At 37.1% G+C, this 230,686-nt stretch carries 187 protein-coding genes, 3 tRNA genes, 1 other RNA gene and 1 pseudogene (1 of these 192 only partly in view); 86 read left to right on the top strand and 106 right to left on the bottom strand.

Translation table 11 applies throughout. The features are described 5' to 3' along the window. Nucleotides 1–82 precede the first annotated feature (82 nt). Nucleotides 83–2,284, bottom strand: coding sequence for a S9 family peptidase (locus NTX65_10720; GenBank protein ID MCX6169804.1), 2,202 nt, complete (start codon nucleotides 2,282–2,284; stop codon nucleotides 83–85). Between the two features lie 96 nt (nucleotides 2,285–2,380). Continuing rightward, nucleotides 2,381–3,361, bottom strand: a complete 981-nt coding sequence (locus NTX65_10715) for an aldo/keto reductase (GenBank protein ID MCX6169803.1) — start codon at nucleotides 3,359–3,361, stop codon at nucleotides 2,381–2,383. A gap of 833 nt (nucleotides 3,362–4,194) precedes the next feature. On the opposite strand from NTX65_10715, the gene NTX65_10710 reads away from it, so the two are divergent. The 3 genes from NTX65_10710 to NTX65_10700 all read left to right on the top strand — a co-directional run bounded on the left by NTX65_10710 (nucleotide 4,195) and on the right by NTX65_10700 (nucleotide 5,401). After that, nucleotides 4,195–4,267, top strand: a tRNA-Ala gene (locus NTX65_10710). 47 nt (nucleotides 4,268–4,314) lie between these two features. Beyond that, complete coding sequence (locus NTX65_10705) at nucleotides 4,315–4,725, top strand: DUF5362 domain-containing protein (protein MCX6169802.1); 411 nt, start codon at nucleotides 4,315–4,317, stop codon at nucleotides 4,723–4,725. Nucleotides 4,726–4,735: 10 nt separating this feature from the next. Further along, nucleotides 4,736–5,401, top strand: a complete 666-nt coding sequence (locus tag NTX65_10700; GenBank protein ID MCX6169801.1) for a cation transporter — start codon at nucleotides 4,736–4,738, stop codon at nucleotides 5,399–5,401. Nucleotides 5,402–5,437: 36 nt separating this feature from the next. Here the strand turns inward: NTX65_10700 and NTX65_10695 are convergent, their stop codons facing one another. From NTX65_10695 to NTX65_10680, 4 genes are all read right to left on the bottom strand, one after another. Further along, the gene (locus NTX65_10695) at nucleotides 5,438–6,145 is read right to left on the bottom strand and encodes a hypothetical protein (protein MCX6169800.1); all 708 of its coding nucleotides are present in this window, start codon (nucleotides 6,143–6,145) and stop codon (nucleotides 5,438–5,440) included. A gap of 153 nt (nucleotides 6,146–6,298) precedes the next feature. Continuing rightward, entirely contained in the window at nucleotides 6,299–6,550 is a 252-nt protein-coding gene (locus NTX65_10690; protein MCX6169799.1) for a hypothetical protein, read from the bottom strand. Between the two features lie 276 nt (nucleotides 6,551–6,826). Next, nucleotides 6,827–7,465 carry a response regulator transcription factor gene (locus NTX65_10685; protein ID MCX6169798.1) on the bottom strand — a complete coding sequence of 213 codons (639 nt, stop codon included), beginning with the start codon at nucleotides 7,463–7,465 and terminating at the stop codon, nucleotides 6,827–6,829. A gap of 94 nt (nucleotides 7,466–7,559) precedes the next feature. Next, the gene (locus NTX65_10680; GenBank protein MCX6169797.1) at nucleotides 7,560–10,793 is read right to left on the bottom strand and encodes a triple tyrosine motif-containing protein; all 3,234 of its coding nucleotides are present in this window, start codon (nucleotides 10,791–10,793) and stop codon (nucleotides 7,560–7,562) included. A gap of 169 nt (nucleotides 10,794–10,962) precedes the next feature. On the opposite strand from NTX65_10680, the gene NTX65_10675 reads away from it, so the two are divergent. The 6 genes from NTX65_10675 to NTX65_10650 all read left to right on the top strand — a co-directional run bounded on the left by NTX65_10675 (nucleotide 10,963) and on the right by NTX65_10650 (nucleotide 15,774). Further along, the gene (locus NTX65_10675) at nucleotides 10,963–11,478 is read left to right on the top strand and encodes a hypothetical protein (GenBank protein MCX6169796.1); all 516 of its coding nucleotides are present in this window, start codon (nucleotides 10,963–10,965) and stop codon (nucleotides 11,476–11,478) included. 55 nt (nucleotides 11,479–11,533) lie between these two features. Further along, the gene (locus NTX65_10670) at nucleotides 11,534–13,702 is read left to right on the top strand and encodes a TonB-dependent receptor (GenBank protein MCX6169795.1); all 2,169 of its coding nucleotides are present in this window, start codon (nucleotides 11,534–11,536) and stop codon (nucleotides 13,700–13,702) included. A 42-nt stretch (nucleotides 13,703–13,744) separates the two neighbouring features. Continuing rightward, a complete protein-coding gene (locus NTX65_10665) occupies nucleotides 13,745–14,107 on the top strand; it encodes a hypothetical protein (GenBank protein ID MCX6169794.1) in 363 nt (120 codons plus the stop codon). Between the two features lie 17 nt (nucleotides 14,108–14,124). Then, nucleotides 14,125–14,508 carry a DUF4440 domain-containing protein gene (locus NTX65_10660; protein ID MCX6169793.1) on the top strand — a complete coding sequence of 128 codons (384 nt, stop codon included), beginning with the start codon at nucleotides 14,125–14,127 and terminating at the stop codon, nucleotides 14,506–14,508. A gap of 202 nt (nucleotides 14,509–14,710) precedes the next feature. Continuing rightward, nucleotides 14,711–15,265: a dihydrofolate reductase family protein gene (locus NTX65_10655; protein ID MCX6169792.1), complete on the top strand. Its 555-nt coding sequence runs from the start codon at nucleotides 14,711–14,713 to the stop codon at nucleotides 15,263–15,265. Nucleotides 15,266–15,438: 173 nt separating this feature from the next. Beyond that, the gene (locus NTX65_10650; GenBank protein MCX6169791.1) at nucleotides 15,439–15,774 is read left to right on the top strand and encodes a hypothetical protein; all 336 of its coding nucleotides are present in this window, start codon (nucleotides 15,439–15,441) and stop codon (nucleotides 15,772–15,774) included. A gap of 23 nt (nucleotides 15,775–15,797) precedes the next feature. Here the strand turns inward: NTX65_10650 and NTX65_10645 are convergent, their stop codons facing one another. From NTX65_10645 to NTX65_10610, 8 genes are all read right to left on the bottom strand, one after another. Continuing rightward, a complete protein-coding gene (locus tag NTX65_10645) occupies nucleotides 15,798–16,052 on the bottom strand; it encodes a DUF4342 domain-containing protein (protein MCX6169790.1) in 255 nt (84 codons plus the stop codon). 118 nt (nucleotides 16,053–16,170) lie between these two features. Then, complete coding sequence (locus NTX65_10640) at nucleotides 16,171–17,322, bottom strand: galactokinase (protein MCX6169789.1); 1,152 nt, start codon at nucleotides 17,320–17,322, stop codon at nucleotides 16,171–16,173. A gap of 281 nt (nucleotides 17,323–17,603) precedes the next feature. Then, nucleotides 17,604–17,819 (bottom strand): hypothetical protein, encoded by a 216-nt coding sequence (locus NTX65_10635; GenBank protein MCX6169788.1) that lies wholly within the window; start codon nucleotides 17,817–17,819, stop codon nucleotides 17,604–17,606. 55 nt (nucleotides 17,820–17,874) lie between these two features. Further along, on the bottom strand, nucleotides 17,875–19,551 hold the full coding sequence (locus NTX65_10630) for a sodium:solute symporter family protein (protein MCX6169787.1): 1,677 nt from the start codon (nucleotides 19,549–19,551) through the stop codon (nucleotides 17,875–17,877). Nucleotides 19,552–19,907: 356 nt separating this feature from the next. Next, nucleotides 19,908–22,517, bottom strand: a complete 2,610-nt coding sequence (locus tag NTX65_10625) for a hypothetical protein (GenBank protein MCX6169786.1) — start codon at nucleotides 22,515–22,517, stop codon at nucleotides 19,908–19,910. Between the two features lie 122 nt (nucleotides 22,518–22,639). Beyond that, nucleotides 22,640–24,796, bottom strand: coding sequence for a trehalase family glycosidase (locus NTX65_10620; GenBank protein ID MCX6169785.1), 2,157 nt, complete (start codon nucleotides 24,794–24,796; stop codon nucleotides 22,640–22,642). Nucleotides 24,797–24,852: 56 nt separating this feature from the next. After that, nucleotides 24,853–27,489: a glycoside hydrolase family 3 C-terminal domain-containing protein gene (locus tag NTX65_10615; protein ID MCX6169784.1), complete on the bottom strand. Its 2,637-nt coding sequence runs from the start codon at nucleotides 27,487–27,489 to the stop codon at nucleotides 24,853–24,855. Nucleotides 27,490–27,564: 75 nt separating this feature from the next. Continuing rightward, complete coding sequence (locus NTX65_10610) at nucleotides 27,565–30,924, bottom strand: GH116 family glycosyl hydrolase (protein ID MCX6169783.1); 3,360 nt, start codon at nucleotides 30,922–30,924, stop codon at nucleotides 27,565–27,567. A 133-nt stretch (nucleotides 30,925–31,057) separates the two neighbouring features. Between NTX65_10610 and NTX65_10605 the strand changes: the two genes are divergently transcribed. Continuing rightward, nucleotides 31,058–31,183: a hypothetical protein gene (locus NTX65_10605; protein ID MCX6169782.1), complete on the top strand. Its 126-nt coding sequence runs from the start codon at nucleotides 31,058–31,060 to the stop codon at nucleotides 31,181–31,183. Between the two features lie 38 nt (nucleotides 31,184–31,221). Here the strand turns inward: NTX65_10605 and NTX65_10600 are convergent, their stop codons facing one another. Further along, nucleotides 31,222–33,474 (bottom strand): S9 family peptidase, encoded by a 2,253-nt coding sequence (locus NTX65_10600; protein MCX6169781.1) that lies wholly within the window; start codon nucleotides 33,472–33,474, stop codon nucleotides 31,222–31,224. A 240-nt stretch (nucleotides 33,475–33,714) separates the two neighbouring features. Here NTX65_10600 and NTX65_10595 point away from each other — a divergent pair, with 240 nt between their 5' ends. Beyond that, nucleotides 33,715–36,225, top strand: a complete 2,511-nt coding sequence (locus NTX65_10595) for a TonB-dependent receptor (GenBank protein MCX6169780.1) — start codon at nucleotides 33,715–33,717, stop codon at nucleotides 36,223–36,225. A gap of 145 nt (nucleotides 36,226–36,370) precedes the next feature. Here the strand turns inward: NTX65_10595 and NTX65_10590 are convergent. Next, nucleotides 36,371–36,442: transfer RNA gene (locus NTX65_10590), tRNA-Arg, on the bottom strand. A gap of 206 nt (nucleotides 36,443–36,648) precedes the next feature. On the opposite strand from NTX65_10590, the gene NTX65_10585 reads away from it, so the two are divergent. From NTX65_10585 to NTX65_10575, 3 genes are all read left to right on the top strand, one after another. Next, nucleotides 36,649–37,161 carry a hypothetical protein gene (locus tag NTX65_10585; GenBank protein ID MCX6169779.1) on the top strand — a complete coding sequence of 171 codons (513 nt, stop codon included), beginning with the start codon at nucleotides 36,649–36,651 and terminating at the stop codon, nucleotides 37,159–37,161. Then, a complete protein-coding gene (locus NTX65_10580) occupies nucleotides 37,136–37,570 on the top strand; it encodes a hypothetical protein (protein ID MCX6169778.1) in 435 nt (144 codons plus the stop codon). The genes NTX65_10585 and NTX65_10580 overlap by 26 nt, the downstream gene beginning before the upstream one ends. A gap of 99 nt (nucleotides 37,571–37,669) precedes the next feature. Next, entirely contained in the window at nucleotides 37,670–38,773 is a 1,104-nt protein-coding gene (locus tag NTX65_10575) for a hypothetical protein (protein ID MCX6169777.1), read from the top strand. 113 nt (nucleotides 38,774–38,886) lie between these two features. On the opposite strand, the gene NTX65_10570 is transcribed toward NTX65_10575, so the two are convergent. Continuing rightward, the gene (locus tag NTX65_10570; protein ID MCX6169776.1) at nucleotides 38,887–39,468 is read right to left on the bottom strand and encodes a DUF1579 domain-containing protein; all 582 of its coding nucleotides are present in this window, start codon (nucleotides 39,466–39,468) and stop codon (nucleotides 38,887–38,889) included. Nucleotides 39,469–39,590: 122 nt separating this feature from the next. Further along, nucleotides 39,591–40,814, bottom strand: a pseudogene (locus NTX65_10565) (MFS transporter). A 187-nt stretch (nucleotides 40,815–41,001) separates the two neighbouring features. Here NTX65_10565 and NTX65_10560 point away from each other — a divergent pair. The 3 genes from NTX65_10560 (at nucleotide 41,002) to NTX65_10550 (ending at nucleotide 43,588) form a co-directional block, all read left to right on the top strand. Next, on the top strand, nucleotides 41,002–41,748 hold the full coding sequence (locus NTX65_10560; protein MCX6169775.1) for a c-type cytochrome: 747 nt from the start codon (nucleotides 41,002–41,004) through the stop codon (nucleotides 41,746–41,748). A 135-nt stretch (nucleotides 41,749–41,883) separates the two neighbouring features. After that, on the top strand, nucleotides 41,884–42,330 hold the full coding sequence (locus NTX65_10555; GenBank protein ID MCX6169774.1) for a hypothetical protein: 447 nt from the start codon (nucleotides 41,884–41,886) through the stop codon (nucleotides 42,328–42,330). Between the two features lie 4 nt (nucleotides 42,331–42,334). Continuing rightward, on the top strand, nucleotides 42,335–43,588 hold the full coding sequence (locus tag NTX65_10550) for a hypothetical protein (GenBank protein ID MCX6169773.1): 1,254 nt from the start codon (nucleotides 42,335–42,337) through the stop codon (nucleotides 43,586–43,588). Nucleotides 43,589–43,655: 67 nt separating this feature from the next. Here NTX65_10550 and NTX65_10545 read toward each other — a convergent pair whose 3' ends face one another. Further along, complete coding sequence (locus tag NTX65_10545; GenBank protein MCX6169772.1) at nucleotides 43,656–44,291, bottom strand: class I SAM-dependent methyltransferase; 636 nt, start codon at nucleotides 44,289–44,291, stop codon at nucleotides 43,656–43,658. A 10-nt stretch (nucleotides 44,292–44,301) separates the two neighbouring features. Next, entirely contained in the window at nucleotides 44,302–45,258 is a 957-nt protein-coding gene (gene amrB, locus NTX65_10540) for an AmmeMemoRadiSam system protein B (protein ID MCX6169771.1), read from the bottom strand. A 107-nt stretch (nucleotides 45,259–45,365) separates the two neighbouring features. On the opposite strand from amrB, the gene NTX65_10535 reads away from it, so the two are divergent. Then, nucleotides 45,366–45,503, top strand: a complete 138-nt coding sequence (locus tag NTX65_10535) for a hypothetical protein (GenBank protein MCX6169770.1) — start codon at nucleotides 45,366–45,368, stop codon at nucleotides 45,501–45,503. Between the two features lie 346 nt (nucleotides 45,504–45,849). Here the strand turns inward: NTX65_10535 and NTX65_10530 are convergent, their stop codons facing one another. From NTX65_10530 to NTX65_10430, 21 genes are all read right to left on the bottom strand, one after another. Beyond that, nucleotides 45,850–46,203, bottom strand: coding sequence for a hypothetical protein (locus tag NTX65_10530; protein ID MCX6169769.1), 354 nt, complete (start codon nucleotides 46,201–46,203; stop codon nucleotides 45,850–45,852). 647 nt (nucleotides 46,204–46,850) lie between these two features. Next, nucleotides 46,851–47,879 (bottom strand): Fic family protein, encoded by a 1,029-nt coding sequence (locus NTX65_10525; protein ID MCX6169768.1) that lies wholly within the window; start codon nucleotides 47,877–47,879, stop codon nucleotides 46,851–46,853. A 587-nt stretch (nucleotides 47,880–48,466) separates the two neighbouring features. Then, nucleotides 48,467–49,684, bottom strand: coding sequence for an ornithine--oxo-acid transaminase (rocD, locus tag NTX65_10520; protein ID MCX6169767.1), 1,218 nt, complete (start codon nucleotides 49,682–49,684; stop codon nucleotides 48,467–48,469). Between the two features lie 56 nt (nucleotides 49,685–49,740). After that, nucleotides 49,741–51,231, bottom strand: a complete 1,491-nt coding sequence (locus tag NTX65_10515; GenBank protein MCX6169766.1) for a M14 family zinc carboxypeptidase — start codon at nucleotides 51,229–51,231, stop codon at nucleotides 49,741–49,743. Between the two features lie 130 nt (nucleotides 51,232–51,361). Further along, nucleotides 51,362–53,254, bottom strand: coding sequence for a T9SS type A sorting domain-containing protein (locus NTX65_10510; protein MCX6169765.1), 1,893 nt, complete (start codon nucleotides 53,252–53,254; stop codon nucleotides 51,362–51,364). A 53-nt stretch (nucleotides 53,255–53,307) separates the two neighbouring features. Next, nucleotides 53,308–55,335 carry a Type 1 glutamine amidotransferase-like domain-containing protein gene (locus tag NTX65_10505; protein ID MCX6169764.1) on the bottom strand — a complete coding sequence of 676 codons (2,028 nt, stop codon included), beginning with the start codon at nucleotides 55,333–55,335 and terminating at the stop codon, nucleotides 53,308–53,310. A 76-nt stretch (nucleotides 55,336–55,411) separates the two neighbouring features. Next, nucleotides 55,412–56,425, bottom strand: coding sequence for a PorV/PorQ family protein (locus tag NTX65_10500; protein MCX6169763.1), 1,014 nt, complete (start codon nucleotides 56,423–56,425; stop codon nucleotides 55,412–55,414). Nucleotides 56,426–56,445: 20 nt separating this feature from the next. Then, entirely contained in the window at nucleotides 56,446–58,374 is a 1,929-nt protein-coding gene (locus tag NTX65_10495) for a T9SS type A sorting domain-containing protein (protein MCX6169762.1), read from the bottom strand. 47 nt (nucleotides 58,375–58,421) lie between these two features. Continuing rightward, complete coding sequence (locus NTX65_10490; protein MCX6169761.1) at nucleotides 58,422–60,959, bottom strand: TonB-dependent receptor; 2,538 nt, start codon at nucleotides 60,957–60,959, stop codon at nucleotides 58,422–58,424. A gap of 96 nt (nucleotides 60,960–61,055) precedes the next feature. Beyond that, nucleotides 61,056–61,913 (bottom strand): MurR/RpiR family transcriptional regulator, encoded by an 858-nt coding sequence (locus tag NTX65_10485; protein MCX6169760.1) that lies wholly within the window; start codon nucleotides 61,911–61,913, stop codon nucleotides 61,056–61,058. A 33-nt stretch (nucleotides 61,914–61,946) separates the two neighbouring features. After that, on the bottom strand, nucleotides 61,947–63,335 hold the full coding sequence (locus tag NTX65_10480; GenBank protein MCX6169759.1) for a TIGR00366 family protein: 1,389 nt from the start codon (nucleotides 63,333–63,335) through the stop codon (nucleotides 61,947–61,949). Next, complete coding sequence (locus tag NTX65_10475; protein MCX6169758.1) at nucleotides 63,332–64,201, bottom strand: cyanophycinase; 870 nt, start codon at nucleotides 64,199–64,201, stop codon at nucleotides 63,332–63,334. Before NTX65_10475 ends, NTX65_10480 begins: the two co-directional genes overlap by 4 nt. Then, nucleotides 64,198–65,214 (bottom strand): M20/M25/M40 family metallo-hydrolase, encoded by a 1,017-nt coding sequence (locus NTX65_10470; GenBank protein MCX6169757.1) that lies wholly within the window; start codon nucleotides 65,212–65,214, stop codon nucleotides 64,198–64,200. The genes NTX65_10475 and NTX65_10470 overlap by 4 nt, the downstream gene beginning before the upstream one ends. 1,062 nt (nucleotides 65,215–66,276) lie before the next feature. After that, nucleotides 66,277–68,853 (bottom strand): cation-translocating P-type ATPase, encoded by a 2,577-nt coding sequence (locus NTX65_10465; GenBank protein MCX6169756.1) that lies wholly within the window; start codon nucleotides 68,851–68,853, stop codon nucleotides 66,277–66,279. A gap of 470 nt (nucleotides 68,854–69,323) precedes the next feature. After that, nucleotides 69,324–69,497 (bottom strand): hypothetical protein, encoded by a 174-nt coding sequence (locus NTX65_10460; protein MCX6169755.1) that lies wholly within the window; start codon nucleotides 69,495–69,497, stop codon nucleotides 69,324–69,326. A gap of 506 nt (nucleotides 69,498–70,003) precedes the next feature. Next, entirely contained in the window at nucleotides 70,004–73,312 is a 3,309-nt protein-coding gene (locus NTX65_10455) for a T9SS type A sorting domain-containing protein (GenBank protein ID MCX6169754.1), read from the bottom strand. 752 nt (nucleotides 73,313–74,064) lie between these two features. Further along, nucleotides 74,065–74,137, bottom strand: a tRNA-Lys gene (locus NTX65_10450). Between the two features lie 172 nt (nucleotides 74,138–74,309). Then, the gene (locus NTX65_10445; GenBank protein ID MCX6169753.1) at nucleotides 74,310–75,863 is read right to left on the bottom strand and encodes an amino acid permease; all 1,554 of its coding nucleotides are present in this window, start codon (nucleotides 75,861–75,863) and stop codon (nucleotides 74,310–74,312) included. A gap of 274 nt (nucleotides 75,864–76,137) precedes the next feature. After that, nucleotides 76,138–77,706: a sodium-dependent transporter gene (locus NTX65_10440; GenBank protein MCX6169752.1), complete on the bottom strand. Its 1,569-nt coding sequence runs from the start codon at nucleotides 77,704–77,706 to the stop codon at nucleotides 76,138–76,140. Between the two features lie 424 nt (nucleotides 77,707–78,130). After that, on the bottom strand, nucleotides 78,131–78,373 hold the full coding sequence (locus tag NTX65_10435; protein MCX6169751.1) for a hypothetical protein: 243 nt from the start codon (nucleotides 78,371–78,373) through the stop codon (nucleotides 78,131–78,133). Then, complete coding sequence (locus NTX65_10430; GenBank protein MCX6169750.1) at nucleotides 78,348–78,689, bottom strand: hypothetical protein; 342 nt, start codon at nucleotides 78,687–78,689, stop codon at nucleotides 78,348–78,350. Before NTX65_10430 ends, NTX65_10435 begins: the two co-directional genes overlap by 26 nt. A gap of 225 nt (nucleotides 78,690–78,914) precedes the next feature. Between NTX65_10430 and NTX65_10425 the strand changes: the two genes are divergently transcribed. The 16 genes from NTX65_10425 (at nucleotide 78,915) to NTX65_10350 (ending at nucleotide 98,041) form a co-directional block, all read left to right on the top strand. After that, complete coding sequence (locus NTX65_10425; protein MCX6169749.1) at nucleotides 78,915–80,039, top strand: glycosyltransferase family 2 protein; 1,125 nt, start codon at nucleotides 78,915–78,917, stop codon at nucleotides 80,037–80,039. A 110-nt stretch (nucleotides 80,040–80,149) separates the two neighbouring features. Next, a complete protein-coding gene (locus NTX65_10420; protein ID MCX6169748.1) occupies nucleotides 80,150–81,205 on the top strand; it encodes an NAD-dependent epimerase/dehydratase family protein in 1,056 nt (351 codons plus the stop codon). 86 nt (nucleotides 81,206–81,291) lie between these two features. Further along, nucleotides 81,292–82,554 carry a glycosyltransferase gene (locus NTX65_10415; GenBank protein MCX6169747.1) on the top strand — a complete coding sequence of 421 codons (1,263 nt, stop codon included), beginning with the start codon at nucleotides 81,292–81,294 and terminating at the stop codon, nucleotides 82,552–82,554. 128 nt (nucleotides 82,555–82,682) lie between these two features. Next, entirely contained in the window at nucleotides 82,683–85,229 is a 2,547-nt protein-coding gene (locus tag NTX65_10410; protein MCX6169746.1) for a YfhO family protein, read from the top strand. Next, nucleotides 85,230–86,747 (top strand): oligosaccharide flippase family protein, encoded by a 1,518-nt coding sequence (locus NTX65_10405; protein ID MCX6169745.1) that lies wholly within the window; start codon nucleotides 85,230–85,232, stop codon nucleotides 86,745–86,747. Beyond that, nucleotides 86,744–88,051 carry a glycosyltransferase gene (locus NTX65_10400; GenBank protein ID MCX6169744.1) on the top strand — a complete coding sequence of 436 codons (1,308 nt, stop codon included), beginning with the start codon at nucleotides 86,744–86,746 and terminating at the stop codon, nucleotides 88,049–88,051. The genes NTX65_10405 and NTX65_10400 overlap by 4 nt, the downstream gene beginning before the upstream one ends. Nucleotides 88,052–88,087: 36 nt before the next feature. Continuing rightward, nucleotides 88,088–89,527: a hypothetical protein gene (locus NTX65_10395; protein MCX6169743.1), complete on the top strand. Its 1,440-nt coding sequence runs from the start codon at nucleotides 88,088–88,090 to the stop codon at nucleotides 89,525–89,527. Nucleotides 89,528–89,559: 32 nt separating this feature from the next. Then, a complete protein-coding gene (locus tag NTX65_10390; GenBank protein ID MCX6169742.1) occupies nucleotides 89,560–90,507 on the top strand; it encodes a class I SAM-dependent methyltransferase in 948 nt (315 codons plus the stop codon). Between the two features lie 145 nt (nucleotides 90,508–90,652). Next, a complete protein-coding gene (gene pseB / locus NTX65_10385) occupies nucleotides 90,653–91,684 on the top strand; it encodes a UDP-N-acetylglucosamine 4,6-dehydratase (inverting) (protein MCX6169741.1) in 1,032 nt (343 codons plus the stop codon). Nucleotides 91,685–91,700: 16 nt separating this feature from the next. Then, a complete protein-coding gene (locus NTX65_10380) occupies nucleotides 91,701–92,072 on the top strand; it encodes a four helix bundle protein (GenBank protein ID MCX6169740.1) in 372 nt (123 codons plus the stop codon). 6 nt (nucleotides 92,073–92,078) lie between these two features. Further along, complete coding sequence (pseC, locus tag NTX65_10375) at nucleotides 92,079–93,296, top strand: UDP-4-amino-4,6-dideoxy-N-acetyl-beta-L-altrosamine transaminase (protein MCX6169739.1); 1,218 nt, start codon at nucleotides 92,079–92,081, stop codon at nucleotides 93,294–93,296. Continuing rightward, entirely contained in the window at nucleotides 93,293–94,765 is a 1,473-nt protein-coding gene (locus NTX65_10370) for a GNAT family N-acetyltransferase (GenBank protein ID MCX6169738.1), read from the top strand. Before pseC ends, NTX65_10370 begins: the two co-directional genes overlap by 4 nt. Continuing rightward, nucleotides 94,762–95,811 carry a pseudaminic acid synthase gene (gene pseI, locus NTX65_10365; protein ID MCX6169737.1) on the top strand — a complete coding sequence of 350 codons (1,050 nt, stop codon included), beginning with the start codon at nucleotides 94,762–94,764 and terminating at the stop codon, nucleotides 95,809–95,811. Before NTX65_10370 ends, pseI begins: the two co-directional genes overlap by 4 nt. Further along, entirely contained in the window at nucleotides 95,801–96,565 is a 765-nt protein-coding gene (locus NTX65_10360) for a glycosyltransferase family protein (protein ID MCX6169736.1), read from the top strand. The genes pseI and NTX65_10360 overlap by 11 nt, the downstream gene beginning before the upstream one ends. A gap of 1 nt (nucleotide 96,566) precedes the next feature. Beyond that, nucleotides 96,567–97,547, top strand: coding sequence for a N(4)-(beta-N-acetylglucosaminyl)-L-asparaginase (locus NTX65_10355; GenBank protein ID MCX6169735.1), 981 nt, complete (start codon nucleotides 96,567–96,569; stop codon nucleotides 97,545–97,547). A gap of 53 nt (nucleotides 97,548–97,600) precedes the next feature. After that, nucleotides 97,601–98,041, top strand: coding sequence for a nuclear transport factor 2 family protein (locus NTX65_10350; GenBank protein MCX6169734.1), 441 nt, complete (start codon nucleotides 97,601–97,603; stop codon nucleotides 98,039–98,041). 2 nt (nucleotides 98,042–98,043) lie between these two features. On the opposite strand, the gene prfA is transcribed toward NTX65_10350, so the two are convergent. From prfA to NTX65_10330, 4 genes are all read right to left on the bottom strand, one after another. After that, nucleotides 98,044–99,117 (bottom strand): peptide chain release factor 1, encoded by a 1,074-nt coding sequence (gene prfA, locus NTX65_10345; protein ID MCX6169733.1) that lies wholly within the window; start codon nucleotides 99,115–99,117, stop codon nucleotides 98,044–98,046. Nucleotides 99,118–99,229: 112 nt separating this feature from the next. Then, entirely contained in the window at nucleotides 99,230–100,558 is a 1,329-nt protein-coding gene (locus NTX65_10340; GenBank protein ID MCX6169732.1) for a hypothetical protein, read from the bottom strand. Nucleotides 100,559–100,569: 11 nt separating this feature from the next. Beyond that, entirely contained in the window at nucleotides 100,570–101,475 is a 906-nt protein-coding gene (gene miaA / locus NTX65_10335) for a tRNA (adenosine(37)-N6)-dimethylallyltransferase MiaA (GenBank protein ID MCX6169731.1), read from the bottom strand. 57 nt (nucleotides 101,476–101,532) lie between these two features. Further along, nucleotides 101,533–103,896, bottom strand: a complete 2,364-nt coding sequence (locus tag NTX65_10330) for an ATP-binding protein (GenBank protein MCX6169730.1) — start codon at nucleotides 103,894–103,896, stop codon at nucleotides 101,533–101,535. Between the two features lie 26 nt (nucleotides 103,897–103,922). Here NTX65_10330 and NTX65_10325 point away from each other — a divergent pair, with 26 nt between their 5' ends. Genes NTX65_10325 through NTX65_10315 form a run of 3 tightly spaced genes read left to right on the top strand, consistent with a single transcriptional unit; the run spans nucleotide 103,923 to nucleotide 105,374 of the window. Then, a complete protein-coding gene (locus tag NTX65_10325) occupies nucleotides 103,923–104,555 on the top strand; it encodes a hypothetical protein (GenBank protein ID MCX6169729.1) in 633 nt (210 codons plus the stop codon). 14 nt (nucleotides 104,556–104,569) lie between these two features. Further along, nucleotides 104,570–105,139, top strand: coding sequence for a sigma-70 family RNA polymerase sigma factor (locus NTX65_10320; protein ID MCX6169728.1), 570 nt, complete (start codon nucleotides 104,570–104,572; stop codon nucleotides 105,137–105,139). Then, nucleotides 105,126–105,374 (top strand): hypothetical protein, encoded by a 249-nt coding sequence (locus tag NTX65_10315; protein ID MCX6169727.1) that lies wholly within the window; start codon nucleotides 105,126–105,128, stop codon nucleotides 105,372–105,374. Before NTX65_10320 ends, NTX65_10315 begins: the two co-directional genes overlap by 14 nt. A gap of 84 nt (nucleotides 105,375–105,458) precedes the next feature. Here NTX65_10315 and NTX65_10310 read toward each other — a convergent pair whose 3' ends face one another. The 6 genes from NTX65_10310 to NTX65_10285 all read right to left on the bottom strand — a co-directional run bounded on the left by NTX65_10310 (nucleotide 105,459) and on the right by NTX65_10285 (nucleotide 111,383). Continuing rightward, entirely contained in the window at nucleotides 105,459–106,034 is a 576-nt protein-coding gene (locus tag NTX65_10310) for a TlpA disulfide reductase family protein (protein MCX6169726.1), read from the bottom strand. A 17-nt stretch (nucleotides 106,035–106,051) separates the two neighbouring features. Beyond that, on the bottom strand, nucleotides 106,052–107,263 hold the full coding sequence (locus NTX65_10305) for a hypothetical protein (GenBank protein MCX6169725.1): 1,212 nt from the start codon (nucleotides 107,261–107,263) through the stop codon (nucleotides 106,052–106,054). Nucleotides 107,264–107,278: 15 nt separating this feature from the next. Next, entirely contained in the window at nucleotides 107,279–108,430 is a 1,152-nt protein-coding gene (locus NTX65_10300; protein MCX6169724.1) for a DUF4097 family beta strand repeat-containing protein, read from the bottom strand. Between the two features lies 1 nt (nucleotide 108,431). Then, nucleotides 108,432–109,364 (bottom strand): HEAT repeat domain-containing protein, encoded by a 933-nt coding sequence (locus NTX65_10295; protein MCX6169723.1) that lies wholly within the window; start codon nucleotides 109,362–109,364, stop codon nucleotides 108,432–108,434. A gap of 82 nt (nucleotides 109,365–109,446) precedes the next feature. Then, nucleotides 109,447–110,028, bottom strand: a complete 582-nt coding sequence (locus NTX65_10290; protein MCX6169722.1) for an RNA polymerase sigma factor — start codon at nucleotides 110,026–110,028, stop codon at nucleotides 109,447–109,449. Nucleotides 110,029–110,216: 188 nt separating this feature from the next. Next, nucleotides 110,217–111,383 (bottom strand): threonine synthase, encoded by a 1,167-nt coding sequence (locus NTX65_10285; GenBank protein ID MCX6169721.1) that lies wholly within the window; start codon nucleotides 111,381–111,383, stop codon nucleotides 110,217–110,219. 166 nt (nucleotides 111,384–111,549) lie between these two features. Between NTX65_10285 and NTX65_10280 the strand changes: the two genes are divergently transcribed. Continuing rightward, nucleotides 111,550–111,939, top strand: coding sequence for a BlaI/MecI/CopY family transcriptional regulator (locus NTX65_10280; protein ID MCX6169720.1), 390 nt, complete (start codon nucleotides 111,550–111,552; stop codon nucleotides 111,937–111,939). Further along, nucleotides 111,936–114,023: a M56 family metallopeptidase gene (locus NTX65_10275; GenBank protein ID MCX6169719.1), complete on the top strand. Its 2,088-nt coding sequence runs from the start codon at nucleotides 111,936–111,938 to the stop codon at nucleotides 114,021–114,023. Before NTX65_10280 ends, NTX65_10275 begins: the two co-directional genes overlap by 4 nt. Before the next feature lie 58 nt (nucleotides 114,024–114,081). On the opposite strand, the gene ruvA is transcribed toward NTX65_10275, so the two are convergent. The 6 genes from ruvA to NTX65_10245 form a co-directional block, all read right to left on the bottom strand. Further along, nucleotides 114,082–114,669 (bottom strand): Holliday junction branch migration protein RuvA, encoded by a 588-nt coding sequence (gene ruvA / locus NTX65_10270; protein ID MCX6169718.1) that lies wholly within the window; start codon nucleotides 114,667–114,669, stop codon nucleotides 114,082–114,084. 38 nt (nucleotides 114,670–114,707) lie between these two features. After that, on the bottom strand, nucleotides 114,708–115,244 hold the full coding sequence (ruvC, locus tag NTX65_10265; GenBank protein MCX6169717.1) for a crossover junction endodeoxyribonuclease RuvC: 537 nt from the start codon (nucleotides 115,242–115,244) through the stop codon (nucleotides 114,708–114,710). A 96-nt stretch (nucleotides 115,245–115,340) separates the two neighbouring features. Beyond that, nucleotides 115,341–116,066 carry a YebC/PmpR family DNA-binding transcriptional regulator gene (locus NTX65_10260; GenBank protein ID MCX6169716.1) on the bottom strand — a complete coding sequence of 242 codons (726 nt, stop codon included), beginning with the start codon at nucleotides 116,064–116,066 and terminating at the stop codon, nucleotides 115,341–115,343. 12 nt (nucleotides 116,067–116,078) lie between these two features. Further along, on the bottom strand, nucleotides 116,079–117,827 hold the full coding sequence (recJ, locus tag NTX65_10255) for a single-stranded-DNA-specific exonuclease RecJ (GenBank protein ID MCX6169715.1): 1,749 nt from the start codon (nucleotides 117,825–117,827) through the stop codon (nucleotides 116,079–116,081). A 23-nt stretch (nucleotides 117,828–117,850) separates the two neighbouring features. Beyond that, nucleotides 117,851–118,249: RNase P RNA component class A (rnpB, locus tag NTX65_10250), an RNA gene on the bottom strand. Between the two features lie 194 nt (nucleotides 118,250–118,443). Then, complete coding sequence (locus NTX65_10245; GenBank protein MCX6169714.1) at nucleotides 118,444–119,580, bottom strand: AI-2E family transporter; 1,137 nt, start codon at nucleotides 119,578–119,580, stop codon at nucleotides 118,444–118,446. A gap of 109 nt (nucleotides 119,581–119,689) precedes the next feature. Between NTX65_10245 and NTX65_10240 the strand changes: the two genes are divergently transcribed. From NTX65_10240 to NTX65_10225, 4 genes are all read left to right on the top strand, one after another. After that, nucleotides 119,690–121,075, top strand: a complete 1,386-nt coding sequence (locus tag NTX65_10240; GenBank protein ID MCX6169713.1) for an alpha-amylase family glycosyl hydrolase — start codon at nucleotides 119,690–119,692, stop codon at nucleotides 121,073–121,075. A gap of 130 nt (nucleotides 121,076–121,205) precedes the next feature. Next, nucleotides 121,206–123,698 (top strand): PAS domain-containing sensor histidine kinase, encoded by a 2,493-nt coding sequence (locus tag NTX65_10235; protein MCX6169712.1) that lies wholly within the window; start codon nucleotides 121,206–121,208, stop codon nucleotides 123,696–123,698. Between the two features lie 5 nt (nucleotides 123,699–123,703). Continuing rightward, nucleotides 123,704–124,264, top strand: a complete 561-nt coding sequence (locus NTX65_10230; protein MCX6169711.1) for a GNAT family N-acetyltransferase — start codon at nucleotides 123,704–123,706, stop codon at nucleotides 124,262–124,264. Between the two features lie 23 nt (nucleotides 124,265–124,287). Next, on the top strand, nucleotides 124,288–124,806 hold the full coding sequence (locus NTX65_10225) for a TlpA disulfide reductase family protein (GenBank protein MCX6169710.1): 519 nt from the start codon (nucleotides 124,288–124,290) through the stop codon (nucleotides 124,804–124,806). A gap of 57 nt (nucleotides 124,807–124,863) precedes the next feature. Here NTX65_10225 and NTX65_10220 read toward each other — a convergent pair whose 3' ends face one another. The 20 genes from NTX65_10220 to NTX65_10125 form a co-directional block, all read right to left on the bottom strand. Then, nucleotides 124,864–125,730, bottom strand: coding sequence for a polyphosphate kinase 2 family protein (locus NTX65_10220; GenBank protein ID MCX6169709.1), 867 nt, complete (start codon nucleotides 125,728–125,730; stop codon nucleotides 124,864–124,866). A gap of 138 nt (nucleotides 125,731–125,868) precedes the next feature. Next, nucleotides 125,869–126,894 (bottom strand): hypothetical protein, encoded by a 1,026-nt coding sequence (locus tag NTX65_10215; GenBank protein ID MCX6169708.1) that lies wholly within the window; start codon nucleotides 126,892–126,894, stop codon nucleotides 125,869–125,871. A gap of 6 nt (nucleotides 126,895–126,900) precedes the next feature. Continuing rightward, a complete protein-coding gene (locus NTX65_10210; GenBank protein ID MCX6169707.1) occupies nucleotides 126,901–127,899 on the bottom strand; it encodes a methyltransferase in 999 nt (332 codons plus the stop codon). A gap of 56 nt (nucleotides 127,900–127,955) precedes the next feature. Continuing rightward, nucleotides 127,956–128,885 carry a YitT family protein gene (locus NTX65_10205; protein ID MCX6169706.1) on the bottom strand — a complete coding sequence of 310 codons (930 nt, stop codon included), beginning with the start codon at nucleotides 128,883–128,885 and terminating at the stop codon, nucleotides 127,956–127,958. A gap of 101 nt (nucleotides 128,886–128,986) precedes the next feature. Further along, nucleotides 128,987–129,358: a hypothetical protein gene (locus NTX65_10200; GenBank protein MCX6169705.1), complete on the bottom strand. Its 372-nt coding sequence runs from the start codon at nucleotides 129,356–129,358 to the stop codon at nucleotides 128,987–128,989. A 23-nt stretch (nucleotides 129,359–129,381) separates the two neighbouring features. Further along, entirely contained in the window at nucleotides 129,382–130,644 is a 1,263-nt protein-coding gene (locus NTX65_10195; protein ID MCX6169704.1) for an ABC transporter permease, read from the bottom strand. Next, complete coding sequence (locus NTX65_10190; GenBank protein ID MCX6169703.1) at nucleotides 130,637–131,569, bottom strand: ATP-binding cassette domain-containing protein; 933 nt, start codon at nucleotides 131,567–131,569, stop codon at nucleotides 130,637–130,639. Before NTX65_10190 ends, NTX65_10195 begins: the two co-directional genes overlap by 8 nt. A gap of 95 nt (nucleotides 131,570–131,664) precedes the next feature. After that, complete coding sequence (locus NTX65_10185) at nucleotides 131,665–132,354, bottom strand: amino acid racemase (protein ID MCX6169702.1); 690 nt, start codon at nucleotides 132,352–132,354, stop codon at nucleotides 131,665–131,667. 50 nt (nucleotides 132,355–132,404) lie between these two features. Further along, nucleotides 132,405–133,106, bottom strand: coding sequence for an ABC transporter ATP-binding protein (locus NTX65_10180; protein MCX6169701.1), 702 nt, complete (start codon nucleotides 133,104–133,106; stop codon nucleotides 132,405–132,407). Between the two features lie 24 nt (nucleotides 133,107–133,130). Further along, nucleotides 133,131–134,615, bottom strand: coding sequence for a DUF5687 family protein (locus tag NTX65_10175; protein ID MCX6169700.1), 1,485 nt, complete (start codon nucleotides 134,613–134,615; stop codon nucleotides 133,131–133,133). 140 nt (nucleotides 134,616–134,755) lie between these two features. After that, entirely contained in the window at nucleotides 134,756–136,798 is a 2,043-nt protein-coding gene (locus NTX65_10170) for a M13 family metallopeptidase (protein ID MCX6169699.1), read from the bottom strand. Between the two features lie 101 nt (nucleotides 136,799–136,899). After that, the gene (gene argH / locus NTX65_10165) at nucleotides 136,900–138,276 is read right to left on the bottom strand and encodes an argininosuccinate lyase (GenBank protein ID MCX6169698.1); all 1,377 of its coding nucleotides are present in this window, start codon (nucleotides 138,274–138,276) and stop codon (nucleotides 136,900–136,902) included. Beyond that, a complete protein-coding gene (locus NTX65_10160) occupies nucleotides 138,260–139,507 on the bottom strand; it encodes an argininosuccinate synthase (GenBank protein MCX6169697.1) in 1,248 nt (415 codons plus the stop codon). The genes argH and NTX65_10160 overlap by 17 nt, the downstream gene beginning before the upstream one ends. Continuing rightward, nucleotides 139,507–139,968: a hypothetical protein gene (locus tag NTX65_10155; protein MCX6169696.1), complete on the bottom strand. Its 462-nt coding sequence runs from the start codon at nucleotides 139,966–139,968 to the stop codon at nucleotides 139,507–139,509. The genes NTX65_10160 and NTX65_10155 overlap by 1 nt, the downstream gene beginning before the upstream one ends. Before the next feature lie 124 nt (nucleotides 139,969–140,092). After that, the gene (locus NTX65_10150) at nucleotides 140,093–141,823 is read right to left on the bottom strand and encodes a serine hydrolase (GenBank protein MCX6169695.1); all 1,731 of its coding nucleotides are present in this window, start codon (nucleotides 141,821–141,823) and stop codon (nucleotides 140,093–140,095) included. Nucleotides 141,824–141,895: 72 nt separating this feature from the next. Beyond that, the gene (locus NTX65_10145) at nucleotides 141,896–142,258 is read right to left on the bottom strand and encodes a DMT family protein (protein MCX6169694.1); all 363 of its coding nucleotides are present in this window, start codon (nucleotides 142,256–142,258) and stop codon (nucleotides 141,896–141,898) included. 134 nt (nucleotides 142,259–142,392) lie between these two features. Next, nucleotides 142,393–144,804, bottom strand: a complete 2,412-nt coding sequence (locus NTX65_10140; GenBank protein MCX6169693.1) for an outer membrane beta-barrel family protein — start codon at nucleotides 144,802–144,804, stop codon at nucleotides 142,393–142,395. 157 nt (nucleotides 144,805–144,961) lie between these two features. Further along, nucleotides 144,962–145,153: a helix-turn-helix transcriptional regulator gene (locus NTX65_10135; protein MCX6169692.1), complete on the bottom strand. Its 192-nt coding sequence runs from the start codon at nucleotides 145,151–145,153 to the stop codon at nucleotides 144,962–144,964. Nucleotides 145,154–145,184: 31 nt separating this feature from the next. Continuing rightward, on the bottom strand, nucleotides 145,185–145,775 hold the full coding sequence (locus NTX65_10130; protein ID MCX6169691.1) for a DUF2975 domain-containing protein: 591 nt from the start codon (nucleotides 145,773–145,775) through the stop codon (nucleotides 145,185–145,187). A gap of 8 nt (nucleotides 145,776–145,783) precedes the next feature. Continuing rightward, nucleotides 145,784–146,359: a DUF2975 domain-containing protein gene (locus tag NTX65_10125; protein MCX6169690.1), complete on the bottom strand. Its 576-nt coding sequence runs from the start codon at nucleotides 146,357–146,359 to the stop codon at nucleotides 145,784–145,786. 160 nt (nucleotides 146,360–146,519) lie between these two features. Between NTX65_10125 and NTX65_10120 the strand changes: the two genes are divergently transcribed. Then, entirely contained in the window at nucleotides 146,520–146,780 is a 261-nt protein-coding gene (locus NTX65_10120; GenBank protein MCX6169689.1) for a hypothetical protein, read from the top strand. Between the two features lie 130 nt (nucleotides 146,781–146,910). On the opposite strand, the gene NTX65_10115 is transcribed toward NTX65_10120, so the two are convergent. From NTX65_10115 to mnmE, 13 genes are all read right to left on the bottom strand, one after another. After that, nucleotides 146,911–149,568: a hypothetical protein gene (locus NTX65_10115; protein ID MCX6169688.1), complete on the bottom strand. Its 2,658-nt coding sequence runs from the start codon at nucleotides 149,566–149,568 to the stop codon at nucleotides 146,911–146,913. A 35-nt stretch (nucleotides 149,569–149,603) separates the two neighbouring features. Further along, complete coding sequence (locus NTX65_10110) at nucleotides 149,604–150,275, bottom strand: DNA alkylation repair protein (protein MCX6169687.1); 672 nt, start codon at nucleotides 150,273–150,275, stop codon at nucleotides 149,604–149,606. A gap of 27 nt (nucleotides 150,276–150,302) precedes the next feature. Continuing rightward, nucleotides 150,303–151,148 (bottom strand): hypothetical protein, encoded by an 846-nt coding sequence (locus tag NTX65_10105; GenBank protein MCX6169686.1) that lies wholly within the window; start codon nucleotides 151,146–151,148, stop codon nucleotides 150,303–150,305. A gap of 103 nt (nucleotides 151,149–151,251) precedes the next feature. Continuing rightward, the gene (locus NTX65_10100) at nucleotides 151,252–151,542 is read right to left on the bottom strand and encodes a hypothetical protein (GenBank protein MCX6169685.1); all 291 of its coding nucleotides are present in this window, start codon (nucleotides 151,540–151,542) and stop codon (nucleotides 151,252–151,254) included. A gap of 115 nt (nucleotides 151,543–151,657) precedes the next feature. Next, the gene (locus NTX65_10095) at nucleotides 151,658–152,938 is read right to left on the bottom strand and encodes a hypothetical protein (protein MCX6169684.1); all 1,281 of its coding nucleotides are present in this window, start codon (nucleotides 152,936–152,938) and stop codon (nucleotides 151,658–151,660) included. 135 nt (nucleotides 152,939–153,073) lie between these two features. Continuing rightward, nucleotides 153,074–153,553 (bottom strand): DinB family protein, encoded by a 480-nt coding sequence (locus tag NTX65_10090; GenBank protein MCX6169683.1) that lies wholly within the window; start codon nucleotides 153,551–153,553, stop codon nucleotides 153,074–153,076. Nucleotides 153,554–153,602: 49 nt separating this feature from the next. Continuing rightward, nucleotides 153,603–154,070, bottom strand: coding sequence for a hypothetical protein (locus tag NTX65_10085; protein ID MCX6169682.1), 468 nt, complete (start codon nucleotides 154,068–154,070; stop codon nucleotides 153,603–153,605). Between the two features lie 209 nt (nucleotides 154,071–154,279). Next, the gene (locus NTX65_10080; protein ID MCX6169681.1) at nucleotides 154,280–154,603 is read right to left on the bottom strand and encodes a hypothetical protein; all 324 of its coding nucleotides are present in this window, start codon (nucleotides 154,601–154,603) and stop codon (nucleotides 154,280–154,282) included. Nucleotides 154,604–154,798: 195 nt separating this feature from the next. Further along, a complete protein-coding gene (locus tag NTX65_10075) occupies nucleotides 154,799–155,380 on the bottom strand; it encodes a PadR family transcriptional regulator (protein MCX6169680.1) in 582 nt (193 codons plus the stop codon). A gap of 68 nt (nucleotides 155,381–155,448) precedes the next feature. Then, nucleotides 155,449–156,570 carry an SIR2 family protein gene (locus tag NTX65_10070; GenBank protein ID MCX6169679.1) on the bottom strand — a complete coding sequence of 374 codons (1,122 nt, stop codon included), beginning with the start codon at nucleotides 156,568–156,570 and terminating at the stop codon, nucleotides 155,449–155,451. 158 nt (nucleotides 156,571–156,728) lie between these two features. After that, complete coding sequence (gene rsmG / locus NTX65_10065; protein ID MCX6169678.1) at nucleotides 156,729–157,409, bottom strand: 16S rRNA (guanine(527)-N(7))-methyltransferase RsmG; 681 nt, start codon at nucleotides 157,407–157,409, stop codon at nucleotides 156,729–156,731. A gap of 15 nt (nucleotides 157,410–157,424) precedes the next feature. Beyond that, on the bottom strand, nucleotides 157,425–159,302 hold the full coding sequence (gene mnmG, locus NTX65_10060) for a tRNA uridine-5-carboxymethylaminomethyl(34) synthesis enzyme MnmG (GenBank protein ID MCX6169677.1): 1,878 nt from the start codon (nucleotides 159,300–159,302) through the stop codon (nucleotides 157,425–157,427). Nucleotides 159,303–159,385: 83 nt separating this feature from the next. Continuing rightward, a complete protein-coding gene (gene mnmE / locus NTX65_10055) occupies nucleotides 159,386–160,741 on the bottom strand; it encodes a tRNA uridine-5-carboxymethylaminomethyl(34) synthesis GTPase MnmE (protein MCX6169676.1) in 1,356 nt (451 codons plus the stop codon). A gap of 237 nt (nucleotides 160,742–160,978) precedes the next feature. Here mnmE and clpB point away from each other — a divergent pair, with 237 nt between their 5' ends. The 13 genes from clpB to NTX65_09990 all read left to right on the top strand — a co-directional run bounded on the left by clpB (nucleotide 160,979) and on the right by NTX65_09990 (nucleotide 176,915). Further along, nucleotides 160,979–163,597, top strand: coding sequence for an ATP-dependent chaperone ClpB (gene clpB, locus NTX65_10050; GenBank protein ID MCX6169675.1), 2,619 nt, complete (start codon nucleotides 160,979–160,981; stop codon nucleotides 163,595–163,597). Between the two features lie 148 nt (nucleotides 163,598–163,745). Then, nucleotides 163,746–165,929: a GWxTD domain-containing protein gene (locus NTX65_10045; protein ID MCX6169674.1), complete on the top strand. Its 2,184-nt coding sequence runs from the start codon at nucleotides 163,746–163,748 to the stop codon at nucleotides 165,927–165,929. Between the two features lie 15 nt (nucleotides 165,930–165,944). Beyond that, nucleotides 165,945–166,937, top strand: a complete 993-nt coding sequence (locus NTX65_10040; protein MCX6169673.1) for a DUF4249 family protein — start codon at nucleotides 165,945–165,947, stop codon at nucleotides 166,935–166,937. Nucleotides 166,938–166,984: 47 nt separating this feature from the next. Then, the gene (locus NTX65_10035; GenBank protein ID MCX6169672.1) at nucleotides 166,985–168,076 is read left to right on the top strand and encodes a carboxypeptidase-like regulatory domain-containing protein; all 1,092 of its coding nucleotides are present in this window, start codon (nucleotides 166,985–166,987) and stop codon (nucleotides 168,074–168,076) included. 163 nt (nucleotides 168,077–168,239) lie between these two features. Next, complete coding sequence (locus NTX65_10030) at nucleotides 168,240–169,319, top strand: carboxypeptidase-like regulatory domain-containing protein (GenBank protein MCX6169671.1); 1,080 nt, start codon at nucleotides 168,240–168,242, stop codon at nucleotides 169,317–169,319. Nucleotides 169,320–169,409: 90 nt separating this feature from the next. Then, a complete protein-coding gene (locus NTX65_10025; protein ID MCX6169670.1) occupies nucleotides 169,410–170,459 on the top strand; it encodes a carboxypeptidase-like regulatory domain-containing protein in 1,050 nt (349 codons plus the stop codon). Nucleotides 170,460–170,523: 64 nt separating this feature from the next. After that, nucleotides 170,524–171,081 (top strand): hypothetical protein, encoded by a 558-nt coding sequence (locus NTX65_10020; GenBank protein ID MCX6169669.1) that lies wholly within the window; start codon nucleotides 170,524–170,526, stop codon nucleotides 171,079–171,081. A 38-nt stretch (nucleotides 171,082–171,119) separates the two neighbouring features. Next, the gene (locus NTX65_10015; GenBank protein MCX6169668.1) at nucleotides 171,120–171,821 is read left to right on the top strand and encodes an energy transducer TonB; all 702 of its coding nucleotides are present in this window, start codon (nucleotides 171,120–171,122) and stop codon (nucleotides 171,819–171,821) included. A 216-nt stretch (nucleotides 171,822–172,037) separates the two neighbouring features. Next, nucleotides 172,038–172,904 carry a hypothetical protein gene (locus NTX65_10010; GenBank protein ID MCX6169667.1) on the top strand — a complete coding sequence of 289 codons (867 nt, stop codon included), beginning with the start codon at nucleotides 172,038–172,040 and terminating at the stop codon, nucleotides 172,902–172,904. Further along, a complete protein-coding gene (locus tag NTX65_10005; GenBank protein MCX6169666.1) occupies nucleotides 172,894–173,451 on the top strand; it encodes a DUF1697 domain-containing protein in 558 nt (185 codons plus the stop codon). Before NTX65_10010 ends, NTX65_10005 begins: the two co-directional genes overlap by 11 nt. Before the next feature lie 62 nt (nucleotides 173,452–173,513). Continuing rightward, nucleotides 173,514–174,296: a 4,5-DOPA dioxygenase extradiol gene (ygiD, locus tag NTX65_10000; GenBank protein ID MCX6169665.1), complete on the top strand. Its 783-nt coding sequence runs from the start codon at nucleotides 173,514–173,516 to the stop codon at nucleotides 174,294–174,296. Between the two features lie 18 nt (nucleotides 174,297–174,314). Continuing rightward, nucleotides 174,315–176,132, top strand: coding sequence for a U32 family peptidase (locus NTX65_09995; GenBank protein MCX6169664.1), 1,818 nt, complete (start codon nucleotides 174,315–174,317; stop codon nucleotides 176,130–176,132). 165 nt (nucleotides 176,133–176,297) lie between these two features. Then, nucleotides 176,298–176,915 (top strand): hypothetical protein, encoded by a 618-nt coding sequence (locus NTX65_09990; GenBank protein ID MCX6169663.1) that lies wholly within the window; start codon nucleotides 176,298–176,300, stop codon nucleotides 176,913–176,915. A gap of 105 nt (nucleotides 176,916–177,020) precedes the next feature. On the opposite strand, the gene NTX65_09985 is transcribed toward NTX65_09990, so the two are convergent. The 3 genes from NTX65_09985 to NTX65_09975 form a co-directional block, all read right to left on the bottom strand. Further along, nucleotides 177,021–178,331: a TolC family protein gene (locus NTX65_09985; protein MCX6169662.1), complete on the bottom strand. Its 1,311-nt coding sequence runs from the start codon at nucleotides 178,329–178,331 to the stop codon at nucleotides 177,021–177,023. Between the two features lie 31 nt (nucleotides 178,332–178,362). Beyond that, the gene (locus NTX65_09980) at nucleotides 178,363–181,431 is read right to left on the bottom strand and encodes an efflux RND transporter permease subunit (protein MCX6169661.1); all 3,069 of its coding nucleotides are present in this window, start codon (nucleotides 181,429–181,431) and stop codon (nucleotides 178,363–178,365) included. 71 nt (nucleotides 181,432–181,502) lie between these two features. Further along, nucleotides 181,503–182,585 (bottom strand): efflux RND transporter periplasmic adaptor subunit, encoded by a 1,083-nt coding sequence (locus NTX65_09975; protein ID MCX6169660.1) that lies wholly within the window; start codon nucleotides 182,583–182,585, stop codon nucleotides 181,503–181,505. Between the two features lie 181 nt (nucleotides 182,586–182,766). Here NTX65_09975 and NTX65_09970 point away from each other — a divergent pair, with 181 nt between their 5' ends. Both NTX65_09970 and NTX65_09965 read left to right on the top strand, forming a co-directional pair. Continuing rightward, nucleotides 182,767–183,690 (top strand): hypothetical protein, encoded by a 924-nt coding sequence (locus NTX65_09970; protein MCX6169659.1) that lies wholly within the window; start codon nucleotides 182,767–182,769, stop codon nucleotides 183,688–183,690. A gap of 101 nt (nucleotides 183,691–183,791) precedes the next feature. Next, complete coding sequence (locus tag NTX65_09965) at nucleotides 183,792–184,775, top strand: c-type cytochrome (GenBank protein MCX6169658.1); 984 nt, start codon at nucleotides 183,792–183,794, stop codon at nucleotides 184,773–184,775. Nucleotides 184,776–184,822: 47 nt separating this feature from the next. On the opposite strand, the gene NTX65_09960 is transcribed toward NTX65_09965, so the two are convergent. From NTX65_09960 to NTX65_09940, 5 genes are all read right to left on the bottom strand, one after another. Continuing rightward, complete coding sequence (locus tag NTX65_09960) at nucleotides 184,823–186,031, bottom strand: heparan-alpha-glucosaminide N-acetyltransferase domain-containing protein (protein MCX6169657.1); 1,209 nt, start codon at nucleotides 186,029–186,031, stop codon at nucleotides 184,823–184,825. Nucleotides 186,032–186,206: 175 nt separating this feature from the next. Next, complete coding sequence (locus NTX65_09955) at nucleotides 186,207–187,661, bottom strand: alpha/beta fold hydrolase (protein MCX6169656.1); 1,455 nt, start codon at nucleotides 187,659–187,661, stop codon at nucleotides 186,207–186,209. 69 nt (nucleotides 187,662–187,730) lie between these two features. Continuing rightward, nucleotides 187,731–189,182, bottom strand: coding sequence for a pitrilysin family protein (locus tag NTX65_09950; GenBank protein ID MCX6169655.1), 1,452 nt, complete (start codon nucleotides 189,180–189,182; stop codon nucleotides 187,731–187,733). 1 nt (nucleotide 189,183) lies between these two features. Then, complete coding sequence (locus tag NTX65_09945; GenBank protein MCX6169654.1) at nucleotides 189,184–190,539, bottom strand: pitrilysin family protein; 1,356 nt, start codon at nucleotides 190,537–190,539, stop codon at nucleotides 189,184–189,186. Between the two features lie 235 nt (nucleotides 190,540–190,774). After that, nucleotides 190,775–191,179: a hypothetical protein gene (locus tag NTX65_09940; protein MCX6169653.1), complete on the bottom strand. Its 405-nt coding sequence runs from the start codon at nucleotides 191,177–191,179 to the stop codon at nucleotides 190,775–190,777. A gap of 189 nt (nucleotides 191,180–191,368) precedes the next feature. On the opposite strand from NTX65_09940, the gene NTX65_09935 reads away from it, so the two are divergent. Further along, a complete protein-coding gene (locus NTX65_09935; GenBank protein MCX6169652.1) occupies nucleotides 191,369–192,319 on the top strand; it encodes an NmrA/HSCARG family protein in 951 nt (316 codons plus the stop codon). On the opposite strand, the gene NTX65_09930 is transcribed toward NTX65_09935, so the two are convergent. The 3 genes from NTX65_09930 to NTX65_09920 all read right to left on the bottom strand — a co-directional run bounded on the left by NTX65_09930 (nucleotide 192,320) and on the right by NTX65_09920 (nucleotide 194,028). Next, nucleotides 192,320–192,598 (bottom strand): hypothetical protein, encoded by a 279-nt coding sequence (locus NTX65_09930; protein MCX6169651.1) that lies wholly within the window; start codon nucleotides 192,596–192,598, stop codon nucleotides 192,320–192,322. 223 nt (nucleotides 192,599–192,821) lie between these two features. Continuing rightward, complete coding sequence (locus NTX65_09925) at nucleotides 192,822–193,496, bottom strand: phosphoribosylanthranilate isomerase (protein ID MCX6169650.1); 675 nt, start codon at nucleotides 193,494–193,496, stop codon at nucleotides 192,822–192,824. A gap of 331 nt (nucleotides 193,497–193,827) precedes the next feature. Continuing rightward, nucleotides 193,828–194,028 carry a hypothetical protein gene (locus tag NTX65_09920; protein ID MCX6169649.1) on the bottom strand — a complete coding sequence of 67 codons (201 nt, stop codon included), beginning with the start codon at nucleotides 194,026–194,028 and terminating at the stop codon, nucleotides 193,828–193,830. A gap of 355 nt (nucleotides 194,029–194,383) precedes the next feature. Here NTX65_09920 and NTX65_09915 point away from each other — a divergent pair, with 355 nt between their 5' ends. From NTX65_09915 to NTX65_09880, 8 genes are all read left to right on the top strand, one after another. After that, complete coding sequence (locus NTX65_09915; protein MCX6169648.1) at nucleotides 194,384–194,596, top strand: cold-shock protein; 213 nt, start codon at nucleotides 194,384–194,386, stop codon at nucleotides 194,594–194,596. Nucleotides 194,597–194,782: 186 nt separating this feature from the next. After that, nucleotides 194,783–195,655 (top strand): SPFH domain-containing protein, encoded by an 873-nt coding sequence (locus NTX65_09910; protein MCX6169647.1) that lies wholly within the window; start codon nucleotides 194,783–194,785, stop codon nucleotides 195,653–195,655. 67 nt (nucleotides 195,656–195,722) lie between these two features. Continuing rightward, entirely contained in the window at nucleotides 195,723–196,019 is a 297-nt protein-coding gene (locus tag NTX65_09905; protein ID MCX6169646.1) for a hypothetical protein, read from the top strand. Between the two features lie 33 nt (nucleotides 196,020–196,052). Next, on the top strand, nucleotides 196,053–196,568 hold the full coding sequence (locus NTX65_09900; GenBank protein ID MCX6169645.1) for a hypothetical protein: 516 nt from the start codon (nucleotides 196,053–196,055) through the stop codon (nucleotides 196,566–196,568). Nucleotides 196,569–196,583: 15 nt separating this feature from the next. Then, nucleotides 196,584–196,772, top strand: coding sequence for a hypothetical protein (locus tag NTX65_09895; GenBank protein MCX6169644.1), 189 nt, complete (start codon nucleotides 196,584–196,586; stop codon nucleotides 196,770–196,772). A 62-nt stretch (nucleotides 196,773–196,834) separates the two neighbouring features. Beyond that, on the top strand, nucleotides 196,835–198,613 hold the full coding sequence (locus tag NTX65_09890; protein ID MCX6169643.1) for a bifunctional UDP-sugar hydrolase/5'-nucleotidase: 1,779 nt from the start codon (nucleotides 196,835–196,837) through the stop codon (nucleotides 198,611–198,613). Between the two features lie 100 nt (nucleotides 198,614–198,713). Next, complete coding sequence (locus NTX65_09885) at nucleotides 198,714–199,004, top strand: type II toxin-antitoxin system Phd/YefM family antitoxin (protein ID MCX6169642.1); 291 nt, start codon at nucleotides 198,714–198,716, stop codon at nucleotides 199,002–199,004. Then, on the top strand, nucleotides 199,001–199,306 hold the full coding sequence (locus NTX65_09880; protein MCX6169641.1) for a type II toxin-antitoxin system RelE/ParE family toxin: 306 nt from the start codon (nucleotides 199,001–199,003) through the stop codon (nucleotides 199,304–199,306). The genes NTX65_09885 and NTX65_09880 overlap by 4 nt, the downstream gene beginning before the upstream one ends. A 95-nt stretch (nucleotides 199,307–199,401) precedes the next feature. Here NTX65_09880 and NTX65_09875 read toward each other — a convergent pair whose 3' ends face one another. Next, a complete protein-coding gene (locus tag NTX65_09875) occupies nucleotides 199,402–199,854 on the bottom strand; it encodes a copper chaperone PCu(A)C (GenBank protein ID MCX6169640.1) in 453 nt (150 codons plus the stop codon). A gap of 205 nt (nucleotides 199,855–200,059) precedes the next feature. Further along, nucleotides 200,060–200,644 carry an SCO family protein gene (locus tag NTX65_09870; protein MCX6169639.1) on the bottom strand — a complete coding sequence of 195 codons (585 nt, stop codon included), beginning with the start codon at nucleotides 200,642–200,644 and terminating at the stop codon, nucleotides 200,060–200,062. 362 nt (nucleotides 200,645–201,006) lie between these two features. Between NTX65_09870 and NTX65_09865 the strand changes: the two genes are divergently transcribed. From NTX65_09865 to NTX65_09810, 12 genes are all read left to right on the top strand, one after another. After that, the gene (locus tag NTX65_09865; GenBank protein MCX6169638.1) at nucleotides 201,007–203,652 is read left to right on the top strand and encodes a TonB-dependent receptor; all 2,646 of its coding nucleotides are present in this window, start codon (nucleotides 201,007–201,009) and stop codon (nucleotides 203,650–203,652) included. 169 nt (nucleotides 203,653–203,821) lie between these two features. Next, entirely contained in the window at nucleotides 203,822–204,889 is a 1,068-nt protein-coding gene (locus NTX65_09860; protein MCX6169637.1) for a T9SS type A sorting domain-containing protein, read from the top strand. Between the two features lie 255 nt (nucleotides 204,890–205,144). Continuing rightward, a complete protein-coding gene (locus NTX65_09855; protein ID MCX6169636.1) occupies nucleotides 205,145–207,538 on the top strand; it encodes an endonuclease in 2,394 nt (797 codons plus the stop codon). Nucleotides 207,539–207,703: 165 nt separating this feature from the next. Next, nucleotides 207,704–208,825 (top strand): T9SS type A sorting domain-containing protein, encoded by a 1,122-nt coding sequence (locus tag NTX65_09850; protein ID MCX6169635.1) that lies wholly within the window; start codon nucleotides 207,704–207,706, stop codon nucleotides 208,823–208,825. A 48-nt stretch (nucleotides 208,826–208,873) separates the two neighbouring features. Continuing rightward, complete coding sequence (locus NTX65_09845; protein MCX6169634.1) at nucleotides 208,874–209,587, top strand: methyltransferase domain-containing protein; 714 nt, start codon at nucleotides 208,874–208,876, stop codon at nucleotides 209,585–209,587. Beyond that, nucleotides 209,584–211,023 carry a 23S rRNA (uracil(1939)-C(5))-methyltransferase RlmD gene (rlmD, locus tag NTX65_09840; GenBank protein MCX6169633.1) on the top strand — a complete coding sequence of 480 codons (1,440 nt, stop codon included), beginning with the start codon at nucleotides 209,584–209,586 and terminating at the stop codon, nucleotides 211,021–211,023. Before NTX65_09845 ends, rlmD begins: the two co-directional genes overlap by 4 nt. Nucleotides 211,024–211,553: 530 nt before the next feature. After that, entirely contained in the window at nucleotides 211,554–216,623 is a 5,070-nt protein-coding gene (locus tag NTX65_09835) for a choice-of-anchor A family protein (GenBank protein ID MCX6169632.1), read from the top strand. Between the two features lie 495 nt (nucleotides 216,624–217,118). Continuing rightward, on the top strand, nucleotides 217,119–217,265 hold the full coding sequence (gene rpmH / locus NTX65_09830; GenBank protein ID MCX6169631.1) for a 50S ribosomal protein L34: 147 nt from the start codon (nucleotides 217,119–217,121) through the stop codon (nucleotides 217,263–217,265). Next, nucleotides 217,266–217,664 carry a ribonuclease P protein component gene (gene rnpA, locus NTX65_09825; protein ID MCX6169630.1) on the top strand — a complete coding sequence of 133 codons (399 nt, stop codon included), beginning with the start codon at nucleotides 217,266–217,268 and terminating at the stop codon, nucleotides 217,662–217,664. Then, on the top strand, nucleotides 217,665–217,874 hold the full coding sequence (yidD, locus tag NTX65_09820; protein MCX6169629.1) for a membrane protein insertion efficiency factor YidD: 210 nt from the start codon (nucleotides 217,665–217,667) through the stop codon (nucleotides 217,872–217,874). A gap of 61 nt (nucleotides 217,875–217,935) precedes the next feature. After that, nucleotides 217,936–219,786, top strand: a complete 1,851-nt coding sequence (gene yidC, locus NTX65_09815) for a membrane protein insertase YidC (GenBank protein ID MCX6169628.1) — start codon at nucleotides 217,936–217,938, stop codon at nucleotides 219,784–219,786. Nucleotides 219,787–219,856: 70 nt separating this feature from the next. Continuing rightward, on the top strand, nucleotides 219,857–222,565 hold the full coding sequence (locus NTX65_09810; protein MCX6169627.1) for a BamA/TamA family outer membrane protein: 2,709 nt from the start codon (nucleotides 219,857–219,859) through the stop codon (nucleotides 222,563–222,565). Here NTX65_09810 and NTX65_09805 read toward each other — a convergent pair whose 3' ends face one another. Genes NTX65_09805 through NTX65_09795 form a run of 3 tightly spaced genes read right to left on the bottom strand, consistent with a single transcriptional unit; the run spans nucleotide 222,566 to nucleotide 224,073 of the window. After that, nucleotides 222,566–223,108 carry a hypothetical protein gene (locus tag NTX65_09805; protein ID MCX6169626.1) on the bottom strand — a complete coding sequence of 181 codons (543 nt, stop codon included), beginning with the start codon at nucleotides 223,106–223,108 and terminating at the stop codon, nucleotides 222,566–222,568. It abuts the gene before it with no gap. 3 nt (nucleotides 223,109–223,111) lie between these two features. Beyond that, nucleotides 223,112–223,624 carry a hypothetical protein gene (locus NTX65_09800; protein ID MCX6169625.1) on the bottom strand — a complete coding sequence of 171 codons (513 nt, stop codon included), beginning with the start codon at nucleotides 223,622–223,624 and terminating at the stop codon, nucleotides 223,112–223,114. A gap of 59 nt (nucleotides 223,625–223,683) precedes the next feature. Then, nucleotides 223,684–224,073 (bottom strand): VOC family protein, encoded by a 390-nt coding sequence (locus NTX65_09795; GenBank protein MCX6169624.1) that lies wholly within the window; start codon nucleotides 224,071–224,073, stop codon nucleotides 223,684–223,686. Nucleotides 224,074–224,168: 95 nt separating this feature from the next. Here NTX65_09795 and NTX65_09790 point away from each other — a divergent pair, with 95 nt between their 5' ends. The 6 genes from NTX65_09790 to NTX65_09765 form a co-directional block, all read left to right on the top strand. After that, a complete protein-coding gene (locus NTX65_09790; GenBank protein ID MCX6169623.1) occupies nucleotides 224,169–224,702 on the top strand; it encodes an RNA polymerase sigma factor in 534 nt (177 codons plus the stop codon). Continuing rightward, entirely contained in the window at nucleotides 224,680–225,249 is a 570-nt protein-coding gene (locus tag NTX65_09785; GenBank protein MCX6169622.1) for a hypothetical protein, read from the top strand. The genes NTX65_09790 and NTX65_09785 overlap by 23 nt, the downstream gene beginning before the upstream one ends. Beyond that, on the top strand, nucleotides 225,236–225,844 hold the full coding sequence (locus tag NTX65_09780) for a DUF4252 domain-containing protein (protein MCX6169621.1): 609 nt from the start codon (nucleotides 225,236–225,238) through the stop codon (nucleotides 225,842–225,844). Before NTX65_09785 ends, NTX65_09780 begins: the two co-directional genes overlap by 14 nt. 161 nt (nucleotides 225,845–226,005) lie before the next feature. Continuing rightward, nucleotides 226,006–228,657, top strand: a complete 2,652-nt coding sequence (locus tag NTX65_09775) for a DUF5916 domain-containing protein (protein ID MCX6169620.1) — start codon at nucleotides 226,006–226,008, stop codon at nucleotides 228,655–228,657. Nucleotides 228,658–228,875: 218 nt separating this feature from the next. Then, nucleotides 228,876–229,298: a hypothetical protein gene (locus NTX65_09770; GenBank protein ID MCX6169619.1), complete on the top strand. Its 423-nt coding sequence runs from the start codon at nucleotides 228,876–228,878 to the stop codon at nucleotides 229,296–229,298. A gap of 27 nt (nucleotides 229,299–229,325) precedes the next feature. After that, nucleotides 229,326–230,686: the 5' end (the start) of a T9SS type A sorting domain-containing protein gene (locus NTX65_09765; protein MCX6169618.1), read on the top strand. Its footprint extends 2,197 nt past the window's final position; the window shows 1,361 of its 3,558 coding nt (coding positions 1–1,361); the start codon lies at nucleotides 229,326–229,328; its stop codon lies off the right edge, out of view.

Here is a 230,686-nt window from a genome sequence, read left to right as displayed (position 1 = left end):
TTGAATTCAAAATAATTGTCTTGCTCATGATCGTGTTCATACTTTTGATCAAGATTGAGATCACGAGCAAGATTTTAAATTACTAATCTTTATTCGTATCTAGTTCTTTTCCCAATAAATATCTAAACCAAAATTGAACACGTTCACGTGTTGCATGCGGCATTCCAACACCGTGACGGAAGTTGGGATAGAGCATCATTTCGAAATCTTTATTCTGTTTTTGTAATTCGGTGATAAACTGAATTGAATTTTGCATGTGAACATTATCATCAATTGTTCCATGCGTAATTAATACCATGCCTTTGTAATTTTTAACATAATTCAATACGGAACCGTCTTTGTAACCATCCGGATTTTCTGCCGGTGTATCCATATAACGTTCCGTATATACGTTATCATAAAGCTTCCAATCCATCACGCCATATTCAGCAATTCCGTAGTTAAAATAATCCGCTGCTTTAGTCATGGCAAGCGCGCTGACGTAACCGCCATAACTTCCGCCGGTAATTCCAATTTTTGTTGTATCAATAAATGATTTTGTTTTCAACCATTTCGCTGCTGCTATATAATCATGCATTTCCCATTTACCTAGATTGCGGTACATCAAAGCAACTCCTTTTTTCCCAAAATGTCCCGCGCCACGATGATCGACCGAGATCGAAATTATTCCATGTTGAGCAAGATAACTTTGAGCCAGTCCCATTGAAAAGGCATTTCTAACTGACGGAGAATTTGGTCCGCCGTATTCATTAAAAATTACTGCATATTTTTTATTCGGATCAAAATCGGCAGGTAAAGACCAGATTGCCGGCAGGTCATATCCATCGCCGGAAGGAATTGTGAACAGCTCAACTTTTGCCAGTGCGTAATCATCATATTGGTTGCTTTTAGTATCGCTAAGCGTTCTAACAAGTTTGCCGTCCATCTTAAAAAGTTCAGTTTTAAAAGGAGTAGTTATATTGGTGTAAGTATCAATATAATATTTTCCTTTTGGAGAAACTGATGCTGAATGCGTCCCGGGAGTTGTAGTTATTTGTTTCAATCCTTTCCCGTCAAGACCAACAACACAGAGATATTTATCTGTATTATTTTTCATTGGACTGTGGAAATAAACTTTTTTATTGGCTTCATCAACATAAGCGATATCTGTTACCTGCCAGTCTCCTTGCGTTAATCTCTTAATCAATTTTCCATTTAAATCGTAGTAGTAAAGATGATCCCATCCATCAACGTTTGACCGCAGTAAAAATCCGCTTCCATTTTCAAAGAAGTAGATATCTTCAAACCATTCAACCCACTCTTTTTGTTTTTCGTTATAGATCTCGGTCTTCTTTCCAGAATTAGTGTCAATCCAATAAAGAATAATATTGTCCTGTGCGCGGTTCATCCATTGAACAGTTAGTTTGTTGTCTTTGGTCCATGTCGGCCATGCAATATATTGATCTGCCTTCTCATCAAAATCTGCCCATGTGATTTTTCTATCGGCAATATTAGCAATTCCAAATTTTACATAAGGATTGGGATCGCCAGGTTTTGGATAACGCTGATGCTCTAATTCACCATGCACTCCATCTGCATGATAAATTGGAAAATCGGGCACTGGATTATCATCGGTGTGTAAGAATGCAATTTTATCACTTTTGGGAGACCACCAGAAAGCGGAATAAGCGGTGCCTCTTCCTAAAATCTCTTCCATATATACCCATGAAGCCCAGCCATTATATATTAGGTCGGTTCCATCATTTGTAAGCTGAGTTTCTTTTTCAGAATCAATATCGAATACATATAAATTATTATTCTTAACATATGCGACTTTCTTGCCGTCAGGAGATAGTTTTGCAACTTTTTCTACAGCGTCATCTTTGGTCAATTGCTTAAATGAATTTTCCGAACGGGAATAGAAATAAAGATTGTTTTTAGAAAAGAAAAGATAATTGTTATAATCTTTTGTCATTCCAAGAGGTCGGTCAATACTAAATCCTTCTGGCAGCTGAACTGAACTGTTATCAATATAAACTTCCGATTTACCGTCTGCAGCATTTGTTTTCATCAACACAGGTTTTGAATCCGTCTTAGCCGGATCCGATTTCATCTCAAGATAATGATCTTCATCTACCCAGCCCAATTCACCACGACCGAACATTCCCATTCTGCCGCGCATACCGCCGCTTTCATAAACTTGTTTATAAGTCAGTTTCTTGTTTTGTGCGGATATCTCGGAAAGACTGAATACAAATCCAATAGCAAAAAGGAAAAGTATTAAAAATAATTTTTGATGATTCATCTGTTCTCCAAATTCTGTTTTGAGAGTATCAATTAAAAATTATAAAAAAAATTTACCTCAACCTATTTAATAAATGTTAAAAAACTGGTTGCCGGCTTACCATGCGTATGCCTCAGGCGCTTGATTTCCGGGACCGGGCCAAATTACATCCAGTTTTTTCATTATGTCATCGGTTAATTTAATTTCAAGTGCTGCCGCATTTTCATTTAGCTGATCTATGGTTCGAGGACCTACGATTGGGGATGTTACAACCGGATTGTTTAGAGCCCATGCGAGGGCAACGTCCGCCGGTTTGAGATTAATCTCCTTACACAAATTTTCGTAAGCTTCAATCTGCGGACGAAGTTTTTCAACTGATTTCTGTAACGGCTCTCTTAATCGTCTTCCTTCTTTTCCTTTTTCCAATACACCGCAAAGAATTCCACCACCTAAAGGGCTCCATGGAATAAGTCCTATTCCAAAATTTTTGCACGCCGGAATGACTTCTAGCTCTATTTGACGGTTGCGTAAACTATAGATGCTTTGTTCGGAAACTATTCCTAGAAAATTTCTTTTTTCTGCTTTGTAAAATGATTCGGCAATATTCCAAGCTGCGAAGTTGCTGCTGCCGACATATATAATTTTACCTTCTTTAACTAATTGTTCCATTGCCTGAAATATTTCTTCCCATGGTGTACTCCGGTCGATATGATGCATCTGGTAAAGGTCAATATGATCTGTCTTCATTCTTTTCAGGCTCTCTTCGCAAGCTTTTCGGATATGATAGGCGGATAGCTTCGATTCATTGGGTGCGCTTCCCATATTGCCATAAACTTTTGTGGCAAGAACTATCTTATCACGACGCGTTTTATCTTCCGAAAGCCAATTACCGATTATCTTTTCTGTATTGCCAACACCGCCGGCATCCCACATTGCGCCGTATACATTTGCCGTATCAAAAAAATTGATTCCGAGTTCAAGAGCACGATTCATAATTTTAAAACTATCGGATTCGTTTGTGTACGGACCGAAGTTCATTGTTCCAAGACAAAGTTTGCTAACTTTTAATCCGGTTCTTCCTAAAAATGTGTACTCCATTTCTTCTTCCTTTCTATTAAAAATTTTTTGTAGCTAAATCTACAAAAGAAACCGCTGAATGTTCCAGAAAGTTAAATAGCGAATTATATAGAAACTTTTCGAGATCTAAAATTTCATTTTTCCCAAAATCTATTTTTGTCACCTAATGGTAGTTCAAGGAAGTCCATCAAAGACTTTCACGTCTCATAAAATTCTTAATTGTGATACAGCCCACGGTTTATAATATATTAACAACTTAAGCATTGACTTAATTATTTCAGCAATTATATTTGTCATGTAGTTTTTGATTGATCAGAGGGGGAAGTACTCGGCTGGGCTTCCCTTTTTGAAATTTTAGAGAAAGGATTTGTAAATGACTTTATCAGCAATTGTTTATACATCAGTTAGTATTTTTTTCTCGCTTTGTTTTATATTGATAATTTCAACGTACATTATCAGTAAAACAAGGAAAGAGAAAAAAAGTTATTCCGATTTCTCTTCAAAAAACTACAGTTCTTATTAAGCGCCAATACACCGAGATCTGTAAGATATAATCCTTCGTTTCAACACAAATACATTTTATTCTTTTAGAAGATTTTCATCATTTCCTATTTTGATCAAAAAATATTCTTCTCAATTCATTTTACTAAGATTAATTCCTTACCTTTCATTTATTTGTTCTAGGAAAATTAATTTTTTGTCGCAATAAAAGTTGAAATCGTACTTTAAAACAACGAAATTATAATTAAGGCATTAGCGGCTGTAGCTCAGTTGGGAGAGTCCCGCATTGAGGGATTCGCGACAAGTTACCGCTTATAATTTTTTGTCGTTTTTATATTTGAAATGTTTTATTAGGGGCTGTAGCTCAGTTGGGAGAGCACTTCGTTCGCAACGAAGGGGTCGAGGGTTCGAATCCCTTCAGCTCCACATTATTCAGATTCATACAATTAATTAAACTTGTTAAGGAGAATAGCATGGATACCATCGATAATCTAAATCTCGATTCCAATTCGACAAGTGTCAATCCGCCTTCAATGTTTCAATATAATTTTGAAAAGATGACGAACGATATGAAGTTCGTAGGAATGTTCGCCATTATATATGGTGCAATCACGTGTATATCAATAATTGGCGCATTACTAGGTGTTCCGATTATTTTCATCGGTTTACGAATGCGAGAAGCGGCAGATCAATTTTCAAATTTTAGAGTAACAAACAGTGCGGCATCTATGCGTGCCGGGTTTGAACTTCAAGGAAAGTTTTTTCATATTCTTAAAATCCTCGTCATCATTCAAATCGTAATGATTATTCTGGGCATTGTTTTCCTGATATTTTTTATTGCATATTTCATGAGTCTATTCTCACAGTATTCGATCCCTTCATAGAAAGTTTTTAATGATTCAAGAAAATACTTTATCTGACGAGAAAAAAAGTTTATATCGGTGGGCATTGTCGCTGGCAATGTTTACCGTATTCTATAATATTGGAGAGGGATTGATCTCCGTTTATTTTGGGGTTAAAGACGAGACTCTTTCCTTACTCGGATTTGGGATTGATTCGTTTGTTGAAGTTATTTCCGGAATCGGTATTTGGCATATGCTCTCAAGAATTAGAGCACTGGGGTCTGAGCGTGATGATTTTGAAAAAAGAGCGCTAAAAATTACCGGAGCCTCATTCTATACTTTGACAATCGGATTAATAGCATCATCCATTTTAAATGTTATAAATAATCATAAGCCTGAAACAACTTTTTGGGGTGTGGTTATTTCTCTTATTTCTATTGTGGCAATGAGTTTATTAATATACCACAAAATGAAAGTTGGAAAAGCTCTCGGGTCGCGGGCAATTATAGCAGATGCCAACTGTACCAAAACTTGTCTTTATCTTTCTGTAATATTACTCGTTGCAAGTGTTGGATATGAATTAACCGGTTTTGGTGCCTTTGATTCTATTGGGGCATTACTAATTGCTTATTATTCCTTTAAAGAAGGAAGAGAAGCTTTCGAAAAGGCAAGGACAGGAAAAGAATGCGGATGTGAGGGCGGGTCGTGCGAAAATTAAATTTTGGGGCTCGCATATAACGAGCCCCAAAAGAGATCAATCGAATACTTTTTCTAATTCTTCATATTTTGAATGCATCCCATCAACAGCATTTGTAATTTCTTTTTTGTCGTTTGATTTAGCAACAATCTCATTCAGTTTCAGAACAGCATCGTTTAGCTCATTTCTAGCTTTGTCAAATTTTTCTTGTTTTGGTTCCAGGCGTTTAGTCAATTTTGCCGCCATTACATCAACCATTTTATTTTTAAGTGTTGCTGCTGAAGTTTTGATTTTTTCTAATTCAAAATTGGCCGAGTAGTAATGATACATCATATAAAGTTCCTGGTGAAAAGCATCAACTTCTTTTAGAACAGGTTTTACAATTCTAACCAGACCTTCATAATCTGAATGCAATTTTTCCGCTGCGTCCAAAATGGCTTGAGCATTTTCTCTGCCTGCAGCGTCTTTATAAGCGTCAACAGACACACCAAACTTTTTTAATCCTTCATCCCACTTGCTTTTCTTGTCGCGTAGTATTCCCGGCAGTACGGCGGTTTTGACTTTGTCATATGCTTTTTCAACATCTGGTAAAAGTTGTTTTAGTAACTGAACATTTTTTTCCGGCCAGGCGGTATGCCAAATTTGGTAAATCACATCATGGAATTCGGAAAGTTCTTTTACTTCTGAGTTTACTTCGTGTTTCTCTTGCGCAATAAGAGGTATTGATAATACTAATAAAAGAAAAAGAAAAGAGCGGAGTTTCATAGCTGCCTCATTTATTTGTTTTGTGGATTATTCCAAATTGCAATGATTGCTATGACAAAAATAACAAGAAATGAATTACTCTTCCCAATAAATAAAAAAACCGGAGAAAGAACGAATTCCTTTTCCGGTTGTTTTTCTATGAGGAGGTATTATCTAATTTCGAGGTTGATAAACTATTTTTCGAATTGTATCGAATTGCAAATACGGATATTCTTCTCTAAGTACTTCAATTGCATTGCTTGCACTTATTTTTTTTGCTCTCAGATCTTTGAATTTTTTTCTGATCAGATAATCCCGCACAGATTTCTCGTCAATTAATCCTCGGCTTGTAAGGAGGGTGTAAACATCATCATTGATTAATTCCGAGATTGGATTATTACCATCATTACTATTTAGATTTTCCATTGTTCCTCCTGTTGTTATGATGTTGTCTTTATTTTATCAACTAAGGTTGATTCGTTTTTCTCTTTTTCTGATCTGTATTTAATGAAATGAAAGTGGCTTGTAAACAGCACAATTGTGCAGTTTTAACAAGAAAAGAGATAAAAAATGGGATTGACCTACATATTTATGCGGCTGGTTGGTCTATGCTGGATTCTAGATTCTTAATATTGGTTAAAAATAAAAATTTGGTACGTCGGATTACTTAAAATCTTGTAACAAAAAATGAGAATTAAATTTCTAGATAAGTCCTTTGCGGATTGCTTTAGCGACGGCTTCCGATTGTGAATGCACGTGGAGTTTACGATAAATATTTCTAATATGATGGCGGACTGTATCAACGCTTATGAAAAGCCGGTCGGCTATTTCTTGATAATTATTTCCATCTGAAAGAGATGTTAACACTTCTATTTCGCGCGAGGACAAATTTGTTTCTTCTTCATCTGGAGATTTGCCTTGAGTCTGCCGAAAAACATTTATAACCTGCCGGGCAATCAAAGAACTCATTGGAGCGCCTCCTTCGTAAGCATCTTTTATTGCTTCCAGTAATCTGCTTGGCGGAGTTTTCTTTACAAGAAATCCACATGCACCTGCACATAACGCTTTGAATACAGATTGACTGTCCTCATAAATTGTGAGCATAAGAATATTGAGTTCAGGCTTTATTTTTTTTGCTTTTGCAATTCCATCAATTCCGCTCATTCCGGGGAGACCTATATCCATCAAAGCAACATCTATGTCCATTGTGGAAAGTTTTGGGAGAAAAGATTCACAATCACTATAAGAACCAATGCAACTGTAACCGCTTGTGCCGTTAATTAGCGCGGCTAATCCTTCCCGGATTGTATTGTTATCTTCTATGATTGCGACTTTGATCATAATACATTGATTTGTCTTAAGTGTAAAATAACAATTTTTTAGAATATACGGTTAAGATGATTTCGCGGAAACAACAATTCAATAAAAACAATAATTATGAATTCATAAACGAGAGAAATACTTTTTTAATTCCTCCGAGTTTACCAATAAATTTGAGTGATGTCCCTTCTTCGCTCGAATCAATAATCAGTTCGCATCCAATTGAATCAGCACGTTTTCTCATGTTTAATAAGCCGTTGCCTAATTTTGCATTTTCCACATCAAAGCCTAATCCGTCATCTTTTAAAACCATAACTATTGTATCTTTATTAAGATCCGCTTCAAGAACAATTTTTTTACATTTACTGTGTTTTATTGCATTGTTAATTCCCTCTTTAAAAATCAGATACATGTTCTGTTTGTATTCCATCGGTAATTTAAGAGAGCTCAATTTTTCCAGATTGATGGTTCGAAATGAAATTTCGGAAGAATAGAGCAGATCGCTGTATGTATCTTTCAATCTCATAATTAGATGATGAAAAGAGTCGCGTTGCGGATTGACCATCCAGACAATGTCGCTCATGCTGTCGATTAATTGACGAGCTTTCTCGCTTATGGCACTTAAATTTTGTGATGAACCGTCTTCTGCATTATTTATCTTTTGAGATGTCAGTTCACTAAGGATAGAAATTTCAGTTAGACCCGAGCCGACATTGTCATGCAGATCGGCGGCAAGTTTCCCTTTTAGCTTTTCAATTGCAAGCAGACTTCTGAAACGGACTGTACTTAGATAGAAAATTAAAAAAGCGATAAACGAAAGAACAACCGTTATAAACCACCACCTCATCCAAATCGGCGGAAAAATTTTAATAAATATTTTTGCTCCATCATTATTCCATGCACCGTCATTGTTCGAACCACGCACACGGAAGATATATTCTCCGGGTGAAAGATTGGAATAATTAACAATTCTTCTTCGTGAATCTACATAGTGCCAGTCTGAATCTAATCCTTCCAGGGTATAAGCGTATTGATTATCAACCGGATTTGTAAAATCAAGCGCTGCAAATTCAAATGAAAAGAAATTTTGCGAGTAGGAAAGCTCCAAAGAGTCAATTTCTCCCCGAACCGGATTGCTGAAGATTTTTATGTTGCTGATTACAATTGGGGGAGTAAACAAATTATCTTTAACGCTATCCGGATAAAAATAATTAAATCCGTTAATTCCCCCGAAGAACATTTCTCCTTGCTTAGATTTAAAATAGGCTCCGCCGCTGAATTCCGAACTTTGCAAACCATCGTGAAGATCGTATTGAGTAAAGATTTCAGTTGCTATGCTGAACTTGAATAGGCCATCATCAGTACTCATCCAAAGATTATTGCTGTTGTCCTCAAGTATGCCATATACCACCGAACTAATCAGCCGATTTTTTTTGTTGAACCTTTTAAATTTTTCGGTACGTTTATCAAATTTCTGCAGTCCGCCTCCGTATGATCCTATCCATAAATTACTAAAATTGTCTTCGTAAATTGTCATTACACGGTTATCAGCTAAACTTGATTCATCACCAGGAATATTTTTGTAAGAGATGAATTTTTTTGTCTTGGGATCAAATTTATTTAGCCCGCCGCCGAATGTTCCAATCCATAATATTCCATCCCGATCTTCGGTTATGCAATAGACTCTATCGTCATTGAGACTAAATGGATCAGTAACATTGTGAACAAAATTTTCAAACCGGATATTATCAGTTTTTAAATCTTCGGCAACCACCTTGTTCAATCCGCCGCCAAAAGTACCAACCCAAAGATTCTTCTCACGATCTATTAGAATAGCTTGAACTTGATTTGAGCCTCGGTTCGAAGAGTCGTTAGAGCCGAATGTATATCTAGTTGAGCGTCCGGTTGATTTATTAAATTTATTTAATCCGCCGCTGTATGTACCAATCCACAAATATCTATTGCCGTCATCAACAATTGAACGAATGTGATTATCGCTTAATGTGGATTTATTATTCCTATCGGATTTGTAGAATGTAAATTTTCCATTTTTGCGATCATATTTGTTTAATCCCCCTTTATATGTTCCGATCCACACAACGGAATTTTGATCCTCACTGATAGCCCACACCACATCATCATTTAAACCATTGACACCATTTATATCTCTGTTAATTTGTCCAAATTTTATTATGCTCGGTTCAAGGCGGCTAAGACCTTTCCCAAGATTGGTACCGATCCAAAGTGTTCCGGATTTATCAACGAGTAAGGAAAGAATTTCATTTTTTTGAAGCGATGTTGGAATTTTAGGATCGTTTTTATAAACTGTAAATTTTTTATTGTTTAAATCAAAGTGATCCAAACCTCCGCCAATAGTACCAAGCCAAAGTGATCTGTCTGTATTTTGAATTATTGAAGTAACTATATTATTCGATAAACTATTTTTTTGCGGATCATTCATAAATCTTTCGAATCTTGCTTGAGATGCTTCAGCTGATTGAAATTGCATTGTAAGTTTGTTCAATCCCCCGCCATAGGTTCCAATCCATAAATTTCCGTCCACATCTTTAAATAGTGAGATGACTTTGTTATCGCTCAAGCTCCAGAAATTTTTATTGTGCTCATATTTTTGAAACCGTATTTGATTACTTCGCGTAATTAATTTATAAAGCCCACCGCCAAGTGTGCCAACCCATACCGTTCCATCGCTGACGGGAACTATTGCTTTTATTCTATTGGATTGAAGCCCGTCATGCTGATTTTTATCGGAATGAAAATGCTCAAACGTATTTTTAACCGGATCGAATTTTATCAATCCTTTTCCCCATGTTCCTATCCACAACATACTTTTATCGTCTTGCTCAATAACTGTTATTGATTTATTATTATTCCGCGAAAATGGCAGAGGAAAGTCGTAATATTTTTCATCCAGGTCATTTTCTGTTTTTAAATATTCTGTGAAATTATAACGGGTAAATGTTCCATTTTTTCTGTCGTATTTATTTAGAACTCCGCCCACTGTTCCTACCCATATAAAACCATCTTTATCTTCCAGGAGAGATAAAATTCCATTATCGGAAATTGTTGTTGTATCATTTGGATCGTTAGTAAAAACTGTAAAGTTATATCCATCATAACGGTTCAACCCATTGGCCGTTCCAAACCATAAAAATCCTTTACGGTCTTGAAGCATACAAAAAACAGTACTCTGAGAAAGTCCGTCTTCAACTTTAATTTGATTGAATTGATATTCTAGGTGCTGCGTGGTCGATTGACCGCGTAAAACTGTTGAAACTAGCGATAAAATTAAAAGAATTATAAAAGTATTTTTCTGCAAGCCAGGTTTCACATTAATTCTTAATTAAATATTGAGTTTTCAATTCACAATATAAATTGACTACATAAAAATCTACTCAAATAAAAAGCCAAATTCATCTTAATTACATTGATAAATGCCGCGTGATTTGTTCTTCAAGTTCTGTTATATTAGACGTGTTATAAGATTGGATGGAGAATAAATGAAAAATTTGTTTGCCGCAATAGTTACTCTTGCATTGTTTTCTTTTATAGCCGGGTGCGATAAAGGGATCGAGCCTGAGCCCCTAAAATCCGGCGTAACCGGCTTCAGCGGTAAAGTAACGTTTGTTGGCAATTGGCCGGCAGATATTAAACGCACACACGTTGTTCTTTTCAAAAATGTAATTAACACAAGCGCAGATTTTTTTCCGCCCAATCTCGCGTTCGTAATTGATTCTATACCCTATCGATCTACATCGTTCACATATAATTCAGTTGATAATAATTTTATTCCGCTTTTTACTTTGGCGCCCGGTGATTATAATTATCTGGTTGTTGCACAATCTAAGACTGCGGTTCTTTCACTTGATAGAAAAGACTGGTTAATTGTTGGAATTTATAATATCGGCAACGATCCAAATAAACCGAGGACGCTTACAATTTTGGATCGAGAAATTACTTCCGGCGTAGATATTATTGTTGATTTCAACAATCCTCCGCCTCAGCCACCAATGTAAAATATAATTGTATTACGACATGAGAATTTATTTCTCAAAAGAAAAAGGTCTTCAAATGAAAAAAATTTTTATTCTTATTACACTTCTTCCGTTTTTAGTTTCATTTGCTCAATCCGGCAGCATTAAAGGAAAGGTAATTACCAGCGAAAACGAACCGCTGATAAATGCAAATGTGGTAATTATTGGAACTCAACAAGGTGCGGCTACATCACCGGACGGCTTTTTTGAGATTAGTAATGTTCAATTTGGAGAATACTCACTTGAAGTCTCTCTAATTGGATACGGCAAGAAAACCATCTCTTTAGCATTTGATGCAAAAACAAAACCAATCACAATTATTTTAATAGAAGAAGCTATTCAAAGCGAACAAATAATAGTTAGCGCCGGTAAGTATCAGCAAAAGGTTCAGGATCTTTCCGTCAGCACTGCTATTTTAACTCCAGATAATATTTCCAAAAAAAATTACTTGACATTTGATGACGCACTCCGGTTTGTACCCGGTGTACAAATGAATCTTGAACAAGTCAGTATTCGAGGATCTAATGGTTACAGCAAAGGTGTTGGTGCACGCGTCCTAGTTGCAGCAAATGGAATTCCGCTCTATTCAGGCGATACCGGCGATATTGTGTGGGAACTAATTCCGGTCGCAGATATTGAACGTGTTGAAATAATTAAAGGTCCGGCAAGTTCTCTTTATGGCTCTACCGCAATTGGAGGTGTAATAAATATTATAACCAAATCATCTGTAAAAAATCCCGTTACTCATTTCAGTTCGTATATCGGTGCATATGATAAACCCACATATGATATTTGGAAATGGAACAACAATACTAGATATTTTTATGGTGTCGAACTGACTCATTCCAATTCAGTTAATAATTTGAGCTATACTCTTTCTTTGAAAAAATTTGACAATATGGGTTATAGGCAAAACGATTATACAAAACGAAATCTTGGTTATCTAAAATTGAATTATGATTTCACATCTCAGAATCATTTATTGTTTTTTGCGGATTTTCTGAACATGAACCGAGGAAATTTTCTTTATTGGAAAGATTCGCGTAATGCTCTCGTTCCAAAAGATGAAGATAACGGCAATACTGTTAAGTCCAACCGGCTTTTTACCGGGTTAATTTATCATCACACTTTTAACAAAGATATTACTGCAGAATTCAAATCCAGTTTTTATCACACAAAATTTGACGGCTATGGAATAGAATTGACGACTTCAAAAGCCGATCTTTTCCGTAATGAACTGCTCGCAAATATTAATCTGTCAGATTCCTTTGTTCTTACACCGGGTATTGAAACTTCTTATTCCAAAATATCTTCCAATATTTTTAAAAGCCCGGATTTTTTTGGTTTTGGTGCATATACTCAGGGAGTTATAAAAATAAATCCGGATCTTTCTTTGACTCTCGGATTAAGATTTGATTACATGAAACTGGATACACTCAAAAGTGCAAATGCGGTGGCACCAAAAGCTGGACTTAACTACAAACTCACAAAAGATTTTATATTGCGGACATCTCTTGGAACAGGATTCCGGGCACCAACTCCTTCGGAGGTATTCACAACTGCAGCCATCGGTGGAGGCATTGATGTTAAATCCAATCCGGATTTAAAAGCCGAAACAAGTATTTCATTTGAGATTGGAGCTGTTTACAACTATTCTAAAAACCTTCTTTTCGATCTTGCATTCTATCAAAATGAATACAAGGATTTTATTGAACCGGTTTTGACTCAAGAAGCGAAAATTCAATTTACTAATTTGAGCAGAGCAAGAATTCAAGGCGTTGAGTTGAACAGCGATTGGACTCTCATTCCGGGTGAATTAAAATTGAAAGCGGGATACAACTACATGTGGGCGCGCGATCTTGAAAAAAATATAGCAATGAAATATCGTCCTAGAAATTCCGTTTCCGCTCAGTTGCAATACTCTCCATATCCATTTGAATTTGGAATTGACTTTAGATACATGAGTAAAGTTGAAGAGATTGATTTTAATCTTACACAACCTCCAATTGCACTTGTTATAGACGGTGATAAGCGTGTTCCTGTATATGTCACCGACTTAAATATAGGATACAATTTTTTATTTGGAAGCATTCCAGCAAAAATATTTATAAATGCAAAAAATATATTTAACTACAATTGCGTAGAATTCATCGGTAATGTTGCACCGATTAGAAACTATTCATTTAGTTTTGAGATATTTTTTTAAGAAAGATTTAGTATAATTGCTAAATCTAATTAGGGGATTAAAGTGGTAAAAGTTAAAAAAGATATTGAGAAGAACAGGCTATATGTTTTTATAAGCGGAATGCTTTCATTCGACGAAGCTGAAAAAGCGAAAGAATTAATTACAAAAGAGGTGGAACTTCTAAAACCGGGTTTCGATTTGATTAACGATATTTCAAAATTTATACACGGCGCAGATGAAGCCGGCTCGATTTTAAAAGAAATTATGATATTGTTGATACAGAAGAAAGTTAACCGGGTTGTTAGAATAGTTGGTACATCAAAAACGGGACTGATTCAGTTTGCTAATAATTCATTAGCAACAGATGCTTACAAATTATATTACGTTCCAACAATCGAAGAAGCGGAAAAGTTTTTAAATGAATAAAGAAAGCCTATTCTAATATGAAAAAACCCGAAATTATTCTCTCGGAATGGTTACATGCAGTTAATAATGGGGAGATAAAAAATGTTTTAGCTCTATACGACGAGAAAGCATTATTAATTCCGACATTCTCAAATAGAATCTTAAATACTCCGGCAAAAATCCGTAATTATTATGAGCAGCTTCAAACTCGTGAAAAACTTAGCGTTTCACTGCATGAAAATCTCGTTAAATCTCAAAAAATAACTGAAAATGTTTATGCATTATCCGGCATTTACCGTTGGCAATTTACAGTTGAGGGTGAACTTCTCAGTTTTGAAGCCAGATTCAGTTTTGTGCTGGATCTTTCCTTAGCTAATCCAATTCTACACCATCATTCATCACAAATCCCACGAATGCTGTGATTTATTGAAAAATTGATTATTCATGAATTAGTTCGTTGTCAAATTGTCGCCCTTAAATAAAAGCTGCAAGATAGTTCGTGACATTCCACTGTAGACTGATCTCCTTTTTTGAACATTTTTTCCCTTCCATAGTGTTGTAAACTAAAATCAAAAAAACGATGTTCTTTCAGAAAGAATAATTTATTATAGAAAGGATTAAGAGATGAGAAAACTATTCTGGTTTAACTTAGTTACACTCGATGGTTACTTTGAAGGACCAAATAGAGAAATTGATTGGCATAATGTTGACGAGGAGTTCAATGAATTAGCCATCGAACAGCTGAAATCACTTGATCTCCTTTTATTCGGACGGGTAACATATGAATTAATGGCAAGTTACTGGCCGACTGAAACTGCAATGAGGGACGATCCGATAGTTGCAGATAAGATGAATAGTATTTCTAAAATCGTTTTTTCAAAAACTCTGGAAAAAGCCGAATGGGAAAACACAAAACTGATTAGATGGAATGTTGAAGAGGAAATTTCAATATTGAAACAAGAGCCAGGAAAAGATATCGCAATCTTCGGTAGCGCTGAATTAGTATCAACATTTACTCAGAAGAGTTTAATTGATGAATACCGGATTATGGTGAACCCGGTTGTATTGGGTAACGGCAATCCGTTATTTAAAGGATTCAACCAAAAATTTCATTTAAAACTTATTAACAGCAAAACTTTCAATTCCGGAAATGTTTTACTTTACTACAAGCCCTTGTAAAATAGATTTCGCGCTATGGTCAGTGAATTTAAAATGCTTATTAATATTGGGAAATAATTTCGAACAATTATGGCAAAGCCAAAAATGACCTAGTCCGGTGTCAGATAAATTTCGTCTCGCTCACTAAGACAAGTTTCAGTATCTTTTAGATGTAAATAATTTTCGGATAATAAATGAACTCAAAATGGTTTAAGGAATTTCCCGCAGCAATAACCGTATGCGATTTAGATGGAATTGTAACAGAAATGAATGAAAAATCTGCCGAAGTATTTGAGGATGACGGCGGATATGATTTAGTTGGTAAGAATATGTTCGGTTGCCACAGCGATGCATCAAATGAAAAAATCAAAGAAATAATGAATAAACAGAAACCGAATATTTATACTATTGAGAAGAACGGTAAGAAAAAACTTATATATCAATCTCCATGGTTTGAGAACGGCAAGATGAAGGGTCTGGTAGAATTATCTATTGAAATTCCTTTTGAGATGCCTCACTTCATAAGATAGTAATCGGTGCGTCTGTTGTTTGATTATCCGGCATCCTCTTTTTTTTCATCTTCCTTGCGGATTACTTCTACTGTATAATTTGCAGCCATGCCGGCAAGGGCTCCAACTGCAGCAACAATCGGCGCAAAAACTGCTCCTAAAATGCCAATCGTCACCGGGATGTCAATGTAAGTATTCCCTTTTTCATCTTTAACTATTATGCGTGTTACGTTACCTTCGTGAATAAGCTCTTCAATCTTCTGTATCAGTTCATTCCCTTTGACTTTAAACTCGTTCATACATTTTTCCGTTTCGTCTTTAGATGAAGCAGCGCTTTCGTTTGTTCCATTTTTAAAAATTTATTTCTTTGCGAAGAGCATTTTTAATAAGCAAACAAATATAAACTTCCTTGCTTCTTTAGCTTATTATATGCGTTCCCTTTCCAATCTTGCAGACATAAATCAGCGGATTCTTGCCGTATTTCTTCATATAAGCTTTTTCCATAAATAGTTGAAATTTTTTGACCATACTTTTATATACTAAGTTAATTGTGCATCCGCCGAACCCGCCGCCCATCATTCTTGCGCCTATTACCTCGTCGCTGTACAATGCCTCTTCTGCCAAAAAATCCAACTCCTCACAGCTAACTTCGTATTCATCACGCAGACCGCGGTGAGATTCATACATTCGCTGTCCGAACGATTCAAAATTATTTTGTTCCAAATCTTCACATGACTTTGTTACCCGATCATTTTCTTCAATAACATATTTACACCGGCGGAAAACTATATCGTCTATATTTGATTTATGCGAATAAAGAAGATCGAGCGATACATCACGCAAACTTTTTATTTCCGGATTGTATTTTTGTATAATGTTTACCCCGCTTTCGCATTGGGATCGGCGTATGTTATATTCTGATGAAGCAAGCGAATGCGTAACCATCGTGTTGCATAAAACAATTCTTAAATCATTATTCATAAAAGGATAGTATTTATATTCAAGCGAACGGCAATCAATTTTTAGAACTTTTTGCTTCGCTCCAAAAATATTTATGTATTGATCCATAATTCCGCAGTTCACACCAACGAATTCATTTTCTGCTTTCTGTGCTAGTTTTACCAATGATAGTTTATCAATACCGAGATTAAAAATATGGTTTAGTGAAAATGCCAAGCCCGCTTCAAGTGCTGCGGAAGATGATAAACCGGCACCGAGAGGAATATCTCCGCCGAAAACACAATTGAATCCGGTTAACTTTTTTCCGGCTTTATTTAATTGATCGACTACACCCATCAAATAATTCGGCCAAAGTTTTTCAGAAAACTTAAGAGAATCAATCGAAAAGTCGAATCCGTCATTCATATCAACCGCAAAAAGTTTGCATTCTCCATCGTTGCGCGGAGTAATTGCGAAGTAGATTGCTTTATCAATTGCAGCAGGAAGTACAAAACCCGAATTGTAATCAGTATGTTCGCCGATTAAATTAACTCTGCCGGGAGAGCGAACAAGCAAAGGTTCTTCATTAAATAATTCCTTGAATTTTTTTCGAACGATTTCGGTTGGCATTTCAATCCCAGTTTAATTTCAATATCAAATTATTCATTTTTCATAAAACATTCTTTTTCTATTTGCCAAATAGAAAGTAAAAATTCCTTTCTCGCATTGATCATTTGAATCCGTCTGGGCGGAAAAAAAGTGTATAAAAGAATGTATGCTCTCCTTAATACACGTTTATATCAAAAGAAAAAATTAGAGCAAGAATAAATTTGGAAAGTGTTTAAGACTGATGTAAAATCAATATTGGTTCGAAAAAAATTTTTTCTGAAAAGGTTCCGCTATGATTTTTATTATACAGTTTGGTTTCTTGTTTTCCAGTACATAAATCCGCCGAACAAAAACATTATTGCACCCCACCAAATTGCCGGATGTATTTCTGCCAGCACCGTTTTAACTTCCGGAGGATTCAATAATTGATAGATTCCGGATAGAAATATTACAGCACCCATTACCAGCAAGATCAATCCAACAAAAAACCAGATCGGTTTCATTTTAGGTGTAGACATTTTTCAATTTCTCCTTTAAGTCATTACAGCAAAAGTCCAGAATGACAATTTTTTATTACCAAAACAGAATATTTAGAATCACTAAGACGATCAATGAAATTATTGCAACAAATTCCGGACGTTTTATAAACGGCAGATGCTGATCATGCTTTTCATCAGTTAAGCCTTTAACTAAACCAACCAATTCCTCTTTCGGTCTTCTCTTAGTGAAGAGACTAACCAGAATAGTTATTCCAGCACAGATACACCAGGCCCACCATGCTCGCCAGAAATTTGCCGCCATATCGCTTTGAGTTTGGGACATTGTAATTATACTCTCGTGGAACCAATGAAACTTTACCGCCATCCACATAAAAAATGATGACGACATTCCTGCAACCAGTCCCCAGAATGCACCGTTAGGGGTGATCCACCAAACAAACATTCCAAGAAGCATCGTTGCAAAGAGAGGCGCGTTAACCCAAGAAAAAATTGCCTGCATATAATCCATTATACTTGGAAAACTCTTTGCCCAATATGCTGTGCCGAGAGAAATTATTACACCAACTATTGTTGAAGCACGTCCCATCCAAAGTAAATGTGAATCCGAAGCTTTTCTATTCAAAACTGATTTGTAAATATCGTAAGTCCAAACAGTATTGAAAGCGCTGATGTTACCGGCTTGCCCAGCCATGAATCCGGCAAGCAGAGCCGTTACACCTAATCCAACCAAACCGGATGGATAATATCTGGCGATCAAAAGAGGAAGCGCAGAATCATAATTTACTTGTCCGCCATCCTGCAAAAGTTTGAATCCGCTTTTCGGATCTAATGAAAGGGCTATTGCAATCAATCCCGAAACAATTACTAAGAACGGAATTGCCATTTTAAAAAATGATGCGAGAATTGGAGTCATGCGTGCCGACCGTAAATCTTTTGCAGAAAACGCACGCTGGACAACAAGAAAGTCCGTGGTCCAATATCCAAATGACAGAACAAATCCTAATCCCAGAACAATTCCTCCCCAATGAATAAACATTCCGTTCTGCGTTGGATCCGATGCCGTTGACCATAGAGTTGTAAAAGAAACTTGTGAACTATACTCATTAATTCGAGCTATGATTTCTTTCAGACTGCCGATTTCAATTATTCCTAGAAGTGAAACAAGGAACAAACCAAACCAAATCATAAAGAACTGGATAATTTCCGTAAAGATTGCAGACATCAGTCCGCTCAAACCGACATAACCCGCTACGGTAATCGCTGAGACCCACATACTTACATCCCAGTTCCATCCAAGAAAAGTATGAAGCACAAGAGCCATAGCATAAAGATTTATTCCCGAAACAAGTAAAGTCATAATTGCAAAAGCTATTCCATTTAATACGCGTGTTTTTTCATCAAAGCGAAGTTTTAAATAACCTGGAACGGATTTTATTTTGCTGCTGTAGTAAAACGGCATCATATAAATTCCGAGGAAGAGCATTGCTGGAATTGCGCCGATCCAATAAAAGTGAGCAACATACATTCCGTATTTAAATGTATTACCTGTCATCCCAAGAAGTTCGAGTGCGCCAAGATTTGCAGATAAAAATGCGAGTCCGGCAACCCACGAAGAATTTTTTCTGCCGGCAAGAAAGAAATCTTCCTGGCTTGTAGTGAATTTACGAAGATACCACCCTATGCCTAGAACGAAAACAAAATAAATTAGTATAATTATCCAATCAACAAACGTTAAGCCTATTGCTTGCATAGCGTATCCTTATTACTGGAATAATAAAATTGTTTCGTACTTGGGAAATGATTTTCTTCTAGTTCGTCTTACAACTTTTTCTTTTTGCTTGGTTAGAAAGGAGAGGCGGATTTCTGCATTAGGGCCATTAGTTATGACTTCAAGTTCATAACTACGAGCATTATAAAATTGCTTTGGAAAAAGATTAATCTGTTCTTGGGATTCTAGTGTTATTGGCAGCATCTTTCCTAAAAAGAATAATTAGGTTACTGTTAAACTCTGGCAAAATTTATAAAAATTGATTTTCTATTCCTAATAAGAAAATTATTTTCTTAAAAAAATATTTTTAGTAAATAAATTTTATTCGTTGACAATTGTTATTTCATTTCTATTGAAATTTCATGTTTTACAAACTCATTCCCGCTTCCCGAGACATGGATCGATAATTTTTCATTTTCTAATTCAGCTCCTGAAACTGATTTTACTAAATAGCCATTCATAATTCCTAATTCGTAAACTCTTCCGGCTTTTCCTTCACAGTTGACAATAAGTTTCTTTCCTTCCAGCTTTTGTGAAATGATTTTCAGACCTTCATTCGTTTCACCGATAGGAATTGTATGAGATAAGGAATAAATAGCTGTTGCCGGTTTATAATTTATTTTAATCTCATTCTTCCCTTTTGCTTTGAAATTTAATTTAAGCTGATACGCCTGTTCATGTTTTATAAATTCAAACGGAATTGATATTCCATTTAGAAAAACAGAAATAATTTCTGAACCGAGAGGTAAGTCCGGCATAAAGTCAAAATCAATTCCACTCTTTCCGGTATTATCAGCAAATAGTTTCAGGACTCCAGTTTCCATTCTCAACTCGCAACTCACAATTGTTTTTTCAATTATAATATTGCTCACTTTCAAGAATTTCCAATCCGCAGGCAGTTTTGGCGCAAATGTAATTTTATTGTTCAAAGCATCAACCTCAAGTCCTATCAATCCTTGTACCATTGGGAAAAGATAGCCGCTAACGCTAAATCCTTGATTATGATAAGCTTCACCGAGCTTTGTATTTATGTCACCGGAAAAAACTTCCGGTACAATTCCAAGTCCGTAATCAAAAGCATGTTGAGAAGTTTTTTTAACAGTCTCGTATCCTTGCAAATCAAAGTGAGTATAAAATTGTGCCGCACCGATGAAATAAGAAGTGAACGGCCAAATAGTTCCGTAATTATAATTTGTCGGTTCGTACATTGAAGATTTATTTGAAAGATTACGCACTCCCCAATCCGTTACCATATCGCTTTCATTAAATTTTTTGATAGTACTGATTCCGCGTTCTTGATTCATCAGGCCGAAAAGAATTGATGCCGATGAATAAATATTTTTATCGCGGACTTGCTTTCCGTCTTCGGCTGCGCCAAAACTGTAGAATCCTAAATCATCTATCCAAAATATTTTTTCTAACGCTTTCTGTGCTTTAGGAAATAGACTTTCCGTTTCCGTTTCAATCTCTTTATCGCCGGTATACTTTGCCATGAGATTCACTTCTTTGATTCCTTGTGTCCACAAACTTTGCGTGTAATTATCATTGAAGATTTTTACAAGAGAACCAAATTCAAGCACTCCGAGACCAGCACCTTTAAGATCCATCAAACCGTCCCCGTTGCTGTCTTTACTCTTGCACCAGTTGTATGCTTGAACAATTGATTTCCAGCTTTTTTTGATGAACTCAATATCTCCCGTCTTTTTAAAATAATCACCGATCGCAACCAGATACCACGGCGATGTATCGGCGTGATTATACCCGTAATGATAATCGTTCCACCAATCAATAAGTCCATCACTTTGAGAAAGCTCGTGAGACATTTTTCCGATATCAATATTTTTTTCGTCTTTTGATTTTTTTCTAATCGGATAATTTTCTTCCCGTTGCCATTTTTGAGTAAACTCAAGCGCTTCTCGAACTGAGGGGTAGTCGCCATAACTGTTCATCGCAAGAGAATTAATAAATGCGTCGCCACCGAAGTACCACGCGAATCCCGGACGCCCGCCGCCTCCGCTCAATCCATATCCCGCAACTAATCCTTTACCGAGAGTTGGATTATTAACCATCAAATTTCTCAGCGCAACTTTTCCATATTCGAATGCAAGATTTAACTTTTCATCGGGAGTGATAATTTCAACTGTTGAATTCCGTAAGTTTTTATAGTAATCGTAATTTTTGTTATAAAGTGTTTCAACATTTGATAAAAGGTTTTTATAAAGAGTTTTTACTGAATCGTATTTTGTTTTAACCGGACTGCCGGCAATAACAATTGGAATAGAATTATTTTTTGCATCTCCAGGTTTGATCTCAATTTTAAATTGAATCGGATTATCTGCGAACATATGAGCCGGAGGTGCTGCCATCTGCTGCGCTACTGGTGAGCCGCATAAAAATAATCCGCGCTGCTGGGATTCGGAAATCACATAAGCTTTTACATCATCATCCCAATAACTATACTGCCCGCCAATTCCCGCAGGCCATTGCGGCTGCATTACAGGCATGAATCCCGGAACAATTGTAAGCGGGGTTGTTGTATTAACATCCAAAAGTATTATAGCTGCCGGCTGATCGTTTGGTATAAATATTATTTCTTTGACCGTAAATGATTCGTATACATAAGTAAGTGTTGTCGCTTCAGGAGTAACGGAAATGTCACGCAGAATATCTTTTGCGAGAATCGGCTGCGTTGTTGTACCGACAAAAAATTGTATTTCGAAATTACGTAATACTTTCCATGGCCAGATCCACATTTCAAATGAACCGTTTTCAAATCCAAGCAACGCCGCTTTCTGCCCAATCTTATCCATATACTGATTCGGCTGAGCAAGACGTGTAAGTAAAAGATTGTTTTTTTTCAGTTCGAATTTATTAATTAATCCGTTTTGTGCAGAAATATTTAGCGTTACGATAAAAGTAAATACTAGAAAAAGTTTTATTCGTTTCATTGTACTATCGCTCAATTGTTTAAAAATTTATTAATGGGACAGATTTACCAACCGCAAATAATTTTTTTATAATAATTATGATTTTTCACTATCAATCTTAAACAATCATAATAATCAGCGTTCTATTTCTTCTTGTATTTTTCGATCAACACTTTCGCCATAATAGAATCCCAAATATAATTGGGAGGCGAGTTGAGTACTTCATTATCCGGACTGTATGATTCCCAAAAACTATGGTTCTTTTTAAGTTGAGTTGAAACAGCTAGCATCATCTTATCGGCAAGCTCAGACGCAATTTTATTGTATCCATAATTTTTTAATCCGTCAAGAACCATATAATCCCACAAAAGCCAGACGGGTCCGTTCCACTTGCAGCAATAATCTACATATGGCGAAAACCATTTATCATCGGCAGCGAGAGTGGGCACTCCATATTTTCTCCAAAATTTTTTCGGATCCAAAAGATGTTTTACAAGATAGCCCGCTCTCTCCTTCGGTGCAACTTCAGCCCACAGCGCCAAAAATCCTATTATCTCCATCCTCCGAAGATCGCGTGTTAGATATTTGAATGAGTGATCTTTTCTATTTATTGAATAATAAAACTTGCTGCTGTCATCCCACATTTTTTCATTTACTATTTTGGAAGTTGCGTCTGCCATTTTTTCCCACGCGAGTGATCCGCTTTTCATACCGAGTTCTTTCGCAATTTCAGAGAGCGACCGCATCTCTTTGATCATCATTAAAGTAAGATCAACACAATCAAGTTCATCTGAAATATCTTCCTTGTCAACATCAAGATGCCTATCAGCGCTTACCTGAAAAACAGCATTGTACCAATCGCGGACATTTTCAATTATTCCGTACGGTCCCCATTCATACAAACCGTCTTTATCAACATCGCGGCTTTGAATCAGCCAGTTCATGTATTTTGTTCCGCTCTGATATGCATCGACAAGAAAATTTTTGTCTTTGCTGACTTTATAAACTTCCCAATTGATCCAGCTGAAAAACGGTGCGGAGGTTGTTGACATTTCTTTGTTTAATTCTTTGCTGAAGTGAGGATAATCTTGCAAACCGCGCGGTCCGTGCCGATATGCGATAAGTCCGTCACTACGCTGCTGTTCCATATATATGCGTTGCGAGCCTTCTGCCGAGAGCGGGTCGAGATAGGCATACGCAAGCATACTTAATGATTCATGTAAAACCTGATGACCGTGTCCCCATCCCCATAACGGCTGTCGTGAGAAAACATAAAAATTGTAATTCGTTTTTTCTGTCGGCGGATAGAAAGATCCGCGCGCAAGATTGAAAGAACCTAGATAAACTAGTTTTTCATCTTGAGTTTTAAATTTTATTCGCGGGATTCTTGAGAACAATTTCACATTTGCATCAACGTATTTCTGAAGAGGCTCTGTTTTTAATTTTTCTATCTCAGTTATCAGCTTTTGCAAATCTTCTTTTTGATCCTGCCATCCCCGGAAATAACGCACATTTGTTTCTTCACCCGGTTTCAAAGAAAATTTACCGTGAAGTGAAATAAAATTCACGAGTCCGTTTGTTTTGTGATTCAGCGAATCATTCCTATTCTCAGCATAAAAATCAGTTTTGATCGTTATGTAAAAATCTTCAAGCGACTTATGGTACCCGCCGAATGAATACGGGATAAAGTCTGAAGTGAAGTAATCGAGCGTTTCTGTTGGATAAGGTTGGTTCTTATACAACGAACTTATCAATCTATATTTCGATTCATGATGTTCCGTGATGTATCCGTTATTTTTCTTATCGTATTCTTTAATAAGAAGAGAATCATTGCCTAGTTCGAGAACCGGGTAAAGTTCGATATTATGATTTATGTTGTCTATGTTTTTAATTTGCAAATTGACAAGCGCAATAGAAGAACTGTAAACGAAAAATGTCTCTTGTACTTTTATTCCTTTGAAAGGCGAATATTCCATTATCATCATATCCGGGAATGATGAAGTAACAACCGGCTTCTCGTAAAACTCTCCGGTATTCATTATAACAACTTGATCAACTTTCCATATACAATAAAATTTTCCAGCTTGATCTCCCGAATAACTTATTGGAGAATGTTCCGAATAGTAATCCATCTTATAACCTTTATCGCCATATAATCTGGACCGTTCCATTGCGGCTGTATATGTTGTGAAGAGCGGGTCATTCTGCTTTGACTTGAAAGTAAGATAGGAATCCGAAACTTTCAGTTCTTGCGCAAACAATTGAGATGTCAACAGAAGTAATATTAATATTCTTTTCATGTCTGTCTCTTTAATTAAAAACGATTTAATCTGTGTAAATCAGTGTTATCTGTGTTCTATTCAATTATTAGTTTTATTTCCTTACAATCCGAAGTTCTTGAAGAAGAGCCAACAGACAGATGATATTCCCCTTTGTCAACCACAAATCCTTTTTCTCTGAATTGCTCCAGAGTTTGAGAATTGATTTTAAACTCAACTGTTTTTGTTTGATTCGGTTTCAACGAGATGCGTTCAAAACCTTTAAGAGATTTAATAGCACCGAATGAATTAAAAATATTTCCGTAATTATAAAGCTGGACAACTTCCTCACCGGAGACTTTTCCAGTATTCCTCACTTCAATAAATAAATTTACAGAGTCGCCCACACAGATTTTGTCTTTGCTTAAACGCAAATTGCTGTATTCAAATGTAGTATAGCTCAATCCATATCCAAACGGATATAAAACTTCTCCGTCAAAATATCTGTATGTTCTGCCATGGGATTTACCTAAAACGCTTATTGCATTATCCCCGCTCACATAAGTATGATTTCTGCTGCTCATATTATAATCTTTGAAATCCGGCAGCTGGTCAACAGATTTATAAAACGTCACCGGCAATCTACCGGCAGGATTATAATCACCGAACAAGACATCTGCAATTGCGCTTCCCGCGGCTTGACCGCCGTACCATGCTTCAACTATTGCCGGAATATTTTTATCAGCCCAATTGATCGAAAGAGCGCTTCCATTAATAAGCACAAGCACAACCGGTTTTCCCAATTTATAAACTTTTTCTAATAATTTTTCTTGAGTCTCCGGCAGATCAAGACTTGTTCTATCGCCGCCTTTAAATCCTTTTACATCAATATTCAGTTCTTCTCCTTCAAGACGCGGTGAAAGCCCCAAAAACATTACGGCCAAATCGCTTTTCTTCACTGCTTCGATCGCGCGCGCTTCGGCATTGTCATCCGGCACAGACCAAATAAACTGCATCTGCGCATATCGAGTATGCGCAAAAAATTCAATTTTGATTTTATATAATTTGCCCGAATCAAGTTTAACATCTTTATATATTTTATTGGGGTGATGTTCACCATTATATTTTACAAGTAATGTATCGTCCAGATAAATATTGAACCCGTTAAAACCATAACCTCCGATTTGATAAGTGCCGGATTTTTTAGGTGCGATAAATCCGGTCCACCGCACGCTTTTATTTCCTCTATAAAAATTGTCTTTAGAACTTTGAAGCCATTTGAAATCAATCGTCTTATCGACTCTAATTTTAGCCGGTTTTCCTTTCCATTCCGGATTGTCAAAATATTCTCCGATTAATCCGTTTTGTTTTTTATCCGGTGACGTAAAAAGAAAATCTGTCGGGATGATTTCCAAGTACGGAATTCCATTGGCAATGTTGTATCCTCTTTCAAAAATAATTTTGGAATTTTTTCCAACTTTCTGAATAATTCCGTTCAGAGGAGTGATGGGGTTTGAAGGCATTCCGTTATAATTGCCAAGAAGAATCTCTTCATCGTTCGCATTTGGTCCAATGACAGCAATCGTCCTAATATTTTTTTTGAGAGGAAGAAGATTATTTTCATTCTTCAATAAGACTATAGACTTTTTGGCTGCATCATCTGCAAGTAGTTGATTGTTCTTCGAATCAACAACATCCATCTTTAATTTTGAATATGGAACCATTGACGGCGGATCGAACATTCCAAGTCTTAAACGAGCTTCCATCAATCTCTTCAACGAGAGATTAATTTCTTCTTCTTTTATCAATCCTTTTTGAATTGCATCATTCAATGCCGGATAAGAATTTCCACATTCAAGATCGGTTCCGGCTTTCACGGAAACAGCGGATGCTTCGGTTACGTCTTTAGTCTGTTTGTGAAATTCATAAATATCGGAGATTGCCCAGCAGTCTGATACTACGTAACCTTTGAAACCCCATTCTTCGCGGAGAATTTTTTCGAGCAATGGATCGTTGCTGCAGCACGCTTTTCCTCTTAAACTATTATATGCGCACATCAACGATTGAACATGTCCATCTTGTACACTCATCTTAAATGCCGGCAGATATGTTTCGCGCAAATCGTATTCACTGGGATTCACATCAATCGAATGACGATCCGGTTCCGGACCGCTGTGAACGGCAAAATGTTTTGCGGTTGCAACTACTTTCAAATATTTCGGATCATTTCCTTGCAAACCTTTTATAAACTGAACAGCCATTTGTCCGGTGAGGTACGGATCCTCTCCATATGTTTCCATTCCGCGTCCCCACCTTGGATCGCGGAAGATGTTGATATTAGGTGACCAGAAAGTCAGCCCTTGATAGAGACCTCTTTCCCCGTGCTGAACGGCATAATTATATTTTGCACGGGCTTCATCCGAAATAGCACCGGCAACTTTGTACATAAAAATTTTATCCCACATCGCAGCCAAACCGATGGCCTGAGGAAATACAGTTGCTAATCCGTTACGGGCAACTCCGTGAAGACATTCGTTCCACCAATTATATTTTGGAATGCCTAGACGGTCGATTGCCGGTGCATCATAACTCATTTGCGAAATTTTTTCTTTAAGCGTCATCCGGGAAACAAGATCTGCCGCACGTTTTTCTATAGATAATTTTGTGTCATGAAATGGAAAATCATTTTTCTGCTGCGCGAATAACGATGCGAACATGAATAAAAGGACAATCATTTTTTTCACTACTGCCTCCTTAATAGAACACAGATTGCACAGATTTAACTGATGTACGCGGATAATTCTTCTTTATTATCGATCAATTTTTAATTTCACAATTTTGTTCAAATATTTGGATTCGCTTTTTTCAAACTCAACTGCAATTGTGTAAACCGTTTTATCAGAAGAAATAATTTTCCCGTTTTCAACATTAGTAATTTTATTCTCCGAACAGTAAACTTTCATTACATTCGTGCTGCCGCTCTTTCCCTGAACTTCTACAGAATAAATATTTCCGTCAAGTTTGTCCGTTAGGATTCTAAATCCTTTTGAGAGATCGTTTGGTTTGGGAAGAACTATATCGGGTAAAACCGATATTTCACCGGAATGTTCAAGTACTATTTTGGAAGATTTATTAAGCGAGAATGTTAGATGAACTACCCCGTCTTTCAAAGGCATTATAGAAAATGATTTACTTACAACTAAGTGTGATAATAGTTTTGTTCCCGGAGGAAATGACGCGTTGAATTCAACTGTAAGCGGCTCGGTTGAATTGGTTGAAAAGTTATAAATTGTTTTCCCGTTTTCCCGTTTCATTTCAAAGTTTACAAGCGCTTTCCCAATTTTAATGCGCTCAACTTTAGCTGAATCCCAGTTTGCGAGAAAACGTGGTGAAAGTTTTAAAATACTTTTTTGAGCATCCACCTCTAATCCGAGCATTCCTTCAATTGCCGGCTGGAGAACCATTGTTTCACTCCAAGCTTGATGTGAACAAACTCCGGACGGTTTATACTCCGAGCCATTCAGAACTTCTTCGACAAAACCGAGCTGCCAGTTTTTGTAAACGAGCAGATTATTCATTACGTGAGTAAATCCTTGAACTGAATTCCCGTTTTTATATTCGGCAAGCGCGGACCAGCCGGTGAATAGAGGCCAGACACTTCCGGTATGATAACCGCGCGGATTGAAGATTGGACTGTCTTCACGAAGAATCCTAACTCCCCAATCCGATGAAAAATAATTTTCGGCAAACGCATTCACCACTTTTTTAGCTTTGATGTTATCGAGCATATCAAAATAAACCGGCACAGCCGTTAACACAGTTTTTTCGGAATTGAATTTTCCGTCTTTCATTTTAGAAAAACTCAGAAAATCATTTTCTTTGTTCCAGAATTGATCATTAATTATTTTTTTAACAGTGCGTGATTCTTCATCATACATTTTACTCTCTATATTCAAGCCGATTGCTTTAGCCATTCTGCCTGCTTCATTAAGAGCTTCCGACCAGCATGCTGCGAGATAAACTTCCGTGTGCGCGGTATAAAGCCCGCCGCCTTCAACCCAGCCATGACCAACATTCGTATTTTCAATTAAATGATCTTTATCGGTATCGGTTGAATAACAGAAATCAATTGCTTTTTTTATGTGCGTCCAATTCTGTTTAATAAATTCTACATTGCCGGTATGCTGCAGATATTTTCCCGCAAGAATTATATAAAGCGGAGTCGCATCCGAAGCATCATAATGAACGGCACCGGAAGTAGTAAGTTCGTGAAATATTTTCCCATTTAAGTCTTGATACTTATTGAAGAACTCGAGAACCGACTTAACTTTTTCGAAATCTCCGTAATCGAGCAGAGCAAAACTGCTCCAGACACCATCACGACCAAAGTACCATGCATATCCCGGTCGCCCGTTAATTTTTTGTCCGCCGTCCCATCCCTTGGCTGTTGTAGAATATCCGGCAACCAGAGATTTACCAATTCCAGGAGTGTTCACAAAGAATCGATCCGTTCCAACAAGTGCCCATCTATATCCTTCATTGAAATCTTTATCCGGAGTTGTAATCATTAATGAGTTATCTAAAAATTTCTGTGAGTAATCATTCGCTGATTTAAAAACTTTTCCCGGATTGGAAATTGCCGAGCGGTATTCTTTAATAGTTTTTTGAACTCCTTCATTAGAAGAAGAGATTACAATATCAAGATTGTCATCAGGCTCAAGATTAAATTGAGAGTAAGCGGCAATTTGAGAATTCTCAGTTGAGATTCCATTAAAATGAGAATCGAAATTCTCAAAATGTCCAATGTTTTTATCAACCGGTTTTTTATCGGCACCGACAATACTAACAAAATCTCCGCTCTCATCTTTTACAACAAATGCGTTGAGCTCGTCATTCCAACTATAATAGATAGAGCCGGTAGTCTTTTCAGAATACGGCCACATGAAACGTAAGTTACTTTTGAATCTCACAACCAATTTCAAAGGAACAGTTCCTCTTAATTCATAATGAACAATTGCCGTTGGTTTGTTAATTGATGTTATGATTATCTCTGTGAGAGTTGCATTAGCTAATTTATAATTGCGTGTAAAAGATTCCGGACGTACTTCAACTTTAGCTTGAAAATTTTTCAACCAGGAAACGGAATCGCCTTTAACTATTCCAATTTCATAATCCCGCAATGCCATGAACGGATGTGCCCAGATTTCATCAATACCCGCTTTCTCTTTCCCCATTAAAAGCATCCGCTGTCCCGCAACATTCCAATAATTATCTGTAGCAGTTTCATTAATAAGTTTTAATGAGTTTGGGTCCATTTTCCATTCCGCAGCTTTTAATGAAGCGACCACTATGGGTTTACCGGTTTTCATTTTCGTTAGCAGAACTTGAGACGGCTTATAATTCCAATAATGTTCTGTTTCCTTAGCATGTTTTCCGGCAAGATAGTTCATGCAGTTTTTGGTAAATAATTCCAAGTGATCTCTGCTGTTATTTTTTATTGCAAAATATGTGTAAGCGCCAACCGCAAGAATTTTTCCTTTTCCAAATTTATATTCAACAACAAGGCGGGAATCTTCTTTCATGGTAATGTATGCCCAATCAACAGCAACCACTTTTCCGTTTTGCGGGATTGATTCATCGAAGAATCCAATCTGCCTTGTTTTCATATCTAATGTTGGATTAAAAATATAAGCACCGCCGTTCAGGCTATTGAATATTGGGTGAGAACGGAACGAATGCAATCCCAGCTTCCGTCCGTAGCCGTCATCAATTGCTTCAACATATTTTACAGTCGGCACGACTTTTTCTAAACCAAGAGCGTTCAGATATTTCATCGCATCGAGAGTTAAAAATAAATTGCCGCCGTTTTTAATATAGTTTTTTAGAGAACTGATAAAACGAACATCTGTTTCTTTTTTTGTTAATTCGGTTGAATCGGGGTGGTGAATCCAAATAATTTTATAATTGTGAATTGAGAATTGAGAATTGAGAATTTGATTTGTGTTAACTAATTCTGTTTTAAAAGCTTTATCATTTTTCAGAAATTCATATGCGGCTTTTACTTCATGGCTGTATTCAATGGCGTTATTAAAATTTACAAATCCGACTTTTATTTGTGCGGATAAAATTATTGATGTAAGAAAAAGAATAAGCAGGAGTTTGATGCGCATAAGTTTACTCCGAGTATTTGAAATGACTATTTGAAAATTGGTAAACTTGGGGAGAAATTCCAAAAGAAAAGAAGTTTGCTGTTTTATTACAAAAGACCACTCGGTCATTTCGAGCGAAGTCGAGAAATGGACAATGAAGTTTCTGTCACACTACCTTTTCACTCATGTTTCGTCTTCGCTCAACATAACAGATCCTAATGAAAACGGTCTGCTTGAAGGCAGACCGTTTTATGATGTTGAAAATGTTACAATATGTTAAGATAAAATTATTTATAAGATGACTCTAACCTATGTAATTTATTTTGCACCAGCCGGTAAATTATCGTGTAAATATTTAGTCAGAAGATTATAAAGATGCAGTGTTGTCCCCGGGCCTTCATAAATGCCGTGAGTGCGGTTTGGATAAGCCATCATCGTAAACGGTTTATTGTATTTGATCAGCTCGTTGATGACAAACTCCGCATTCTGATAATGGACGTTATCGTCACCGGTTCCATGTACAATTAAAAGATTTCCCTTGAGGTTCTTTGCATAAGAGTAGAGAGAACATTTTTCGTAAACGCTGTCCACTGTCGAGGGCAATCCCATATAACGTTCTTGATAGATTGTGTCGTAAAATTTTTCATTACTAACTGCCGCAACAGCCATTCCGGTTTTATAAATATCGGGATACCTGAACATTAGTTGAAGAGTTTCCGAACCTCCGCCGCTCCATCCCCATACACCAATTCTTTCCGGATCCATGAAACTCCATTTCTGCATAAGCGCTTTCGCCGCTGCAGCTTGATCGGCTGAATTTAAAATTCCAATTTTTTTATAGATCGATTTTCTCCACTCGCGTCCTCGTGGTGCCGGTGTCCCTCTGTTATCAACGCTTACTATAATATATCCTTGTTGTGCAAACATTAAATACCAGAGATACTGCGCTCCGCCCCATCGATCAACAACTGTCTGAGCCGCCGGTTCAGTGTAAACATAAAAAAGAACGGGATATTTTTTAGACGGATCGAAATCCGGCGGCTTTATCATCCAGCCGTCTAAGCTTACTCCATCACCGATATCAACTTTGAAAAATTCCGTCGGAACTCTTTTTAATGCTTCAATTTTTTCAGCAAGTTTTTTATTCTCAACTAATTTCTTGATTATTTTATGTTCGGGAAGTTTAATCAAATTACTTATTGGCGGAGTGTCCGATGAGGAGAAAGAATGAATCGCATAATTTGCGCCGTCGGAAATTTGGTAATTGTTGCTTCCTCTGAATTCTTTTGGGGTGATCCGTTCCAATTTTCCTTTACCGTTAAGAGAAACTCTAAATAAATATCTTTGCGCAGCGTTATCAGGTGACGCCATAAAGTAAACCCATCCATCTTTTTCATTGATGCTTTGAACATCAATTACATCGTATTTACCCGGTGTTAGAAGTTTTACTTTCTGCCCGTCTCTTGAGATTAAATATAAATGACGCCAGCCGTCTCGTTCACTAACCCATGTAAATTCTTTGCCGTTGTTCATCCAATTCATATCATCATTAATATCAATCCACGCGTCATCTGTTTCCGTGAGAATTGTTTTCATCTCCCCGGTCTTTGCGTTCCCAAGCATAACATCATTTCTATTTTGAAGGCGGTTCAAATGCTGAATAACAATTTCATCAGAGTTTGCTGCCCAATCCATTCTAGCGATATAGTTATTACGCGGATCGCCGGGGACTTTCATCCATACAGTTGTTCCGCCGGCAACACTTACAACTCCAACTTTACCAGCTGAATTTGTAGTTCCGGCTTTTGGATATTGAACTGGAATAATTTTAGAATAAAGTGAGTCTGTATTATTGATCATATAAAACACACCGATACCGGACGCGTCAAGTTGCCAGTATGCAATTGATTTGCTGTCCGGGCTCCATCTAAATCCGTCGCGCAGATCAAGTTCTTCTTCGTAAACCCAATCGAAAGTTCCGTTGATGATTGTTGTAGAGCCGTCAAATGTTAATTGAGTAATATTTCCATCGGATAAATTTTCTACATAAACATTATGCTCGCGAACATATCCGACCATCTTTTCATCCGGCGAAAATTTTGCAAACATTAATGTTGACGGTTTGGCATCGCCTCCCATTTTTTGAAGCTTTCCCGATTTAAGATTCAGAACATAGTAATCGCCTTTCGTGTTTTGACGCCACACACGTGCTGTGTTCGTGAAGATCATCAGCATATCGCTTTTAGGCGACCAGATATAATTACTGATGGATAATGGTTTGGTCTCTCCTTCCGGAATTAAAAGTTTAGCAGAGACCATAATTTCCAGTGCACCGGATTCGGTTTCGTACTTAACTATGTCCCTTCCGCCGGGTACATCTTTTGAAGCTTCAAGAGTTGTATAATATTTTCCATCTTTTATGAAACGAGCTGGTCCAAAACGTTCGCCCATGAATTCAGGACTATTGAAAATTCGATCAACAGTTAATAGGGATTTGTCAACTTCCTGTGCTATTAATGATCCGATAAATAGAAACATTATCAGAAGAAAATATTTTTTACTTGTCACCATTTCTACACCGATTAGTTTATTGAATTATTGTCCGGATAAAAAATATATATTTTCATACAAATAAACCCCAGCTCATTATTTAATTCATGTATTAATAAATGATTTATTGCAAAGCGCGGCAAAGATTTAATCAATCAAAAGCTGGTGTTTTATTTAATTCTCTTTTATATTTTTGCGCCATTCCGGATAAATTGACTTTTTAACAAAAATACTCAGTCCTTTCAGAAGAAAAGATTTGCAATGAAAAAAATATACGTCTTACCGCTAATACTTTTTTCGCTTAATATTATTTCCGCGCAAACATCCACTGGAACAGTCCTAGGTTTAATTCCGGGAGAATCTTCTAAATTGGAAGATAATATTGTAATCAAACTGATCGAAGCCAGTTCAAAGACTATCCTTCAAGAAACAACTCCACGAAAAGACGGCAGTTTTATATTCCGTAATATTCCCTTTGCCGCGTACGATATTTATTTGCTGAACAGCGACGAATTATTTGCCACAAAAAGAGTAATTGTAAATTCAACCGTACCGGTAAAAGTATTTATCGATTCTATAAAGACGTTCCAGATGGAATCGGTGGTCGTTTCCGGAAAGACCGAGTTCGATAAATCATTAGCGTCTTCAAAAACAATATTAACGCAGACTTCAATTGAAGATTTTCCCGCTCTCTCGTCTTCCAAAAAAATTGAGACTATCATACTGTCGACACCGGGTGTGGTACCGGATGAAGATGGACGAATGCATGTTCGCGGCGAAGACGCACAGCTTCAATATGTAATTGATGGAATTCCCGTTACAGGAAACATGACTAGAATATATTCGAGCTTATTTAATGCAGGAATAATTAAATCGGTTGATCTGCAGACCGGTAATTTCAATGCCGAATATGGAATTGCCAATGCGGCGGTTTTATCTGTTACTACTAAATCCGGATTTGATAAAAAATTAACCGCGAACGCATATTCAAGTGTCGGTACATTCAATTCAAAAGACGGCGGTGTTGAACTGGGCGGATCATTAAACGAGAACGCTGCATTTTTCGGCGCTGCAAATTTTTCTTCATCCGATCGATATCTCGATCCAATTTCAAGTTCACAGCCGAATCACAGTTTCGGGAAAAATCTTTCTTACTTCGGTAAAGCCGATTTTATTCTAAGCTCTTCTATTGATCTTCATTTTCTAGGAAGTATAAACAACACAGAGTTTGAGATTCCAAACTTCGCCGCTTTTTCAAATCAGGATCAGCGCCAGAAGTTAGAAGACTATATGCTCGGCTCACGTTTAAATATTACTACAGATAACAAAAGCGTTATCAGCGCTTTGGCTTATAGACGTTACGCCAAAATGAATTTTAGTTCCGGTGGAATTAGCCGTTTAAATTCTCCCGCTGATTATAACAAAGCAATAAATGAGAATGAAAAAATGTTTATTGGCGGCGAGCGTATAAACGAAAACAACGGAATTCAGTTGGAATATTCTTCAAACCAAAATTGGTATTCACTGCATCATGTATTTAAGGCGGGGGTGAGCGGAGAACTTTTTCCGTTAAAAGAATTTTTCACTTTTGCTGTAACAAATCCTCAACTTTCTGATTCAACTCTTCCCGGTGGCGATATAAGATACAAACCTTACGATATAACACAAGGCGGAAAACCGTTTCTTGTTGATCAATCAAAAAACGGATACAGGTTTTCGGCATACGCTGAGGATCAATTCGCGCTAAACGGCAAGTGGACTATTAGCGCAGGAATACGGTTCGATCAATTCAATTTATTTAATTCTGAGACGGGAGTTTCTCCAAGATTGTCGGCAACATACAGCGCAAACGAAAAACTAATTCTACATGCATCCTACAATTATATTTTTATGGAAGCGCCTGTTGAAAACATTTTAGTGTCAAGTTCAAATGAGGCTAAAATTTTAACAGGTTCTGAACAAGGTCAAACATCAAACGTTGTAAAGAGTGAACGTGCGAACGTAATTGAAATTGGCGGCGCTTACCGTCTTAATGACAACATTGATTTGGAGTTAGTAGGATATTCAAAATTTATAGATAATTTTTTGGTGAAGGTTGAGCTGGGAAACAGCGGCATTATCTTTCCGGTAAATTTAAAGAATGGAATAGCGGCGGGAGGAGAATTTAGAACACGGTTACATAATTGGAATAACTTTTCCGGATGGCTTTCATTCAGCACAAGCGTTTCGCTGGGCTTAAAACCGGAAGACGGTTCATCACCGATTGAAGCCGGATTAATTTTGGGAGAAGAAGGACAAAACTATTCGCATCCGTTTGCCGGTGAAGATGTTTTTCCGACAGAGCATAATCAACTATTCACTGCTGTATTAAATTTGACTTACAAACATCCGGCTGGATTATTTGCGAATCTCAATACGCGTTTCGATTCCGGTTTGCCGTTTGACCTCACGGATAAGAACGGGGTTGGTTTGGATGAAGCTGCGTCGGTTGCAGAATTGAAGAGACGCGGTTATTCCGATGAAGTAATAAGCCTTCTCTCTCTGACTCCTGAAAAACCAGGCTCGCCGGATAAATCATTAAAACCACGTACTATCATTGATGTCGCTTTCGGGTATAATTTCAAAAACATTAGTTCGATACCTTTGGAAATTTCGATCAGTATCTTGAATCTATTCGATTCAACTTTTCTGTATAAGTTCGAATCGACTTTTGGTGGGACGCATTTCGGTTATCCTAGAATGGCAGCAATGAAAGCGCGTTTAAGTTTTTAGACGTTATTATTATTTTGATATAAAATTAGAATATTCCTATAACAGATAAATTATTATTCAAATTGATTACATCAAATATGGGTGCACTTCCGGTTCATGCATTTCTTGCTTCTCGCGTCTTACCTTTCACGTTTCATGTTCATCGTACCCCCAGCAGGAGTCGAACCTGCGCGCATGGCTCCGGAGGCCACTGCTCTATCCACTGAGCTATGGGGGCAAAGAAATTATTTTTTTGGTATATAACTTATGAATTATCCCGATCAAAAAAACGCAACTTTAATTTCAAAAAACTATATAAAAAGATTATTGTTGCGGAACAAAATTATTTTTCAAGTATAAAAGGAAGAGCGATTTCTGCTTATTTACTTTTGTTATAATTTACTAATTTATCGGTGTAATTATTTGAAAGGTGGAATTGTGCCCATGGCGATGAAAAAAATTGTGACCGAAGTTGTGGCTTCTCTTAAAAAACTACCCTCACCGGAAAAGAAGAGCAAGACATTTTGGGATTACCTTAAAGACCAGCTTTATTCCGAAACCACTTGGGATAAGAACGATCTTAAAGTGATTGAAAAGGAAATCAATTCTCACTTGAATAAAATTGAAAAAAAAGATCTTACGGAAATGTGGAAAAGTACGGACAAAGGATTTGAAAAATTTGATGAAGACAAAAAGGTTGATGTAAAAGAGATGAAAGAAGATCTGACGGATGAAATGCTCGGTCAGGTTATGGATAGAATGGACGACAATTATTCTTCTAAAGACTCATATTTTTCACAGCCGGAAACCGCTTTCGTTCCCGTGAAGAAAGTGGAACCCGAAGAACTTGACGAAGATACCGAACCCAATAAAATTGATGAAGAAGAAATTGATCTTGAAGACAAAGACATTTTTGACGATGGAGAGTTTGATGAAGACGAAGAGAGCAGTTTTTAGTTCACTATTACTTTTAATATTTACCGTTCCCGTTTTAGGCCAGACAAAAGTTGACAGCTTGAGAAGAACCGAGACACCTTTGACCTTTTCTTCATACTTTAATCCTTATAATAATTTATCCGATACATATTTCTTCAGCGAACTGAATAATCTAAGAATCAATTCATATTCCATTGACGACTCTGCTTCCATCTGGATGAGAACACGAATGCAGTTATCCGGAATGTATGATCGCAATAATTTATCCCGCGGTATGCAGTCAAACTTTCTTGATGCATTAAGCCAGCAATACACTGCTTCTCAAAGCCTTAAAACCCTTAGAAACATTCTCGGTGCCGTTCAAGTTGGGGCCGTTGGATATCTTGCCTATCAGCATTTAAAGAAATACGGATTCCTTAAGAAGAAATAAAATTCTATTCCGGAATATATAATGTAGATAGTAGTAACCTGCCGAATGATAAGAGCGTCTAAACCAAAAATGGATTATCCACAAACGGATGAATAAAATATGAAAAGAATCTTTTTACTTTTTATCATTATCACATTGAGTTCTATCGTCACAGCGCAAGACCGAAAATCCCGCGAACGCGATACTACGGAATTTGAATGCTCTCACAATAGCCTGGATTTAGGAAGTCATAACAGCGGAATTAGCATCGGCAATTCAAAAAATTGGAATGGATTAAGATTTAATTTTTCCGATTGCGACATCGAGAAAATTAACGGCATCAACATTACATTTTGGAAACCGGAACCGAGCCCGAATTCAACTGTTAATGGTTTATCGATTGGCGTGGCTCCGGGCGCATCAAGACTAAGAGGATTTTCACTTGGACTTGCCGCTGTAGTTGCAGAAACAGAGCTAAGCGGAATCAATATTGGCGGGCTTGCTGCTGTATCGAATGGAGTAATACAAGGAATTAATTTTGGCGGATTGGCAGTAGTATCAAATGGCGATCTCAAAGGAATTAATCTTGGAGGACTCGCTATTGTAGCCAACGAGGATATCTTAGGGCTAAACTTTAGCGGGTTGGCTGTTGTTGCAAATGGAAATATCTCCGGAATGAATTTTGGCGGAATAGCAACAGTAGCCAATAAGGATTTGATGGGAATAAACTTTGGCGGTTTAGCGGTGGTTGCGAATGGAGAAATCAAAGGAATTAATTTAGGTGGACTTGCGGTTGTTTCAAATAAGAATATGATGGGAGTAAACATTAGCGGTTTAGCGGTAGTATCAAATGGATCGATGAAGGGATTAAACATCGGCGGTGTTGCGGTAGTCAGCAATGGAGATATATTTGGTTTGTCAACTGCGCTCGGTGCAATAGTAAGCAAAGGATTAATAAAAGGAATTAGTGTTGCCGGTTATAAAACCGAAGCAGATGATTTTAAGGGGATGAACATTGCAGTTGGCTGGAGTGAGATAAACAACTTTACGGGATTCTCTGTTTCCGGTTACAATAGAATTACCGGTGTTCAGAAAGGACTTGTAATTGGATTATTTAACAGCGCCGAAGAATTACATGGTATTCAAATTGGACTTCTTAATATTGCTAAGAATAAGAGCGGGATTGCGAAGATATTACCATTCGTAAATTTTAACTTTGATTGATTAAAAATTGCGGCACAATTTGACAAATAAGAAATTTCGAAATAATAGAAATAAAAAACCCGAACTGTTATTTATAGTCCGGGTTTTTAAAATCAATTCTTTTAATGGAGAAATTATTTTACGCGTACGTAATCAATTTGCATGGTTTTAATTTCTTTTTCGCCATCAATCATAAACATTAACATTTGTTGATGATCGTCATCAATTCGTTTCATAACGGTTTTTTCCATCTGATCTTTACCGGATATCGGCTCAACCATTGTTCCCATATAAACAACATCGCCGGTTTTCTCATCCAGCTTTCCTTTCATGTACATAACTCCTGTACCCATATTGTCAACCCATACACTGATATATTCTTTAGTCGCATTATCATAAGCATCTAATTCCATTCCCTCAAACGGCATTCCCATCATGTTTCCTTTAAAGGAACCATGCAGATATCTTCCGCCAAGAACCATTTGGTATGTTGCGGTCGCTTCGGATTTTGTTTCTTGACCGTCCATATATGTAGATACTGCGGCTTTCCAATTGCCAACCATTTTAGCAAATTGCTGATGAACCGGACCGGGAGTCATATACTCCTGCCACTTTTTCATCATCTCAGCTTGATCTCCCTGTTGGGCAAAATTTGCGGAAGTTGAAAAGAAGATTACCGATAACATCATTACACTGAATAATGTTTTAATCTTCATGGTGGTGCTCCTTTCTGATTTTATTATGAGTTGTATGTTAAATATAATAGTTAAAGTATAATATGGAAAGGTTTGTTGAAAATATATTTGCTTAACCGGCTAGTAATGTCCGGATTGGATTGCTATTTAGTTTGATTTGCAGAGCTCCTATTCAAAAGTAAAAACAAGATTGTTGAGATCATTCCCATTACAAATGCGCAGATCCATAGTATTGTTGAACCGATATAATCTAATGCTAATGAACCAAGCCATGGGCCAACCATTAATGAGAAACTAAAAGTCACTTGGAAATAACCCATATATTCGCCTCGCCGATTTTCCGGTGAGAGCGCAGCCGTGTATGATGTACTTGAAGGGAAGAAAATCATCTCGCCGAAAGTCCAGATCATAATTGTAATTACTATAAGAACTAAACTTTGAGAAATTATCATTGCGCCGTAACCCACCGCACATAGAAATGCTCCAAGCGCAAGAGATTTACGGTCATCCCAGCGAGCCATCGCGTTGTTAAGAGGAACTTCTACAAAAATGATCAACACGGTATTAACCGCCATTAATATTCCAAAAGTTGATGTAGAATATTTTAATTCATGTACTATATAGAGCGGCAGCCCTCCGAGGAACTGAAAAAAAACTAACTCAACCGGTATAAGGGCGAGCATAAAAAGTAAAAACTTTTTGTCTTTTAAAATTGAATGCGATTGTTTGTTGGTTATCGTTGGCTTAAAAATTAAATTTTCTTTTTTCTTCTCGCTTCTTACTTCTTTCCGCGGTCTAATATGCGATATCATCAAAAAAATTCCGGCAAGAATAGTTGTAGTTCCATTTACATAAAACAAAAGAGAGAAGTTGAATGCCGAAAGAAATCCACCGACAACAGGACCGATGCTCATTCCAAGATTTATGGCAAGACGGTTTAGTGCAAACGCGGTTTTACGCTGTTCCGGCTCAACCTCATCTGATATAAGAGAAAGATTTGCAGGACGGAAAGCTTCGCTTATAACAGCCCACAACAACGTAACAAAAAGTATCGCATAGTAATTATGTACAAATGAATAAAGAATAATTACTAACCCGGTAAGAATTAAAGAGGATTTCATAACTCGTAAGGAACCAAGTTTATCGCTTAGCTTGCCAACGAACGGAGCGGTTAGTAACGCTCCGGCACCGTAAAATGCCAGAACCATTCCGGCGGCACTTTGACTAACGCCGATTTTCGTGGTCATGTAGATTACCAGAAACGGAAGAACCATTGTTCCGCTTCGGTTGATTAATGTTGCGGTTGTTATAATCCAAACATTCCGCGGAATATTATTTAGCCCGCGCCAGGGATTCATAGATTTATAATTTTCTCGAGATTGATTTTTTTGATATTAATCTTAGCCATAACTACTGATATGTTAAAATAACAAATCTGTTCTCCATTATAATGGAACATCAATATCTGATAACTTAAAAAAAATTCTCTCTCAGTTATTGAAAAAAGATTTTTTACGATTATTTTCCGCCATCAATTAATTGGAGTTACGTTTTATGAATATATATAAATCAAAATCTCTTCCGATCTTTCTCTTTCTAACGTTCGGTATTTTTCTTAGTACAAATATAAATGCTCAGAACAACCGTGATAGAAAACCGACTAACTTAAAAGTTCTCCCGCCGGATATTGATCCGCATGAATTGCGCAGCATTATGCAAAGTTTTACAACCGCGCTTGGCGTTCATTGCGATTACTGCCACGATGAAGATAAAGGCGAAGCATCCGACATAAAACCGGAAAAACAAATTGCCCGTGTTATGATGAAAATGAGAACAGACATTAACGATACGTTTTTAAAAGAAGCTCGGACAATTAAAAGTGACCTCGGAAATATCAATTGCGTTAATTGCCATCACGGTTCTCCTAATGTTACACTTCTTGAGGACGAACTCTATTTAACTTATCAGAAGAGCGGATTTGACACGTCGATTGAGAAATACAATTCTCTAAAAAAAGAATATTACGGCGGAGCCATTTATGATTTTAGAGAAAACTCACTTATTTCATTCGCAGCTAAACTTTCAAATGATAAAAAATTTGATGACGCTCTAAAAATCCTTGACAAAAATTTGGAAATTTTTCCTCAATCAACAAGAACCTTAAACTCCATCGGAAACACTTATTTAACCAAGGGAGAGAAGGAAACCGCCGCTTCATACTTTGAAAAAGCATTGGTAATCGATCCTCAAAACCGGTTCTCACGACAGATGCTAGACCGTATCAAGGAGAACAAATTATAGTAATACCGGTCGGTTTGTATTTCCATGACAGACCGACCTTTCTCTTCAGCAAACTAGAATTAATAGAATTCTTCTTACAAATAATCTTCCAAATAGCTAACTTTCAACTGTTGATATTCATCAAGGAGAATTATTATGAGGATTTTGAAATATTTTTTCATTCCTTTAATTGTCTTAATAACTGCAGCGTGTTCATCTCTTATACTTAAGCCGGCGGATTTTTCATGGCCGATTGAAAACGTACTAAAAGTTGACAGCAAAGGATTTGTTGAAGAGCAGAGATATGCTTTTACTTTAAAGGTCAAATCTCTTTTCTTTGAAGAGTTTGCGGATTCCAACAATTTTGCCGGAAAAGAAATTAGAATAATCCGCGATAAACTAGGTTATGTTTATATAACCGGAAAAAATTTCAAAAACGTTTATGTTTTTATGTCGATGGAAGGCGGAATGAAACTCGATGAAAAAATAATGGTTGCCGAAAAAGGTTTGGTCTCGCCGGCATTCAATCAAAAATCGCCGAACATCGAACTCCTCGATTCTCCGAATAAATATTTATTGAACAACAAAGGCATTGTGAGGTAATGAAATGAAAGCAAACAAATTTTTCTTTTTGATCTTCCTTTTTACCGCCTTTGTATTAAATCAAACATCACTTGCTCAATCCGACCGCGAAAAAGTAAATAATTTTGATACGCGATATAAACAATATGAAAACGCAATCAAAAACGCGGCGTCTCTTGCCGAGTGTAATGTAATTGCAGAAAATATTGCTCAATTAAAAACCGAGTTCGCGGATTCGAAAACGCTTATAGAAAAATCTTTACAAATAAATTATGACGATGCGTTTTCAAAAATCGAACGAACGCTTGAGGTTCGCAAAGGCGACTTTACTCAGATCGTTCAATTGACCACTGAAGTCGGCACTTTGAAAGACAAAGTTTCCGAACTAAGTCAGCAGAACGAGGGACTGATTGTTCAAATCAAACAATTACAGATTCAATCAAATAAAGATGCGCAGGCAATCGCATCATTATCAAAATTAGTTTCTCAGTTGAAGGCCAACATTGCGCAGCGCGATGAACTTGTACGAGGTATTGTTGATAGTCTGCTTCAAGAGTTTGTTAAAACTCCCGGAACACTTAACGATGCAGAGAAACAAGCAATCTTCAAAAAAGTTGATAACGGAAATCTATTCTTTAATATTGAACGTACAATCAGCGACAACGTTCAATTTATGAAAGTTACGCAGACCACTCCGGAAGATCTTTCCAAAATGAAAGAACAATACAAAGATTTCAACAAAGTGTGGCGCCAGGTTGGTCCAAAACTCGCCGAGGTTTATTTGAACCGGCGCGATAAAGTCTCGCAGATAGCCAACATAGATAATTTATTCTCGGATTGGAATGCGAGATTGAATGAAGAGATGTGGGGACAGGTGAATAAACTATTCCGCAGTCAAAAACTTGCAGTACTTCCATTTAGAAACGGAGATCAGTTTGTAAACAGTGTTAACGCTTTTGTTGACGATGAAATAAAAAATTACGGAGTTAAAAGTTCTTCCGAGTCACAAAATACATTTTACGCCTTTACAGACAGTGTTTATTTTAAAACTATTCAGCCCGTGTGGGTCCCTTTATTAATTGAAAATAACATGATGACCGAGGCGAACAAAGATTCTGTTGAAAAACGAATTGCTGTTTGGAAAGAAAAAGTTGCGCCGGCTTCAAAGATGAACTGGGTTTATATCGGCGGTGCGGTGGTAATTGTATTCTTAGTGATCGCATATTTTCTGAAGGGGAGAAAGAAAGTAGTTGTAGTCAATGAAGAAAATAAGGAATGAATTAAGAAGAATAAATAAAAAGAAGAATTGGTAGAAAGATTAATTAAAGCCGGCGTTAGCCGGCTTTTTATTTTCTAAAAGAAGCTTTTAAAAACGGCTTTCCGGTAGATAATTCAATTTCAATTTCGTCTTCACAAAATAATTGCTGCTCTTCTGCTTTCCTTTTAAATTCATCCGGCTCAACAAGTTTTATAAACGGTTCTAGAACTTTAACACTTTGAAATTGTGTTTCCGAAACTGCGCCGGAATTTTCACACGGCAGCTGTAATACCACAGATAATATACCGCTCGGTTTAAGCCATCTGTATATTTTCGTAAGGAGCTTCTCAACATCAACGTATTCAAAGATTAATGCCGCATGAATCAGATCAAAAACTGAATCTGCCAATTCAATCTCATTAAGATCAGCACATATTAACTGGAGATTCGAGATATCTTGTATGAACCAGGCTCTGCATTCCGACGTATATTTAAAATTAATATCTATTCCAACTACACGGTCAATAGTCCGTTGTATTAAATGCTGGAATCCGTTTCCGGCGGTAGATCCTAAAACACATAAGGACTTAGGTGAAAACTCGTTAAGAATTTCTTCAAATAACTCATCAAGCATTTGAAGCTGTTGAACATTGGATGCGGACATATGTCCCTCATAATCTTCCAGAGGAATTTGCAGCCACGGATTTTCTGCTTCACCTTTCATTTTTTAATTCCTAGTTTTTATTTTCCATATATAAACCCTCTGTAAACCAGCCGCACCAGTGTCTATATGAAAATACGGCTGTTAATCCCATACTCGTATTTTTAACCGGTAGAACTTTTTCTGTAAAGGTGTCGGAATATTTGAAAAGTTTTCCATTCAGTGCGCCTATATCAAATTCATTCAGAATTTTTGAAACCGTAAGTAGACCGAATGTAATCGGATATCTTCCGCACCAAATTGGAATCGGTTTTTTACTTGTTGAATCGGGCCATAGCTCTGTTGTTAATTTTTTTATCCCCGCCAGATTTATTTCTCCATCAAGATTTTGTTTTAGAATCCTTTGATCATTCTCGGTTGCAGTTTTGTGTGCGTTTGCGTCTAGACCATAAGGTGAGTTGCCGAAATCTTCTCCGTAATGATTCGCGTCATTCGAAATCAAGAAAAAAATATCTTTGCCAAACTCAAGTTTTTTAGTTCGAATATATTCTGCAATGATTTTCATCAGCCGTGTGCTCATTTCATCCATTCTTTCAAACGGAATTTGTGTTACCATTATTGGCGTAATTTTTATATCTCTGTTATAATATTGCAGGAATGGAATCAGTGCTTCAATTGAATGTTCGATGCTGTGAGCTTTATTGCTTACTATGAAATCTTCCATTGGCAATTTCGATTTAATTATTTCCCTCAGCGGTGATATTTCCACATCTTTGTACGGTCCGCTCCATTTATCAAACTCATCGAATATCAAAACGTTGGAAAGAACTCCCATTTCTTTTCGTACAGATCCGTGTGTTACACCGAAAATTACAACTTCTTTAGTTTTAATGTTTTTGTATAATGGATAGTAAACATTCCCCGCATAGAGATAATCATCATGGACAGAAATTGCGGCAACCAGATTTTTTGATTCCTCTTTTTGTTTGCCCGAATTTACTTTTGATAAATAATCCACGAAATGATTCATTTCGGCGGCGTTCCAGCAAAAGCCGATGTTATCCCTAATAGGGCGAACCGTTTGGCAACTGAGAGAGGCAAATTGCAAATTTAGATTTAGGAGGAAAAAATATAACAATGATTTCATTTGGAGAAAATCCTTTATTAAACCTAAATCAATCTAAAGACTATTCTACATATCAGCAAATATATTTATTTGGTTCTGACATACTCGCCGGTGAATGTATTGACCCGGTTTGTGCAAATATTAAGTAACAATTTGAGGGCATCAACTATGTTCGTTAAAATAATTACTGCGATTTTGATTAGTACAGAAAACAAAAAAATCAGATTATATAAAAATTATTCTCGAATCCATTTATTGAAGATTTCAAAAAATTATTGAAGCTATAAAAAATCTTAAAGTGCACAGTATTGCGGATTATGATACATTGATCTGAATAAATTTTGAAACGCTTTTTACATTGCAAATCAATCGAATGGCTCATCTCAATGCGTTGTATTTATTTAATATTGCTCATTGGAATATGCCTGGTCTCATTTTTCTTCGGATTGGTGTAAATGTGTAGATTACTTTTCGGTTAGGCAAGAAAGAGAATTATTAATTCTTTGGCGGACTTTTAAGATCTGACGATAATAGATATTCGGGCGTTATTGAAGAGATCAGAGACTGACTTTTTAATTCTCCAAAACATTTGATTGTATCGAAATATGGAGGGCAATTTACTAAAGAAAGATGGTCGGCTTTAGTTTGTGGATCTCTCTCTTCATTGTTCTGATGATTGTTCTTGACATAAAACAGTTCTGAAAGAAAATTATTTCTTTCAATTGTGGGAGTACTGTTATTATTTCTTGTCTCATAATAATTTGGAGTAATGAAAATAGTTACACTAGAAAAAATAGTAAGTAAGAACAACTCACTATAAATTATTATGGATTTAAGAAATGTGTTCATCTGAAACAATTCTATAAGAATGTTTTTATGATGAACATGAGAATTCCTAAAGCAATCACTACGATCAATAGCTTTAGTAATTCTTTGCCGAAACCAGAACTCTTAGGGTTCTCGGGTATGGTAGACATATGACCTCTCTTGTTGTTAATTGATATTTTAATTATTTGCCAAAAGGCATTGTAAATTTATGAAGTTTTTGAGGATTGATATGGTTTTAAAAATAGTATTAAAGGGCGTAGGTAATGGTTAGAAAATTTATATGTCCGTATCCAGCAACTTTCCTAAAAGATGACTGTCTTCATAAGTTCGATAGAAAACCGTCTTTTTGTGAGTGGTGTTTTAAAACAAAAAGCTCAATTCTGAACTGGAATCGAGCTAAGAGTGTGCACCCCGAGGGACTATTCTCGAACCGCTTATTGAGGATCTGAAAAAAATAATCGAACTTCAGAAAATATTAATATCCAACAAATAACTCATCAACAGAAAGTAAGGGTCCATTGAAGAAGAGATAAATCCAGAATCTCTTTAATGGGTAAGCTAGTAATGCCGCGGCTAAAGGAAGTTCAGTTCAATGTCTGACTAAATGTGCTACACATCTGTGATTATTAAAAATATTCTTTTGCATTTTTATTAATTAATCCACCTCTCTATTTGAGTTTTTCGAATGATGATATATATTTTTCAATATCCTTAATCTTTATATACCAGAGTTTGCCCTTCTTGTGAGCGGGAATTTTTTGTTTGTTGATAAGATTCCGCAGATAGTCCTGAGAATAATTATAAAATTTAGCCGCATCACGCAGAGGAATTATTGCTTCAAGATTATGCTGAATCGAGGGCTGTTGTTTCAACCGTGTTAAGCTATGGTTCAACCGCTCGGATATTATTTTCTCAAGTATGGATGAGTTAGTTCGGGAGGCAAACTCGTCAATATCTCTAGCGGTTAATTTTTCTCCATTCTCAATCAATCGAAGCATCTTTTCAAATTCATCATCACCCTGTTCCATAGCTTCATAATATTTATCACGATCAATTTTCTGAGTTCCTTTGATTGCAATATTTGTAAAGCCACAACCGATTAGAATGAATGAAAGAAAAATTCTTCCAGTTCTACCATTGCCGTCTCTGAATGGATGAATTGTTTCGAAAAGGATGTGGCTCAACGCAGCAATTTTTATTGGATCAGGTTTTCTGTCAACTAATTTTTTGTTAAGCCATTTTACGAATAGCTCCATCGTATCTTTGATATACATATAGTTCAGAGAAGAAAAGTGTGACTGAGTAACTTCAACCGTCTCGTTTCTGAAATCACCAAGCTTGCCGGTAAATGAACCGACTTGTTTTTCATAACGCATGAGCAATGTGTGGATCTGGCGAATATCAGAAAGCCGAACAGAAAATTCTTTTTGGTCATGTAGATTGTTAGCGTATTCATAGACTGAACTTGCTGATTCAAAATAACCGAGTATCGCAGAGGTTTTTTGATCACTGGTCCTTTTGTTTTTATCGAGGACATCGAGAAGTTCATTCCGGTTTGCAAAAATACCTTCTATTGCAATTGAGTTTCGGATTTCATCCTTAAACAAAGTATACCACTCGCTGTTTGATACCGCTATGTGAAGGAGATCTTTTTTTCGAAGTGACTGAAATTCTTTTTCCAGCTGTAAGTTGTCCATTTTTCGTACTTTCCGAATCTTTTCTAAAGCTAAGATATTAATTTATAGTCTGTTAGTAAAGAACATTATGTGCCGGGTTCGGAAATCCCCGATAGGGCGGATGATTCTGCGAATCTTGCGAACTTCTAATCATACCCAAGTGGTGGTGGTTACAAGAGTTATGTCAAATGACTATCTCTTGAGTTCGGAAAAGTATAACATATTCACAGCATCCTGTAAGTTCTGAGGTTGAAGATGACTGTAAATCTGAGTAGTTGCCAAATCATCATGACTGAGATTTCATATTGTATTTAAAAGCGTTCTGTTTTCGAACGGAGGGCACATAAAAAAAGTCGCTCCGAAACGCGACTTGTACCCTAGTGTGCACCTGCGGGACTATTCTCGAACCAATTTATTGAAGACCTCAAAAAAATATATAGGCTTCAAGAGCTTTTGATTTCTAATCCACACAATACTTTTAATTATTAGAGATCCCATCGTAGAATGTGGAATTCAAACCTGAACGACTCCTCATCTTCAACGATTATGGAGAAGTATACCAGGACAATTTAATTCCCACATGAATTTATTTCTTAACCATTTCTGAGTTAACTGCCCAACTCCATAATTGATTTTCTGATTATCTCCACAGCACTTAATATTTGTTCTTCATTAATAATCAAAGGAGGTGCAAAGCGAATAATGTTACCGTGAGTTGGTTTTGCTAGTAAGCCATTATCACGCATCTTCAAGCACACATCCCACGCTTCTTTATCAATAGTTGGCTTGATCACCATCGCGTTTAACAATCCTTTACCGCGAATTAATTCAATCATCTCTGACTTGGTGTTTCGAAGTTCATCACGAAATATTTTTCCAAGCCTCTCCGCATTCTCTGCCAATTTTTCATCTTTTAAAACTTGAAGAGCGGCAATTGCAACTTTGGATGCAAGAGGATTTCCGCCAAATGTTGAACCATGCTCACCAGGTTTTATTACCAGCATTATTTCATCATTCGCAAGTACTGCGGATATCGGCATTGTTCCTCCTGAAAGAGCCTTGCCTAAAATTAAAATATCGGGTTTGACATTTTCATGATCGCAGGCAAGCATCTTACCGGTCCGAGCTAATCCTGTCTGAACTTCATCAGCGATGAATAATACATTTTTCGATTTACACAGTTCATATGCTTTTGAAAGGTAGCCTTCGTCTGGGACAAATACACCGGCTTCGCCCTGTATTGGTTCCACTAAGAATCCCGCAACATTAGGATCTTCCAGCGCTCTCGAAAGTGTATTCAGATCATTATACGGAATTTTAATAAATCCCGGCGTATATGGACCAAATCCCTTGTATGAATCGGGGTCATTCGACATTGAGATTACGGTAATTGTTCTTCCATGAAAATTTCCCTCACAGACAATAATCTTAGCTTCATTTTCTGGAACACCTTTTTTATCATAAGCCCATCTTCTTGCGAGTTTGAGAGCTGTTTCATCAGCTTCAGCACCGGAATTCATTGGAAGGACTTTATCATAGCCAAAATACTCGGTTATATATTTTTCATACTCCCCGAGAGTATTATTATAGAACGCTCTCGAGGTTAGTGTTAATATCTTTGCTTGTTCTGTCATTGCCTTAACAATTTTGGGGTGACAGTGCCCTTGATTTACAGCCGAATATGCAGAAAGGAAATCGAAATATCTTTTCCCCTCAACATCCCATACATATGCGCCCTCTCCTCTTGTAAGTACTACCGGAAGAGGATGATAATTATGCGCTCCATATTTTTCTTCTAGCTCGATATAATCTTTTGTTAACATCAATTCCTCAAACTGTTTTAAAATTATAATTATTTACGGATAATATATTTGTAGCCACTTCAATTGTTCTTTTTCTTTTCAATCACCCGCAATATTGGATAGTAATCGTTCTCCTTAAGCAGATATGAAAATTTTTCATATTGCAATAGATTCATCATAGATTGAGGTTCAAAAAGAAGCACTAACATATTTGAATAAATCTGAGTTAGAGGAACGAAAAAATATTTATCAGATTCTATCTCAGCAGCATCCTTCAGTTCAACAACCGGTGTATTGATATACAATTCTTCAAGCTTTGTTTTTAGTTTTTTTATGATATAGTATTCCTGAATCTGATCCGAATTTTTTCGGTTGTAAGTTGCAATTTTAACATTGTTTCTTTGAAGTAAAGAGATCAGTTCGCTTTCAGTTTTAGGAATTAAATAACCTAGCGGTTTATTGACTTTTAGGATTGATTCAACCTTTGTATGATAATTTACAACATCAATTGTCGTATCCTTGCCTGTTTTAACGGAAAGCATGTTCATTTTTTGTCTGCCATCACCGATATGTTCCATTTGAATAGAAACATCTTCCTGTATCTTTTTTTTAAGAATATTCCTGCCTTCCGTAACTATTTTTTTTAGTGACGAATTATTATCATGAATGAATTTTAGAAATCCCAGAATAGCCGTGTACTGCCCTTCTGCCCTTTTTTTTATATTATCTAATGATTCTCTTCCATTTTTTCCTTCAATTATAAATGAAAAAGTATTTAGTATTCCAAAACTTTGCCTTCCATCATTAATATCCACAGTGCTATATCTCAATCGTGATTTATCGGGAGGACCACCAACAGCATACTCATTAGAACTGAATCCGGACTTATCAAGAAACTTTTTAATATAAGGCAGATATTTTTTGTTCTGATATTCTAAGAGAGGTTTATAAATGTTAGGGTTTGTAAGCTTTCCTATTTGTTCATCATAATCTTTCCTGTAACCAAAATTCATCCAGTCTTTACTGAATGGCCCATACTCATGAAGATCCAAAGTTGCTTCAGGCAAATATTGATTGAAAACTTTATGCAAGCCAATCACCTCGGGCTCTGTTAGAATCAGATGATTTCTATTTAGGTCTGCCTCGTGGCCGTTTTTTCTTTGATCCTTATCATTACCATCAGGATTCATCTGAGGGACTAGCAGTAGATCTATTTTGTCAAATATGAAATCTAGCTTTCCCAATGTAATCTGTTTTAAAAGAATCAATGCGGCTTCTTTACCCGAATGCTCGTTTCCGTGCTGCTGAGCAAATATCAGGACTTTTATCTTTCCTTTTGATTTACCAAAACTATTTTTAGATATTTTAAGTAAGGGAATTAATTTCCCTTCCGGTGATATTGCAAGTGTATCAAATGTGATAAATTTTGAAAGACCCGGTAATTGCTTTACAAAGTTTATCAACTCGGAATTTGATGTAAGTTTGGAATAGTTTGACTTTTCCAAGGGAGTCTTGATCTGAGCATTGATAGCTATAGAACCGAGCAAAAAAAATAAAATTAATTTTTTCATTTGGATAGAACCATTATCAGGTAAGTAAAAAAATATTATGAGATGGGCGAGTTTCATCGCCCATCTCTTGTGAAATCATAAACCAGCGAGAATATAATTGGATTATTATTCCTCGCTGGTTATCATAAAACTATTTAGCAAGAATCATTTTCTTTACATCAACAAATGATCCGGCCTGTAATCGGTAAAGATAAATTCCGCTTGCCAACGAAGAATTTAATGTAGAGAATGATGCTTTATAAGCACCTGCCTGTTGGAATTCATTTACCAAAGTTGCGACTTCTTTACCAAGAATGTCATATACTTTTAATGTTACATGTGCATTACTAGAAAGTTTATAATTAATAACAGTACTCGGGTTGAACGGATTTGGATAATTCTGTTCAAGAGCGAATTCAGTTGGGATTATATTGCCGTCAAGTTTTACACTTGTTAATGCTGCGCCTTCATCAGCGCCCATATATGGTTTTGTTGTGCTTCTTGTTGTTCCGTCAATATCGGTTGTAAATCCTGTTATTGGAGTTCCGCCAAAAGAAGCAGCCGGCTTAGAAACCCAATGAAGATCTGTTAGACTTGTCAATTGTCCGGCAGCGCCAAAAGGATTTGCGGGATTGATGCTTATACTGTTAGCATCTTTACCTGAAGCAGTTTTCCAATCCGTCATAGCCTTGTATTTAGCACTATTGTAGTAGCCTACATTTGCGCTAGCACCAGTAACAATAAGATCGTTATAGTCGGATGTTTTAAGTGCATTATTTACAATCGGGTCAACATAAATAGCATAAGCATTATCCTGATTGACTGTATTAACAATGATGTTATTTTTAACATTTGCAGAAAGACCAGCATCATCATAAACGCGAATTCCATAAACAGGATTTGTGGTAACGTTGCTCATGTAAACTGTATTAAAATAAACATTAACATTATTATCAAGAGCATCAACTGCAATTCCAATTACTTCAGACGCGGTTGTTGTCGCATCACCTGCATAAGAGAAATTGCTTATAAAATTATTGTAAACATTCGCAGTTTGTCCGGTAATTGAATACCCCGAGGCAAAATATACAAGTATGCCGTATAAAGCTTTGGTTGCAGTTTGAGTAACAGCTTTGCAATTCAAAGCGATTAACTTGTTATTGAATACGTTTAATGTGCCCTTCCATGTTTCAACGTAAATACCATTAACGGAGTTTTGAACATAGGCTCCTGTTGGATGACCCATCATCGAGATTGTATTATCATTTATGTTGCTTGTACCATCTGTTCCCCAAATGCTTAATCCTTTATGCTGCGCAAAAACTTCATTTTTCGAAACTGTTAATGTTGAACCGAAAGGAAAAGTTCCTCCATCAGGTTTATAGAGGCCATAGTAGAATGGTGCTGTATTACTGCCGATCTGACAATTTGTGACTGTTAGATTATCTGCTGCAGCAGTAGACGAAGCCACCGCATAAACACCGTAAGTTCTTGAGCCGCTGGCGGTAGTCGGCAGAATTGCAGCCGCAATTATTTTCAAATTCTTGATTGTAATATTATCAGTTTCTCCATTTAGTCTGAATCCATAACGTCCCGCTGCAGCATCATTAAGGGCGAAAGTCATGTCTCTTGTTGTACCATTAGTCGTATTGGAACCATCCACAGTAATATTACCGACATTTGTGGTAGCACCGGAAACAGCAAGTCCGGCATTTCCGCCAGTACCGGATGTTGTTAAGGCTGTAAATGTAACTGTTGGAGTTTTGCCTGTATTTGGTTTAATAATAAGATTGTTGGTACCTGTTAATGTTGTAGATGTAATTTCATGAACGCCTGTTTCGGTTAAATCTCCGTTGATTAATAATGTTAATGTTCCCGCAACACCTTTTGTGTTGATATCTGTAATTGCAGCGGCAAGAGATGTATAATCTCCCCCTGTTCCAACAATTTTGTTCCCAGTTAACGTCTGAGCGTTAACAGATATAGGCGCTATAAAAAGTACGCTGAGTAAAAGAAGAATCCCAATTAGTAAACGAGATTTCATTGTGTCCTCCGTTGTTTATAAATGATAGTTAATGGTACCAATACGCTAATGATCTATTTATTTAAAACGAGTTTATTTGTTTTACTACTAATTGTACCCTTCGATGAATAATTAAGTTGGGCAAAATATATCCCGCTTGCATTTCTGGAAGCATCCCAATGTGTTTCATAAATTCCGGCATCAATGTGATCGTTAAGTAACGATGCAACTTCGCGTCCAAGGATGTCATATATTTTCAGCGTAACTATTCCGGGTTCAGAAATAGAATAGCGCAATGTAGTTGTGGGATTAAACGGATTTGGATAATTCTGCTCGAGACAAAATGAATTTGGTGCAAGATTTCTTTCTTGTCTTAGACTAGTAAGAGGGTTTGAATCTCCCGGTCGTATTATGTTTAGCGAAGCACCAATCAATGCCGCATTATTTACTGCATTCGGTCTTCCCGGTCTATGAAAAACCGGGTAATCAATCCATTGGACTTTGCGTGCATCAATCATAATTACTGAAGTTGAAGTCGGAGAAACTCCTTCGACATAAAATTTTCCATCTGAAAAGATCATATAAGTACCAGCATCAATAATCATCCCGTATGGAAGCTTAGATTTTGCCATTGACCAGAATAAACCATCAATTCTATTCTCCGAATAATCATATCCTATAGAGTTATTCAGGTTTTGATAAAAGCGCGGGACAAATTGAATCCCTTTGATAAGATCAAGACCGATCAACTGTGTAATTGTTCCATAGTATGCACTGTATTGACTGCCATAGATTCCGCCGATTACTTTTTCACCAGCAAGCATTACATCTTCCGAAAGAAATAGAAGCGGTTTTTCATCTTGTATCTTTGCATTCAACATTTGTCCTATTGATGTTGAAGAATTGAAGAAACCAGCTAAACTATCAAGCGAGTTCCCGGCAAAAATAAAGGCCCCGCAAAGATTTGCATCGGAAGTAAACTGTGAATCATTTTTCCGCGATTCATTTACCAAAAGAATTTTTGTATTTGAACCAAAAGAATTCAATGCCGAGCTAATTGCACCTGCGGTTGCTACTGACAATGGCGATGAAAATATTCCCACTATATCAGTAGAATTTTTCAAGACAGACTTAAATTTTTTCAGACTTCCTGTTGCAGCTGACCAATCCGATATGCTGCCGCTTCCATCTAATATTATTGTTCCTTTAGGAGAAGAAATTTGTTTAGGGTTAAAAGCCGCTGCCGTAGATAATTTTTCGATCTCACCAGTCTTAAAGTTGAATTTCCAGCCGGGTAATAGTTGATCAAAGTTCATATTCTGAATTGAAAAAGATCGTCCGGGTTCGATCGTGAATTTTGTATCTGGATTCCATCTTAATAATGCTACAGCACTGCCGCCCATCACCTGGCCAATTCCGTTCTGATCAATAGCTACAGCAGTATTCGCATCAACAGCAATTCCTGTGATCTCTTTTCCTTTTGAATCTTTGTAGCGGGCAAGAAAGACGGGCAGCCTTCCAAGCCTTCCTCTTTCATTCGTATGACTCTCCGCAATAGCGTTTTGTACAAAAGGTAAAAAATCTTCTTCCAGATTTATCGTTGCATTTGGGTTTCTAAGAATGGCACCATTATCTGTACTGCCTGATGTGTAAGAGACATTACTAAGAACCATCTCTCCGGCGCTTGTTCCTCCAATTACTCCCCCGCGCTGAAATACTTCCTTAATGGCTTTTTGTGTTAAAGTGTTCTTCCATTTAGAGACATACTGCGCCTGATCCCCTCCGCGGAGAAATATTCCATCATGCTGAAGAATCAATCTATAAATTGAGGAGTCGTTTGCCTGTGCTGTTGAACTGATAAATTTATTTGAGACTTTACATTGACTGAGAGAAGGGAAATATCCTGAAAACCATGTTGTAGTATCGGCGTAAGATAGAACTAATATTTTTTGGTTTGGAGCGTGCTCTACAAACCATTTATAAGGCTGATCTGACCAGTCTCCATAATTTTCCGTTCCTCCTCCTACAAGAAGAACCGATCCTTGCGGATAGACCGATATTGTGACCAATAGAAAATATATATAAAATAAATTTTTCTTCATTTCTCCATTCTCAATATCAAAACTATATGATCAATCAATACTTTAGTTCATTAAGCCGTAATACGATTTGCATTTTTTATAATCCCAATCGCATGCTTAGAAATAAAACACTTCCCAATTTTCCAAATGCTGAATAAGCAAAATCAATTTGAGGAGTAATGTTTCCGACCATTACTTTAACGCCTAAACCAGCACTTATATTTTGTTCATCATAACCGGATTTATATCCCATTCTTAGAAAGAGCATATCATGCCATGCATATTCACTTCCGAAAACCAATTGAGTGTTATTATCATTGGGATCATTGACGGCAGCGGTAATACTTAACCGATGATCTTCCATGTGAATTGGATCGATCGATATTCCAACATTAAATAGTTGCGGTAATTGATATTCGGGAGAAATTCTGTCCAGGCGAGGATCGTAAGGATATGAAATACCGGATTCAGCAATAACTTGAGATTTATTATCAATAGGGTCTCCGGCAAATTTTACATTGCCGCCAAAATTCGCTAATCTCATTCCGATGCGCATGTTATAAAAATCTGTCTGATATACGGAACCAAGATCAAATAAGAGTGTCGAGCCGTGAGTTTCCCAAATGTACTCATAGATATATTTTACAGTTCCGCCGAAACTAAAACGGTCAATTATTTTCATTCCGTAAGAAAGACCAAAAGCATAACTGCCTGAATTGAAAAACGTACCGGTTCCATTTGGGGCCGTTTCAGTGGTAATCTCCATCTCTCCAACAGTCAAAGCAGTAATACTCAATCCAATCACACCAAAACCTAAACTGTGCGTTGCACCAAGAAATGAAACATGTGTATCAGCTATCCAATTCACCTGAGAAAGAAGAATTTCAGTTCCCTCTGTATATGCAATCGCACCGGGATTCCAATAAAGACCAAGGATTCCCTGGTTAGTAGCAACGTTGGAATTGCCTAATGCTGCACCAACCGGTTCAACAGGAATTTTAAGAAAGTTTGCACTTGCAGATCCCACATTGCTAAATCCTTGACCATAGGAAACTGCCGTTACACTAATCCATAAAATGACGAAAACGATTCTATTAATTTTAGTTTTCATAGTAGATTCCTTTTTCATTACTAACGCACTACGGCGAATTTGCTGACCTTTTCTCCAGCATCTGATTTAACATGATAGACATAAATTCCGGAGGCAATAAGTTGATTAGAGAATGATCTTAAGTCCCAAAATTCTGTTCCGGTTCCGTTTGAATGCTCGATGGTTTTAACGAGGTTTCCATCAATCGTGTAGACATTAATAGTACATTGTGCAGGCAGATTAGTAAAAGCAATATCACGAATCGGTTCACCCAGTTTAGGGTCCCCTAATCTTTTTCTTTCCCATGTTGCAGAAATTATATATGGATTTGGTACAACTTTAATGTCACCAAGAGAAGATCTAGGAGAACTGACCGGTCTTGCTTCTACAACATTTTCTTCAGCTGTCTTATCTGCCGGAAGTAATGCTTTACCTGATTCAAGTCCGTCAACATCATAAACTGTAACTGCGTACGAATAGTAGAAATAATTTTTTATGTCAATGTTATCCTGCCACTGATAAAGATCACTAATAATAGTATTTTTTGTTGAGTCTCTTTTAATGACAGCAACCGGATTACCCCATATTTCCCGGTTTGGATCTTTTGTTTTATAAATCCGGTATTCCTTAACAGCAGATTTACCGGTTCTCAAATCTTTATATGAAAATTCTTTATCATTGCCCCATTTTAGAGTAACAGAATTATCATAGGCTGTAAATGTCAAAGTTGGTTTCGACGGCGGAACTAATTGTAATCCGTTGTTATAAATCTGATTGGCACGATCAGCTACTTGGTATAATTGACTCTCGGTCTGCTGCGCAACTTGAGCAAAAATGAAAGTCATCTTCTGAAATGGTTCCATATGATATGGACCACTTGATGCAACACCATCTACTCCATCACCACCGGGTTGAGTGCCATTAACTAAATCCTGCAGACGCCAATCATCAATTCTTCTATTCGTTCCATGGAACAGATTTGGTCTTGAAGCATTGTTCCTAAGCCGTTGATTACTGCTGACCCAATCAAAGAATATAATATCGTCAGTAGGGTTATCACCCCAGGCGGAACTATAGACACCGCTGTAATGCCAGTCAGTAATTCCCATTCTGGTTCCATTCTGATTTACAACCCACCCTCTCGAATCAACCATCGGTGTTTCTAAAAACTTAAGTCCTAATAAGAAAGGTTTTGATCCGGGTTCCCAGCCGGTTGTCCCGGTAGGACCAACGACATATGTCAATTGTTTTTCTTGATCAAAAACATAATAATCGTTGTCATACTCGTTTGTAATTCCGCCGGCATCATAATCGTAATACAAGCCAAAGTAGAGACTATCTTTCGGTGTACTGGTATTATTGTATATTTCTAATTTCCAGATAATATAATCCTGATCTTTGGATGTACTCCACGCATAACTTGTCTGCGTTACCTGAATATTAAGTTTCTCGGGACGTGCATTTGTATTGTCATTGTATTGACAATATGTATCTTGTTGAGAAACAATGCTGTCACGTCCATCAGTTGTTCTAACCGGCCAATAAGCCTGATCAGAATTATTTAATGGCCAGGTAGTTTTATCAGTACTGATTGCAATTTTTCCTGTAATAGGATTATGATTTCCCGAAAGCGGATCCCATTCTTTTGTACCGTTTCCTCTTGCATTAGCAACATTATAAGGAATGCCGATAAAAAATGACATCTTATAAATCTGATCGTGGTTGGTAGTAATTGGCCATCGGCCTCGCGGAAAGACTCCTGTATATGGATGCCATTGACCCATATTAGTAACAACCTGCCCCAGCTGATTTATGCTAATCACATTTTGTGCTCTATCGATTGGTGCAGCTGTTTTTGAGAGCTGTCTATACTCATCTTTACTTTCACGAGCGTCTGGGCGATATTGGGCATCCAATGAACCAACAAGAATAGCTATTGCAAGAAATATTGTTTTTAAATTCGTTCTCATATTTTATTCTCCTAAAAAGAATGATGAAACGAGTTCATCCTAGTTATCTATAACTTAATATCTATACCGACATAAATTGTCCGGGGTGAAGCATAATTCGTCGGATCCTGCATATAATCAGGAGTAGCTTTATTTGTTTGATCGCCCGTCACATCAGGTGAACCAGTAGCCGAGTAAACAGAAACAATATTTTTACGATTAAGCAGATTTCGAATATCCAGGAATAAACCAAGTTCCGTCGGACCAACTTTAAAACTCTTCCGTGCATAAAGGTCAAAAGAGATTCTTTCCGGAAGCCGGGCGTTATTTGGTTCAGCTACATAAATTGCCCTGGCTGGATTAAAAGTGTAAGGCAACCCGCTTCCATATTGTCCAATCAGATCTATTGATGTATTCTCGAAGATAGATGGCAAAAATCCAAACGGTCCCTCTCCGTTTCCAAAATCAAGGGCAACTTGGATATTAGCTGTATGTCTCTGATCAAAATTTAAAGAAAGGAATTTAAGAGATTGAACACCCACTATATTATATACACTTGTATAGCGTTGCTGCTGTGTTGATGAACTTCCTTTTGCTATCGAGTAGGTATAATTAGCTGTAAAATAAAAATTATGAAATCTAGTCTTTATTCCGGTTTCTAAACCCTTCACCGACGCAAAATCTTCATTCATATAATATGCGTAGGCCAGTGGAGTATAGTTCCAAACTACACCAATCAGGTTTTCTATCTTTTTGCTGAAAAATGTAATCTGTAATGAAGAGCCAGTTCCAAATGAAGTGGTCATTCCAAGCTCATAACTTGATGTTTTTTCCGGTTCAAGTGCTGGAGAACCAAATAATGTTGTTCCCCGGTTGGCAAATGCTCTTTCCAAATTATTATACAGCGTTTGAAATTCTGGTCTCTGGAAAAATTGTCCGTATGCAAAGTGGAAAACCATATTTTCACGAACCGGGTACGCAATTCCTACGCGTGGACTTAAGGAAGATTTCATTTTTGTTTCAGTCAGTACAGAGAGTTTGAGTGGATCGGCCGCAAAAGAAGTACTTGGGTCAAAGAAATCATACCTTAATCCCACATTAAGAATGATAGTTTCAAATTCAATTTTATCCTGAGCATACAAGGATCCTTCGAATGGTTTCTTTCTGTAAATGTTGACTGTCTGATCTGTTAAATTTTTAGGGTTTGCGATATAATAATAATCTAAATCATTTGATTTAAATTCAAAACCAGCCTTTACAAGATTAAATCTATCTATTTGCCAGGTCATGTCTGCTTTAGCAGAATATGATTTTGTTTTTTGATTCTCATAAACAGTCTGAGACATATTGCGGTAGAAAAGACTGTTTGAAAATGTTGAATAGGAAGGAAATGTATATTGATCCGGACTCCATCCGTTTATTCTGCGTAGATAAGAGTATTGATAATAAGAAAGACGTATATCATAAAAGAGGTCGTTTGAAACTGCGTGGCGGAAATTTAATCCAATAAGGTTGCTCTCTGATTCATTGATATAAGTACTGTCTGGGATAAAACGCATAATATGATTATAAGATCTGTTCTTTCTAAAAGAGTAGTTATCAAGTAATGTTACTTTGGCCCCACTAAAAGGAGTCCATAAAAACTTGCCTATTAAAGAAGATTGGTCGTTAAATCCATACGGATTATCTTTAGAAAATTCCACCGACTGTAAACCGTTGGCGGTAAGCTGCGATATTCCGGAAAAATAATAGCTGTCTGCATTAACTTTTTTACCTGATATCATAACTCCGAAAGGACTTCCTTCCCCGAGTGGTGCGCTGAATGTTCCTTCTATGTAACGTTCATTCAAATTATCGCTCGATGCATCAATTCCAACTTTTGTTCGTTTGTAGGATAGATTCGTTTTAATTTTGTCGGTATTGTCTTTGGTAACAATATTCACAATTCCGGATAGAGCATTTCCATACTCGGCATTGAATGTACCTGATAGCAGTTCCATCTCCTGAATTGCCTGATTATTTATTTCGATTACATTGCCATTGAATAATGGATCTTCAACACGATATCCGTCTATATAGTATCCAACCTCCCCAGAGCGACCGCCGCGTATATGAATATCACCACCCTGATTGACAACACCGGTCTGGAGCTGCAATACTCCCGTAAGCGTATTAACCGGCATAGATGCAAGTTCTTCGGCATCCGTACGTTGAATAGTGGAACTTTTATCTCTTTGCACAATAGTACGCTCACCTACTATGACAACTTCTTTGGCTAATAATGTTGAAGTACTGAGGGGAACATTAAGTTCGGTTGTTTGATCCACCTTAATCGAAATCCGGTAATCAGTGCTGGCATATCCGATATAGCTGATTGTAACATCATAGTTTCCTGGCGGGAGATTTAGAATGTGGTAATAACCATCGATATCAGTACTTGTGCCCGCATTTGGTTGAATAGATTTTATGACCACATTTGCCCCAATTAGAGGCTCACCTGTCAACCTATCTGTTACCCTGCCGGCAAGTTTTCCTGTAGTTCCGCCAAATGCTATGGAAACAGATATGATCATCAATAGGCATACATGAATTATTGTAACTTTCATACAGACTATCTCCTTACTATGCATTATCGTATGGAATTATTATTAACCGTTTATTTTCTAGCTCTCTTTCTGCTTGGTAAACTTTTCAATTAATAGTTAGTCGACTGTATTGCCCTGAATTTTTGTAATATTTTTAAGTTCGCTTAACCATTTAGTGGCTTTCGGTTTATTTCTCAGGGCGCATTCGGTTACAATTGCGTTTATCAATACTGAAATTGCCGCAAATGAATTTGTGAATAACATATTTTCGCTTTTTATAATAAGACTGACGTCTGAGAAAAAAGTAATTGGAGATGATTTTTTATTTGTCAGGGAGACAACTTTTATCTTTTTACCACTTGCGTATTTTGCTGCTTCGATTGTTGTTTTTGAATATGGGGGAAATGAAAGATTAATTATTAAATCTTTTTTATTCATGAAAAGGATCTGCTCAAGAAAGGTAGATTGATTATTTGTTAGTACATTGGAAAAAATACCAATCTGATTAAGTTGATAAGAAATAATTTGAGCGAGTAAATGTGAGATTCCCAGACCGATTGTAAAAACTCTTTCGGAATTAATGATCAGATCAATTACTTTATTGTAATTTTCCCTTTCGTTCAGGTTCAAAGTGTCGTTTATATTAGTTATATCCTGATTAGCAACCGTTGTTAATGTATCGTGAACCAATTCAGAAGGTTTAATCAGTGGAAAAACATTGTTGCTTTGCAACCGGTTCTGAAGTGTCGCTACAATTTCATCTCGCATTTCACTGAAACCGGAAAACCCTATGCTCTGCGCGAACCGTACAACTGCGGCAACATTTGTTGAAGTGGCCTCAGCAACTTGCTGCACGGTAAGAAATGAGATATGATCGAAATTCTCGAGAAAAAATTCAGCAATCTTTTTTTGATTTTTAGGAAGTTCGTTGTAGTGTAATTGAATTCTCTCTTTCAGTTTTTTATAGCTTGTCATTTTTAAGCCTGTCTATTTTTTAAATACTTCCGTTTAATAATTGAAAAAGAATGGGGGAATCAGCAGCAGAAGTGCCAGAATGAAAAAGAATAATTGTACGGGAAGCATCCATTTGAACCATTTATCCCATGGTATGCCCGCCAGTCCAAGAACTCCCATCGTAACACCGGAAGTAGGTAGAATAGGATTTATCCATCCCTCGCCAAATTGAAAAGCCAGAACAGCTATTTGCCGTGAAACTCCAAGCACATCGGCCAGAGGAGACATAACGGGCATTGTAAGCATAGCCTGCCCGGAAGCGGAATGAACAAAAAAGTTGATAACGCCCTGCATAACAAACATGGCCTGTGAGGCTACTACCGGATGCAGATTTACTATTAATCCGCTCAGACTGAAGAGCATCGTATCGATAACTTTACCGTCCGTTGCTATTACCAGAATCGCCCTGGCACAACCGATAATTAAGGCAACCCCCACCATATCTCTCGCGCCGTCTTTGAAAGCATCTGTCATTTGATTGAGATTTAATCTGCCTGCAAATCCCGCTACAATACCCAGTGCCAGGAATAAAGCTCCAAGTTCTGTTATGTACCATTTAAATCCAAGAATCCCGACAATCAGAATTACCATTGCAACTAAGAATGATAACAAAACCATTTTGTGTTGAATTGTGAAAGTAGCATCAACCTTATTATCTAGGTTCATGCTTTTCTTACGCTCATTGTCAAAGCTGAACATCGGGCTAATTTCAGGTTTGGCTTTAACTTTTTTAGCATAAACCATAACGAATGTTATCATAGACGCAGTACTTATAAGCCATATGATTACTCTATAACCGAGACCGCTGTAGAGTGGCAACTCGGCAATACTTTGAGCTATGCCAACGGTAAACGGATTCAAAGTAGCTCCTGCAAATCCGGCCGCTAATCCTAAAAATGGAATCGCTGTTCCTACAATTGAATCGTAACCCATAGTCCATGCAAGAGGAATAAATATTAAAATGAATGGAAGGGCTTCTTCGGAACTTGCGAAGATACTTCCCGCAGTTGAAAATATAATCATAGTTATAGGAATGAAATATTTTTCCAGATGAGGTTTTCTAGCAAATGTGTATGCCAGTCTTTGAACGGAAACTTTAATGGCTCCAGTTTTCTGGATTATACTGAACGCACCTCCAATTATGAATAGAAAACCAATTATGGCAGCTGCCTTCACAAATCCGGTTAACGGTGACATGAACAAAGCGCCGATCCCCTGCGGATTACCCTCAACATATTTAAAGGAGTTTGGAACTACCAGAGTTTTTCCATCTTTTATCTCTCTCGAATATTCGCCCCCCGGTACAATCCAGGTTATCAGGGCAACTAGCGCTACTACAGCAAATATCATTACGAGTGTATTAAAGTTGAGATTTTTCTTCATTGCTTGTCCCTTTTATGGGTAACCGCATGACTTTTAATATTATATGCATCGCCGCTTTTTAACAGATGCATCCTTATATCGCTCGCAGAGAGGTTATTATTTTTATCAGTGCTAATATCTTTAACCTTTGATGCGTCGAATACTGTGACCAGGCTTTCTCCAATTACTTCAAAAGTATCATCGGAATTAACTACAATAGCCGTAGATTCATCAATTCCTATCCCAACCAGTTTCGGATTTTCTAGCACCAGAGTTAATAGTCTATTAATTCTTTTTCTTTTAATGAAATGCTGATCTACTATGGCATTATTAATAAAACCGAACCCGTCAACCGTCTGCACATTCCCCTTTACAATAATATTGAACGCGTTAACTGTATCTTTGTTTACAAGTTCATTTCCGGTAAGCATCATACCGCTCATCACCGCCGCACCTGCACTACTTCCTCCGATAACTCCACCATTCTTATAAATATTTTTTATCCCTTCAAGTAATTTTGTCCCGGTTAATGCGGCAATTAGTTTTGATTGGTCTCCCCCGGTAAAGTAAATGCCTGTAACGTTTTTTAATTTTATTAGATTAGAATCGGCATCGGCACTTTCTTTATTGCTGATCAGATATTTTACTTTTGTACATCCTGCTGTTTGGAGTTTTTTGATGAATGAAGAAGCAGATTGCTGAGGCACTCCGCTTGCCATAGGAACTACTAAAAATTTTGAATTCTTCCCTCCGGCAAGTTCAACATATTTGTCGATCATATAGCCGGGTACCGTTCCGCCTCCGATAATAAATAGTTTCCCTCTTGTTTGAGAATAGAGAAACGAACTAAAGAGGAGAATGGATAAGAAAAGTTTAAATATTTTCATTTTTTCATCAGCTCCATTGCTATTTCAGCAGTTTTTTGGAGATCTTCGAAAAGGATGTATTCATCATTTGCATGCGGATTCTCAGCACCAATACCAAGATTGACCGTAGGGATCCCTTTCGTGTTTAGAGAGTTTGCATCACTGCCTCCCTTTGAAATTTCAGGAATAGGTATTATTCCTACATTTCTTATTGCACGCTCAATCGTTTTGTAAGTTTCGTTATCAGGAGTAATTTTATATGGTTTGAAATTCCAAAAAGACTCGAATTCACATTCCCCGCCGTATAACTTAGCGGTAGATATAAATTCATGTTTTATCTCAGAAAGTTTTACGTCAATCTTCGAAGGGACTGTTGATCTAATCTCACCGTGGATAGAAGTTAATTCTGGAACAACGTTAGTGGCGGTTCCTCCATTGATTATTCCGATATTTGCGGTAGTGTCAGAATCGATTTTGCCTAAATTAATTTTGCTGATCGCAACACTGGCAATTTTGATAGAGTCAATTCCGTTTTCAGGAGCTAAACCGGAGTGAGAAGCCTTCCCTTTAACTTTGATACAAAAACCTACTGATCCTGCAGACTCACAAATAAAATTTCCGGGTTTAAGATGGGAATCAAAGACAAAACCCATTTTAATATTTCCGTTTAGATCTAAATTTTGTGATCCATGAAGAGTAGTCTCTTCCTGCGTTGTAAATGCCAGAGTAAAATCTTTTAAAAGGATATTTCCCTTGACTAATTTTTCAAGCGAATAAATCAGAGAGGCAATCCCAGCTCTATTATCAGCTCCAAGAATTGTTGTCCCGTCGGAAGTAATCCGATCAGCAAGTATCTTCGGTTTCAGATTTAATGTAGATCGAGCGGTATCCATGTGTGAGAGCAGAACATAATTTCCACCTGTTCCGATTTTGCAAATTATATTTCCAGTATTTCCGTCGGAAATATTTGCCGACTCGTCTTCCGCGGGCTTAAGTCCGAGCTTTTCTAAAAATGTGATTAAAAATTTTGCCATGTTTTTTTCTGAGGCAGAGGGGGCTTCGATCTTAACTAATTCCAAAAAAATTTCGAGTAATCTTTTTTCCATAGCCGTAATATTTATTACAAAATATTATTTTTTGAAATATCTGTTACAGAATAAAAAATAATGTTTTCTTTGTCAAGTTGTTTCTGTGCTAAGCGGAGCCGACATCCTAATAGTGTGATGCAAACAATTGAGTTTTATGCGGAAATTTATCGACTAAGTAATGAGCTCATAATACAAAACTTACTAGAGGTAAAGAGATTTCTTAAAAGTTTGCTTGAATAATCTTAGGAGTGTGGCGTGATTGACAGGTCTCTTCGCTCTCATCTAGGCAACGATGAAGAGTTCATCTTTTTGTTTTTAATTCTCCGGGAAAGGTTCTTTCCTCAACTTTGAAGATCAGCCTTAAAATACTTGTTTTCCAACTACCAAATTCAGTAGAAGCTTGAAAAAACTTTTTCTTACTTTTCTAAATTTCTGCGGATATATATGAGTTGTACCTAAAAGTTATACGATGCATTTGGGTTGCTCGATTTATCTAGACCTTGATTCAATCTGAGTATTTCATCACAGTACCGGTGGAGATACTCATGAGCTCCGCAACTCGACGAATCGAATTATTCTTCCGCAATTCTAAAATGTTCACTCTCAATTTTTCTTTGACGGGTCTACCTATTGGTTTCCCTTCAGTCTTGCTCACTCTAGACATGTTTTGGTGCGATCACATATTTTTTCTCTTTCTAGCTTTGCAAAGTAACTCATTACTGAGAATAGAATGTTCGACACAAGCTCGTTGTCGGTTGTAAGATATTCTTCCGTATAGCTGTGAAATTTTATTCCATATTCATCCAACTGCTTCATGTACATCATTGTTTTAAAACAAAAAAGCCCGTTTCTGATTTAGAAACGGGCTTAACTAGTGCACCCTGGGGGACTATTCTCGAACCCCTTTATTGATGATCTAAAAAAATTAATAAGACTCCAAATAATTTTAAGATCAAGTGAATAACAAATGAATACAATTTGCTTTTCTTCTTCATGAGTGAGTTTATATTATTCATTATATTTTTCCTTCATGCCATACAACCTGTTAATAAGTTTCATTATCTCCGATATTGCCATACTTACAAATGCGGCCGCAAAACAGATCAGTAAATCATTTATGTGAAGAAAACTGAAACGAAATAAATCTGAAACTTGTGGTACAAACAAAGCTATTGTTAAAAATATAAGCGCACCAAACACAATCCAAATAAAAGCAATGTTTTTTTCTTTCAGTAATGAAAATAAATTTGTACTCCAAGAACGGTTGGTCAAAATCAATCCTAAGTTGGCAAGTATTAACGTTGTAAAAGTCATCGCGCGGGCTTCTGCATCTCCTTTGCCGCCGTCAATCGCTATAAAATATGCTGCAGACGAAACAAACAATACGCTTAAACCCTGTAAGAGACTAAATAAAACATTTTTCTTACCGAATAGTGGTTCGCCTACTTTTCTTGGCGGTCGGCTCAATAAATCAAATTCTTCTTTTTCAGTTTCAAATACCACAGAACATGCCGGATCGATAATTAATTCTAGGAAGACTATATGAATTGGGAAAAATATTAAATCCTTGTTAATGAAAAGCGGTATCAAGGATAATCCGGCAATGGGAACATGAATAGAAACTATATACGACATTGCCTTTTTAAGATTGTCATAAATTCTTCTTCCCATTTTAACTGCGCCTACTATCGAAGAAAAATCGTCGTCCAACAAAACAAGAGACGCTGATTCTCGTGCAACATCCGTTCCTCTTCCGCCCATTGCTATCCCTATGTGTGCCGATTTTAATGCCGGTGCGTCGTTTACTCCGTCTCCTGTCATTGCGACAATTTCACCGCATAATTTCAAAGCATTTACAATTTTCAATTTCTGTTCAGGTACAACCCGACAAAAAATGTTTGTATCCTTAATTCGATTTGTCAATTCAGTCTCATTCATTGCGGCTAATTCACTTCCTATAATAAATTTCTCGCAATTCTTTAGTCCGATTTGCTTTGCAATATTTTTTGCCGTTCCCGGATGGTCGCCTGTAATCATTATAATCCGAATGCCGGCTTTATAGCATTCTTGTATGGCTTGAGGTACTGCCGGTCTGACCGGATCGGCAAAACCAATAAAGCCGATAAACTTGAAATCGAAATCATGCTGGCTATCTGGGAGATTTGTTGCATCGAACATCGCATTGGCAACTCCAAGGACACGCAATCCTTCACCACTCATTTTATCAACAACTGTAGTAAGATTTTTTTTCTCCGTTTCTGTTAAATGACAAAGATCGATTATTGCTTCAGGTGCACCCTTTGATGAAATAGTAAATTGCCGCCTGCTTTCGGATTTCCAAACATTGGACATCGCAAGCAGTTCCCGCGATAACGGATACTCTTCAATCAATTCCCAATCATTATGTAAATGTTCCGTTCCCTGTAGTTTTAATTCACCGAGTTTCTTTAATGCCTTTTCCATCGGGTCAAATGGATCTTTGCGGCTTGCCAATATTCCATATTCTACAAGAAAATGAAAGTTTTCCGGGATTGTTTTTGATTCTATTGCCGTTGAATTTAAATATTGTTCTCCGGCATAGAACATTCCGATTCCCATTTGATTTAATGTGAGGGTTCCTGTCTTATCTACACATAATACCGTTGTAGCGCCAAGAGTCTCTACTACTGGAATACGTCTTGTCAATACATTCCGTTTTGAAATTCTCCAAGCTCCTAAAGCAAGAAATATTGTTAGAACAACTGGAAATTCTTCAGGTAACATTGCCATTGCCAAAGTTAATCCGGCAAGAAATCCTTGAATCCATTCGCCTCTTACAAATCCTATTATTAAAATTACTATCAAACATAATGACGCACCGATAAAAGCAATATTTCTTACTAATCTCCCCGTTTCTTTTTTTAGTAGTGTATCTTCAATTTCTACACTGCTTAAAGCTTTTCCAATTTTTCCGATTTCCGTTTTCTGACCAATCGCAAGAACTTTTGCAACTCCCTGTCCTTGTACAATCATTGATCCTGAATAAATATATGGTAGGTCATCCCCGCCCGGAGTTTTCGAAACAAAAAGTTTTTCATCATCTCCCTCAGAATTGATTTTTCTTACCGGGACAGATTCGCCGGTTAAAAGAGACTCGTCCGCGCTCAAATTTATTGACTGAATTACCATTGCATCTGCCGGTACTCGATCACCTTCATTCATCACTATAATATCACCCTTAACGACCTCTCTTCCGGCAATTCTAATTTCTTTTCCGTCTCTAATCACCAAAGCTCGCGGACTTGATAAGTCCCTTAGTGCTTCCAACGCTCTTTCTGTTTTTCTTTCCTGAATAAATGTAATTGTCATGATTACAAAAACAAATCCCAATAAAAGCATTGCTTCTTTAACATCGCCCAAAAGAAGATAGAGAACGCCGCAAGCAACCAACAAAAGAAACATAGGTTCTTTAATCACCTCAAAAGCTATTATGCCTATTCCACGTTTCTTTGTCGTCGGTAATTCATTGTATCCGTTTTCTTGCAATTGCTTTGCCACTTGTTCAGCGGTAAGTCCAGTGTAAGAATTTAAATCAAAATTTTTCATTGCTATTCCTTTGCTTTTGGTTAATCAAACAGTCCTCCAAGGATATCGCCGAATCCCCCTCGTCTCCGAATAGCTTTACCGTTCTTATCATAAAAAACTTTTCCACTATACTTTTCGTGATGCTTATCGTTGTGACCGTCGTAATTTTCGTAATCATCTTCATAGTTGTGGCTGTCACTCGGGTGATCATTATTAAATTGGGTTTCATATGCATCCGACTGTGCAATTATTTATTCGAGTTCTCCTTTATCCAGCCAAACACCCATACACTTTGGGCATACATCTATCAACACTCCCGATTTTGTTACTTCATTCATTATTACTTCGCAACTTGGACACTCTTACATATTTTCTCCTTGGTTGAGTTTTATGAATAATGGAGTTAGAAAATAATCTAACCAAATTGAATTGTTTAAAAAGTATTTTAAGATATTTGGAGATATCCAGTTTAGGATTCTCCAAAAGAGTATCTAGGAATTTACCGGGGGTTTCCAGATTTTATTATGATTCTCTTGGGAAAAGACATGGGATGATTCAGCGATGATTTGAGATGTGGTGTGTTCAGGCTTTTTATCTGCTACTACCAATTCGAACATATCATCAATGTGGTTATGGTGCGAGATATTCATTGAATTAGTATTCATACCTGAATCCAGCACAATTTTCAGATCGCCACCATTAAAAATAGATACGACCAGAATAAATACTATAAAAAAATATTTCTTCATGGATATAAATTAAGAATATAAATTCAGCTTTACTAATTTGATTAATGAATCAGCCACTTAATTGTCCAATTGCACCTTTCAGTAAAAACTGCCGATAAATTTTTCTCCAGTTTGCTAAGTTTTTAAAGGTATTGTATGTTTGAGTTGCACCCAGGAATCATCGAACCCCCAAACGCAATTTTATCATAGAGTTTTTGATCAATGATACCAATGGTATTCTTACTTCGGGCAAAAAAAAGTCGCTCCGAAAAGCGACTTGTACCCTAGAGTGCACCCTAGGGGACTATTCTCGAACCCCTTTATTGAAGACCTCAAAAAATTATTGAGGTTGCAAGAAATCTTAACGTCTAAATGTGAATCTGGATAAAACGTAAGAGCCCCGAAAAACTCGAGGCTCTTTTATCTTTATATTTCCATATTCTTTATTTCATCAAGATCATCTTCTTTACAGAAGTAAATTCTCCTGCTTGAATTCTATAGATATAAATTCCACTCGGCAGATTTGATCCATTGAACTCAACCTCATGATAACCAGCACCTAAATCAGCATTTACAATTGTTGCAATCTCTCGACCAAGCATATCATAAATTGTCAATTTAGTATGAGCATTCGCAGGTAAACCAAATTGTATTCTCGTAGTTGGATTAAATGGATTTGGATAATTTTGCGACAATTCAAATTCGGTTGGGATTTCAATAATATGATTGGCCATATTCAAATCACCTTCGACAATCTTACCTAAAGTCTCTGGTCTAAGCAGAACATCGATCAATTCATTAATCATCCGCAAAACGGTAGTGCGCGAGGATTCATCAGTTACCCATAAATCTTGCTTGGACTTTCCCTGAGTGGTTAGATGATTTAATACATTTGTCGATAGGTATTGTGATGCCGATTGCAAATTACCTGAATCATATTTTGATTTAGATTGATCTAACATTTTTACCAGCTGCTTTCTTCTAGTATCGGCTGGTTTTTTAAATGCGTCGTCGGGTAGTGACTGAATGAATTGTGCAGCAAAATTGTACCGTTCGGTAATTGATTTTTTCTTAGCTCCGACTATTATTGGAGTCAGATGAAAGGCTTCGGCTTCAACATAGCCCTCATAATTAACTGAGTTGATATTTATATTGGTAGTATCAACAAAAGTTGTAGATGTCCCTCTACTTTGATCGTCGGAACCGGAATTGGAATATAAATTCCACGAATTAGTCAATCCGCTCCAATAGTATAGCCCCTGAAGATCACTTTCAACAATTCCAGCCTGAAGAAGATCGTTTTTGGTATAGTAAATCCGAATCTTCACAGGCCAGCTAACAGTGCCTTGTACTTGGACATCCAAATATTTTCCAACACCGCCTACCGATGGAGTTGTAATAGAAGTCGCCCCTGGAGGAGCTTCAACATATGAAGCAGATTCAACAACAGCACCCCCTGTTCCTCCCGTGAAAGTTATCTGTGAACCAGAATTTGTAATATCATTGACCGTGTTTGAACTTCCGCTCGATGCAGAGGCTTGTACAACATCCACAAGCGCTCCTCCATAAATCTGAGCATTGTCATAAAGTGATTGAATATCATCTGAAGCAGAGCGGAGGGCAGTAATACTTTCGATATTGCTATTGCCTTGTCCAACAATGATTGCAACAACAAAGTCTTTCGATTGACCTGGGTCAAGATTGAATGGACCGGTTGAAAGAAGGAAACGGCGATCGTTAGGTGAACTGTCAATCCATCCAGTTGTTGGTGGTACAGGATCTCCGTTTAACGCAAAAGTAGTTGGTAAATATGAATTTGTTGGATCAAGATACGGTGTTCCGTCTGCCCATAGACCCTGCATATAGTTATATGCTTTTTGTGAAGTATTGGGATCTCCTTGCGGTGTACTTGGACCTATATTCAAAAAGGAAGAAAAAGCCTGAATCGGTTTTGTGAAGAAAGCCCCCTTCAGAACTTTGTATCCAATTGCAGGCGGTTCATTTCCATATACATCGTCAACAGGGTTTCCATTGTAAAAATACCCCATGTTTCTAGGCACATCAACTCCATTTAGATCATCTTCACCGTTTCCGAGATCCGGATCGCACCAGAGAGAGACGTATGCATCTTGCCAGGTAGAGTTACTTTTATTTACAATTTTAAAATTCAAAAATACAGTATTGGATCGAGCATCAGAATTATTAAAAGCGAATGTTGTTTGTTGGACTTCTGCGCCAAGAGGTGCTGAGCCAAAAGAATGTTTGGATTGATTCAGATCATTATAAACAGCAAATAATGTTTGATCTCCTATAATCTTTGGTGTCCCATCAGAATTAACCTGCGCACCAAGTGAAGCGGGCCACTCAGCATAATCTTCATTTGTAGACGAATTATCACCCGCCGATATTTTGAAAACTCTATAAGCATTGTCATTCGGATTAGCAGCAACACCGCCAACACCAAGTATGGGCCCTGGTTGGAACTCTGAGTTATACCAGGCAAGAGCGGATCTCACTTGTGAGTTAACTTTTGCTGCAACCCAAATGCCCGATGAGTAGGCCAGAGTTTTTCCGGAACCTTTCGGCCACTCCAAACCAGCAATATTATAGACTGGGTTTATGGAAAAGCGGCCATCACGCAATGTCCACATACTGATATTATTCGCATCAATCTGTCTAAGGGCAATGGATAGAATTGAGAATGAAATATCTGCAGGCGATGCGTTTGATTTAGCTTGAAGCAATCCGGAAATGTTACCTGGAATTAATGGCTTAAGACCAAGGGAAATATTTGATGATTGGCCTGTTGCAAGAAAAAATACTGAACCCGAAGTAACTTCAACATTAGAACTTTGTTGGAACATCCCAAGTAAAGGTCCGGTGCCATTATTTGTAAGTGTTACTTGACGGATTGAAGTTGATCCTTGTTCTATACTCCCAAAGTCAATCGAATTCGGACTAGCAATAAGTATAGCAGTACCCGATGCTGAGAGAGGATTGAAAGGAATGATTGGGGTACTTCCCTGAACCGGAAGATTATTATGATTTGCAGTCCTATCAAGCATCGATCCTCCCGAAAGAGAAGATGAATTCATGTCCCAATAACCGGCGAGTCCCGCCTCATTACCTATCAATTGCGAATTTATAAACGCTTGAATCTGGGACTGACTTCGAGTAATATTCCAGAGCCGGACTTCATCGATAGCTCCCTGGAAAGCATCTGTTAAATACCGACCAACATAGAATCCAACTCCATTGGCAGAGTTAATTGAAATCGAAGTGTTAACTTGTGCTTTCTGCAGACCGTTTACATAAATTGTGAGAAACGTACCATCGTATGTAGCGGCAAGATGTATCCATTGAAATGATGGAATATCCTCGGGTGATTGAACTGTAACTGTACTGCCAATTGTACCTGCCGAAATTGAAAAGGCAGGCAACGAAACTCCGTTTGCGTGATTAATCCAAAGTCTGTAACTTATCCATGGTTCCGAATAAACGGTGTTCAGAGTTCGTGCAACAATAGTATTCCCCAATTGAGAATTCGGATATGATAAAGGATATATCCATGCTTCAACGGTGATTGCAGATCCGTTAATTCTAAAAGCGTTTGGCGAGGCTGCATTTCCATCTGCTACACGCATTCTACTTCCAGCGCCGTCGAACAGAGCGGAACCGTTTTGAGCAATTGATTGTGAGTTGAATATGAGTACTCCAATCATCAAGAAAAAACTGAAAATGAATTTTTTCATTTTTCCTCCATTTGATTCAAGGCGTGTATTTTTCTCCCGCCCAATATAGTTTTACCAATGAAATTGATTTTACTCCCTGGGCATTGGCAACCCTTAGAGAGTTTATTACAATTCATATCAAAAGCCAAAAGTTTAGCCTTCCAAATAACTTCTTTTTGAAATACTATTTACTCTTCCAATTTTTAAAAGAGTCATCTATGTTTATGATATTCTTTGGGGGTATGAAATTTTGGATAAAGGAATATATCGGGTCAACCTTTTTAGATAAATTTGGGTAAGCACTTAGTAAAACTAATGAAGGCAAAGGGACAACAAATAATCTTTTCACGACTACCTCAATAAGTATTCATATGTTTCTTAAGAGGAGAAGCTGGCCATAAAAGGATAATTGGAGAGAATAACCAATTCAAAATTCAAAAAAATTCTCATATTGTCAACAAATAATTTTGCATGTCGTGTCTTTTATAATGATAAGTTTAATCTCTGGGTTACATAAAAAGAATAATTTATCCCAGTTTAAATAAATTGGTAAACGTCGAACTCAACTTTGAAAATATTTTTAAAAACCAAACATCTTACTAAGTACAAAGTGTTTGTACATGATTTTCCTCATCTGCCCCTAATTTTTCGATCTATTAGTTATAGAACCCCCAAGCTCAATTTTGTGCTAGAGCTTTTGACCAATGATACCAATGGTTTTCTAACGGAGGGCAAAAAAAAAGTCGCTCCGAAAAGCGACTTGTACCCTAGAGTGCACCCTGCGGGACTCGAACCCGCGACCTGATGATTAAGAGTCATATGCTCTACCAACTGAGCTAAGGGTGCGGCGTAAAAATAAATAAAAATCGCCAGCGGACAAAACTATAACTGAAAAGATTTCAAATTGACCGTGATTGCGTTATGAGTTACAAAAATAAAAAAGGGACTTCCGGTTAAATCGAAAGTCCCAATAAAATTTTTCTTTGCTAAAGAGAATTCAACATCTAAAATCTATCTTTTACTTTGATCCATTTTCTTGTGCAAGTTTATGCGCCATTACGCTATGTTTCTTTCCGTAGAAGAAATAAATTAACAATCCAATTGCTAACCAGCCAAATAACCGTGCCCAATTCTGCCATTCCAATGTTAACATCATTCCTAGATTAAATAAAACTCCCATCGGCGCTACAAACCATATTACGGGAGTTCTAAATGGACGCGGTCTTTCCGGTTCTTTTTTTCTCATTATCCATACTGCAATACAGACAATCACAAACGCGAATAGTGTTCCAATATTTACCATCTTTGAGATGGAGTCGATCGGTGTGAATGCGGAAACCAGAGATACTACGGTTCCAATTAGAAGGTTTGATTTCCATGGCGTCCTGAATTTAGGATGAAGTTCGCCAAAAGTTTTTTTAGGAAGTAATCCGTCTTTTGAGATCGCATAAAAAACTCTGGATTGACCGAGAAGCATAACTATTGTAACCGACGTAAGTCCTGCAATCGCCGCCGCAGAAATGATAAACACTGCATAATTTAATCCAAGGGAACCAAATGCAGCGGCAATCGGAGCAGTAATATCGATGTCCTTATAATTGACCATTCCGGTTAACACAAGAGCGACAAGAATATAAAGGATCGTGCATACTATCAGAGAAGTAATAATTCCAAATGGAACATCCTTCTGTGGATTTTTCGCTTCTCCGGCATGCGTAGAAACAGTATCGAACCCGATATAGGCGAAAAATATATATGCGGCTCCTGCAACAATTCCAAGCAATCCGTATGCGCTGTGCGATCCGCCAAGGGAATCGGTGTATGAACCTCTATCAGGAATAAACGGGCTCCAATTGGCGGTATTTATATATTGAGCTCCAAGAATAATTATGAAAAGAACAACCACAACTTTAATAGCTACCATAAGGTTGTTTGTACTTGCTGCTTGTTTAATTCCACGGATTAAAATTGCCGTAAGAATCCATACAATTAATAGAGCCGGCAAGTTAATACCAACATGTAATCCGAAAAGAGTTGGAAGCGTTAAAGAAGAAAACTGAGTTGCAAGATTGTCCAAAGTTCCTTTCTGAGTTGCCGAAGCAATCATTTCTCTTGCAGTGAAAGAATCATTCATAAGCCAGATTGGAAATTTGACATTAAATAGATGGAGAAATTTTGAAAGATAACCGGACCATCCTACAGCTACCGCGGAGGCAGCCATTCCATATTCAAGAATTAGATCCCATCCGATTATCCAGGCTAGTAATTCACCCATTGTTGCATATGCGTATGCATAAGCCGATCCTTCGACAGGAAGAAACGACGCGAATTCGGCATAGCATAAAGCCGCAAACGTGCATCCGATTCCCGCAACAATAAAAGACAACGCTAATGCTGGTCCGGCATATTCTTTAGCGCCTACACCGGTCATAACAAAAATACCGGCGCCGATAATAGCTCCAACACCAAGTGAAGTTAAACCCCACTTCCCGAGAACACGCTTTAGTTTACTCTCTTTCATTTCCGCTTCAAAATGCTCTACGGGTTTTCTTTGCCACAGTTGACTACTCATGATTTGGGGCTCCTATTAATTTGGTTTTTCAGCGCTGATTTTATTTCCTTAGTTTTTTCAACCATGTTCATAAAAATTTCTTTACTTCTGTCTACAATTTATTTTAAGAAAATCAGATATAAAAAACCTCAGTAGAGGATGGTCTACATGAGGTTGGTAAGAATTTAAAATCTTTTAAAATTATTTTTTTGATTTACTGAACAGAAGCTTATAAATACAATAAGCCATTAGACCGCTAATGCCCAAGAAAGCAAGCGTCATAAAAATTATACCGCTAGTTTGAAATTCCATTTTTAACCTTTTTCCTTTTCCAAGCAATGTGAATTAAATAGAGGAATGTTGAGAATGCCGCGATCATAAAGATTCTGGAACCCCAGATATAAGCTACGTTTTCTTGCTTAACTCCCTTTAGCAATAGAATGGGAATTGCATCATTTATTAACCACCAGACCATGACAACAAATAACATCAATGGCGTAACATATTTCATTATATAGAAAAAGAATCTTGGAATTTTTATGTCTCCTCCTTCATTCATCTCATCCCATGCTTTTTCGGCGCCAAATACCCACATAAAAATTATTGTCTCCGCTAATGCAAAAACAACCAATCCGAATGTTCCCGCCCAATAATCCATCTCATCAAGGAATCCGAATTTCAGATAGAACACAACAAGCTGAACTGACAGCATAACAAAAAATCCAAGAGTAAGAACGGCTTTCTTTCTACTCATTCCAAATTCATCTTCCAAAAACGCTATGACTTGCTGACCCATTGCAACAGAGGAAGTAATGCCGGCAAAAAACAAAAGCAAGAACCAGAGGAACCCGAAAATCTCTCCGAACGGAATTTTCTCAAATACCAGAGGCATTGATGCAAAACCTAAATCGAACGATCCACCTTTTGCCATTGCCGTAGTAGTTGCAACTCCGAAAAACGCAACCGCTATAGGAATTGCTATTGAGCCGCCCAATATAACTTCGGCAAATTCATTAGTTGTTGCAGTTGTTAAAGCGGAAAGTGCAATATCCTCTTTTGGTTTTAAATAACTTGCATACGCGTGTATTGTGCCCATACCGACAGAGAGCGTAAAAAAGATCTGTCCGGCAGCGGCTAACCAGATTTTGGGATCTCCCAGTTTCGAAAAATCGGGATTCCATATAAATCCGAATCCGCTGCTGACGGAATTTCCAGGAATACTTGGATCTGGAGTGCCGAGTGTTATAACTCTTATAGCAATTATTATCGCGAACAAAAAAAGCATCGGCATGGCAATCTTAGCAAGTTTTTCTATCCCTTTCGAGATGCCTTTGTATAAAACCCAGAAATTAATTGCGAAAGTGATGATCATAAAAATATAGGCGATTGTTATTCCGTTAAAGTAAGGTGTTGCCTCTCTTCCTTGATAACCATAAAGAAAAGATTTCATCTCTCCAAAATTCTCTAATCCGAAATAACTTTTTGTTATCGACAAGAAACTATATCCGAGCGTCCACGACTCAATATATGTGTAGTAGATCAGAATAATTGTTGAGACAAACAATCCGATGGCGCCTATATATTTAGCGATTCTATTTTTCCACAACACATCAAACATACCCGGCGCACTGCCGTGCCCATATTTACCGCCATGCCTGCCTATACCCCATTCCATCCACATTAGTGGAATACCAACAATCAAGAAAAAAATAAAATAGGGAATCATAAAAGCACCGCCCCCATTGGAAGCAGCTTGAACTGGGAATCGAAGAAAATTTCCAAGACCAATAGCATTACCGGCGACAGCCAGAATTAAGCCGAACCGGCTGCCCCATTGCTCTCGCTCTTTGATTTGTTCTGTCATTTAAACTCCGGTTTGTTCTTGTAGACAATTGATTTCATAAAAACTGAACCTTCGATAATAAACGCAATTAAAAAATAATACTGCCGGGTGTAGATTCAATGTGATTTAATATTGTCCTCGATTATAATAGGTTAACTTATGAACGAATAATTTTTGCTGATGAACTTATTTATTAGATCGCTAATTATCAACTATTATTCTCCGGATTCAGTAATCCAGATGAAAATTATTCTGCGAGGGAAAGCCTAACTATATCATCAAATCTTCACTCCACAAATTTGATGTGAAAAGAAATTGAGATAAATATTAAAAAAGCGATTATGAATGAGGTGAAAGAAAGCAATAAAAAATTATGAGTGATTTTTGCTGATGAGATTTGAATTTCAGGCTGGTATGCGTTTTGCCAAAGCAGTAAATGATTTATTTACTCGGTATCATCCTTTAACGAAATTGGTTCCGAGAGATTAGAAATAAACATCTTCGAACAGATATCGCCTTTAAACTTTCCTTTTTCTTGACAGACTTTGTAATGGGCTTGAACTTTTGCAATATCAACTTCTTCGCCGGGTAATCCAAAATTATTTAGATCTTCGCCGCACTCGGTACAGAACCGAACGTTGTTCCTAATGGCTTTGTCTTTATTATGAATGAACTTCTCTCTCTTCATTTTTAATTCCTCTCGGTTCCCAATCTAGTCCTTCACACGGAAGATTGTTTAGAGTTGGGTGTTGATCGTACTTTTGACAAATGACCGCAGTTTTATCAAAATGTATACAAGAAGAACAGAGCGTGTTGTTGATTAGTTCATCATTTTCTTGCAAAAACATTCTGTACTGGATCATTGCCGGATGGATAATCACCCCATAAACAGATAATATTCCAAACCACCACCAGTATTTATACTCCATAAAACCACTTAGCAGCCAGAGCGCGGGAATCAGGATCGCAGTCCGTATAATTCCCCAGAAAATGATTCCGCCCATAAAATTGCTTTCTTGTTGTAATAAATCTAAATATAGTTTCAGGCAGATTCAAATGATTAAATTGTATTCTCCCTTTTTTAATAACTTTATTCATCTGAAAGTGAATAAATATTATAAGACATAAAGTTTCCGTTGGCATAAGTCCAAATTGATTTTAGCGGCTTCTTGTTTTAACTTTGACTAGGAAAATCAAAAATAATTTATTTAGAAAGACGGATAAGAATATTGGATAGTCAGAATAAACCGGAAGTACCGGTTCAACAGAGCCCTCAAGTTCAACCACTTCAGCCGGGTCAGCCTCAGCAACAAGGTCAACCCCAGCAAAGAAAGCCTTATAGAAAATATTATAACAATAGAAAAAAAACCCGTCCGCCCGGAGAGCAATCGCAGACAATACGCGATAATCAGGGTGTTTCCTTCAAAAAAGTTTCAATTGTAGTTCCGCTACTTAACGAAGAAGAATCTCTTCGTCCTCTTTACAATGAAATAAAAAAATCGTTAAAAACTATTTCCATAGATTATGAAATTCTCTTTATTGATGACGGCAGCACAGATAAATCTCTTAATGTGATAAAAGAATTAGCGCGTTTTGATAATAAAATTCATTATTACAGTTTCCGTTCGAATTATGGAAAATCTGCGGCTCTTCAAATTGCATTTAAACATGTAACAGGAGACGCCGTTATAACAATGGATGCCGATCTTCAAGATGATCCGAATGAAATCCCTAACCTTCTGAAAAAACTTGACCAGGGCTTTGATATGGTTTCGGGATGGAAGAAAAAAAGATTTGATCCGATAATCAAAAAAATATCATCAAAGTTTTTTAATTATATAACTCGTTTATTTACTCATGTAAAGATTCATGATTTTAATTGCGGCTTGAAAGCCTACCGTAAAGAAGTTGTACAAAGCATAAATGTATACGGCGAGCTGCACCGGTACATTCCGGTGCTTGCAAATTGGAAAGGATTTTCTGTAACGGAGATTATTGTAAAGCATCATCCGCGCCGGTACGGAAAAACAAAGTTCGGAATATCAAGATTCTTTAAGGGTTTTGTTGATTTAATCACAGTTATCTTCACCACACGTTACATAAAACGCCCCATGCATTTATTTGGTTTTGTAGGATTTTTTATCGCGCTTATTGGATTCGTAATTAATCTTGTTTTAGCATACGAATGGTCTTTTGTAAAGCCACATGCACCTATTGCTAATAGACCAATCTTCTTTTTAGGTATTCTGTTGGTCATAGTAGGTGTACAATTCTTTGCAATCGGTCTTTTGGGAGAAATTTTCGCCCATAATTTCCAAGATGAAAAAGAGTACGTAATTAAAGAGAAGAAATGATCTTATTAGTCGTTTCTAACTGAAAATATTACCAATTTTCTTCCTTACGATCTGCATTCGACATTCAAATAAAATTCTTATTTTTAGACCAACATTAGGAAATTATTCACATGAAATATCATTTAGTTTCCGGCGCATGCGGATTTGTAGGAAGAAATACAGTTAAACAATTACTTAAGAGAACAAATGACTCTGTAATAATGGTTGATGATCTTTCTGTTGGGACACATCCATCATCTTGGCTTGAAGATACAACGACAAAAAAAATTAAAGACATAGAAATTTTCGGTAAAGACGGACGGCTTTTTTACTGGAAGATGGATTTTAGAAAATTCCTAAATAATCTTTTAGAAGATCCTAAATGGCTTGAAAGAGAATACGGTTTAAAGATAGATCGTTTTGGCGATGCGTTTCATTTTGCGGCAATAGTTGGAGGCAGAGCTAAGATTGAAGGTGATCCGATGGCGGTTGCACTTGATCTTTCTATTGATGCTGAATTTTTTAATTGGATTGCAAAAGCAAAACCAGAGCGAGTAATGTATCCAAGTTCTTCCGCCGCCTATCCAATCAATATGCAAACAGAAAGCGAAGCGGTTGCATTAAAAGAGGCCGATATTAATATAGATGGATTTACCCTTGGCATGCCGGATCTAACTTACGGCTGGACTAAAATGACCGGAGAATTTTTAGCAAAGATCGCCTCACGTAACTACGGAATCTCTATTGTTTGTATTCGTCCATTCAGTGGTTATGGTGAAGATCAAGATTTAACTTATCCGGTTCCGGCTATTGCAGCGCGCGCGGCTAAAAAGGAAAATCCTTTCGTCGTTTGGGGAACGGGACAGCAAGGAAGAGATTTTGTTCATATTGACGATGTAATGGACTGTATGTTTTTGGCAATGGATAAAATTCATGATGGAACAGCTATCAACATTGGATCCGGCAAATTGACAACATTTATAGATCTGATAAAAGTTTTCTGCAAGTTTGCAGATTATGATCCAACTATTAAACCTCTTATAGATAAGCCGATGGGAGTTCATTCACGCTATTGCGATATGAGTTTTGTTAAAGAGAAATTGGGATGGGAGCCAAAAATTTCTTTGGAAGAGGGAATGAAACGTGTGTTTAACGTAGCGGTGAAAAACTTGATTAATGAAAGGTGAAATGTGAAAGGTGAAGCAAACGCTATTAAATTCGCAATTTGCAACCTTGCCCGCTGGCAGGTAGGCTCTCAATCCTCAATTACCTTATGAAAAAAATTGTCATCTTCGGTCCAGGCCCTCAATTCAAAGGAGGAATTGCAAATTATACTACTTCGCTTGCAAAAGCATTCGATAATCAAGGCGCCGAAGTTTCTATTGTTTCTTGGACACAACAATATCCTTCAATAATACCACGCGACTTCATTGACCGTTCAAGCAAAAAAAATCTTCTCGAAGGCAGTAACATTAAAGTTGAATATATAACCAATTACAATAATCCTTTCTCATGGAAGGAAACTGTTGATATTATTTGCAAGATTAATCCGGACATAACGATTTTTCAATGGGCACTCGCAATTCAAGGTTTGCCGATGGGCTATATTGCCAACAAATTAAAGCAAGTTTGCAAATGTGAAATTATTTTTGATTTACATGTTGTTGCTCAAAAAGAAGGGAGTATAATTGATAAAGCATTGATTCGTTATGCGCTTTCAAAACCGCACACCTTTATTGTTCATTCTCTAATAACATTTAAAGAGCTAAAAAAAATATTTCCAAATCAAAAATTTGAAATAACCGATCGCAGGTCACTAACCGCCGATAATAAGTTCATACTAAAACTCTATCATCCCGTTTACGATATGTTCACTCCCGATCCTTCTTTTGACAAAGAAAAAGTAAAACAAGAACTCGGCCTTCGTAAACATGTCTTTTTGTTCTTCGGATTTATCCGCAAATACAAGGGTTTGCATAATGTAATTCGTTCTTTCGCCAAATTAGCAACAGAGTATGAGGATGTTTCTCTTCTTATTGTAGGCGAATCTTTTTGGAATACACTCGATTCAAAAAAATTAACTACGAAAATTAAAAAGAGCCTCTTTGGATTGATAAAAAAAATATTGATCCGTAAAAATGATGATGAAAGTAATTATCGCCCACTTGAATTAATTGATGAACTTGGGATACAAGATAAAGTTGTAGTTATAAATCGATATGTGGGGAATGAAGAAGTACACAAATATTTTCAAGTGGCTGATTGTAATGTTTTATTTTATCTTGCCGCTACCCCATCGGGAGTAGAATCTATCGCCTATAATTTTAATCTGCCTTCTATTGCAACAAAAGTCGGACATTTTCCCGAAACGATTAATCACGGTGTTAATGGTTATCTTGCAGAACCAAATGATATTGATTCGATGTATCTTGCAATGAAGAAATTTGTTGAACATCCGATACCAAAAGAAAATATTATTGAGACTGCAAAAAATCTGAGCTGGAATAATTACGTTAATGTCATTTTGAATAGATAATATTTGATTAATTAAAAACATTTTTGTCATTCTGACGAATTACATACCGGTTTAGGTGTGCCCCGCCGGAGAAGAATCAAAATTAATTGATTCTTCTCTGCTCTCAAGAATGACAAACGGGAGAACAAATGTCAAAACAAACGAAGAAAGTTTTATCTACACAGAAGAAATCTTCTGAATCGAATTTTTCGTTCAGTAAATTCATTCCGGAAAAATATCAGACACCTGCACTTTTGCTCATAATCTTTATTCTGATTCTAATTTATTTTTCGCCAATTATGTTCGGCGATAAGACTACGGACTCGGGGGATTTGATGCAAGTCAAGAGTCTGCGCGAATATGCCAATAAAGACCGCGATGGTGTCTCTCTCTGGAATCCTTATATATTTTGTGGAGTGCCTGCAGTTGCCACTTCGATGTCAGTACGCTGGTATGATTTGACTTCTGTTGCATTTTCATATGTGTCAAGAATTTATTCTGTCGCTTTCAAAGATTACAACGCCATCTATACATTCAGCTTTGTCCTTCTTGCGTTTACTTCGTTTTTCTTTATGAGGCGCTTCGGCGCAAGTAGAGGTGTTAGTTTTATTGTAGCCGTAGCAACAATTTTTAGCACCGGAATACTTCTTCTGTTCTACATTGGACATATAACCAAGCTTATGACTCTTGCGCTCATTCCTTTTATACTGATGATGCTTTTTAAATTCCAAAAAGAGATTAAACTGCTTGATCTATTATTGTTTGCATTGGGTTTACATTTATTAGTTTTAAGCGCTCATGTTCAGATAGTATTTTATTTAGCTCTTGTTGTGCTCATATACTTCGTTTATTATTCCATCCATGCTTTTATTCAAAAAAATAAATTTTTGCAGAAGCAGTTATTGAAGTCCCTTGGAATTATGGCGGCAGTTGGATTGATAGCGGTATTAATGTCTTTCGATACATATGCCCAGCTTTATGAGTACAAACCTTACTCAACAAGAGGAACAAAAAGTATAAGCGAGATGCAAAATCCATCAGCACCGGCTCAAGGCGATTCATACGAATACGCAACTAGTTATTCGTTCTCACCGGGAGAAATTATGACATTTTTAGTCCCGTCATTTTATGGTTTTGGAAACTCAACTTATAATGGTCCTCTGTCTCAAAATCAAGACGTACTTGTGAAAACATATTTTGGACAAATGACTAGTGTTGATGTACCGATGTATATGGGAATTATCATTTTAGCTTTAGCGCTCTTTGCATTATTTACGCGCTGGAAAGAACCGGTAATACAGTTCTTTGGAATACTTGTTTTGTTTTTTATTCTAATTTCATTCGGAAAAAATTTCCCGCTCGTTTATAATCTGATGTATTATTATTTCCCAATGTTTAATAATTTCCGTGTTCCTTCAATGATTCTTCATTCGCTCCAAATTATCTTTCCAATACTTGCCGGATTCGGAGTAATGAAAATTATTTCTCTGCGTGAAGAAAAAAATGTCTCTATTGAAAAAATATTCCGATATACGGCAATCGGTTTTGCTGCTTTCTTTTTACTCACGCTACTTTTAAATAACAGTTTGGCAGGCTGGTTCAAAGAACGAGTCGGTGAGTTTGTTTCATCGCTTGGGAAAGACCAGCAATCACAGCAGCAAGGTCAAATGTTCACCGCACTCTCTGATTATTTGTCAAGTATGTTCACCGGCGATCTTGCTATCATGTTCGCGCTTCTCACCTTACTCTTCGGTATTAGTTACGCTTATATTACATCGAAACTAAATAAAGAATTTTTGATCATCGGGTTGACCGTACTGGTTTTATTTGATCTTTTCAGAATTGGAAATCGGGGCGCCACATATACAAATGCGGAGGGAGTCAACCAACAGTTCGCGGAACCGGAATATATTTCAGTTATCAAGCAGCAGAAGGATAAAGATCCGTTTAGATTATTGAATATGCGAAGAACCGGGATGGGCAGCATATACTACAATGCAAATTTTAACGTTTATTTTTTAGAAGAGGATTTTTCAGGTTACTCCGCTGTTAAACCAAGGAGCTATCAAGATTTTATAGATGCGGTTGGACCGGCGAATTTTACTTTATGGCGCATGCTTGGTGTCAAATATGTTATTACGGATAAACCGTTCCCCTTTGAATATTTTTCACAAATTTCTATGTCGTCGGATTCTACTACATTTGTAAATCGAAACAACGAGGCGCTTCCCCGTATTTATTTTGTAGATAATGTTGAAGAAAGATCTTCTCTGGATATTATGAATGCTGTAAAGAGCAATTCATTCGATCCGAAAAAACTTGCATTCGTGGATAAACTCGATTTCAAGTTTGATAAAGGCGATTCAACAAACACTGCTGCCATTACTTTATACAAAGATGAACATGTTGTTGCTGAAGTAAATGCGGCCGGCAATAATTTTCTTTTTTATGGCACTACCTATTTGCCGGGATGGAAGGCACTTGTTGACGGAACACCTACAATCATTCATAAAACCAACCATGGGTTTCAAGGGATTGTTGTTCCGAAAGGGAAACATAAAGTTGAATTTATTTACCAACCGGCATCTTTTGTTACCGGAAAATATTTATCGTTTATTCTAAACTTATTGTTATTCGGCGGATTGGGATTTGCGTTTTACAATTCAAGAAAAAAGAATGCGGCGGAAAAATTATAAATGCTCGCACGACTTAAAAGCACGGTACGCGATACTTTAATTTACAGCTTAAGCAACATTGCCCCTAAAATTGTTGGTGTAGTACTTCTTCCTCTTTATACGGCCAAATTGGCGCTTGGTGAATTTGGCAATTGGGATCTCATCGATGTAACTATTACGATCCTCGCTGAGATATTTATACTTGGCCAGGCAACTTCAATTATTCTCTTTAATAATTCGGATGAGTATAAAAGTAAAAAGAAATCTGCTCTGTTTACTCTAACAACTTTTGTCTTCGTGATCTGCGCAATCTTTGTATTGTTTTCGGAAGCTTTCACTTCTTTTTTCCCGGCACTTTTTGTCAACGCACAAATTCATGCAAGTTACATTCGATTGATAGCTTACATCGTACTTTTAAGAGTGCTGAATAATTTATTTCTTGCGAAAGTCCGGGCAGATGAACAATCTATTTTTTTCACACTCGTTAGTGTATCTAAAATTTTGTTGATGACAGGAATTATTATTTACCTTGTCGGATTTCTCGACAAAGGAATTGAAGGATATCTGTACGCTGTTGTCATTGCTGAGTTTTTCGGTTTAGTAGTTTTGCTGCCCAAAATAATTCCCCAGATGAAAATTAAATTCGAGACGCAAATCTTATCTGCTTCTATGAAATTCGGTTTACCGCTTGTGTTTGCAGCAGTGGGATTTCTATTATTAAACTTGAGTGACCGTTACATCATAAAATTTTTACTTGGTTCGTCTGCTTTAGCTCCTTATAGTCTAGCTTACCGCGTGGCTGGTGTTCTAAATATGTTTTTCATTCTTCCATTCACCTTGGGATTAATGCCGGTAGCGTATAAATATTTTGGAAGTCATGATGATAAACGCTTCTTCTCAAAATTAATGACATACTCGACTTTCTTTTTTGTGTGGGGATTTGTTTTTCTGTCGCTTTTCTGTAAAGAAATCCTTGGTGTATTTGCTGCAAAGCAAGAATACAACAACGCTTATATCCTTATACCGGTAATACTTCTCTCTTATGTTTTTAGCGGAATGAGATTAACTGCTTCACTTGGAATGCTCTTAACGAAAAACACAAAGCATATTGCATGGATTACTATTGGCTCGGCTTCGTTGAATATCATTCTTAATTTTATTTTTATTCCAATGTTCGGAACCATCGCCGCAGCAATGAATACACTTGTTGCATTTATTATTTTTTATCTCGTCACGTTGACGATTTCCGGCAAATATTACAAAATTCCTTTCGAAAATTACAAACTGACCTTGATGGTCACTATGGGCAGCATTCTCTCCGGCATAATTTATTTTCTTCCCGCAATGAGCATCCCATTAGGGATTATTATAAAACTTGTTTTAGTTGGTTTATTTCCTTTTCTACTTTTCTTTTTTCGTTTTTATGAAAAAGCCGAGCTTGAAATTTTATTAAGTCCCACAAAGATTATAGATTTTATCAAGGGAACAATCAAAGGGGCGGACAAATCACAGGCAGATTCAGAGACAATAATTACATGAGAAAGGTTTTAATCATAACATATTATTGGCCCCCGTCAGGTGGTATTGCTGTTCACCGCTGTTTGAAGTTCGCAAAATATTTGAGAGAGTTCGGCTGGGAACCGGTTATTTGCACTTCGGAGAATGCCGAGTATCCTGTTCTTGATGAAGGAAACCTCAAAGATATTCCCGACGGCATAAAAATTCTGAAAACAAAAATTTGGGAGCCGTACAATCTTTTTAAGCTCATCACCGGAAAGAAAAAAGAAGATCGAATCCATAATGTTTTTTTAGAAGAAGATAAACCAAGTTTTATGCACAAATTAGGTATTTGGGTCAGAGGAAATATTTTTATCCCGGATGCCCGCAAATTTTGGATCCGTCCTTCTGTTAAATATTTATCGAAATATTTGAAAGAAAATCCGGTTGATCTTTTGTTTACAAATGGTCCTCCGCAATCAACTCATATGATTGCGTACGGTGTTAAAAATAATTTAGGAATTCCATGGCATGCGGATTTTCAAGATCCGTGGACTCAAGTGGATTACTTTCCGCAGTTGATGCTCAATCCAATCTCAAAACGAATTCATGAAGCGATGGAACAGCGCGTCTTCCGTAATGCCGATAAGATTACTATCTGCAGCGATACATGGAAGCGCGATCTAGAATCAATCGGTGCTCAGGATGTCGGAGTAATCGTGTGGGGTTATGATGAAGATGACTTTAAAAATATTTCCGTCCCGCTATCAAAAAAATTTACGTTGAGCCATTTCGGAAGTTTGGGTCCAGACCGTAATGCAAAAACTTTGTGGAAAGCACTTTCAATTCTTTCTAAAGAGAACAAACAATTTGAAGACGATCTGGAAATTGAACTGGTTGGATTTATCGGTCATGCAATTGTTGATGAAATCAATTCGCTCGGGTTGTCAAAGAACTTAAAACTGTCGGCACATATTTCGAGGCTAGAAACTCTAGAACGGATGAATCAAGCGCAGGTATTGCTGCTGATTCTCAATGCCATGCCGAATGTGAAAGGAAGATTGCCCGGAAAACTTTTTGAGTACCTCGCTTCTCGAAGACCAACTCTTGTAATTGGTCCCGAAGAAAGCGATGCATCTAAAATTGTTCACAGTGTTAATGCCGGCTTCACTTGCGATTTCAAAGATCTTGACAAGACTTTAACAACTGTACGGGAGTTGTATAAAAAATATAAAGAAGGCAGTTTGCATTCAAATCAAACCGATATTTCACAATATTCAAATAGAAATTTGACGAAAAAATTGGCAGGCTATTTTAATAAAATAGTTTCTTCGCACTCCGTATAGTAAATTGAAAAAACTAACAGTGCAAAGACAGGATGAATGAATAAAAAAATTAAAGTACTCTGTTTTACCGACGACGTTTCCGGACGTGATGTGGAGATGATGCTTGCTATCCGTTATTTTGCGGAACGATTTCTCAATTGCGAATTCTATCACGCGCTCAATATTGATATTCATGAGATTTATCGCCAACGACCGGAGATCATTCTTCAAGCAAATACAATTGGCTCCAACCTCTATTTCGAAATTTCTAAAATCGCACATGAACAAAACATTCCAATATTTGCTCTGATCTCAGAGGGAAATTTTAGAACCGATGGAAGCTTTGATTATTGGGGATTTAATCGGGACAAAAAATTTTATCAAGAATATGTCTGTTGTTGGAGCGAACGTACAGCGGAATATTTAAGGAAAGAGGTTCCGGAAGCAAAAGAAAAAATTGTAGTAACCGGCGGAGTCGGGTTTGACCGCTATATTATTTATGAATATCTGAGCAAAGAGAATTTCCTTCGCAAATACAGTCGAACTCAATACTCAAAGATTATTGGTTATGCCGGATGGGCATTCGGCAAGCTTGATCACAAACGGGGCAAAACCGAATTGCTTGTCTGGGCGAAGGGTGACGAGAACAGACTGACCTGGATAGAAGAACAGCGCAAAAAGGTTAGAGATATTCTTAAACAAGTAATTAAGAATAATCCATCAACCCTATTTATTCTAAAACAGCATCCGCAGGAAAACGCACCCGAAAGAACAAAGCCTGTAAAAAATGAAATGAGCGAGCTCGCACATTATGAAAATGTTCTCTATTTATGCAGTGAAGAATCGATTCATGATTTAATAAGCGTCTCCGATTTGTGGACTTGCTTCGAATCTACTTCAGCGCTTGAAAGCTGGTTAATGGGCAAGCAAACAATTTTTATTAATCCCGAAAAAGATTTCAACCGGGATTCTCTTTATAAAGGATCTGCTCTCATTCAGAATTATGGTCAATTTCAAAAACTGATTGATGAATTTTATACTCATGGGAGAATCGAACAATTCTTCGATGATTCAAGAGCAACGATCCGGAAAAAGTTGATTAAAGATATTATTGGATTCGGTGACGGGATGAATCATGTCCGGGCGGCACACTATCTTCAAAATACGATTAATAAATATTTTATAACCGAAAGCCGAAAACAGATAACTGATTACAAATCACCAATAACCAATAACCAATCAAAGTATAATTTCCACTTCTGGCATTTTTTAGTTTACTACCTTATAAGAATCGCGGGACCGTTTTACAACCGGGCTTTTTATTCTAAACTTTATAAGGTGAAAAAACATCTCTGGGTTTTTGAAAATTACAAAATGAATAAACTGCAGGAACTGTATAAAAGATATACTCCTTTCTTTGATGAATTCTATAAGAAAAATGGTTTGCCAAATAAATTTTCAAGTGAAGATGGCTTTCAGCAATATACTAAATTATGAATGTGACCTAATAAATTTAAGGATAATTGGGAATGCCTCTTAGCGAATTAGAATTTGAAATAGCATGTAAAGAAATTAATCTAAAAAAAAAGATTAATGTCATCGACCGAAGAAATACCGACCATCCGGAATTCAATGACTGGAATAATTTTCGAATAATTTTAGATAGAGCTGCAAGTGTGCTTGGGTATTGTTATTATCCAAAATCGTTTGGTGATTATTTAATGTCTCTTCCAGAAAAATTTTCTTACATAACCTCAGTTGAAAAAATATTTAAAATTCTTGGTGATTGGAAAGGAATTATAAAATTTGTTCACCGACATGGAAAATCAACATTCTCCCGCTATAGTGACGACTACGAAAGTTTGAGAATTCTCACTACCTCTCAACCGTTAAAGTATCACGGTAAAATTATGATGGGCAAGAATGCTTGGCCCAGGATCGAATTTATAGAACACATTTCAACCATGTGCAATGGGATTCAAAATCCAACGGTGCTTGATGCTGGCTGCGGTACAGGTCTTAATATGTATCTACTTGCTAAATCTAATCCCGAAATGAAAATCTCTGGATTTGAATACACTCATTCTCGTATGGCGTCATGCATTGTCAATCTTATTTATGAATCATTCTATGAAGAACTCTTCCTAGGTGACGTTACAAAAATTGATTTGCCAGATAACTCTTATGATATTGTTTTTACTAATCACGTTCTTGAACAGCTAGGCCAGGCAAGCGCCGAGCTCGCATTAAAGGAAGTTTTTCGTGTATGTAAGAAAGGTGCCGTGTTATGTGAACCGTCTATTCATAACGCTAATGCTTATGAAAAGTGGCGCATGACTAAGCTTGGTTATTGTCGCGATTTATTGGCTATCGCAAAAGGAATTCCTAATTGTACTGTTAAAGAGTATAAAGAAGATACTATTCGCAATTTTCCCAATACAAGTTATACACTTGTGTTGGAGAAGGAACAGAAATAAAATAAATTTTGCTTCTGATCAAGCCAAAGATAGATCGCTTTTCACCTAGTTTGACATATAAATTTCTCCTTTAGGACTTTGGATAATTTCACGCCAAACAGTAAAATAATTTTCATAAATTTGCCCTTAGTTAATATGAGGAAGTATGGACGGAAAGACTATTTTGATTACCGGGGGGACAGGTTCTTTCGGTAAGAAATTTATTGAAACGGTTCTCAAACGTTTCAACCCCAAAAAAATTATTGTTTATAGCCGTGATGAATTAAAGCAGTATGAAATGCAGCAAGACACTCGGTTTCGGAAAGAAGGTGTGTTGATGCGCTATTTTATTGGAGACGTGCGTGATGAGAAAAGGTTATCACGCGCAATGGAAGGAATTGATGTTGTTGTTCATGCCGCGGCTCTTAAGCAAGTACCGGCGGCGGAATACAATCCCTTTGAAGCAGTTAAGACAAATATCATCGGCGGTCAGAATGTAATTAACGCTTCTATTGACAGCGGAGTAAAAAAGGTAATTGCGCTAAGTACGGACAAAGCTGCCGCGCCGATTAATCTTTACGGCGCAACAAAGTTAACATCTGATAAACTTTTCATCGCTGCAAATAATTTTAGAGGAACCCACGATATAAAATTTTCAGTCGTTCGGTACGGAAATGTGATGGGAAGCCGGGGTTCTGTAATACCGTTTTTTATTGAGAAGAAAAAGTCGGGCGTTCTTCCAATTACAGATAAACGAATGACCCGTTTTAATATTACTCTTCAAGAAGGAGTAGATTTTGTTCTTGAGAGTTTTGAGCGAATGTGGGGCGGAGAGTTATTTGTCCCTAAAATTCCTTCGTTTAAGATTTTAGATTTAGCCGAAGCAATAGCGCCGGGAATAAAAATTGAAGAAGTCGGAATTCGTCCCGGCGAAAAAATACACGAAGAAATGATAACCGAAGCTGATGCCGTAAGCACAATTCAGTTTGAAAAATATTTTGTCATTCTACCTTCGGTTCAGCTTGGTGGCGCGGAACAATTAAAATTATGGGATACCGAAAAATTCAGAACTACAAGCAATTCCAAACCCGGAAAATTTTGCAACGATACTTTTAAGTATAACAGCGGAACAAACGAATGGTTTCTTTCAGTTGAGGAATTGAGAGAGCTTATAAGCAAGAATGTGATTGGTGATTAGTTATTGGTGATTAATCATGACTAGCATTAAATCTTTTCATGATCTGGAGATATGGAAATTATCCCATCAGCTTGTTTTAGAAGTTTATAAAATCTCGAAAATGTTTCCTAAGGAAGAAAATTTCCGAATTACTTCTCAGTTAATAAGAGCATCATATTCGATTCCTTCAAACATTGCCGAGGGGATGGGCAGATACACAAGAAAAGAGTTTATAAATTTTCTCACAATTGCCCGTGGTTCAGTAGAGGAATGCAAATATTTAATTTTACTAGCCAAAGATTTAGGATATATATCCGAAGTCATATTTACTGAATTAACATTAAAATATGATTCTCTTGGTAAAATGATTAATTCATTAATTAATTCTTTAAAAAGAAAATCGGCTTAAACAAATATGAATAAAAAGCAACCAACAACTAATAACCAAAAACCAACAACCAAAATATATTCTTACGGCAAACAGACAATTGACGATGCCGATATTCAATCTGTTGTTGAAACACTTAAAAGCGACTGGCTTACACAGGGTCCTACTATCCAGAAATTTGAGCAAGCGCTGAATGAAAAGTTTGGAAGTAAATATGCCTCTGCAGTTGTAAATGGAACCGCCGGACTGCATCTTATCGCAATGGGTTTGGGATGGAAAAAAGATGATGTCGTTATCACATCGCCCATAACATTTCTTGCAAGTGCAAACTGTGCAATATATGTCGGTGCAACACCCGATTTTGCCGATATCAATGAATCAACTTATACAATTGACCCGAATGAGCTTGAATGGAAGTTGAAGCAATATTCAATTCGAAACAGAAAAGTCAAAGCTGTTGTTGCAGTTGATTATGCCGGTCATCCTTGTGATTGGGATGCTTTAAAATCATTGCAGAACAAATATGAATTCCAACTTGTAAATGATTACTGCCATTCACCCGGCGCCGAATATAAAAATGATATCCAATACGCCGCAAAATTTGCAGATGTTGTGAATATGAGCTTTCACCCGGTAAAACATATAACAACGGGTGAGGGCGGCGCTATTTTGTCGAATGATGATTCATTGGATAATAGAATCAAAACCTTAAGGACTCATGGAATCACAAAAGATGAATCAGTATTAGAAAAGAATGACGGACCGTGGTATTATGAAATGCATGAAGTTGGATTTAATTACCGCCTAACAGATTTCCAGTGCGCACTAGGAATTAGCCAGCTAAAAAAAATTGATCGTTTTTTAGAAAAACGAAGAGCAATAGCACAATACTACGATGATTTTTTCGGAAAAGATGATAGATTTATCATACCCAATGTTTCGGAAGATTATAAACACGCTTATCATCTCTATCCTCTTCAGATAAAATTTGACGAATTAAAGATTTCAAAAAAAATATTCTTTTCGAAAATGAAAGAAAAGAATATTTTGCTACAGGTTCATTATGTGCCTGTTCATCTTCAACCGTTTTATAAAAACAATTTCGGATTTAAGCACGGCGATTTTCCAATTGCGGAAATATTTTATGAAAGGGAATTATCAATTCCAATGTACCCTACTCTTTTAAATGAAGATTTAGTTTACATCACTAAATCAATTGTTGAAACTCTGGATAAAATAAAATGAAAATATCAATTGTTACAGAAGGGTTATACAATAGAGGTTATGGCCACGTTACCCGTTGTCTCTCCCTTTATCAAGCGTTTGAAGAAAGAAACCTTTTTCCTACATTATTTATTAACGGTGATAATGAGTGCATGCCATTCATCCCGGAAACAAGGCATGATTTATTCGATTGGATGACTAATCAAGATGAATTAATTGAAAAAATCTCCAATAGTGATATTGTTATTGTTGATTCATATCTAGCCCCGCTGGATTTATATCAACGAATTGCCGCTACTGCGACATTAACAATCTATATTGATGATTACGTGCGCTTGAATTATCCGGAAGGAATTGTTGTTAACGGTTCAATTAATGCCGAACAATTAGGATATCCAACAAAAGTGGGCACTACTTACTTGCTTGGACCAAAATTTACACCTTTACGAAAAGATTTTTGGGCAGGAAGAGAAAAAACAATTAAGGGCAATATTCAATCCGTCCTATTAACTTTTGGCGGACAAGATTTAGAAAATTTAACACCTCGCATGCTTCGTATGTTAGTTAGAAATCAACCCGAAATGAAAAAAAATGTTGTTGTCGGAAGCGGTTTTAGAAATATCGATTTGATAAACGAAGCCAAAGACGATCAAACCGAAATTTTTTATTCTCCTTCAGGTTTAGAAATGATGAAAATAATGTATGAGAGTGATATTGCCATGTCTGCCGCTGGTCAAACAATTTACGAACTTGCCAGAGTCGGTGTGCCTACTATTGCAATTACAGTCGCGGAAAACCAAGAGAATAACTTAACCGGTTGGATCAAAGAAGGGTTTTTAACAACGTATTTCAACTATGAAACCGTTAATCTAGAAAATCGTCTTCTTACTGTTTTTAATAGTTACGAAGAAAGGGAGGTCCGTTTAAAACTGAGCATGACTGGGAGAAAAAAAGTTGACGGTCTTGGTGCACGAAGAACTATCAGCGCAATTTTAGAGCATGTAATTAAAAAAAACGGCGGCTGTTATTTACGCACTGCCCGAGACATTGATACAATGATGGTTTTCAATTTATCCAATGAGAGATCTGTTCGTTTGAATTCGGTTGATCAATCTCAAATTAAATGGCAAGATCATATAAAGTGGTATAGTGAAAAAATTAATGATAATAATTGTCTCTTCTTTTTGGCTTTTAATAGTAACGATGAGTTTGTAGGGCAGGTAAGATTTGATATTAGACTCAACTACGCCGTTATAAGTATAAGCATCGATAAAAAATTTAGGGGGAAAGGACTCTCCTCTCCACTTTTGATAAAGAGCAGTTTTCAATGTTTGAAAGAAAAACCAAAAGTTAAATCTATTCTTGCATACATTAGACACGCAAATACTACTTCAATAAAAGCCTTTGCAAGTGCGGCTTATGTTTTTTCTCATGAAGAAGTTATGAATGACGAAAAATTCTTAGTCTATAAATTGACGCGAAAAGTATGACCATTACAATCGGCAATAGAACCATCGGCGGAACAAATAATATTTTTATTATCGCAGAAATCTCTGCTAATCATAATCAAAAATATGATGTAGCCCTTGAATCTATTAAAGCAATTAAAGATTGCGGCGCGGATGCGGTTAAACTCCAAACCTATACAGCCGATACATTAACGATTGACAGCGATAAAGAAAATTTCAAAATTCAGCAAGGAACCATTTGGGACGGTACAACTTTATACAAGCTGTATCAACAAGCTTACATGCCGTGGGAGTGGCAGCCGAAATTAAAACAATATGCAAAAGAACTTGGATTAATCTGCTTCTCGTCTCCGTTCGATAAAAGCGCTGTTGATTTTCTAGAGAAGATAAATGTCCTGGCTTATAAAATTGCTTCGTTCGAAATCGTCGATATTCCTTTGATTGAATACACTGCTTCTAAGGGAAAACCGGTTATACTTTCAACAGGAATAGCAACAGAAGTTGAGATTAATGAGGCAATAGAAGCATGCAGACGGATGGGGAATAATCAAATTGCTCTTTTAAAATGCACTTCCGAATACCCCGCATCAATTGAAGATGCTAATCTAAAAATGATTCCGGCTCTCGCAGAAAAGTTTAATACAGTTGTAGGTCTGTCAGATCACACACTGGGCACAATAGTGCCGGTTGCCGCCGCCGCTTTAGGCGCAAAAATTATTGAAAAACATTTTATACTTGATAAAAGTTTAGGCGGACCCGATTCTTCTTTTTCACTTGAACCTGCCGAATTTAAAAAAATGGTTACTGAAATTAGGCAAGTTGAGAAAGCTCTCGGTGAAGTTAATTTCGATTTATCCGATAAAACAAAAAAGAGTAGAATGTTTGCCCGCTCATTATTTGTTGTTCAGGATATTCGCGCCGGTGAAAAATTTACAGAAGATAATGTTCGCTCCATAAGACCATCATATGGATTGCCGCCAAAATTTCTAAAAGAAATTTTGGGCAAAAAAGCATCAACGGATATTGAACGGGGAACACCATTAGACTGGACTCTAATTGAAGATTGAGAAGCAAGATCTTGGAATTACCGCAATAGTACAAGCGCGCTCCGGCTCAACCCGCCTGCCGGGAAAAATTCTGAAAAAAATTTACAATGAACCGATTCTATGGCATGTAGTTAACCGTCTATCATATTCTAAATTGATCAATAAAATTATTATTGCAACGACAGATCTAGCCGAGGATGATCAAATTCAAGAATTTTGTGAAGCGAATAAATTTTTGTTCTACCGCGGAAGTTCAGAAGATGTTCTTTCGCGATATTTTAATGCCGCAAAATCATTTGAAGCCAAAATCATAGTTAGAATTACTTCCGACTGTCCCGTGATTGATTATTCAATTGTTGATAGGATGCTGGAAATTTTTATTTTTGAAAATCGGTTAAATAAATTAGATTACTTAAGCAATGTTTTACCGCGTACTTTTCCCCGAGGGCTGGATACGGAGATATTCACTTTTGCCGTTTTGGAAAGAACATACAACGAAGCCAATCAAGTTTACGAACACGAACATGTAACTCCATATATTTATAATCATCCCGCGCAATTTGCAATTAAAAATTTTTCCAATGAAAAGGATTATTCAATCCATCGCTGGACAGTTGACACACAGGAAGATTTTAATCTAATCGAGGAAATCTATAAATCTCTTTATGAGAAAAATAAAATCTTTCTTTTTGAAGATATATTAAAACTTTTTGAAGAGCAGCCCGATCTTATCCGGATTAATCAGAACATTCAACAAAAAAGAATTGGAGAGTAAAATGAAAATCACCCGTCGTGATTTTGTTAAAGCCGGCGCACTTGTAAGCGGCGGATTAATGGTAAATCAACTTTCTCCTTCAAATATATTTGGGCAACAACCGGTTGACGGAAATTTGATTGCCGTTTCAACCTGGGGCGGTACAATTAAATCAACTGAAAAAGCTTTTGAATATTTGAAAGCCGGGAAAAATTCACTCGATGCTTTAGAAGCCGGTATCCGTGTTGCAGAGGATGATCCGACAAATAGTTCCGTTGGTTACGGAGGATTTCCGGATGAGGATGGTATTGTTACACTCGATGCATCGGTTATGGACTGGAATGGTAATGCAGGTTCGGTCGGATGTATTGAAGGAATAAAAAACCCGATCTCTGTAGCAAAACTTGTTATGCAGAGAACAAAACATGTAATGCTAGTCGGCGACGGCGCAAAAAAGTTTGCGCTACAAAACGGATTCAAAGAAGAAAACCTTTTAACAGAAAATTCCCGGCAAGCATGGGAGAAATGGAAGAAGGAGAATCCGCATGGTGTAAATCGTGTTGATGAGAAGAATCATGATACAATTGGATTGCTGGCAATTGATAATTCCAACAATCTTAGCGGAGGTGTTTCAACAAGCGGAATGGCATGGAAGATTCACGGAAGAGTTGGCGATTCTCCAATTATCGGTGCTGGTATGTTTGTAGATAATGAATTTGGCGGTGCTGTTGCGACTGGAAACGGAGAATTTGTGATGAGAACAGTCGGAAGTTTTTTAGTTGTTGAAAAAATGCGGGACGGTCTTTCTCCGCAAGAGGCATGTGAGTTTGCAATCAAGAGAATCTATAAGACAGCAAAGAACAACAAGGATATTCAAATTGGTTACCTCGCAATTAACAAGAAAGGTGACGTTGGCGCATTTTCATTATATGACGGTTTTACTTATGCGCTGACAAACGGAAAAGAAAGCAAAGTAGTGAAGAGTGAGTTTTTGACGAAGTAAAACATAATAGATCATTCAGCTTTTAACTAACTGCAAACAAAAATGGTGTTGTTATGAAAACAATAATCTCTTTCTTGTTTCTCTTTACAATAATTTTTCTTTCCCGATCTTATTCGCAGACAAAAGAAGATTCTCTGGCTATCAAAAGTTGTGCTTCAAATTATATCGAAGGATTTTATGAGGGCAATGCAGAACGGATGGAAAAAGCATTACATCCTGAACTTGCTAAAAGAATTGTAAGAACCGATCCTCAATCCGGCAGACAACGTTTTGACCAAATGAGTGCGCTGACGCTAATAAATATTACAAAAGCCGGCGGCGGCAAATCTATTCCCGCGGATCAAAGAATTTTTGAATTTAAAATCCTAGACATCACCGGGAATAATGCAAGTGTTCGGACTGTTGCTAAAGGATTTTTCGATTACATTCATCTTGCCAAATGGAATGGTGAGTGGAAAATTGTAAACGTCTTGTGGGATTTTATTAAGAACTAAAATCAATTAGTGGCATTAAGTTTCTCTGCGCGGTCTGCTAATTTTAATTTTTCTACCAGCTCATGCAAATCGCCTTCAATAATTTCCGAAAGGTTATAGAGAGTTAAACCGATTCGGTGATCAGTAACTCTATTTTGCGGAAAGTTGTATGTTCTAATTTTATCGCTCCGGTCACCGCTTTTAACCATAGTTTTCCTTGTGGCGGCAATTTCGCTATTCTGCTCGTTCAACTTCAAATCATATAAGCGTGCCTTCAAAACTTTCATCGCTTTGTTCCGGTTCTTCAATTGCGAACGTTCGTCCTGGCACTGAACAACAAGTCCGGTCGGCAGGTGAGTTATGCGAATTGCGGTTTCAACTTTATTTACGTTCTGACCGCCGGCGCCTCCGCTTCTGTAAACATCAATCCTTAAATCACCGGGATCAATATTCACTTCAACATCTTCAACCTCAGCAAGAACAACAACCGATGCAGCCGAAGTGTGCACGCGTCCGTTTGCTTCCGTTGCCGGAACACGTTGAACTCGATGAACACCGCTCTCAAATTTTAAATCGGCGAAAACACTTGTACCGATCAGACTAAAAACAACTTCTTTAATTCCGCCGATGCCGGTATCGTTCAAATCAATTACCTCTTGTTTCCAGCCCCGGATTTCAGCATAGCGGGAATACATTCTATAAAGATTTGCGGCAAAGAGTCCGGCTTCATCGCCTCCGGTTCCTGCACGTATTTCCATAATTACGTTTTTATCATCATCGGGATCTTTCGGAACGAGAAGAAATTTTATTCTTTCTTCCATCAAATCGCGTTTGGCTTTTAATTCATTTAATTCGCTCTCGGCAATTTCAGAAAGTTCTTTATCCTCGCCGCTATCGATAATTTCTTGATTGCCCTTGATGTTATTAAGAAGGCTGTCGTACTCATTAAAAGCTTCAACAATATCAATAAGTCCGCTTCTCTCTTTGCTTAATGAAATAAGTTTCGATTGAACGGAAAGATTTCCCGGATCCGACAATTGCTCGTTTATCTTATCGTACTTTTCTTTTATTGATTTTAACTTGTCGTAGATTTCCATTGGTCCTCTAATTAAAGCCGGCAGATCCGGTAAAATTTGCGGGCAAATATACTCAAGTTAGCGATGAATTTCTAAGAAGCGTGGTCTATGGCAAGTTATCAAGGAAAAGAGATCAAGTCATTTCTCGCAATGCCGCCAGATACATTTGCTGAATTTCGAGAGAAGGAAATTCTTCATTGCCCGATCGATTCGATTTTAGATTGAAGTGTTGGAACATCTGATCCAGAGCATCAAACATATTTAGTGATTGCAAACCGGTGTCTCTTAAATAATGAATCAGCTTCAATGTGCGGAAACCGTCAAACCAAATCATTTTCTGTTTTTGTATTTGCTCTTCAGCTTTAGAGTTGGCGACAATTTTCCCCCAGCTTTCTTGAAATGAATTTTCAATTAGAAAGGAATGCAGAGCATGATGAATTTCTTCCGCATTTTTTAAGTATTGATCTGCTTCAAGGATCTCTGGAGAATTAAAACATTGAAGCCATTCTTTCAGCACTTTAAAAGATTTTGGATTATACAAAAGATATTCGTCATGAGTCCCGGCAAAATATCTGTTAACTCTTTGTCCAGTACCGAATGGTACACGCCACGAGCCGCGGCTTGCCGGATAAACTTTTGCCGAATTAATTTTTTTTATTGATGTTATCTTCGCAAGCTTTTCCATAAAATAAAAATCTTCTGCGGCTTTCTTCTTATTCATCCCGGCGATTTTGAGATAGCTTTCGTAATCGCAGATCATTGTAGAACCGATTGTTGGAAACGCAAACGGAGAATTTGCAAAGTTTAATCCAAGTACATAATACCGGAGAAATATTTCGTAACAAATGATTGCGAATTTTTCTTTTTCATTTTCCGGAAGAAGATGTTCATACTGTACATAAGCCGCTTTAGTCTTTTCGCTTTTAAATTCTTGAACGATATTGGTTAAATAGTTTTTGTCAACGGTACAATCGGCATCTAGACAGATTAATATTTTCTTTTCTTTATTAGTGTAATCAAAATGAGTTAGCGCTATATCCATCCCGATTTTTCTTGCTAATCCAACTCCCCCGTCCTTTTCCGGCAGTTCCAAATTTGTACTTGATGCATCAATCAACCCAACATTCAATTCGGTTTGACGGATTTTCTCGAAAAGATCAGTATCGTTTTTTCCGGCAATGATCTCACGGATGGATACCAGACTTTTCATATTATCGTTTTTAATCTCTTCATCCGAACCATTCATGTTATTAACGACAAAAATTACCAATGTCTCTTTAAAATATTTATTGTCATTCTGAACAAATGATTTTAAAAGGCGATGAATGTTTTCACATTCTTGAATAGCAGGAACAACTATGATATTGTTATAACTCTTCTCGCCGGAAAGTTCGAGCTTCCAGGTGCCGGCGCTATACTTATTTATATATTTTTTTACTTCCGGCGGTAATTCTTTATTCATCGTGGATATTTTCATGAAAAGTAATTTTGAGAAATGATTTGTTTAGCAGCTTCATAGTCGGGTCCGTCAATCCAATTAATTTTAACTCCCTCTCTTTCCATCTTTCTAAACCACGTCATCTGCCTTTTGGCAAAACTATGAATTGCACTGTTAAGCTTTTGAAACATATCGTTATAGTTCAATTCTCCCTTTAAATATCTTCCCAGAAATTTATACTCAAGTCCGAACAAATCGAGCCGATCAAAAGAGAGTCCCGCATCAATCAGCCGTTTAACTTCTTCAATCATCCCGTTTTCTAACCGGCGCTTTAAGCGGGCGGTTATTCTCTTTTTTATTTCTTCCCTTTCAAGCCTAACCCCAATTATTAAGGAATTGATCTCCGGGCTTTTTATTTTGTTGTTGGTTTCGGATTCAGCAATCATGATTGCGCGTATCACTCGATCTTTAATAAGCAAGTCTGTTGTATTATGCAAAGACGGACTCAGATTTTTTAAAATTGTAGTCAATTGTTCGATTGAAAGATCGCTCATTTCCGAATAACGCTCATCGTCAAACTCAACCTTATTTAGGCTATAGTTCTTCAGAATAGAATGAAGATACAAACCGGTTCCGCCGACAAGAAAAGGAATTTTCATTCGCGAAGTAATTTCATTAAATATTTGATAGAACTGTTTATTGAAGAGAAATAAATTAAACTCGTCTTCCGGCTCGATTACATCAACCAAATGATATGGGACTGTTTTTCCATTAATAATATAATCGCTTAAATCCTTTCCGGTACCGATATCCATTCCTTTATAGACCTGGCGCGAATCGGCAGAAATTATCTCTCCTCCAAAATAATCAGCAAGCGAGGCACCGAGAAATGTTTTGCCAACGGCGGTAGGACCAAGAATGGTAATTAAATTATTCTGCATAAATTATAATCGAAGCCGGATTGTTGACCGCTCTCATTTATTCACCGGCAAAAATGATTAAAATGCCGAAGCGATCGGAAGTGTAATCATAAATGTAGCGCCTTCACCGAGTGCGCTTTGGACGTTTATTGTACCGTCGTGGGCTTCAATAATTTTTTTAGTTATCGCAAGACCTAATCCGGTGCCCTCTTTTTTACCTAGAGTCATAAACGGTTCAAAAATTTTCTCTTTGAAGCCATCGGAAATGCCAAGTCCGTTGTCTTTAAAAGAAATTTCAACTTTTTTGTCTGCCCGTTTTGTTGAGATAATAATTTTACCTCCATCCGGCATTGCGTCGCAAGCATTTTTAACTATATGCTGATATGTCTGGAAAAATTCTTTTACATCAAGCTTAACCGTAACATCCTTATCAAATTCATTTTGTATTTGGCAATTACGGCTTCCAACTAATTGCTCAACTCGTGAAGCATAATCGCTAAGTGTGCTATTAAGACTCACATTCAACATTCGTAATATTGGTTTCCCTTCGGAATAGCTTGAAGTAGTTTGAACCAAATCCGCAACTTGATTCAGTTGGTCGAGCAGCATATCAAGAACCTGAACAGCATCCGGCGGTAACGATTTAGTTCGCAAATGCTCGGCATATCTTTTACTCACTAAGACCGGTTTCTTAATATCCTGAATTAAAAAGTTTGCCATTTTTCCAAGTGAATGAACTCTTTCTCCTTGCAAAAGTTTTTCAACTAATTCCGCATTGTTAAGTGCAATGGCGGAATGAATTGAAAGTGCCGCTAAAAATTCTTCATCACGTTTTGTGAATTCGCCGTTAGCGCTGTTAAGAAGCTGAAGAACGCCAACTATATTACCCTTGTTATTTTTGATCGGGAAGCAGATCATATTTTTAGTTGTATAACCGCTTTCACGGTCAAAATCCGCTTTGAACCGGGAATCTTTACGAACATCCTTTATGTTAATTGTTTCACCGCTTTTTGCAACAAACCCGGCTAGCCCCTCGCCAATTTTCAAACGGATTTCTCGCATCTCATCACCGAGTGTTATCAGCGACCAGAGTTCACCTTTTTCATTATCAACTAGGTAGAGCGTGCCGCGGTCTGAGTGAGTCAGATCTTTTGCTACATCGATAATATTTTTTAATACTTCATCAACATGAATGGTTGAATTAACAAGTTCTGCGGCTTTTATAATCATTTGAAGTTCGTCGGCATTCATCTCTTCCTCCATTTGTGAATCAAACATGGACGAATTTACTTGGAAGGGCGGTTGGTTAAACACTTCTTCAGAAACTTCCGGCTTCTTAATCTCTTCAATAATTTTTTCTTCTTCACCAAAAACAGTTTCAGGTCCGAAATCTTCAATTGTGATTGGAGCTTCCGGTTCGGCGATTTCTTCTTCATGTAATTCCGGAATAGATTGTTCCACTTCAAGAATTGGGATTTCATTCTGCGGAGGTATTTCACCGGTTAATGGTTTCCTGGAAACGATTGGTTCGTCTTTTAATCCAAAACTTTGAAAAAATGCATCATCGCTTTCTTTTACTTCCGGTTTCGAATCGTTTATCTTTTTGCTTGGCTCAAATGAGGATGTATTTCCGCTTAAGATATTAAATAGCGCATCATTTAATTCAGTTGTTGGACGGGTAATTCTCGCATTTGTCGGTTCTTCCGGTAATTCAACATCCGCTTTAGGAATTCCGTCTTCATTCAAGAATGCGTTCTCATCAAAGGTAAATTCTTTTATCGGCGCCGGGGTTAATTCTGTGCTTGATGTAAAATTATCAATCGGATGAATAATATTTTCTTCCTTAGTTCTTGAAATATCTGCGATTGATTTAAAAAATTCTTGAGGATTTGGTTCTTCGTCTTTTGAAGATTCGATTATATTGTTTGATTTAGTTTCGGCTGTCGAAGTCCAGTGTAAATCTGACGATGGAGAAGGTTCCGCATTTTTTATTTGATCTGATGAGTTGCGGGCAACATTATTTGCAGAGAGCATTTCTTCATCTATTTCGGCAACGGGCTCGCGCAGATTGATCAGAATTTCATCGTCCTGTTGAATCAATGCTTCAATTTCTTCACGGGATAATGCTATCAAATAAGAATCTCTTAACGCTACAGCAGTTGATGTGCGCGCAGTCTCCTCAAAAAATTCTTCGTGACCAAAGAAATCATTTTCGCTAAAGATAAATGATTTCGTTTTTCCAAGCAGACGTTTCTTTAGAATATTTATCTCTCCGCTCGTAATAAGATAAATTATATCGGCAATATCACCTTCGCGGTAGAGAATTTCTCCTTCTCCGATAGTTATTAGCCGTCCACGCACACCGGTCATGCTAATTTTCGATATATCGGCGTTTTTAAGTAATTTGTTACGGCTTAATGTTATTAATAATTGATTTTCCATTTATCGGATATTTATTGAGGTAATTTATGCCCAAAAGCGAAATAGCTCTTGCCGTCAAACACCTTTCCAAACACGATAAGGTGCTCTCAACAATAATAAAAAACTTTGGCATTATCAATTTAACAAGTCATAAGAAATATTTTGAATTGCTGCTCTGTTCTATTATCGGGCAGCAATTATCCGTCTATGCAGCGGCTTCAATTGAGAAAAGGTTTTTAAATCTTTTCAACAATAATCCTTTACCGGATCTAGTTCTACAAACAGATGACCTGGTATTGCGTTCGGTTGGATTATCAAATTCGAAGGTGAAATATGTAAAAGATCTTTCGCAAAAAATTATTTCCGGCGAACTAAAATTAAAAGGTTTTTCAAAAATGTCGGATGACGAAATCATCGCAGAACTTACAAAAGTAAAAGGAATCGGAATTTGGACATCCCACATGTTTTTAATTTTTACTCTGGGAAGGTTGAATGTTCTTCCTGTTGGCGATCTTGGTATTCGTAAGTCTATAATGGTAAATTACCGCTTGAAAAAATTACCGGAAGATAAAACAATCCATTCAATCGCTAAAAACAACGGTTGGCATCCATACTGCTCGGTTGCAAGTCTTTATTTATGGCGCAGTTTAGATACAAAAGGTGAATCTCAACTAAAATAAAAGCATCAAATGATATGGACGAACTAAAACTTATTGAACAAGCTCAACACGGTGACAAAAAAGCTTTGACCGAGCTTGTAAAACTTTACGAACAAACTGTTTTCAATTTCTCTTTTAAGATTTGCAGGAATAAAGAAAAAGCAGAAAATACCATGCAGGAAACATTTTTGAGCATGGTGAAAAATATAAAACAGTTCAGCGGAGAATCGAAACTTTCTACATGGCTCTACCGTGTTGTTTCGAATCATTGTCTAATGCTTGCGCGTTCAGCCGGTAAATATGAATTTGCTTCATTTGAGGATGAAGATGCTAAAATCGACGAAAAAAGCATTGCCGATTGGAAAGTGACTCCCGATAAAGTTGCAGAAAGCAATGAATTGAAAGCCATTTTAGATAAGGCAATTGAAAAACTTCCAGCCGATTACAGAATTGTATTTATGCTTCGGGATGTTGAAGGATTATCAACTGAAGAAACGGCAAAAATGGTAGAGTTGTCAATTCCGGCTGTAAAATCGCGCCTGCACAGGGCGAGAGCATTTTTAAGAGATGAATTAAATGAGAGATTTAAATATGAGCGAGAATAAACCTATCTGTAAAGATGTGATGGCGCACATCTGCGATAATCTTGGCGAGGAATTAAATTCGTCAAAGTGCGTTTCAATTAAAGCTCATCTAGAAAATTGTGAGAGCTGCAAACATTATTTCAAATCTGTGGAAACAACAATCGAGTTTTATAAAAAATACAACGTTACAGTCTCTGAAGATGCACACAATAGATTAATGGATTGCTTGGGATTAAGCGACCGGCAGGGTGATTGACCAATAATTAATTGTTTCCGTATAATAAAAAACCCGCTTCGGTTTATTCCGGACCGGGTTTTTAATTTTAGCATTAATAAGAAATTACTTTTTCTCTTCCAACGTCGATCTGAAATATTTTTCCGCTTCATCCGGTTTAAACAAATTTTCCGGTGTTTGCTCAACATCGGGAATTCTTCCGTTCAGAAGATCATCAATTACTTTTTCATTCAATTGATTAGGATGAATTCTTCCAGAAATTTTTCCATCTCTGCCAATTAAAATGATATTTGGAATTGCCCATGCGTTGTATTTCCTGAATGTGCGGAAATCATTGTCCATTGCTATAATCGTGTTCAATCTATTTTTCTTCAAGAGCGGAATAATTTTACTTTCCGGTTCATACGTAATTGAAATTACTTTTAACTTTTTGTCCTTATACTTTTCAACAAGATCATTCATATGCGGAAAAGCTTGTATGCATGGACTGCACCATGTAGCCCAAAAATCCAAAAGTACTACTTCATCTTTCATATTTAACAAATCCATGTAGGCAGAATCTTTTTCATCCAATGGTGCAATTTCCAATTTGGATGGTGCGGAACCAATAATTTCCGATTTTTGACCGTAAATCAATCCGGAAAAAAATAAAATAATTATCAGAAATAATCTCTTGTTCATCAATCGTCTCCTAAGCATCAGCTTTTTTTCAAGTAAACATTTCCATTGATAGTTTTAATCTTGATTTTATTTTTTCCGCCGTTGATCGTTCCAGTTCCATAAACATATTTTCTAGGAGAGCCTTTAGAGTTATCCCACTCTTTCGTTCTCTCTTCTTTAACCGGAAAATCACTAACTATTTTTAACTTGTTAAATTCATCATCGGATTTCACTTTTTTGTCTTTTGCATAAGCGATTTCAATTTCAATATCCATTGATAATCCTTCCGGAACAGTAAGCGTAATATCTCCGCCCATCGATTGAAGAGAGACATCTCTCTTTCCTTCATTTGGATTGCCAACCATTTTTACATTAACATCACCGCCCATTGTTTTTGCTTTGATCCAGCCGTTGATCTCTTTTACTTCAATGTTGCCGCCCATCGTTTCGGCGTCAATAAATTTAGCAGCTTTATTAATAGTAATTGGCCCGCCCATAGTTTTTACTTTGGCACCATTCATCGCTTGATCAACTTCAATAGATCCGCCCATGGTGGAAATTGTTATTTCTTTACCGGATGAATTATTTCTTCCTCTAACATTGTTTTGTTTTATGCTTCCGCCCATAGTTGATAAATCTAAAGTTCCGATGAGATCATCAACATCAATTGATCCACCCATCGTTTCAACCTTGCCGTCAAGATCACATCTCTCTACATTAATTGAGCCGCCCATTGTTTTCATTTTCGCTGTTCCTTTAAGATCGGACATACTAATAGCTCCGCCCATAGTGGTTCCTTCAAATTCACCTTCAGCTTTTTTTAAATTGATAGAGCCACCTGTTGTTGTAAATTCAATATTATACTTTCGCGGCATCATAACCAGCACTTTTATATTTGTGCTATTGTGTTTACTCTTTTCTTTATAGTCAGATTCAACTTTTACATCATTTCCGCTTTGACTGAATTCGAATTCCACATTATCGGCATCTCGTCCGCTTAGCTGAACTTCGACACTAACGAGTTCTTTATCCCATCCTTCGGCAGTAATAGAAGCACCCGACTTTAGATCAAAATTTAATTTGCCTCCGGCTTTAACTTGAAATTCTTTTTTGATTTCTTTGTTGTCAGAAGAAAGATTCTTCTCTGAATTACCTTTTTTATTTTTAAAGACATTCGTGCTCGCCGGAACAGCGGCAATAAAAATCAATCCTAAAATTCCTAGTAAAATAATTACTGCAAACTTTTTCATTTCTTTCTCCTTTAGTTATAAACCTTTTTTAATTTTGATCTCATCATTAACAGACTTCAAATAAATTTTACTGCTGCCGCCGTTGATCTTGTAAATGCCAACTATATCACGAGCTTTATCATCTAAATTGTAAGATTGGGAATCAAAATCTGAGTGAATTTTATAATCATCTTTTGAGTACTTCCATCCACCTTGAACATGTATGCGGGCATCCACCGTAACATTTGCTGATGAAGAAAGAGTTAAATCAATTGAGCCCATATTTGTAGTGATTTTGCTTTCACTATTTGCAGCCGGATTAAGTCCGATAGCTATTGATCCAGACATGGTTTTTAGATCAACGCTTCCGTCCACTTTTTTAAAATCAATATCTCCGCCGCTTGTCTTTGCTTTGATTATTCCTTTGGCGCTATTCAGCATTAAATTGCCACCTGATGATTCCATATTAAGATTTCCCGATGAAAAGTTGACCGTTACATCTCCGCCATAAGTTACCAAATCCGAATCACCACCTAATTCACCAACATTTATGTCGCCGCCATAAGTTTTAGCGTTTACACCTGCTTTGGAATTTTTAATTTTAATATCCCCGCCGTTAGTAGAAACCTTTGCGTTTTTACCGTTAATAGAACCGATCGAAATATCGCCGCCGTAGGTATTGACGTCGCAATCACCGGCTATTTCATTGAGGTTAATATCTCCTCCCTTTGTTTCAACTTTAGCAGAACCAACTATATTCTTTGAACTAATCTCGCCGCCATAAGTATCAATTGTCACAGATCCATCAACATTGTTCTGCAGTGAAACATCTCCGCCCATAGTCTTGAGATCAAGATTAAACTTTGCCGGTACGGTGAATGTAAAGGTTATTTCATCTTCGGTATCGTCTTCATCATTATCAAATTTTACGAAGAGTTCGTTTCCTTTCATCTCCGTTTCAAGTTTTTTAAATGTGTCGTCGCTAAGACCTTCAACTGAAATAAGTATTTCATCCTTATCCCATGTTTGTATAATAATTCCGCCAGCCATGAGATCAACATTTAATTTTCCGCCTTTGGAGACTTTGAATGACTTGGTTTTTCCATCTTCCCGGCTGGCTGCATACAGCATATTTGTCGTCAGTAATAAGACTGCTGCAAATGCGAGTAAATATTTTTTACTTTTCATATTATTCTATCTCCTTCAAAATAGAAGCCGCTCGTATTTTAACAAACGAATTTTTTTGAACTTGTGATTGTTTTGTTAATTCTTGTTTTAAAACTTCATCTATAATATTCTGCCTATGATTCCAATCAGCCAGCGCATTTATTGCCGCAACACGAATTCCGGAATTTTTATCCTTTGAAAGTACATTTAGCATTACATCCCGGATCTGGTCATCAAAGGGATAATTTTGTAAAGCGAGCAAAGCTTCTCTTCTTACAGCCGGGTTTTTATCTTTTTTGAGCGCCGCAATTAACGCGTTCTTAATTTTTAGATCCGGCTTAAAAGTTTCACTTGTTACTTGATTTGAGATTGCGCTAATGCTTTTTATTCTGATGCCGTCGTTTGAGCCTTCAAGAAGAGCCTTAATCAGCGATTCATATAAGCCGCTTTTATTAATGTTTCTTTTTTCAAAACTTGGAGAGTCAAAGTTGTTTGACATCTGTTTATCATTATTCGTCTCGGAAATTGTGTTCTCTTGTGGGGTGTTGACGGTTGCCTGTTTATTTAGAATTGATGGATATTGTGCTGTTTTTAAGAACATCATATAAGCAATTCCAATACTCGCGATCAAAGTAACGGCTCCGCCCAAAACCAAACTATGATTGCGGTAGAAGTAGAATCTAACTCTTTCAATTAAATCCGGCATAAAAGAAGTTTCGTTTGATGATTGTCTGATTTTTCTCAGTAATGACTGACGTGAGTTGATCAGTAAGCGTTCATCGGCTTCGGACGGTTTACTCTTCGCAATTAAAGTGAATTCATTTTTGATCTTCTCGAATTCTTCTCTTAACTGATTTTCTTCCATCATCGCATTTTCAAGTTCAATTCTTTCTTTATCTTGAAGTTCATCCAATAGATAGAGGTAAACTTGTTCTATGAATTTTTCTCTGTTCATTCTTTCTCCTTTAACTGTCATGCCGAACTTGTTTCAGCATCTGATAATAGATTCCGGATCAAGTCCGGAATGACAACGACCGTCATCTTACATCTCTCATAACATTTTTCAATCGGTCTCTCATTTTGTGAGTTGCTGTAAAGAGATATTTCTTAACGGCTCCTTCGCTGCATTGCATCATTTCCGCTATTTCTCGAATCTTATATTCTTCAAAATATTTTAATGTAAAAACCATCTTCTGCTGCGGCGGAAGTTCGTTCAATGCCTTGTTAATATGTTTTGAAATATCTTTTCCTACCGTAAGCTCATCAGATAATTTATTGTCGGTAAGTGTTTCCGCAAGTGTTGTTGAGTTCTCATCGCCGGAATAAATTTCTTTGTGTATCGATTCATGATCTTTCTTTCTAGATTGATGAGTAATACAGACGTTTGTTGTAATTCTAAAAATCCATGTTGAGAACTCGCTTTTGAACCGGAAGTTTTTAAGTCCGCGGTAAACACGCATAAATACTTCCTGGTAGATATCCTTAGCATCATCATCGTTGTTACGAAAAGATTTGGCGATGTTTATAACATGCCGGTCGTAACGGTATACCAACTCTTCAAAAGCTGCCATGTCGCCTTGTTGTGCGTTAATTATTAATTGATTGTCGCTCAAACTCATTCTGTATTACTTCTGGTTGTTTAGACTTTGTGTTATAATAAAAGGTTGTCCTGCAAAGAGAGAAAAAGTTGCTTTTTAATAGAATGAAGAAATCGAATATTTAATTAGGAATGCGGGAACGAAAATTGAATCTGAGATTATGTCATGATAATTCATTTGATAAATAGTAACTGTTTCTCAAGTCATTCTCATTTCCAGAGATTCATATACTTATGCCCGCTTCCCGTATTGAACAGAACAACCGATTCATCATTATTTACCCAGTTCATTTTCAGCAGATTTTTTAATGCGGCAAGTGCTGCGCCGCCTTCCGGTGCGGCAAAAATCCCTTCAGTTCTTCCAATTATATTTGTTGATTCAAAAATTTCTTCATCACTTACGGCAATAGCGGTTCCGTTACTTTCTCTTATTGCGCGAAGAATCAAAAAATCTCCTACTGCCGCCGGTACACGTAAACCATCGGCGATTGTTTTTGCCCCGCTCCACATCTCGGCAAATTGTTTACCATCGTCAAATGCTTTTACTATCGGCGCGCATCCGGTTGATTGAACCGTAACCATCCGAGGTCTTTTTGAACCAATCCATCCTAATTTTTCCATTTCATCAAATGCTTTCCACATTCCAATTAGTCCTGTACCTCCTCCGGTTGGATAAATAATAACATCGGGCAGATTCCAGTTCATTTGTTCGGCAACTTCATACCCCATTGTTTTTTTCCCTTCAATCCGGTATGGTTCTTTCAAGGTAGATACATCAAACCTTCCGAATTTTTTAACTCCTTCTGCTGCTAATTTACCGCAGTCGGTTATAAGTCCATCAACTAAAGTGACTTCGGCACCCAAAGCTTTACATTCAGAAATAAATGGAAGCGGTACATCCTTCGGCATAAACACAAATGATTTCATTCCAGCTAACGCAGCATAAGCACTCATAGCTCCCGCAGCATTTCCCGCTGATGGAATCGAGACTTCTTTAATTCCAAATTCATTGGCTTTCGAAATTGCCAAACAAAGTCCCCGCGCTTTGAATGAAGTTGTCGGGTTGAGCCCTTCATCTTTTATAAAAACATTCTTCATTCCAATTTCTTTACCAAGCCGCGATGCCTTAATCAAAGGTGTAAATCCTTCTCCCAGTGATAACTTAAATTGTTGATCAATAATTGGAAGCATTTCGTGGTACCGCCAAAGAGTTGATTCTCTATCCTTCAATTTATCTTTTGCAAATTCTTTCTGTGCCGATTGCATATCATATCTAGCAAGTAGTGGCTTTCCACACTCGGGGCATAAATTCCAAATTTTATCTTTATCGTAAATTTTTCCGCAATAACCGCATTCCAGGTGAGAGAAATAGCTCATAAACAGATTCCTTTTTAGAAGACGGTTTCAAAATAAGTCCATATCCGTTATTTGTAAAGAAATATTGCGTTTTTAATGAATTAGAAAGGAAAAAATTTTTTATCGAACTACGAAACTTTTCGTATGAACATGGCGTCTCAAGGGTTGAAAAGCAAAAGGATTTGAGATGACAAAGAAACAGACACCGAAACCAACAGATTCAGAACTTGAAATCCTTAGAATACTTTGGGAAAACGGCGCTTCTACAGTTAAATCTGTTAACGAAAAATTGAACGAGAAAAAAGAGAGCGGTTACACAACTACTTTAAAGATGCTTCAAATTATGTTTGAGAAAAATCTTGTGGTGCGGGATGAAAATGAAAGAAGCCACGTTTATAAGGCGGCAATTAATCAGGACGAAATACAAAAAGTTTTACTTGATAAACTATTGGTAACGGCATTCAGCGGATCTGCCGCAAATCTTGTAATGCAGGCTCTTGGTAATTCTCAGCCATCAAAAGAAGAATTGAAAAAAATAAAAGAGTTGTTGAATCAAATCGAAAGGGAACGGAAATGACTATCATTTACGAATTAATCCCGGAAGAATTTATAAAAGCAATCGGCTGGACTATTTTTCATTCTCTCTGGCAGGGTGCGGTAATTTCAGTTTTACTTGCCGGAGTATTATTAATGACCGGCAAAAAAAGCGCGCAGCTTCGTTATAACCTCACGGTTACCGCTCTCTTTTTTATGTTCGGAATTTCAATAATTACATTTACACAAGTTTACAGCTCAAATGCTATTAGCAATTCAGAAAGATTTGAATCTGCATCCGCTTCTAATACTGGTTCAAATGTTTCGGAACAGCCGGATTCAGCCGCACCAAATTCAAATGAAGACCTTACCGGTTTATTGAAATCTTATTTCGCACAAAACTTACCAATGATTGTCACCATTTGGTTTTTAGGATTTTTCGTTTTCTCTTTTCGATTTGCCGGTGGAGTTTTTTATGTACAACGATTGCGATCTAAAGGGATTAGCCCCGTAGATGATCCTTGGTTTTATAGGTTGGAAGAACTTACCGCCAGATTCAAATTGAAAAAACTTGTTCAGATTTTCGAATCCGAACAGGTGAAAACACCTATTACAATTGGTTATTTGAAACCCTTGATTCTTCTTCCAATCGGAATGATAAGCGGTTTACCGCAAGAACAAGTTGAAGCAATAATTATTCACGAATTAGCGCATATAAAACGTTATGATTTTTTAATTAACCTTGTCCAAACATTCATTGAAACAATTTTCTTTTACCATCCGGCTGTCTGGTGGATTTCATCAACGATCAAAAATGAAAGAGAAAATTGCTGTGATGATCTCACATTAAAATTGTGCGGCGGTTCGTTAATCTACTTCAAGGCGCTTTACAATCTTCAGCAAATTTGTTCCGAAGAAAACGAAATTGCACTTGCGGTGATAGGAAAGAAAAATCAATTATTCAGGAGGATAAATAGAATGAACTCGAACAATAAGATTACATCGTACGGAGTTAAGTTCACGGCATTTGCAGTTCTGCTTTTAATCATAGCAGCAGCATCCGTTTATTCAACTTCTTCGGCAAAAGAAAATACACACAGTGTAATTGCGGCATCTTTTGTAAACCCGCTTTCGTTTGCCGGCAATAATATTTTTACAGACCCTTCGTGCAATACAACTTTTGACCGTGATACAACTTCCATCAAAAAAGGAAAGCGCACTCTTAAGTTCTCCGATGATGATAAGAGATACAAAGCGAAATTAAATAACGGTAAGCTTGAGGATCTATCTATTGACGGTGAGAAAGTTGACGAAAAGGAATTGCCGAAATATGATACAATGGTAAATGATAGACTTAACGAATATGATTCGTCGATGAAAGAATTCCGCGAAAACATGAAAGATTATAAAGAGAAAATGAAAGTATTCAAGGAAAAGATGAAAAAATTCAGAGGCAGTCATAATTTTGATTATAATTATGATTTTGACTTTGAGATGCCGGCGATCCCGGACATCTCCGTTAATATACCGGATATGGATACAACTCAATGGAAAAAAATGGCAAAGGAGATTCAATATAATGTTCAAGAAAATCTTGCCCGCCATATGAAACATATGCCGAAAATTCACATTCCCCCAATTCATGTCCCGCGGATTGATATGAAAGAATTTAAACATGGCTGGGATAGTACAGAATTCAACAACGAAGAATTCAAAGAGTCCATGAAGGATTGGAAGGAAAAATTCAGCAAAGAGATGGCTAATTGGAAAGTTGATATGAAAGATTTTAAGGTAAACATGGAAAAATTCAACAAAGAGATGAAGGAAAACGGACCCGGCAGTGATAAGTTTAAGAAAAGTATGAGCGATTTAAAAGTAAATATGGATAACCTGAAAGTGGAAATGAAAAAGTTAAAAGAGTTTATACACGCCACCAAAGATGAGCTAGTAAAAGATAACTTGATTAAAGAAGGAGACGATCTCGATGATTTTACTCTTTCAAAAGATGAAATGATTGTCGCCGGGAAAAAAGTTTCACCGGAGCTTCACAAAAAATATTTAGAGCTTTACAAGAAATATTTTGGAAGGGAAATAACCGGGGATCAGAAGTTCAGAATTAATGATTAGTTCAATATTCTAAGTTCAGTTCCCTCTTCTCTTAATGGAGCGGGAACTGAATGCTGTTTTACTTGTTAAGATTTACCAACGCTTCCTTTATCAACTCTTCAATCGAAATATCCGGAGTCTTATCGGAAATAGCCCGCACCATTCGTTCTGCAACTTTTTGATTATAGCCAAGATTAATTAGCGCCGCAATAGCATCTCCGGGAACAGTCGATTTGTTGAAAGAAACGCCGTCAATTATTTCGGCAACCGATTCAACTTTATCTCGTAATTCAATCACCATTCTTTCCGCGGTTTTTCTGCCGATACCGGGAATTGAAATTAATCTTGATACGTTTCCGCTTTTGAGCGCGTCTTTCAAATCTTCAATTTGAATTCCGGATAATATGCTTTGGGCGGATTTTGGTCCAATGCCGCTGACGCCGATGAGTAATTCAAACATCTCTTTTTCCGCCATCGTATAGAATCCGAAGAGGTCCATTGCTGATTCACGCACGCTTAGGTATGTAAAGAGAGAAGCTTCTTCTTTATCTGCAATCTTTTCGAATGTGGTGATTGAAATATTTACAATGTAACCAACGCCGTTAACATCAATCAAAAGTTTTGTTGGTTTTTTCGATATTATTTTTCCGTGCAGGTAACCGATCATAAGTTTTTAGAAATTACTTGTTGACAAAATACAATTTGTTATTCAATTACTCTATCCGGATTTTCTGCAATAAATTCTTTCCAGTTCTTACTTTTTTTTGAAAATGAATTCATTTTAAAAGCATGACAGATTGCAACCGCCAATGCATCGCTTTCATCAAATTTCATCTTGGTTTTTCGAATGGCTAAAAGTTTTTTGATCATGAACTGCACTTGGTCTTTTGATGAAGCGCCGTTGCCGACTACAGCTTTTTTTATTTCGCGTGGCGAATATTCTTTTATTGCTAGATCGTTATGTATTGCAACCAGCATTGAAACACCGCGTGCATAACCGATCTTTAATGCCGACTGAACATTCTTTCCGTAGAAAGCAGTTTCAAGAGCAAACTCATCCGGTTTGAATTGTTTTATTAATTTATTGAGATCATCGTAAATCGTTTGAAGGCGCGGAGGCATCTCTTTTGTAACGGAGATTTTGATAACTCCCGCAGAGACATATTTCAGTTCATTGCTGTCAAAATCAATTATCCCGTAGCCTGTAAAAATTGTTCCTGGATCAACGCCGAGTATTCTCATATATTTTTAATAGAACGCTGATATTTATGATTATTATGATTTGTTATGATCTTAAATAATCATAAAAAATCTTAACAATCTGCGTTCCTTTATCCTTTATTCAATAAAATCCGCATTTGAAAAAACATTCTGAACATCATCGCTCTCTTCCAAAGCTTCAATCAATTTCATCAATTTTTCAGCGTCATCACCTTTAATTGGAGCACTATTTTTTGCTATCCATTGCAGAGAGGCGTTTTCAACAATTAATTTATTTTCGATTATTTTTTTTCTAACCGTTTCAAAATTTTCCATAGTAGTTGTTACTTCAAAAAAATCTTCTTCGGAAGTAAGGTCGTCGGCACCTGCATCTAGAATAATTTCCATCAAATCATCTTCACTTTTTCCATCGCGTTTAAGAGTAATAATTCCTTTACGCTCGAACATCCATGCAACCGAACCGGTCTCGCCCATATTGCCTAAACCACGACTAAAAATGTGACGGATTTCTGCGACAGTTCTATTTTTATTATCTGTAGCTACTTCAATAAGAAGCGCTACTCCTCCCGGTCCATATCCTTCATAAGTCAATTCGGAAATTTGAGAACCATCGAGTTCGCCGGTGGCTTTTTTAATTGCGCGTTCAATATTATCGGCGGGCATATTTGCCGATTTTGCGTTATCAATTGCAAGACGTAATCTTGGATTGCCATCCGGATCTCCGCCGGCTTGCCGCGCGGCAATTGTAATTTCTCTAATCAGTCTAGTAAAAATTTTTCCGCGTTTAGCGTCAAGGGCTCCTTTCTTTCTTTTTATAGTTGCCCATTTGGAGTGACCCGACATAAAGATTCTCCCTTATGAATTTCCGTTTGAACTTTGTGAAACAGCCTGGTTTTCTTTTATATGAATATCTTTAATACGAATTTGAGGATAGGTTTTTCCTTCCTTTTGAACCGACTCAATTGTGTACACAATATCAATCAAATCTTTACCTTTATCAATAATGGAAACGAAGGCGCCAAGGTTAAAACCGATCGCATCAAAAACTTTTTCATTTCCGTTCTGGCGTAAACTTGTAACAATATGATTAATGCCTACAATTCTTGGTGAGTTTACAACAGTAACATTTTCACTCATAAAAACAGGACGCATATTTCCCGGTCCAAACGGAGCAAATTGATCGAGCACACGGATAAATTTCGGAGAAATTTCGGAGAACGAAAGTTTTGTATCAATGTGAAGTTCGTGCAGTTTATTTTCTGCCGTCATGTTTTGACGAAGTATGAAATTAAATCTTTCTTTGAACTCATCCAATTTTTCAATTTCAATTGCAAGACCTGCTGCTGCTTCATGTCCTCCAAATTGTAATAATAAATCTTCACAACTTTGGAGCGCTTCATAAATATTAAATCCATGGATACTACGCGCTGAACCTTTTGCAACTCCATCGATAGTGGTTAACATCACAGCCGGACGATGAAATTTCTCTACCAGACGAGATGCAACTATTCCAATAACACCGGGATGCCAATCGTCATAATGCAAAACTATGCCGAGGTCGGAATCCATATTAATTTCGGAATCAACTAATTGCATCGCATGAGAGAAAGTCATCTCGTCAATTTTTCTGCGTTCCGTGTTTTCGTCTTCAAGAACCTGAGCTAGTTCCAATGCTCGCTGTGGATCGTCAGTCGTGAAAAGCTCAACAGCGCGATTAGCATCACCGAGTCTTCCAACAGCATTAATACGGGGTGCTATAGTGAAAACAATTTGTCCAGCATTAAGATTTCCCGGTTCCATACGCGCACTTTTTAATAGCGCAACAATTCCGGGACGCGGATTTGTGTTGATGAGATCAAGTCCTTCTTTTACAAGAACTCTATTTTCATCAACCAACGGGACAATATCTGCCGCGCCCGCAAGCGCAACAAGATCAAGATACTTAAGTGCTAATTCTTTTTTTCCAATTCGTTCGCCAACTGCACTCGCAAGTTTAAAACCAACTCCGGCACCAGAAAGGTGTTTGAACGGATAATTACAGCCCGGTTTAATGGGATCCAAAACTGCATATGCATTCGGAATTTTTTCTTTCGATTGGTGATGATCACAAACTATAGTTTCAATCCCGAGAGAATTTGCATAATCAATTTCTTCAACGGCAGTTATTCCGCAATCAACAGTAATGATTAGACCGACATTGTGTTCTTTAAGAATATCAATACTAGTTATCGAAACACCGTAACCTTCGGTAAGACGGTTAGGAATATATGTTTCTACTTCAGCTCCAAGGTCTTTCAAAAAAAGATACATCAATGCTGCGGAACAAGTCCCGTCAACATCGTAATCTCCGTATACACAAATTTTTTCATTATGTGTAAGAGCATGAATTACCCGTTGAGTTGCCTCATGCATTCCATTCATTAAGAAGGGATCGTGAAGTGTTTCAAGGGAAGGGCGGAAATAATTTTTTGCTTCGTAGAAATTTGTAATGCCCCGTTGTATTAAAAGATTGGCAAGAATATTTGAGACATTTAAACTATCAGCCAGCGCAAGAGTAATTTTTTCGTCCGGCGCTTCTTTTAAGTTCCAGCGTTTGTTTTGCATGGTACCTTCTAGAGAAGAGTACCAGATGATTCATGCATGTAAGCCGAATTTTGTTCCCCGATTAATCGGGGTAGCAGTTATTTGTCTCGTCCCGAAATTACTTCCGGGATCTAGCAGTCTACCCGAAGATATTCAAAGCGAACAACCTTGTCTGAGGGCGAACCCTACAGAAAATCTTCTGCTTGACCTTGCACCAAGTGTGGTTTACCCTGCCGCCGATGTTACCACCGACGCGGTAGGCTCTTACCCTGCCATTTCACCCTTACTCCAAGACAAGCCCGGAGCGGTATTTTTTCTGTGGCACTTTCCGTATTCCCACAATATGAGAATCCCGGGTGTTACCCGGCACTTCGTTCTGCGGAGTTCGGACTTTCCTCTATTCAAGAAGATACTCCTTAAATAGCAACTGCCCAACATGAATCATCTGCTGTTCTTCTACTTATTATTATTTAACAATTTATTTTCAACTGGGGTAAATATAACAAAAAATGTAAGCCGGTGCATCAGCAAAAATTCTGCTTATACTTTATTCGTATTTCCACATTCATGAGTTTATTTAGAGGTTTGATCTACTAATAATGATTCTATATGTCCAGTATTCAATTATACCATCCTATTAACTGCCCATAAGACTAGTAATGAAACGCATGTTTTTTGAGGTTGCGTTTGACATGATAATTTTTCCAATTGCAGTTAGCGGAACCGCCAGAAACATTCCTACAATTCCCCAAATATAGCCCCAGATTAAAAGAGAAAGAAGAATTACAAGCGGATTCAATCCTAGACGGTCACCGAATATTTTGGGCTCTATTATGTTGCCGATTATATTCTGCACAACGATTATTACCGCGGCAAGCAACGCCGCGTACCCGAAAGATTCATATTGTACAAGCGCCATCAATGCGGGAAGAATTACAGCAATCACAGACCCGACATTAGGAATGAAATTTAATAGAAAGGCAAGAAATGCCCAGATAATAAAAAACTCGATCTTAAAGAGCCATAAAATAAAACCGACAATCACACCGACCGATAAACTAATCAACAATTTAGTAATTACATATTTTTGAACTTGCTCGGTGATATCTTTTATTGTCTTCTGAAGTTTTATTTCTCTCTGTATAGTCATCGTTTCAAGATCGGTCTCTCCGGCATCTATTGTTTCTGTTATATTAATTTTAGTTCCCCGCCTAATTTTTTTTAATGAAGACCGAACTCCTTTTTCAACATATCGCATTCTGATAGCTTCAAAAATTTTATCGTGTCCGCTGTTGATAAAAATAAAAAAGAAAAATACGAGCAATACAGCAACAATCACGGATAGGGTGGAAGAGAAAACACCGCTAGCCAAATCGCCCACATCAACAGATTGAATAATTTTAGAGATGTTAAAGTGAGTAAGCAGCCTGTTCTTTAATCCCAAAGACACTGCCGACGAGCTAATTATATGATTAAGTTTTGCTTCGTACATTGGAAATTGTGAACTGAATGCTATGAACCGATCAATAATTATTTTGGAAATTCCGTAGAATAAAGAAGTTGTCAGCAAAAGGTCGATGAATATTATTATCGGCAACGGTATTTTTTTTGATTTTAAAAATTCGTTCAACGGCTCAAAAAAGAAAAAAAGTAAGTATGCAATTACAAGGGGAATAAAAATGTGCTGAAGTTCTTTAAGCACAACGCAGATAAAAAATAAACCGATAAAGGAAACAAAAAATTTTACGACTGGGTCGCCAAGTGATTTCTTCATAGTCTAATTTCTATTTTTACTATAGATAATTTACTAAAAATGAATTTATATAACGTGAATTTTTAGCTAAATTCATACACGATTTCAATTCTTAACAAGGAGATAGTTAATGACTAGGCAATTCTTTAAAATAAAAAATAACCTTCTCGTTATTCTCTTTTCATTTATTGCCTTTTCCATTTTGGCAAATGGCGAGAGGGATAAGAATCTCACCGAATCGAATAAGAGTTCTTTGCTAACTCATCCTGTCTGGAGCGTCAATTCAACAATATACGAAGTGAATGTAAGGCAATATACACCCGAAGGAACATTTAATGCTTTCGCTCAAACATTACCCAGCCTAAGTAAAATGGGAATTGGAATTCTATGGTTCATGCCAATTAATCCGATTGGGGAATTAAATAGAAAAGGTTCTCTCGGAAGTTATTATTCCGTTAAAGATTATACAGCAATAAATCCCGAGTTTGGAACATTAGAAGATTTTAAAACTTTGGTTGGTCAAACTCATGCGCTGGGGATGCATGTAATTATTGATTGGGTTGCTAATCATACTTCATGGGATAATGTTTGGACTAAAACTCACCCCGATTATTACAAGAAAGATAAAAATGGAAATCATGTTTCCCCTTTCGATTGGACAGATGTCATCTCATTAGATTACAGCAATAAAGAATTATGGAACTCGATGCGTGATGCGATGAAATTTTGGATTGAACAGTGCGATATTGATGGCTTCCGCTGCGATGTAGCGGCAATGGTTCCACTTGATTTTTGGAAATGGGTTCGCCCGCAGCTTGAAGCAATAAAACCGATTTTTATGCTTGCGGAAGCGAACGAACCGGAACTTCACCAGGCATTTGATATGACATACAATTGGCAATTGAAGGATCTGTTTGTTGGCTGTGCTAAAGGGACAAAAGACGCAATAGACTTTTACAAATATTTCGAAAAAGAGAAAAGTGAATATCCGGCTGATTCTTACAGAATGGTCTTCACATCGAATCACGATGAAAATTCGTGGAATGGATCTGATAAAGAAAGATATGGCGATGCCGCGGAACCGTTTGCTGTTGCAGCTGCACTTCTTCCGGGAATGCCGCTTTTATATAACGGTCAAGAAGCAGGGTTGGATAAACGTTTACTTTTTTTTGAAAAAGATCTAATTGATTGGAAAGAAAATAAAATGAGAGATATTTATACAAAGCTTTTTCAACTCAAGAAAGAAAATAAAGCTTTGTGGAACGGCTCTTCAGGCGGCGGATTTCAAAAAATTAATGCCGATGATAAAAATATTTTTGCGTATGTTAGAGAAAAAGATGGCAATAAGATTGCCGCCTTCTTTAATTTCTCGGCTATTAAAAAACAGGTAACAATTTCTGATCCCAAACTTGTGGGAACATACAAAAATCTTTTCACCGGCAGTGGTGCGCAATTAAGTTCGCCGTATCAATTAATTCTTGAGCCATGGGGCTACGAGGTATTCATTAAGAATTAGGGGGAATTGTTCGATAATAAAATGATAATAAAATAATATTCCATAAACTATCTAGATAATGGGTCATAAAGAAAAAATATCTTCCTCCAACAAGATCGTTTATATCCTAATTCTAAGCGCCGGATTAGTGATGGCGCTTACCGTTCTATTCAGTTTGTTTATGGGACTCAGAACAAATTTCTTTTATTCAACTCTTTTAAACTCAGCCTTCGAAATCAAATCCAACATGTTAAAGGCACGCACGGAATTCATCAAAAACATTGAACAGCCGTCCCAGGAAACAGTCAGAAGCGCTTTGGAGTACCTTGAATTTGTAGAATACAATGCTGTACTTGTTCTTGAACAAAAAGACGCCACAAATATTCTTCCAATTTCTATCGATAACAAAAATTTAAAATCTAGTGTTCAAAAACTCCAGGTTCTGCTCTTCGATTACCGGGCGCTTTCTTTAAAAATTTCCTCCAACGCTAGAAATAGCGAAGAAGCTGAATTAAGAGCTAATTGGGAAGATCTTTTCAATCAAATAGAAAATAGATCCGCCGAGATAGAAAAAGAAATTCATACAATATTAAAAGCGCAGGTCAATAATTTTAGAATTACTCAATTTGTTTTAATCGGAATAAGTCTAATACTTTCGTTTAGCACCGCATTCGTATTTTACCGTTCCGAAAAAAGCAGGGTAGCATTCATACACAAAATTGAAAACGCAAACCTCAGCCTGGAAAAGGGATTGAGAAAAACTACCCGCATCGAAGAAGCGCTTCAAAAAAGCCAAAGGCAGTTAGATACACTAATTCAAAATTTACCGGGAATGGTTTACCGGTGCGGACTTGATAGCCCATGGGCTTTCGAATTCGTTAGTGATAAATGCATTGTAATTACGGGATATAAAGCTACCGAATTTATGTCGGGTAAATCTGTTCCCTACTACGATCTAATTCATCCCGACGACAAGAAGAAGATACTTGAACAGGTTCGAAACGCCGTTGAAGAGAGAAAACCTTACCAGTTAGTTTATAGAATTAAAACAACCGGCGGTTATGAAAAATGGGTTTGGGAACAAGGCGTTGGAATTTTTTCTGAAAATGAGGATGAATTAGTTGCGCTCGAAGGTTTTATTACCGATATCACAGAACAAAAGACAGGCGAAGATCAGATCTCTCTTCAGAGTAATGCGCTTGAAGCGGCGGCAAATAGTATTGTTATTTCTGATCTCGAAGGAAAGGTTATATGGGTCAATTCCGCTTTTACTAAGCTGACAGGCTATTCAAGCAGCGAGATATTTGGTAAATCCCTTAGTATTCTGAAATCCGGCGTGCACCCGCAAACCTATTACGAGTATATTGAACATGCTGTAAAAACAGGCGAGATCTTCAGAGGAGAAATAATTAATAAACGAAAAGACGGTTCTCTTTATACGGAAGAATTTACAATTACACCGGTTAAGAATTTATCTAACGAAATTATTTATTACGTTGAAATTAAACAGGACGTTACGGAACGAAAAAATGCAGAAGAAGCATTAAGAGAAAGCGAGCTTCGGTTTAGAGGATTATATGAAAATGCGACCATCGGAATTTACCGTACCACTCCGGAAGGTAAAATCCTTATGGCAAACCCTACTCTTCAAAAAATTCTTGGCTACAGCTCATTTGAAGAAATTGCTAACTTAGAAGCAATGGAAACATACATAGATCCCAAGGTCCGTGAATTTTTTAAAGCTGAACTTGAGCAATACGGTAAGATATTCGGCTTCGAAACCAAATGGAGAAAAAAGGACGGATCAATAATTTTTGTTCGGGAAAGCGCCCGTGCTGTTAAAGATGATGAAGGAAACATCTTGTATTACGAAGGTACTCTTGAAGATATAAATGATAAAAAGAGAATTGAAGAAGCGCTGGTTGAGGCAAAGGAACATGCCGAACAATCGGATAAACTTAAATCGGAGTTCCTCGCGCAGATGTCCCACGAAATCCGCACACCACTGAATGTGATTTTAAGTTTTACCGGAATGATGAAAGATGAACTTCAGGACAAAGTTGATGATGAACTGAAAAATGCATTTGATGTTATAGAAGATGAAGGCAGACGGATAATGAGAACCGTCGAGCTTATCCTTAACATGTCCGAGCTTCAAACCGGATCTTATTCCTTCTGTTCTAAAAAAATTGATCTGTTGAAAGATGTGCTTCAAAAGAGTCATAAAAGTTTTCAAAAAATTGCCGAGAAGAAAAAAATTCTTTTTGGTCTTTATAATAACAGCGCCGAGACAATGATAGATGCCGATGAATATTCTATTAACCAGGTATTTCATCATTTAATTGAGAACGCTATTAAATATACTTCTACGGGAAAAATTGATATTATAATCGGGCGAGATCCCCGCAATAATTTATATGTTGATGTTATTGATACAGGGATTGGAATTGGAAGTGAGTTTCTGCCAAAATTGTTTTCACCTTTCACAAGAGAAGAACAGGGCTATACTAGGAATTTTGAGGGCAATGGATTGGGACTGGCTTTGGCAAAAAAATATTGCGACCTTAACGGAGCTAATATAAAAGCAACAAGCGTTAAGGGTAAAGGAACAACGTTTCGCGTTACCTTTTCGAATCAAGGCTGATAATTATGACGCCTACATTTAAACCTTTAACAGAAAAAACATGGAATGATTTTGAAAACCTATTTGGTGAACGGGGAGCTTGCGGTGGATGCTGGTGTATGAGCTGGCGATTAAAGTCCTCCGATTTTGAAAAGCAAAAAGGTATTGGCAATAAAAAAACAATGCGGGGTTTGGTAAAGAAAAAAGAACAGATTGGAATAATAGCATATATTGGGAAACGACCGATTGGCTGGTGCGCAGTTGCGCCAAGAGAAAAATTTATACGGTTAGATAATTCACGTGTATTAGAAAGAGTTGATAATGAATCCGTGTGGTCAATAACATGTTTTTTCATAATTAAAGAATTCCGGAGAAAAGGATTATCGACTGAATTGCTTAATGGCGTTATCAACTACTGTAAAAAGAAAAAAGTAAAAATACTTGAAGGATATCCAACCGTTCCATACAATAAAAATATTCCCGCGGCTTTTGCATGGACAGGCATTCCAATCTCGTTTGAAAGAGCCGGATTTAAAGAAGTTGAAAGAAGAAGCAAATCACGACCTATTATGAGGTACTATCTATAATGAATATAAGTCTTGGAGAGAAAATGAGATCAAAGTTAACGGTAATTGTTCTATTAGTTTTTTTTAGTTCGCTCACATTTGCGCAAGATGATATTAATTCTACAACACTCAAAAATGTTGGCGATAATAGTCCGGCGTTTACAACAACATCTTTAAACGGAAATTCGTTTTCTTCCGAGTCGCTAAAAAATAAAGTGGTGTTAATAAATTTCTGGGCTACCTGGTGCCCGCCATGCAAAGCAGAACTTCCCCTTCTGCAAAAAAATATTTACGACAGAATTAAAAATGCAAATTTTGCGGTCCTTTGCATCTCCCGCGGAGAGAAAGAAGAAGTTGTTAAAAAATTCATCGAGCAATATAAGTACACTTTCCCGGTCTATCTTGACCCCGACACTAAGACATATAGTCAGTTCGCGACAAAATATATTCCAAGAAATTTTGTTATTGGTAAAGACGGGAAGATAAAATGGGCTAGCACCGGTTTTGCTCAAAAAGAATTTGAGAAAATGATAGCTTTAATTGAGGAAGAATTAAAGAAGTAAACTAAGGAATCAAGGTGCTCGGTAGCGGAATTAGAAATATTTATCGAGCATCTTAAATCACGAATTGCTATTCAGCAATTTTTCTTTACACACTTCTAAACTTTTCTTTTGCTCTTCACTTACTTCGGGATATTTTAAATCCATGCTTTTCATTGTTTCAATTATCACCTCGGATATTGCAAGCCGTGTAAACCATTTTTTATCTGCCGGAATTATATACCATGGCGCGAACTTAGTACTGGTGGCGCTGATTGCATCTTCGTAACATTTCATATAGTTGTTCCAATAATCTCGTTCTGTTAAATCGCCGGCGGAGAATTTCCAATTTTTAGAAGGGTCATCAATTCTTTCTAAAAATCTTTTTGCTTGTTCCTTTTTCGAAATGTTTAAATAGAATTTTATAATGTACGTTCCGTTTTCATAAAGATATTTTTCAAAATTCCGGATTTGATCGAATCGATCTTCCCATATATTATTGGTTATAAATTCAGCCGGAATTTTTTGCGATTTTATCAAATCGTGGACACGTACAATTAATACTTCTTCGTAGTATGACCGGTTAAAAATTCCAATGCGTCCCCGTTCCGGCAATGATTTGCTCGTCCGCCACATATAATCATGATTAAGTTCTTCCGTTGAAGGCTGTTTAAAACTGAAGACTTGCGTTCCTTGCGGATTCAGTCCGCTCATCACATGTTTAATAGCGCTGTCTTTACCTGCGGCATCCATTGCCTGAAATATAATGAGGAGCGAATATTTATCCTGCGCATATAACCTTTCTTGAAGCTCCGCCATTTTTCTGATATTTTTTTCAAGTAATTCTTCACCTTCTTCTTTCGATTCAAGTTTACCGGTGTAATCGGTATCGTATTTTGAAAGATTTATTTTCTCGTCTTTTTGAACTCTAAACTTTTCATTGTCCATGCTACCGCATCCTTTTTTTTACATTGTGATGATATATGAAGCCAGCTGAATAATCAAGTAGGTAGTTAGATTGATTTCAAAATTGATTGATAGTAGTTGCCCAGAAAAATAAGGGACGAAAACATTCGCCTTCTCAATTTACTTTGTAAAAATAAACTCTGAATATTCAGTCGGGGGAGGTTTTATAAATCCTTTTTCAATTAATGTCTTAGTCGTTTGTGTAATAATGAATTGATAAAACCATGCAAACCATTCCCGGAAAGATGTTTGATCTTTATAAATAGAATTGAGGTACAACTTCACAAAGAGAGTTCGGTTCCGCTCAAGATAGTTTATCAAGTCCCGCGAAATAATTGATGCAAGATCGCTCAACATTTTTTGATCTTTTGCGTTTAACACAGGCACTGCTGAATTTTTATCATTCAACAATTTATCCAACTCTGCGCGTTTAATTAATGAATCTGATTTCGCGAATCTATTTCCGTAACAACCGAAAATATAATTCCCGCTCAATTGAAATCTATTCGAGAAAAGGTCGAACGGTTCAGAATTGTTATCAATTTTATTTTCTAGGATCGTCAGGTAATATCTATTGGCACCGCGGTGAGTCGGGTCCGCTTTAATGAATTTATCTGCAACATTCGGCATTTGCCAATAATTATGAACTACATTTCCAAGTATAAAAAGTGATGCCGCATCAAATGAAATATTTTTGAATGCCGGTATTTTTTGACATGCTTCTTTAATCTTTGCCAGCCGGTCAATTGCAATAAGACTCATTTCTTTACCAAGCGAATCGGCAGTTATTTTAATTTTATTCCCATCTTCGAAATTAATCACCACACAAGAAGGCGCAAATTCACCATTGGATGTTACTCTAATTAATCCTTCACCAAAAAGATCGTTAATGCATAAATTATAATCGTTATCGCTAAGCTTGAAATATTCTTTTATCTCGGCTGCCGCGAATTTATTATGCAAAAGAATTAAAATTTCTTTAAGATGTCTTTCGTTTAGATTTATAGCCGGCACCGAGAAATCATTTGAAATAGATCGCACTTCAAATTTGTTCTGGAGAGTTTCCGGAATATCTTTTTTGTGGCTGCATGAAGAAATTAAAATCACGAGCAAAGCGATGAATGTATTATTTAATAATTGTTTCATGCTCGATTATTCCTTGTGTCCGATCATAAGTGAAGAACCGAAGCTTGTATTTTTTCTCTCAATTTTATTAATGCCTGCATTCGTGAACCAATTTCTCATTTCCGCTTCCGTGTAAGTATCTCCACGCTCTGTTCCGACAAGCATATTCAGCGCGAAGAACGCACCTCCCGCCGGTTCAGTTCTATCTTCATTCATCACCCAATCTTTAATAATTATTTGTCCGCCGACATTAAGTGAGTCATAACATTTTTTAATAAGATTATTATTTTCATCAAAGCCATTGATGTGTACAATTGCAGAGAGAAAAATTAAATCGTATCCATTTCCAAAATCGTCAAAAAGATAATTGCCGCTTAAGTAAGATATTTTATCATTCATCTTTTCTTGTTCAACATAACGGGTAGTAATTGGAATAACTTCTGGAAGATCAAACAATACAGCCGACATACTCGGATTCTGTTTGATAAACTCCATCGAAAACGCACCCGAACCTCCGCCGACATCGAGCATTTTCTTAGTATTAGAAAGCTCGAGCAGCATAGCAGTTATCTTTGCTTCTTTAACACCGCGGTAATGCATTGCGGCAATAAACGATTCCAGCCAATCAATTCCTCCGGAAGATGGTTTATCTTCAGCAGCGGTTGTTCCAGCTTTCACCGATTCTGTTAACGAGCTCCAGGTATTCCATAAACCCAGTGAATGGAAAAGTCCTCCCATAAATTCCGGTTTACCCTTAACTAAAAATTGCGCAGCATTATCCGAATTGTAAAATTTTCCTTTAGCCTTGCGAAGAAACTCGAGCGCAACAAGCGCATTCATCAACCGGTCGGTAGCCCGTTCGTCGCAATTAATTTTTTGCGCAACCTCTCTTGAGGGCAGCATCTGTTTATTCAGAATCGTAAATAGATCAAGCTCTATTGCGGTAAGCAATATTCTGCTTTGTTGAAATGAATTTGCCAGGTTACGAATTTCTTCCGGTTTTAGATATTGATTTGGCGGGTTCATAATGGTATCAATTTATTAGAAAAATATTTTTAGGAATCAATCTATTCAAAACAATCTTAGATTCTTCTTCTAAATCCTTCGCCAAGAACTTCGTGTACATTATAAATAATTACAAACGCGTGCGGATCTACTTCTTTTACAACATCTACCAGCTTAGTTACTTCACGGAGCGGAACTACGGTAAGAAGCATTTCACGTTCAATGTTTTTATAAACTCCGCGTGTATCAACAGCTGTTACACCGCGTCCGAGATTTTTCATAATCGCTTCAGAGATTTCAATAAATTTATCGGAGATAATATATGCCGCGCGTGCGTAATCAAATCCGTCAATTATAACATCGATCAATCTTGATGAAATAAATAAAAGGAAGAGCGCATAAAACGTAAGAACCAGCGCCGGTCTATCCGGAGAAAGATTTTTAAATTCAATGATCAATCCCGCCATTGCAATTACAAAAAAATCCGTGAACATGATTGCGTGACCAGGTTTAATGCCGTATCGTTTATGCAAAATTGAAGCGATGATATCCGAACCGGCGGTTGTTCCCTTGAACTTGAAAATTATTCCGAGTCCGACGCCGATCAAAACAGAACCGATTAAAATCAGAAATAGAAAATCGTTTTTGTACAAATCTTGAATTGTTGCGGAATCCTGAAGGCGTATGTAATTAAAGCCGGGAACGTCACCGCGGAACAGATCAATAAATAAAGAATTCAGAGTGAAGCCAAAAAACGTTCGCGCACCGAATTGTTTTCCTAGTTCCTTCAATCCCCACAAAAAAAGAGGAATGTTGAAAATCCAGATCAGCATGCCAACTGAAAGTCCGGTGAGATAATGAATTGCCATCGCAAGTCCGCTCACGCCGCCGGGCACAACTTTGGCATCAACAAGAAAAACCCCAATGCCGATTGCCATCATCGCCGAACCGAAAGCAATAGCTAAATAATCGATGACCGGATATTTTTTGAAAAATCGTTTTATCATTAGAGATCACAATAAATATTTTATAGTAGCCAGCTCAAAAATAATCAGAAAAATTCCGGCTTGAAAGGAAAGAATTACTAATTAGGCAACTAACCAGGGTCTTAAAATTTTCCTTCTCGGTAGAGCATTTGCGTTTTAACTCTCAGCAATTGGCGTTCAATAATTAGATCCGCTAGTTTCTCGGGAATTGTTGTCCGGTCTTTTGAATGGAGAATTTCGCTAACTTTTTTTTCATTCACGTCAATGCGGTAAAGATTATTTAGAAAGCGGTCGTAATCTCTGGAAATCAACTCGGTCACTTTTTTGATCAGATGTTCTCTGATAAGTGAAAGATTGTCTAATGCGGGAAGTGAATTACCAGCAAGAGAAAAATCTTTGTTAAGTTTTTCTACAAGCGAAGGGTATAATTCTTGTTCAGTCATATTATAATTTGATCCGGTTAGCCGGCATTGTACAAAAAACGAGGCGGTCATTCGACCGCCTCGTTATTATTAGATCAATATTTATATTTCAACCACTTAACAACTTCAGACCATTTCGGTTTTTTACCTGTTCGTAAAATTCCAACGCGATAAATTTTACCTGCAACAGGAAAGACAAAAAAGATTGCCGCTATGTTGATCACTATGCTGAATATCAATTGCCAAAGAGGAACTTCAACAATCGTCATTTTAACCGGCATAACCATAATAGAAGTGAAAGGAAGAAGTGCTGTAACATTTCCAACCGGACTATTAGGATTTTCCATCATAGAAATTGCGATGAAGAATGGAATCATAATGAGCATCATTATAGGCCACATTCCGCTTTGCGCATCTTGCGGATTATCGAAAATTGACCCGACCATTCCAAATAAGCTAAGGAATAAAACTAATCCAACTCCAAAGTTTACAAGCAGAAATACTACTTGAGTTGTACTGATGCTTACAACCACTTCCGGAGGAAGAGCAAATATTGCAGATGAAGCTACGGCTACAATTGCGGCAAGCCAAATGGACATTTGCATTAAAGCTGTGACCGCAGAACCAACTATCTTTCCGGTCATTAATTCTTTTGAACTGACTGAAGAAAGAATTACTTCTACAATTCTGTTTGCTTTCTCTTGAATTACTGATTGAAGCATCATCTGTCCGCTCATAAGAAGACTAATATAAAGCAGAAAAGCGAAGACATAAGAAAGAATTAAACTACCGAATCCCTCCTCTTTTATGTTATCATCTTTCGAAATTTTGAATCCGTTGAAATCAATTCCCTTCCGGGCAAAATCCAACTCGTCTGCAGAGAGAGATCTGTTGTTAAAATAAGTATCAATCAAAACTTTATTGATTGGTCCTTCTAATCTGCGGGTTAAAGAAAGATTTGTCGGCGACTTTGAATAATACTCCAACTTTTTATCCTTCATTGCAGATGCCGGGACATAAATAATTCCGGTAATTTTACCATCTAGCAATTGTTTCTTATTCGTTTCTAATAATTGTTTAAGTTCGTCACGGGTCATTGTATAAAAGCTAAAATCGTACTTGCCGTTTTTCATCAAATCGGATTTTGCTAATTCATTCTGGAAGGCATCCGTCAATTTTTGTTCTTCTGCAACAATACTTATTTTTGAATATGCCTCATCCATGTGAAGGAGCGCTTGAATTCCAACAACTACAAACAAAAAGACCGGGAACAAAACTGTTGTTAAGATAAAAGATTTGGAAAAGAGTTTTTCCTTTAACTCGCGCTTTACAATTCCAAGAATTCTATAATTAAACATTGCGCACCTCCTTACCATTTGTTCCGTCTTCATGCCCGGCGAGCTCAATAAAAATTTCCTGCAGCGAAATATCGTTCGCATCAAATTTCTTGACCGTTACATTTCTATCAATCAACATTTTTAATAATTGCTGGGCTTGATTCGCTTCTTTCAATCTTATGCCGGTTGTGTTTCCATAATTGGCAACCTTATCAACAATCGGATTCCCATTTAGAAAAGAGATATCGCCTTCATATGTTAAGCTTACGTTCTTTTGTGCGTATTTTGATTTCACTTCATTGAGCGATCCTTTCAAAATTATTTTTCCATGATCGATCATAACAATATGGTCGCACATCTTCTCCGCAAAATCCATTAAGTGAGTAGAAAAAATTATGATCTTTCCTTTCTGTTTCATCTCAAGAATTATTTCTCTCAATAAATTTGTATTGATCGGATCGAGACCGGAGAACGGTTCATCCAGAATTATAAATTCGGGATCGTGTAAAATTGTAGCAATGAATTGTACCTTTTGCTGATTACCCTTTGATAGATCTTCGATCTTAGATAACCGCCGGTCGTATAATTCAAACCGTTTGAGATATTCATCTGCTCTTTTATGAACATCCCGCCCCGCTTTTCCTTTGATCTCGGCAAAATAAAGAAGGATATCGATCACTTTCATTTTTTGATATAATCCGCGTTCTTCCGGTAAGTAACCGACTTGATTTTTGAATTCCTGGCCGACTTTAACTCCGCGTAAGACAACCTCGCCGGAATCGGGAAGATATATATTCATCATCATTCTGATGGTGGTTGTTTTACCGGCGCCGTTTCGTCCGATGAGTCCGAAGATTGAACCTTCGGGCACCTCAAACGATGCGTTATCAACCGCGACCAGTTTATCGAAAGTCTTGGTTAGATTTTTAACTTGGAGTGCGTACATTAATTCCCTCATTTATGTGAATTATTGTTTTGTTAAATATAAAATAAGAGTAAGAACAAGAGCAAGATTAATAGAAAGAATCGGAAAGAAATTTTTCAACTCAACGCAAAATCTACAGCTGCCATCGAGTGAATTTCAAGAGTATTGAACAATGGGAGTCCGGAATGCTCTTGTTTTATAAGTAATGGAATTTCAGTGCAGCCTAAAACTATTCCTTCGGCGCCGTTTGTTTTTAACTGTTCAATAATTTTTATAAAACGCAGTCTTGATTCCTCTTTAAAAATATTGTGTAGAAGTTCTTCCGAGATAGTCGTTTGAATAAAATCGCGGTCTTCAATTCGCGGAATTAAAACATTAATATTTGCTTCATTCAATTTCGATTTATAAAAGTCCATTTCCATTGTTTGTTTTGTACCGAGCAAACCGACTTTTTTTAATCCCATGTTTCTAATCTCTATTCCTGTTGCCTGCGCTATGTGAATTAGAGGAACATTTATTTTCAATTCAAGTCGTTGTGCGAATTGATGCATTGTATTGGCGCAAAGCAAAATGCAATCAACACCGGCGCCAATTAGTTTATCGGCGGCATTGCTGATCAACGAAAAGACTCCTTCTGAATCATTTTTTTTGTTGAAGACATCAACTTCGCCGTAATTGAGCGAGACTAAGATGCATTTTGCCGCTTCCAATCCCCCAAGTCTTCTGTTAACTTCTTCATTAATAATTTTGTAGTACTCAACTGTTGAAACCCATCCCGTACCGCCGATTAGTCCAATAGTTTTCATTTGGTTTTTCTTTTTTCTGTTTGCAAAATAAAATTTATTATAAATTATTTTCAGTCCGCGTTAACGGCAAAATAGTTTTCCAATTCCTTGAGAGTATCTTCTCCCGTCTTTATATCTTTAATTATCTTTCCTCTATCTAGCAGCACAATTCTTTTGCATACTTCTGTAACATGATTTAGATCGTGGCTGGAAATTAGAAGAGTAGCCCCTTTATCATTCAGTTCTTTTAAAATTCGTTTGAGTCTAATTACAGAGGAAGGATCAAGATGCGGAAATGGTTCATCCAGTATTACAACTTCCGGATCAGGCAGAAGCGACCCCACAATTCCAACTTTTTTCTGATTCCCCTTTGACATCTCTCTTATAAATTTCTTTTTGCCCAGAATCTCGCCGTTAAAAAAATCCGCATATTGCTGAATCTTCAGCTTTACATCATCTTTTGTAAATCCATGTAAACCGCCGATAAATTCAAAATACTCTTCCGGCAGAAGAAAATCTATTATAAAACTTTCGTCAAGGTAGGAACCGGTATATTTCTTCCAATGATCGCTCAGTTTTACTTCATGCTCTTTTGAACGAACGGAACCCTCGGTTGCCTTAATTATATCCAGCACCAGACTAAAAAATGTAGTTTTTCCCGCACCGTTATTCCCCACCAGCCCAAAACTTTCGCCTTTAGCAATTTTCAATACGGGAATATCCAGAACTGTTGTTTTACCGTAAACCTTTGCAAGATGGTTTGCTTCAATCATTTTTTTATCTCTAAATTATTCTAGTTAAGTCTGTCTGAAGCCTTCCGACATTATATATTTTCTTCTTTGAAATTGTTTTAGAAGTAAGTTCAAAATCTGATTATGAAAAATAAATCCCAGCAAACCCATAATTGCCATTGTTAAAAATCCTGCCTGACTGCTTATTAACATTTTAATGGGTACATAGATAACCGCCACCATAAGCATGAGCATTATTACCGCAAGGAATTGATTGCTTCCTTTTCCCTGCCAGCTGAATATATCTGCTCCAAGATCAAATTTAATTTTATTAAATGTTGCAAGAAATAGAAAGAAAAAGGATGTTACTCCGATATTAAAGACAAACATCAGACTGTTTATAATTAATATATTAATTCCATAATAAACGTAAAAAATCGACACCAGATAAATTGGGGTGCTCATGAGCAGCATAAAGTAGTACTTCGATTTCAGGTAAGTGAACATGTTTATATTGTTTGTATTTACCAATCCGAAATGTTTGCTCTCATAACTGAAGACAGTTAATCCGTATGACATGATAAAAAAACCGGTGATGAATGTGCCTACAAAGATCATCATAAAATCGCCTTCGCTGGTGCCTGCAGCTTGTCTCCCGTTCGGGTAAATCAGGAGACCGTAAAAAATAAACAATGCAGGCATCCAAAGAGTTATTTTAGCGCGCTTGTTTCTCATCATTAATTTAAGATCCAGCGAAATGAGATTGCCTATATCTCCGAATCCTTTTAAAAATGTAAAACTCTCTTTAACAGATCGGTTCTTTTTTTCAACTTCCAAATTTTCCAGATATAGATTCTCAAACAAAAAAGTATAATTGATTATATAAATTAAAACTACCGCTAAAACGGGAATAAACACCAGATATGGATACGTAATGATTGATCCGAACACCTCAGTGCTAAAAGCCGAGAAAGAGATGAAATTCATTTTTTCAAGAAAGACCAAAATGATAATAACTGCGGCAGTAATCGAGGCTATTAATGAATTTTTGAAAAAACTCATTTTTATATAATTGGTAAAGTAGCAGTTGAAGATAATAAGGGAAAGGATCGAAATAAACCACGCACTAGAAGAGATTGCGGAATAAGTATTTAAAACTCCGGTAAAGAAAAACGGAATAATAATTAAAAGAGGCAGAATGTTAAGTGTTGTCCCGAAAGTTTTAAAAAGAATAAAATGCGTGATTATTTTTCTGTCTGTATTAAGAAGAAGATAATGTTTTCCTACTACCGAGCGGAGCTTTTGAAAAAAAAGCCGCAGCATAAATTCAATTCCGAAATAGAATATTAGAGCTCCGTTAAAAACATCAAGCGGGTTGAGTGTTGGATAAGTATCCTTAAGAATTTTATTTAGGAAGTAGCCAAGCAAAAGGAATTCTAAAAAAAGTATAGAGAACATTAGTCCGAAAAAAATATTAACTACTACTTTGCGCTGAAAATCGGGTGATCTTTTTAATGACAACCAGTTATGTTGGATTAACCATTTAATCATAATCGTTTTCCAGTTGCTTATTAAGCTTAAGTCAATACCATTAAGGATTGTAGAACATCAATGTTTTATTAATGCTTCGATTTTTGCTAAGGAATCATTAAAAAAAACGGAGCGGATAAAACCGCTCCGTAAAAAAATAATTACCAGATCTTTACAATCTTATCATCCGGACTTCTCATCGGGTCGCCGGGTTTAACATCAAATGCCTTAAAAAATTCTGGTAAATTCTGTAGGGGACCGATAACTCTTTGTTCGCTTGGAGAGTGAACATCCGTCTTAACCAATAATTTCATTGTTTCCGGACGTGTGTTAGTTGCCCAAACCTGAGCCCATCCAAAGAAAAATCTTTGAGCCGGAGTAAACCCGTCAATCATTTCTCCCTTCTTGTATTGGTCGGTATTCTTGAACGCTTCAAAGGAGATTGTTAATCCGCCTAGATCTCCAATGTTCTCTCCTAATGTAAGAGAGCCATTTACTTTGAATGTATCAACGACAACGAAATTGTTGTATTCATTAACCAATTTCTGTGCGCGTACTTTGAATTTATCGGCATCCTCTTTTGTCCACCAATCTTTAATATTACCATCTGCATCATATTTTCTTCCTTGATCATCGAATCCATGAGAAATTTCATGACCAATAACTGCGCCCATTGCGCCGTAATTAATTGCATCGTCGGCATATTGATTGAAGAACGGCGGTTGAAGAATTGCTGCCGGAAAAGTAATGTCATTTCTTGTTGGATTGTAAGAAGCATTAACTGTTTGAGGAGTCATTCCCCATTCAGCTTTTTCTACAGGTTTACCTATTTTAGCAAGATTTACTTGCCGCGCCCATTTACTTGCTCTTTCTAAATTTTTCACGTAAGAATCTCGTTCGATATCTAATGCACTGTAATCTTTCCATTTATCGGGATAACCTATTTTCACTCCGAACTTACTTAATTTGAACAATGCTTGTTGTTTCGTTGCATCACTCATCCACTCCAATCCTTTTATACTTTCACCCATTGCGACAAGTAGACTACTAACAATTTTTTGTGCCCGGGCTTTTGCTTCCGGAGGAAAATATTCTTTCACATAAATTTGCCCTAGCAACTCACCCATAGTACCATTGACCGCACCAATAATTCTTTTCCATCTAGGCTGCATTGCTTTTGCGCCGGCTAAATATCTCTGTGTAAAATCAAACCGTTCATTAACAAACGGGGAACTTAGTGCGCCTGCAGCATCCCTGATAACATTCCATTTCAAATAAATTTTCCAATCTTTCAGAGAAACTTGATCAATCATATTCGACATTGCAGTTATAAATTTTGGCTGAGCAACTACAATCAGGTTGATTCCTTCTACTCCCATATTCTGGAAATACGAATCCCAATCAAAACCGCCTGCAATTTGTTTCAGATTGTTTATTGTCATCTTGTTATAATTTTTTTCCGGATCTCTATTTTCCACCCGGGTGTTAGATGCTTTAGCAAGCTGTGTCTCAACATTCAGAATTGTTTGAGCATAATTAGAGGCCGCTTCAGCGTCAACATTAGTCAATTTGAACATGTTGGCAACATGCTGAAGATACTTATCGCGAATCTCTTTCGAGCGGTTATCATCTTTTGTATAGTATTCAACATCCGGCAAGCCGAGTCCGCCTTGATAAAGGTACGGTGCCATTACGCTGCTTTTCTTTGCATCATCTCTCACGAAAAAATTAAAGAGAGCGCCTGTGCCGCTTAGATGCATCTCTGCTAAATGTTTTATTAAATCTTTTTTATTCTGAAGCGCATCAATTGCTTTTAGATCCGGCAGAATTGGTTTGTAACCATCTCTTTCAATTCTTGCAGAATCCATTCCGGTTGCATAAAAATCCCCGATCTTTTGTTCTGCGGAACCTTTAGGCCAGTTCCTGTTTGTCGAAACCTGATCAATAATTTTTCTAAGCTGCTTATTGTTCTCTTCGGCAAGAATTGAGAATGCACCCCATCGAGTTTGATCATCCGGAATCGGATTGTTTTTTAACCAGCCCCCGATTGCATATTTATAAAAATTTTGTACCGGTGAAACAGAGCGGTCAAGATTATTTAAATCAAAACCAACTTTTTTTGTTGATGAATCCTGTGCGATTGCTGTAAAAGTAAAGACAGAAAAAATGATGATTGCAAAAATTGAAATTGTTCTTTTAGACATGACTATTCCTTTAGATATTTAAAATATTGGCAATATTTAGACGAGATGAATCGGAGATTGTTGGTGAGAAAATTAAAAAAATATTGATTGAATAGTAATAATTAGGCGTTTTTTAAAACTTTTTGCCAGAATCTAATCTGTTTTTCAACTTCTTTTGGCGAAGTGCCGCCTTGAGATTTTTTATTTCGGATGCTTGAGCGTGCTGTAAGTAATTTATAAATATCATTTTCAAACTTCGGAGAGATCCGTTTGTATTCAAGGAGAGTCAGCTCATTCAATTTTTTGCATTGATCAACACAAACGGCAACAACACCACCAACAATGTTGTGAGCTTTTCTAAACGGTACATTCTTACGAACCAGATAATCAACAAGATCGGTTGAAAGGATCAAATCACTGTCAAGTTCTTTTTCAAATCTGTCTTTTCTGAAATTAGTTTTTTTCAATAGTTCGGAAGTTAATTGCAGACAATCTTTTGTTGTGTCTAATGCTTGAAGCAGATGAACTTTGTCTTCCTGCATATCGCGGTTGTAAGCGAGCGGTAACGCTTTCATAATTGTGAGAAGACCAAAAAGAGATCCGTAAACTCGTCCAACTTTTCCGCGAATAAGTTCGGCTATATCTGGATTTTTCTTCTGCGGCATCAAGCTGCTTCCGGTAGAAAACGAATCGTCAAATTGCGCGAAAGAAAATTCTTGTGAACTCCAAAGTACAAGCTCTTCGCTCAATCTGCTAAGATGCATCATTATAATAGAGGATGTGCTTATGAGTTCTATCATCACATCGCGGTCGCTGACGGCGTCAAGCGAATTTATAATCACTCCATCCATTCCTAAAAGTTTGGAGGAGTAATTTCTGTCGATTGGCAGTGAAGTACCGGCGAGCGCGGCGGCGCCTAAAGGCGCCATGTTTGCGCGTTTAGAACAATCGTTCAATCTTTCTACGTCACGGTTTAGCATTGAAATATATGCAAGCAGATGATGCCCAAACAAAAGCGGCTGCGCACGCTGCAAGTGCGTGTAGCCTGAAATGATTGTATCCTTGTGTATCTGAGCTTTCTTCAATAAAGTTTTTTGAAGAGTGCGAGTTAACCTTACTAGCTGCACAATTTCTTTACACATGTATAACCGTTCGTCAAGAGCAACCTGATCGTTCCGCGAACGCGCAGTGTGCAGCCGCTTGCCGCGCTCGCCGATCTTCTTTACCAGTTGCCCCTCAATTAAAGAATGAATATCCTCATCCCGCCACGAAAATTTAATTTTCCCGGATGAAATTTCTTTTCGTATCTCTTCAAGCTCTTTTAATATAGCTTTACCATCGGCGGATGAAACAATTTTCGTTTTCATCAGCATTTGAACGTGAGCTTTGCTTCCGTCAATATCTTCATTGAAAAATTTTCCGTCAACATCTATCGAGGAGGAAAATTTCAATGCAACATCAGCTAAAGACTTCTTGAACCTGCTATCCCAAAGTGCCATTCGCAATTCGCAATTTTTTAGTTTCTGCTTTTACTTTCTGTTCAACCCGGTTATATGTTTTGAGCGGTAATCCGTAAATTTTTATAAAACCTTCGGAAGCCGTATGGTCAAATTGGTCTTCTGCTGTATAAGTTGCAAGTGCCGGATCATAAAGAGAATAAGCCGATGATCTTCCAACGACCCGGACAGTTCCTTTGTACAGTTTAATCTTTACAATTCCGGAAACACGCTCTTGTGTTTTATCTACAAATGCCTGAAGAGCTTCTCGAAGAGGAGAAAACCATAAGCCGTTATAGATTAAGTTGGAATACTCTTGAGCGACCAATGTTTTATAGTGCGCAACTGATTTTTCAAGCGTTAGCCTTTCTAACTCTTTGTGGGCAAAATGTAAAATTGTTGCACCTGGAGTTTCGTAAACCTCTCTGGATTTAATTCCGACCAATCTGTTTTCAATAAGATCAATTCTTCCAACCGCGTTCCGACCGCCGATTTCATTTAACAATGTTACAAGTGTAACACTATCCATTTCATTTCCATTTACTGCGACTGGAATTCCTTTTTCAAATTCGATTGTTACTTGCTCAAATTTATCCGGCGCATTCTCCGGCGCAACTGTATGTAAGTAAGCATCTGCCGGTGGTTCTACCATCGGATCCTCGAGAACGCCGCATTCAATTGCCGTTCCCCAGATATTATCATCTATCGAATAAGGATTATCTTTTGTAACCGTAACGGGAATATTGTTTGCCTTTGCGTAATCAATTTCTTCGTCACGGCTTTTAAATTCCCACGTTCTTAACGGTGCTAAATTTTTGAGATCAGGAGCCAAAGCGCCAACAGAAACTTCAAAACGAACTTGATCATTTCCTTTTCCTGTACAGCCGTGAGCCACCATATTCGCCCCTTCTTTCCTTGCAATCTCAACAAGAGTTTTAGCAAGTAACGGTCTACCTAAAGAACAAGCCATCGGATAAGCTTCTTCATACATTGCTCCTGCTTTAAGAGCGGGGAATGCATATTCTTCCAAAAACTCTTTGGTCAAATCTTTTATATACACTTTTGAAGCGCCGGAGTTTAACGCTTTTTCTTCAAGACCAACAAGTTCTTTTGTCTGTCCCAGATTTCCTGTAAAAGTAATAATCTCGGCATCATAATTATCTTTGAGCCATTTAACCATTACCGATGTATCTAATCCTCCCGAATAAGCAACTACAATTTTATTTTGAGCCATTATTTTATTCCTAAAATTATTTTTATCTGTTCAATTGTTTTTTTGATTTTTTTAACTGATTTGGGAATTACAATAATTGTATCGTCCCCGCCTATTGTACCAAGTGCATCAAGATTATTTTGTTTATCAATAAAAACAGCTACGCCTTGCGCGCGACCGGGATAAGTTTTTATAACAACCACAGTTTCATTTCCAACTACAGAGATAATTTCTTCCGCTACGCGATATTTTAAAGCAGTTTCATCACCGGTAGCGCTTAATCTGTAAATCAATCCATTCTCAGTCGGGATGCGCACAACACCGAGTTCGGTCAAATCACGCGAAAGCGTTGCCTGTGTTGACTTAATTCCCTTTTGCTTCATCGCTTTAACAAGCTGTGTCTGGTTAAATATTTCTTGCGATGAAATAAGGCTTTTAATCAATGCATGACGTTTGTGAATGTATTCTATTTTTTTGCTCATGGAACATCTCCATAAAATTGGGGCATAATTATACAAGATTATGCATAATTATGCAAATACAAAAAGAATAATAAAAAACCCGATTTGTGTAAAATCGGGCTCTTATTCTAAATACGAGTAAATACTATTCTATTTTTTTGGCGGGCATCTCTTTCCCATTCTGGAATAGAATCAGTTGAGTAACTATTCCATTCTCTTTTACAAATTTTATCTGGGCATCAACGACTTTCGGATAAAACTTGTCATCTGCCAATGGGAATATCTCCGCTTTTCCTTGACCCGTTGCCTGCACAAAAATCTGTTCGCCTTCAACCGATACGGTCATCATAAAACTAGGCGCAAGCTGGTATTTACCTATGTATTGTTTTAATATTTCCGCAGTGACTTTTACTTCTTTCGGCTCCTCCACACTAACGCCCAGCTCCTTCAACATTTTAACCGCATCGTTGTTTCTCGGATTTAATTCCAGCGATTTTTTGTAATTAACAATGGCTTCTTCTTTATTCCCTTTTTTAAGCAACGCTTCTCCGTAACTATCGTATACATTTGAGGATTTCGAAAACTCTTCCATATTCAATTTGAAAACAGCCAAAGCTTCGTCGAGTTTGTTTTCACCCATTAAAGAATAACCGAGCTGGTTCATTTCTCTTTCGTTCAGAACGAAAAGATCTTTTTCCTCTTTCATTTTTTTGAATTGCTCAAGCGCAGTTTTAAGTCCCTCTTCTTTAATTGCAGATGCCAGATTCTCTGCAAGCGATTGAGCCGGCATCTTTACTTCTTGTCCATTTAGTATATCAATTATTTTATTTGTCATCTCATCTAACGGTGCACCGCCTGCGTTGCTGAACAGAATTACGAACTGTCCATTCTTCGGTATGAAATAATTAATTGTATTGAATCCGTTGATGCCGCCGCCGTGTGTAATTACATCAAATTCGGCATCACCGATTTTCTTCTTTGTAAGTCTCCATCCAAACGCATACTTTCCTCCGAAGGCGTCAACTCTCGGCTTGAATATCTCGTCCATAAATTTCTTGGGAAGAAGTTTTTCCGTTTGAAGCGCTTTATCCCATATAAAAAGATTTTCAACCGTCGAATAAAGCGAACCCGCCGCATACGGCAAAGACATATCAATAAATGAAGTATTCCTGTATCCTGTTAATGTTTTTTCATAACCGGAGGCGCGTTTCAACAATATCGGTTCAGATAAATCATAGCCCGAGTTCGTCATTCCAAGCGGCTCAAAAATATTTTCTTTAAGAACTTCTTCATAACTCTTTCCAGTGATCTTTTCGATGATGGCGCCGAGAATAAAGTATCCAGAGTTGTCGTATTCAAAACTTTTGCCAGGTTCAAATTCAAGATCGCCGCTGCAATGTTCTTTTACAAAATCTTCGGGAGTATAAAAATTCCGGCTGACCTTCTTGAAAAAATCCGGTTCGCCGGTATAGTTTGGAATTCCAGATGTATGCGTCAGCAGCATTTCAATAGTTACTTTGTCACCCGTGTCCTTGCGGTAGTAAGGTAAATAATCTGTCAGCTTTCCATCAAGTTTGATTTTACCTTTTTCAACAAGCTGCATAATAAGCATGGATGTAAACTGCTTTGTTATTGAGCCAAGCCGGTGCTTCGTATCCGGCGCGTTCGGAATATTCCACTCCATATTTGCGAAGCCGTAACCTTTTTTGAGAACAACATCAAAATTATCCGCAACTAGAGCGCTGCCGTTGAAATAACGGTACTCATTATACTTTGAGATGAGCTGATCAATTTTTTCGGCTTTGGTTTGACTATAAAGTAATGATTGAGAGAAAACGGAGAAAACTATTAATATCATTATCCCAAATTTTTTCATATACTTTCCTTTAATGATTGTTGCTCGTTTAGATGCCGCATTTACCAACAAAGTTACACTTAGCAAATTTATTTATGACCGGAAAATGAAATAAACTGCGCCTATTAAACATAAGCCTGCCCAGATATAATCCATCTTGAACGGCTGGCGCATGTAGATCATGGCGAAAGGAACAAATATAGAAAGTGTGATTACTTCTTGTATTATTTTTAACTGGGAGAGATTTAATTCCGAATAGCCGATTCTATTTGCCGGAACTTGAAGAAGATATTCGAATAGCGCAATGCCCCAACTGATAAATGCCGCTATATACCATTTCTTGTCCGACAAATTTTTTAAGTGCCCGTACCAGGCGAACGTCATGAACATGTTGGAAAGAATAAGAAGAAAAGATGTACGGACGATTACCGGAAGATTTACAATGTAATTTATCATTTGTATCTCGATACCTTTTTAAGAATGAACAATGATTGTTAAAATTGAAGTGCAAAATTAAGAAGAACGGGAAAAAGAATTACAAATTGTTTTGTAAGCTTTTTCCCGTGTAACTTGTGTAAGTTTTTTCGATATTAAAACCCTCGGTTGCCTGCGTCTCTGCCATCATCTATGGTTCTATCGCGCCTCTCTTTATAATCGTTAAACAAATATGAAATGCCGATACCTATAGTGCGGCTGTTAAGTACTTTATATGTATTTCTGGTATAATAGCTGCCGCCGATAGTTTCGTTGCTTCCCCCTTGTGCATTTAATAAATCGCTTGCGATAAGATAAATTCTAATCTTACGATCCATGAAGTTCTTGCTTAAATAGATCGATAGGTATTTCATCTCGCTTCTTATCATCCGCCGGTTTGTTGTTTTAGGTGTGTAGTATAGAGATATGTTTGCGTCTACATCAAACGGTAGTTTTATTCCTAGATAGGTGTTGAGGGTGTAGCTTTTATCTGTCAGCGAGAGATCTTCGGATAAATACTGCCCCGTCTGCTTTGAATAACGGTAATTGAAAGAAACATACCAGGAGCTAATAAAATCTGGAAGATGAAACGGCATCATAGGAGTATTATAATAAGGGAGAGTAAGTGAAAAGCCATATGTATCCTGATTGTTAAGATTGATGTAACTTGAAATCAGAACGCTGTCGTTTTCCGTGGATGTTGCATAAGTAATGTTGCCGGTTGTATATGTATAATAAAGACTAATATATTGCGACAAATTCAACGCGTAGGAATTTACATAGTTCGGTTTTATTTTTGGATTTCCAGCAGAGAAGCTATTCGGTCCCTGATACTGACGGAAAGGATTGATATAGTAAATCTGCGGATACGTCACCCTTCTGAAAGCATTAAACCCAAGCTGAAACATATCGCTCAATTTATAAGAAAGATTCAGATTCGGGAAGAAGCTCAAAAAATTCTCTTTAAAATTTATATTCTGAGTAATCTGATTTCCTTCAGTTGAAAGGTTTTCAGCTCGCAATCCGAACTTTGCATCGAAATCGCCTAACTTCTGAGCATAAGAAGCATAAACAGCGTTAATAGCTTCCTTATACCGGAAGAGATTGCTCAATTGCAAACTATCCTGCCATTCGGAAAACCGATACGAATAATCAAGCACGTTGTAATCGTTATTTCTTGTGCGGTATGTAAAATTGTATCCGGCTTCCAGTTTGTTTTTATCAATTGGCAGCACATAGTCGGTTTTCAATATTAACGTTCTTGCATTAACATCTGTGTTGCTGTTCTGCAGCTGCGGCATATTTATTTTGTTGCTGTATCCCAGATTCATCTTGGCGTCTGTAGGATTGCCGTAAATTGTATACATCGCGTCAAAAGTTAATTCATTTCCTTTAGTCTCGAATTTCTTCTTATAAAATCCATAGAAAGAAAGATCATTATTTGTCCCGTTATTATTGTTTAATCTATTGTAGCTGTATTCAAAAACATTATTATCATTATTTACAAACGAATTTCCGTTGTTTTCGGACTTGTATTTGTAGCCGTTATAATTGACGAAAAAAGTGGCGGAATTGTTTGCGTCGAAATCATAATCGAACCCGAATTTGAAATAACCTCCGTAATATTTGTTTTTTCCTTCCCCGGCGGTGTTTTGATAATACATGCTCGGGCTGCTGTAAACATATCTTTCGTTTGTATTTGAAATGCTGTTGCCGAAATAACTGCCGTATGCCTGACCGAAGACATTCAGTTTATCCGCTTTATAATTAAAATAAGTGCCTCCAAATGAATTTTTATTTGAAGTTAGACTTAAAGATATCATCCCGCTGAAATTACTGAAGGTTTCTTTTTTGGTAATGAGATTCAGAATGTAAGTCCCACCTTCTGCGCTCTCTTTGGCGCCTGGCGCGAGAATAACTTCAACCTGATCAATCATGGATGCCGGAAGTTGTCCAAGCATCTCGGCGGGCATCGGGTATTCATGTCCGTCCATTTGAATTTTTAAACTCTGTCCACGTACCGATACTTTATTTGTCGCCGGATCAACTTCCACCAGTCCTGAATTTTTTAACGCATCTGTAAGAGAGCCCGAGTTGCCCGGAAGCCGGTCCATATTAATTACCTGTTTGTCGGCATGGAATTCAATCATCGGCTTCACCGATTTGACAACTATCTCCGTCAGTTCAATTGTGGTAGGCATAAGCTTTATAAGCCCGAGTCTTGATGACTGATCAAGGGCGACAGAATCAATTATTTGAGTTTGATAACCGATCATTGAAAATTTTACGCGCACTTTGCTTTCTGGAATTTTGTCTATCTCAAAGTTACCTTTCTCGTCGGCTTTAGTTCCCTTGAGTTGAGTGCCGGATGATTTGGAAATAATAATAACAGAAGCGCCGACTAACGGTTTGTTCGTAAAGAGATCGGCAACGGCACCGGATATTTTAAAATTTTCTGATTCTTTTTGAGCAGATAAAAAGTTAAACGCTGTTAACAAAAGTAATAGGAATGCTGTGTGGAGTTTCATACAAGTCCCCCATAAATATTTTTGAGTTAGTTATTTGCAAAAAGATATTACTACTTAATGAGCAAATCTATATAGAAAAAGATTATTTCTTTTAACCAGTAATTGTAACCAACTGTGCTAAAGTTCCGATAATTCTGTTTAAATTGCAATGAATAAATCACTCCGGATTTTTATCCGGAATGAATTCCAATATATCTCCCGGCTGGCAATCCAGTACTTTGCAGATTGATTCCAGAGTTGAGAAGCGGATTGCGCGTGCCTTCTCCGTTTTTAGCACAGAAAGATTTGCCATTGTTATACCGACTTTCTCGGCAAGTTCCGTGAGAGACATTTTCCTCTTCGCCATCATTACATCTAAGTTTACACGTATCATAATGTCCTCACACAGTTAAATCATTTTCTTGTTTTACTATTGATGCTCTAATAAGAATTTCTCCTAGCAAAATAAAAAACACTCCTAAAACGAAGACCGGTTGTAATAAAACCAATAATAGCGTTGGAAAAAGAACGAGGAGAGATTTAATAAATTGCCAAGTATTTAATATTCGATTAAATGCTGAAAAACTTAAGAAAAGTTCATTAAGGAAACTAATAATAGCAAAGCCGCTTATTAACTGACCTATAATTTTTAAGAGTATACCATTTTGCTCAACTAGTAGCTTTTCATTTAACACGTTCTTAACAAATTTTAAAGCGTAATACAAAACCAACATAAAAAGTAGAAATAAGATGAGGGCGAATAGAAGAACAATTAAAGCATCACCTGTTTTACCAAATATTATTTCCTTTGGAATTCTAATAAAACTGACACCAAAAATCGAGAATCTAGCTCCAATTAATTCTCCATTTTTAATAAACTGTAAAATAATTCCAACATAACCGGCGAAAAACATCAAAGGCGTTAGATATGTAAATCCTTTCAAATAGTAATGGATATACTTAACAATTTTTGTTTCATTAGATTTTTCCATTTCTCGCCTCACACGGTTAAATCGTTTTCTTGTTTAATTGCCGCTCCATGAAGAATTATTTCTCCAAGAACCATTACGAATAAGCCTAGAACAAAGTATGGATTGAAGAATACGCTTAGCAATGAAGCAATTTGTAACAATAATTTTGTTGTGGATGTGACAAGTACATCAACTTGTTTAAGCCAAATAATAGAAATTCCAACAACGATATGAATCAACAATGTATAAATCGCCAATAAGATTCCAACAAATTTTAGATGTCTGCCATTCTCTTCACAAAAAGGATTTCCCTCAAAAGTATTCTTAATAAACTTTGTAGGTTTTTTTAGCGAGAGAAAAACTCCGCTTGCAATAATTATATTTACACCGACAATTAAAACCTTATGAAGCATGGTTATCTCTTTGATTTGATCCATGAACTTGAAAAAGCCAAAAACATCGAGAGAACTTATATTTGAATGCGATGGCGGTACTAACATTTGCGGCAGATAAAAAAGAATAAAGAAAAAAGGAAATGCTTTGTAGAATAGATCTAAATAAGCATAAACAGTTTTTACTAAGAAATTTTCTTTTAGCGATTTCATATTACCTCCTCCTTTTAGCTGAAGGCAATATAAATTACGAAATTCTGTTTGTCAAGATAAATTTATCGTTTATCAATATATTTTTGCCTTTATACGGCATTGTGGACGAAATTGTATTTTTCTAATTTATTGATAGAATTTTCAACTTTGGAGCCATTTTATGAAGAAAACCATTCTATTAATATTGATCGGAAAGAGAAAAGAGGAAGCTGTAAAAGTTCAACAGATACTAACCGGCTGGGGTTGTTTAATCAAAACGCGTCTGGGAATTCATGACGGCGTTTTAGAAAATTGTTCGGACACGGGATTATTAATTTTAGAAATGGTCGGTACAGATGAGCAGAATCAGGAGATCGCGCGCAAACTTTCTGTACTTCCTGGCGTGTCGTCTAAATTAGTTGAATTGGAGATCGGTCAATAGAACAATGACCATTTTACATTTGTAAAAAAACAGAAAAAATAATAGAACGCAGATTATCATGATTGTTTATGATTTTAAATCATAACAAATCATCATCATCATAAAAATCCGCGTTCTATTTTTTAATTTTTTATCTCTTATCTGGTTTTTCAACTTTTACTTTGTAAAAAATATGTTCCGATTCAATGATCAAAGTGTACTCGCCCGGTTCAACATAAGTTTTCTCTTTTGCGTCTGTTGTTAAATTCCATTCCGCAAAATTTAATCCTTCGTCTCCCGTTCCTTTGAACTCGTTCACTTTCACATTTTTCGAATCCACCACCTCAATCTTTACACTATCCGTTTTTGTTTTCAGATAATAACCGAATCTTACCGGGTCCGGCTGCGACCATCTATATTTTGGATATTGCGGAAGCGTTCCTTTTGTTGCCGAAATAAAAAATGCATCTTTATTAAGATCATCTTCATTTAAATTTTGCAGATACTCAACATCAAGCGCATACAATCCTCTCCCGTGGGTTGCGGCTACGATTATATTATCGCGCGGATGAATTACAAGATCGTGCACATAAGTTGTTGGTAATTTTCCCGGCAGTGAATACCAGAATTTTCCGCCGTTCAAAGAAACGTAAACACCAAAATCATTTCCAACGTAGAGAATGTTTTTATTCTTCGGATCTTCTTTAATTACGTTTATCGGTCCGGTTGGTAAATTGTTTACAATGCTCTGCCACGTCTCGCCATTATCTGTTGATTTCCAGAGATACGGCAGAAAGTCGTCGTCGCGTTTTCCGTTCTGCGACATGTAAACAGTATTCTCATCATAAGCAGAAGCAACTAATTCCGAAACCCATTTTCCATACGGCAATCCGTTTACAATTTCCTTCCACGTTTTGCCGTCATCTTTTGTTACATGAACTCTGCCGTCATCTGTTCCCGCATAAATTAATCCCGCTTTCAAAGGAGATTCTGAAATCGAAAAAATAGTTTGATACGGAATATCACCGCTCTTGTTCGGATCATTATATGTAAGATCGGGACTTATCCTCTGCCATGTTTCTCCGCGGTCAGTAGTTTTGAATAAATATTGGAACCCGATATAAAGCGTGCTGGGGCTATGAGGAGAAATAATAAACGGGGCAAGCCATTGACCGCGCATTGTTGATTCCCCTTTTTCAGCTTTAGGAATAATGTTTTTTGATTCGCCCGTTTTCATGTCTGATCTTGTAAGCGTTCCATAAAATCCGGCTGAATAAACTATATCTGGATTTGTCGGATCGATTGCATGATTACTTCCCTCGCCGCCGGGCGCTTGCTCAAAATTCTGCGCCGGAATTTTATCTCTGCCTTGTGATAAATCAACAATCCCTTTAAAGCTTCCATGATCCTGGATCGAGCCGTAAACTTTAAATGGTTCCGACATATCAGCTGCGACGTTGAAAAACTGAACTAACGGCATATTATTAGCGAATGTTCTCCATTCTTTTCCACCGTCGTAAGAAATTGCTAATCCGCCGTCGTTAACATTTACAAGATAGTTCGTGTTGTCGGGATCAATCCACAAACCGTGATGATCGCCGTGCATTCCTTCGAGCTCTTTAAAAGTTTTTCCACCGTCTTCAGATACATTCAAACCTAATCCCATCACATAAATTTTATTTTCATTTTTAGGATCTACTCTAATCTGCCCAAAAACCCATCCGTAAGTAGCCGACAATGTTTCCATATATTCATCCAACACACTTGTCTGTTTCCATGTGTTTCCTTTATCATCGCTTCTGAAAACCGTTGCGCCTTTAATCACACCGCCTTTTGGTCGTCCGTAAGAATCAACGTTCTCAGCATCATCATTCTCGCGTAGAATTTCATAGTTATCAACGAAAGCATAAACTACATCCGGGTTCGATCTTGAAACATCAATTCCAATTCTTCCTCTGAATTTAGCTTCCGGCAATCCTATAGAAATTTCATTCCAGGTTTTTCCGGCGTCTGTTGATTTATAAATACTGCTTCCGTTATAGTCATTTTTAGTTCTCGGGTCATTCCATTTTTCACGGACACGCTGCCAAGTGGATAAATAAAGCGTATTTGGATCAGATGGATCCATCGCCAGATCAATAACTCCCGTCTTTCCATTTTTGTAAAAAACTTTATCCCAGGTTTTTCCGCCGTTTTCAGTTTTGTATAAACCACGTTCTTCGTTATCTGTCCATTCGTGTCCGGATGCCGCAGCGTAAACTATATCCGGATTTATAGGATTGATTACGATTCTCGGAATTGTGTTTGTACCAATTAATCCCATCTGTTTCCAAGTTTTGCCGGCATCAATTGATTTAAACACTCCCGCGCCTGCGTTAGAGCTTCTGAAAATATTTGCCTCTCCTGTTCCGATCCAAACTATATTTTGATTTGAAGGAGCGAGAGTTATGTCTCCAATTGAAGTTGACGGACCGTTTTCAAAAATTGGTTCCCAGGTTGTCCCTTCATTTGTAGTTTTCCAGACCCCGCCCGTTGCACCGGCGGCATATATTATATAGTTCTTTCCTTTTGGACGGACGACTTCAACATCAGTCATTCTTCCGCTTATATTAGTCGGACCGATAAATTGCCAATTCAGATTTTTGAATATTGAGTTCTCTTTCATCTCAAGATGTTTTTCATACATCTTCATTCTTTCTTCCGGCGAAGTTGATTTGATTAGGGTCTGTGCAATTGTGAGTTGAAGAAAGCCGGATAAAAGAATAAGCAAAAACATTTTATACTTAAGAGTTAGTCTACATTGAATCATAATAATATCTCTCCTTTAATTTTTAACCGCTATCTTTATAGTCTTGCCAATATTTTTGGATTTTTCAATTCTCTAATTGCATCACTGGCAATCCATCGTGCAGATTTTGAATCGATAGTTTTAATTTCTTTAGCAAGTTTAAGTGCTTCTTTGTTGAGGAAATTACTTCGTTTTCCAATCTGGCGCAATGCCCAGTTAACAGCTTTCTTAACAAAATTTCTTTCATCAACGGAATATTTCTTGATGAGTGGGAAAAATTGAAGGAACTCCTTATCGTCTCTCTTCTTATCGTGAACGGCGATATATGCGATTAACGAAAATGCAGTGCGGCGGACAAATTCTTCTTTTCTATCTGCCCATTCCAAAATTTTTTCGAATGCAAAAGGAGTTTTTCTAAATAGGTAGCAGCATGTTCCGTCACAGATTGCCCATGAATCAAAATCGCATATCCAGCTATTCATCTGAGTTTTTGTAACTAGTTTCGGATCGTCAATCAAAAAAGCAATAACACGTGCATCGTAATATCCGGTATTCCATAGTTCGAGAGCAAGTTCATGATTTTTCCCAATCTTCTTTGCTATCGATTTGATCATCGGTGCACTAATGCCAAACGCATTTGTAGAAACAATTCCGAAGCGTGCCATTCCGTCAACATTTTTTTGATTGTAATGTTTTTTTAATTCTATGATTAATTCCGCAGCCGTCATTGTAATACCATAAATTTGTTTATTGAATCATGAGTTGATAAATGCATAAAGCTTTTCCAAATCCAGAACCGTTTTTGGATCTGTCTTGTAAATCAGTTCGATCAACCGGGAACCGCCTTCATAAAACGTTACTCTATCGAACGGTTCAATTCCTCCAGCATGATTTTCCTTTATTCCGAATTTATCTCTGATTTTATTTTCAACCCAGCGCGCAAATCCTTCTTTCCATTCAACCCAAGTCATGTAAGAATATTCATCTTTGCTTAATTGCTCTTTTATCGTTTCGCGAATATCTTTTACATCATTCAAGTCGTTCTTATTCAACATCGAAAGGAGAGCTGCATAGGGTTCCGTAAATTCTTTTTTTGAATATGGAAACGCGTAATTCAATTCCCACATCCAGTCTTTCTGTTCCATCGCGCGTTTATAGATTTCCAAATTGTCCTTCAGTATCATTTCAATTGCCGCAAAGACGGCGCAATGAACGAATTCATGAAAAATAATTGCGTAGCCGTCCATTGAGTCAAAGACTTCTCCGGTGACGACGCATGTCATTTTATTATCATTTTCCGGAAGCGGGAACGCGGCTCTTATTCCCTTTGGTACCAGTGATGTAGTTGCGGCTTTTTTTACAAAACGGTATCTGTTATTTGTGTCGGGTTCAAAAATGTAGTATTGTCCTTCCTCTGCAATTGCAACGGGATAAACATTTTGAAGTACGGGATGGATTTGTTTTACCTTCTCATGAAGCTCAAAAATTTTTTCGAGCTTCGGCAAATATTTTTCAACTGTTGAATCGTTCGTCTTATTCTGAGCAGTTAGACTAACGCCGGTGAGAAGAAAGAAGAGAAAAAACTTAAGGTAACTTTTCATATTGATCCTTCTATTATGGCATTCAAAAATATCTAACTAAGGATAAAAGTGGGGATAAAAATTATAATTGACATGCTTTAGAGTATTCGATTTATATACAAAATCAGTTTTCGAACAAGCGAGAAAAGCCATCGTACGGAACTAAGGGGATAATATCAAAGTCGATTAGATTTACTTCAACTAATGGCAATGTGTTTAATATTTCTCTCGCTTCATTTTCGTTTGTACACTCAAGAATTATGAGGGCGTTGTGAAGAGGTTTACTAAAATAGATTTCGCGGATGATACCAGTTTGGTAAAGGTCCCAAACTCTTTGCGCCTCGGGTTTAAGGTATATTTTAAATTGTTCTTTTGTTTTCCCGCCTACTTCTTTTTCGATTGCTAATATTTTCATAAAATTTCCTTTTATACAGATCAAGAAAATATTTTTTACCGTCCTTACTATAATGAGGGAGGGATTGAAAATAACCATCCAATGCGGTGTTTGAGAACACCGCATGATGAATTAATTAATCGCTTATTATAATTGTTGAACCGCCGCCGCCGCCGAAACGCGGATTTATAAAATTATTAAATATAGAACCGAACGAATATGATATACCGAAGTAAGCGTAATAATTATATGTTGTCTCAAGTTGCCTTCTTCTTAATAAAACTTCTTCAAGTGAAGCTCCCTCAAGCGGCAGTGTTATTTGTTTGCCGACCTTGTAATAATTAAAATAAAAGCTGAGCGAAAAACCTTTAAACAATCTTAAACTGGCAGAACTAAAAACACCATAACTGATATTGGTAAAATCATCTAAATAGTTTTCTACATTCGGTCCAAAACTTAAACTCCCCCAAGGTTCAATTAAAGAAAACGAGGCATTTAATGAATGCCGCCATAAATCTTCTTTCCTTTTAAAATATAATGTTTCATCAACGTATCTGTTAAAAGTATGATATACTTTATAGTAAATTCTAAGTTGATGTATGTTCGATTCCGAATAAGGAAAAACGTTATACTCAATACCCGGTGCAAATGAATAACTGAAATTGATATTGTCGTATGTAGAAGTATAAGCGCTACCCCAAATACCCCAAGACCATTTATTATCTATCGCTTTTATAAAAGAAGCATTCGCATATTGGCTTCTGGTAATATTCGTTATTGTCTCAGTATCATAATAATAATTGCTTTCACTATAGTCGCTAGAAAGAGAAATACTTAGTTTCATATCTTCCGTGGTTCTATTCGCCGAGATTGAACTGTAAATAGATTTGCTGTTATAATTTTTCTCGCCGTTAAAATTTCCGTTCGAGCTTAATTTGAAAACCCAGTAGTCCCAATCGTCTTTCGGTTGTTCAGCCGCCTGCTGTTGTTTTGGAAAAGAGATCTCCATCTGATCTGCAGCGGGTGTCTTGGAGAGATACCGGACCAATCCCATTTTAAGCGCCTTTACCATTTTGATTCGCGATTGATCATCCGAATCTGTTTTATTGACCATATATTTTACGGTGTCATCAATCCCCGCAAATTTATTTAGACCGATAAATAGTAATATATAGCTTGTTCCTCCCGAACCGGTACTCTGAGAAGTATAAAGAACATGAATATCGGCATCTTTCCTGTCGCGCACATAATTAACAATCGGAATTTGCTCTTTTACAAAATTAATGTCGCAGTAGCCGCAATCAATAAAAAGATTTGGAGCGTTTTCCTTTCTAATCGATTGGTCATTTTGTGCAAATGAGAATGACGTTGAGATAAAAAGGAAAAAGAAAATTGATTGGATGATTCTATGCCGCATACTACCCCTTGTATTTAGATTAATGAATGAAATAATGACAAATCCTTCAGTTTATTCAATACAATAAACGATAGTCGGAAACATTTATTGTATCGTGCAACAAGTAGACGTTTGAACTTCCCTTTTGTTACTTTATCAAAAGAATTTTTTTAGTAAAGAAATTTGCCCCAAGTGATATGAATTATGCTCAACAAGCCCCAAGATTAATCCTTCAAGGGAAAAGCCGGTGCCCAATGAAACGTTTCTTTCACCACCTATAATGGTGTCCAGTTGTTCTTCGGGAAATTTTTTGAGAACGGAAATCAATTTATTTGTTGCATCAAATAAGTTTTGTTTTACCGTGACCCAATATTTTTCAGTGTAATTTTCTGGAGTTGGCCAATCGCCAATTTGAGGCTCTGAAGGCTTGTTTCCATTGAAACGGCTGAGAATCTCTTCAGTCCACGCGGTTATGTGAAGTGTTAATTCGATTATACTATGTGCAGATGGAATTGGTTTTCTAAATGCTTGCTCGATGGAAATCTCTCTCAAAATATCAGTTGCAGAAGAGCCGTACCAAGGGTCTCCAAAAATCGAATTGTACAATTCATCTGATAGCTTCTTTGCTCGAGTCAATTTACTTTTTTCTCTGTATCACAAAAATTTTTAGATGTCTCAATTAATTTTATTTCGCGGCGTTTACCGGAAATGTTGATGAACGGGTAATCTTCCACTTGCCGTCGTTTTGTTTTTTGAAAATTAATATCCCTTTTTCAAAAGCAATTTGCGGTGTTTTTGAGACCGACGGTTTGAATGCCCATTTTTGTTTAATGTTTACATATGCAAGATCACCGCTTGTCACTATTTCATCCGCCTCCATACTTAAAGTCGCTTTCAGATATTTATTTTTAAAAACTACTTCGTTCTCATCTCTAATTGTTTTTGAAGTTTGATCGGGATGTCCATAGTACAAACCGATATAATCTTCAGCAAAGATTGCAACGGAGTTATTTAAATCTTTCTGATTGTAAGATTTCATCCATTTATTAATTTCATTCTTTATTGCAAGTACTTCATTGGACTGTGCCGGAACAAAATTGTTAGCGATTAACATACCAACAAATAAAAGAAAAGCCTTGTTGCTTAATTTCATAACATTTACCTAATTATTGAAAAGTTTTGATAATAATTTATTTCTTAAAATTATTCGGTCGGTTTTGTTCCTATTATTCCCGACAAAAACTAATTCAAAAGTAATTTTAATTGAGATGCGTTGCAAATTATTGAATCTTATACTGGGATAAAAAGAATCCATCCCCCGGCTACGAAAGGATGGATTCGAGGGGTTTGTATGGGGACTTTTTACCGAGAGTTATTAACTCTGCTGTTATGTTTTTTTCTCAAAATATTTTTACCTGCGCGCTGTTGTTCATTTAATAATTGGCGGCGCTCCTGTTTGGTTACAACTCCGTCCGATTTTGCAATTTTCTTATCGTGCCGAATCTTCAATTGTTGCTTTTCCAGCTTCCGGGTTTCTTTGGTCGTCAGCTCTCCCGTTTTTACTCCTTGTTTGATTCTTACCTGCTGCTCTTTTTGTTTTTGATTTATTTTAGGTGTTGCTGTTTGTGCTTGAACGACCAATGCAACCATTGCTGTTAGTAGAAGAAACATCTTTACTTTTTTCATAGATCCTCCGTAAGTTTTTTTGTTCCTACTTTATAGACACTTATAAGAGGATATCGGGTTTAAAAGAATTGCTAATATCAGATTGAAAAAGTAAAAGGGATGGTAATCTACAAGAAATGAATTTTCATTTTTATTAATAAGAACTAAACCGAGGTATAAAATAAATAGTTAACTCAAATGAATTTTTAGAAGTGGTTAAAACATTCTCATATCGAAAGGCGACAAATCTGATATTGTCTGTCTTACATTCAATTCTTTTATCAATTCGCGAATTGTTTTTAGTTCCGCTTCAATTAAATGCATCCTGTGTTTAAGCATTGAAAGACTAGTAAATGCAACTTTTGTAGAATCCATTTCGAAGCTCAATATCTGTTTTCTTATTGTATAAGAATTGCTTTCAAGCCTTTCCAATTTTTTTTTCAATTTCATTAAGATTTCCGGTTTGCTCAAATTATGCATAAGAAGAATGCCAATATCAAAATTCGAGGGAGAATTTACATCATCTTCTAAAAAACTGGTTATTGATTCATGAAATTCGAATTCACCTTCCGGAGTTATTGAGTAAATTGTCTTTTCAGGCAAATTTCCAGTTCGTTCTGTCCGACCGATAATCAATCCTTGTTTCTTCAAATTATTGATAGTTGCATATACTGTAGAATCGGCGAGCGGTAATAATTTTCTTGTATTTAATTGTTCAAGCATTTTTGTGATTTCATATGGATTTCTCTCTCTTTCGGACACAACGCCCAGTATTAACGCAGCTAATTTTGAAAGCATATGTAATTTCCTACTACATTGATAATGTAGTATAAAGATAGAGCATGAAATGGAATAATGCAATAAAATTATGAAAGGATCGAATTCAACTGATTTTCATCATTTACAAAATCTTCGAATGATGAGTAGATAAATCGGACATTATTTGTGAGTGATTTATAATTAAGCTCTAAAGATTCTTTACGTTTTGGATTTACTACTATAATTTCTTTATCGGATGTAATCTGCTTTTTAAATAACGCTTTTATATGAACATCCGAGCTGGAAAGAGAATACCCAATGAAAACAATTTTTTTCGTTGCGCGTATTTCTCTCGACGCCTCGCTCATTAATTGAGAAATAATGGGATGATGAATGGTTTTCAGATATGTCGGAGGCATAATAAGCGTGCGAAACTCCGTTCCATCCAGCGGACAAACAAACTCGTATTCCACCTTTTCCGGAAATGTATAACCTAGAAACTTTCCCTTTTTCAAGTCAATCGATCGGTCCCAAGGTGTAAGTAAAGTTTGGTTGCAGCAATTGCAATATTTCCAGTTAAGACTGCCGTGTACTTTCACAATTTTAATCGGAATCGGATTTTCATTCTCGCTAATTGAAACCGGTTCTCGCGGATTTATCCAAAAATTGAAATTGTTCATTTCGGGCAATCGTTCATAGTTCATTAATGGAATGCAATAATCAATGTAACCGTGACTTTTAAATAAAAAATCAAAAGCTTGCTCAAGAAGAGTGTCGTAATTTAAAGTGATAATTGAAATGTTCGAATTGTTTTTTTGAATAGTTTTCCAAAAAAGATGGTAGTAGTGACTTCGTTTGTCGGTTTGAAGATTAACAATGTAATGAATCAGTTTAATTAAGTATTCTTTAATGTCTCTTATTTTTTCGTTAGAGTATTTTGCATTCAAGCTTTCGTTCTGTTGAATAAAATAATCGATAAAGCCGAAAACTGCCTCAAGCTGCGGGTATTGATTAGTCGCACTGTTAAACTCAAAATTATCTTTAATAAACTCTATAACAATCTTACCTATTTCCGAGTTTTCAATCTCTTCAATTCCGCCTGAAATAATCATCGGCAACATATCTCTCTGGAGAGGAACACCATCGGGATGTGAAGCACCTGCGCCTAAAACAAATACAACGTCTCTGCTTGGTAAGTATCGTAAAAATTTTTCGGATGGAGTTATCATTTTTGTACACCACCTTTAACCGCAAAAAATAAGGTTAATTTTGATGTTCTCGTTTGATGAAATAGTTAATTCAAATTGGAAATCATTTAAACAAATATAACTTTATTCTTTTAATGGTTCAGAAAAAGTTACTAAGAAAAATCTGATGTGTAAAGGAATTATTTGTTGATCTCAATGAGAATCAACTTCTTCCCCTTCTCATTTCTAAGGTTGGATGGTTTATATGATAATTCAAAAATTGTTGATTTTTTAATATGAGCTTTGTATTTCAATTCAGTGGTCTTGAATTCATCCATCAAATCGCCGCCTTTAACTGCGGCAATGTATGCCTTCTCTTTAATTAATGGAAGCGAGTAGCGAAATAAAATTACCAACGGAACTGTTGCCCGGCTAACAACTAAATCAAACGTATCGGCATATTTCTGTTTGAAGTCATCACTTTCAACGCGAAAATTTTCTGCGACAATATTATTGAGTTTCAGTTTATTGATAAACTCTCTAACAGCATCAATTTTTTTAGCGGTCGAATCTGCTAAAACTCCCCTCATGGCAGGACGGGTTATTGCTAATGGTATTCCGGGAAAACCGCCTCCGGTTCCAATATCTAAAAATTTCGATACCCGGCTTGGGAGAAATTCCGCAATCAACGAAGAGATAAAAATATGATTTTCAATGATTTTAAGAACATCTCTGCGGGAAATTAAATTGAGTTTTGTATTCTTTTGAGTAACAAGAAGCGCAAAATGAGCTAGTCTCTCTAACTGATATTCATCCGGGTTTAGACTATTTTCCCAGAAGAGCATTTTCAGTTCACGTAAGTACTGCTCTTGAAGATCCAACAAAAGCCCTCTGTTTTAGCTCTTCAAATATACTAATAAAATAGAAATATCAGAAGGAGTAACTCCGGAAATTCTGCTTGCCTGTCCTATTGAACGCGGTTTTATTTTATTTAATTTCTCTATTGCCTCTGTGGAAAGTGCTTTCAAACTAGTATAGTTGAAATTTAATGGAATGTTTGCGTTCTCCAGTTTTTCCGTTTTCGCGATCAATTCTTCCTGACGCTTTATATATCCGTCAAATTTTATTTCTATTTCGATCTGTTCTAAAACAGTTTCATTGTTCAATAATTCTTGTGTCCAGTTTTCTTTTTCATTTTCGATGAATTTTAAGATCTCAGCCAAAGTCAGTTCCGGTCTCTTTACTAATTTTTCTATCGTTTCTGAATTATCAATCAGCGCAAGCTTTTTCAATTCCAGAAGTCCATTAATCTGTTTAGGAAGGACTTTCTTTGTTGAGATAAAATCTTTCTGAGCAACGATCATCACTTCCCTTTTCTTCAATGAATCGAACAATTCTTTAGATATCAAACCGAATTCAAATCCCTTATGAAGAAGTCTTCTGTCTGCATTATCCTGTCGTAATACTAGTCTATACTCAGCCATTGAAGTAAACATTCTATATGGTTCGTTTGTTGATTTACGCACTAGATCATCAATCAAAACACCGATATAAGCTTCACTCCGCTTCAATACGAATTCCGGTCTCTTCTGAATTTTTAATGCGGCATTAATTCCGGCAATAAGCCCTTGTCCAGCGGCTTCTTCGTATCCTGAAGTTCCATTTATTTGTCCGGCAAAATAAAGTCCTTCAATAAGTTTTGTTTCTAAAGTTAGATCAACTTGATAAGGAGGAAAATAATCGTACTCAACTGCGTAAGCCGGTCGAACCATCTCCGCGTTTTCAAGTCCTTTAATTTTTTGCAATGCCTCGAATTGAATTTCCGCCGGTAATGATGATGAAAATCCATTTAGATAAATTAGATCCGAATCCAATCCTTCCGGTTCAAGAAATAATTGATGCCTCTCTTTGTCAGCAAATCTAACGATTTTATCTTCGATTGATGGGCAATACCTCGGACCGATGCCTTCTATTACACCCGTGAATAAAGGTGACTGATTAAACCCTTTTTCCAAAATTTTATGAACGGTCTTATCAGTATATGTGATATGGCAACTAACCTGTTGAAGAAATGGAAATTTAGTTTTGTCTGTTCTCAAAGAAAATGGTTGTGGAAATTCATCACCCGGCTGCTCTTCAAGTATTTCCCAGTTGATAGAATTTTTTCTAAGTCGCGGTGGTGTCCCGGTTTTTAATCTGCCCGATATAAATCCCATTCTTAAAAATGATTCTGTTAGACCTTCAGAAGCTTGTTCTCCGTACCTTCCTCCTTTTGTGGATTTTAATCCTGTATGCATCAATCCATTCAAAAAAGTGCCGGAACAGAGAATCAGTGCCTTACACTTTAGCTCCTCCCCTTTAAGAGTCTTAACTCCCGAGATTTTTTTTCCTTCTTCATATACTTCCAAAAGAGAGTCTTCTATTAATTCCAGATTTGGTGTTGTGAAAATGACATGTCCCGCCTCTTCGGAGTATAATTTTCTGTCTGATTGACATCTTCCGGCCCAGACTGCCGGACCTTTAGTTTTATTTAAAATACGGAATTGAATACCGGATTTGTCGGCAATTAATCCCATCATACCGCCGAGAGCATCAAGTTCATGAACCAGATGACCTTTTGCGCTGCCTCCTACCGCCGGATTGCATGATAGCCTACCAATCGCATTTTTATCCATTGTAATAAGGGCTACTGAGCACCCCATTTTGACTGCGGCTGATGCGGCTTCTATTCCGGCATGACCGGCGCCGACAACAATAATATCAAAACTTCTCATTTATACCTTTCTGTTCCACGTGAAATAATCTAACTAATGAGTGATTCTTTTCTGCCTCGGTTTTGTGGGTTTCACGTGAAATATTACTTTCCTATGCAAAATTTTGCAAAAATGTTATTCAAAACATCATCTGATGTCACTTTCCCGATTATTTCGGCAAGTGCTATCTCGGCATTCCTTAAATCAAGAGCAATATACTCGCCGGTTAATTTTTTATTGATTGAATTTCTTGCGTTAATGAGATTTTCTTTAGCTGAATTTAACGCGTTATGGTGACGAAGACTCGAAATAATTGCTGTCTTTTCTGTATAATTTTGAGAACCGACTGCCCTCTCTTTCATTATTGTGAATAAATCTTCAATTCCTTTTCCGGTTAATGAAGAAATTTCCACATCCGCCTCAAAATTATTTTCCTTGAGAAGGTCAATTTTATTCGCCACAATTATAATTCTTTCTTTTTTGGTTATTTCTAATAATTGATTGTAAAGATCGGCAGAGAATCCGGAAATGACATCATTCATAAAAAGAACGATATCTGCATTTTTAACTGCTTCCCGGCTTCGAATGATTCCCTCTTTTTCTAGAATATCTTCAGTTACTCTTATTCCGGCTGTATCAAAAAGTTTAAACAGAATTCCGTCGATTGAAAGATCTTCCCGGATTATATCTCTGGTAGTTCCGGGAATTTCGCTAACAATAGCTCTGGCTTCTTTTAAGAGATAATTTAGGAGAGACGACTTCCCTACATTTGTTTTTCCTACCAAAGCAACATTCACGCCGTCTTTTATAACACGACCAAAAGAATACGTTTTCAATAAAGCATCAATTTCTTTTTCAATTGTATCAATGTTTTGCAGAATCTGATTGACAGAAAGAAATTCAATATCTTCTTCAGCAAAATCGAGTTCAAGTTCTATCAGCGATGACGTGTTTATTAGAATTTCTCTCATCCAATCAACTTTTTGTGATAATAGTCCATCCAGTTGATTCCTCGCACCACGCAGAGATGCTTCGGTACGTGAATTTATTATATCTGCCACAGCTTCGGCTTGAGTTAAATCCAATTTACCGTTTAAGAATGCACGTTTTGTAAACTCACCCGGTTCCGCCAATCTAACGTCAAATTCAACAAGAGTATAAATTATTTTTTCGGTGATTAAAGAACTGCCATGTGTGCTGATCTCAATCGAATCTTCACCGGTATATGAATGCGGACATTTAAATAATGAAACAAGTACGTCATCGATTATATTCTCTTTTGTGTCATAAATTTTTCCGTAATGAATAGTATGTGAATGGCAATCGGTAAGTTTTGATTTACCTCGGAAGATTTTATCAACGGACATAAAGCTTTGCGGACCGCTTACACGGATTACAGAAATGGCGCCTGAACCAGCCGGTGTTGCTAATGCCACTATAGTATCATTATCATGCTGCATCAATTCTTTCAGATTAAATTACAAAAAAGAGTTTGCATAACGGGGGAACTAAATTAATGTAATTGGCAGTTACACTCAAACATGAGAATAGATTCTACGAGCGAGGGAAAGTGTTACGTTTTTTATATTACTACCTAGTTATTTACTAATTCATAATATTTTAATACTAACTAGAAACTTTTTAGAATATCGTTTGTATGAGAAGTAAATTAGAATAGGAAATTTTGAGGCATCGATATGGAATTTAATTTTAACAAATTCACGGTAAAGGCTCAGGAAACTGTAAAGAACGCAATTGAGATTGCGCAGAATTACAATAATCAAATTGTTGAGCCGGAACATTTATTGGCGGCAATTCTGCAAGATCAATCAAACGTTGCGGTTTCTATAATTCAGAAATCCGGCGCGAACATAAATCAAATGAGAATTAAAATTGGTGAGTTGCTCGAACGGCTACCGAAAGTCTCGGGGAGTGGAATTGGGAATCAACAACTTTCAATCAACACATCAAAATTATTTGACAAATCTTCCGAAGAAACAAAAACATTAAAAGATGAATATGTTTCAAATGAACATCTGCTGCTGGCACTTAGTGGAGACAAAAGTGCGGCTGGAAAACTTTTAAATGAAAATGGAATTGACAAAAATATTATACTCTCAGCACTGAAAGAGATACGAGGCAACCAACGCGTTACTTCACAAAATCCGGAAGATACTTATCAAGCGCTTCAAAAATACGGAAGGGATTTAAACGAACTCGCGCGGTCGAATAAACTTGATCCTGTGATAGGACGAGATGAAGAAATCCGGCGAGTGCTTCAGGTTCTTTCAAGGCGAACTAAAAATAATCCGGTATTAATCGGCGAACCGGGAGTTGGTAAAACTGCAATCGCGGAAGGGATCGCTCACAGAATAATCAGCGGCGATGTTCCCGAAACATTGAAGACAAAAAGAATTATCGCACTTGATATGGGAGCGTTAGTTGCAGGAACACAATTCCGCGGACAGTTCGAAGAGCGAGTGAAGGCTGTTGTAAAAGAGGTCCAAGAATCTGCGGGAGAAATAATTTTATTTATTGATGAACTTCATCTTCTTGTGGGAGCGGGAAGGGCAGAGGGCTCTATGGATGCCGCAAACATTTTAAAACCAGCTTTGGCTAGAGGTGAATTACACGCTATCGGTGCTACGACACTTGATGAATACAGAAAATATATTGAAAAAGATGCGGCGCTCGAAAGAAGATTTCAGCCTGTACTTGTTTCCGAACCAAATGAAGAAGATTCAATTTCTATTTTACGTGGACTCAAAGAAAGGTACGAAGTTCATCATGGCGTGCGAATTACGGACGGCGCAATTGTGGCGGCAGTACAATTATCAAACCGTTATATAACAGATCGCTTTCTTCCCGACAAAGCAATTGATTTGATTGATGAATCTGCATCGAAGTTAAGAATTGAAATTGATTCGATGCCGGAAGAACTTGATGCAGTTGAAAGAAAAGTCAAACAACTTGAAATCGAAAGAGAAGCATTAAAACGAGAAAAAGATTCTGACTCAGCGTTACGGCTTGAAGAACTTCAGAAAGAATTAAGTGAGCTTGAAGAAGAACGCAATAGGCTGAAGAGTCATTGGCAGCTTGAGAGAGAGAAGATTCAAAAAATCAGATCGATGAAAAGCGATATTGAAAAAGCTAAATCAGATGCCGAACGATTTGAGCGTGAAGGAAATCTTGGTAAGGTTGCGGAAATTCGTTACGGAGTGATAAATGATCTTGAACGCAACATGAAAAAAGAATCTGAAGAACTTAATGCGATTCAAAGAAATACCAAGATGCTGAAAGAAGAAGTTGATGCGGAAGACGTTGCGGAAGTAGTTGCCAAATGGACTGGAATTCCGGTTAGCCGGATGCTTGAGAGCGAGCGCGCAAAACTAATTAGACTTGAAGAAGAACTTCACAAAAGAGTGATCGGGCAGGACGATGCAGTTGCCGCCGTAGCAAACGCAATCAGAAGATCTCGTGCGGGATTGCAGGACGCACACCGTCCCATAGGTTCATTTATTTTTATCGGCACAACCGGAGTGGGGAAGACCGAACTTGCACGTGCGCTTGCGGAATTTTTATTCAACGATGAACACGCAATGATACGAATTGATATGAGCGAGTATATGGAAAAGTTCTCCGTATCGCGTTTAATTGGAGCGCCTCCGGGATATGTCGGATATGATGAAGGGGGTCAATTAACAGAAGCCGTTCGGCGTAAGCCATATTCTGTTGTGCTGCTTGATGAAATTGAAAAAGCTCATCCGGATGTTTTTAATATATTACTGCAAGTTTTAGATGACGGACGGCTTACAGATAACCAGGGGAGAACGGTTGACTTCAAAAATACAATTATAATAATGACATCTAACCTTGGCTCGCATTTAATCCAAGAAAAATTGATGACGATGGACGAAACAAATTTTGAAAATATAATGGGTGAATTACGCTCTAGTCTTACGCAATTGCTCAGACAAACAATTCGTCCGGAATTTTTAAATCGTATTGATGAAGTAATTTTATTCAAACCATTGCTTAAGAGTGAGTTAAAACAAATTATAGCAATTCAACTGCAGAGAGTGGGGAAGATGCTCGTAGAAAAAAATATCGGGTTTGAAATTGACGAAGACTCAATCGATTTTCTTCTTCAGCATGGTTATGATGCAACATACGGTGCCCGTCCATTGAAACGTACGATTCAAAAATTTATTGTCAATCCTCTTTCCTCTGAATTGCTGATGAATAAATATGAATCGGGCGATACAATTGTAGTCCGTTACCCAGGAGCAGGGAAGTTAGAATTCTCAAAAAAATAATTCTTATACGGTTTGTTAACTATTTTACTAACTAGTTATATTTTTCAATCTCCCACCAAGGGTGACCTTTTCTGACGGTGCATTTTTTATTGCACCGCTTTGTTTATATTCAAATGTTAAGTTTTAAGCAAACATAGTAGGGGTAGCTATGAAAACATTTGTCATAATTTTAACCGCATTATTTTTAACTTCTCATCTCTCATCAACAGCACAAACCGATACGACAAAAACAGAGCCATATTTAAAAGCTCTCGAAGCATTACAGAAGAAAGACACTATTTCGGCAATTACTCTTTTAAAAGAATCAGTTAAACAAGAGAATGATGCACAATCATATTTTGAGTTGGCAAAACTTATATCCCGTAAAAAGACTGATGCTAATTTAAATGAAGCAGCAGAATACTTAGATCGGGCAATTATGCTTGATCCGAATAATGTGGAATATCCATTATTGCTGGCATCCGTTCGCGAAGAACTTTTTTATGTAAGTAGATTAAATCAAATTGACCGTGAACGTGCTTTTAATCAATACAAAAAAATTCTTGAGCTTGATCCTAAAAATGCAGAAGCACTCTATAATCTTGGTAGACTAAATGTAGAAGAATTTTTAAAGTATCACAGGGGGGAAGTTAAGACAGTGAAAAACAGAGCGCTTAACCCGGTTCAGAGAGCAACCATGTTTCGGGGAAGAAGTTCTCTTCTTTATGAAACTCAAAATGAGTTTGATAACACTCGTGGTAATTTTGTCGTCTTAGAATATGAAGGTTATGCGAAGGAAGGTTTTGATGCGGCGGAAAAATATTTATTTGAAGCAATAAAACAGGATCCGAACTTAGAAAAAAGTTATTGTGAATTAAGTAAACTTCACATTTATAATAATACGCCGGAAAAAGCTATTCCTATTTGGAACTCCATACAAAATAAAAATCTGAGCAAAGACGCACATCTCTATTTAGCAATGCTTTACTATATGACGAAACAGTTCGATAAATCCTCCGAAGAGTTTGAAAACGCTATCTCATTAATGGGTTTTGAAGAAAAAGAAAATTTTACTTTTAATTCTGCAAAATTAATCTTGAAGCCCAAATTTGATGATGAATTAAATACTTTGAGTCGGTCGCAGTTGGAAAAGTATATCGAAAAGTATTGGGATAAAAGCAACCCGTTAAATCTGTCCAAAGAAAATGTTCGTTTACTTGAACACTATTATCGTGTTGCATACGCAAATATATTTTTCAGTAACGTTCATTATAAGATTGTCGGTTGGAAAACCGACCGCGGCGAGGTTTTAATCCGGTATGGACAACCTTTAGACAAGTATCGTTATCTTTTTCAATTGGTAGAAGAATTCTATGGCCAACCTCCAACAGAAGTTTGGGATTATGGGAATAAGGTTTTAGCATTTATCGATCCCACAAGGATCAATAATTATATGTTTGCTCAACCATGGACGGCAATTGTGCCGATGAATACGCACGATGAAGTAATTAGCTTAAGACAGACTAAGCCAGACGAATATATTCCCAAGTTCGAAGGACCGGTTTTTGATTTAAGCTACAAAGCTTATCAGTTCGCATCAACTAACAAAACTCAAACAGATGTTTTTGTTGCTTATGGTGTTAACTTTTTAGATTCTACAACATCAAAAGAAAAATTTGCTGATGGTTATGATGTCGGGCTTTTCATGTTTGATAACAACTTTAACAAGAAATTTGATTATAGAAAAACTTGCACATCATTAAATCAATCCCAAGAATATTTGGTTAATACTTTAGAAATGACTCTATATCCACAAACCGGCAATCTTGCATTGGAGATGATAAGGAAGAAAGATAAGGGAGTAACCTCTTATCACGGTAAATATAACGTACGCAACTTTAGCAGTAATGAATTGGCTTTGGGCGATGTTGTTCTGGCTACAAATGTTGAAACCAGTAGAGAAATTATCGGTAGCATAAAACGAAAGGAGATCTCGGTTCTTCCAAATCCAGCAAAAACATTCGGCAAAGAAGATAAACTTTATCTCTATTACGAAATCTACAATCTAAAACCGAGCACTAATAATCTAACCGACTTTGAACAGAAGATAACAATTCAGAAAAAGGAAGAAGGCGGAGTTTTAAATTCAATTTTAAGTGTAGTTGGTTTGGATAAAGAAGGAAAGAAAGTAGCACTTACATCAAAGTATCAGACACAAGAGAAAGATCCGCAAATGTATCTTCAGCTTGATATGAGCAAGTACGAACCCGGAGAATATTTAATTACGGTTTCTATAAAAGAGAATGCAACAGGAAAGGAAGTGAGCAGTCAAACAGAAATAAACTGGCAGTAAATTTTAAGGTCCTTTATGAAAAACATCGGTTCAATATTATTCATCTTCTTGCTTACAGTCTCTATTTATTCTTGTGATGACAGTGTCAATCCAAAAACGGCTTTCCATGATGTTTACGCTTTAAACTGTGTTATAAGGGGCGATACTTCAATTCAGGTTGCAACAATTACGCGTTCTTACGATGCTGAGGGAATCCGTCAAATACCAAATACAATCGATCCTTTCATAAAAGGCGCGAAAATAAAATTAACTTACCTGCGCACGGGAGAAATTTTTTTCTTTAGGGATACCTCAGTCACACGACCCAGCGATTCCGCACACAACACTCCGGGTAATTATTATTATATCAAAGGATTCAAACCGGAATCGAACAGTAAAATAAGTATTGAAGCCATAATGCCGGATGGCAAAGTTCTGAAATCAAATTCAACAACTTATTCTTTATCCGCTGATTTTCTGGATGCAAACAGTTTTTTGTTTCCGCTTCCTTCGACCGTCTACGAGGGCACTTTGGTTCTTAAATGGAATCGATTAGATATGAGAAATAATATGGAAAACATGTACTTTGTTCCCAGACTTACAATAAAATATTTTAAGATTGAGAGCGGTGTGAAAACAGTATACGAGAAGGAGGTCCCCACCAGGTATATAGCCGGCTCTAATGAAGATTATCCGAAATACCCATCAATAGCGAAAAATATAACTGAATACTACTTTGATGCTCTTGCCGTTGAAAAAACTCTTCGGGAAATTTCAAATGGAGATCCGCATAAAGAAAATTATATAATCGATTGTATGGTATTCCGTTTATTCGCGCTCGATAAAGATTTAGCAACTTATTACGCATCGAACAAAGTTTTTAATGAAGAATTCTCTGTAAGAGTTGTTCAACCCAATTATTCCAATATCGACGGCGGATTTGGTATCTTCGGAACGCTTAGCTCTTTACAAGTTGGCATATATATAACTCCGGGCTATATAGAATCATTTGGATATAGATATTATTGATAAATAAGCTGTAACGGATACAAATCTATCTGTTAAGAAAGAAAATCATGATAAAGAAACTACATTCTATTTTTGTTTATATCATTATCATTGTAACGGTCACAAGCTCTACCGGTTTATCTCAATCCACCGACCTTGGTACAATATCCGGAAAAATATTCGATTCCGTTACTAAAGAAACACTGCCGGGTGTAAGTGTTTATTTATCCGGAACTACAATTGGTATATCGAGCGATAAAAACGGTAATTATAAGATCGGTAAAATTCCGGCAGGCAAATATATAATTGTTGTTTCGATGATCGGGTATAAACCGCTCGTTCAAAATTTGGAAATTAGCGGCAGCTCAAATATTCTAAAGAATTTTTTTCTTGAAAATAAACCGATAGAGATGAACGCAATTGTCGTTCAAGATCAGTCTGATGTGTATGATGATCTCTTAAGAGAGCAGAAAAATTACCGGGATATTTTTAAAAAGTATTTTCTAGGTCAAACCGAATTGAGCAACGAATGCCAGATCGAAAATATTGAGGAGATCATTTTCAGTAAAAAGTTCGAGCCAAATATTCAAGCTGAATGCCCAAATCCAATTATTGTAATCAACAAAGCTCTTGGCTATAGAATAGAATGTGTGCTTCTTACTTTTATATTTAATACTAATCAAGAGGGAGTCAATTGTGAGTTTTATCCAAAATTTACAGAGTTAATTCCGAAAGATGAAAATCAAAATCTAAAATGGAAGGAAAACAGAAAATCAGCGTTCAACAGCTCGCTTAGACGTTTTATGCTAAGTCGGCTGCAGTCAAATGTGCTTTTGAATAATTACGGATATGCTGTAACGGGCGCGACTAAGCTTCCAAAAGGAATCTCACTTTCAAGTCTGGTAGACAGCAATGACAAGATCGTGTTCATTGATACATTAAGCGGGTTACACTTTCTCAAATTCAAAGGATTCTTATTTGTAAATAATTTTTTAACAGACGAGCAATCGTTTGTCTATTTGCCCTTCGGTACCGCATATATCGGTAAGGATGGATATCCAATCGATCCGAGATCTTTGCAGGTATCTGGCGTTTTTGCCAAACATGGACTTGCCAACATGTTACCTATCGATAATTCATACATTGAAAGGGTGGAATAGAGTGTTAAGTTTTTTTTGAGGAGTTTCAATCTTTAGAATATTGTTATATCTTTTTGCGATCTGTATAAAATCAAACACAAAATATGTCGTTTGTTAAGTATGATTTAGAATTCTTGAAACGTGCAAATCAAAGCGAGAGAATTATTCGTAATAGGAGGAATTTATGATTAAAAAATTACCTTTAAATTTCTTTTATCTCTTTCTCATAATAATTTCAACGAGTTCAATCCGGTTATCGCAAACTGCAGAATTAACATCTATCTCAGGTAGAGTTATTGATTCAATCACAAAAGAAGGACTGCCCGGCGTAAGTGTTTATTTATCCGGCACAACAACAGGCACGTCAAGCGATAAGAGCGGTAATTATAAAATAGCAAAATTACCGATCGGTCATTTCATAATTGTAGTTTCTATGGTCGGGTACAAACCGATTCACCAAAATATTGAGATCCACGAAAGTTCTATTATTCAAAAGAATTTTTCGTTGGAAAATCAGCCAATAGAATTGAACGCAATTACGGTTTCATTACAATCGGACGAATACGCCGCGTATTTAAAGAAGCAAAAAGAATACAAAGAAATTTTCAAAAAATATTTTCTTGGGCGTACAGATTTCAGTGATGAGTGTCAAATAGAAAACATAGACGATATTACTTTCACTGAAAAGTATGAACCTTATGTTAATGCTGTCTGCTCTAAACCGATTGTTGTTATCAATAATGCTCTAGGATATAAAGTGGCGTGTCTTCTGATCCATTTTTTATGCAATGATACAAGAGGCGAACTTAATTATGAATTCAATCCAAGGTTTACAGAGATGGCTCCGATAAATGACGATCAAAAAGAAAAGTGGATTGAAAACAGGAAACTTGCATTTAAAAGTTCACTAAGCAGATTCTTATTGTATTTAATGCACGCGAAAGGAATAGGCTGGGATTATAGCACAAACTCATATAATGCAAAGATCAATAATGAATATAAATTGGTAAACCCAGGCGAAAAATTTTTTTACATGGATAGTGAAAGCGGGTTATTTTATCTCAAATTCAGAGATTTTTTGTACGTAAAAAATTTATTGACTGACGAACAATCTTTCATACCTGTACCGTCTGGGTTTTCTTATTTAGATCCCGGCGGTTATGCTATCGATCCAATGTCTATCCAGGTGGCGGGTGAATTTGCTAAACATGGCGTTGCCGATCTGCTTCCAATGGATATCTCTTATCTGGAATGGTTGGAATAAATTGACGAATGATATTCGATTTTAAAACATTTGATAAACAAAGATCATTCATAGAGAACTTAATTGGCATAGTGATATTTTGAGGCAATTATGAATCAGCCGATAAAATTTTTATTTAGAGATTTTTCGAAAGCATTCTTCATTTTTCTTTTACTTTTTGCTTCCGAATCCTTCTCCCAAAATTTTTATACGCTTGAAGGAAAAGTTACGGACGCAAAGACAAATGAACCGCTGACGTATGTAAATGTTTTTCTATCGCAAACCACGATTGGCGCGACAACAGATTTAAATGGTATTTATAAAATTGGCAAGATTCCCGGCGGAAATTATATTCTCGTCGCTTCAATGGTTGGTTACGAGTCTAATGTTATCGCCGTTGATCTAACTAAGAGTCAGAATAAGGTTGTTAACTTCAGTCTGGAAAGAACTACTTACGAATTCAAACAGATTGAAGTTCAAGGTGAGATTCCTCAAAAGTGGTTGGACCAGCTTGAGATTTTTAAGAAAATGTTGTTCGGCAGCAATATTTACGCTAAGAAATGTGTTATCAAAAATCCGTATCAAATTGATTTCAAAGAAGAAGGTTCAAAACTTACGGCTACAGCAAGAGAACCAATTATCATTCGGAACAATGCGCTTGGATATAAAATTGAATGTGTTCTCAAAAATTTTACTTATGATATAAACAACATGGGGACCAGTTATCAGATCTATCCTTCATTTACTGAACTTACTGCTACAACCGCCGACTCTGCCGAAGAATATTTATCCGCCCGAAAAGATGTTTATCTCGGTTCGCTTGCTCAATTATTATCATCACTTGCTATAAACAATTATAAATTCAGAGATGAGGGATTTGAACTCTACGTCGATGGCCAATTGGTAAAAAGAGCGAATGAGATTATTCAAGTGGATTCTGTTCATCAGAAATATTTCCTTAATGTAAACGATTGCCTGTTGGTAAAATATTGGGATTTAGGAAAGCAAACTTCTTCAAGAATCTGTCTAACAGCCGGAATCACTGAATTCGACCCATCCGGTTTTTTAATTAATCCGGATGAATTTATATTGCGCGGTGCATTCGCTCACGAGGGAATCGCCACAATGCTTCCGCGCTTTTGGAAACCGGAAGAGAAATAATTCACTGTATAAAAGGAGTAACGAGAGAAACAACAATTTATCATTTTAATCAGGAGGGTGTGAAATGAAAATGTTCAAGTATATCTATCCGGCACTTTTTCTTATTCTTATTTTGCAATGTACATCAGTTGATAACTCGGTCAGAGAGAAGGATCGTTTTTCAGCTAACATTACTTATGCCATCTTGCCATTTGATTGTGTCAATAAAGAGGTCGGAGTTACCTTTTCGAAGGAATTGACAGACAAACTTTCGGATTTCGGATACACGATTATGGATCGAGCTGAAGTTAATAAAATTATTACAGCACAAGGTTTGAAAGAGGAAGAAATCATTAACAATTACGCCCTCGCTATTAACAAACTAAAAAGTGTGGACGCAATTATTATTGGAAAAATTACAATGGAACGGGGTATTTCAAGCGCAGAATTAATGGGGTCAGGCGGTAGTTCCGGGGGTTTTAATAATTACATTAATAATTGTGAAGCCCAGGTTGTTGAAATTAAATCGGGTGAAATTATAGGTCGGGCATGGTTTAAATCTCCGGCACAATCGAATACAAGCGGGTCCGTAACACCGGCTTTTATTGCAGATAAAATTGCACGGAAGTTATCGCCTCATTAAAAGATTTTGATAGATAACGAGAATATCGGAAAGATTGAATGAACACTTGGCGAGAAAAATACCGTAAAAATTTTACGAGCGGAATAATCATCAGTATTTTCTTTCATACGACTATACTGTTGATATTATTTTACTTGCCGCAATCGACTGCCGAACCAACCGGCTATTATTTCGAAAACACATACATCGTAAAACTTACTACTGTTAATATCGGCAAAGTAGAGATCGTCGGCGGTGGCGGTTCATCAGGCAATGGAACTGAGGGAACGGGAAAAAATTTTTCTTCTAAAAAAACAATTTCTGGAATACCTGTTCCTGTTTCAGAGCCAACGGATATTGATTTTGGAAATGTGACAAATCTAATTGACTCGAAAGATTCTCTTTCCGGCGGAAGCGGAATGGGATCGGGAAGCGGTAGCGGGTTCGGCAGCGGAACGGGGAAGGGAATTGGAGACGGTTCGGGTGATGGAATCGGTTACAAATCACTTCCATTTGTTCCGAGGCAGATTCTTGAAGTTGTTCCGCAAAATACGGACGGAGTTAAAGGAACAATTATTTTAGTTTTAAAAATCGGCACCGATGGATTTGTAAAAGAGCACAAAGTAATTTATAATACATCCGGTGATGAGTCTTGCCTTATGAATACGGTTGACGCCGCATATAAATCCAGATGGGAACCGGTAAAGATTGAAGGGAGGCAAGTTCAGTACTGGATTGAGAAAACGTACAAATTTAATTAAAGCGGCAAAAGTTACTGGTGATTAGTGTTTGGTTATTGGTTTCTTAATTTTACGCAGAGCCTTGATCTTGCTCATGATCATGATCTTGCTCGTGATCTTGCGATTATATTAGTTTACTATTGATTTTTAAATGCATCTTCTCAATTTGAGCAATAAACTTTTTTGTGTTTCTCTTCTTAATGATCAACGCTAATCATCGATTGGGAAAATAATAATATGAGAAAAACCATCTTCTTCATTCTAATGTTTCTTGCTGTAATGTTAGTCTCTTTTTTCATCGCTGAAACAATAAGTGAAAATAATCTTCGCAAGAAAGTTGCCGAAGAAACAAATGAGATGTTTAACAAAGTAAAAGATGTGCGTCCACAAATTGTAACAGAGGCGGATGTAAAAAGTCTTCCAGAGCCTGTGAGAAGATGGCTGAGATATTCCGAGGTGATCGGAAAAGAAAAGGTTGTTAGCGTTCGGTTAAAACAAAAAGGTTTTTTCAGAATGAAAGAAGATAAAGATTGGATGCCGTTCGATGCGGAAGAATACTATACGGTTAATGAACCTGCTTTTATCTGGCATGTGAAAATGAAAATGGCTCCGTTTTTCTACGTAACAGGAAGAGATAGATACTTCGAGGGGAAAGGGAATATGCTGATTAAGCTGGCATCTATTGTTACTGTTGCCGACGCAAAAGTGAATAAAATTGATCAGGGAACTCTTCTCCGGTTTTTAAATGAAATGATGTGGTTTCCTTCAGCGGCGTTAAGTTATTACATAAACTGGGAAACGGTAGATAAAAATTCTTCTAGAGCAATAATGACTTGGGGTGATGTGACCGCTTCGGCTATTTTTGTTTTCAATGATAAAGGTGCGCTTGTTACAATGACCGCAGACCGTTATTGCGATGTTGGAGACGGCAAATTCAAATTAGAAAAATGGGCTACTCCAATTGAAGCTTACAAAAGAATAAATAATATTTTGATTCCTTATAAAGGAATGGCAATGTGGAAATTCAAATCCGGAGATTTTGAGTACATAAAATTGGAAGTAACCGATATTGAGTACAACAAGCCTTCTCTGTATGAAGAATGAAAAGATAAAATATATTGCCTTGCTTCGCGGAATAAATGTCGGCGGTAAAAATTTAATCAAAATGAATGACCTGAAACAATTATTCGAATCTCTGAAATTTGAAAATGTCCGGACTTACATTCAAAGCGGAAATATTTATTTTGAATCTACCGACAAAATTGAAAGTGCAATTACAAAAATATTAGAACAGTCGCTTCACCAAATTCTTGGCAATGATGTGCTTGTGTTCATCAGAACAATTGAAGAGGTGGAAGCAATTGTTAAACTCAATCCGTTCAATAAAATTAAAACTGCACTAAGCACAAAATTGTATGTTAGTTTTTTAAAAGAAGAATTGAAAAAGAATCCTAAACTTCCGCATATATCCCAAAAGAAAGATGTTGAAATAATCGAAATCAAAAAAAAGGAAATTTATTCTTTAACTGTGGAGATAAACGGAAGATTTGGTTTTCCGAACAATTTTGTAGAGAAAGAGTTCGGGATTCCAGCAACAACCAGAAATTGGACAACTGTTTGTAAATTAGTTGAGTTCTACCATAATAATTAATCATGCTTCTCAATTCTCATTTCAATTATTATCTTTACTTCATACTAAACCGAAAGTAATACATGGGCTCAAAAGAAGAAAGCAAGTTTCCCGTTCTCTTCATCGGGCATGGTTCACCTATGAATGCAATCGAAGAGAATGAATTTTCGAGAGCATGGCAAAAAATCGGAAGTGAGCTGCCGGAACCGAAAGCGGTTTTATGTATCTCCGCTCATTGGTTCGTAAACGAACTGGCGGTTACCGCGATGGAGAAGCCAAAAACAATTTATGATTTCTACGGATTTCCCAAAGAGTTGTATGAAATAAAATATCCCGCACCCGGCTCGCCTAAATTTGCCGAAGAGACTTCGCAATTGTTAATTGATCAAAATGCAAAGTTAGATATGGGCTGGGGGTTGGATCACGGAACATGGTCTGTATTGTGCAGAATGTTTCCCGATGCAAGGATTCCGACATATCAATTGAGCATTAATTACGCAATGCCACCAAAATATCATTTCGAAATTGGAAAAAAACTTAGCGCCCTCCGTTCTAAAGGTGTTTTAATTATCGGAAGCGGAAATATTGTACATAATTTACGTTTGATGAGACCCGACAATAATTCCTACGAGTGGGCTCAAGATTTTGATTATAATTCAAAACGATTGATTGAAAAAAGAGAATTCGAAAGTTTAATTGAGTATTCCAATCTTGGAAAGGAAGCGCTGCTTTCAATACCGACACCCGATCATTATTATCCGCTACTCTATGTGCTTGGATGCGTCTCTAAAGATGAAGAGATAAAATTCTTTACGGAGAAAATGGATCTTGGTTCCGTGTCGATGCGGTCATTAATAATTGGTTAGAAAGTTTAAAACAGCTTTATGCAAAAAACAAAATTAGAATTACTCTCTCCCGCAAAAGATTTGGAGTGCGGTATAGCCGCAATTAATTGCGGCGCGGATGCGGTTTATATCGGCGGGCCGAATTTCGGCGCACGCAGTGCCGCGGGTAATTCGGTTGATGATATATCAATGCTTGTAAAGTATGCGCATAAATTTTGGGTAAAGGTTTATGTTACCGTCAATACAATAATTTACGATAACGAGCTCGAAGAAGTCCGCAACTTAATTACCAAACTTTACGGCATAGGTGTGGATGCAATTATTTTTCAAGATATGGCGCTGCTTGAAATGGAGATTCCCCCAATTCAACTATTTGCTTCAACACAGACACACAATTATGAATTAGACAGAATCAAACTCCTGGATGAAATTGGAATCAAAAGAATTATTCTTGCGCGGGAGTTATCGCTTGATCAGATTAAGGATATTCGTAAATCTGTAAATGCCGAACTTGAATTTTTTATTCACGGCGCTCTTTGCGTTTGTCTGAGCGGACAATGTTACATGAGTCACGCAATAACCGGAAGAAGCGCAAACCGCGGCGAATGCGCACAGCCGTGCAGAATGGAATACACATTAATTGACCGTAACGGAAAAGTAATCGTTAAGGATAAACATTTGTTATCTCTCCGCGATCTTGATCTTTCCGCATATTTAAATGATCTAATAGAAGCGGGAATTACTTCCTTTAAAATAGAGGGACGGCTGAAAGATATTGGTTATGTAAAAAACATCACCTCATACTACCGGCACAAACTTGACGCAATCATCGAGCACAATTCTTCACTTGAAAGATCATCTTCGGGTTATTCAATAATTCCATTCGAGCCGGATCCGGAAAGAACTTTTAACCGCGGTTATACTTCATATTTTATTGACGGCAAAGATGAAAATATCTCTTCGATTGATTCGCCAAAATCAAAAGGAAAATATTTGGGGGTTGTTTCTCAAGTTGATAAAAGCGGTTTTACAATTGATACACACGAAACAATTGTGAATGGCGACGGCATCTGTTTCTTTGATGAAGAGGGCGAGCTTGTTGGAATGAATGTTAACCAAGTAAGCGGAGATACAATTCTCACTTCAGAAAAGAAAGGAATTAAAGTCGGCACCGCTGTTTATAGAAACTACGACCAAGCTTTTGAAATCGAGTTGAAGAAAGAATGTGAAAGAAAGATTCAAATAAATATTTTGATAGATGAAACGAAAACCGGTTTGCGCGTTACCGCAATTGATGAAGCCGGTTTAAAGATCGTGAAAATAATCGAAACAGAAAAAATTATTGCCAAGAGCGGCTCGAAAGCCGTCGATATAATTAAGAAACAATTTTCGAAATCGGGTGAAACTATATTTGATGTGATGGATGTAAAAGTAAATTTCAAAGAGCCGCTTTTCTTTTCGGTGAAAGAAATTAATGAATGGCGCCGAACGGTCTTGGAATTGCTTGAAAAGGAACGAACGAAGAAATATAAAATTGAGAATTGCGAATTGAGAATTGAGAATTATCGTTTGAATAAATCCACGCTTGATTACAAAGTAAATGTTGTTAATAAACTTTCCGAAAAATTTTATAAAGAACTGGGCGTTGAAGAAATAGAAGATGGTTTTGAACTTCAGAATAATTTTTCCGGCAAGACATTAATGACTTGCAAATACTGCATCAAGGGAGAACTTGGTTACTGCCCGAATGATTCAAATGAAAAGTTGGATGAGCCGCTTTATCTTTCAAACGGCGGCAAAAAGTATAAACTCGTTTTTAATTGTAAAGATTGTAAAATGAAAATTGTACACGAGTAAAGAAATCACAGGCAACATTTTTTAGTATTGATTCTCAACGGAATCTTTGCAATTTTTCAACGGAAATAATTAATCTGTAATCCGGTTTACTCTCAATTTATTCTCCTCTTTATTCTATTGCATAATATCTTACTAAATAGATTTTACATAAAGATAGGAGGAAAAATGAGAAGCTTTTTAGTTCTCTCGGTCATTGTTCTATTTGCACTTCAGACAACATCTTCCGCTCAAATTGAAAAAATTAAACTGGCGGGAAGGCACACAATTTTTGTAGAAAGCGGATTCAAAACAAACTCAACCACATCTGCCTCAACGAATTTATCCGGAGTAGAAGTCAAGACCGGTTTCATCGGAAGCATAAATTACGGTTACTGGTTTGATGAAGAATGGGCTCTCTCTTTCGGAGCCGGGGTTTTCGGTGCTGGGGCTTCGACTCGATTTAATGGCGTTGACACTAAAGCTGTTATGCCGATTTTATTCGGTATGAGATATTACCCAGCTGCACTTGCTTTGGGTTCGGTTGGAAGAGTTTATGCCGGTTTAGCATTAGGACAATATGTGGGAAGCGGAACGAGAGTCAAAACGCTTTTTACAACCGAGACATTCTCCGAATCGGTTTTCGGTGGAGAAGCTTCATTCGGGATTGATCTATTTGTAACATCATGGTTTAAGTTTGGTCCCAAATTATCATATCATTTTTTAGGTGATTTCAACGAACTGGTTGGAATCAAAAAAAATTTAAGCGGCGCGGGCTTTTCAGTTGAACTCGGTTTTGTTCTGTAGAAGTTCCCTATAATAAACAGTAAAAAGTGGCTGGAGGATTTTTCATGCAGAGACGAAGGCTGTTTTTCTTATTATTCCACTCACGTCTTTGTGTGAATCATTTTTTTATTTCGAAAGAAGCATTCCGCTTAGTTTCAGCAAATCTTTTTCACTCATTTTTGCGGTGAACCGCGCAGAGGCAAGTCTGCTTTGCGCAGTAGTATAATTTTTTTGAACATCTCTAAATTCAAGCGGTGATAGACTGCCAAGATTCAGCTGATCAATAGCTAAGTCTAAATTTTCTTTTGCAACGGAAACATTTTCGTCTTCAAGTTTCAATATCTCCAAATTCTTTTCGTAATTTTTATACGCAATAAGCAGATCCGATTCTAAAAGAGATTTGCTTTGCTGAAGTTCGATCTCGCTTTTGTCTAATGAGATTAAAGCATTCTCCAGTTGAAGTTGCGTTGTAAATCCGTTGAAAAGATTCCATGACAAATTTAAACCGTAATTGTAGCCGTAGCTTCTGTTGGATTTAACTAAATTAGCATCGGACTGGGATTTCTGGTAAGTGTATCCGCTTGTCAAACTTATAGTAGGGTAATAATCTGTTTTGGATAAACCAACATTGTAAGAGGAAAGATTCCTATTCTTTTCCGATTGCAGAATTTCAGTGTTGTTTTTTAATGCCGCTTCTTTCAATTGATCGAATGATAATCCGGTTTTTATTTCAATCGAATCGTCCACATCAAAATCGCGTGCGACATCACGAGAAAGCAATTTATTTAGAGAAACTTTTAAACTGCTTATTATTACTTCTTGGGCAAGCAAATTAGATTTATCGGAATTCAAATCTACTTTTGCGCGTAAAACATCCAGCTGCGACGCCGAACCAACGGAAAGTTTTTCTTCTGCAAGTTTAACACGCTCTTCGGAAATTGTAATGCTTTCTTTTGCAACACGGTAAAGATATTTCTGCCTAACCAAATCATAGTAAGTTTGAATTACGTCTGAAAGAGAATTTTCCACTTGGCTTCTAAGCCTTATCTCGCCAAGTTCTTTGTATTCTCTCAATTTTGAATATGATGTGAACATTCCGAATCCATCAAAGAAAGTCCAGTTCAAAGCAATATTAGCATATGTTGAATTCGAAGAGGCTTCATTTTCATCAACGCTCGATCCGTCAGAATATTCTTGTTTGGTTTTGGTAACAGTTCTTGTTTGAGTTCCTGTTACATCCACTCTTGGTAAAAAGCCTGCGTTACCCAAAGAAAAATTATTGCTGTTGATCTCAGCATCGCTCTTTGCAAGTTTTATATCATAATTATTTTCGAGAGCTATTTTAATTGCGTCGTTCAGAGAAAGGTTCTGCTGAGAAAATAACATTGCCGCCGATAAAAAGAAAAATCCAACTGCTAAAAAAACTTTGGTCTTCACTTAAATCTCCATTACTGCTTTGAATAATAATTTATTTTGCTTCTGTTACATTTGAAACGCTTTTAGATTTTTCCGAGAAGTAAGTATAAACAGCCGGAATAACAAATAAGGTTAGAACTGTTGAAAATGCTAATCCGCCAATAACCGCAATACCCATCGACACACGGCTCTCGGCTCCCGCACCAAGCGCAAGAGCAATCGGCAATGTTCCAAGAATCGTTGCAAGACTCGTCATCAAGATTGGACGGAAACGCAAAACGGCTGCTTCTCTTACGGCATCAACTACGGAAAGTCCTTGCGCCTTTTTCTGATTCGCAAATTCAACTATTAGTATTCCGTTTTTAGTAACAAGGCCTATTAACATTACTAATCCAATTTCGCTAAAGATGTTCATAGTTTGATTGAAAATAAATAACGACATGAAAGCGCCGGCAATTGCAAGCGGAACGGTAAACATAATAATGAAAGGATCGCGGAAACTTTCGAACTGCGCGGCGAGAATTAAATATAAAAGTGTTAACGCAAGAATAAAGGTGAAAAGAAGACTTGAAGAACTTTCCTTAAAATCTTTTGATACACCGGTAAGCGCGGTTGCAAATGATTCATCCAAAACTTTCTCTGATATTTTATCCATAGCTGTTATACCGTCACCGATGGTCTTTCCGGGCGCCAAACTCGCTGAAAATGTTGCCGATACATAACGATTAAATCTGTAAAGCTGCGGGGGGCTGCTCTGAGTTTTAACTGTAATAAAATTATCAAGCTGTACCAATTCACCTTTGCTCGATTTAACATAAAGAGATTGTAGGTCGAGCGGTTTTGCGCGGTATTCTTTTGCTATTTGCCCGATTATCTGATACTGTTTTCCGTTCATAATAAAATAACCGTAACGCTGTCCGCTTAATCCAAGCTGCAATGTTTGTGCTATATCAACAACAGCTACTCCAAGTTCACGCGCTTTCGAACGGTCGATCTCAAGCGCAAGTTCCGGTTTACTGAATTTTAAATTCACATCCACTTGTGCAAATGTCGGGTCTTTTCTCGCTTCATCTAAAAATTTCGGAATGATATTCCGCAATTTTTCAATTGTCGGCGATTGCACAACATACTGAACCGGCAGACCGCCGCCTCTTTGCGTTCCAATCGTCTGCGCTTGAACTACAAATGTTCTTCCATCGCTCAATCTGTTGACTTGCTTCGTCAAATCTTCGTAAATATCTTGTTGAGAGCGTGTACGTTTATCGCGGTCAACTAGCATGATCCTAATGAACCCGGAATTATTTGTTCCGCCGCCCCCGCCCGTTGCTACTCCCATAAGCGTCGATTCTTTCTCCGGCACTTTATCTTCAACAATCTTGTAAAGTTTATCCATAAAATTATATGTGAAATTATATGTCGAACCTTCAAGAGTTGTAGTATTGATGCGGAGTTCGTTTCTATCTTCGATCGGTGCCAATTCTGTTTGAAGCAAAGGAAGTATTACAAATGCGGTAACGACAGTTGCGCCCATTATTACGAATCCAAGCCATCGTTTTTTAAGAAACGACGATAATATTTTTTCATAGCCGGAAATAAATTTTACAAAAAAAGGTTCTGTTAACTGATAAAATTTGCTGTGGTGAGCGCGCCGTTTAATTATTCTTGAACTCAACATCGGTGTCAGCGTTAAAGCAACAAAGGCAGAAATAATAACCGAGCCCGCAATAACAATTCCAAATTCTCGGAACAATCTTCCGGTTAACCCTTGAAGAAAAATAATCGGAAGGAATACAACAGCCAATGCAACTGTGGTAGAAATAATTGCAAAGAAAATTTCCGCCGATCCTTTCATGCCGGCTTCCATCGGATCCATTCCGTCTTCTATTTTCTTGTAAATATTTTCAAGAACCACAATCGCGTCATCAACAACAAGTCCAATCGCAAGAACAATCCCAAGTAGAGTCAGAACGTTGATCGTAAAATTCATAAAGTACATTATGAAAAACGCTCCGATAAGAGAAATCGGAATTGCAAGAATGGGAATAATGGTTGTGCGCCAGTCTCGCAAAAATAAAAATATGATTATTATAACAAGTATGAATGCAATAATGATTGTCTCTTCAACTTCGCCGATTGATTGACGGATATATCTTGTTGAATCGGAACTGATATCAACTTGAATGTCTGATGGAATATCTTTCTTTATCTGTTCAACTCTTTTGTAACAGTCATCCGCAATATCAATATGATTGGAACCGGGTTGAGGCGTAATTACCACGCCGATCATCGGAATACCATCCCGCTTTATAATCGAATATTCATTCTCTGGACCCAATTGCGCATAACCAATATCTGAAAGACGAATGAACTGTCCCTGGTCTTCTCTAATAATAAGATTATTAAATTCTTCAGGCGTAATCATTCTTCCTTTTGTACGAATTGTCATTTCGGTATTCGTACCCTCAATCCTTCCTGAAGGGAGTTCGACGTTTTCGCTATTAAGAGCAGAACGAATTTCTGAGGCGGAAACTTTTAACGAAGCCATTTTATAAGGATCGAGCCACAGACGCATCGAATATCTCTTCTCGCCAAAAATTGAAACCTGGCTTACACCCGGAATCGTCTGCAGTCTTTCTTGAAAAATATTTTGAGCTATATCGGAAAGTTCAAGCAGATTTCTTGAATCGCTTTTTAAAGTGAAGAACAAAATGGGACTTGCATCGGCATCCGCTTTTGTAACAACAGGAGGATCGGCATCGGGAGGTAAATTTGAAACCGCACGGGAAACTCTGTCTCGAACATCATTCGCTGCACTTTCCAGATCAACATCAACATTAAATTCAACAGTTATCTGACTTCTGCCGTCGCGGCTTGTAGATGTAATTGAACGGATTCCGGGAATACCATTTATGCTTGCTTCAAGCGGTTCTGTAATTTGAGATTCAATTACATCTGCGTTTGCGCCTGTGTAGGAAACACTTGCGGTTATTATTGGCGGATCGATACTTGGATACTCGCGAACGCCTAAATATGTAAATCCGATTATACCAAGTAAAAGTATAGTAAGAGACATAACAATTGATAGTACGGGTCGATGTATACTAAGTGATGAAAGACTCATTTTTCAATTCTCGTTTTTATCATTCTGGTTTCGATGGCGAGCTTTTCAAAGCTGCTGATCTAAAATCAATTCTATTTATTCTCTGCATTCATAATTCTTACTTTAGCTTTTGGGCGGAGCTGCATTACGCCCGTGGTAATGATTGTATCGCCCAGTGCAAGTCCGCTTACAATTTGAACATCGTCTTCCGTCCGAAGTCCGCTTACGACTCTTTGCGGAACAGCCGTCCCGTTTTTGTAAAGGAATACGCTCTCACCGCCGATATCGAGCGCCAATGCTTGTGTCGGAATTGTAATTGCATTTTTAACATCGTTCAATGCAAGTGTAATTCCCAGGTAAGAACCTGGAATCAATTCGCCGCGGTCATTCGAGCAGATTGCCCGAACCTGCAATGCTCGTGTTGCCGGATCAATCTTCGGCTCGATTGCGTAGATTTTAGCTTGATACATTTTACCAGCCGAGGATTTAACCGAAATAAAATTTCCGATAGAGATTGCAGTTGCATATCTCTGCGGAACGGAAAAATTAATTTTAACCGGATTTATATTTTGAAGAGTTGCTATTCTCGTTGCTGATGAAACATAACTTCCTTCGCTGACATAACGCAAGCCGATAGTTCCGTTGAAAGGTGCACGTATTTCTGTTTTGGCAATAAGTGCCTTTAAATTTTCAATATCTGCTTTAGCCGAGTTTAAATCGTTCAGCACAGTATCGTAAGTCTCCTGGCTGATTCCTTTTTTCTCAAGAAGAGTTCTTTGGCGGTATTCTTTCTCTTCCGCAAGTTTTTTTCTGATCTCGGCTTTTTGCAATTGAGCTTGAAGATCTGCATCATTTACTTTCACAAGCAAGTCGCCTTTATTAACTTTTCCGCCTTCTTTAAAATTGATTGCCGTTATTTTACCGGATGTTTCCATTCGAAGATCGACTTCTTCATTGCTTATTACCGATCCCGAAATCTGAAGTGTGTTCTCGAAAGAAGATGGCTTTGCAATCTGCACCGTAACCGCAATCATCGCGCCGCCTCCTCTGAGCCGGCCTCCATTTTCAGCAGCACCAATTTCTTTTTTGCTGCAATATCTTGGTACTATAAGCAATCCTAAAACTATAATTACAAATCCTGCTATTGATATGTTTTTAATCGACTTACTATTCATAATGCATTATTCCAAAAAGTTGATTTACACTTTACATTTTGACCACAAAAATATGAATAAGCTGGCTTCTATCTCTGTTAAAATATGTTAAGACGGAATTATATGCCGTTTAAATTCTTGGTGGCTGTAATTTTAAAATTTATTTTCAGCAGAAAATAACATTAAGAGATTATGCGTTTGAATGCGGCTTTATACATTGCTAAGTTTGCGGCAACAATTTTCTCTATTGATGAAAACTATTCTTCTCCTAATCGCGATTACAACCGGCATTTTATTTCCATACGGAAGTAATTACACTTTTCTCATCAGATACTTTTTAATGACAATGCTCTTCTTTTCATTTTTAGATGCGCGTTTAGAAAAAGAAATAATCAGAAAAAGTCATTTTATAATTCTCGCAACAATTATCGGCAGCTCAATACTGGTTTATTTTTTATTGAAACCGGTCAGCTTGGTACTTGCGCAAACTGCATTCATAACTGCGATAGCTCCAACCGCAATTGCCGCACCGGTAATCATCAGTCTAAAAAAGGGGAATGTAGCGTTCGTTTCATTTTCGCTTTTACTTAACAATATTGTTATTGCTCTGCTGATTCCGTTTTTACTTCCATTATTGATGAATAGCAATTCCGACATCTCTGTTGGGCAAGTTCTATTGCCGATTATCATCACGTTATCGGCTCCATTTGCCGCGGCACAATTAACAAAAAAATTTCTTCCCAAAGCATGGAAGGCATTAGTCGGCTGGAAAGATTCATCATTCTATATTCTGATTATCAACATTTACATTGCAACATCGGAAGCATCACAGTACCTTCGTTCCGGATTGGCAAGTGAGCTTGCGATTGTTCTTTTAATTTCTCTTACATCTGCTGCGCTCTGCCTTTTATTTTTTACAATGGGCTGGTTTATTGGCGGAAAAGAATTTGCTGCAGAAGCAAGTCAATCGTTAGGACAGAAGAACAATGCATTTACAATTTGGATTTCACTTTCATTCGTTAGTCCCATTGCATCTCTTGGGCCAATATTTTATGTCCTCTTTCAAAATTTTTATATCTCGTGGGAATTATTTAAGAGTCATGCATCCAGTAAAGCCGTAGAATAATTTTCTTTCCCTTCATTTTTTTATTTTCACTTTAAATAAATTCCATTAAATTAAAGACAGTCCATCCATTTAATTAATTTAATAAGAAAGGAATCACAAGAATGCTGAAGTTTTTAAAAATTCTCGCATATGTAATAGGGGGAGTTGCCGTACTCATTATAGCTTTTATAATTTATTTTAATTCATCTTACCCAAAAGTTGATCCACCGTCAAATGAAAAAGTAGAAGTGACTTCTGCCAGATTGGAACGCGGAAAATATCTCACTCATCACGTTACGGTATGCATGGATTGTCATTCCACGCGCGATTGGTCTAAATATGCCGGACCGATTTTGGCGGGAACATTTGGTAAAGGTGGAGAAAAATTTGATGAGTCAACAGCTGGCGTTCCGGGTACTATTTATGCAAAGAATATAACTCCAGCCGGAATATCTAATTTAACCGACGGTGAATTGATACGGGCTATTACCTGCGGCGTTACTAAGGATGGGAGCGCGCTTTTTCCTTTGATGCCCTACCTCGGTTACAATCATCTAACAAAAGAAGATTTGTATTCGATAGTTGCATACATTCGTTCTTTACAGCCAATTAAAAATGAAGTAGAAGAGGGTTCAATCAATTTTCCGGTAAATTTAATTATCAAGACAATCCAGCCAAAGTCTTTTGATCCCTCTCCCGAGCCAGATAAAAATAATCCGGTTGCTTTCGGAAAATATTTAGTTACTATAGCAAGCTGCGGTGATTGCCATACCGAAATGGAAAAAGGGAAACCAATTGTTGGAAAAGAATTTGCCGGCGGATTTCCATTTCAATTTCCCGGAGGAGTTGTGAGATCTGCAAATATTACTCCGGATAAAGATTCGGGAATCGGTTCTTGGACAAAAGAAGATTTCATTGATCGATTCAAATCAATGGACCCGGAAAAATATCCGCCTTCGGAAGTTGGACGGGAAGAATTTAATACCCCGATGCCGTGGACAATGTTTGCCGGAATGTCTAATGAAGACCTTGGCGCCATCTATGAATATCTAAAAACATTAAAACCGGTTTCTAGTACGATTGTTAAGTTCACACCCAATAAATAGTTTTTTTGTCTCCGCCGGAAAAGTATTTTCGGCGGAGATGCAATTAATCACAAATAACTCAACCATTTATTTTTACTTCTCCCCTTCAGATCAGCATACCATTTGCATAACGGGTACATTCCAACAACAACCAACAACCAGATTATATAAACACCCGGTAATGGTAATCCGTAATTATTAGGCCAAACACTGAAGTCGGAATTATCAAACATGAAACCGATGTTCCTATTTTGAATCAGCGCAAGGATTACGGCAGCTAAATGAATCACGGGAACATGCACCAAATAAAATAGAAGCGGTGTTCTTCCAAATACCAAAAATATTTTTTTCAGTCCCTCTTTAATTCTATCCAAAACTACAAGAGAAATAATTGCCGGGCCGAGCGTCATCAATAAATAGGAAAGAGAGGGCGGATATTTTTCACAATTCAAGAATGACATTATTGTGAAAAGAAAATTCTTTTGAAAAGTCCACGGTCGCGGATCGCCGTAAATATTAATTCCCCTTACAATTAAAAAGGTGATTGTTATAGATAATCCAAGCCGAAAAAGAATTTTATTTCTTTCTTCCGGTGCTTTCAAAATAATAGTTCCAAAACTATAGCCCACAGCCATAACACCGATCCACGGAATTAACGGATACGACACAAAGTGTTCATACTTAGAGGCGAATTGAATTAATCCTCCGTAATGCAGAAACTGCCAGCTCCATCCAAAAATTCCAAGTTGGTCCGGCGTTATTTTATCAAACAGATTGTGTATGATTATCATTGATAAACCGAATGCAGTAATTGTCTTTATAGAAAAATGAATCAGCCCGGCGAGTACAATCATCGAAACTCCAAGGACCCAGATGACCTGCACCCACGAATATGTATATTCCCAATTAAATTGCCAGCCGAAACGAACTATAGTTAATTCTAAAAACATCAGCCACAATCCGCGCGTTATTAAAAATCTTGATACTTCTCTTTTCGTTTTCCCCCGCTGACCATAAAGAAACGCGGAAGTGCCTGCCAGAAAAACAAATACCGGCGCACAGAAATGCGTTATCCATCGTGTAAAAAAATACGCCGGTGTTGTTAAGGAAAGATCAACCGGATTGAAGTGAGCGACAGAGATAAAATCCCGCGTATGATCGAGAGCCATAATTATCATTACAATTCCGCGGAGAATATCTATTGATTCAATCCGTTTTGCGGAAGTTGTTTTTATTGAATTGGAATCTTTTGTTGCTAATGGCGTTACATTCTCCATTAGTCCGCCTTTCTATACGATTAATGGATTGACCGGATATTTTCAGAAGGAAGCCGAATTACTTTTGAATATAATAAATTGTTTTGAGCGGTAGTTAATTGAGGGTCGATTTTTTTAGAAATGATTCTTCCCTTAATCCCTTCAATCGAAGGGATTAAGGAAAAGAGGTTCAATATTATTTCGTTATATCTAAAATCCAGTCTTTAATTATTTTCATCGCGTCCGGCGAAAATGTTTCTTCGATTGATCCATATTCGTTAGGCGATCCGGTCTTAGCCGTTTGGAAAAGATGATTTAGATTTGGCATTAAAACAGTTTTAAAATTTTTGTTGCCGCCAGCTTTTAAAGCTTTTTCTATCTCGGCAAGATCTTCTTTCGGCGGTACCTGTAAATCTTTTTCTCCATTTAATGCAAGCACCGGCACGGTGACACTTTCCAATGTAGACCTTGGATCAAATTTCATAAAAAACCTGAACCAGGGACTTGTTAATTGTTTAAGACTCTGTTCAACAATCGGTTTCTGAGTGTCGGCTGCTTTTTTTTCAGCCGAGTCCAGTGTGTTGTAAAATTCTTCATATGCTGTTTTTATTTTTTTCTCGGCCAAAGAGTTATCTTCTTCAGACAGAATTATATTGTAAATTTTTTCGTTTAGATTCATCGACCTATCAATTTCTTCATCTTTCCCATCGCTGGCTTTACTGATCAAGCGCCCTTGAAGCAGAAGAATCTCTTTTCCCGGAAGACCGGGACCGGCGAGCAATACTATATAGCTAACATCGTGTGAATTCACCGCAACCATTGGCGCGATTAATCCACCTTCGCTATGCCCGGCAACTCCGATTTTTTTATCATCAACTTCCTTCCTTGTTTTTAAATATTCAACCGCCGCCTGTGCATCGGTTGCAAAATCCAATGTTGTTGCTGTTGCAAAATTTCCTTTCGATTTACCAATGCCTCTATCATCATAACGCAGAACAGCGATTCCGTTGTTGGTTAAATAATCCGACAGAACTAGAAACGGTTTGTGATTAATCCCGCCGCCAAGTGTTTCATCTCGGTCCTGAGGACCGGAACCAGTAACTAATACAACTGCTGGAAATTTTCCTTCTCCTTTAGGAAAAGTAAATGAACCCGTAAGAGTGATGTTTGCAGATTTATTCTCGAATGTGACTTCTTCATCATTATAAGGATACGGTTTCTTCGGTTCTTGAGGGCGTTTTATTTCCGTGAGCTTATCAATTTTTTTTAGTTCAAAGGGTAATGATAGCGCTCCCTGCTTAAATGTTCCTTTTATCAACAAACTGTCTTTATAAATTTTTCCAATGTAAGAAGCACCGATAGATTGAACTGCAAACTTTAGACTGTCTTCCGTCAACGTAATAGTTGTGACGGGAATATTTTTTGCACCCTGATCGGGGCTATCAATATAGGCACCAAGTGATCCGTCTTCATTATTGAATGTTTTTAAAACTAGTCGTAGTGAGACTGTGGATATTTTTAGTTTTCCTTCCCACAAGCTTGTGAACTGTTTCTCGTCTTTTTTCTGAGCCTCTTGTGCATTGATGCTTTTGTCTAACGCAAAAAAGAAAGCCGTCAAGAACATAAACATACCGTAAAATAAATTCTTCATCTCTATTCCTCTTAATTTATAAAAAGAAAACCCGCATAAAAAAATGCGGGTTTAACAAAAAAATGTTTTCTATTTATCAAGCTTCGGAACTTCTCCCAGAACGTCGTCAATGGAAAGATTTTTTATTTCTCCGAGATTTAGTTTTTTTATTCCATCTTCGATTTTGGCTTTATCTCCAACGACCACAACTATCATCTGGTCCGGAACAATATATTTCACAGCCGCATCGTTCACATCTTTGCCGGTTAAGCTTAATATTTTCGATATGAATTCTCCAAAATAATTTTCCGGTAAATTGTATAAAACTTTTTCTTCAAGCTGTCCGGCAATTTCTGAAACCGATTGAAAATTTCCGGGATAACTAAGAGCAACTAAATTCTTTGCGCGGTTTAAATCTGGGTCGGTTAACGGTTCGCGTATTCCATTCAGCTCATTAAAAAATTCCGTGAGAGCTTTATCTGTAACGGCGGTTTGAACCGATGAGGTAGCGATAAAACTTCCCGGAACCGGTCTAAAGAAAAATCTTGAATTCGCACCGTATGTATATCCATTTTTTTCACGCAAGTTTTGATTTAGGCGTGATGTAAATGAACCGCCGAGAAGAGTATTCATTACAACAATTGAATTGTAATCGTTTGTTAAACGTGCGGCGCCTATTCTGCCGATATTGATAACCGACTGTGCTGCGCCAGGTTTATCAATAAGATAAACAATTCGATTTGCTATTTGAGTTGGTTCTTTGACTTTGGTTTCTTTAACGCTTCCTTTTTGCCATTTACCAAAAGCCGACTCTAGTTTTTTCTTGAGATCTTCTTTTTTAATGTCGCCTACAGCAATTACAACCGCGTTATTGGCTACAAAATATTTTTTGTAAAAGTTTTTCAAATCATCCGTAGAATAACTTCTGATTTCTTTTTCACTTGTTATTCTTCCATAAGGATGTTCTTTACCAAAAAGAATTTGATTGAAAGCCGCGCTTGCTATTGCCGTCGGCTGATCGTGCGCTTGCATAAGCAATGTCAACCGGTCTTTTTTCTTTCTATCTAATTCCTTCTGAGGAAAATCGGGGCGCAATACAATATCACTCATAATTTTTAACGCGTCATCAAATTTAGAAAGCGGGGAATGAAGAGAAACGGTTCCCGAATGAAACGAGGCGTTAGCAGAAATTCTCGCACCGAGAAAATCAATTGCATCAGATAACTCAAGAGATGTTTTTCCTGCTGCACCATCCGCAAGCATGTTAAAAGTTAGCCAGGCAAGACCAATTTTGTTTTCCGGGTCGTTAACACTTCCTGCTTTAACGGTCACGTTTAACTGAATGAGCGGGACTTCATGTTTTTCCATCAACACAACTTTCAATCCATTCGAAAGTGTGAATTGTTGAATTGCCGGTAGATTTAGTTTTTTAGGTGCCGGTAATTGCGGTGGTTTTGTTCTATCAGGAGTTTGTGCATAAAGAGAAAAACAAAAAGCAGAAATAATTATTAGATTTATCGATAATAAAAAGATCTTTTTCATATTATTTACCCTCCGCTTTGGGTTGAACGGCTAAATCGGTTTTACCTTTAGGAACGATGCTTAGAATTACACGCCCATTATCAGGCAAATAAATTTGTGCGGCTGTTTGAATATCATCAACGCTTAAAGCCTTATAGCGTGAAAGGTTTTCGTTTGCATAATCAGGATTGTTGGTAAAATAGAAAAATGAATTGAGCATATCCGCTTTTTGTGCCGGGCTTTCTAGTCTATCCAGAAAAGAAGCTTCAACTTGATTTACTACTCGTTGTAATTCTCTCTCTTTAGGTGCTTCATTTTTTATTTTATCAATTTCCGACTGAATAACATTTTTCAATTCTTCGAGTGTGTGTCCTGAGCGGGCAGTTGCAACCAATTCAAATTGCGATGAAAGTTTGCCTGAACTTTGAAAAGCTCTAACATCCTGTGCAATTTGCATTTCATAAACAAGTTTCTGATACAAACGCGAATTTTTTCCATCTGTCAAAATACTTGCGAGAACATCCAATTCGGCATCGCCCGGGGCATACATTTTAGGTGTAATCCAGGCCATATAAAGACGAGGCAACTGTACACGGTCTTCCAAAACCACAATCTTTTCTTCATTTAATTTTACTTCTGCTGGATTCTGCGGGGGAACCGGTTTTCCAGAAGGAATTCCATTGAACCATTTTTCAACAAGTTTTAATGTTTCTTTTGGATTGATATCCCCGGCTATTACAAGTGATGCATTATTCGGTACATAATAAGTTCTGAAAAATTCTACAACATCGTCATAAGTCGCCGCGCTAAGATCTGTCATTGAACCGATGACCGGCCAGCTGTAAGGGTGTGTTGGTGGATAAAGATTTTTCAAAATTGTTTCTTCCGATAATCCGTACGGACGGTTCTCATAACTCTGTCGTCTTTCATTCTTCACAACAGCTCTTTGCGCGTCAACGCTTTGAGGTGTCATCGCATCAACGAGAAAACCCATTCTATCGGAATCAAGATACAACGCAAGTTCGAGTGCATTAGAAGGAATATCTTCAAAATAATTTGTTCTATCCTCGTTTGTTGATGCGTTATTTTCTCCGCCGGCAGATTCAAGAAGTTTATCAAATTGCCCATCCGGCACATGACCAGAGCCCATGAACATCAAATGTTCAAATAGATGAGCAAATCCTGTACGTCCCGGCTTTTCATATGCCGAACCAACATGAAACCATGTATTTACGGTAATAGTTGGCGTCGTATGATCTTCATGTAAAATTACATTCAAACCGTTTGGAAGCACATAACGCGTGTAAGGTACCTTAATTTGATTCTGTGCAGAGGCAACCGCGCACAGAATAAAAAGTATTGCAAGAACTTTTTTCATGCTTTCTCCTTTTGCAATAAATGATTAAGTGTAAATTAAATATTTCTATTGAATAATATTAAAGAATCCGCATGGGTTAGACGTGCTAAAGGTCAGCCCGGTGTATAAAAAAGATTTTTTCGGATAAGTGTTTATATTGTCTTGATATGGAATACTTATTGTTTCAGAGATTTTAATCATGAATTAGCTAACCGCCATTAAAAACTAACAGCTCTGTAATTGAAAAAATGTTCCATCAGTTTTCAGTTCTAATTTTTTTAAAACCAATTGAAATATATTTATTACCAAGTATGAAAGTCCCATTTAATTCCATTTTTTCAGCATTAAGAGTCCCTCTAAATAAGGAATCGATTTCTTTGAAAAAGATCTTGATCTTATAGCCATCAATTGAAGTTTCTGATGCGGTAATATTAAAAATATCGGCATCCGGGCTTTCCATTCTTGTTATCAAAATACCGTCGTACTCTTCAATTCTTAAAGAAATTCTATATGTATTGCCGTCAATGTTCAGTGTGTTCTCCCTCATTGAGCCGCCAACCCATTTGCCTAAGAATAGTTTTTCAATATTTCCATGTGCAAGAGAAACTGAACTCAATGCCGACAAATAAATGACTATTGCTAATGTTAAGAATTTCGTCATTGTAATTTCCTTAGATATTTGAAATTGATGGCAATAATTATTTACAAATTTAGGGTAAGATTTTGTTTAAGCAAAACCATAAAGAAACTTCAGTAAATGTAATTATTCTTTGCTCAATTTTTTGGTTTGTGGTGAACCAATTTTTGTTAGTTACTGTTTTCAATTTATAAATCAAATAAGTGAGAGTATATGGCAGATAAAAAAATAATTGCAGTATTAGGAGCCACCGGGGCGCAGGGCGGGGGATTGGCGCATGCAATCCTGAATGATAAATCAAGCGAGTTCACAGTAAGGGCTTTAACCAGAGATGTAAATTCCGACAAGGCAAAAGCACTTAAAGAACTTGGAGCGGAAGTGGTTGTCGCGGATATAGATGATTACGAAAGCATTAAGTCCGCTTTCAGCGGTGCTTACGGGGCATTTGCCGTAACATTTTTTTGGAACCACTTTTCGCCGGAAAAAGAATCTTCACAAGCCGAATCAATTGCAAAGGCAGCCAAAGAAACCGGTTTAAAACATGTCATCTGGTCAACACTTGAAGATACACGCAACTGGGTTCCGCTCGATGATAAAAGAATGCCAACTCTTGGCGGTCATTATAAAGTTCCTCATTTTGATGCCAAGGGAGAATCAAACAAATTTTTTACGGAACAAGGCGTGCCTGTAACGTTTCTATTAACTTCTTTTTTCTGGGAGAATTTTCTTTATTTCGGAATGGGACCCAAGAAGGATCAGAACAGAAATTTTGCCATAACGTTCCCGATGGGCGATAAGAAACTTCCCGGAATCGCTTCCGAAGATATTGGCAAGTGTGCCTATGGAATTTTTAAAGGCGGGGAAAAATTCATCGGTAAAACGGTCGGTATAGCCGGGGGACATTTAACCGGAAATGAAATAGCTGCCTCATTAACAAAAGCTCTTGGTCAAAATATTTCTTATAACTCTATTCCATTTGATGTTTACCGCGGTTTCGGATTTCCAGGTGCGGAAGATCTTGGAAATATGTTCCAGTTCAAACATGATTTTGAAAATTACTTCTGCGGTGCAAGGAGTCTTGAATTTTCTAAATCCATAAATCCTTCTTTAAAAAGTTTTGATGACTGGGTTAATGAAAATAAGAATAAAATTCCGCTTGAATAATTATTGAACAACAGACGGAATAATATAATTCGAGATGATCAGAAGAACCGCGCGTTCGTGTATGTCTGCAGAATCCCAATCGAAATTCGGGTATGATGTAGCGGCAACTATCATGTTTAAGAATGGGGCGCATATAACATACTGCCCGCCGTGACCAATCGAGAAAAAGATTTTCTTCCCGGCGAGTTTTCCAAGCCACCAGAAATAACTGTACCCGCCCTCGCTTAAGGTTCCCCAACTAATATTTGATTGGGTGTAATAAAAAATAGATTTATTCACCCACCACTTGAAATAGAGATCAAAGTTGACAAAATTACGTCTGCATAATTGTGATTAAAACTCCGGACTTATATTTAAGCGATATGACTACTAAGCCAAAAATAAAAAAGAAAAAAATCCGTATTCCCTTACCAAAGCAGCGGGTCAAAGTAAAAGAATCGGAAAAAATTTATAAGCGAACAAAAATTAGAGTTGGCAAAGAAGATGCCTTATGAATGCGGTGTTAATTTATTAGATCGAAACCTTCTTTTGACTCTTCTACAAACTTTTTAACTAGCTCGTAATTTTTTCTTCCGTCTTTAGATTCTACTCCCGTGTGAACATCAACTCCGGCCGGATGAATTTCCAAGATTGCGTTTTTAACATTTACGGAATTTAATCCTCCGGCTATTATAACCGGTTTAGGAGATACCTCAACAATTTTTTTGCTTATACTCCAATCATGCGTCTTGCCCGTCGCCCCCGATGCGCCGGTCACCGGATCAAATGTGTCCGTGATATAAGCGTCTATCCATTGAGAAAGAGTGTTTATAATCTTTTCGAGTTCACTATAATTATTTTGTGCAACGACAAGACTTTTAATTATTTCAAGATCGGGACGTAATGATTTTGTTTTTTCTAATTCTTCTTGAGATATGTGACCATGCAGTTGAACAATCTTTACATTCAGCTTATCGCAAAAATTTATTATCTCATTAGCATTGTTTAAATAAGTTATCAACACTGCGCTGTGAGGCGGAACAATTATTTTGATGACCTCAACAGCTTCCTCTTCAGTCAAGTCTTCTTCATTTACCGGCAGCCGTAATGGGAACCCCAAATAATCCACGCCAAGAGACATTAACGTTTTCGCCTCTTCTTTATCTATCACGCCTGCAATTTGAATTAAGTTTTTCATTTTGTCTTTTTGTTTTTTGATATAACTCTGAGATTGCTTCAACACAAAAATAGATAACGATTACTAATTCACAATACTAAATTTTAATAGCGACACTAATGATAAACTATTGTGCATGTATTCATTAATTATTTTTTCAATACTAGGAGTTTTTAATAAAGGCTAGAAAAGTATGAGTGATACGATAGAATTAATTAGATAATTGAACGGGAATGGCCTCACGAGATTTTGAAATTAATATAGCTCTTGGAATGGCACCAAATGTTATTCGGTTCCGCAGCTTTCACAAAAGATTGTTTTTGAAATATGAACAGAAAAATTTGCAATATCATCATTTCGAAATCATCGGTTCATTAGATTCCTTATGAATTGCCTTTTCTGCCATTTTAACCGCCAACGCTTTTGCTTTATCAGAGATCACAGCTTCATAAGAAGGAAAATTTACAGGCTGTACGGATTGTTGTGCTCTCTTTAGATCATCTTTTGTTACGGGAGGATCTCTAAACATTAGACCCAATGTAATGACTTCCATTTTTTTCTCCCCGGATGTTGATAAATGTTTATTAATTGATCTACAAATAGATCTCGAACATATTATCGAACGATTTAATTTAAATTTCAGGCCAACCTCGATTTTTTATAAGCGAAAAATGGTGTAAAGATAGTATTTATTGCCAAAATCAACACGGGAGACAGTGTCTTAAGATCACTTAAATTATTAAATCATAATTTGGTTAGTATGAAGAGATAATGTATGTTTACGGTTGTAATGGCAGTAACTTTAGATGTAGATGTAGAAGTAGAAGTAAATTCGAACCCTTCACAATCTTAAAGCCCTGTCGTAAACAATCAATTATTTATTTACAAATTATTATAGGAGTTCTGTTATGGCAGAGCGCAAACAAGGATCTGTTAAATGGTTTAACAGCACAAAGGGTTTTGGTTTTATTTCTCAAGAAGGTGGAGAAGATGTATTCGTTCACTTTCAATCAATTATTGGCGATGGATATAAAACACTAAACGAAAATGATAAGGTTGAATTCTCAGTTACACAAGGTCCAAAAGGACTTCAAGCAGCTGAAGTTAAAGTTATCCGCTAAGAATAAATTATTCTTAATGAAAAACCCTGGCAATAGCCAGGGTTTTTTGTTTTAAATAGATGCTCTAATATATAATACTCTTCAGCGGCGTAATTTTGCCAATCCCAGAAAAAATTTTTTAAATCCCTCTTGACTTTTTGATACCAATATGATATCATTCTGATAGCCAAAATAAGGAGTTGGAAAATGGAAGCAATAACTGAAAAATCTGCAAACAAAATGAATGGATTTATGGCCATTCTTGTGGTTATTCTTTTTATTGTTGGAGATGTTCTACTTCTCAGAAATGGAATAATGACTGAAGATACAACAGTACTTTGGTTTTTTATTCCCATTACAATTTTGATTTTACTTTCAATCGGCGGGTTCATGGTTGTTCAGCCGAATGATTCGCGTGTACTCGTTCTCTTCGGAAGATATTTAGGAACTATTCGCGTATCGGGTTTCTGGTGGGTAAATCCTTTTACAACAAAAAAATTAGTTTCACTTAGAATCAGAAATTTTCAAAGCGAGACGATTAAGGTTAACGACCTTCACGGCAATCCGATTCAGATAGCAGCCGTAGTTGTTTGGCGCGTTATAGATCCCGCGCGCGCATTATTTGATGTACAGAACTATGAAGGATTTGTCGCTATTCAAAGTGAAACGGCAATACGCGGATTGGCAACCGAATATGCTTATGATTCATCCGAACATGATAAATTTTCTTTGGTTGGAAATCAGATAGAAATTTCTGAGGCAATGAAAAAACAAGTCCAAACAAGATTGGAAGTTTGCGGTGTTGAAATTCTAGAATCGAGAATTAGTCATTTATCATATGCGCCCGAAATTGCACAAGCTATGCTGCGCCGTCAGCAAGCACAAGCTGTTGTTGCTGCAAGAACAAAGATTGTCGAGGGAGCGGTAGGAATGGTTGATATGGCATTGAAATCTTTAAGCGAACATAATATCGTAGATCTTGACAACGAGAAAAAGGCCATGATGGTTAATAATCTTTTAGTTGCACTTGTTTCCGAAGCACAAGCTCAGCCGATTATTAATGCCGGTTCGCTTTATTAAACTTAACTCTGCGGTTGTTATAAAAAGTGGTGTACGATTACTTTTATTTGACTTGTAGATTAATTTTATGAATGCTGAAAATTATTTCGTTTATATGATAACTAACCTGAAGAATAACATGATCTATGTTGATCTTATAAACGACCGGACAATAAAATTTCTTATGAGTTCGGATAATCTTACTGATGGTTTCGTAAAAAATTATAAAGTAAATAAGTTGGTTTATTACGAATCAATCCCAAATATTGGAACTGCTATCGACCGCGAAAAAGAAATTAGAAATTTGAGCCGGGACAAAAAGGAAAAACTTGTTGAGACTATAAATCCCGGCTGGATTAATTTAATGAGTAATATGAAGATGTAATGAATGCATATTTCCAAATAAAATATAAATGATATGAAACAGCTATCAGAATATTCAGGAGAAAATATTAAATTTTCTCAACCATCTTTTTTTAAGAGATTTCATGAACTTAGAGTGAACGATGAACTAATCGGCACTCTTCAACAGCGGGGATTTTTTGGAATGCGGTGGGAAGTTTTTATTCAAAACAAAAATTGGGAGATATACAGACCAAGCTGCTGGAGAACCGCATTAGAGATCCGCGAAACGGGTTATGAAATGCCGTTTGCTAGTTTTAAACGAGATGGATTGAGAAGCAAGGGAACGCTTTCATTGCCAAAAGGGGAACAAATAAAAATTGTTCCTCATCTTTTCAAAGGATTCTGCGAAATTACAAACGAGCGCGATGAATGCCTTGTTAAGATCAAACCAAAAGTGGCGATGGGTGATAAAGCCGAAGTGGTGATTGAAAAAAAATCCGAAACATTAGACAAATATCCGTGGTTAATAATGCTTGCTTATATAATTACAGTTGAACAAAGACACCAGGCGGCTCATTCCGCCGGTTAGGAATTAAGAAATAAAATGGCAGAAAAGAAAAAATTTTTACTGAGAATTGATGACAAGACTTACTCAGCATTAGAAAAGTGGGCAGCCGATGATTTCAGAAGCATCAATTCTCAAATAGAATTCTTACTTAGAGAGCTCCTTAAGAAAAACGGGAGATTAAAAGAGGAGCCGGGTTCTAAGGATTCCAATTCAGAGCCAGCCTAGATTGCCAACCATCTGAATTAAAATGTATTTTACCTTTCAAAATTTCTTAAGGAATAACATTCATGAGAAATAGATTTTTCAAACTATTTTCTTTTCTGCTGATAATTAATTTCATTTTTATTTTAGAGCTCGGCGCCCAGACTGTCAAGTTCAAAATAATTGAAACAACCGATGAGCATGGCGCGGCGTTTCCATATGATTTCACAGATCAGAAACCATCCAACAACTCTCTTGCTCAAGTAACAACTTACGTTAAACAAGAGCGCGCAAAGAAAGATCAACAAGTAATACTTTTGAGCGGAGGGGATCTGCTTCAAGGAACACCGCTTGTTTATTATTATAACTTCGAAAAAACAAATGTGCCTCATGTCTGGGCACAAATTATGAATTATCTGAAGTACGATGCAGCCGCTGTAGGAAATCATGATATTGAAACCGGTCACCCGGTTTATGACCGCGTTAATAAACAATTTAGATTTCCGTGGCTCGCTGCCAATGCAGTTTATAAAAAAACCGGCAAACAATATTTCAAGCCGTATACAATAATAAAGAGAAGAGGGATTAAGATTGCGGTACTCGGATTGATTACTCCGGCAATCCCGAATTGGCTTCCTCCGAAAATCTGGGATGGAATGGAATTTTTGGATATGATAGAGACTGCAAAAAAGTGGGTTTCAATAATAAGGGAAAAAGAAAAACCGGATTTGATGATTGGACTTTTTCACTCCGGCGTTGAAGCCACATACGGGGGGCAGAATGAAAATTCTCCCAAAAACGAAAACGCTTCACAACTTGTTGCCGAGCGCGTTCCCGGATTTGATATTGTTTTTGTTGGGCACGATCATCACGGATGGAATTACAGTGTTACAAACTCCGAAGGAAAAAAAATATTAATTCTCGGTGGAGTAAATGCGGCGCGGGATATGGCTGTGGCAAATTGTGCTTTAACATTTAACTCCGAAAAGAAAGTATGGGAAAAAGAGATTAGCGGGGAGATTGTTGAGACAAAAAATTTTCAACCGGATAAAGAGTTTACCGCAAAATTTAATTATGCATTTGATGAAGTAAACAAATACGTCAAGCAGCCGATCGGAAATTTCACGGAAAGTATTTCTTCATCCGAATCTTTGTTCGGTCCATCTTCATTTACGGATCTGATTCAAACAGTTCAGCTGGATCTAACTAAAGCAGAGGTTTCTTTCACCGCACCTCTTTCATTTGACGCTAGAATAAACAAGGGCGAAATAACCATCGGCAATATGTTCAGTTTATACAAATACGAAAATTTATTGTACACAATGACAATGAGCGGTGCCGAGATTAAAAATTATTTAGAGTATTCGTACAAACTCTGGTTCAATCAAATGAAAAGCGAAAATGATCATCTTATAAATTTTCTGCTGGATGATAATGGAAACGTGAAATTTAACGAACGGAGTAAAACTCCAATTCTTAAAGTTCCGTATTACAATTTTGACTGTGCTGCCGGAATTAATTATACCGTTGATATATCGAAACCGGCTGGAGAAAGAGTCAGCATCTCTTCAATGAGCGGCGGCATACAATTCGATTTAAACAAAAAATATAAAGTGGCGGTTAATTCGTACCGGGGAAACGGAGGAGGCGGACATCTTGTTGAAGGAGCCAAAATTCCGAAAGAAGAACTGGCTGAAAGAATTTTAACATCTACCGAAAAGGATTTGCGCTTTTATATGATGAAGTGGATAGAGCAGAAGAAAACTGTTACACCTAAAATTTTGAATAACTGGAAAGTAATTCCTTCGGATTGGTGGAATAAAGCTCGTGAGAATGATGAGAAACTGATGTTTCCGAAAAGATAGAACGGTATATAATATAGACCCATACTTAAAAAATAATCTTGAGGCTATCGTAATTTAGGCCTATATTTAGTTCTAAATAAAGACAATATAAAGGCACAGAATGAAAAACATCCTAGTCGCAAATGATATAATCCCAGTTGGTCAATTCAAATCCGGATTGGCTAAATATCTCAAAGAAATTCAGACCAAACGTAATTCTCTTATTATCACCCAAAATGGAAAACCTGCTGGGGTATTAATCTCTCCATCTGAATTCGATGAGTTGAGACAGACAAAGCTTTTCATCGATTCAATTTCTCATGGTTTATCTAATTCTGGAAAAGGAGAAGTGTATTCCACTTCGCAACTTAAGAGTGAATTGCAAAAAACACGAGCTGGAAAAGAAAAGTGAAACTATTCTGGACAAAAGAGGCGTTGCTTCGATTACATGAAATTGAAGAATATATATCAAAAGAAAATCCCATTATTGCAATTGAGTTTGTTGAAAAGTTAATATCGGTTGCAGAAACACTGAGCGACTATCCGGAGAAGGGTAGAATTGTGCCTGAATTGTCGTTGGAAAATATCCGTGAGCTGATATATAAAAATTATCGTATAGTTTACTTGGTTAAGAAAAACTCGGTAGATGTTCTTACCGTATTTGAAGGACATCAACTATTAAAGAAAGAAGAAATATTTAAAAGTAAAAATTAAAAAACGTGTAAAGCCAACCAAAGGCGGGAGAAGCAATCTATATAATTAATATAGATAAGAAACACTGGGAATTTTAACCGGAAGAGAAATGAAGCTTACACCCCCGGCATATCACGGACAACAGCTTTAACTTTTATTTTTCCGGCATATTTGAAGTTAAGCGTTGCTTCAAGCGAACTACCAGTTTTAACATCTTTATATAAGTTTATGAGCATTACATGAAATCCGCCGGGTTTAAATTCTAATTTTGAATTTGCCGGCACAGCAACAAACTTTACCTGGCGCATTCCCATTCTATCATTATCTCTTTTAAATGTTTCATGCACTTCAACAATCTCCGCGTATTTAGATTTTGCGCCGAGAATCGTATCAGCTTTGCTGCCGTTATTCTGGACCGTAAAATAGAGTGCCGAGTTTGCATTTTTAGCACCCGGGCGCGCCCAAACATCTTTAATGGTGATTAGTGATTTGTGATTAGTTATTGGCTGTGAGAATAAATTGATGGACGAGAAAGTGATTGCTGCTATTAATAAAAACGACTTATTCATTTCTCTCCTTAACTATTTATTTTACCCGTTGTGGATTAGAAGGTAAACCGTTAAAACGGTTCTAACGTTGTGCTTTATTCTTCTAACCCCGCGATTAATCGCGGGGTTAGAAGAAGGAACGCCTATCAATTAACTGTTTCAACAGTTTATAGAACTCTCTTTTTAAATTCACAAAACGTATTACTTTTTATTTAAGTCTTACCGACTACAATAGACTTTTTATATCACCGACTATTTCGTCAACATTAATTGTGCTGCCCTTATAATTTTTTCTTATCTTTCCCTCAGCATCGCTCAATTGAATTCTATCGGTATGAACATAGTAATAAATTTTTCTTCCGTCTTTAAAAACAGTTGAGTCGCCCGGAACAGCCAGCACACCAACTTTTTTTATAATTGCATCGGTAACGGATTTGTCTCCGGTAAGAAAAGTCCAGTTGCTCAAATCAAGATTATGAATCTCTGCAAATTTTGTAAGGACGGCGGGTGTATCAAATTCCGGGTCGAAACTGAGCGAAACAAACTGAACATTTTCTATCTTCTCTTTTTTCAACCGCTGTTGAATTAAACGCATATTGTTTGTGCTTAGGGGACAGATATCCGGGCAGTTAGTAAAAATGTAATTCATTACAACTATCTTCCCTTTAATTAAATCCGGAAAGAGAACCGGCTGATTATTCTGATTTACAAGATTATAATGGGTGTTTCCAAAGTCATCAACAACGGGTAGTTTTTCTTTACATGCGGAGAAAAGAAGAACTGCAATTAAAAACAAAGTTAGCCTTTTCATTTTTTCCAGTCGCCTAAGAAACATTTGAGAAATTTAAATAATTGTCTTTGCGATCCCGATGAAATCGGGAGAAGCAAACCAAAGTTTACTTTTTTTATCGTGCTTTAGATTGCTTCGTCATTTTACCTACCTACCGGTAGGCAGGTTTCTCGCAATGACTGTCATCAAAAAATAAGATTTATCTTCTTTACAAGAATAATAAAAAGAAATTTGAGATGAATGAAGCCCCCATCAAAAAATAAAGGACTTATTTGTTATGAATAACCGGTTTATTACATTTTTTAATCGGTTCACGTTGAAGTCTACCGAAAAATAGGATATTGTTGTATGTCAAGAAATACAAATAATATAAGGAACTCGAAATGTCCAAGAGTTACAAATTAATTCTTATCCTTCTATCTCTATTATTCGCTCACCAACAGATTATGGCTCAGGGGTTTAAAATTACAGGAACTGTTACTGACGGTGCCACCGGAGAAAAATTGATTGGGGCTAGCGTTTTTATTGCAGATCAAAATATAGGCGGGGTTACAAATTTAGATGGTTTTTATACTATTGAAAATGTAAAAGAAGGAACTTATCAGGTTACTGCGAGCTACATCGGTTATCTAAAACAAAATACGAATGTTAAAATTTCGGGCAACACAAAATTAAATGTTTCGCTTGTGCAGAGTTCTGTTCTATTAGATGAAACGGTAGTTAAAGGAACAAGAGCGGTACTAAGAGAAACACCAATTGCATTTACAGAAATTAAAGGGGAACAGCTTGAATTCAAATTAGCATCGCGCGATGTTCCAATGGAATTAGCAGAAACACCGAGCGTTTACGCCTCTCCTTCGGGAGGCGGTGCCGGTGATGCGGTTTTATATGTTAGAGGCTTCGATCAAAGGAACGTTGCTATCATGGTTAACGGCGTGCCCGTGAATGATATGGAAAACAAATCGGTTTACTGGTCCAACTGGCAAGGTCTCGGTGATGTAACAGATAATATTCAGGTTCAAAGAGGTTTGGGCGCATCTCCTTATTCCGTCAGCGCGGTCGGCGGATTGATCAACATGACAACAAAGGGCGTTGGCAGCGAACAGGAATATGTCAAACTAAGATCTGAGTACGGCTCGAGCAATCTTAGAAAGAGCAGTATTGCCTTCCACCAAAAACTGTCGAATAAAATTTCAGCTACGGCATTTGTTGCAAGAAGAACGTGGGACGGATATACGCTCGGAACATATGCCGATGACTGGACATACTTTTTTTCTGTCGGCGGAGTATTTGGCAATCACTCAATTGAGTTAACCGGTCTCGGCTCGCCTCAAGAACACGGTCAGCGCGGAACTCAAATGTATTTTACAAGCACAAATCCTAAAACACAAACCTATGAGAAGAGGGGTCACCAATACAATCCTAATGTCGGCGTGTTGAATGGAACTACATTCAATGACAGAGTAAACAAATTTCACAAACCAGCGTTTAATTTAAACTGGAACTGGCAGATAGATAAAAAAACTACTCTTTCTACAATTGCGTACTCATCGTTCGGAAGAGGATACGGCACATCGGGAATCGGTTCCTTTGCCGCTTACAGAGATTACGACGGGCTGGAAGATTACGACGCTATATTTGTTAAAAACTCTGCCGCCTCAACTATCGACACAAGATATTCTCCGACTCTTCATAAGGCATCTACAATAAGAGTAAACTCAGTTAATAATCACAACTGGTTTGGAGTACTTTCTACATTAACAGAAAAACTTGGCGATCTATTTACATTAACAGCGGGAATTGACGGAAGATTATATACCGGCATTCACTACCAGGAAGTTAGAAATCTTCTTGGCGGAGATTACTACCTTGATACAAAAGACGTTAACACTCCGGCAAAGATGACTTTTTTGGGCGACAAAGTTGCTTACTACAATGATACTTATGTAAGACAGATCGGCGGCTTCGGACAATTGGAATATAAAGCAGGCGCGTTCACATCATTTGTAAATCTTTCTCTTTCTACAACCGGAAACCAGAGAAAAGATTATTTTCTTTATAAATCAAATGATCCCTTCAACACAACAGCTTGGCAAAATTTTACAGGCTACACAGCAAAGACAGGCGCACGTTATAACCTGGACGATTACCACAGTATTTTTGCCAATGTCGGTTACTTTTCAACAGCTCCTCTTCCAAATACGATTTTTACAAGAAACACAAACGTTGTTTCTAAGGGAGCGGTTAACGAAAAAGTTACCGGCTTAGAATTTGGATATGAATTTAATTCTCAGCTTCTCGATATCGATGCAAATGCTTTTTATACAAATTGGAAAGATAGAGCGATGGTTCCTTTTGCCGTTTACACGACAATTACAGACCCTATCACCGGAATGCAATCAACATCCACATCATACGTAAATGTTGTTGGCGCGAATGAATTACATTATGGCGGTGAACTAGAAGTAGCATTTAAACCGGTGCGCAAACTAACAATCTCCGGAAACGTTTCTCTTATCAACGCACGATATACAAATGATGTTGATGCCGCAATCTGGCCGGAAGAAGACCCGACTAAAGTTACAATGATAAGAATCTATTCCGAAAATTTATTTGTATCTCAATTTCCGCAGACGCAGGCTACTCTAAAATTGAATTACAGCATTTATCTCGGTTCCGGTTTAAATATGTATATCAATCCGGTTTATAAATTTTATGGAAGACACTTCGCGCGATTTTTTGTTGATGACAGAACAAATCCTAACGATAGACAACAACCGTGGAGAATTCCGGATTACAACATCACCGATTTCCATCTCGGATTTACATATTACATAACGGATTTCTTTGTTAAGAAAATAAATTTGAATTTCCACGTCTTTAATGTCTTTAATAATGATAAATACATTGTTGAAGCAACTGACGGACCCTCATCTTCCATATACGGTGCGGCTCATACTTATGAATCCGCAAAAGGTTTTTACGGAAGAGAGAGATGGTATAATGTCGGTGTAGCGTTCACTTTCTAAAAAAATATTTTTTATTGAAGAGGCGTGATTTTTACGTCTCTTCTATGTTTAAAGAAGGGTAAAAATTATTTAACACAGAATTAATATCGCTTTTCCTAAAAAAATGTTACCTTTATAGCAGATATAAGAAGAATATTATTTAACGTATTATAAAATCAATGAGGTTATCATGAAAAAAATTTTACTTTTGGTTTTTGTTTTATGTTTTAGCGTTAGCCAAGCACAAACTCTTATTCTAAATGAAAATTTTGATTATGGCACAGCCCCAAATGCAAGCATTCTTGCAGTAACAACAAATTGGGTAAATCACAGTGGAACGCAAAACCCACCGTATGCTTATCCGGGTTTAAGTTATTCGAATTATCCATCCTCAAATATTGGTGGAGCTATAAATTTTTCCTTTGGATCAAGTAGCACTGGAAACGATGGTGATGTTAATAGAACATTTACGGATATAACCACTACTTCTACAATATATGTTGCGTTTTTAGTAAATTTAAGCGCTGCCAAAAGTACTGCAGACTATTTTTTCCATTTAGGTCAAAATCCATTTTCAACTTCAACTTTTAGAGGAAAAGTTTTTGCGGTTGCAAGCGGTTCAGGCTGGAATATTGGTGTGACTAAACAAGGAACGAATGCACCAATAATGAATACAACCACTACTTTAAATTTTGGACAAACATATCTTTGCGTCATAAAATATGATTTTAACGCTACTGCATTAACTGACGATGTTGTTAGCTTATTTGTTTATTCAAGTAGTGTTCCAACCTCTGAATCAGGGCCGACCTTACTTTCAATAACTAATGTTAATGACGGTGTAAATGATCCGGCTGATATTGGTTCAGTTGCTGTACGTCAAGGCAGCAATACTCCAACGGGTACTGTTGATGGCATTCGAGTTTCCAATAATTGGGGCTTGGCAGTAACGGGAACAGCAACAGGCGTTGAAGAAAACATTTCAACACTTCCAACAAAATTTAATTTATCGCAGAACTATCCGAACCCATTCAACCCTTCTACCGTAATTAAATACCAGGTTCCACAAGGCAGTTTTGTAAATATCAGCGTTTATGATATTCTCGGCAATAAAATTTCAACATTGGTAAATCAAGATAAAGCTGCCGGCACTTACGAAACCAGATTCGATGCGAGCAATTTACCGAGCGGAATTTATTTCTACACAATTCAAACCGGTTCTTTCTCTCAAACCAAGAAAATGATGTTGATGAAATAATTTAACATACATAATTACGCTAAGAGAGCGGTGGGGAAAAACCACCGCTCTTTTTATTTGTACCGGGCAACAACCCGATCCGGTCATTGCGAGGAATGTCCCGAAGGAATCCCTTCGGGAAAATGACGAAGCAATCTGAATGATCCCAATTTCGACCAGTCTGACCATTTCATTTTTAGTTTGCTGGCCTCGCATCAGACAGGTTTCATCGGATTTGTAAAATCTTGTAATACGGTTTTTATAAACGAGGCAGTAATGAAAAAATTCCTTTTTCTGATTCTCTTTCCATTTGTTATTTCTTTCGCGCAGATATCAATCGCGCCCGGAATTGAAGTAACCGAAAATTTTAATTCTCTTTTAACAATCGCTTCGGCTACATTGCCTGCTCATTGGAAGGTTGATAAGCTAACTTCGGTTAGAACCGTTGGAAATTACAGCGCTGCGGGAAATACAACTAATTACGCCGGTGGCACAAATTTATCTTTGTCGGCAGGAAATGGGATTTATAATTTTGGCATTGGCGCAGCTACTACCGCTACCGATAGAGCTATTGGCGGTTTATCTTCAGGCGGTGGTTCTCAAAGCGTTAACATCTATTCTTATTTCAAGAATACAGGAACTCAAACATTAACCCAGGTTGATTTATCATACGATGTTATGCGGTTCCGTAACGGTTCAAATGCAGCCGGTTTTTCTATTCAGCTATATTATTCAACAAATGGCACCACCTGGACTTCTGCAGATTCAAATTTTGTAACAAGCTTTCCGACAAATATAGATAACACCGGTTCGCCAACTGTGCCGATAGAAACAAAGAAAATTTTAAATCAACCTCTTTCCGGTTTATCTATTCTCCAAAACGGAAGTTTTTACTTGGCATTTAATTATTCCGTTACAACTGGAACAACAACATCGAACGCACAAGCAATAGGGATAGATAATTTTGTAATGAATAATATTGGCGGCACTACAACGGCGCCAAACGCTACAGCCGCTCTTGCTGCAAGCAATATTACGGCAACTAGTTTTACTGCAAACTGGAACAGCTCGGCAAGCGCAACTTCATATTTACTTGATGTTTCTACTTCTTCAGATTTTTCAAATTTCATTACCGATTTTGAAAATAAAGATGCTGGCAACATAACAAGCGCAACTGTTACATCTTTAATGCCGGGAACAAAATATTATTACCGTGTAAAAGCTAAGAACAGTTTTGGAACAAGCGACACTTCAAATAGTATTTCAGTTACTACATTAGATATAATTACACACGTGCAGTTTAATGGAATTAGCGATGCCGTAGCGAAATCAAACGGCGTTTATAATCTTGAATTAACTATTACCGATCCCGATGTAACAAACGCAACAACTTGCTCTGTAATTTTCATTTCTGATTCAAGTACGGCAAAAACTTCTTATTTAAATAATGATTCTACCTGGACTGTAATTTTTCCGGCAGGAAGTTCGGCAAATCAAAATATCGCTTTAACTATTTCAGATAATGGTATTTCGGAGATTCCCAAGAAAGCATATTTCCTAATTCAGAATGTTACAGGCGGTTCTCTTGCCCACACCGGTTCGATCTCTAATTTCAGGTTATCAATAACAAGCGGAACGGATAATTCATATTACACAACAATAACGCAAGGTCTTACAGGTGAAGAATTAAAAACAGAATTGCACAATTTAATTAAGAACAATAGTATTAAATTTTCATACGATTATGTATGGACGATGGATAAGGCCGCAGATGAAGATCCGAAAAACTATAATAATGTTATTGGAATTTACTCCGGGATCTCGATGGCAAAAAATCAACAAGCTAATATTTGGAACAGGGAACATGTGTGGTCAAAATCTCACGGAGATTTTGGGACAGATATAGGCGCTGGAACAGATGGTCATCATTTGCGTCCGGAAAACAGTAATGTTAATTCTTTAAAGAGCAATCTTGATTTTGATAATGGCGGAAACCTTGTCCCAAACGGTGGGGGCAGTAAATACATTGCCGGCACATCTTGGGAACCGAGAGATGAAACGAAGGGTGATGTTGCAAGAATGATTTTTTATATGGCAACTAGATACAATGGTGATGTAGCGGGTGAACCTAACTTGCAAATTGTTAACTACGTACCATCTCCCGACACTCCAAATGACTCTTTGAAAGGTTTTTATGGGAAATTATCAACCTTGCTTCAATGGAATTTGCAAGATCCGCCGGATGCTTTTGAGATGAATAGAAATAATGTGATCTATTATTATCAGCATAATAGGAATCCATATATAGATCATCCGGAATGGATCACTTCTATCTGGGGGCTTCCAAATGATGTTAAAGAGAATTACGGAGATCAAACTATTAGCAATTTTGTTTTATACCAAAATTATCCCAACCCGTTTAATCCAAGTACTGTAATCAGCTATCAATTGCCGACCAGTAGTTTTGTTTCATTAAAAGTTTTTGACATACTCGGCCGCGAGATTATTAGATTAATAAACGGAGTGCAGAACGCAGGACTTCATAACACTACATTCTCCTCTCTAAATTCTAAACTAACAAGCGGTATTTATATTTACACGATTAACGCAAGATCAGTTTCCGGCGGAAAAGAATTTCATAAATCCGCAAAGTTTGTGCTATTGAAGTAATGCAAGGGGTTAGAGGTAAGAGGCTAGAGGCAAGAAGTTTATTGAGAAGCAGCTTTCTTTTGAGAGCCGTTTTTTCTTCAAGAGTTATTTCTTTTATATATCATCATTCTCGACTGCTATTTTATTAGATTTGCATCCCCAATTTTGTTAATGATAAGGATTGTTGTGAAAAATAAATATACGACTTTACTGCTGGTTATTGTTTCACTCCTGTTTGTTGGTTGGGGAGCGGTTGGACACAAAATAATTAACATAAAAACTGTTATATCATTTCCCGCGCAGATGAATCAATTCTTCTCTTGGTCGTCTATCCTTGCTCAACATGCATCTGATGCGGACAACAGAAAAGACAACGATCCAAACGAATCACCGAAACATTTCATTGATATTGACGAGTATTCCGAGTTTAACTCTACCCACACAATACCTCAGGATTATTATTCCCTTACAGCAAAATACGGCAACACGTTTGTTATGGATAACGGTATTCTGCCTTGGGCAATTATAGCCACATTCGACTCTTTAAAAGCTCAATTTAGTAGAAAGGACTTTAACAGAGCACAACTTACTGCTGCGGACTTAGGTCATTATGTAGGCGACTCGCATATGCCTCTTCACATTACAAAGAATTATAACGGACAGCTTAGCGGACAGAGCGGAGTTCATTCAAGGTATGAATCAACACTGATTGGCAATTACCAAAATTTGATTCAATACACTCCCGATTCAGCAAAGTATGTTACAACTGTGAGAGATTTTGTCTTCTCTTATATTTATGAAAATTACAAATGTGTTGATTCGGTACTAAGTGCTGATAAATCAGCAAAATCCTTTGCGGGTGGTAGCACAAGTAACAGCATCTATTACCAAAAACTTTGGGACCTAACGGGCAACTTTACGATACGACTTTTTTCAGAAGCTTCGAGCAGGCTTGCATCTCTTATTTATACGGCATGGGTGGATGCTGGGAGTCCCGATCCTTCCGCAACAAAGGTAGCAAACACAAAAGATCTTCCGCTGAACTTTGTCTTGTATCAGAACTACCCCAATCCGTTTAATCCATCTACAGTTATCAGCTATCAGCTTTCAGCTTTCAGCCATGTGCAGTTAAAAGTTTATGATATGCTGGGAAGAGAAGTGGCATTACTTGTTGACAAAGAGCAGGAGCCCGGAAATTACAATTCTCAATTTTCAATTCGTCATTTTCAATTACCTTCCGGTGTTTACTTTTATCAACTAAAAGCAGGCAATTTTATTCAAACGAAGAAAATGATTTTGCTTAAGTAAGAACTGCATTGAGAACATATTCATCCGCTCTTTTATTATCTTTCCAATATGAAAATAGATAATTGTTTATTACCCGGTTTAGACCGGCAAATTGAATTTTTAATCAGCAATTTTAAAAATTCTGCTCAGCGCATTCTTGTAGTCGGATCGAATAGCGAAGAGATGGCAATTGAACTATCGAGCCATTTTGGAACTGATGTTGAATTGATAGTCGAAGATTACGATTCGTTGATGAACTCAAAACTAATTTTAGAGTCCACGCCAAAAGTGAATGTCCGCTTGATGGATTTTGAAGTGACCGATTTTGATGACTCATCATTCGATCTGATTTATGCGCAAGCTTCAATCTCTTTAACCAAGCGAAACAAAATAATAAAAGAATTGAAGCGTCTATTAAAACCGGGCGGCTTTTTATGCGTCGGCGAAGTTGTGGCGCTAAGAAAAGATTATCCTCAATTTGTTCAAGATATTTTTGATTCCTCCGATCTCCTTCCTTTGTTTGTTGATGATGTCGAAAAATATTATACGGAAAGAAAATTTAACGTCCTTGTCCGCCAGAATTTGACACATACATTGAGAAAATATTACTCCAGGAGCGCCTCGCTTATGGAAGATTCTATTTATGATCTCACAAGTTCGGAAAAGAGCTATCACAAAAAAATTCTCAATAAACTTAGCCATGAATCGAATGCATACTTAAAATTGGGCGGAGATAAATTTATCGGTTTTGTTGCACTACTTCTTCAGAAAGAGATTTCATGAAGAAGGGAGACTTGTTAGAATTAGATATTACCGGTTACGCATTCGAAGGTAAGGGTGTAGCTAAAATCATCAAAGAACTTCATACACAAAACGAAGAGAACGCCAAAAAGTTCGTCATATTTGTTGACGGCTCTTATCCCGGTGATAAAGTAATTGCAGAAATAAGAAAAATCCGGTCTTCCTACGCCGAAGCAAAAGTAAAAGAAATTCTCACCAAATCACCTCTCCGCATAAACGCAAATTGTAAATACTTTGGCGTTTGCGGCGGATGTAAATCGCAGGATTTGAATTACGAACAGCAAATCAAATTCAAGGAAGAACAAGTAAAGGATATTTTTGAAAGAATAGGTGGTTTTACCGATTTGATAATTGAGCCAATTATTCCGGCAGAAAAAATATTTTATTACCGGAATAAAATGGAATATTCCTTTGCAGATAAACGATGGTTGAGTGAAAATGAGATCGGTTCGATGCAAGAAATACCAGATAAAGACTTCGCGTTGGGATTGCATATTCCCGGACTTTATGATAAAGTCCTCGATATTGACGGCTGCTGGCTTCAATCGGAGGTTAGTAACGGCATATTAAATTTCACACGCGACTTTTTCAAAAATCAACAGACTTTACCTTATTCTGCCCAAAAACATACCGGATTTTTAAGAAATTTGGTAATAAAGCAGTCATTTTTGAAAAACGATTTAATGATAAATTTGGTCGTCTCGGAAGAGAATGAACGCTTGTTAATACAATATAAAGAAGAGCTATTAATTCGCTTTCCTCAAATAACTACTATCGTTTATAACATAAATAAAAAACTTTCACAAGTTGCTTATGGTGATTATGAAATCATTTCTCACGGCAGCGGATTTATATATGATTTGATCGGCAATTGGAAATTTAGAATAAGCGCCAATTCGTTTTTTCAGACCAATACATCGCAAGCAGAAAGATTATTTTCAACTGCTCTTGAATTCGCTGATTTTAAAGGAGGTGAAATTGTTTATGATCTCTATTCCGGTGCCGGGACAATCCCGATTTTCATTTCGAAAAATGTAAAACAGATCTACGGATTTGAAAGTGTTGCCCCCGCGATAGAAGATGCAAAAGTAAATATCGGTTTGAACAATGTAACCAACTTTGAACCGATGCTCGTTGATCTGAATAAATCTTTTCTCCCGGTCATTCAAGAAAATAAATGCCATAGACCGGATGTTATTATTGCGGATCCTCCCCGCAGCGGTATGAATCCAAAGACCGTAAAGGATATTATAGAATTGATGCCGAAAAAAATTGTCTATATCAGCTGCAATCCCGCTACACAAGCACGGGATATAAAACTACTTTGCGACGGCGGTTACAAATTGATGAAGCTCCGTCCGGTTGATATGTTTCCGCATACTTATCATATAGAAAATGTAGCCCTCCTACATTTATAAAATCATTTTTTCAGCAGCCTTTAATTCAAAACAATAAATAATTTACTTTTTTCGGGGTGAATTACCAGCTTATGTTGTGTCATTCCCACAAATTTTTAGCGGAGTCTATTATTGGATACCCGCTAAACACTCTTGAATGACAATCTGCTTCACGGCTTAAAGTCGCAAAGTTCTTCCCAAAATTAATCCTTCCAAAGAAACATATTTTATCATTTTATCTGTCCGTTTTGAGAAAATCCCAAAAACAATAGAGCAATGCGGTCAGGCAAAACCTTTTTTATTAACCGATAGCTTTTTACGCTTGAAAAGCAGAAAGGGTTTTCTGTGAGAAGTTCAAGTAAGTTGATTAGAATAAGGCGATTACACCCGCTTTTTAGCTGGCTCAATAAAATATGGTATATCATTTTGAAACATATTCACGTTAAATAATCATCTAAAAGTGGCGATTTTCGGCTAAAAACAAAACATTGATGTGGCATCATGATTGCCTTTTACTGCTCACTTATTTAATTATCAAAAGGAGTCGTATCGTGAATAATTGTACAATAACTTACTTAAGAGCGGTTTTAGTTTTATCACTCTTCGTATTGTTAACCTCCCCGATTGTTGCTCAACAGAAAAGTAACATAAAATCGGGAGCGCTAGATTATACCAGTATAATTGTTGTTAATGGAACAGCTGAGGGGATCAACAATCTTGGCTTTAATAATCAAACTGGTTTTGCAGGAGTTATAACTGGTACACTTAACGGTCAACCGCAAAAATTCTACTGCATTGATTTAGCACACACTGTAAACCCAAGTCAACATCCAACATATTGGGATGAGGGTACAACTCCTTCTGAGATGACTTATATACTTAACAATTACTTCCCTTACAAAACAAGTTATACGAATAAGCTTTCAGACAATGATAAAGAAGCTGCATCGGTTCAGTTAGCAATCTGGCATTTCAGTGATGGTCTAAATGTAAACACTATTTCTGATGCTACTGTAAAAAGCAGAACAAGCGCAATAATTGCAGATGCAACGGCTAATCACAACAATACTATTACTCTTCAATCCTTAATTTTTGTTCCGGCGGCTCAATCATTGGTACAAGGAACACCAGCAACATTCGATGTTTACGCATTAGATCTAAACGGTGACCCCATTGCTAATTTGCCAATTACATTCACAAAAAATCTTGGTACATTAAGCGCAACAAGCGGAACAACAAATTCTTCCGGCAGAGTTGGTCCAATTACACTTTCATATAGCGGAACTGGAACAGCGACTGTTAAAGCACAAGCTACTGTAGTAATTGCACAGGGTACACGATATGTAGATAAAAATGATCCAACAGGAAAACAAAAATTAGTTCTTGCCACACCTACAACAGATATTAAAGAAATCAATTCTACTATAGTCTGGTATACACCGGGCACTCCAGGAACATGCGACACAAAAGGTTTTACAACATTTACACAAGGCGGATGGGGCGGACCATCTAACAGCACACCTGGTAAAATTAGAGATTTAAATTTTTCAACAGTATTTCCAAGCGGGCTAACAGTTGGGGGAGGATTTAAATTAACACTTACAAGCGCAACGGCAGTTAAGAATTATCTACCTGATGGCGGAACCGCCGCGGCTTATACACAAAATTATAGTAATCCAACTTCCAGCATTAATGTTCTCTCTGGTCAACTAACTGCGCTCAAATTAAATGTTGCTTACGATGCTGCAGGTAAGATCGGTAATAACGCAACAAATCTTGGCGATCTGGCAATTGCAACCGGTCCTTTTACAGGAATTACTGTTAATGCATTTTTAACTTATGCAGAGGCAGCAATCGGCGGCGGATCTTTAAATGGTCATACTTTTAGCGAAATTAATGATGCCGCAACTTCAATCAATGAAAATTTTGATAACGGAACTGTTGATAAAGGATTTCTTTCATGCACAGATTTAGTTTGCAAGAATGCTCTAGGCAGTTATGTTTATCGCGATCTGAATTCAAATGGAACAAAAGATTCCGGCGAGCCTGGAATTCAAGGAGCTGTTGTTGAATTATTAAGCGGAACAACTTTGATCTCAACAACAACTACAGATGCAACTGGAAAGTATTCTTTTATTAATTTATCGAACGGAACTTATAAAGTTCGTTTAGCTTCTTCCAATTTTACTTCAGGCGGAGTCTTCTTTAATACCACAACGGTAAAATGGTACACAAAGAATAGTACTTCCGTAACCACAACTTTGAGCTGCAATGATAATTTGTCAATCAATTTCGGGTACTACAAAACATGCGTTGGAATTACAAAGACGGCTGATAAAGCAACTTACAAAGTCGGCGATAAAATAACATATACAATCACTGTAGAAAATTGCGGCGATATAGAGTTACACGGCGGTGTAGATGTTTTTGATAACTTACTTTGGGGAACCACAGCTTATCATATTGATGTGATTGAAGCAGGACAGACATTTACAATTCCTTCGACTAATACAAAGTACACAGTAAAAGCAGCCGATTGCGGCAATCTTATTAACACTGCCCGCGCAGAAGGTCATCCGGTTGATGGTTCGGCAACAGTTACAGCTGAAACCAGTGTAACAGTAGCAATTGACTGTTCGGTTTGCAATAATACAATCGGCAGTTATGTTTATCGTGACTTAAATGTAAACGGAACAAAAGATACAGGCGAAGCAGGTATTGCCGGTGTTATTGTTGAACTTGTACAAGGAACAACAGTAACTCCAACGACAACAGATGTAAACGGTCATTACTCATTTACAAATGTTTTGAACGGTACATACACAGTTAGAATCGCTGCTTCTAATTTTACATCCGGTGGAGCGTTTTATAACACAGCTCAAACAAAATGGTACACAAAAAACAGTACTTCTGTAAATACAACATTAAACTGTAACGATAATCTATCAATCAATTTTGGTTACTATAAAACTTGCGTTACAATTACAAAATCAGCAGACAAACAATCATACAACAAAGGCGAAACGATCACATATTCATTCTTGGTTGAAAACTGCGGCGATATTCAACTTCACGGCGGCATTGATATCTTTGATGCGATGCTCAATACAAGCGGCAACCATTTAATAAAACATATTGATGTTCTTGATCCTCATCAATCAACAACATTCACAATGTCATATGTAACGGGTGATGGCGACTGCGGACAATTAGTAAATACTGCCCGCGCAGAAGGACATCCGGTTGATGGTTCAGCAACCGTAATAGATGAAAGCACCTGGACAGTTAATATAATCTGCCAGGATAAAGCTGATATCAAAATTGAAAAATTAGTTGATAACGCAAATCCAAAATGTGACGATCAAGTTACATTCACAATTAAAGCATCTAACCTCGGACCAAACACAGCTACCGGAGTTCAAGTATCGGATCTTTTGCCTGCAGGTTTAGATTATATATCAAGTACAGCATCACAAGGTTCATACAGCAACACTACCGGAATCTGGAACATCGGAACAATTGCTAACGGCGCATTTGAAACATTAACAATAACAGTAAAAGTTGATTGCGGAAATATTAATAACTCTACATTCAACCTTGGAACAGCAAAAGATTATAACTTATTTGTAATTGAAGATGCTATTCAGCCTTCTTCAGATACTCAGGGTAAAGTTGCAGTTGGCCGCGATGCTCAATTTGCAAACTACAGCGTAGGCGATCAATTACCTGCAAACAGCGGAGACGTTTTGATTGTCGGTCGCGATCTTACATATACAAGCGGTGCGGTTTATAGCGGAAATATCGTTTACGGACATTCGACAAACCTGCCGTTATCAATGGTTAGTATTGCAGGCGGTTCATTAAGAAAAGATACCCCAATTAACTTTGCGGCAGAAAAAGTATATCTCGAAAATTTATCAACTACTCTTTCTACTTATACAGTTAACGGAACAACTACTTCTCAGTGGGGCGGATTAAATTTAACTGGGTCAGATCCATTCCTAAATATATTCTCTGTCAGCGGATCTGTTCTGTCAACAGCAAATAATTTTGAAATCAACGTTCCAAACGGTTCGGTAGTTCTTGTAAATATAGACGGAACAAATGTTAACTGGACTGGCGGTTTGGTTGTAAACGGAACTGCAATCAGCAACGTTCTTTATAATTTTTATCAAGCTACTTCACTTACAATTTCCGGAATTGATGTTAGAGGAACAATCCTTGCGCCATTCGCTGCAGTAAATTTTGCAAGCGGAGTATTAAATGGTCAAATGATTTGTAAGTCTCTAACGGGAATGGGTCAGTTCAACTTTGTAATGTTCGGCGGTCAAATTCCTTTCGAGAAAAAGGTAACAAATGTTGCTTCGGTTAGTTCATGTCTTACACCGGATCCTAATTCAAGCAACAACACATCGAGCGCTACAATTACGATGACCAACACTACCACGGGCACAGGCAGCAACGGTAATAATGGAAATAATGGGAATGGAACATGGACAAACGTTTGCTCTTTTGCTCAAGGTGAAATTGTCTACACAATGTTATATGACGGCGGAAATATTTACGCCGGTACATGGGGCGGAAAGATTTACAAATCAACTGATGCTGGAAAAACATGGTTAAGAGTAAATAACGGAATGAACGTATCCTTTATCTGGTCGCTGATTAAATTCAACGGAAGCGTGTACGCTGCAACAGAAAAAGGTGTATTCAAATTTGACGGAACAACAGCAGTTGGTTTGGACGGAAAAGATGTTCACGCTCTAGCAACTGACGGAACAACATTATACGCTGGTACATGGGGATATGGAGTCTTCAAATCTACCAACGGAACAACATGGGCAGAATTAAATAATAATACATTTGGCGGTTTCTTAGCAATACAATCATTAACAATAAAAGGCAGTGAGTTATTCGCCGGAACAGCTGGGGGCGGAATCTTTAAATCAACAGACGGAATGAACTTCTCTAAATTAACTTGCGGATACAGTGTAATCTGGTCTCTTGCTTCAACTTCAACCACATTGTTCTCCGGTACATACGGAAATGGTCTTTACAGATCCGACGATAACGGAATGAGCTTCACAAAAGTTACATCGCTCGATATAACATTTGTTTACTCAATCTCTGTTGATTTGAGCGGAAAGATTTATGTAAGCTCTTTAACAAACGGTGTATTTGTCTCTTCGGATAACGGTGGAACATGGACATCACTCGGTATGAGCGGATCCGGAGTCAGCGCAATGATGGTTAATCCAAACTCAAGTGATGTTTATGTTGGAACTAAAGAAGGCAAAGTCTTCTCGATCTCCAGCAACAACGGTATTACAGCAGTTGAAGATAATACCGAAGTTCCAACGGAGTTCAAACTTGCTCAGAACTATCCGAATCCATTTAATCCAACTACTACAATAGAATTTGCAGTCACTAAGTCTGGAGTCTATTCTTTGAAAGTTTACAATGTTCTTGGTGAAGAAGTAGCTAACTTAGTTGATAATCAACTAGCAAGCGGACTTCACAAAGTTAACTTTGATGCAAGCCGGTTAGCTTCGGGAATGTACATTTACAGATTAAGCGGCAGCAATGTTAACATCAGCAAGAAAATGATTTTGATGAAGTAAGGGTGCGGTTAAATAAGTAAGGAGAATCCCGCTTATGCGGGATTTTTCTTTTTAAACCAACGCTTTAATCGTGACTCTTTTTAATAATCGCGCTCAAAGTGAAACACAATTGATCTCTCTACACCTCATTTTTAATCAATAAATATGGGTGCATGCTGGCACAATGGTTGTAATATATATAACAAATAAGCACCCTCTTATTTAAGAAAACAAGATTAAGTTTTCTCTCTGGCGGCGGTTATTTTGGTGAATGGTACTCGGCTGGGCTATTTGCTAAAGTATCCGCCCTTTTGCTTTAAAGAAGAACCGATTTAGATCGATCCTTCCCATCGTTGCTTGAATCTCGAAGATAAATGTTAATTTTAGATTCAGAAACGAAGAAAATAAACATTGCGCTCAAAAATTAGATAATCTTTTCAAAAATCCGGCCGGATTTTGGTAATTACCTATTAATTGCGTAATTTTGCGCCACTTTCAAATGTATTGGATTAAAAAATGAAGCGTACTTTTCAACCAAGTAGAACAAAAAGAAAAAATAAACACGGTTTCCGCGAAAGAATGTCAACGGCAAACGGCCGTAAAGTTCTTGCGCGCAGAAGAGCTAAAGGTAGAAAAAAATTAACTGTTAGCGACGAAGCTTAATTGAAACAATTTGGTCTTTCTTCAAAAGAGAGAATCAAAAGTAAAAACGAATTCGATTTAGTTTATTCAGCCGGAGAAATTTTATTTTCTTCTTCACAAAAACTCAAAGCTGTTTTTTTCATTCACAAAGAATCTGAAACGAGTGGAATTAAAGCAGCTTTTGCTGTTTCAAGAAAGAGCGGTAACGCTGTTTGGAGAAACAGGGTTAAACGGCTTTTCCGTGAATCATTCCGTCAGAATAAACAAGAGCTTAAAGAGTTGGTCGAATTGAAAAACGTGAGTTTGTTAATTGTGTTCTCTCCCAACATGATCAATCAAACGAACCGCAAAAAGATTTTTCTGAAAGAAGTATTACCGGATGTTGTAGATTTGATGAATCAGGTTAAGGCGAGACTATAAATGCGATTTATTCTGATAAATCTTATCAAACTATATCAAAAATTAATATCGCCTCTGTTTCCGCCATCGTGCCGGTTTTATCCAACTTGCTCTGAATATGCAGTTCAAGCAATTACTAAATATGGTGCGCTGATAGGCGGGGCTAAAGCAGTCTGGAGAATTTTAAGATGCAACCCGTTCAACAAAGGCGGGTTTGATCCAGTTGAATAAACTTTTTTTATCTTTGAAAGAACTCGTCGCGCATGCGCGGCGACAATTAATAGGAAAATGAATGGACAAAAATACTTCCATCGCGTTCGTGCTTATCGGAATAATTTTAGTAACATGGCTCTATTTTAATTCACCCGCTCCGCAGCCCCCTCAAAAAAAGAAATCTCAGACTTCCGCCGTTGAAAAGAAAGATACCGCCGCAGCAAGTCCCACGGTTCAGAAAAAAACTGAAACTAAATCTCAAGAAGATATAAATCCGTTTGGCTCAAAACCTTTGCCGGAAAAAATTATTACGATCGAAACAGATCTTGCAAAGATTGAACTCACCAATCACGGCGCAAAAATTAGAAGATATTTTCTGAAAAAATATAAAACATGGTATCACAGTGAAATCAAAGACACAAATTTTTACAACCAATATGTGCAGCTGGTTAATACCGCTAAGAACGGCGGCGATTTCAACATTATCTTCATTACCAAAGAAGGAAAACGGGTTAACACTTCATTTATAGATTTTACCTCGGACGCAAAAAATTATTACTATAAAGTAAGCGGTAAAGACTCTCTTGCTATTAACTACACATTTACTACAGACGGCGGGAAAGCAATACAGAAAAATTTTGTTTTCTACGGAGATAATTACGCATCCAAAATTGATATCGGCCTTGTCAAAATGGATGATGTAATAAGTAGCTACCGATATGATGTTGAGTGGTCCAGTGGGTTAAATTTTCTTGAAGAAAATTCTGTTGATGAAGCAAATCATTCAAACGCAAGCGCATATTCCGGTGACGAGCAGGTCGTTATAGATGCAACCAAACCCGGAGAAAAAGTAGAGAAAGATATTAACGGTAAAGTTGATTGGGTTGCTACGCGGAACAAATATTTTGCTATGATACTGTCGCCAGATTCACCAAGCAGCGAGGGCGGCGCTTATTTTGAAGGGAGTCATTACCAAACCGGAACAGACGTTCGCGAGGTTTATTTGGCTAGCTTAAAGATTCCTTTTAAGAATGAGAAATTTCAAAAAGATTCTTTCACTCTCTACCTTGGTCCTATCGATTATTCTGTTTTAAAATCATATGGCAGAAATTTTCAAAATGTTTTTGATTTTGGAAGCTTCTTCGGATTAAAATTTGTTATCCGACCTATTTCCGAATTTGTTTTGTTGCCGCTCTTTAAATTTCTTCACAGCTTTATTTCAAATTTTGGACTTGTGATAATTCTTTTTTCGATCATCATAAAATTTGCTCTTCATCCTTTAACGCGGCAAAGTATGATGTCTATGAAAAAGATGCAGATGCTTCAACCCAAGATCACCGAACTTAAAGAGAAGCATAAGGACAATCCTCAAAAAGTTCAGCAAGAAACAATGAAGCTCTATTCGACATACGGCATCAATCCTATGGGCGGATGTTTGCCAATGCTTTTACAGATGCCGATACTTATTGCGTTGTGGAGTTTATTCAATGTAACAATTGAAATACGTCAGCAGCCGTTTATGCTGTGGATGACAAATCTTTCTTCACCGGATGTAATTTTCAGACTGCCATTTAAAATTCCTTTATTTAATGTCGATATCATCAGCGGTCTTGCCCTGCTTATGGGTATAACCATGTTCATCCAGCAAAAGATGAGCGTTAAAGATCCTTCTCAAAAAGCTTTGGTTTATATTATGCCGGTGATGATGACTGTAATGTTTATGAGCTTCCCATCAGGATTGAATCTTTACTATTTCATGTTCAATGCTCTTTCCATCGGACAGCAATATTATATTAATCATAAACACGATAACGTCGAGTTAGTACCGGTTGCAAATCCAAATAAGAAAAAAGGATTTATGGCGCGCATGATGGAATCTGCAGAGAAACAGGCTCATGAACAAAGAAAAGGTTCTCAGAAAAAAAGATAACTAGCGTATATATTATTGTTGTTTGATTTTATCGCTTTTCTTTTTGAAATAGAGATGGAATAATGATTTAATGAAGTCATCTTTTATTATAAAGTTTTTTGTTCTTTCTCTATTTCTTTTTTTAAATCTTTCGGCTCAAAACAAAACCACCCTTAAATTAGATCTAGCAGAAAAACATCTTCCCTTCGGATTAACCGAAAAAGTCCACGCAGGCCTTCCCAAAATTGGAATTGCATTAAGCGGCGGTGGCGCGCGTTCGATCTCTCAAATCGGTGCTCTCCGTGCTTTTGAAGAAGAGCGTGTACCAATAGAATCGATCACCGGTACAAGCATGGGAAGCATTATCGGCGGTCTTTATTCGGCGGGTTATTCAATTAAAGAGCTTGATTCGGTTCTGGTAAATACAAACTGGGACGATTTTTTTTCTGTTCAGCAATCAACTCGTAATGATTTATTTATAGATCAAAAAATATCCGAAGACAGGGCTATTCTTTCATTTAGAATGAATGGTCTAAATCCGATTATCCCGAAATCAATCAGTTCCGGTCAACGAGCCGCAAATCATTTAAATCTACTTGCCATCAATGCGCCGATTCTTGCAGATGAAAATTATGACAACTTTTTATATCGATTTCGCGCGGTAAGCACAGATTTAATTTCCGGAAAAGAAGTTGTACTTGATAAAGGAACTCTCGGTTTAACAATGCGCGCTAGCTCAAGCGTAACGCTGCTTCTCCCCCCCGTAAAAAAAGATTCATTATTATTGGTAGATGGCGGGTTGGTTGCTAACATCCCGGTGCATGAAGAGCGGGCACTCGGTGCAAATATTATTGTGGCCGTAAATTCTTCAAGTCCACTTTTCACTGAACCGGAATTAAATTTTCCATGGACAATTGCCGACCAGCTTGTTAGCATTCCGATGAAAATTTTAAACGATCAGCAATTGCGTGAAGCCGACTTTGTAATTCAGCCCAATTTAGATTCAAGAATAAACTCTGACTTCAAAAACCTTAACGACGTAATTAAAGCCGGATATGACGCAGCCAAACCGGTCGCGATAAAAGTCCGAGAAGAATTCGAAAAAGAATTCAAAAACAATTTGGGACAAGACGATAAATTTTTCAAAAATTTACATTTGAACAAGACTCCGAGTGAATTAGAAAAAAATCTTTTTAATGTACTAATTAACAAGGATTCTGTTTCAAGCAGGGACTTATTGTTCCACCTCTATAATATCTACGCAATCGGTTATTGGCGGGATATGTCTTTGGACATTGACGAGCACGACGGCGCTTCATTTCTCACCATCAACGCAATTGAAAATTTTAAAGTCGGCAACATTAATATTGAAGGGGCGTCGGACAGCAACATGACCATGGTGCTCAGTAAAACTTCAAAGCTTCTTAATAAGCCGTTCAGTGCGCAAAAGACGCTCAATGTTGGGCTTGAAATTTTACGTAAATATAAAAGCTCAGGCTTATCACTTGCCCGTATTGAAAAAATCTCCTTTGACGATAAAACCCAAACACTTACTTTCAAAATGAGCGAAGGATTGATATCAAAAATTATTGTCGAGGGAAATAATAAAACAAAAGAAAAAATTATTACACGCGAATTTCCCATGAAAGCCGGCGATACATTCAAATATTCTCTTGCGGAGAGGGGTCTGATAAATTTACGAAGCACAAATTTATTCGATCAACTTGAATTGACGATTTTACCGAGCGGTGGCGAAAACGAAATAATAATAAAAGTTGAAGAGAAAATTCCAAATGTTATTCGTTTGGGAATGAGAATTGATAACGAGAATTTGGCTCAATTTTCTCTCGATTTCAGAGATGAAAACTTTAACGGAACCGGAACTGAAATCGGAGGAACAATATCAGGTGGTACTCGTAATCGTTCATACAGCATCGAGCAGAAAGCCAACCGGGTTTTTGATTCATATCTTACCTACAAAGTACGTGCGTTTTATGAGTTCAACGATGTGAATGTATACAGGAATGATTCACTCCGTTCAGGCAATCATTTTTCAAGAAGCAAATCGGGTGAATATAGACAATCATATTTGGGCGGATCGTTTGGAGTTGGATCGCAGGTAGAAAAATTTGGAAATTTTCTTATTGAAGCGCGTTATCAGCGCGACGAAATTAAAAACAAATTTGATTATACCGGGCCGACTTATATCAAAGATATTTCAAGTCTCCGTTTTTCTCTTTTTATAGATTCTCAAAACGAATATCCATATCCAACAGTTGGATTTTTAGTAAAAAGTTTTTACGAAACAGCACAGACCGCTCTGGGCGGAGACATCGGTTATACAAGATTTTATTTTGATTATAAAAATATTATCAGCTACCGTAGTATAAATACATTCAGCGTCAGAGCCGTACTCGGACTTGGTGACGGTACGGTTCCTCTTAGTGAACAGTATTCGCTTGGCGGACAAAATTCTTTCTTTGGATTACGCGAGAATGAATTCCGAGGAAGGCAAGTTTTTTCTACCTCACTGGAGTACCGTTACAAACTTCCGATAAAAATTTTCTTTGATACATATATTAAAGCACGTTACGATCTCGGTTCTATTTGGGAAGAGCGAGAGCAGATTCGGCTTAAGGATCTAAGACACGGAATTGGTGCTACATTATCTTTTAACACTCCGTTGGGTCCGGCAGATTTTTCGGTTGGCAAAAGCTTCTATTTTGCAAATACATTTTCAAATAATACGATTGTATGGGGTCCCACATTCTTCTATTTTACAATCGGCTATTATTATTGATCATTCACTTTCCTTTTCTGCGGCTCTTTCCGCAAGTGCATAAAATTTAATTTCCATATTTGAATCACCGCATTTTTTATAATGCCTCGAAAGTGCGTAGTATATTTTACTTTTCTGATTAACATTCGAAACCGATTCTTCGATTATGTCAAATATTTTTTTGTTGATTGGAAGATCAATTTCATAATTGTATAGATTGAGAAGACTCAGAAGCGGTTCGTGAAATTCCGGTTTAAATGAATTCGCGCGTTGATAATAGAAGAGTGCATCACTCACATAATTGAAATAATCTGTATGGTTTTCAAAAACCTTTCCCGCCCACATTGACAAATCGAATGAGCTGTCTGGTATTTCTTTTATAAGTTTTTCTGTAAATAATTTTATTTCATCCGGCGAAAGAGTGGGGTTGGCAAGTAAAATTTTGTACACTCCCATATCCGCGAGTTTAAGTTTGATTGCATCTTGAAATGCATCGAATAATTCGTCTGCAGATGTAGAGTTGCGGAATGTCTCTTCAATTTTATTTATTTCATCGAAATTCACATTTCACTCCGGATCAGATTTAAATGTCAACAAATACTTTAACAGGTTTTCCTTTGTAAATTTTGGTAATTCCTCTTTGAACTCGACTGTTCTATTCTTATCCCACTGCTTCGAAGCGGATCCTAAATATTTATGGGCTGGTAGAAATGCAAAACGTCTTTCCGATAAACTGTTGTTCTCATCAAAAATAAAAAAAGCAATTATCACGGGAACATGAAATTTATTCCGCCACCGATTGTATGATTCGATTGCTCTGACATTAACTATAAATGATACTGTGTGTTTTCCTTTCCAATCGAGAAGTGCGTGTTGACCTTTGTAATCTATTACAATATCGGGTTTGTCTTCTCCCTTTTCCCAAACTTTTTCGTAGCGTTTGTCCTCACCAAAAATTTTGAAATCAATTCCCCATTGAACTAGCAAATTTTTTCCCGTCCGTTCAGCTAGATCGTGAAGTTTGTAGTTTTTTCTGAATTCTTCTTTTGATTTAGCCGGTTTAAAATCTAATTCTTCCATAAAATTATTTACTTGCGCTGATAAATAGTTCGATTTATTTAAAAAGTCGAAAAAATATTTTACTCCGCCGGTTCAAACAACGCACAGACAGCTCCTGCCGGATCTTGTATGACGCAATATTTTCCCATCTCGGCATAATATTTCGGCTCAGCTAAAATTTTTCCGCCAAGATTTTTGCATACCGAAATACTTTCTTCAATATTTGCGACAGTAATATAAATTAACCACTGGGCGGGCAATCCGACATTTGTGCCTCGGGCATGGCAAACTCCGGCAACGCTCGATCCGGTTTCAGGAGTATTCATTACGTAGTCATCATAAGTTCCCATTGATAGCGGCTGCGACTTCCACCCGACTACTTTGCTGTAAAAATTTCCAATCTCTTCGGCGTTTACAATTGTTAAGTCTGTCCAGCCGATTGAGCCAATTTCCGGTTTTTTTTGAGACATTGATTAAATCCTTTCTAACTTTGTCTGGAAAATATATTTTAATTGATAATGTAACAATAGAATGATTCATTTCGTCTGTAATGTAGAAAATAAAAATGTTTGAAGAACAACGATATCGTTTCTTAATTCAGCAATACAAGAATAAAGTTTACACCTACTCAATGTATATGCTGAAAAATAAAATGGACGCAGACGACGTTACCCAGGAAGTTATGATCAGAATCTGGCAAAACATTGATAAGTTCAATATGCTGGCGGCAAAAACCTGGATCATTAAAACAACAAATAATTTATGTATCGATTTTCTGAGAAGACGCTCGGTAGCAGTTAAAAGAGAAAATGAAATCGATGAAATATTCGAAGAAACATACAGCGCAGATAACAATAACGATAATCCATACTTAATAACACACTTTAAAATGGCAGCGTCGAAAATAAAAGAGGCAATACAAAATTTGCCGGAGAATTTAAGAAGCGTTTTTGTTCTTTACGAAATTGAGGGATTGAAATACAAAGAGATAAGCAGGGCGCTCGATATGCCGATTAATTCGGTAAAAGTTTATTTGCTGCGAGCACGTAAAAAATTACAAGAGGAATTAAAAGATTATGAACCGCAAGAAGTCGTTTGAATTAGACGAAGCAATGCACAATAAAATTATCTCTGTTGCGTACGGTGATGCTAATTTATTAGATAGAATTAAAATCATGCACGCCGCTGCAGTAAGCGAAGAAGTGCGTAATCTTCTCAATTCATACAAAAAAACTGCACGCGAAGTAAAAAAATTAGATTTAGAAGAATTTCCGCAAGAGCTGTTAAAAGCAGTTGAAAGCAAAACTGTTTCTTTGAAAAAGAACACAAATACTTTTTTCTACGACCTCTATTCAATCGTATTATCTCGTCCGGGTTATTCCACTGCCGTAACAGTAATCTTGGTTGCTGCTATGGTTATCTCTTTAATCATAAACAAGCCGGTGCAGTATAATTACTCTGTGGCAGAGGTTAACGTTGCGGAAAAACAAGCCAAATACGCATTTGAAATTGTGGGTAAAATTTTCAACGAGACAAACAACACACTTCAAAAAGAAGTTTTGGGCAAAGCGGTTGCAAAACCAATCAATGAAAGCATTGGAGTAGTAAATAAATTAATTAAAGGAGAAAAAAATGAAATCAACTAAATTGTTTATCGTCTTATTCTTTGTGTTAAGCGTAAGTTCATTCGCTCAACAGAAAGAAGATTATTCAAAGTATCCGGGCTTTTTTAACTACAAAGAAATTGCTGGATTGAAGAATGCCGAATCTCTCTCTGAAGTTTATCTGGAAGAGACTTTGCTGAAAATGGTTTCCGGTATGGCGCAAAAGAAAAGCGACGACGTCAGCGATATGATCGGTGGATTAAAACTTGTCCAGGTTAACGAGTATAAGATCCCCACAAGCGAAATCACAGATATGGAAAGTTCTCTTGATGTAATGGACAAAAGTCTGAAGTCTAAGGGTTGGGATAGAATAGTCCGCACAAACAATCAGAGTAATCTGGCAAACATTTATGTAAAGAAAGCTTCCGGCGGCGAGTTTGAAGGATTGGCAATTCTTTCATTGTCTAAAAAAATGGAGGATGGCGAGAACGAAAAGTCAGAATCGTACGGAAAAGTTACTTGTGTAAATATTGTTGGTAAAATAGACTTGAGTAAATTGGGAAATCTTACTAAAGAATTGAACCTTCCGGGATTTGACAAAATGAAGGGGAAAGAAAAGGAAAAAGATAAAGAATAGTTTCCTTTGTAAATGCTATAGTTTTATGGACCCGATTCATTAATGGATCGGGTTTTCCATTTTAAATCATCCAGAAATTATTTCTCTTTTTAAAAACAACCTTTTGCTCATTCGTAAGTCTAATAATCCAAGAATCGTAAATAATATGATGAAAGGATTTTATGAAGAAACTTTTTCTACTTTTAATAATAATTCTGTTTCCGGAGCTCCTTTTTGCTTCGGGCAAAGCCAGTACTCAAAAAGTTGTACTTGCAAACAAAATAAAAGAGATCTCCATAAAATTAGACGGAAAACTTTCCGAGCCAATTTGGCAGCGTGAGCCGATAAAAGATTTCACTCAACAGGATCCTAAAGAAGGGGCTCCGGCTACTGAAAAAACCGAAGTCTGGATTGCATATGATGCCAACAACATCTATGTGGCAGCACATTTATACGACGACAAACCGGATTCGATAGACGTTAGCCTTGCACGACGAGATGGATATTCGAATTCCGATTGGTTCGGATTTTATGTTGATGCATTTAACGATAAACGTACGGGCAACTATTTTGTAGTTAATGCAGGTGGTACTTTGGTGGATGGAGTCTTGTTTAATGATAGTTGGGATGATCAAACATGGGACGGAGTATGGGAAGCGAAAACATCTAAGGATAATACCGGTTGGTATGTTGAAATGAAAATTCCTTTTTCGCAGCTGAGATTTAAAGAATCTGACCATATGACATGGGGCGTAAATTTTACAAGAGAAATAAAACGCAATAATGAAAAATCATTCTACGTAATGGTTCCTAAAAAGGAGAGCGGTTTTGTTTCGCGTTTTGCTTCATTGGAAGGTCTGGATGGAATTAAACCGGAACAAAGACTTGAAATACTTCCTTACGCTGTTCAGAAAGCACAATATTTAGTGCACAATGCAAATGATCCTTTCTACAAATCGCAACAATATAAAACTTCTTTCGGTGCAGATCTAAAATTTGGAATCGGAACTAATTTAAATATAGATGCAACACTCAACCCGGATTTCGGACAAGTGGAAGTTGATCCCGCAGTAATTAATCTTTCCGCATCCGAATCATACTTTGAAGAAAAGAGACCATTTTTTATTGAGGGATCAAACAATTTTATGTTTGGAATCGGCGGTATAAATAATAATTGGGGATTTAATTTTAGCTGGCCGGAGCTTTTCTATTCAAGAAGAATTGGGCGTTCACCGAGTGGATCAACTTCTTCCGCGGACTTTACTAACTATCCCGGCGAAACCAGAATTATTGGTGCCGCAAAACTTACCGGAAAGTTAGACGATAAAACAACTGTCGGTGCCATCTCCGCTGTAACTGAAAGAACTTTTGCAACTTTATATAATAATGGAATTCAAACAAACGAAGAGGTTGCGCCGCTTACTCATTTTGGCGTCTTTAGGGCAAAGCGGGAATTTAACGACGGGAATCAATCTCTTGGCTTTATGTTCACTACTGTTAACCGCGGGCTCAATGAAAATGATTTAAAAAATACTTTGGCAAAAAATGCTTTTACTTACGGATTTGACGGCTACACATTTATAGGTGAGGATAAAGAGTATGCGCTCGCCGGCGCTGTTGTTGGCTCTTATATTAACGGATCAAAAGAAGCTTTACAATTGATTCAACAGCAACCTTACCGGTATTTTCAACGCCCCGATGCAACGAACGCAATTTACAATCCAAATCTGACTTCTCTTTCCGGTATATTTGGAAGAATTATGTTGAACAAACAGCAAGGAAATTTTTATCTCAACGCGGCGCTTGGTGCAGTTAGTCCCGGCTTTGAATACAACGATCTTGGTTTTCAATGGATGGCGGACAGATTAAACGGTCACCTAGTTCTTGGCTATAGATGGTTTGAGCCCGATAACATATTTAGAAAAAAATCGATTTATATATCACATGCCCGAAGTTATGACTTTGAGGGAAACCTATTAACCAACTTCTTATGGCTCAATTCATATTTTACTTTTATGAATTATTGGAGCATTGGTATAAACGGCAGTTACAATTTTGAAGGTTTGAATAAAACCGCAACACGCGGCGGTCCTCTCGTAACTCAACCATCTGAATATCAAATGAATCTGAGTATAGAATCCGACAGCCGCGAAAAAATAATATTTGATGTTTTTTCTTCATATGCTAAAGATAAAATCGGTGGTGAATTTAAGTCGGTGGGATTTAATGTTCAGTGGAAGCCGAACACTCAAATGAATTTCAGCATTGGTCCTCAATTCGATCTTAACGATGATAACCGCATGTGGGTTGGCAATTTTTCGGACCCTACGGCAACAAATACTTATGGAATACGTTATGTATTTTCAACGATTGCGCAAAAAACTTTATCTGCCAATATCAGATTGAATTGGACATTTACACCAACGCTAAGTTTGCAGCTTTTCCTTCAGCCTTTATTTGCTGTGGGTAATTATAGCAGATTCAAAGAGCTTGCTCTTCCACACACAACTTCTTTAAATGAATACGGAACGAATGGTTCCTCGATTAACTATAATTCCGCTGATGGTGTCTATAATGTTGACCCCGACGGAAACGGACCTGCGCAAACATTCCAAATTTCAGATCCGAATTTTAACTACAAATCATTGAGGGGAACTGTTGTATTAAGATGGGAAGCAATGCCCGGCTCGATTCTATATCTTGTTTGGTCACATGATCAATCCAACCTTGATGATCCTGGGAATTTTTCTCTGGGAAGAGATTGGAAAAATTTATTCAAGAGCGACGGCAATAATATATTAGCGGTTAAATTTTCCTATTGGCTTGACATTTAAATTCATCCTTGGAAAACCCGGATTCTACAAGCCGGGTTTTCTTTTTACCACCACATCATCAAAACAAAAATTCTTTTGCAAAATTCGAATATCAGATTTTCTTAGTTTCTTTTTATACGAAAGCATTCTGTTATCACTTGCCAATTGATGTCCACTGTTTTATTTTGATTCGGAAGAATCTCGGCGAAATTAATCGTTAACATTTACGATAAGCGAATATGCTCAATAAATTTTTTGTTTCTTTATTTTCCATTCTTTTTCTGTTTAACTGTGCCGGTTCAGGCGCTGCTCTTGACAAGCAAGACTCTCTTCTTAAAAAACTTTCTATGGAAAAGTTTGGATCAGAATCTCAGATCATCTATAACTCAGATAAATCATATTCTCTAGTAGTTAAGCAAGAAAAATCAACGGTTAAAAATCCCAATCCAGTTCTGCAATTTTTTGTTTATGGCCTTAGAAAGGATAAAATAGTTTTTGAAGAAAGTGTCCCTGCCGGAAGAATAAAATGGATAACCCGGAATCAGATTGAGGTCGTTGTGACGCCCGGTACAATTTCAACTGAAGACAAAAAACTTTATGGTTATATTTACAACGTTGATCTTGGAACCAAGGCTGAATTAAATTCACAATCAGTAAAATAGAACCAAAGAAATTTTTAAGAGAAAATTATGATTAGATTGATCCGCAAAACATTAATTCCGGTTTCTTTTTTAGCCTTTTTCATATTAATCTCCATGACTACCGCTCAGGATAAAATAGATTCTCCGGATAAGAGTAAAGTTTTGCCGGCAAAAGAAATTCGGAAAGAACATGACAAAAAAAATATTAAAAAATTGTTTTCCGGAAGAAAGAAAAAGATAAAGGGCTTGGCTAAATCCGATGAGCCGGATATGTTCGCAGAGTTTCAAAAAAAGATTAGAACAAGAGATGGCGATACAGAGCCAAAATATTCGCCGAATTATTTGATGGAAGAGTTGTACAAATCTCAAAAACAGAGTCGCTTATATAAAACAACTACAAATCTGAACTGGGTTGAACGAGGACCAGGCAATGTTAGCGGAAGAACACGCGGAATTATTGTTGATCCTACTGATACAACAAATAAAACTTGGTTTGCTGGCTCAGTCAGCGGCGGAATCTGGAAAACAACAAATGCCGGTGAATCGTGGGAAAGTAAAACTCAGGCCCTTCCAAATCTTGCTACAACAGTTTTAGCACAATCTGCATCAAATCCAGGGATAATTTATTGCGGGACCGGTGAAGGATTTTTTAATGCCGATGCCGTTAACGGAAGCGGAATATTTAAGTCCGTTGATCACGGCGAAACATGGACCCAGCTCTCATCAACCGCAAATCTTAATTTCAGCAACGTTAATAGAATAATTGTTGACCCTTATAACCCGAATATTCTTCTTGCCTGCACCAATCCATTGTCCGGAAGTAGTTCAACTTTCCCAGGTGGTATATGGCGGTCAATCGATGGCGGAACAAGCTGGCAACGAACATATAGCTCTCTTGCAAAAAGAACTCAAGATCTGAAAGCTGATCCATTAAATTTTTTAATTCAGTATTGTACAGTTAACAACGACGGTGTTTATAAATCAACAGACGGCGGATTGAGCTGGACAAAATCGAGCACCGGGCTTGTTACAACGGGAAGAATTGAAATTGCGGTGTCCGGTAAAAACCCAAATTACATCTATGCAAGTTGTGAAGAAAAAAACAGCACTTCAGGTTTATATGTTTCCGTTGATAAGGCGGCAACTTGGAAATTGGTTAATTCAGAAGATGGCAGTACAAAAAACTGGTTAACTACCCAAGGCTGGTATGATAACACAATTGCGGTTCATCCTTTTGATGAGAACACAGTTTTTTTTGGCGGAATAGATCTTTGGAAAGCCAAGTTAACTAGTTCGACGGATACTACCCGTCTCGCTATATTTTCTCATGTCACCGATGGTTATAATCAATACAATCTTGGCAGCAGCGCCAAAATCCATGTTGATCAACACAGTATTGTTCCTGTTCC

The organism is Ignavibacteriales bacterium, from assembly GCA_026390795.1.
Taxonomy (GTDB): Bacteria; Bacteroidota; Ignavibacteria; order Ignavibacteriales; family Melioribacteraceae; genus Fen-1258.
The sequence above is the reverse complement of the archived record's forward strand: the minus strand, read 5'-3'. Positions and strand labels throughout refer to the sequence as shown.

Bases quoted from the DNA above. Each gene is read 5' to 3' on its own strand.
- NTX65_10720 (MCX6169804.1), bottom strand. From the start codon at position 2,284: ATGAATCATCAAAAATTATTTTTAATACTTTTCCTTTTTGCTATTGGA.
- NTX65_10715 (MCX6169803.1), bottom strand. From the start codon at position 3,361: ATGGAGTACACATTTTTAGGAAGAACCGGATTAAAAGTTAGCAAACTT.
- NTX65_10705 (MCX6169802.1), top strand. From the start codon at position 4,315: ATGGATACCATCGATAATCTAAATCTCGATTCCAATTCGACAAGTGTC.
- NTX65_10700 (MCX6169801.1), top strand. From the start codon at position 4,736: ATGATTCAAGAAAATACTTTATCTGACGAGAAAAAAAGTTTATATCGG.
- NTX65_10695 (MCX6169800.1), bottom strand. From the start codon at position 6,145: ATGAAACTCCGCTCTTTTCTTTTTCTTTTATTAGTATTATCAATACCT.
- NTX65_10690 (MCX6169799.1), bottom strand. From the start codon at position 6,550: ATGGAAAATCTAAATAGTAATGATGGTAATAATCCAATCTCGGAATTA.
- NTX65_10685 (MCX6169798.1), bottom strand. From the start codon at position 7,465: ATGATCAAAGTCGCAATCATAGAAGATAACAATACAATCCGGGAAGGA.
- NTX65_10675 (MCX6169796.1), top strand. From the start codon at position 10,963: ATGAAAAATTTGTTTGCCGCAATAGTTACTCTTGCATTGTTTTCTTTT.
- NTX65_10670 (MCX6169795.1), top strand. From the start codon at position 11,534: ATGAAAAAAATTTTTATTCTTATTACACTTCTTCCGTTTTTAGTTTCA.
- NTX65_10660 (MCX6169793.1), top strand. From the start codon at position 14,125: ATGAAAAAACCCGAAATTATTCTCTCGGAATGGTTACATGCAGTTAAT.
- NTX65_10655 (MCX6169792.1), top strand. From the start codon at position 14,711: ATGAGAAAACTATTCTGGTTTAACTTAGTTACACTCGATGGTTACTTT.
- NTX65_10650 (MCX6169791.1), top strand. From the start codon at position 15,439: ATGAACTCAAAATGGTTTAAGGAATTTCCCGCAGCAATAACCGTATGC.
- NTX65_10645 (MCX6169790.1), bottom strand. From the start codon at position 16,052: ATGAACGAGTTTAAAGTCAAAGGGAATGAACTGATACAGAAGATTGAA.
- NTX65_10640 (MCX6169789.1), bottom strand. From the start codon at position 17,322: ATGCCAACCGAAATCGTTCGAAAAAAATTCAAGGAATTATTTAATGAA.
- NTX65_10635 (MCX6169788.1), bottom strand. From the start codon at position 17,819: ATGTCTACACCTAAAATGAAACCGATCTGGTTTTTTGTTGGATTGATC.
- NTX65_10630 (MCX6169787.1), bottom strand. From the start codon at position 19,551: ATGCAAGCAATAGGCTTAACGTTTGTTGATTGGATAATTATACTAATT.
- NTX65_10625 (MCX6169786.1), bottom strand. From the start codon at position 22,517: ATGAAACGAATAAAACTTTTTCTAGTATTTACTTTTATCGTAACGCTA.
- NTX65_10620 (MCX6169785.1), bottom strand. From the start codon at position 24,796: ATGAAAAGAATATTAATATTACTTCTGTTGACATCTCAATTGTTTGCG.
- NTX65_10615 (MCX6169784.1), bottom strand. From the start codon at position 27,489: ATGATTGTCCTTTTATTCATGTTCGCATCGTTATTCGCGCAGCAGAAA.
- NTX65_10610 (MCX6169783.1), bottom strand. From the start codon at position 30,924: ATGCGCATCAAACTCCTGCTTATTCTTTTTCTTACATCAATAATTTTA.
- NTX65_10605 (MCX6169782.1), top strand. From the start codon at position 31,058: ATGAAGTTTCTGTCACACTACCTTTTCACTCATGTTTCGTCTTCGCTC.
- NTX65_10600 (MCX6169781.1), bottom strand. From the start codon at position 33,474: ATGGTGACAAGTAAAAAATATTTTCTTCTGATAATGTTTCTATTTATC.
- NTX65_10595 (MCX6169780.1), top strand. From the start codon at position 33,715: ATGAAAAAAATATACGTCTTACCGCTAATACTTTTTTCGCTTAATATT.
- NTX65_10585 (MCX6169779.1), top strand. From the start codon at position 36,649: ATGGCGATGAAAAAAATTGTGACCGAAGTTGTGGCTTCTCTTAAAAAA.
- NTX65_10580 (MCX6169778.1), top strand. From the start codon at position 37,136: ATGAAGACGAAGAGAGCAGTTTTTAGTTCACTATTACTTTTAATATTT.
- NTX65_10575 (MCX6169777.1), top strand. From the start codon at position 37,670: ATGAAAAGAATCTTTTTACTTTTTATCATTATCACATTGAGTTCTATC.
- NTX65_10570 (MCX6169776.1), bottom strand. From the start codon at position 39,468: ATGAAGATTAAAACATTATTCAGTGTAATGATGTTATCGGTAATCTTC.
- NTX65_10560 (MCX6169775.1), top strand. From the start codon at position 41,002: ATGAATATATATAAATCAAAATCTCTTCCGATCTTTCTCTTTCTAACG.
- NTX65_10555 (MCX6169774.1), top strand. From the start codon at position 41,884: ATGAGGATTTTGAAATATTTTTTCATTCCTTTAATTGTCTTAATAACT.
- NTX65_10550 (MCX6169773.1), top strand. From the start codon at position 42,335: ATGAAAGCAAACAAATTTTTCTTTTTGATCTTCCTTTTTACCGCCTTT.
- NTX65_10545 (MCX6169772.1), bottom strand. From the start codon at position 44,291: ATGAAAGGTGAAGCAGAAAATCCGTGGCTGCAAATTCCTCTGGAAGAT.
- amrB (MCX6169771.1), bottom strand. From the start codon at position 45,258: ATGAATCATTTCGTGGATTATTTATCAAAAGTAAATTCGGGCAAACAA.
- NTX65_10535 (MCX6169770.1), top strand. From the start codon at position 45,366: ATGATTTCATTTGGAGAAAATCCTTTATTAAACCTAAATCAATCTAAA.
- NTX65_10530 (MCX6169769.1), bottom strand. From the start codon at position 46,203: ATGAACACATTTCTTAAATCCATAATAATTTATAGTGAGTTGTTCTTA.
- NTX65_10525 (MCX6169768.1), bottom strand. From the start codon at position 47,879: ATGGACAACTTACAGCTGGAAAAAGAATTTCAGTCACTTCGAAAAAAA.
- NTX65_10515 (MCX6169766.1), bottom strand. From the start codon at position 51,231: ATGAAAAAATTAATTTTATTTTTTTTGCTCGGTTCTATAGCTATCAAT.
- NTX65_10510 (MCX6169765.1), bottom strand. From the start codon at position 53,254: ATGAAATCTCGTTTACTAATTGGGATTCTTCTTTTACTCAGCGTACTT.
- NTX65_10505 (MCX6169764.1), bottom strand. From the start codon at position 55,335: ATGAAGAAAAATTTATTTTATATATATTTTCTATTGGTCACAATATCG.
- NTX65_10500 (MCX6169763.1), bottom strand. From the start codon at position 56,425: ATGAAAACTAAAATTAATAGAATCGTTTTCGTCATTTTATGGATTAGT.
- NTX65_10495 (MCX6169762.1), bottom strand. From the start codon at position 58,374: ATGAGAACGAATTTAAAAACAATATTTCTTGCAATAGCTATTCTTGTT.
- NTX65_10490 (MCX6169761.1), bottom strand. From the start codon at position 60,959: ATGAAAGTTACAATAATTCATGTATGCCTATTGATGATCATATCTGTT.
- NTX65_10485 (MCX6169760.1), bottom strand. From the start codon at position 61,913: ATGACAAGCTATAAAAAACTGAAAGAGAGAATTCAATTACACTACAAC.
- NTX65_10480 (MCX6169759.1), bottom strand. From the start codon at position 63,335: ATGAAGAAAAATCTCAACTTTAATACACTCGTAATGATATTTGCTGTA.
- NTX65_10475 (MCX6169758.1), bottom strand. From the start codon at position 64,201: ATGAAAATATTTAAACTTTTCTTATCCATTCTCCTCTTTAGTTCGTTT.
- NTX65_10470 (MCX6169757.1), bottom strand. From the start codon at position 65,214: ATGGCAAAATTTTTAATCACATTTTTAGAAAAGCTCGGACTTAAGCCC.
- NTX65_10465 (MCX6169756.1), bottom strand. From the start codon at position 68,853: ATGAAAAATTTTGATTTAAATTCTTACACTGGACTTACCGCTGAACAA.
- NTX65_10460 (MCX6169755.1), bottom strand. From the start codon at position 69,497: ATGAATACTAATTCAATGAATATCTCGCACCATAACCACATTGATGAT.
- NTX65_10455 (MCX6169754.1), bottom strand. From the start codon at position 73,312: ATGAAAAAATTCATTTTCAGTTTTTTCTTGATGATTGGAGTACTCATA.
- NTX65_10445 (MCX6169753.1), bottom strand. From the start codon at position 75,863: ATGAGTAGTCAACTGTGGCAAAGAAAACCCGTAGAGCATTTTGAAGCG.
- NTX65_10440 (MCX6169752.1), bottom strand. From the start codon at position 77,706: ATGACAGAACAAATCAAAGAGCGAGAGCAATGGGGCAGCCGGTTCGGC.
- NTX65_10435 (MCX6169751.1), bottom strand. From the start codon at position 78,373: ATGAAGAGAGAGAAGTTCATTCATAATAAAGACAAAGCCATTAGGAAC.
- NTX65_10430 (MCX6169750.1), bottom strand. From the start codon at position 78,689: ATGGGCGGAATCATTTTCTGGGGAATTATACGGACTGCGATCCTGATT.
- NTX65_10420 (MCX6169748.1), top strand. From the start codon at position 80,150: ATGAAATATCATTTAGTTTCCGGCGCATGCGGATTTGTAGGAAGAAAT.
- NTX65_10415 (MCX6169747.1), top strand. From the start codon at position 81,292: ATGAAAAAAATTGTCATCTTCGGTCCAGGCCCTCAATTCAAAGGAGGA.
- NTX65_10410 (MCX6169746.1), top strand. From the start codon at position 82,683: ATGTCAAAACAAACGAAGAAAGTTTTATCTACACAGAAGAAATCTTCT.
- NTX65_10405 (MCX6169745.1), top strand. From the start codon at position 85,230: ATGCTCGCACGACTTAAAAGCACGGTACGCGATACTTTAATTTACAGC.
- NTX65_10400 (MCX6169744.1), top strand. From the start codon at position 86,744: ATGAGAAAGGTTTTAATCATAACATATTATTGGCCCCCGTCAGGTGGT.
- NTX65_10395 (MCX6169743.1), top strand. From the start codon at position 88,088: ATGAATAAAAAAATTAAAGTACTCTGTTTTACCGACGACGTTTCCGGA.
- NTX65_10390 (MCX6169742.1), top strand. From the start codon at position 89,560: ATGCCTCTTAGCGAATTAGAATTTGAAATAGCATGTAAAGAAATTAAT.
- pseB (MCX6169741.1), top strand. From the start codon at position 90,653: ATGGACGGAAAGACTATTTTGATTACCGGGGGGACAGGTTCTTTCGGT.
- NTX65_10380 (MCX6169740.1), top strand. From the start codon at position 91,701: ATGACTAGCATTAAATCTTTTCATGATCTGGAGATATGGAAATTATCC.
- pseC (MCX6169739.1), top strand. From the start codon at position 92,079: ATGAATAAAAAGCAACCAACAACTAATAACCAAAAACCAACAACCAAA.
- NTX65_10370 (MCX6169738.1), top strand. From the start codon at position 93,293: ATGAAAATATCAATTGTTACAGAAGGGTTATACAATAGAGGTTATGGC.
- pseI (MCX6169737.1), top strand. From the start codon at position 94,762: ATGACCATTACAATCGGCAATAGAACCATCGGCGGAACAAATAATATT.
- NTX65_10355 (MCX6169735.1), top strand. From the start codon at position 96,567: ATGAAAATCACCCGTCGTGATTTTGTTAAAGCCGGCGCACTTGTAAGC.
- NTX65_10350 (MCX6169734.1), top strand. From the start codon at position 97,601: ATGAAAACAATAATCTCTTTCTTGTTTCTCTTTACAATAATTTTTCTT.
- prfA (MCX6169733.1), bottom strand. From the start codon at position 99,117: ATGGAAATCTACGACAAGTTAAAATCAATAAAAGAAAAGTACGATAAG.
- NTX65_10340 (MCX6169732.1), bottom strand. From the start codon at position 100,558: ATGAATAAAGAATTACCGCCGGAAGTAAAAAAATATATAAATAAGTAT.
- miaA (MCX6169731.1), bottom strand. From the start codon at position 101,475: ATGCAGAATAATTTAATTACCATTCTTGGTCCTACCGCCGTTGGCAAA.
- NTX65_10330 (MCX6169730.1), bottom strand. From the start codon at position 103,896: ATGGAAAATCAATTATTAATAACATTAAGCCGTAACAAATTACTTAAA.
- NTX65_10325 (MCX6169729.1), top strand. From the start codon at position 103,923: ATGCCCAAAAGCGAAATAGCTCTTGCCGTCAAACACCTTTCCAAACAC.
- NTX65_10320 (MCX6169728.1), top strand. From the start codon at position 104,570: ATGGACGAACTAAAACTTATTGAACAAGCTCAACACGGTGACAAAAAA.
- NTX65_10315 (MCX6169727.1), top strand. From the start codon at position 105,126: ATGAGCGAGAATAAACCTATCTGTAAAGATGTGATGGCGCACATCTGC.
- NTX65_10310 (MCX6169726.1), bottom strand. From the start codon at position 106,034: ATGAACAAGAGATTATTTCTGATAATTATTTTATTTTTTTCCGGATTG.
- NTX65_10305 (MCX6169725.1), bottom strand. From the start codon at position 107,263: ATGAAAAAGTTTGCAGTAATTATTTTACTAGGAATTTTAGGATTGATT.
- NTX65_10300 (MCX6169724.1), bottom strand. From the start codon at position 108,430: ATGAAAAGTAAAAAATATTTACTCGCATTTGCAGCAGTCTTATTACTG.
- NTX65_10295 (MCX6169723.1), bottom strand. From the start codon at position 109,364: ATGAACAGAGAAAAATTCATAGAACAAGTTTACCTCTATCTATTGGAT.
- NTX65_10290 (MCX6169722.1), bottom strand. From the start codon at position 110,028: ATGAGTTTGAGCGACAATCAATTAATAATTAACGCACAACAAGGCGAC.
- NTX65_10285 (MCX6169721.1), bottom strand. From the start codon at position 111,383: ATGAGCTATTTCTCTCACCTGGAATGCGGTTATTGCGGAAAAATTTAC.
- NTX65_10280 (MCX6169720.1), top strand. From the start codon at position 111,550: ATGACAAAGAAACAGACACCGAAACCAACAGATTCAGAACTTGAAATC.
- NTX65_10275 (MCX6169719.1), top strand. From the start codon at position 111,936: ATGACTATCATTTACGAATTAATCCCGGAAGAATTTATAAAAGCAATC.
- ruvA (MCX6169718.1), bottom strand. From the start codon at position 114,669: ATGATCGGTTACCTGCACGGAAAAATAATATCGAAAAAACCAACAAAA.
- ruvC (MCX6169717.1), bottom strand. From the start codon at position 115,244: ATGAGAATACTCGGCGTTGATCCAGGAACAATTTTTACAGGCTACGGG.
- NTX65_10260 (MCX6169716.1), bottom strand. From the start codon at position 116,066: ATGTCGGGTCACTCCAAATGGGCAACTATAAAAAGAAAGAAAGGAGCC.
- recJ (MCX6169715.1), bottom strand. From the start codon at position 117,827: ATGCAAAACAAACGCTGGAACTTAAAAGAAGCGCCGGACGAAAAAATT.
- NTX65_10245 (MCX6169714.1), bottom strand. From the start codon at position 119,580: ATGAAGAAATCACTTGGCGACCCAGTCGTAAAATTTTTTGTTTCCTTT.
- NTX65_10240 (MCX6169713.1), top strand. From the start codon at position 119,690: ATGACTAGGCAATTCTTTAAAATAAAAAATAACCTTCTCGTTATTCTC.
- NTX65_10235 (MCX6169712.1), top strand. From the start codon at position 121,206: ATGGCGCTTACCGTTCTATTCAGTTTGTTTATGGGACTCAGAACAAAT.
- NTX65_10230 (MCX6169711.1), top strand. From the start codon at position 123,704: ATGACGCCTACATTTAAACCTTTAACAGAAAAAACATGGAATGATTTT.
- NTX65_10225 (MCX6169710.1), top strand. From the start codon at position 124,288: ATGAGATCAAAGTTAACGGTAATTGTTCTATTAGTTTTTTTTAGTTCG.
- NTX65_10220 (MCX6169709.1), bottom strand. From the start codon at position 125,730: ATGGACAATGAAAAGTTTAGAGTTCAAAAAGACGAGAAAATAAATCTT.
- NTX65_10215 (MCX6169708.1), bottom strand. From the start codon at position 126,894: ATGAAACAATTATTAAATAATACATTCATCGCTTTGCTCGTGATTTTA.
- NTX65_10210 (MCX6169707.1), bottom strand. From the start codon at position 127,899: ATGAACCCGCCAAATCAATATCTAAAACCGGAAGAAATTCGTAACCTG.
- NTX65_10205 (MCX6169706.1), bottom strand. From the start codon at position 128,885: ATGATAAAACGATTTTTCAAAAAATATCCGGTCATCGATTATTTAGCT.
- NTX65_10200 (MCX6169705.1), bottom strand. From the start codon at position 129,358: ATGACCGCCTCGTTTTTTGTACAATGCCGGCTAACCGGATCAAATTAT.
- NTX65_10195 (MCX6169704.1), bottom strand. From the start codon at position 130,644: ATGTTTAATTATAGAATTCTTGGAATTGTAAAGCGCGAGTTAAAGGAA.
- NTX65_10190 (MCX6169703.1), bottom strand. From the start codon at position 131,569: ATGTACGCACTCCAAGTTAAAAATCTAACCAAGACTTTCGATAAACTG.
- NTX65_10185 (MCX6169702.1), bottom strand. From the start codon at position 132,354: ATGAAAACTATTGGACTAATCGGCGGTACGGGATGGGTTTCAACAGTT.
- NTX65_10180 (MCX6169701.1), bottom strand. From the start codon at position 133,106: ATGATTGAAGCAAACCATCTTGCAAAGGTTTACGGTAAAACAACAGTT.
- NTX65_10175 (MCX6169700.1), bottom strand. From the start codon at position 134,615: ATGATTAAATGGTTAATCCAACATAACTGGTTGTCATTAAAAAGATCA.
- NTX65_10170 (MCX6169699.1), bottom strand. From the start codon at position 136,798: ATGTCTAAAAGAACAATTTCAATTTTTGCAATCATCATTTTTTCTGTC.
- argH (MCX6169698.1), bottom strand. From the start codon at position 138,276: ATGGCACTTTGGGATAGCAGGTTCAAGAAGTCTTTAGCTGATGTTGCA.
- NTX65_10160 (MCX6169697.1), bottom strand. From the start codon at position 139,507: ATGGCTCAAAATAAAATTGTAGTTGCTTATTCGGGAGGATTAGATACA.
- NTX65_10155 (MCX6169696.1), bottom strand. From the start codon at position 139,968: ATGAGCAAAAAAATAGAATACATTCACAAACGTCATGCATTGATTAAA.
- NTX65_10150 (MCX6169695.1), bottom strand. From the start codon at position 141,823: ATGAAAAAATTTGGGATAATGATATTAATAGTTTTCTCCGTTTTCTCT.
- NTX65_10145 (MCX6169694.1), bottom strand. From the start codon at position 142,258: ATGATAAATTACATTGTAAATCTTCCGGTAATCGTCCGTACATCTTTT.
- NTX65_10140 (MCX6169693.1), bottom strand. From the start codon at position 144,804: ATGAAACTCCACACAGCATTCCTATTACTTTTGTTAACAGCGTTTAAC.
- NTX65_10135 (MCX6169692.1), bottom strand. From the start codon at position 145,153: ATGATGGCGAAGAGGAAAATGTCTCTCACGGAACTTGCCGAGAAAGTC.
- NTX65_10130 (MCX6169691.1), bottom strand. From the start codon at position 145,775: ATGGAAAAATCTAATGAAACAAAAATTGTTAAGTATATCCATTACTAT.
- NTX65_10125 (MCX6169690.1), bottom strand. From the start codon at position 146,359: ATGAAATCGCTAAAAGAAAATTTCTTAGTAAAAACTGTTTATGCTTAT.
- NTX65_10120 (MCX6169689.1), top strand. From the start codon at position 146,520: ATGAAGAAAACCATTCTATTAATATTGATCGGAAAGAGAAAAGAGGAA.
- NTX65_10115 (MCX6169688.1), bottom strand. From the start codon at position 149,568: ATGATTCAATGTAGACTAACTCTTAAGTATAAAATGTTTTTGCTTATT.
- NTX65_10110 (MCX6169687.1), bottom strand. From the start codon at position 150,275: ATGACGGCTGCGGAATTAATCATAGAATTAAAAAAACATTACAATCAA.
- NTX65_10105 (MCX6169686.1), bottom strand. From the start codon at position 151,148: ATGAAAAGTTACCTTAAGTTTTTTCTCTTCTTTCTTCTCACCGGCGTT.
- NTX65_10100 (MCX6169685.1), bottom strand. From the start codon at position 151,542: ATGAAAATATTAGCAATCGAAAAAGAAGTAGGCGGGAAAACAAAAGAA.
- NTX65_10095 (MCX6169684.1), bottom strand. From the start codon at position 152,938: ATGCGGCATAGAATCATCCAATCAATTTTCTTTTTCCTTTTTATCTCA.
- NTX65_10085 (MCX6169682.1), bottom strand. From the start codon at position 154,070: ATGAAATTAAGCAACAAGGCTTTTCTTTTATTTGTTGGTATGTTAATC.
- NTX65_10080 (MCX6169681.1), bottom strand. From the start codon at position 154,603: ATGAAAAAAGTAAAGATGTTTCTTCTACTAACAGCAATGGTTGCATTG.
- NTX65_10075 (MCX6169680.1), bottom strand. From the start codon at position 155,380: ATGCTTTCAAAATTAGCTGCGTTAATACTGGGCGTTGTGTCCGAAAGA.
- NTX65_10070 (MCX6169679.1), bottom strand. From the start codon at position 156,570: ATGATAACTCCATCCGAAAAATTTTTACGATACTTACCAAGCAGAGAC.
- mnmG (MCX6169677.1), bottom strand. From the start codon at position 159,302: ATGAGAAGTTTTGATATTATTGTTGTCGGCGCCGGTCATGCCGGAATA.
- mnmE (MCX6169676.1), bottom strand. From the start codon at position 160,741: ATGCAGCATGATAATGATACTATAGTGGCATTAGCAACACCGGCTGGT.
- clpB (MCX6169675.1), top strand. From the start codon at position 160,979: ATGGAATTTAATTTTAACAAATTCACGGTAAAGGCTCAGGAAACTGTA.
- NTX65_10045 (MCX6169674.1), top strand. From the start codon at position 163,746: ATGAAAACATTTGTCATAATTTTAACCGCATTATTTTTAACTTCTCAT.
- NTX65_10040 (MCX6169673.1), top strand. From the start codon at position 165,945: ATGAAAAACATCGGTTCAATATTATTCATCTTCTTGCTTACAGTCTCT.
- NTX65_10035 (MCX6169672.1), top strand. From the start codon at position 166,985: ATGATAAAGAAACTACATTCTATTTTTGTTTATATCATTATCATTGTA.
- NTX65_10030 (MCX6169671.1), top strand. From the start codon at position 168,240: ATGATTAAAAAATTACCTTTAAATTTCTTTTATCTCTTTCTCATAATA.
- NTX65_10025 (MCX6169670.1), top strand. From the start codon at position 169,410: ATGAATCAGCCGATAAAATTTTTATTTAGAGATTTTTCGAAAGCATTC.
- NTX65_10020 (MCX6169669.1), top strand. From the start codon at position 170,524: ATGAAAATGTTCAAGTATATCTATCCGGCACTTTTTCTTATTCTTATT.
- NTX65_10015 (MCX6169668.1), top strand. From the start codon at position 171,120: ATGAACACTTGGCGAGAAAAATACCGTAAAAATTTTACGAGCGGAATA.
- NTX65_10010 (MCX6169667.1), top strand. From the start codon at position 172,038: ATGAGAAAAACCATCTTCTTCATTCTAATGTTTCTTGCTGTAATGTTA.
- NTX65_10005 (MCX6169666.1), top strand. From the start codon at position 172,894: ATGAAGAATGAAAAGATAAAATATATTGCCTTGCTTCGCGGAATAAAT.
- ygiD (MCX6169665.1), top strand. From the start codon at position 173,514: ATGGGCTCAAAAGAAGAAAGCAAGTTTCCCGTTCTCTTCATCGGGCAT.
- NTX65_09995 (MCX6169664.1), top strand. From the start codon at position 174,315: ATGCAAAAAACAAAATTAGAATTACTCTCTCCCGCAAAAGATTTGGAG.
- NTX65_09990 (MCX6169663.1), top strand. From the start codon at position 176,298: ATGAGAAGCTTTTTAGTTCTCTCGGTCATTGTTCTATTTGCACTTCAG.
- NTX65_09980 (MCX6169661.1), bottom strand. From the start codon at position 181,431: ATGAGTCTTTCATCACTTAGTATACATCGACCCGTACTATCAATTGTT.
- NTX65_09975 (MCX6169660.1), bottom strand. From the start codon at position 182,585: ATGAATAGTAAGTCGATTAAAAACATATCAATAGCAGGATTTGTAATT.
- NTX65_09970 (MCX6169659.1), top strand. From the start codon at position 182,767: ATGCGGCTTTATACATTGCTAAGTTTGCGGCAACAATTTTCTCTATTG.
- NTX65_09965 (MCX6169658.1), top strand. From the start codon at position 183,792: ATGCTGAAGTTTTTAAAAATTCTCGCATATGTAATAGGGGGAGTTGCC.
- NTX65_09960 (MCX6169657.1), bottom strand. From the start codon at position 186,031: ATGGAGAATGTAACGCCATTAGCAACAAAAGATTCCAATTCAATAAAA.
- NTX65_09955 (MCX6169656.1), bottom strand. From the start codon at position 187,661: ATGAAGAATTTATTTTACGGTATGTTTATGTTCTTGACGGCTTTCTTT.
- NTX65_09950 (MCX6169655.1), bottom strand. From the start codon at position 189,182: ATGAAAAAGATCTTTTTATTATCGATAAATCTAATAATTATTTCTGCT.
- NTX65_09945 (MCX6169654.1), bottom strand. From the start codon at position 190,539: ATGAAAAAAGTTCTTGCAATACTTTTTATTCTGTGCGCGGTTGCCTCT.
- NTX65_09940 (MCX6169653.1), bottom strand. From the start codon at position 191,179: ATGACGAAATTCTTAACATTAGCAATAGTCATTTATTTGTCGGCATTG.
- NTX65_09935 (MCX6169652.1), top strand. From the start codon at position 191,369: ATGGCAGATAAAAAAATAATTGCAGTATTAGGAGCCACCGGGGCGCAG.
- NTX65_09925 (MCX6169650.1), bottom strand. From the start codon at position 193,496: ATGAAAAACTTAATTCAAATTGCAGGCGTGATAGATAAAGAAGAGGCG.
- NTX65_09920 (MCX6169649.1), bottom strand. From the start codon at position 194,028: ATGGAAGTCATTACATTGGGTCTAATGTTTAGAGATCCTCCCGTAACA.
- NTX65_09915 (MCX6169648.1), top strand. From the start codon at position 194,384: ATGGCAGAGCGCAAACAAGGATCTGTTAAATGGTTTAACAGCACAAAG.
- NTX65_09910 (MCX6169647.1), top strand. From the start codon at position 194,783: ATGGAAGCAATAACTGAAAAATCTGCAAACAAAATGAATGGATTTATG.
- NTX65_09905 (MCX6169646.1), top strand. From the start codon at position 195,723: ATGAATGCTGAAAATTATTTCGTTTATATGATAACTAACCTGAAGAAT.
- NTX65_09900 (MCX6169645.1), top strand. From the start codon at position 196,053: ATGAAACAGCTATCAGAATATTCAGGAGAAAATATTAAATTTTCTCAA.
- NTX65_09895 (MCX6169644.1), top strand. From the start codon at position 196,584: ATGGCAGAAAAGAAAAAATTTTTACTGAGAATTGATGACAAGACTTAC.
- NTX65_09890 (MCX6169643.1), top strand. From the start codon at position 196,835: ATGAGAAATAGATTTTTCAAACTATTTTCTTTTCTGCTGATAATTAAT.
- NTX65_09885 (MCX6169642.1), top strand. From the start codon at position 198,714: ATGAAAAACATCCTAGTCGCAAATGATATAATCCCAGTTGGTCAATTC.
- NTX65_09875 (MCX6169640.1), bottom strand. From the start codon at position 199,854: ATGAATAAGTCGTTTTTATTAATAGCAGCAATCACTTTCTCGTCCATC.
- NTX65_09870 (MCX6169639.1), bottom strand. From the start codon at position 200,644: ATGAAAAGGCTAACTTTGTTTTTAATTGCAGTTCTTCTTTTCTCCGCA.
- NTX65_09865 (MCX6169638.1), top strand. From the start codon at position 201,007: ATGTCCAAGAGTTACAAATTAATTCTTATCCTTCTATCTCTATTATTC.
- NTX65_09860 (MCX6169637.1), top strand. From the start codon at position 203,822: ATGAAAAAAATTTTACTTTTGGTTTTTGTTTTATGTTTTAGCGTTAGC.
- NTX65_09855 (MCX6169636.1), top strand. From the start codon at position 205,145: ATGAAAAAATTCCTTTTTCTGATTCTCTTTCCATTTGTTATTTCTTTC.
- NTX65_09845 (MCX6169634.1), top strand. From the start codon at position 208,874: ATGAAAATAGATAATTGTTTATTACCCGGTTTAGACCGGCAAATTGAA.
- rlmD (MCX6169633.1), top strand. From the start codon at position 209,584: ATGAAGAAGGGAGACTTGTTAGAATTAGATATTACCGGTTACGCATTC.
- rpmH (MCX6169631.1), top strand. From the start codon at position 217,119: ATGAAGCGTACTTTTCAACCAAGTAGAACAAAAAGAAAAAATAAACAC.
- yidD (MCX6169629.1), top strand. From the start codon at position 217,665: ATGCGATTTATTCTGATAAATCTTATCAAACTATATCAAAAATTAATA.
- yidC (MCX6169628.1), top strand. From the start codon at position 217,936: ATGGACAAAAATACTTCCATCGCGTTCGTGCTTATCGGAATAATTTTA.
- NTX65_09810 (MCX6169627.1), top strand. From the start codon at position 219,857: ATGAAGTCATCTTTTATTATAAAGTTTTTTGTTCTTTCTCTATTTCTT.
- NTX65_09800 (MCX6169625.1), bottom strand. From the start codon at position 223,624: ATGGAAGAATTAGATTTTAAACCGGCTAAATCAAAAGAAGAATTCAGA.
- NTX65_09795 (MCX6169624.1), bottom strand. From the start codon at position 224,073: ATGTCTCAAAAAAAACCGGAAATTGGCTCAATCGGCTGGACAGACTTA.
- NTX65_09790 (MCX6169623.1), top strand. From the start codon at position 224,169: ATGTTTGAAGAACAACGATATCGTTTCTTAATTCAGCAATACAAGAAT.
- NTX65_09785 (MCX6169622.1), top strand. From the start codon at position 224,680: ATGAACCGCAAGAAGTCGTTTGAATTAGACGAAGCAATGCACAATAAA.
- NTX65_09780 (MCX6169621.1), top strand. From the start codon at position 225,236: ATGAAATCAACTAAATTGTTTATCGTCTTATTCTTTGTGTTAAGCGTA.
- NTX65_09775 (MCX6169620.1), top strand. From the start codon at position 226,006: ATGAAGAAACTTTTTCTACTTTTAATAATAATTCTGTTTCCGGAGCTC.
- NTX65_09770 (MCX6169619.1), top strand. From the start codon at position 228,876: ATGCTCAATAAATTTTTTGTTTCTTTATTTTCCATTCTTTTTCTGTTT.